Genomic DNA, 230,686 nt, shown 5'->3' with positions numbered 1-230,686 from the left:
GCTCTACCATCACCTCCAGATTGGCCGGAACGGTAATGGGATCGAGCGTTGCGCGATCTTCCTGGCACGATACCAGTACTATGGCCAAAAGCCATAGTACGGATAACGTTTTTATCATTTTTTTCATAGTCAATTGTTATTTATTGAACAATTTGGATATCATCAACATAGAAGGTCACGGCCTCCGTAGTATTCGACTGGTCCTCGTTAGAGAATGGACGAATAACAACTCTGTCATAAACATTCGCAAGATCGAATGTTGGGTCATCTGAGAAATCAAAAGTAAAGGTTTCCCAAGTACCAGAAGTCTGAGTGGTCGCTCTTTTCACAACGAATACTGTTGGACAACAACCTTCAATAGTACTTGAATCTTCAATTTCTACTGTAAATGGCGTATTGGCTCTGCTTGACCAGATCTTCACGCTGATAGTCGCTGAATTGGTAAGGTCCATACCCTCTTTAAGCAGTACGAGCGCTCCACCCCAGAAAGGCTTATCGGCATCTTTGATCATTTCAAGAACGGTAGCACTTGGATTGTCGGCATCTACCTGAGGATTCTCAACGATGGCCACACTAGTCTCAAATGGAGACCATCCCAGTTCAACACCGGTTGATTCAAAAGTGATCGGAAGTGCAGGAAGTACCTTTCCTAACTGGAAATCATCAAAGTAGAACGTCTCTTCTTGTCCGGGAGTCCCGAAATCAGGGAATACAACGATGGCATTATACCCAACAGCTGCATCATATGGCAGATTCTCAGATGTTGAAACATCAAACGAGATAGTCTCCCAGGTATTAGCTCTGGTGGTAGTTCCCCAAACCTCTACGAATACACTTGGATTACCATTTCCATCAGGCTCAGAGTTGGTATCTTCTAATTTCAACAATACAGGAACACCAGCTCTTGGAGACCATACATTGATCGTCATCTCAGTGCTCTCAGTGAAGTTGATCGGCTCCGGAAGCTCCATCTTAATACCTGCCCAAACTTCGGCTCCTGCCGCTTTTGGCACCTCGATAACCTTCGCACTGGTATTAGCTCCTCTCATATCAGGATTGTCAATAACTGCAACACCAGCACCTCCAAATCCGAAGAATCCGCTGTAATCAAGCGTTTCAGACTCAAAGTTTAGAGGAAGTCCAAGAACTTCTCCTCCAGAGATCGCCATAGTAAGTACGATGGAAGTCTCTGTTACCTGTGAAGAAGCACCTTTGGCAACCACGCGAACAGTATACGCACCTTCTGCAGCATAAGTGTAATTTGCAGTTCCTCCGTTACCAACTACTACCGGCTCTTCACCTAAAACCTCACCAAAGTATACTTCAAACTCCATTGCATTGTCTGCAGAAGGAGTAATGTTTGCAGTAAGGTTAGTGGTTTGGATATCCAAAACAAGGTTTTCAGGCTTGCTGAAAGAAACATCAACGGTTTTAGTCAACGAGCTGGTAAGACCAGTGATCCCAACGGCAACCACTTTCATTTCGTAAGTACCTTCAGCATATACGTGATCGGCACTTTCTCCTGGAGAAACCTGAACCGGAGTTTCGTCTTCTACGTCTCCAAAAAAGATCTCAAATGCAGTAGCTCCCTCAGCAGAAGGGGTTACGGTTACAGTTCCGCTATCGTCTTGAGCCATATCAAAAGCAATAGCAACGTTGGTCGGTGCTGAAACATCCTGGAATGCATAGGACGTTTCTTCAGTCTCACAAGACGAACCCAACACGAGGGCCATCAGGGAGAACATATAAATGAATAGATTTTTGAGCGTTTTCATATATAGGTAAATTTGTGTTTAATTAATAGCCTGGATTTTGTGGCCAACGGTTACCCGCTAACTCGATCTCTACAGAAGGAATAGGGAACAATTCGTGCTTTCCGGCCTGGAAACCTGGAATGGTTCCTGCAGCTCTTCCGGTACGAACAAGGTCAAAGAAACGGTGTCCTTCTCCCATTAGCTCCAATCTTCTCTCATCGTAGATCGCATTGGTAAGGGCATTCCCTGAAAGGGTAACATCAGCCAAACCGGCTCTGCTTCTCACCTGATTAAGGTATTCTCTTGCCTGAGCATCTCCTAAACCTCCGCGGTTAATAGCTTCAGCAGCCATCAACAATACATCTGCATAACGAATAGCGCGGTAGTTTGCGGGGTTGTTCAGGTTAGGGTCTCCAGTATTGAGATCATCCTGTCTTGGGATGTACTTACGGTTAAAGAATCCTGTTTGCTCATATCCGGCAGCTTCGTTGTAAGCGGATCCGGTAGCTTCGTTCCATGTAACGATATTCAGGATAGAAAGGTCTCTTCTGATATCGTTATCAGCATAGGCATCATAAGCCTCCTGAGTAGGAACGTTGAAACTAAATCCAGAGTCGAAGTGGAATCCTGAGTACCCTCTTGGCCCCTGAAATCCTACAGCAACATTACCCTCTACACACTGGAGACATCCAAATCCTGCTCCTTGTGTATCGGTGTACTGTACTTCAAAAACAGACTCTGATCCATTTTCTCCTCTTCTTTCGAAAAGCATTTCATAGGCCTCATTAGGAAGGGTTTCATAGATTCCCTCTTCAGTAATGTCTGCTCCTACCGGTTGAGTAAGCGCATACTGACCGCTATTGATCACTTCCTGAAGCACAGTAGCAGCTTCAGAGAATTTATCCTGATAGAGGTATACTTTTCCAAGAAGCGCTAAAGCAGCTCCTTTAGTAGCTCTACCAAACTGTCCGTTAGCAGGTGCGTATTCCAGTACACTTGCTGCATAGATAAGGTCTGCTTCGATCTGAGCATATACTTCTGCTTTAGGCGTACGCTCTACAGTTTGCTCATCACCGAACTGGAATCTCTTATCTACCGCTAAAGGCACATCTCCGAACCATTTTACAAGGTCAAAATAATAATATGCTCTCAGGAAGGTAGCCTCCGCAAGGATGGTCTCCTTACCAGGAAAGTCGATATTATCTTTAAACTCAAGGATATAATTCGCACGATTCACACCGGCAAAGGTCCATGACCAGATATCACGTAACTGCTGATTCACCGGAGTATGGATCATATCATCCACCTCCTGGATCCCGATAACGTCGGTAGCACTCTCACCACCGGCAAGGGTGTTATCTGAAGCGATCTCGCCTACCATATTTTTCAGGTATCCTGCTTGCAAAAGATCATAAGCAGCTACCAAACCTTCGTAATACTCCTCTTCGGTAGTAAAAAAGCTCTCTGAGTTCTTGTCGAACGAATCCACGTCCACAAAATCGTCTGTACAGGCCACCGTAGTCACAGCAGCAAGACAGATCATCAACATGTATTTTAAAGTGTTGTATTTCATCATCAGAGTGTTTTTAGAATTTAAGATTTAGTCCTAGTAAATAGGTACGTGGCACAGGATAGAATCCTTGGTCGATACCACCACCAATTGGAGCTCCACTGGAAGCACTAGGATCATAACCGCGATACTCAGTAAATGTATACAGGTTGTTCACCGACACGTAAAAACGTAATGAGTCGAGTCCAACGCTGTCCATTGTATCAGGATTAATGGTGTACCCAAGCTGTACATTCTGAATTCTTATGAAAGAACCATCCTCTACATAGTAATCAGAGAACAGAATACTTGACGTAGCACCAGTGGTCACTCTAGGATCAGTATTGGTAGAACCTGGACCGGTCCAACGGTTTAACACATAGTTCAAACGGTTCACTCGAGGAATAGCACGCTCGTAGTTACGAACGATCTCATTTCCGATAGACCCGAAGGTATAAGCACTAAAGTCAAAGTTCTTGTAGTTGAAACCTAAGTTGAAACCTAAAGTCGCATCAGGGATCGGGTTACCGATATCTGTACGGTCAGTCTCATCAATTACACCGTCTCCATTTGTGTCAACAAATCTCAACTCACCGGGAGCCGCATTTGGCTGTGTAGCGTGAGCATCAACTTCTGCCTGAGTTTGGAAAACACCATCAGTTTCATATCCGTAGAAATAACCCAGTGGCTTACCATCTTCCATACGTGATGGGAAGTCCTGACCTACACCAAATCCTCCTCCTGGAATAAATCCTACTCCGTTGTTCACAGAAAGCACTTCGTTTCTAAGGAAGGTCATGTTATAGCTGATGTTGTAGCTGAAGTCTTCAGACGGATCATCAGACCAACCAAGTACGAATTCGAAACCTTCGTTCTCTACGGTACCGGCATTTACAATTGGCAATCCAGCACCAGGAGCGGCAGCTCCAAGAATTCCGGATACCGGCGGACTAACCAACAGGTTCTCTGTAGTTTTCTTAAAGTAATCTGCAGTTAAACTCAAACGGCTGTCGAACATACGCATGTCCATACCGATATCGAGGGTTTTCTGCTCTTCCCACTGAATTTGAGGGTTTGCAAGAATACCTGCAGCAGCACCTAATTCGAGTGATTCATCGTTGAAATCACCGGTAACAGAAGGGCCACTGAATACATACTCACCTTCTCCGTTAAGTACAGATCGGAAAGCATTTGCAGGGATACGGTCGTTACCAACTATACCGTAAGAACCTCTTAATTTCAGGAAGGTTACTGTACTGCCTTCTCCGAAGAAATCCTCTTCACTAACTACCCAACCAACAGATCCGGAAGGGAAGTAACCAAAACGATTCTCTGGTCCGAATTTGGTAGAACCATCTCGTCTGATCAATGCAGAGAATAAGTATTTATTTTTGTAGTTATACTGCGCTCTCGCAAAGTAAGAAAGCAGTCTTTCGTCGAATCTGTCTCCACCGTTACGGTAAACATCTTCAACCTCTTCTGCAACATCTATACTTGCCTCTAACCAATTGTTGGTTGGCAAACGATTTCCTCTGAAACCTCCAAGGTCACCCTGTGTTCTGAACACAGACATACCTAATGTTGCTTTTACATTGTGATCTCCAAAGTCCTTGTCGTAGTTGATGAAGGAATCCCAGGTGTAATCCTTATAGATATCGAAGTTCTCGAAAACAGAGTTATTTGTTCTGTTAAAGGTCTTACCAACCCCGTAGAATACGATAGGCTCAAAGAACTTACCGTCTACTTCAGCATAGTTGAACTGAAGGCTGGATTCTGCAGAGAAACCATCCAGAAACTCATAACGGGCACCCACCTTACCACTGATACGATCTACAGCAGTTTTGTTGTAAGTGTTCGCCATCTGAGCTAATGGGTTAATGATCTCCTGACCTAGTCCGTCTGCATAAGTAAAGGTTCCATCAGGATTTCTTGGAGCAAATGTCGGAGCGTTATTCAACGCGTTAAAGAGCACAGAACCTAAAGCATTCTCAGGAAGCGTTCTTCTGTTGGTTCCTGTGTAGAGAATGTTGGTTGTGAGCTTAAGATTCTCGATAGGATCGAGGTTGTAGTTCGCTCTAACGGTTGTTCTGTTAAAGTTCGACTTATCGCCACCTACGATACCATCCTGAGTAAGGTAAGACACACCAAAAGAGTAACGCGATTTCTCGGTACCTCCGGTCATGGTAAGGTTGTGGTTAAAGATCGGTGCTTTTTCGAACACCTCATCCTGCCAATCAGTACCTTGTCCAAGGTTTCTGATATTAGGAAAAGGAATCGGATCTCCACCGGCAATTGCAGCCTCGTTAGAAATTACAGCGTACTCTGTTGCGTTAAGCACAGGAAGTTTACGGCTGGTCTCCTGGAAACCTCCGTAAGCATCGTAGCTAAATTTCAGCTCGGTGTTTAATTTACCGGTTTTGGTAGTAATAAGGATAACCCCGTTCGCTGCACGCACCCCGTAGATACCGGCAGTGGCATCCTTTAATACGGTCATCGACTCGATGTCACCGGGGTTCAATACAGAAAGGTCTTCGATCACGTTACCGTCTACAAGAATAAGCGGACGGTTGTCTCCGTTGGTAGAGATACCACGAATACGAATATTCGAAGCTGCACCAGGAGAACCAGAGGTGGTCGTTACCTGCACCCCGGCTACCTGTCCTTGCAGGGCCTGCTCAACACGTTGAGGATTCACCGCCTCGATCGACTCGGCATCAATTGCCGTAACCGCACCGGTAAGCTCCTTTTTCGTTTGTGTACCATAACCTACTACAACCACCTCGTCTAATGCCTGGGTGTCTGTAACAAGTTCAATGTTTAATACGGTGGCATCGCCTACCGTTAGTTCCTGGGTTCTAAAACCGATATAGGAAATCTGTAAGATGGCGCCCTTAGGGACTCCAGCTAAAAAGAAGTTTCCGTCAAAATCGGTACTTGTACCCATTGTCGTATTCTTTACGATGACGTTGGCCCCCGGAATCGGTATTCCGGTCTCGGCTTCTTTCACCGTACCACTCAGATCGACTTCCTGCGCTCGCAGAAGTCCCGAAATGAGGAAAATTGTGAAGAATAAAAGTCTAGCGTTCATAGAAATGATTTTGTCCTGTAAAGCTACGGGAAATATTAAAGAATCCTTAAAAATCGCCTCAACAAAATTTCTACAACGCAAAATTAACAGTGCCAAATTATGATTTCATTAACTGCAACCTTGTAACTGCCCATTTTACTGAGGCTTAGCCAGTATTAACAATAGCTAAGAAAACGTTGTAGCTACAACAAAAAAACGTTTTCGTATAGGTGTTGTATAGGTAAATTAACAAAAAGTTGAGGTGCTAAACCGAAAGTATATACTCAACAAGACCCGTTTCATGCGCCAAGTCCATTTTTTTACGCAAACGATAGCGCTTGATCTCTACACTGCGCACAGAGATGTTCAACAACGGAGCGATCTCTTTTGAAGATAAATTGAGCCTTAAGTAGGCACATAAACGAAGATCGTTCGGGGTAAGTTTGGGATGAACCTCCTTGATCCTTTTCAGGAAATCCTTATCAGTATTATTAAAGGCCTCTTCGAACATGCTCCAGTTATCTTCCTCATCGATATCCTTATTGATACTGCTAATGATCGCACGGATCTGTTTTTCGCCGTTCCCATTAAGTTTTTTAAGCCTGTCCCGAATCTCAATGAGGAATTCATTCTTACGTATCACACTCATGGTCGAGGCCGCCAGCTCCTTACTTTTACTATCTACATCCTGCTTGAGCTTTTCATTGCGCAAACGCGATAGCTCCTGCTCGTTCTCCAACTGCTCCAGGCGATGTTTCTCTTCAGTTTGCTGCATGAGCTGCTGTTGTTTCCTGTCGTAGTACCTCTTGTAGCGGTTGTTGACAAATAAGGCCCCCAAGACGAATATACCCAAATAGGCCGCCAGGGCCGGCATGGAAAAATACCAAGGCGGCAATATTTCAAAACCATACTCCACCTCTCCGGAAGTTGGCTGTGCTCCAACGCGCCCCCTCACTCTGAACACATAGTGCCCGAAAGGGAGGTTTTCAAAATTCACTTCAGCATCTTCGGTCCATGCGCTCCATTCGTCATGATATCCTTCCAACATGTACTGGTAGCTTGTTTTTACGTATTTCTGAAACTCAGGTACCGCGAACTGAAACCTAATATGATTGTTCTTGTAGCTCAGGGTAGCAGGCTTATCGAGATCCAATAAGACCTCTTCCGTCCCGGGTTCCTGCGCAGCGACCTGCTTTAAAAAAATGTCGTACTCCTCGTTGCGAATTTTATTGATATTAAAAGAGAGGTAACCGTCTTTTGATCCCACGAGGTATTTTTCATTACCCAACCCCAAAATGTGTTCATAGCCGGTTATGGTCCTTAGCTCGTCATAAGGCACAGGTACCTCGCTAATATTTGGCTTATCACTAAGAAGGCCCCTGTTCATCTTCAAGAGGTAATCCCGGGTAAAGAACCAGAGATTGCCCCGGCCATCATTGACCATTTTACCGGAAACAAAATTTTTCCCGCTCACCATACTACTAAGAAGAGAGTCCTTGACAAAACCTGTTGGATTCCGGGTATCAAGTCCATAAACCCCTTCCCTGTTCGTATAATAGATATGATCTTCAAAGCGAGCCAATCCTGAATTTCGCCCTTTACCAGGCTGATCCAGTTTAATAAAACTCTTAACGCGTAAAAGAGAGGAATCGAGCGTTAACTCATAAACACCTTTATACTCATGGCTCATATAGATCTTATGACCATCTATGATCTCAAAATGCTTCGAAGAATAGGTGAATCCGTCGATATTGTCGAAATAGCGCCAAAACCCACCTTCTTTCTTTAAGAGATTGAATCCATTGTAATTTCCCTGAAGAATAAGATCCGGTCTCCCCGGAACGGTTCTGAAGTCCCAGGTACCCGTGACATCAGAGATCAGCGTTGCCCTATTACCCTCTACAACAAAGGTTCCATAGTCATGACCACAAAAGAGGGTGTCATCATAGGTAAATAATGACCACACCTGAGACTTAGTCCCCTCAATAAGCTGGTAGGAAGCATCTTCAGGCCCTTTATAAAACAATCCCTGGTTGGTTCCCAAATACAGTACACCATCCTTTTTAGCAGAAGCATAAACAGTCCCAATCTTCCCGCTGTGCAGCAAATAACGCTTAATGGGCGCCTCCAGGTTCACTGTGGTGATCCCGTTATCGAGGCCGAGCCAAAGGTTATTATCAGCATCTTCCTTGAGAGACAATATGGTATTATTACCCAACCCCTTTAACTGGTTGATATGATATACCACCTGAAGATCCGGATTGGTAACGACCAACCCTTCTGATATGGTACCAAATGCAATATTTCCATTCGATAATTCTGTAGCGTGGTATATACCGGTATTTTCGAGCGCATCAGGAGCCTTAATCTTAATAAGGCCCCTTGTTTCCGTATTGAAATCAAAGATCCCTCCCTTCTGGGTTATCAGGAGATAACCGGTTGGCCGTGGGATCATTTTTGCGATGCGCTCCTGCGCAATACGAGGGTCATCGATCACACGCTGCGCCCTGTCCCGGTCGATCATGAAGAGTCCTTCTCCTGAAGAATGAAAGAACACCTTGCCATCAGGATGAAACATACGGGTTACTCCCATGGGAGCGTCGATCGTCTTTATCTCTTTGCTAACCTGGTTGTATATAAGTATTCTGTCGAGAGATTGAAATAGAATAAAGGGTTCGTGATAAGCAATATTCCAGAATTGCTCATCTTCCATGATGACGAGATCGGCGATTTCATTAAGAGATGTATAGCGCAACCGTCCTTCGTCTTGCTTTTCCCAAAACCCGACTTCCATATAACACCCGGTAAAGATCTTATCACCGATCACCTTAACCGAGCGTAAAATACTCTGGTTGGTGGTTGGGTAAGTGGTCCAGGAAGCCCCGTCGAAAACCAGCAATCCGTCATTGTTAGCAAAATACATGTTTCCTTCAGGATCCTGATCGATCATCCAGTTCTGGTTTCCCGCTTCGTAATCAATGGGTTCATAGGCATTTATAGGAGGAAACTCCTGAGCGAAAAGCCCTATACAAATCAAGTTGAATTGCAGTAGTAATATGACCAATAAATTTTTCATGGAACTATGTAATGGGTGCAGGTTATATTCTGCCATAAAGATAGGTAAAATTCAACAGCTCTCAAGCTCTGAGAGAGCCTGCAGCCTGATCTCAAGAAGAGCGGCCTACCCCCTTTATAAAGTCAAAACTAAGTCCCAGAATGATCACATTAGTTCCCGTAACGGGCAGCACAAATCGCGAATCGTCCAAACGCCCTTGAAGATATACTGAAAACAGGTCTCCGAAATAATAATTGACTCCCGCATAGAATTGTAAGAGCCGGAAGTTACCATCAAATTGGGTTTCATTTCCAACTTGCCATTGGGCATTGAAACCGCCTTCGATCTTTATACGTGAAGTAAGTGTATACCTGTTCAGAAATTCTGTACCGACCACGGGAAAAGCCACCACCTCATCCTCTGACAGACGTCGGTATCGCTCCTCGATGTAGGCGACAGTTAATGCAGAATAGAGCTTTTTACCGGTAAACTTATACCCACCTATATAATTGCTAGATCGGACCTCAGCACTCTCAATAAGAAACTGAAATTCGTCCGGAATATTGCTGAGATTCCAGGCTAATCCGGCACTGAATTTGGGCGAAAATTGATAGGTAAGGGATGCTCCATAATTGGTATGCGAGCCGAACAACTGCGCTTGAAGCCCAAGACGCAGATTGCGAAAATGGTTGCGATAAACAACAGCCACATCTGCCCTACCGGTCCCTTTCCATCCTCCATCGGTATTCCCTGCATATACATCGACCCCACTACTGCCAAAAACTGTGAATCCATCGGTATACCCTCCTACATCGTAATATACACCCCATTGCTTCCCCAGGCTAATAGAACCGAGGGTTTCATGAGCAATACCTAAATACCCCAAACGAGCAGAAAAAGGCTCAGGCTCCTGAAAGGGATCGTTAATAAAGTCGGAAGGATTGTTGGCATTGTTATTGAATTTTGTGCCTTGAGAAAGATTTAGCCCATATTCCAGTCTGGCAAAGACCCTGGTTTTCTCACCAACATTTCGAAATAGCGAAGTACCAAATCGCGGTACATTCTCTCCGAGCTCAAATATCCCGGAATAATAAGCCGTATGCACCTGAAGATGCACATTGAATGCCAGGGAGTCCAGTATTCTGCTCTCTCCACTTCCAATAATTAACGTCCCTCCGCCAGCTGTGTTTCCTGCAACACCATCTTCCTGAGCAAAACTAACCGCCATTACCAACAAAAGAAAACTGCAAAACAGCCTTCTGAAAACGCATACCGCCATGATGAAAATGTCTTGAAAAAATCCTTTAATCGATAAACATTACTCTAAATATACTGATTTCAAGTTACTTACAGCGTTTCCAAAAGATGAACCCCCCATTTTTACCATACGAAATACCGCAATCATCACCCAATAGTTTCAAGATCTTAACCAGCCTTCATATTAAATAGCCATGACTTGCATACGGATCTATTGACAACCCTGAAACATACTCCTACTTTAAGCCCCCTACCTCATCATTGTCTAAAACTCACACTTCCGGAACCTGGACTTCGGCACAAGCTACACATTTATGCAAGAGGCCATTTCGGTGAACACGAATCAAAATACCGTGCTTTGTTAGCAAATCATTAACTCTTAAAAAAGATGGATCCCCAAAAGATATTAATCGTAATATTGCAATAAACTAATACACTACAAAAACACCTGCTGAATCGCCTCTGCAACCGCCGGTATTCGACACATAATAACCAACTCCATGGGAATAACTAAAACCGAGATCTTTACCGATCGACAAAACAGCCTCGCCATAATGGCCAAAGTGCTGGGGCATCCCGCACGCATTGCGATACTCGATCATTTATTCAACATCAAAGCCTGCGTTTGCGGCGACCTGGTTAATGAGATAGGATTATCTCAACCCACCATTTCACAACACTTAAAAGAACTTAAACAGGCCGGACTTATCAAAGGAAATATCGATGGCAACAAAGTTTGCTATTGTATCAACGAAGAGGCATGGCAGCGTATGCGAAACAACATCGTCTCTTTCCTGGATCAGGACCCATACAAAAACGACTGCTGTTAACAAAACCTATCACATCATGCTCGAAAAATTAGAACAAAGCATTCGCGAGATCGCCGCAGCCAATCCTTCTGAAGAAAGAAAAGCGCTATTAAACCAGTTAAAAGATGCTATTAAAACAGCTATAACCAATAATGGTGTAGCCAACCTCAATTTTATATGCACGCACAACTCCCGAAGAAGTCACCTTTCGCAGCTATGGGCACAAACGGCTGCAGCCTACCACGGCTTCGGACAAAAAGTTGTATGCTACTCAGGAGGTACTGAGGCCACAGCACTTTTTCCGGCCGTAGCCGAAACCCTAAAAAGCCAAGGATATGAGATCCTGAAGTTGAGCCAGGAAACTAACCCTGTATACGCCATCAAATACGCAGAGAATCAACCGGCGGTGATCGGCTTCTCTAAAGCCTACCACCACCCTTTTAACCCCAAAAGCGAGTACATTGCGGTTATGACCTGCGATTCAGCCAATGAGGCTTGCCCTGTGGTTGTCGGAGCATCGAACAGGATCCCTTTAACCTATGAAGACCCCAAATTATTTGATGACACTCCTGAAAAGATGGCAAAATACCTGGAACGCAGTGAGCAGATCGCAGGAGAGATGCTCTGGATCTTTAATGAACTAAAAAAACAACTACAGTAATGAGCAATAAGAAACTAAGCTTTTTAGACCGCAACCTAACCCTATGGATCTTTATAGCTATGGCTATCGGCGTTGGCCTTGGATACGCCTTTCCGGCCTTTTCAAAATTCATTGAGAGCTTCGGCTCGGGATCGACGAACTACCTTCTGGCTGTTGGTCTTATCCTAATGATGTACCCGCCATTAGCCAAGGTGAATTACAAACTTTTACCTATGGTTTTTAAAGACGTCAAAGTACTTTCCATATCCCTGGTCCTCAACTGGGTGATCGGCCCGGTACTGATGTTCGTCCTGGCGCTGATCTTCTTAAAAGACTACCCGGAATATATGGTCGGACTCATCCTGATCGGATTGGCTCGTTGTATCGCTATGGTACTGGTATGGAACGACCTTGCCGATGGAAGTAGTGAATACGGAGCCGGCCTGGTAGCGCTTAACAGCATCTTCCAGGTGTTTGCCTATAGCTTTTATGCCTGGATCTTTATCACCAAACTTCCGCCGCTTTTAGGATATGAAGGCGCTATCGTTGATATTTCTATCGCCACTATTGCCGAAAGTGTAGCGATCTACCTGGGAATACCTTTCCTCATGGGCCTATTAAGCCGACTCATACTCGTGCCTTTGAAAGGTGAAGAATGGTATATGAAGAAATTCATCCCTGCGATCTCCCCAATAACCCTTATTGCTCTGTTGTTCACCATCGTTTTAATGTTCTCGCTTAAAGGAGAACTTATTGTAGAGCTTCCCGGAGATGTTCTGCTTATTGCCATCCCGCTACTTATTTATTTTGCGGTCATGTTCCTCATCGGATTCTTTGCCAGCAAACTCATGGGAGCCCCTTACGATAAGAATGCCTCTATCGCCTTTACCGCTGCAGGTAATAATTTCGAATTGGCCATTGCCGTGGCTATCGGGGTTTTCGGGCTGAATAGCGGACAAGCATTTACGGGGGTTATCGGGCCATTGGTAGAAGTACCCGCTTTGATCCTTTTAGTAAAGGTTGCCTTTTGGCTTAAAAAGAAATATTACGGAGATCCATCCAAATCTCCGGCACATTCCTGACTTGAGCCATTGTTAAATATAGATCCCGTATCGTCAGTTTTTATTGAAGATGCGGGATCTTGTTTTATACGCACAGTACATGCTATTCTTCACTTTTATACAGCCGCGAAAAAAGAATACATGAAACTTTAAAACAGATCAAAACGTAAACGACTTCTCTCCATGATGATCAAGATCTACCCTTAATCCGAGCGTAAAAACATTTTTAGCAGTTATTCCAAAGGAATTCACACTTTGATCGAACCTGAATTCCGAATAAAAGTACGCCATTTGAAAAGGCCGGTATTCAAGTCCTAGAATATAACTCTCTGTATGAAAATCCTGATCAATAGGGAGTCCCTCAACCTGAGCCCACTCCCTGTTAATTCCAATCAGCCCCTTCCATTTTTTCCATTTGTAATTTGCAGCGATCTCTAACCCTGTATCATCATAGACCACAGAAGGAGCCTCCAGCTGATTGAGCTGACCTATGGTGAGGTCGCCATTTGTCTGCCGGGCCAAAACAGCCGACAAATACAGCTGTTCTCCTGTGTAACGAAAACCAAAGGAGATGTATTCCGGATGATCTTCCAATCCGAGCGTACCATCGATAACATCATCTGCCAAAAGGGAGCGCTGATACGATAAGCCAATTTCAGTGCGTGGAAAAACCAGATAACGCACCGACCCACCATAACCATCTAAAAAAAGATTATTGGTCGTATTGTTTGACAATAGCTGAAGACCAAAGCTCAGGTCTCCCGCTTTTATACGATATATTAAGGCCTGATCTGCACGCCCTGTACCAATACTCCCGTCTGTATTGGCTACGTAGGTATTGGACGTAGTACCTCCAAAAACATTAAACTGATCTGTCCACCCCGTAACATCGTAATAGGTACTCCATTGCTTCCCAATAGTGACAACCCCATACGAACCAAGGCTTACCCCTACAAAACCTAATCTGGGAGCAAAAACCTGGCCGTCACGCGATTGATTCAAAATAATAAATCCTGAAGTGGTACGGGAATCGGCATTAACGGTAAAGGTATTTTCAATAAGCCTGATACTTAATTCCACATGCGCCAAAAACCGAATACCATCACTCTTCCCAACGCCGACACTAAACCCAATACGACTTGCGTTATCCTGAAATTCAGACTCCTGACCGATCACCGCATAATGCGCTCGTAAACTGGTATATGGATCAAAAAGCAACTTTACAGGATCGCTTGTCTCCTGAGCATGAACAGGAGAAAACAGGAACACCAATAAACCCAGTAATACAAGACCTCTACGCATCATAAAAAAGAAAACATACAATTTCCTTTTAAGTAAGCGAAAACTCACCTAATGGACAATTAACTCACCTGTAAACCATAATATTACGGCAAATGGACTATGACTCGTTCGATAAAAATACATGAAAAGAAGGGTAATACCAGAACCAAAATCCGGAACACCTTACCAAAAAGAAACAAAAGCTGAAAAGGAGAATGATCAGGCTGCATTGCGCTCTTCTTCCTCCGGCGCTGAATTAAGGAAAGATTTACCAGCCATAAAACGAATAAATAGCAACATACCCACAATAACCAGAGCAACACCTAACTTAAAGACGATCACATCCATAACAAATCTTTTTTTTCAGCTCAAAGGTCTGAAAAACAATTCATTTCTATTTATTTATGTTTTTAATGAAATACATAAGAATAGTTAATGTGTCATGGGTAGTAGGGAGTAGGGAATGGGGAAACGGAATTTTATGTTTTCGCCTTCGCGAATTAACTCCTTCCACTTGCAACCTTGTAACCTTATAACCTTGTAACCTTGTAACCTTGTAACAAAAAAAAAAGCCCTGCAATGCAGAGCTCTATTTTTTAGGGAAGCTTGTAATTACTCCTTAACGATGCTATCAACAGCTTCTTTTACTTCTTCAGCAGCTTCTTCCATAGCTTCTCCAGCTTCTTCAGCAGCTCCTTCTACAGCTTCTTTAGCGTCTCCGGCAGCCTCTTTCACAGCGTCTCCGGCAGCTTCCATAGCATCTCCTGTTTCTTCAACAGCAGCCTCTACAGCTTCTTCAGTTTCTTTTTTAGTCTCTCTACAAGAGGTCATTGATACTCCCATTGCAAATACGAGGGCAAGGCTTAAAATAACTTTTTTCATGGTTTGTGTTTTAGTTTTACTAAATAAAAGTTGCACTACGAAAAAACGATTTTCTTCGATACATTGCAAAGAAATATTAACATTTTTTTGATAAAACCTGTTAAATACTTCACAATAATGTACGTATGTAATCCATGATTCGGATTACTGCACCTCGATTTTTTTCAATAAAATTTTTATTAACCTCACCCTTATCTCGCACAACCCCCTCATTTTCAATAAAATTGGTTAACTCCCGCTCAAATGATTTTTTATCATCAATCACGGTAATCCCCCCATTTTCCACCATTAACTCTGCCTCCCTGAAGCCTTTATAGTGAGGCCCTGTGATCACCGGTATCCCAAAAACCGCCGGTTCCAGGGTATTGTGCAGCCCTGTACTTCCCATACCCCCACCAACATAGGCTATATCGGCATAACTATATACTTTGGTCAATACGCCTATGGTATCCAGAATGAGCACCCTTGCAGCTGCGAGGTCCTCTCCCTCCATAGCCGTATACCGCACTGCTCCTTGTCCTGCCTCCCTTGTAAGTTCGGCCATTGCCTTGGGCTTGATATTATGGGGTGCGATCACATATTTTACATCCGTATACGTATCCTTTATTAAGAAGGGCAGGATCACCTCTTCATCTTCAGGCCAGGTACTCCCCGCCACGAACAAGAGGCTTTCACCTTTAAACCGCTCCATAAACTCCAGATTGTTATCCCTTAACAGGATCTCTCCCACACGGTCAAAACGGGTGTCCCCACTCACGGTAACTTCGTTAAAGCCAATACGCTGAAGTAATTTCTCAGAGCCTTCATCCTGCACGAACATATGCGTAAAAGCTTTAAGGGAACTACGCATGAACTTTCCATAACCTTTAAAAAAGGCCTGATCGGGACGGAAAATGGCAGAGATGAGCAACGTATTGATATTCCTTGAGTGCAATTCTTTAAGATAATTAGGCCAGAATTCATATTTCACGAAAACGACCAATTCGGGATGTACGAGGTCTAGAAATCGTTTCGCATTGGCCCGGGTATCCAATGGGAGGTAACAAACCACATCGCCAACAGGAGTGTTCTTTCGCACCTCATACCCCGAAGGCGAAAAAAAGGTGAGCACGATCTTATGTGAGGGATAGTCTCTTCGGGTTTGCTCCATCACGGGGAGACCTTGTTCGAATTCCCCAAGAGAAGCCGCGTGAAACCAGATCACCTTGTCATCTGCTTTGATATGTTCTTTCAGCAAGGTAAACACCCCTTTTCTCCCCCTTACGAACAGGGAAAGCTTTTCATTGAACAAGGCGGCTAATTTTAATATAGATCCGGCGATATACACCAGCATGTTGTAAACAAAAAGCACTTTTTCGAGTTTGGGGCTAAATTACGGTTCTTTCCCATAATTCATTGACCTCAGTTCCGTAAATTTGTAGGGTATTAACCTTTTTAAGATGCTGATAAAATGAAGAAAATTCAGATGGTTGACCTTCAGGGTCAATACCAGGAAATAAAAGACCGAGTAACGAATTCAATGAATGAAGTGCTGGAATCTGCTGCCTTTGTAAACGGTCCGGAGGTAAAGAAGTTTCAGGAGGAGCTGGAAGACTACCTGGGCGTAAAACATGTGATCCCTTGTGCCAATGGTACCGACGCCCTTCAAATTGCCATGATGGGCCTTGACCTGAAACCGGGTGATGAAGTGATCACAGCCGACTTCACCTTTGCAGCAACAGTAGAGGTTATTGCACTGCTTAACCTTACCCCGGTATTGGTTGATGTAGAAGAAGACACCTTTAATATCGATATCGAAGCACTTAAAAAGGCCATTACACCTAAGACCAAAGCCATTGTTCCGGTGCACCTCTTCGGTCAATGCGCGAATATGGATGCGATCATGGAGATCGCGAAAGAACACGACCTTTACGTTATTGAAGATAATGCTCAGGGCATTGGTGCGGTATACACCTCTGCAGACGGCACCAAGAAAAAATCGGGTTCTATTGGTCATGTAGCTGCCACCTCGTTCTTCCCGTCCAAGAACCTGGGATGCTACGGAGACGGAGGTGCTATTTTCACGAACGACGATGACCTGGCACACACGATCAGAGGTATTGTAAACCACGGAATGTACGAACGCTATCACCACGATGTGGTTGGTGTGAACTCAAGACTTGACTCCTTACAAGCCGTAGTTTTGCGTGCCAAACTCCCGCTGCTTGACGAATACAACAAAAAGCGCAGAAACGCTGCTATTAAATACAACGCCGCATTTAAGGATCAGCCTGCCGTAGTGACACCAAAGATGGCCAACGCCTGTGAGACTATTTGTGAGAACTGCGATTGTCATGTATTTCACCAATATACACTTCGCATTACCAACGGTAAACGCGACGCTCTGGCAAAGCACCTGGCGGAAAAAGGAATTCCATTCGGTATCTATTATCCGATCCCGCTTCACAAACAGAAGGCCTACCTGGATTCCCGATACAAGGAAGAAGAATTCGGGGTCACCAACAAACTTGTTGAAGAAGTACTTTCACTCCCCATGCACACGGAATTGGACGACGAGCAGATCGCATACATCACCCAAACCATAAACGATTTCCTAAACTAAATCTACCTATTGATCTATGAAAATACTAGTTACCGGAGGTCTCGGATTTATCGGTTCGCATACCGTGGTCGAACTTCAGCAGAAAGGCTTTGAAGTCGTTATTATCGACAACCTTTCTAATGCCGGGATCGAAGTACTGGAAGGTATTACAGCCATCACAGGAAAAGTACCTGAATTCGTAAAAATGGACCTGCGCGATAAGCAAAAAGTCAATCAGTTTTTCAGAGACCACAGCGATATCGAAGGGGTGATCCATTTTGCCGCTTCTAAGGCGGTGGGTGAAAGTGTTGAGAATCCGCTACTCTATTACGAGAACAATATCAGCACCCTGGTTTACATCTTACAAGAGCTCTCTAAAAAAGACCGGGCCCGGTTTATCTTTAGTTCTTCCTGTACGGTATACGGACAGGCCGATGAGCTACCGATCACAGAAGGAGCTCCGGTAAAGCCTGCCGAATCTCCCTATGGAAACACCAAGCAGGTAGGGGAAGAGATCATCAGAGACACCTGTAATATCAACAAAAACCTGGAAGCTATAGCCCTTCGATATTTTAATCCGATCGGGGCCCACCCTTCGGCGCATATAGGGGAACTTCCTATTGGTGTGCCGCAGAACCTGGTGCCATTTATCACGCAAACCGGAATCGGACTTCGTGAACAACTGGCAGTTTTCGGAGATGACTATCCCACGGAAGACGGTACGTGTATTCGCGATTATATTCACGTAGTCGATCTGGCCAAGGCACACGTAGTAGCCCTTGAGCGCCTTCTTAACAAGAAGAATAAAGAAAATTACGAGGTCTTCAACCTGGGAACAGGGCGTGGCAGCTCTGTACTGGAGGTTATCGGGAGCTTTGAACGCGTTTCGGGTGAAAAGCTCAACTACCGCATCGCAGAACGCCGCCCGGGCGACGTGATCGCGGCCTATGCAGACACCACAAAGGCCAATAACGAACTGGGATGGAAAGCCCAATCATCGTTGGACGACGCCATGACCTCTGCGTGGAAGTGGGAACAAAAGATCAGAAAATAATTTTATATTAGTTCTACCATATGATACCCCCGGAGATCCCGGGGGTATTTTTTAACCATCCAAAAACCACCAGCATGAAAAGAATTATTTTCCTAATAAGCATGGCGCTTATCACCCTGACCTCTTTTGGCCAGGACACCTACCTTCACTGCGGAAAGATACTCGATGTAGCCACCGGAAAATACCTCACCGACCACACCATCGTGGTGACCGGAAACACGATCTCTGCCATTGAAAAAGGCTACAAAACACCTGCAAACGCATCCATTAACGTGGTAGACTTAAAGGGTAAAACCATACTTCCCGGACTTATCGATTTTCATGTACATATAGAGGGCGAATCGAGCCCTACCACCTACCTCGATGAATTCAGACTGGAGGCGGCCGACATCGCCTTTCGCGCACAGGAGATCGCCGGCAGAACCCTGAGAACAGGGTTTACCTCGGTAAGAGACCTTGGCGGGTCGGGAGTGAATATAGCGCTTAGGGATGCTATTAACCGCGGACTCGTTCAGGGGCCAAGGATCTTTACCGCCGGAAAGGCCATAGGTACAACGGGCGGACATGCCGACCCTACCAATGGCTACCGTAGCGACCTGGCAGGCGATCCGGGACCGGCAGAAGGGGTGATCAACGGAGTAGCCGATGCGCGCAAAGCCGTTCGCCAACGCTATAAGAACGGAGCCGATTGTATTAAGATCACCGCAACAGGTGGTGTACTCAGTATGGCACACAACAGCCAGAATCCGCAATTCACCCTTGAAGAGATCAAGGAGATCTGTAAGGTAGCCAGCGATTACGGATACCATGTAGCCGCCCACGCCCATGGGGATGAAGGCATGCAACGCGCCATTATCGGAGGGGTAAAGACCATTGAGCACGGAACGCTTATGAGTGAAGAGACCATGGAGCTAATGAAAAAACACGATGCCTACCTGGTGCCTACGATAACCGCAGGAAAAGAAGTTTCTATCAACGCTAAAAAACCCGGATACTTTCCGGAACGCATCGCACAAAAGGCTCTCGAAATAGGACCAAAGATCCAGAACACCTTTGCCAAGGCCTATAAAAAAGGTGTGGGTATTGCCTTTGGAACCGATGCCGGGGTGTACACGCATGGCGAAAACGCCAGGGAGTTCGTCTATATGGTAGAAGCCGGAATGCCGGAGATCGAAGCCATCAAAAGCGCGACGATGACCAATGCCATGATCCTCAAGAAAGAGAACGAACTGGGACAGGTTAAAGAAGGATTCCTGGCAGACATCATTGCCGTAGAAGGCGATCCGCTTAAAGACATCTCCGTTCTGGGAAAGGTAGACTTCGTTATGAAAGACGGAGAGGTTATTAAGTAATTGTGAATTGTGAATTGTGAATTGTGAATTATAGAATTTAAATGAAAAGGCCGTGAACCGTTAAGGGGTGCGGCCTTTTTTTATGCACACTCGCACATTTCCAGAAGCGAACCACTCTGCCTTCAAAACCACCCCGGCCACATCACTGAATCCGGTATTATAAGTTAAGAGCTAAGAGAAAAGTGCGTTTTATTTCTAAGGCAATACGTTTCCTCTTACCCACGCCCCCATCCCTACTCCCCTATTTCCCACTTACCTATATTCCCATATACCTAATTACCTGCATACCCGCATACCCGGCTACCCGTTTAGCCACATACCTGCCTCCCTGCCTCCCTACTTCCCTACTTCCCTACTTCCCTACTTCCCTACTTCCCTACTCCCTATTCCCCACTCCCCCCACCTCATAACCTCGTAACTTTATAACTTTAAACTATCTTTGCGTTAAAATCGCTATCCATTGAGTATTGAAAAGATCTCCGGGGCATTTCACGGGGCACCCCAACGGGCGCACCTGCAGGAAGCTATTACCCCAGACCAGGCCCGTGTATTCCTGAAAGGCCTTGTGGGCTCTTCCCTTTCACTAACCATTTCTGAAACTTTTAGATCGGGCGAACTCCCTTTCCTGCTCGTTCTTAACGATAAGGAAGAAGCCGCCTATTACCTCAACGACCTGGAAAATCTCCTCGGTGAAGACCAGGTGCTCTTTTATCCCGGAAGCTACAGAAGGCCTTACCAGATCGAAGAAACAGACAATGCCAACGTGCTGCTCAGAGCAGAGGTGCTCAACCGACTCAATTCGCGAAAAAAGCCGGCAGTGATCGTGAGCTATCCCGATGCCCTGTTCGAGAAGGTGGTCACCAAAAAAGAATTAGACAAGAATACCCTGAAGGCTCAGGTTGGCGACAAACTCTCACTTGACTTCCTCAATGAGGCCCTGTTCGAATACCACTTTAAACGCGTTGATTTTGTTTCTGAACCCGGTGAATTCTCCGTGCGGGGAGGTATTGTAGATGTTTTCTCTTTCTCTCACGACGAACCCTATCGCATTGAATTCTTTGGCGATGAGATCGACAGTATTCGCACCTTTGACGTTGCGACCCAACTTTCTACAGAACGCCTGAAGAAGATCTCCATTATGCCCAATGTGGAGAACAAACAACAGGAAGAACACCGGCAGAGCTTTTTACAATACATTCAGCGAAAAACAGTTGTCTTCGTCAAAAATACGGAAATGGTCTTTTCCAGGATCGACGGACTCTTTCAAAAGGCTACCGAAGCCTTTAACCTGATCGAAGGCGAAATACGTCATCAACAACCCGCCGAACTCTTTAGCGATGCTGTACAGGTAAAAAAAGACCTGCTGGCGTTACGCATTGTGGAATGCGGTACGCAGCCCCTCTTCAGCAAAGGAACAGAAGCGACGACCATAACGTGCAACACTACTCCACAACCCGCCTTTAACAAGCACTTTAACCTGCTTACCGAAGATCTTCAAAAGAACCACCGGGAAGGGTATACCAACTACCTGGTGTGCATTAGTGAACAACAGGCCAAACGTTTTCACGACATCTTTGACGATATGGGCGAAGAGGTGCATTACAAGACCGTAGTGTTCTCCATGTACCAGGGGTTTATAGACCACGACAAGAATATCGCCTGCTACACCGACCACCAGATCTTTGAGCGTTACCATAAATTCCACCTGAAGAACGGTTACTCGAAAAAGCAGGCCATTACCCTTAAAGAACTCACCAACCTGGAGGTGGGCGATTATGTTACCCATATGGACCACGGGATCGGGAAGTTCGGAGGTTTGCAAAAGATCCAGGTCGAAGGAAAGACACAGGAAGCCATTAAACTCATTTACGGTGAGCGCGATATTCTCTATGTGAGCATTCACTCGTTGCATAAGATCTCCAAGTACAATGGCAAGGACGGAAAACCTCCCAAGATCTATAAGCTGGGATCAAGTGCGTGGAAAAACCTCAAGAAGAAGACCAAAACAAGGGTTAAGGAGATCGCCTTTAACCTCATTCAGCTCTACGCCAAAAGAAAAACCCGCAAAGGGTTTCAATACGGTCCCGATAGCTACCTCCAAAATGAGCTTGAAGCGTCATTCTTATACGAGGACACTCCCGACCAAAGTACCGCCACTGCCGATGTGAAATCCGATATGGAAAGTGAACAGCCAATGGACAGGCTCGTTTGTGGTGACGTAGGATTTGGTAAGACCGAGGTAGCCATAAGAGCTGCCTTTAAAGCCGTAGATAACGGGAAACAAGTAGCGGTACTGGTACCTACTACGATCCTGGCTTTCCAGCATTACAAGACCTTTAGGGAACGCCTGGCCGATATGCCCGTAACCGTATCCTACCTCAACCGTTTCCGTACGGCCAGGGAAAAGAAGAGTACCCTGGAAGATCTGGCAGCAGGAAAAGTAGACATTATCATCGGGACACATCAGCTGGTGAATAAGAACGTAATCTTTAAAGACCTCGGCCTCCTCATCGTCGATGAAGAACAAAAGTTCGGAGTGGCCGTTAAAGACAAACTCAAGACCCTTAAAGAAAATGTCGATGTGCTTACCCTTACCGCTACGCCTATTCCGAGAACCCTTCAGTTTAGCCTGATGGCGGCCAGGGACTTGTCGGTGATCACCACCCCTCCTCCCAACCGCTACCCCATAGAATCGCATGTGATCCGTTTTGGGGAAGAACCCATCAGGGATGCCGTAAGTTATGAGATACAACGCGGCGGACAGGTGTTCTTTATCCACAACCGCATTGAGAACATACGTGAGGTTGCCGGAATGATACAGCGCCTGGTGCCAGACGCCAAGGTAGCCATAGGCCACGGACAAATGGAAGGAAAACAACTGGAAAAGATCATGCTCGCCTTCATGAACGGTGAATTTGATGTTCTGGTTTCCACCACCATTATCGAGAGCGGACTCGATGTACCTAATGCCAATACCATCTTTATAAATAATGCGAATAATTTCGGACTCTCTGACCTGCATCAGATGCGGGGTCGCGTAGGGCGAAGCAATAAAAAGGCCTTTTGCTATTTTATTACACCCCCGTATAGCGCCATGACAGATGAGGCGCGAAAACGCATCCAGGCGCTGGAACAGTTCTCTGAACTGGGAAGCGGATTCAATATTGCCATGAAAGACCTGGAGATTCGCGGAGCCGGAGACCTGCTCGGCGGAGAGCAAAGCGGATTTATCAATGAGATCGGATTTGACACCTATCAGAAGATCCTTCAGGAAGCCATAGAAGAACTCAAAGACCAGGAGTTTGCCGACCTCTACAAACACGAAGCTGCATCAAAGGTCTACGTCAAAGACACCCAGTTGGATACCGACTTCGAGATCCTGTTCCCCGATGATTACATCAATGCGATCACAGAACGACTCAATCTTTACAACGAATTGAGTAACCTGAAGAACGAAGAAGAGTTGCTGGCCTACGAACAACGTCTGGAAGACCGCTTTGGGGAATTACCACCTGAGGCCAAAGACCTTCTGGATAGCGTACGCCTGAAATGGATCGCCGCATCTATAGGACTGGAACGCCTGATCTTAAAACAGGGAAAAATGATAGGGTACTTCCTGGCCGATCAACAAAGCAGTTTTTACCAGAGTCCCGGATTTACCCGGGTACTCCAGCTGGTGCAGTCCAATGCAGCCCTCTGTAAACTCAAAGAAAAACAAACGCGTAACGGCCTGAGATTACTGCTTACCTTTGACCATATCACCTCGGTGAGCAAAGCCCTTAAAGCGTTGAGCTTATTCAAAGTGAAGGAGAAGGCCACAACCTGAAATATAATATGATCCGGGCAAGGAAGGTGTTTTTTTCGTACCTTCTTTGACCATGTCACAAGAAACCCTTTACAATCCTGCTTTTGTTGCCGACCTGTTCAACAGGATGAGCACCTCCTATACGGCCATGAACAGCATAACTTCTTTTGGGTTTTATCCGCTGTGGCGAAAGCTTGCTATAAAAAAACTGTCATTGAAACCGGGAGCACATGTTGCCGACCTCCTCGCAGGCCCGGGGGAATGCTGGAAACACCTGCTTCATAAAATAGGTCCCGAAGGGCGCCTTACCGCATTAGACTTCTCAGAAGGCATGATGGGCAGAGCCAGACAACGCAAACAGCATTTTTCGAACTATCAAATCGAACTCTTACAAAAAAACGTTTTCCATTCGGGTATCCCCGATAATTCGCAAGATGCCGTGGTGTGTTGCTACGGACTTAAAACTTTTTCTGAAGAGCAGTTAGGGGAATTTGCAGAGGAGATCATGCGAATACTAAAACCGGGGGGCACCTACAGCCTTGTTGAAGTAGCCATGCCCAAAAACCAACTATTGCGTAAAGGGTATCATTTCTACCTCAAGCATGTGATCCCATTTATTAGCAAAAAGTGTGTGCGCTTTCCGGAAACCTATAATTACCTGGAAGTGTATTCCAACCGGTTTGGAGGGTTTGACCACTTGAATAACGCTCTGAAGACCTATAACGGAAATCCGCAAATGGAAGACCTTACCTGGGGCTGCGCAAAGCGCATCTGGGGATTTAAATCATAGTCCCTTAAGATCCTTGATCACACTAAAGGCCTTATCGATCTGATCTTCACTAACGATAATGGTGAACTCATTGGTGGTGGAGATCACCTCATTAAGCACGATGCCCTCCCATGCCAGACGCTGGAATATAAAGTAGTAGATCCCGGGAACCTCCACATTCTCTGCCGGAAGTTTAACGCTGATCGAAGAAAGGTTTTCTACTTTTTGAAGCATCCGTTCTGCCCTAAAGATATCCTCCACGATCGCGTTCATGGTATTACTTACTACGATATTGGTCTCATTAACCCCACGGGAGGAGGTGTAGAAAACATCCTTGCTATCGATCTCGCGCAACAACATGGCCTGTTTGTTCAATATGGTTTCAGAGATCATAAAAGTATAATCGGTGAGGCTTGAACGCACCGTGATCTCGCCAATATCTTTAAGGACCTTCAGGATCTTATGCGTTGCCCTGAATTCCAGGTCTGCACTCAACCTTTTAAGTGCCATCACCACCGCTCCGTTACGCACCTCTTTGCCGAGCTGGGCTTCGATCTCGGGTTTAATGGTTCGCGAAAGCGAAGTAAGGTTAATGATCCCCTGAGCCAAAGCTGTTTGCAGAAAAGGCTTCGATTTAATGTAATGTTCTACAACAGATGAAATGGTCTTCATGATCCCGAATATGGATTAAACAGTTTGATTTCTTGAGATTTCCGGTGTAAAATTAAGTTTTTTAAACAATTAAAAAAATTCCTGACTAATTGTTATAAATAAAACATTAAAAGAAGTAAAAGGCATCCTCCAGATGGACCACACGAAATCCGCTACCTTGTTTTACAATGGCAATGGCATCAAACCGCACCTCCTGATCCAATCCATTACTCCGGATATAATGATTTGCGGCCTTCACCAAAAGCCTCACCTTTTTTCGACTTATAAAATCGTGAGGGTCACCAAAATAATCCGTAGACCTGGCCTTAACCTCAGCAATGATAATACGATCGGCGTATTTTGCAATGATATCAACCTCTGCCCGGTCATAGCGATAATTGCGCTCCAGTACCTCATAACCCTGAGCCTCCAGGTAAAGAACAGCCTGGGTCTCTGCCCATTTTCCAAATTCATGATGTACCGACATAGCGATGAGTTTTTAATAAATATCAGATTATTTTCTACACAGCACCCTGAACAAACTTTAAAATCGCCCCTTTTTAGGATATCCGGCACAGGTAACCTTTTAAATGGGCAATAATTTTGATACGCCCCCTAGCCTCTGTCTAAATTGATTATTTTTGTGGCTTCAATAAGATGAACCATGTCAAAGAATCAAAGCGAAACTACGCAAAAAGGGAAACGTTATACCATTACCGCGGCCCTGCCCTACACTAATGGCCCTATTCACATAGGTCACCTTGCCGGAGTTTATGTACCGGCCGACATCTATTCGAGATACCTTCGTCTAAAAGGCAACGATGTAGCCTTTATATGCGGGAGTGACGAACACGGGGTAGCCATCCCCATGAAAGCCAAAAAGGAAGGGGTGAGTCCGCAACAGATCATTGACAAATACCACAACCTGATCAAGGATTCTTTTGAAGCCTTCGGTATCGCTTTTGACAATTATTCCAGAACCTCATCGGAGATACACCATCAAACCGCCTCCGATTTTTTCCGTAAGCTCTATGAGCAGGGTGAATTTATTGAAGAGGTCACAGAACAATTATACGATCAGGAAGCCGGCCAATTTCTCGCCGACCGTTTTGTTACCGGAACTTGTCCGCGATGTAACCATGAAGAAGCCTATGGCGATCAATGCGAGCAATGCGGTAGCTCTCTTAACGCCACCGACCTCATCAATCCGAAATCGACGATCACAGGCAGCAAACCCGTACTTAAAGAAACACGTCACTGGTTCCTGCCATTAGACCGCTATGAATCGTTTTTAAGAGAATGGATCCTGGAAGGTCATAAGAACGACTGGAAACCCAATGTTTACGGACAAGTAAAGAGCTGGGTAGACGAAGGGCTTAAGCCGCGTGCCGTAACCAGAGATCTGGATTGGGGTATTCCCGTTCCGGTTGAAGGCGCCGATGGCAAAGTCCTTTATGTATGGTTCGACGCCCCTATCGGGTATATCTCTGCCACAAAGGAGTGGGCCGAACGCGAAGGCAAATCATGGGAACCTTACTGGAAGGATCAGGATACGAAGCTGGTACATTTTATAGGAAAAGATAATATCGTTTTTCACTGTATCATCTTCCCTACCATGCTTAAAGCGCATGGAGACTTTATCTTACCGGAAAATGTTCCGGCCAATGAGTTCCTGAACCTTGAAGGCAATAAGCTGTCTACCTCCAAGAACTGGGCGGTATGGTTACATGAATACCTTGAAGAGTTCCCTGACAAACAGGATGTATTGCGCTATACGCTTACCGCAAACGCTCCGGAAACCAAAGACAATGATTTTACCTGGAAAGATTTCCAGGCGAGAAATAACAACGAACTGGTAGCCATCTTCGGAAACTTCATCAACCGCGTGGTGGTACTTACCAACAAATACTACGATGGGGTTATTCCACAACCGGGAACATTAACCCAGGTAGACATGGAGGTACTGGAAGAATTGCGAACATATCCTGAAAAGATCGGTCAGAGCATCGAGCGCTACCGTTTCCGGGAGGCCTCACAGGTACTTATGAACGCTGCACGACTCGGTAACAAATACCTTGCCGATGAAGAGCCATGGAAGGTCGTGAAGACCGATCCGGAGCGCGTACAAACCATTATGTACGTTGCCCTGCAGATCGCATCGGCCCTGGCAGTACTTTCTGAGCCCTTACTGCCTTTCACTTCAGAAAAACTGCGTGATATGCTGGCACAAAATGGCAACGACCGCCTGTTCTGGGACGATATCGCCGGTTTTGAAACCCTCTTACCGGCAGGGAAGCAGATCAACAAGGCCAGCCTGCTATTCACTAAGATCGAAGATATAGAGATCGAAAAGCAATTGGAAAAACTGGAAAACACCAAAAAGATGAACGAAGCTGCCAATAAAACAGCAGAACCGCAAAAGGAAACAGCCACCTTCGAAGACTTCACAAAAATGGACCTCAGGGTAGGTACCATTATCGAAGCCGAAAAGATGCCTAAAGCCAATAAACTTCTCGTGCTTAAAGTAGATACCGGTATCGATACGCGAACCATTGTTTCTGGTATTGCACAGAGCTTCAAACCCGAAGATATTATCGGCAAGAAAGTTACCGTACTGGTTAACCTGGCTCCAAGAAAATTGCGTGGAGTCATGAGCGAGGGCATGATCCTGATGACGGAAAACGCCGAAGGCAAACTGGTTTTCGTCAATCCGGATGAAGATGGCGTTACCAACGGAACTACGATCAACTAAACAACCTTGATACCGACCGAAACCCCGCCTGAGAGCGGGGTTTTATATTTTTAGCCCCGGCTGCAAGATCCCTGTGTAATGTTCAGGGTACTATCGCGACCATATGGAATAGGGTGACGAACCCTGAAAAAAATAAAACTACACTTATGAAAATAGAGATCTGGAGCGACGTTGCCTGTCCGTGGTGTTATATCGGAAAGAAGCGATTTGAAAAAGCATTATCCCAATTTCCTCATGCCGATAAGATCGAAGTGGAATGGAAAAGCTTTTTACTCAATCCTTCTCAAACCACCGAGCCGGAAACCAGCCTTGCCACCTATCTCGCAAACCATAAGGGCATGCCGGAAGAGCAGGTTCAGCAAATGATGCAAACTACCGCGAATACCGGTAAAAGGGAAGATATCGACTTTAATTTTGACGGGGTTATCCCTGCCAATACGGTACGCGCACATGCCCTGTTACAACTCGCCAAAGACAGAGGTCTGGGAGCCCAACTCAAACAGCACTTATTTCACGCCTACTTTACCGACAACAAGAATCTGGACGACCCAAAAGAACTCTTCAGGCTTGGAGGCATGGTAGGGCTCAGTGAAGAGGAGATCCGCGAAGCGTTAACCTCCGATGCCCCGTTCCGAAAGGTAGAACGCGACCTTAAAGAGGCAAATGCCCTGGGTATTCAGGGGGTTCCTTTCTTTGTGATCGACAGAAAATACGGTATTTCAGGTGCCCAGGAAGCACCGGCCTTACTTCAGGCCCTGGAAAAAGCCTATGGTGAGTTCAAGAACAAGCAAGGTCAGGACCTGGAAATAAGCGAAGGAGATTCCTGTGATACCGAAGGGAATTGTTAAACGAGACCCCGAAATACCGTGTACCATAAGGCCTCACAAAACCTAAAGAGCACCTAAATAATTGTACAGCAATACGATATAGGGACCAAAGTTTTCAAATTGAGTAGGAAATAATTTTCTTTTTTTTGAAATAATGATGAACTTACTGCCAAAACCAATAAATGAAAACTTTTTTCAACACCGTATTTACGCTCTCCCTTGCCCTTTGCTTTTGCCAGTATAGTGCCGCTCAGGGAAAAAGAGAAACTTTTGATTACCAGGCCTTCGACTGGAACACAGCTTACCAAAGTCAAAGCATTTCCGGATATTATAAGGAAGATGGCAATAAGGTCGATATAAAAAAGGTAAAGGGATCGCCGTATTTCGCCACTGCCTTTGTTCCTGGAGAGGTGCGCTTTAAGGATAAGGAGGCTAAAAATTTTCAACTCCGCTACAATGCCTTTAGCGATGAGATCGAAGTTAAAGAAAAGCCTAATACAGTAAATTACCAGGCCCTGCTTAAAACTCCCGATATTTCTGCGACCTTTCTCGGTAGTGAGTACCGCTATATTCCCGCCTTTAAAAAAGAGAATGGTGAACAAGGAGAGGGATACCTAATGGTGCTTCACCGAGGAGAAAAGTACACTCTTTACGTACAGAAACGTAAAGAATTTCGCGAAGGTAGGGAGGCGAGAACTTCTTTCGAGTCAGGATTCCCTGATAAGTTCGTAGACGAGATCAATTACTTTATTGCGGAAGGCAACCAAACCCCTGTGTTCTTTAAGCCAAGCAAGAAGACGCTTTACGATTACGCCGGAAGCATTGATAAAAAAGAGCTTAAAAAATTCATGAAAGATCAGGATCTGAACCCGGATAAGGAAGAAGATCTGGCCGAGATCTTTAAATACTTTGAGAGCGGGAGCTAATACCCTGCATACCCGATATTCCAAACGGAGTATGCTTTTTTAACCCTATTAAAGTATCTTCACAGGCATCTTAACAAGGGGGATTTCCCCCTTTTGTCATTTACCTATGTGTGCATTAAAGATCGCCTATCACCCCATATACAAGCACCCTTTACCCGAAGGGCATCGCTTTCCTATGGAGAAATACGACCTTTTACCACGGCAGTTACTTCACGAGGGTACAAGTGAAAAAAGTGATTTTTTCGCCCCTGGATACCCGGATCCGGAACATATTCTGAGGACACATGACCACAATTACTACGACAGGCTCAGAGCCCTTGACCTTGACGCCCGCGAAGTGCGGCGTATTGGTTTCCCCCTGTCGGAGGAATTGGTAAAGCGGGAACTCATTATTGCTCAGGGCACCATAATGGGATGCGAAATAGCTTTGCAGGATGGTATTGCCATGAACATTGCCGGAGGTACACATCACGCTTACAGCGATAAGGGGGAAGCCTTTTGCATGCTCAACGACCAGGCCATTGGCGCCCGCTACCTGCAGCATACCGGCGCAGCCAAAAGAATACTCATTGTAGACCTCGATGTACACCAGGGCAACGGTACAGCGGAGATCTTTGCTGAAGACTCCAGAGTCTTTACCTTTTCTATGCACGGAAAGAACAACTATCCTTTTAAAAAAGAAGTGAGTGACCTTGACATTGCCCTAGACGACAAAACCGAGGATAGGGAATATATGGAGATCCTCCATAAAACCCTGCCGAAGCTCATTGAGCGTCACCGCCCGGACTTTATCTTTTACCTTAGTGGTGTAGATGTGATCGCAGGCGATAAACTGGGAAAGCTGGGATTGAGTATGGAAGGGTGCAGGCAAAGAGACGCCTTTGTCCTCGAAACCTGCCGTAACCTTGACATTCCTGTGCAATGCAGCATGGGTGGTGGCTATGCAAAAGACCTGCGCACCATTATCGAAGCCCATGCCAACACCTACCGCCTGGCCCGTGAAATTTATTTCTAAGGTGTACGCCCCGGACCTTCGGCTATTTTTATAAATTGCCGACACGAAAAAGCGTATCCATGACCGCATCAGCATATATCAGGCAGCATACCGATCTGGATGAATCTGCCATAAACAACACCCTCGAACTTTTTGATGAAGGGTGTACCATACCGTTTATTGCCCGCTATAGAAAAGAAAGAACAGGCAATCTTGACGAAACGGCCATAGAGACCATTAATAAGCTCCTTAAAGTCTTTAATGAACTCGAAAAAAGAAGAAGTTCTATCCTTTCATCTCTCGAAGAACAGGAAGTGCTCACCACTGAACTTAAGGAAAAGATTACCGCTGCACAAAACCTCACGGAGCTCGAAGACCTTTACCTGCCTTTTAAGAAAACCCGGAAGACCAAGGCCGACAAGGCCAGGGCGCGCGGACTGGAACCCCTTGCCAAGATCCTAATGGCACAGAACAGCAGAGACCCGGAATCGCAAGCCATGCGGTATACAGGAAAGGAGGTCCCCTCGACTGAAGATGCTCTCGAAGGAGCCCGGCATATCATAGCCGAATGGATCAATGAACGATTGGATATAAGGAATTACCTGCGCAGGTCTTTCGAGCGTCATGCTGAAATATCGTGTAAGGTGGTCAAGGCCAGATCGCAGGAGGAAGACGCCCAAAAATACCGTGATTATTTCGATTGGGCAGAATCCCTTTCGCGATGCCCGTCTCACCGGTTGCTCGCCATTATGCGCGCTGCAAATGAAGGGGTGATCAGGGTAAACATCTCCATCGATGAAGACCGTGCCCTCGATCACATTTACAACCGCATCATTAGAAGTTCGAATGCTTGTGCAGATCAGCTGGAACTGGCCGCAAAAGATGCCTATAAGCGTTTGCTGGCACCCTCCCTGGCCAACGAAGCCCTGAGCAAAGCAAAAGAAAAGGCAGAGACCACAGCCATCGAGGTTTTTGCAAAGAACCTGAGGCAGCTTTTGTTAGGAGCACCTCTGGGAGAAAAACGCATCCTGGCCATAGACCCGGGATACCGAAGCGGATGCAAGGTGGTATGCCTGGGGGCAGGAGGAGAACTCCTTCACAACGAAACCCTATACCCCCATCCACCACAGAAAAAAGACAGAGAAGCGATCAAAAAGCTCAGCACATTGGTCAATGCCTATAAGATCGAAGCCATTGCCATTGGTAATGGTACGGCCTCCCGGGAGACGGAAGCCCTGGTAAAACGGGTACGTTTTGATCGCGACCTGCAGGTTTTTGTCGTCAGTGAAGCCGGTGCTTCGGTATATTCGGCCTCTTCTATTGCCAGGCAGGAATTCCCGAACTACGATGTAACGGTAAGAGGTGCCGTTTCTATTGGCAGGCGATTGGCCGATCCGCTGGCAGAACTGGTAAAGATCGATCCCAAATCGATAGGGGTAGGTCAATACCAGCACGATGTAGATCAAACCAGACTTAAAGAAGAACTCGACCTTGTGGTGAGCAGCTGTGTGAACAAAGTGGGTGTCAACCTAAACACCGCCAGTGAATCCCTGCTGTCTTACGTTTCGGGTATCGGACCTAAAATGGCTTCGAATATCGTGGCCTGGCGAAAGGAAAACGGCAAGTTCAAGAACAGGAACGACCTTAAAATGGTACCCCGTCTGGGCGCAAAGGCCTTTGAGCAAAGTGCTGCCTTTTTACGAATCCGCGAAGGCGACAATCCGCTTGATAATTCGGCCGTTCACCCGGAACGCTACTCCCTGGTGAAGAAAATGGCGAAAGACCTTGGAAAGAACCTCGACGAACTCATAGGAAGTAAGGCGGCCATAGCAGGGATCACTCCCGAAAAATACACCAGTGATAGCGTAGGTATGCTCACCCTTAATGACATTTTAAAGGAGTTGGAAAAACCGGGACTTGACCCCCGTGAAAAGGCCAGGGTATTCGAGTTTGCACCTCATATAAAAACAATAGCCGATCTAAAACCGGGCGAAGTACTACCGGGTATCGTCAATAATATTACGAATTTTGGATGCTTTGTAGATATCGGGATCAAAGAGAGCGGACTTGTACACATTTCGCAACTCAAAGATGGGTATGTAGCCGATGTAAATGAGGTGGTAAGCCTTCACGAGCATGTTCAGGTCAAAGTGTTGTCTGTAGACATCGACAGAAAGCGCGTGCAATTATCCATGATCCTGTAAGCAGATGAGAAATTCGGGAATCGCATTCTATGTGCATTGAAATGCTTAAATTTACCTGAATAGAAGAATATTAAACCAACAACCATGTTAAAAGAATCTATAGAAAAAGCCCTGAACGATCAGGTTCGGGTAGAAGCTGAATCATCACAAGTTTATCTTGCCATGGCGTGCTGGGCAGAGGTAAAAGGCCTCGACGGTATCGCCCAATTTATGTTTGCCCAAAGTGATGAAGAGCGGGAGCATATGCTTAAACTGGTAAAATACATTAACGAACGCGGAGGTCACGCCCAGGTATCGGCACTTGCTGCCCCCAATGTTACCTTTGGATCCTTTCAGGAGATGTTCGAAAAACTCCTTAAACACGAGATCTTTGTTTCGGAGTGCATCAATAAATTGGTAGAGATCACCCTTGATGAAAAAGATTTTTCTACCCACAATTTCCTCCAGTGGTACGTAGCAGAGCAGATCGAAGAAGAAGCAGTGGCACGTACCATCCTGGACAAGATCAATATGATAGGCGACGACAAAGGCGGATTATACCTCTTTGACCGCGACATTAAACAGCTAAGTGTAGAAAGTTCTGTTGCCCCGCCAACACAAAACTAACCCATGTGTTAAAGTTTATTTAGATTCATTAAAAACAAATATCTTTGTTCCGGAAAAAATCCGGACATCGTGGGAAAAAAGAAGGAGAAAGAAAAAAAAGCTGAAAAGAAACTTGCGAAACGCATCAGGAAATTACAGGAAGGCGAACTAGATAAGCCCTTAAAATCCAAGTGTTGTAAAAAGTATAAGAAGTCTGAAAGCAAGCGCTGTAAGCGTTGCCCTTGTTTTGATCTCCTTGAAAAAGTTGCATAAATATAAAAAGCCCGGACCATGGTCCGGGCTTTTACTTTTCAGGCATTGCCTTGCTCAGTTACATCGGCTGGAGGGGATCACCTTAGAAATCTTTGAATTTTGACTGAGGGTCTTAATGCATTCTCCTGTACGGGAATTGTACCATACCCTCCAGGTCTTTCCATCGTCCCGATGCCCTTTTTTCTGTGTGTATCCACGATCTTCCAGTCGGTCGTAGGCTTTTGTAGCCGGCCACCCCTTGAGGTAATCCATACTGGTATCATTCTTACTGCCTTTTCCGTAGAGCTCATCCGGTCTGTTATCGGCATTGGTACACATGGCTGTAGTGGTGTAGTTCACATTTCTTACGTAATCGTTGTCTACCTCCATTTTCAGGCATCTCCGTGTTTTGGCGTTATACCAGTACATATCTATGCGACCGGCACCCTTGCCATCGGTGCTCACCACGCGATAACCTTCATCCTGAAGCCTGCTACTGGCTTTAACCTCAGTAAGTCCGCGCATGGCTACAGGGTTAAAGTAATTCCCTGATGAACCCTGGTCCTTGCATTCTGCGGTAGAAACCTGCTTGATCGCCTCTACCCTTCCGTTTTCAATGACCGCCTGCACGCAACGACGATCCCTCTGACTGTACCAATACTGATAGGCCCGCCCTGAGGCTTTATCGACACTCGATAACCTGTACCCCATACGTTGCATCTCCTGCTCTGCAGAACTGGCTCTAAGATCTCTTAATTCATAGAGGTCAGACATGCTGTGCTGGGCATACCCGACAGCGATGGTAAAACAAAATAAAATAATTGCTCCGGTAACTTTTCTCAACATAATATCATCTTTTACATTACACTACTAAAGATACGTATTAAATTGATTATCAGAACTCTTCAGGCTTTCAAGACATGCAACCCCCTTCCGAACTTCGAAGGTTCGAAGTATCACCACGAATATTCGCCGCCTATTCTCACGCCCTGGATAAGTCATCAACAACTCAGGGAACATGTAAAAAAGAAAGGCCAAAGATCAAAGATCCCGGCCCTTCCCTTCAACTCACTTACCCCCAAGCATAAGTAGTTCATTACAATTCACCTCGGTCACATATTTCTTGTGCCCCTCTTCATCCTGATACGTACGGGTGGTTAATTTACCCTCTATGGCTACCTCCGACCCTTTGGTGAGGTATTTTTCGGTGATCTCCGCCACCTTCCCCCAGGCAACGACAAAATGCCACTGGGTATCTTTTATCAGGTCGCCGGCAGCATTTCGGTACGTTTCATTCGTAGCCATGGAGAATCTGGCCAGCTTTCTGCCACTGTCCAGTTTTATGATCTCCGGATCGTTCCCTAAATTCCCGATAAGCTGTACCTTGTTTCTTAGTGCATTCATAATTCACTCGTTTATAATGGTTAATACTGATTAATTCGTAAATTCGATGTGCCTCGAATCACCCTCCAAAATTGCAACTCCCTTGCGCTGACAGCCGGTTTATACATGGTTACTTTCGTTTAAAAGTGTTTTTAAACGTTTACAAACAGATATTCATTCGCCTATGGAAAAGCAAACTGCCATCAAAAAGATCGAACTCAGGAATCTGCGTATCGAAGACTATAAGGAATTGAAGAAATCAATGATCGAGGCCTATCCGGAAATGGAGGATATGTACTGGAAAGAACACCAGATCTCGAAGTTATTGGAAGTATTCCCCGATGGGCAGCTGGTGGTACTGGCCGACGATAAGGTCGTGGGATCTGCCCTATCCATTCGATTGGACGAAAAAGACATCAGCGAGAACCACACCTATGAAGAGATCACCGGAAACTTCACCTTCTCCACCAATAATCCGCGGGGCAATATTCTCTACGGGATCGATGTGTTCATTCACCCGAAATACCGCGGACTCCGACTCGGGAGACGACTATACGATCAACGGAAGGAGCTGTGTGAGACACTTAATCTAAAAGGGATCATGTTTGCCGGAAGAATACCGAACTACGGAAAAGTAGCCGATAAACTTACCCCAAAACAGTATATCGAAAAGGTGCGCATGAAGGAGCTGTTCGACCCTGTTCTGGCCTTTCAATTAAGCAACGACTTTCACGTTAAAAAAGTGATGAAGGGTTATTTAGAAGGGGACGCCCAATCTATGGAATACGCGGTTTTCATGGAGTGGAATAACATCTACTACGAACCGAGCCCTAAACTCATTAATACCGATAAATCGGTTGTACGTCTCGGGCTCATCCAATGGCAAATGCGATCCATCCCAGACCTTGATGCCCTCTTTGACCAGGCCGAATTCTTTATTGACGCCGTTTCCAGGTATGAGAGCGATTTTGCCCTTTTCCCCGAATTGTTCACTGCACCTCTAATGGCCGATTACAACCACCTTTACGAGGCCGATGCCATACGCGAGTTAGCAAAGTTCGCCGACCCCATTCGCAAGAAATTCCAGGAATTCGCTATTTCCTACAATATCAACATCATTACCGGAAGTATGCCTTACCTGGACAATGGCAAACTCTACAACAACGGATTTCTATGTAAGCGGGACGGAAGCTCTGAAATGTACTCCAAGATCCACATCACCCCGAACGAGATAGCACATTGGGGAATGTCGGGCGGTGACCGGATCAAGACCTTCGACACCGATTGCGGCCGTATCGGGATCGCCATCTGCTACGATGTGGAGTTTCCCGAACTCCCAAGACTCATGGCCGAACAGGGGATGCAGATCCTCTTTGTACCCTTCCTTACCGATACTCAGAACGGATATACACGGGTAAGACATTGTGCCCAGGCCAGAGCTATAGAGAACGAATGTTATGTAGCTATCGCGGGCTGTGTGGGTAACCTGCCCAAAGTGAGCAATATGGACATCCAGTTTGCACAGGCCGCCGTGTTTACCCCGTCAGACTTCGCCTTTCCCACCAATGGTATCAAAGCCGAGGCTACACCCAATACCGAAATGACACTGATCGTTGATGTCGATGTAGACCTCCTTAAAGAACTTCACGAGCACGGGAGCGTAAGAACCTTAAAAGACAGAAGATTCGACTTATATGAAATAAAAAAAAATAAATAAGTAGTATATTTACGCCTCCCTCAAACACTAAAAATGATTATAAACTTAAAGGACGAGGTCTGGAAAGACCTCAAACGCGACAATTGGCGTGACAATGAACACTACAAGATCTCTAATTACGGACGTGTAATAAGCTTCAAGCATGACCCTGAGGGTGTGCTACTCAATCCGGGAAAAGTCGGAGGGTATTCAGTGATCACCGCCATAAAGAAAGACAAAAAGAACGATCTGGTTTACATACACAGGGCAGTTGCAGAATTATTTCTAAAGAACGACGAAGGAAAGCGTTTTGTGATCCACCTGGACTTTGACAAACTCAACAACCAGATCGAAAACCTGGCTTGGGCTACCAGAGGTGAGCTAACTGCTCACAACAGCAATAACCCCAAGGTGATCCAGGCCAAAGAAAGGAAAAAGACCCATCGCACTTATGCCAAGCTCACTGAAGCGAAAGTGAAGCTTATTAAGCGTAAGATAAACGACCCCAACCGAAAAACCCGCATGAAGATGATCGCCAAGCAATTCGGGATCTCAGAAATGCAACTGTACAGGATCAAGTCGGGCGAGAATTGGGGCAGCGTTGAGCCCTGAGAGCCGTTAGTTACCCAACGATCTCCGAAAGCATTAAGACATGAACCTGTAAAGAGGTAAGGGTGTATAGCGTGTACATAAGTAACCTGCTATTATAATAAACCGCCGATCTTTATGGAAAAAATATGTCTGGAATGCGAAGAAAAGCTGTACGGCCGAGCCGACAAGAAGTTTTGTAATGACCACTGCAGAAACGCCTATAACAACAAGCGCAATAAGGACAGTAATAATCTGGTACGCAATATCAATAACCGCTTGCGTAAGAACTACAGGATCCTTCAGGAACTAAACCCTGAAGGAAAAACCCGATCGACCAGAAAAAAGATGCTGGAAAGAGGATTCGATTTCGAACACATCACGCATCTGTACACCACCAGAAAAGGCAGTGTCTATTACTTTGTTTATGACTATGGGTATTTACCCCTGGACAATGATTTCTATATGTTGGTAAAGAGGTCAGACTAACGTCTCCAGCTGTAGGCCCTGATCTTTAAGGCCGCTGCGAGCACATCTTTCCGGCTGATCTGCCCAATGAGGCGCCCCTTATCAACAACGGGGAACCGGCGTCTGTTCGAATCGTGAAAGAGCGAAGCAGCATCAAAGATACTGGCATTGCAATCGATGGTCTCTACCTCTTCGGTCATAAAATGTGAAACCCTTTTATCGAGGATCGGCATATTGTAGTAGCGGCTCTCGGAGATCTCTTTCATACAGTCGGCCTCTGATACGATGCCTACCAGATCACCATCGTCATTACACACCGGTCCACCGGAAATACGGTACCTGATCAGGAGCTCCATAACTTCAAGGATCGATTGATCGGGATGAAAGGTGATAAGACTTTTGGTCATGTAATCGGTAACTAGAATAGGCGCATTGAATTCCTTCTTTTGCTCTTCTCTTGGGCCTTGATAACTTTTAATCGCCATGTTGCTGTGTATTATTTGGTTCTGATGTAAGGGAGAAAATCTCTAACCTGACCACAGGCTAAACCACCTATAATCAGAACCTTAATATATTTAAAATTTCTCATTTAAGGGTAATGTTTTTTACAGATACCGTATTTTTTTCGCTCTATATTCCAATTATGAGCCGTAAAGCACTAACTTCATCCCATGACCAGATCAAAAAATCAGATCGCTGTTCTCGGTTGCGGATGGCTCGGTCTGCCCCTTGCTGAAGCCCTTATACACGAGGGATATACCGTAAAGGGCAGTACAACCAGGGAATCAAAAATGACCCAACTTTCGCAAAAAGGGATCACTCCCTTTTGTATTAACGCCCGGGAAGGTGACCTGGTGGGTCCGGCAGCTCATTTCCTGGAAAACTGCCATATCCTGATCATCAATATTCCCCCGGGATTGCGCAAAGCCCCGGAAAGAGATTTCACCAGGGTACTCGTCCCTGTACTGGATGCAGCAGAAAATGCCGGAATTCGTCATATACTCTATATCAGTTCGACTTCTGTATTCCCTGACCGGGAGCAAACGTATACCGAAACAGATCCCTTCGAACCCGATACACGCACCGGCCGGCAACTTCAGGCCGCCGAACACCTGGTTATGTCTCAAAAGTCCGGTACAGATCATACTGTACTGCGTTTTGGCGGACTCCTTGGAGGAGACCGACACCCTGTTACATTCCTTTCAGGAAGAAACGAACTAAAAGGCGCCAATAACCGAATCAACCTCATTCACCGAGACGACTGCATACGAATTATCCTTGGCATTATCACCAAAAACCTTTGGGGCTATACGCTTCATGGGGTAGCACCATGCCATAGTTCCAAGAAAGCGTATTACACCCATGCAGCCGAACAAATGCAACTCTCCCCGCCCCAATACAGCGACGATCCTTCCGGAAAAAGCAAACTGATCTCCACCGCCTATACCGACCGATTACTCGAACAGCACTACCTGCATCCGCTTTGTTAGGCGGGTAAAGGGTGATCCCGGTTTACCCCGTTCGTGAGTTATCAAAACTTTAAGAGGTTTATTCAAATATTTTAATAGTTTTGAGCAGATTCCTGAGGCCGTAATGGCATCGGGCCCTGTAAGGGAAACAAACGAACAAAAGACAATCAAATCACCATTTATGAAACAGATCATCTGTATGGCCCTGCTACTATTTGCTTCAGTAGGCAGCCACGCTCAGGACAAGCAGCAGCTTAAATCACATTACGAAGCCTTTTATCAGCAAATGATGAAACAGGGCGATGTGCGCGGTATCATCGATGCCCTGACCCACCTCAACATTCTGGAGCCAAGTCAGGAACGCAGTGATACCCTGGCCTATGTATACGCCAATTCTAAACAATATGCTCAGGCTATTAATGTGTTGGGAACCGAAAAAGACGCCAACGCTTCAGACCTGGCGGTCGAGATCAAGGCCATTTCGCTAAAGGCCCTGAATCAGCCACAGCTTGCAGTCATGCAATTCGACATTCTCTTCAGCAGAAAGCCCGATGTATACCTGGCCTATGAGCTCACCGACCTCAACATGCAAATAGGTAAAACGGTTGAGGCTAAATCGTATATCACCTACGGACTTGAAAACACCAAAGAAGAACAAATGCTACCGTTCTACGAAGCGAATCCACCCTACCAGGTGCCGTTGAAAGCTGCCTTTACCTACCAGCAAGGATTACTGATCTACAATGAAGACAAAGGGAAAATAGACGAGGCTATCAAGCTTATAGACGAAGCCATTGTGATGGCTCCCAACTTCAACCTGGCGAAGCAGATCAAAGAGATCCTGCTCACCCAAAAGCAAGCTGCACAACAGGCAGGTGAGGGCAACGAAAAAGAGAATAAGAATTAAGCGCCCGTCCTATAAAACAATAAAGGCTGCTCCTCACGGAGCAGCCTTTTTTTATGATTAACACCCGGGAGTTTCCAGTCATTTGGATCTCCAGGACCAGGATTACCTCAGCATCAGACTGTGCTTCAGATGCATCAACTCCAACCATCTGAAGCATACAAATAATATGTTCTTTTTTTGAGTGCTCTGATCGCTTTATGAATAAAACAAGGTTCCCATCAGCAACAAGGAAAACACATCACTCATTTTTTACCGGTAAGGCTTAAGAAAAGGGCATTCCTGAGGCAAAAGGAATTACGCTTACCCGGAGGGCCCAGGAATTCTTAAGGCCAATCATTTTATAAGTTGACATTTATCATAACATGAACATCCTGCTTTTACTACTTTAAAGCTGATTTTTATTCTAAAGGCTAAGAGCATATGGATTACATGGTTAGCAATGACATCCTGAACGGAGGTGAACCGATCAAACCCAGGAAGATCAAACAAGCGATCGTTGAGATCGTAAGCGATTCAGGCGAAGGAGCCCAAAAATGCGGACAGAGCTTCGGGGCGATCTCCGCAAAAATGGGAAATGGGGTTTGGACCGTTGAGATCATTCCTGCAGAAATACAACCACCAGCACGTTCCCGGGAAGGTGCTTCAGGGATCAGGGTGCGTATCGGTTCTGACAAAGTGACCAATATGGGAAATCACGCCAACCTGGTCATAGCCCTCAATGAACAGGTGCTGTACGGCAGGATCAGCCAGGATGCCTATAATGAGAACACCCTGATGTTTATCGAGAATAAATGGGCCAAAAGCGAACAAGAAACCATCAGACAGCAGTACGCAGAAGCACTACTAAAATTTAAGGAATCAGGCATTCAGGTGGTCGAGATCCCCATGGAAGAAGAATGCCTGAAACTAATGCCCGATCCCCGAAAAGGTAAAAACATGTGGATCCTGGGCCTGCTCTGCTATATGTACGATCGTGACCTCCCCAAGGCCGAGGACCAGATCCGAACCATCTTTAAAAAGAAATCCGACGCGGTAATAGCCCTTAATATCAAATTGCTACACGCAGGATATGACTGGGCCAGGGAAAAGCTTCCCTTTCGTTACGAGGTGACCCCGATGGAAGTGCATAATGATATGGTGGTGATGAACGGAAATGAAGCCCTCAGTCTGGGCATCATGGCATCCGGCATTGAACTGTGCTCGATGTATCCGATAACGCCTGCGACCTCCGTATCCCACCACCTGGCCGAATATTTTGAAAGAGTCGGGGGTATCGTTCACCAGGCTGAAGATGAGATCGCTGCGATCGGATTTGCGATCGGTGCTTCTTTCGCAGGGAAACCGGCAGTAACGGTTACCTCGGGTCCCGGATTGGCACTTAAGACCGAGTTTATCGGCTTGGCGGTCATGGCCGAGATCCCGCTGGTGATCATTGATGTTCAGCGAGGGGGACCCTCTACCGGATTACCGACAAAGGTTGAACAGAGCGATTTGTTGGCGGCGATCTACGGGGAGGCAGGAGATGCCCCAAAGATCGTGCTTGCAGCTGCTACCATCGAAGAGTGCTTTCAATTTGTTGTTTTGGCACGCAAGCTTGCCGAATCATTCCGAACTCCCGTTATATTATTAAGTGACGCGAATCTGGCAACAGGGGTACAACCCTTCCCGCGTCCAAAGATCGACTCTTTTTGGCTCACCAATCCCTTTGATCAGAGCCCATGGAAAGACGGGGCCTTTCCATTTGAGTGGGATGAACATACAGGAACCAGCAAAAGACCGATCCCCGGGCAAAAAGGCGGTATGTATACCGTAACGGGGCTGGCCCACGGACAAACGGGAAAAGTGGCATACGACCCGGAGATCAATCAGGCCGGCGTCGAAAGCCGAAGCCGAAAGTTCGCCTCTTTACAGAAAAGCCTTAAACCCCCAAAGATCAACGGAGCCCCGGAAGGTGATATTCTGCTGGTTGGATGGGGTTCTACACTTGGTGCTATAGAGGAAGCCGTAGCCGATGCCCGTGCCGAAGGACTAAAGGTAAGCAGCCTGCACTTGCGATTTCTCTTTCCCATGGTTCCGGGATTGACTGAGATCTTCAGTAAATTCAAAAAAGTTATCACTGTAGAGATCAATTACAGCGATACACCGGGCCACCCGATGATCACCCGGGAGAATCGCCGTCATGCCCAGTTGGCGTGGCTTCTCAGGGCCCAAACACTTATGGATATCGATAGTTTCAGCAATGTCTACGGACAGCCTCTGAATCCTGAAAAGGTATTGAATATGATCAAGCGCGAATTGAATATTGAAAACGCTAAAGTAAGCGTATAAAAAATGTAATAGTATGCATTTACAAACTCATGAATTTTGTTCTGTCCCCTCCTTTGACCACGATTATGGCATGGAAGACTATGGTAAAGGCGTAGCCCGCTGGTGTCCGGGTTGTGGAGGGCACTCCATACTCACCACGGTACAGCGCGTTTGCAAGGACATGCAATACGAACCTGAAAAAACGGTGGTAGTCTCCGGCATCGGATGCAGTGGCCGATTTCCACATTACATGGGAACCTATGGGTTTCACGGACTACATGGAAGGGCATTCCCCGTTGCCAGCGGAGTAAAATTCAGACGACCGGACCTCAACGTTTTTGTCGTAACCGGAGATGGGGATTGTTGCTCCATTGGAGCAGCGCACTGGGTACATGCAATCCGGTACAATATGAAAATGGTAGCATTGCTCTTTGATAATGGTATTTATGGTTTGACCAAAAAACAAACATCACCCACCAGTCCGCTGAACACCCATTCCAACACACACCCCAAAGGATCCTTCCTTCCCCCGATCAACCCGCTACAAACTACCCTGGGATTGGCCAATGTCTCTTTCGTGGCGCAAACCGTAGATTGGAATGCTGCACACCTCTATGCGACCATACGAAAGGCCGCCGAACATCCCGGTCTCGCTTTTGTACGCATCGTTCAACGGTGTCCGGCATTTATGCGCGACCTCTATGGTGATATTGCTGTCGACCCGAAAAACCTTATCCTGCTATCAAATGAAAATGGGATCAACCTCAAGCCAAAGGCCCGGAAAGCCTTTGGCCGGGTAATTGAACACGACCCTTCAAATATCCACAAGGCCAGGGAACACGCAGAGATCCATAATGGCATTCCAATAGGTTTGCTATATCAAAATACCGACAACGTTCGCTATGATGAATATGGAGCTCACAATCTCGGGATGGGAGTTGAAGAAAAAAAGGAGAATCTGGAATCCTTATTGGACCAATATAGTACAAGTCAATCGGTAAAATGAACGAAATAAATAATTTAGATACGGATCAGATCCTCGACTGTTATGCGCATAGCGACGTCGTGGTTACCCGGGAGCAAGAATCCGCACCTCCGCATGAACAATTAAAAAGCTATCGCGAGCAGTTGCACAAGTACTTTGTACAGGGTGTAAAAACAGACTTTTGCCAACAAATTAACGTAGCACCGGTCTTGTCGGCCCCGTGCTTGCGCGGTGAATTACCTGCTACAGCCTATCCGGTACTATTCGATCCGAAAAAAAACAAGCTCTGCAGCCTTCACGAACAACTGGAAGGGTTGATCTCAGAACATTGTGCATCGGAAATCGGCAACGACTTGATCGGGAAACTCCCTTCCATCCTGTTATCGCTTCAGGAAAATCTGCAAGTAGCCAAACCGGAACTTGATCATAGCGCACAGATACAAGAATTGATGGAACTCATGGGCAATGCTTTAAGCAAGGATACGCCAAAGGACTTCCAAGAGCATTTAGACCCTGTAAAACAAAAGCTCTTATCCTGCCAAGGGCCCATAATGGGCTTTGGCGCACAGACTCCATATCAATTGCTCAACATGCAGCTGAAATCGCATATGGCCACCTTTTCAGAGTTCATTGCTCATATGCAACGGAAACTATCAGGACTGAGTGCAATTGCCCACCTCCAAGATAAGGGCCCGGAAAAGGACAGTGCGCATTTTGAATTTGCCGGAGACCTTCTCTCCTTGGATGATGTACAGGAGGTCTCACCTCAAAGGGTTAGTTCAGATCTTCCAAAGGCGAGACTCGAGCGCATTCGGGAAAGCATAAAAGCGCTTTCCAACGCTGTGAGATCCTATACAGAGCAACCCAATAAGATCTTTATCACAAAAAAACTACTGGAAAGCCACAACCTTAAAGCGGTTTTTGGTCAGGCAACAATTGAAGTTGTGGGATCTAACGCCCTATCCCATGCCAAAGCCTATTTAGATAAGGAATTACCCAACTTTACAGCATTGATCCGGGCGATGCGTCTGGCGGACCTTGAGATGACGCAAACCTACGACGAATCTTTACACGATGCCTATTTTGAAGGATTCGCCCCGTCCTATCTGAATTACGAGGAGATCAAATATTTCCGCCCCGTGATTGTCATTGACGAAAGCCACAATATTGTTGATCAGACAAAGGATTTTCTTTCCCTTTTTTCAGATGGGGCCTTCATTAAGGTTTTCGCCATCAACACATTGAACGACATCAATTTACCTGTCGTAGCTTCTAAATTGAAAGCAAGTGCCCTGGAGATCGCATCCCTGGCAACCTTTCGTAGAAACGCCTATGTGTACCAGGGAAGTTTTGAAGACCCCTACGCTTTTGAAAATGCCCTACGTCAAGGACTGAATGCCACCACACCCGCACTCTGGAACGTATTGATTCCTGATGCCGGATCGGAAGATGGCCCAGCTTCTGCCATCAGGATCCACAGGGCGATCGAAAGCCGACAATTTCCGCGCCTGATCTACGATATCGAGGCCGGGGTGGATTTTGGAAGCCATTTCAATTTGGAGGCCAATCCGCAATGCGATCTCGTATATCCAAATCAAGTGCTGGAGATCAAAACTTCCCGCGGAAAGTGCACAGAACAGATCAGTCTGAGCTCGGCAGATTACCTTGCTATGGAGGCACACAATTTACAAGCCCTTGAGATCATTCCCGACTGGTATCAAAAGGAAAGTCTGGTAGCTGTCGCAGACTACCTTTCGGCCGATCCGGAGTCACAGACAGGAAAGATTCCCATTATTCAGGTAGTGGATGAAGACTACAAACTGCATAGGGCTGCCATTCCCGCTTCCTGGCTTCAACAGATAAGAAGCAGACTGGACTATTGGCGTTTTTTACAGGAACTGGGAGGGGTAAAGAGTCAGCATTTTGAAAACAAGTTGTCCAAATCAAAAGCCGAGTGGACAAAGGCCAAAGAAGAAGCACTAAAAGCACTGGAAGCACGGTTATCTGAGGCGTATGAAACCCAAAGAGCCGCAGACATGGAAAGAACCATCCACAATATACTGCTGGCACTCATGGAAGGAAAAACCGACCTGACCAGCCTTGCGTTAGGCTCAAGCGCTACCGTGCCTGTTAACATAACATTGGAAACGGATGAGGAACCCCTTGAAACAGCACCGGCTCCGAATGAAAACGTACCGGCTCCGGAGGAAACTCCTAATGAAGAAGTATCGGTGAGTCAAGTGCCCTGGGTGGAAAGCGATGAATGTACTTCCTGCAACGAATGTATCAATACAGCGCCCAATGTTTTTAAATACAATAGCGACAAACAAGCCCATGTTCACAATCCCAAAGGCGACAAATACGCAAAGATCGTTGCTGCAGCAGAGAAATGCCCGGCCATGTGCATCCATCCGGGTTTGCCTCAGGACCCGAAGGAACCCGGATTGGAGAAATTGTTGAAAAGAGCGGAGAAATACCAATGACCCGAATAGGCGGTTAAAAACGGCAAATGATATGAGCAGTGGCAGCTGCGTCTGCTGCCGCTTTGAAATACCAGGAAGACCTGCTGTTCTGCAATAAAGACAAAAAATACAAAGCTACCCTACCAAATAAAAAAGGCTGCTCCGTGAGGAACAGCCTTTTTTTTCATGTATAATACTCCGCTAGGATTACCAGATCTTAACGCGTTTCTCAGGAGCGAGATACATACTATCTCCTTCCTTAACGTTAAAGGCCTCGTAGAAGGCGTCGATATTCTTAAGTGGCTGCACTGCTCTGGTCATACCAGGAGAGTGGGTATCGGTAAGGATACGGGTACGCAGTGCCTGATCGCGCATTTTGGTTCTCCAAATGGTAGCCCACGACATAAAGAAGCGCTGCTCAGGAGTGTATCCATCGATCAGTCCCGGATCTCCGTGCTCTGCCAGGTGAATTTTCAATCCGTCAAGAGCGGCATTCACACCTCCAAGGTCACCGATATTTTCACCAAGGGTAAACTTCCCGTTAATGAATAGTTCCGGAGCCACCTCAATAGCGCTGTACTGATCTGCCAGATCCTGCCCCAGGTTTCTGAACTTCTCCAGGTCGGCCTCAGTCCACCAGTTTTTCAAGTTTCCTTCTGCATTAAAGCGCGCGCCCTGATCGTCAAAACCGTGAGAGATCTCGTGACCGATCACCGCTCCGATACCTCCGTAATTCACTGCTGCATCGGCATTGAAATTAAAGAAGGGTGGTTGAAGGATAGCAGCAGGGAATACGATCTCGTTGTAACGCGGATTGTAATATGCGTTTACGATCTGTGGCGCCATAAACCACTCTGAACGGTCTACAGGCTTATTAAGTTCGGCCATATTCTCCTTGAAAGACCATTGTCTTACAGCCAGGCTATTGTTAAAGTAAGACCCACCTTCTTTTGGTGACTTTACTTCCAGGGTGCTATAATCTTCCCATTCATCAGGATATCCCACCTTAACAGTGATCCCTTTAAGCTTTTCGATAGCCTTAGCTTTGGTCTCGGCATCCATCCATTCGAGATCGGTGATCCTGGCCTCGTAAGCCTTGATCAGGTTGCCGATCATTTCTTCGGCAGTTTCCTTAGCCGAAGCAGGGAATTTTTCTGCTACGTATAATTTACCTAATGCTTCTCCTAAAGACCAGTTAATGGTAGACAGGGCACGCTCGTTGATCGGCAATTGCTCCTGTGCTCCATTGAGTTCTTTAGAGTAGAACTCCCAATTGGCCTGATCCATATCTGTGGTCAGGATCCCGGCAGCAGAATTTACCACATCCCAACGCAAAAGGGCCTTCACCTCATCAAGACGATCGGCCTTCATTACATTTTCCAGGGAAGCCATATAATCCGGCTGAGAAACAATAAGGGTATCGGCTCCGGCAACACCTGCAGCATCGAGGTATTTATCCCAATTAAAGGCACCCAGCATCTCAGGAAGTTCAGCAACAGCAGTTGGATTATACGTGTTATTCGGATCTCTTCTGGCTACTTTATCAAGTGTATTTCCTGCCAATTCGGTTTCAAGAGCGAGGATGGCCTCAGCATCGGTAGTAGCCTCTGCTTCTTCTACCCCAACCATACCCAGCATACGAACGATATGCTGCTTGTAGAGTTCTCTGATCTCTTTAGAGCGATCGTCTTCCTCCATGTAGTAATCCCTGTTAGGAAGTCCCAAACCAGCACTTCCTAAAGAAGCGATGTTACGGGTCGTATTCTTAGAGTCGGCACTAACACCGATCCCGAAAAACACATTACCTCCCATTGGGGTGGTTTCTATAAGATAATCCTGAAGTCCTTCAACATCTTCGATCGCAGCGATCTTATCTAACCATGGCTGTAACGGAGCAATTCCCGCCTCATTTCTGGCCACAGTGTCTGTGATCGACATGAACATGGCTACCGCCTTCCCCTGATCTGTGGTCAGGTCAAGCGCCTCATTGCCTGCCTCCTTTAAAAGGATGGCCAAAGCATCTTCTGTGGTTGTTTTGCGAAGTTCGTTAAAGCCTCCCCAAACCGTACGATCTGCAGGGATCTCCGTTTCCCGGTACCAGGTACCATTAACGAAATTAAAAAAGTCATCTTGTGGGGCCACGGTGGTATCCATATAGGACAGGTTGATCCCGGGCACTACTTCTGCCTCATTGCTCATAGCCATGCGGTCGTCTTTTTCCGTTTTACAGGAAAAAGTAAGGGCACCGGCAACCAACAATGAAAGCAACGTAAATTTGTTACCTTTCATATGATAAATTTGATTTTTTTGGAACGTTCCTAAAATTAAGGCTTGAAACGAATTAACCCCCGACTTTATGCGTTTATTAACATAATTTTAGCGGTATTTTCTTAATCCCGATCAATTAAGTGTAAATAGCAATTTTTACCCCTTGATGATCTTTTTAAAGACAGAAGAAAATGTAGCACCCTTAATTTTGAACGGCCGGGGTATCCAACTGAAGTGAATCGCGATTTAAAAAGTCCTCATACACCTTATCTCTGAGTGCGTCAGACACCTGGTAGCGAAAGGCATTATATGCCTCGAGGATCTTAAATCGTGTGGTATCGATATCGGGAGTGGGTACGCGATGGTTGAGCTGATCCTTCAACTTTTTTGTAAACGTTCTGAACACCAGCACCCTGCTTTTTACCGCTGGAATATTGACCTTTTCAAGGGTAGAATCATTGATCAGGGTCGCTTCTAAGCGAATAAGCTCATCGGTAATAAAGCCCAGGTCGCCACTTTCTGTCGCCCTGAAATTTTTCATCTCCTTTTCGAGTTCCCAGAACGCCTTCCAGGTTTGCATGCGTTCTCCGGTCCTTGGGTCTATGACGTATAGCTCTTCTAATGGTGCATAAGTGGATATGGTTGGTATTGCAACCGTATTTTCCACCTGTGTAGCTTTCTCTTCTGACCTCCCGCAACTTATAGCAGCAAATGCTACAAAAGCCACAAGAATAACGCTGTATCTGTAAAAGGTATAGATCATCAGGACAAATGTAATTGAAAAAGTACAAAGGAAACAAGAATAAATCAGGGCGATACTGCTACAGCTCGCCCTGATGATATTTCTTTACAAAGAACCATATGTTCTTTAATGCCTATTGGTATACCCTAACGTAGTCTACTTCCAATACACCCTGGGTGAAATTCGCAGGTACATCTCCTCCCAGGTTTCCTCCTACAGCAATATTCATCAATAAATAGTGTGGATCGTTATAAGGTTTATTCTCATCATTGGGAAGTTCATGAACAAGAGTGTCGTCTACAAATATCTTTATGCTATCGGCACTCCATTCCATGGTATAGACATGAAAGGTTCCAGAAGCATCGGTTACCGAAGTAGTACCACCCTCATTAAAATAGGTATGAGTGATCATGTCTGCCCAGTGAAAATGGGCTATTGTCGAATTCTTATCCCATCCGGTCTGCTCGAGGATATCGACCTCCCCGCAGCGAGGCCAACCAACATTACCGAACTGATCGCCAAAGTAGTTCCCGGTTTCATTGATATTCGCGCCCAGCGTCCACAATGCAGGCCATGTCCCGGCCGACTGCGGAAGTTTTGCGCGAAATTCCACCCGTCCGTACTTAAAAGCGAATTTAGAGTTGAGTCTTGCCGAAGTATAGGATTTGGTAGACCCATAGGCCATATACTGTTCCTTATTAGCAACGATCTTAAGCGTACCGTCACTCACATAGGAATTATCTTGTCTGTCGGTATAATGTTGTAATTCACCATTAGCCCAGTTACTACCCTGAATCGGGATCACCTGGTGATGCCATTTTTCAGGATCCGGACTTCCCTCGTATTCAAATTCATCAGAGAAAATAAGGCCTTGTTCACCTCCTGATCCTTCGCCGGAACCTTCACCGGAGCCTTCGCCCGAGCCATCCCCGGAACCTTCACCAGAGTCATCATTAACCGCGGCCTTATATACTTCAACCGTTACAGTTTCGTTGATAAATTCACCCTGAGCCCCAAAAGCCCATGCAGTAATATCGTAGGTATGGGTACCTTCTTGTGAGAATTCATATTGAATAACTCCCGATTTGCTCTCTATCGGATCTCCTACCTCCATACTAAAGGCATAGCGAACGGCTTTATTTGCGGTTGCTGCAACCTGCACCCTACCTGAACCGTCTCCATATGGATTGGAAGCATTTGTGCCAATAACAGTAACGTTAAGCACCAGATCTCTTGGCATGGTATCAGGCTCCAGCTTGTCTTCTCCACAGGAAAGCAATAAAAACAGTGTAAAGAATGTAGCGATCAAAAAACGAGATTTTACAGCTAATTGCATTAGCGACATCATAGTAGGTTTCATCTTTAAAGGGTATCTCAGCACCTCGATAATTAAGGTGTTGTTTTGTTTATAATTTTAACCGGGTAAAGATACGATTAAAACGTTTCATTAAGGTGATCTTTATCATTTAACAGCACTAACTCCAAAGTTCACTATAACCCTGAAATTAGCTTAGAATCAACTCTTTGACTTAAAACTTCATTAAAAGCCTTACCAGGAGTACGCGCTGCGCGCATGGACCTGTTTGACCTACTAATGCTAATACAAAACCTCACCCTTGTTACGCAAGAACAGCTTCTATCCAAAACTCCTTGCCAGGAGTACGCGCTGCGCGCATGGACCTGTTTGACCTACTAATGCAAATACAAAACCTCACCCTTGCTACGCAAGAACAGCTTCTATCCAAAACTCCTTGCCAGGAGTACGCGCTTCGCGCATGGACCTGCTTGACCTACTAATGCAAATACAAAACCTCACCCTTGCTACGCAAGAACCGCTTCTATCCAAAACTCCTTGCCAGGAGTACGCGCTTCGCGCATGGACCTGCTTGACCTACGCCTCCAAATACAAAACCCTTCCCTTGCTACGCAAGGATTGTTTTTTTATCCCTCACCCCTTACAAGAGCTAGCTCTTGACGTGGTCGGAATAAAAAAACCCATCGCCTTCGCGATGGGTTTTGTGCTTGATGTAGCCCCGCCAGGACTCGAACCTGGATCTAAAGTTTAGGAAACTTCTATTCTATCCCTTGAACTACGGGGCCGATAATTGTAGTGATTCACCTACACAGACAAAAATAAACGGAATTTGAATGTTCCGGAATGCATTTCTAAGATTTTTTTCCGGAAAAGCCCCTGCTTGCACTACCCTAAAATACTCCAGGAACATCTTCTCCCTGCTCAGGAAATATCACCCTTGGATTGGCTTCCTTAAGAAGGTATTGCCTAATGAGCTTCATCACATCGCTATTGTGTCGTTGCGGCTCTATAAAGGAATAAAAAGTCTCAAACTCAGAAACCTGTTCATCTGCAGGAAGAAATCCGTAGCCCTTATAGATCCCTTTATCTACCAGCACCAATCCATTTTCATCGGGAGTTCGCCCTTTGAGTACCAGGACAAAAGATGCTTCAGCCAGGGTAAGCTCCTCTAATGCCTTCGTTACCCGCTCATTATACGCTGCCACATCCTCTTGAGCTGTACAGATCCCTTTACACTTTTTTACTCTAAAATGGTTACAGGCTCCCGTTGTGGTCTGAAGTGCCGTGTATCTGGGACAGAGTTCATATTTTATACAAAGCCGCTCCAGTTCGGTGATACATTCGGTTACATTAAAAAAAGTTCGCAACGCCTCAGGAACCGATGAGACAGGATTATACCCCAGTTGTAATATGCCTTTTCTATTCTTGTAAACCATAAGCGCATAGCCCTTATTCGTGCGCTTTTGAGCCCTGTTGTATTTGGGATATACCGACTTGATCTCCTTCGACTCCATGAGCAGGGCCATAAGTTCGGATCCCGAAAGCTCAAAATCAAGGGAGGCGGTTTCCCGGCACATAGCGATCTCCCTGGCGCGCTTATCGTAAAAATGCCCCAACACCCTTTTCTTTATATTGATGGCCTTGCCTACATAGATCACCTTACCATAGCGATCTTTAAAGTAATAGACCCCAGGTGTTTCAGGCAACTTTAGAAACTCCTCCTTGGGCAAGAGGGAAGGCAACGTTCCTTCCACCGAATTTCCTGCAACCATTTTCAGGTATACCTCCTCCAGATCATTATGCAACAATCGCTCGAGAAGCAATACGGTAGCATCAATATCACCCTTGGCACGGTGCCTGTCTTCTAATGGGATATCCAGACTGGCGCACAACTTACCCAAACTATAGGAATGAAGTCCCGGAAAGACTTTCCTCGACCACCGTACCGTGCACAACTTCTTGCTTCTAAAATCCAGATCCATCCGCTTAAACTCACTACGTAATACCTGGTAATCGAACTGCACATTATGCGCTACAAATACCCGGTCTTTAAAAAGATCTAAAAGCAGAGGGGCCAACTCTTCGAAGGCGGGTGCTTCAGCAACCATACCATCATCGATCCCTGTGAGTCCGGTAACAAATGGAGATATGGGAACCCCGGGATTCACAAGGCTGTGAAACTCCTTTTCTTTTTCCCTTCCGTTATGCCATACCACAGCGATCTCGGTCACCCGGTTATCCCGTCCGGCAAGTCCGGTAGTTTCAATATCGACAATGGCAAAACGCATAACAATGTACTTTGGTGATTTAAAAATAAGGTATTTCCCGGGCGACTTCAGAATTCGAACCGCAACTGTACGGTTAATGCCGTTTCCTCTTCAGGTTCTTCTTCCGTATTTCCTGTATTGAGGTTAGAAAGGGACAACCCCAGCAACCTTACAGAATTCTCAAGGGTTTCCTGGTATAGTAATTCTTTGGCCAGCTCGAGAATAAGGCTTTGATCAGCAATATAATACCCCAGAGTTCTCGATCTCGTCTGGGTTTTAAAGTCGCTGTATTTTATTTTAAGGGTAATGGTCTTGCCGGCCACCTTTTGTTTTTTTAAGCGTCGCCCCAGTTCTTCGGCAATGTGGGTGAGCTTTTCGAGCATGAATACCTCACTACTGAGGTTCTCTTCAAAGGTGCGTTCGGCGCCTACCGATTTAGGAATACGCTCCGGAGTTACCTTACTGTGATGAATACCCCGCACAACATGGTAATAATGTGTCCCGCTTTTTCCGAAATGTTCAGTAAGAAATTCAAGAGACCTTGCTTTTAGCTCCTTTCCGCTAAAGATCCCTAATTGATACATTTTCTCTGCAGTCACCTTACCGATACCGAAGAATTTTCGAATATCAAGGCCTTCAAGAAATTCCAACACCTCTTCCGGCGGAATCGTTTTTTGTCCGTTGGGCTTATTGATATCACTGGCTACCTTAGCGAGAAACTTATTGACCGATATCCCTGCGGAAGCATTTAATCCCGTTTCTTCATAGATACGCTGCCTGATCTCCGTGGCCAGCAGGGTGGCGGAAGGCATCCCCTTTTTGTTTTCTGTGACATCGAGAAAAGCCTCATCAAGGGATAAGGGCTCAACCAGATCGGTGTAGTCCAGGAAGATCTTGCGGATCTTCAGAGAGATCTCTTTATACCGATCAAAACGGGGTTTAACAAAGATAAGTTCCGGGCAACGCTCGGCGGCAACCCTTCCCGACATCGCACTTCTTACGCCGTACTTCCGGGCCTCATAACTTGCCGCTGCTACCACGCCCCGCTTTTCACCCCCACCTACAGCCACAGGCTTATCCCGAAGACCGGGATCATCAAGCTGCTCTACGGAGGCAAAAAAGGCATCCATATCAACATGGATGATCTTTCTGACCGGGAACTTTTCTTCCATACGGCAAATTTAAAGTAATTTAGCATGTGAAGGGGAGCAACCCACAAGCCAACACTATGAAAAAAGCGATCATTCTCGGAGCTACCGGACTCACCGGAAGTCATTTACTGGAGCAGTTACTACACCATGATAGCTACAGCGAGATCGTGGTATTCGGACGGCGCTCTGTGAACCAAAAGCACCCCAAACTCACCGAACACCTTACCGACCTGATGCGGCTTGAAAAAGAGGAAGCACGATTTAATGCCGACGAGGTGTTTTGTTGTATTGGTACCACCAAAGCCAAAACTCCAGACAAAGAAACCTACAGGGCCATAGACTACGGTATTCCGCTTGCTACTGCAAAACTATGCCGTAAGAACAGTATAGACACCCTGGTGGTGATCTCTGCCATGGGAGCGAATCCCAAAAGCGCTGTTTTTTACAACCGCCTGAAAGGGGAAATGGAACACGCCGTCCTGGAGGAGAACATCCCCAATACCTATATCGTACAACCCGGACTTATAGGGGGAGAACGAGAAGAACAGCGCACGGGTGAATGGATCTTTAAACAGTTGTTCAAGGGGCTGAATCTCCTTATGGTAGGTCCGCTGAAAAAATACAGAAGTATCGAACCTGAGCAGATCGCCGGGGCCATGATAAGCCTGGCCAATGGTAAAAAGCCTTCCGGAAGATACCAAAACGACGAATTAATGGAACTATCAGCTAATTAGAACAGCTAACCTATGAAGGAGATCGAACATAAATTCCTGGTAAGCTCAGATGCCTGGAAAAATCTGGCCAGCGAAGGACTGCGTATTGTTCAGGGATTCCTGAACACCCATCCGGAACGTACGGTACGAGTAAGGATCAAAGGAGACCGTGGGTTCTTGACCGTAAAAGGCATCTCGAATGAAAGTGGGACCTCCAGGTTCGAATGGGAACGGGAGATCGAAGCATCAGAAGCTGAGGCCTTATTGCGTATTTGTGAACCCGGAGTGATCGACAAAACCCGTTACGAGGTGCTTGTCGATGGGAAATGCTTTGAGATCGACGAGTTTCACGGCGACAACGACGGACTCATAGTTGCGGAGATCGAACTGGAAGCGGAAGGCGAAGAATTCACGAAACCCGATTGGCTGGGACAGGAGGTTACCGGGATCATTCGCTATTACAACTCCATGATCAGCAAGCATCCGTTCAAAGACTGGAGTGAAGAGGAAAGAGGGAGTAGGGAGTAATGAATAGGGGGGGGGTTGGATCGTAAATGATAACTCCCCCTCTTGATTTAAAACCTCCCAACCGCATAACTGTATAACTACATAACCTTATAACCGTATAACTGCATAACTGCCTAACCGTTTAACCAACCGCCTATGAAAACCAATTTACCGACCATGGCGTTGTTACTGACCTTGATCTCCTGCAACGTCACCGTCGAAAAAGAACAGCCATCAACGCTGACCCCGGAAACACAAAAAAGCGAAATACCTGTTGCTGCATTAAAAGCCCGACTTCAAAATGAAGGTTACCAGATCTTTGATTATGTCGATCAGAAAACAGGAGATACCATCCTGATGCAGCAATATTTTATGGCTTTCCTTAAGGCAGGACCCAGGCGGTCCCAGAGCAAACAGGAAGCCGACAGCCTGCAAACGCTACACCTAGAGCATCTTGGAAGGATGTACGAAGAAGGATATGCCGATATCTCCGGTCCGTTTGGTGACGATGGTGACATCAGGGGTATTACAATCTACAATGTACCCACATTTGAAATGGCCGACAGCCTTGCTAATATGGACCCTATGGTGAAAAGTGGCCGTTGGGTTATCGAAATTCACCCCTGGTGGGCGGCTAAAGGATTCGGGTTAAGGTGAGAGAGGAGTTAGTGGTTAATAGGGAATAGTTAGTAGATAGCTGTAGGCTGTAGGCTGTAGGCAGTAGGCTGTAGGCTGTAGGCTGTAGGCTGTAGGCTGTAGGCTGTAGGCTGTAGGCAAAAAAACAACCTATTTCTTTACCCTCTTTACCCTCTTTACCCTTTACTCCTTTACCTTCTTCTCTTTGTAACCTCATCACCTTGTAACTTTACAACCCTGCAACCCCATTAAAAAAAGCCCCCGGAATACGGAGGCTTTTAAATATACTTTAGAGATCGCACTATCTGCTGATCTCCAGAATTTCGAATTTCAGGGTTCCGTTAGGTACTTTGATCTCTGCGATCTCACCTACCGACTTCCCGAGGAGTCCTTTCCCGATGGGAGAGTTCACCGATATCTTCCCGCTCTTGAGGTCGGCTTCGCTCTCGGCTACAAGGGTATAGTTCATTTCCATCCCGTTTGCCTGGTTCTTGATCTTAACAGACGAAAGCACTAAGACTTTCGAGGTATCCAGCTGGGATTCGTCTATAACCCTCGCATTAGACAATGTTTCTTCCAATTTGGCGATACGCATTTCGAGAAGCCCCTGGGCTTCTTTAGCGGCATCGTATTCTGCATTCTCAGACAGGTCTCCCTTGTCCCGGGCTTCTGCTATAGCTTGAGAGGCTTTGGGGCGTTCCACGCTTTTCAGCTGGTCGAGCTCTTGTCGTAACTTCTTTATTCCTTCCTCAGTATAATAAGATACTTTACTCATAACTTCATGGTTTATAAATACAAAAAATCCCCTTTTCTCTAAGAGGATTCAAACAAATATACAAAATTTTACCCAACATTAATTTTTGTAAATTGGCAGAAATTTGCTCCCATGAGACACTTATTCATATGGCCTCTATTGGCTTTGGCTATGGCAACTGTAAGCTGCGACAACAGCGAGACAGATCGCAATCCGTACCTGTTAGAACCGCGCTTCAGTATAGACCTCAACCTCAACCTGCCTCAATATGGAAGCCTGAATATAGCCGGAAATGCTCTTTATGTGGGAGGCAATAATGTAGGCATCAAAGGTATTATTGTTTACCATCAGGGATTTGGCCAATATGTTGCCTGGGAAGCTTCATGTCCCAACCACGTACCCAACGACTGTTCGACCCTGACCATAGAAGGAGGTGTTAGTGCCGATTGCGGATGCGACGACTTTACGTACAGCCTGCTCAACGGCGCCATGCTCAATGAATTTTCGGAAGATGGCAGACCGTATCCGCTCTTGAATTATCGGGTTCAGGTTAACGGCCCCATCATCACCGTATTCAATTAAGCCCCCTGACCGTTACCGGCAGAGGGCCTTTTTGATCTTTTCCCCTAAAAAGATAACTTACTAAAACTTCAGGTCTATCCCCGCCAGGAAGTTGATCCCGGCCTGCGGATAATACCCGGTACCGCTAAGGGTACTTACCGAACCATCGGCATTATCGATGTCATAGGTGTAGAAATATCCGTTTGAACTGTACTTCACGTCAAAGATATTGTTCACCAAGGCGCTCAGAGTAATGGCCTTAAAGAATGCAACATCGGCGAACGTATACTGTATATTCAGGTCATTTACAAAGTAATCGTCGAGCTTAGAACTCTCGGCATCGATATTCCCCAGGTACTGTTCTGAAACGTATTTTGAAAGGAAGGCTACCTGCATGCCATCTACCGGCAACCAGGTGAGCATATTCCCGGCGATCACCGAAGGCGAATAAGCGATGGTGGTATTCCCCAGGTCCTGCAGCTCCCCATCCAATTCGAAGAAATAGTCCAGGTTGCGGTTATCGCTCAGAGCGATATTTGGCCTTACGATCCAGTTCTCTCCCAGGCGCCAGGTCGCATCAACCTCCAGACCCAGGCGGTAACTATCTCCTATATTACTTCTCAGTGGTGCACCTACATCATTAAGTTCTCCGGTGAGCACCAGCTGATCTTTATACCTCATATAATACACATTGGCATTAAGTTCCAGGTCTGCCCCCCTGTAACGCCATCCCAGTTCAAGGTCATTGAGCTTTTCAGGTCGCGGATTCCCACTTTCGTAATCGTTCCTGTTAGGCTCCCTATGGGCACGGGCAAACGACGCATAGAATTGCTGGGCATCGTTTAACCTATAGGTGAGTCCGAATTTCGGATTAAAAAAGTTAAACGTATCATCAACCAGTCCGGTTTCATTTCCGTTGGCCTGGTAATTTACCGTACGGTACTGCATATCGGCATAGAACCCTAGTCCGTTATCCAGGCGGTAGTTGAGCTTACTATAAAAATTAAGATCGGTCTTTACCGAAGTATCGTCATAGTAGCGGTCTTTGTAATCGCTATCTCCGGCATAGCGCGCCCAGATGATCTCTCCAAAATGATCGCCTTCATACCTATTCCATGCACCCCCGGTAATGATCTTTAAGTTGTCTTTTTGGTATTGCACCGAAAAGGTGGTTCCGTAAAAATCATTATCCAGCCACCTTCTTCGTATCAGGTCGGTGGTATTGACCAATTCTCCATCAATATTCACAGGTTCGAGTCCATAGGTATCAAAATCGTCATCCTGGCGGTACTGTTCAAAATACCCTCGTCCGTAGGTATAGTGCAGGGCTATATTCGAACTCCAATAAGGCGACCACTGCTGGTTCCAGTGCAACTGAGTGTGGTCCTGTTTGTAATTATCGACCTCATTATCGTAGAAGTCAACGATATTTCCATTCTCGTCGTAGATCGCTCCTGCAATATTAAAGGTGCGATTATTTTCCAGTATTTCCGGATCTTCGATCCCATACCACGCCTGGTAGGTCACCTCGCTCCCCCCAAAGGTGAGCACTTTGATCAGGGTATTATCGTCTACATAAGACCCCTGGAGAAAATACGATTCCAGGTCGGCACGTGCGCGATCAATATAACCGTCTGACTGTATCCTGGAAAGTCGGCCATACACCTCAAAGTGGTCGTTAAGCAGTCCGGTACTGAACTTAAGATTGTTACGCAGGGTATTAAAACTTCCACCGGTTGCTGAGACCTGTGCGAAGGCTTCCTGGGAAACGGCATCGGTAAGCAGGTTCAGACTGGCACCAAAGGCTCCGGCACCATTTACCGAAGTACCTACCCCGCGCTGCAATTGCAAGCTCTCTACCGAAGAGGCAAAATCGGGAAGATTCACCCAAAAGGTTCCCTGGGACTCAGCGTCGTTATAAGGGATCCCGTTAATGGTAACATTCACTCTGGTCGCATCGCTACCACGAACCCTGATACCGGTATACCCTACTCCAGCACCGGCATCGGAGGTAGTAACCACCCCCGGAAGGTAGTTCATAAGAATAGGAATATCCTGCCCCAGGTTTCGGGGTGCGATCTCTGAGGCCGACAGATCAGAGAAACTCACCGGCGATTCGGTATCGACCCTTACAGCAGAAACCAACACCTCATCGAGAAGGACATCTTCTTCCGTGAGCTGTACAGGCACCCTGGTTGCTCCGTCAACCGTGATCGCTCTCAGAAGCGGCTGCGGAGCAGCGTAGTAAAAAACAAGTTCGTAATTGCCGTTAAGCAGGTAGAGTTCCCATTCACCATTCGTATCGGTCTGGGTTCCCTTATCGATACCCTTCACCCTAACCGATACCCCGGGCACGGGTTCCCCCGCCTGGTCTTTAAAGGTGCCGTAAACCCTGTTTTCCTGGGCTTGCACCATCGAAGTAAAGAGTACAAAAAGTAGTGTAAATAGATTAATGATCTTCATCCGTAATAAATTTTACGAATAAAAAGGGGTCATTATTCTTGCTATTAATTATTTGATTTTCTTCGAAGAATCGGCTTCCGGCCGGTACAACCTTTTCTTCGCCATCCCTAAACAGCATTACCTGTTCCAGGTTCTATGGGTATGATCTCAGCCTGCATGATTCGCGATCTGTTCGCAGAACCGTTAAGGCACCCCTTTTGAGACGGGGCAAAATTAAGAAGTAATCCCCAATAAAGAAGAGAATATTTACAAAATTCAACACCGGCCTTGTCAACACTCTGATTATCTTTGCTTTATGGCCAGGTTAAAAAAAGTCATCACGGCAAAAGTACTCATCAGTTACCTGGTGCTGCTCCTTCTGGCCATTGTTGCCGGGTGGATCATCTATGCCGAGCTCAATTCGTTTACACGTGCACAGGAGAACAATACCCAGGAAAACAATAAGGTCTTTGGCATTGGCAGGCTACTCACCCAGATGTACGAGAGTGAGAGTTTTGCCCGTTCAGCCATTCAATCCAGTAAGGAAAGTACTTACCGGGCCTACCTGCAAAAAACCGATTCCATACGCATCACCCTGGATTCCCTGCGCACGATCACGACCAATGCCAATCAGCAGGCTCTTCTGGACAGTATAGGCATCCTGCTGGAACAAAAAGTGACCAACATACGCGAACTGCGGCAGATACGCAATAACAATGCCTCTGAAATTGCATTGGACCGGGCTATTGAAAAATTTTCGAACATCGAAGAAACCCTGGGACGCCTTTCTCTCGAAGATTTTGTTGCAAACCCCGATGCACTGGGCACCCGGAGGCGGGACCTGCTCCAGGAACAGATCAACATCCTGAACAACTACATTCCCCGTGACTCTACCAATACTGTTGATGAGCGCACCCTGGATTCCCTGGTGATCGCCTCAAGAGCCATGCTGGAACAGATCCAGAAAGAGACGGCCCGACAAAGGTTATCGGTCGCTATTAAGGAAAACACCCTCTTGCAGAACGATCTGAATACCTCTCAGCAGTTACGGCAGATACTGTCTGTACTCGAGAAAGAACTTCTTGAGAATGCCCGGGAAACCAATGCCGAACGCAAACGCATCCTGAACCGAAGTATTAATGTGCTCAGCTGGGCAGCCGTTATCGGGGTGGTGCTTGCGATCCTTTTTTCCCTGGTGATCCTCAACGATTTCCTGCAGAGTCAAAGGTACAGGGAGCAGCTCGAGGAGGCCAATGAGTACACCCAAACCCTTCTGAAAGGCCGGGAACAGTTGATCTCTATGGTAAGTCATGATCTGCGCACCCCTTTAAATACCATACTCGGATACACCGAACTGCTGGCCGGCAATACCCAGACCCAGAAGGAGGCCTATTACGCCGGCAGAATACGTACCGCTTCGAACTACGTTACCAAATTGGTAGACGACCTTTTGGATTACACCAAGCTAGAGGCGGGAAAGGTTACCATCGACCCTGTTCCCTTTCAGCTGCCCAAGCTCATCAAAGAGACCGCCGAGAGTGTGCGCACCATTTACAGCAACAAACCCATTACCCTTACTTATGACTTCCCTGAAAAGCTTCCCGGAAAGCTCATCAGCGATCCACACCGGGTAAGGCAGATCCTCAATAATCTTATAGGAAACGCGTATAAATTCACCGAATCCGGAACGATAACGCTTTCGCTCAACCACGACGCAGCATCCGACCTGGTAACCATAGGAGTACAAGATTCCGGTATAGGGATCCCGAAAGAAAAACAAGCCGATATCTTCAGGGAATTTATACAGGCCGAAGCCGGCCACGAAAAGAAATTCGGAGGTAGCGGATTGGGCCTTTTTATCTCCCGAAAGCTTGCCGGACTCCTCGAGGGCGACTTGAAAATGACTTCTGAGGAAGGTATCGGAAGTTCGTTCACCCTCGAATTACCCGCACGATTTAGCAAATTACCCTCCAAACCATCTGAGGTATCGCAAAAACCAGCCGGAGACCTGAGTGGTAAGATCGTGGTGATCATTGACGACGATACCCTCCTGTTACAAATGCTCGAAGACTGGCTTCGAACCACGAATGCCGGAGTTCATCCCTTTAAGAGTGCTACCGAAGCTTTAAGCAAGATCCCGGAGATCGATTACGACCTCATCATTACCGACATTCAGCTTCCCGGAATTAACGGATTCCGCTTCCTGGAACTGTTAAGAACAGATCCTGCTTATCGATACAAGGACCAACCGGTGATCGCCGTTTCCGGCAGGAAGGATCTCGATGCACAAAAATACCTGAAGAACGGATTTACAGCATTTCTCTTCAAACCCTATAATCCGTCAGACCTCCTGGAAGTGATCAGGAATCTGGAAACAACAGGTAATGCTGAATCAAAACCACCCATAGCAGCACCTACTGAAAAAACGACTACCTCCCCTGCTCTTTTTGTGCTGGACGACCTAATGGGGTTTATGGATCACGATAAGATTGCCGTAAGAAAGCTGTTAGATGATCTGGTGATCACGACAGAAGACGATCTCATACGAATGAAGGCCCTTGCTGAAGCGAAAGACAGGAAAGCCATTTCGGACCTCGCCCACCGCATGCGCACCATGTTCCATCAAATACATGCAAAACACATGGTATCTGCCCTTGACACCTTAGAACACCAACCACCGGAAGTTATAAGCGAACTCGAGAAGCAGATCGAACAACTGGAAACCGCGTTCCACGACCTGAAACGATCGTTAGAGACATTTCATTAAGCCTTTATACCATATTCCTTGAGCTTGTTGTAAAGGGTTTTTCGGGTGATATGCAGAAGTTTGGCCGCATGCGATTTATTATTCCCCGTCTCTTTCAGGGCGTTGAGGATGAGATCCCTTTCGTTCTCCTTTTTCGAAAAGTTCATTCTTACCGGTTGGGCTTCGGCCTTGAGGGCCTCCTCGATAAATTCAGGGGGCAGATTCTTTTTTTCTATGAGGTCACCTCCGCATAGCAATACCGCCCTTTTGATCACATTAGACAATTCCCGGAGATTTCCAGGCCACTGATGTTCCTGAAAGATCCCGATCACTTCATCAGAAAAGCCTACAACCGATCTTCCCAGCTGTGCATTGGATTGTTGTAAAAAGTGATCGGCAAAGATCATGAGGTCTTCCTTACGATCGGTAAGGGAAGGTACCTGGATGGAAAATTCATTGAGACGGTGAAAAAGATCTTCCCGAAAGCGACCATCACTCACCGCCTTTTGCAGGTCTTCATTCGTGGCTGAGATCACTCTGATATCGACCTCGATCTCCTTACTGCTACCTATAGGCTTGATCCTTCGCTCCTGAAGTGCCCTGAGTAGTTGCACCTGGACCTCATAAGGAAGGTTTCCGACCTCATCGAGAAAGAGGGTCCCTCCGTTTGCTTCCTCAAAGTGCCCTTTTTTATTATTTACCGCCCCTGTAAACGACCCTTTGAGATGCCCGAAAAACTCACTACCGGCGATCTCCCGCGGTATGGCTCCGCAGTCTACAGGTACAAAGGGAGCCGATTTCCGGCTGCTCTGATCGTGAATGCCTTTGGCAACCACTTCTTTCCCGGTACCGCTCTCACCGGAAATAAGCACCGACATATTCGTCGGGGCTACCAGGGCAATGTACTCATTAAGCTTCTGAGAGGCCTTACTTATACCCCTGACCTTTTCCGAAAGTTGGCTATTAACAGATGTTTTCACAGCCGGCAGCCCGGCATCTGAAACGGACTCTGACAAGACTTCCTTTTTCAAGGCATTATTCATTACCGCCAGCACCTCCTCCTGATTAAAGGGCTTGGAAATATAATCAAAGGCACCCTTTTTCATGGCTTCCACGGCAGTAGTCACCTGGGCATACCCCGTCATAAGGATCACGGGAAGCTGCTCATCGACCGCTTTAAAATGACTTAATAACTGGATACCATCATCGTCCGGAAGTCGAAGGTCGGAGAAAACCAGGTCGTACTTATTCTTTTTAAGCACGGTATATGCAGCCTCGGCACTGGAACAATGGTCTACACTATGCCCATGACGCTCCAAAAACTTTTGAAACATCCTTGAAAAGTTTACATCATCTTCAATAAGCAAAACCCTGGACATAATTGTGTGTGTTACCACACAAAAATAAACATATAAAGTACTGTTTTTAAATATATTACATAAAAAAGGATGGGTTTCCCCATCCTCTTTATCAATCAAACTAACTAACTAAATACTACTATGTGATCTTTTTATTATTCTGATTTATTAATCCATTCTCCGTTCTCATTCGCATAGAGGGTAGCGGTTTCTTCACCCATGGTCACCTCCAGCTTATACTCTTTGGCCTCATTTACATAAGCCTTAGAAATTTCAGCTCCCGGAAAATCATTGGCCAACGCATCTTTAACTGCCTGTGGCACCTCATCATGAGCTACTTCGGTAAACTCTTCCTGATATACTTCATGATAGATATCTTCTGCGATCCCATCGTGAAAAATAACCGGAGTTGCTGCGAATGAAGTAAAACTTCCTAAAGCCAATGCTGAAACTAAAACTAGGTTTTTCATAATCAATTAATTTAAGTTATTGTGAATGTGTTTCTTATATAGATGCCACTATCGTACCAATTGTAAAAAGCTTCATGCCAGAACACAAAAAACCCCTGAAAACCATTGATTTTACAGGGGTTGTGACTTTTTATAGCAAAAAACACATAAACCGTGCTACTGTGTAAAAGCGGTATACACTGTGTAAAAATTACACACTTTACGGGTACACATTACACAGGGAACACTTATAGCGCCCTCACCTGGTGGGGTTGTTTGAGAAGATCTACCACGGTCTTGGCCGGATTAAAGGTGATCAACGGCACTTCAATAAATACCGTATTCCATCGGGCCATAGCCCCATTCCACAATCCGGGAAGCTCCAGGGCTTTTAGTTTATTTCCGTTCTTGGTTTTATGGGTGATAAAGGCCTGGTTGTGATCTACGAAATCGAGAAGATCGTACTTTTCGCCTTTATAATTCTTAACACTGCATACGATATCAACGGGGTTAAAGTGCGTAGACTCTTTAAAGATCTTGTTTTGAAACTTGTTCTTAATATCGATCTGAGCCGATTCGATGATCTGTAGGGAAATATTTCCGTTCTCATCCTTAATCCAGAAGGGTCCTCCTCCGGGCTCTCCTTCATTCTGTACCATCCCGCAAACCCGTATCGGTGCAGCAAGTCGTTCTTTTAAGAACTCGATCTGATAGATCTCTTTATACTTATTGACATCCGACTTGATATGCACATTGAGTTTTTCAGACAAGAAGGTCATGATCTCCTGAATGGTCGCCTCGTCCGGCACCGACTCATCGAGCAGTTTGGAATAGGCGTAGGCCTGTTCCCGCAATTCCAGAAGTTTTCCGGCAAGCATCTGCTTGTACTCGGTCATCTCTTCCTTGAATTTATACACTACTACATTATCGATGTTCTTGATGAAGATCAGATCGGCTTCCTGTTCGTTCAGGTTTTCAATAAGTGCACCGTGCCCCCCGGGCCTGAACAACAATTCTCCTGACTCAAGTCTGAAGGGTTCATCATCGAGGGTAACCGCAATGGTATCGGTTGAAGGTTTTTGAAAAGAAAAGGAAATATCGAATGTAACCCCTGTCTTCTCTTCGACCTCACTTCTAATCTTTTTAAACTCCTCTTTAAACCGTTGTAAGTGCTCTTCGGAAATGGTGAAATGCAATCGCGACTTGCCATGCGCACTGTTGTAGATGGCGGCCTCATAGAGGTGCTCTTCAAAAGCGGTTGAAGCCCTGCGCTTATAGCGGTGGAAAGGAAGCAGTCCTTTAGGAAAATCTCCAAAGTTAAAAGCATCTTCAGAAAGCAACAGTTTTATGAAGATAAGCTTCTGGTGGTCATAAGACAGTTTGATATAGTCGGGATAGCGCTTTTCCATCTCTTCCATCACCTCGCGATAGAAGGGGAATTTCTCCACCCCTACAAAAAAGGTTCGTATGATCTGATCATTGGTACGGTTCACATAGGCGTTCACCGTTTCCTTCTCCGGATCAAAGCCACTCAGGAACTCAAAAAGCGCCTTGAACATTCGCGTGGCAGCACCGGAAGCAGGCACGAATTTCAGGAGGTCAAGGTTATCCCGTTCTTCCTGAAAACGGTCAATGTACTTTTGTCTTTCTTCCCCTGAGTAACGCTCTACTCCATTGTCTATAGTAGCGGCAGCCACAAGGTTCACAAAAGGGATCCCCCTTTTAAAGACCTCGATCTGCTCCTCGATCTTTTCAGGTGCGATACCCTTACTCTTTATTTGCTTTAGATCGGCGTTTAGTAGTTGGGTCATGTGCAATGAGTTTATCTATTAGATTAGTGGCTTTTATAAATCGCTCTTCTTTATCTCCCTTTAATATTTCATAGGGCAGCCCATGGGTATCCAGGGTATTCAGAAAATAATCAAACATCTCTTCCCTGCGGTCAGGGCGGTCACGAAGGTCATCGGGCTCCCAGGGCGTATCGATATAGGTTAACAAATATAGGTCGTACTGACTTTCCAGCGCATATTTTTCGAGCAACGGATCTACATATCCATCGTAATAAGCCTCAGAATACACCATGGTTACCAGGAGATTGGTGTCCAGGATCAGAACGGTATCGGCTTCCTTCGCCAGTTCATTTTCCGACTCCATTTGCCCAACCGCAATGGGGATCATGTCTTTTCGCTCACAAGCCTTTTGCTCCCGATCCCATTTTTCCTGCAGGTAATCCCGGGCGAATTCGGGCACCCAGGCCGTTTTATAATGTTCGGCCAGGCGTTTTGCCAGGGTAGTCTTCCCGGTAGATTCCGGACCGTACAATACTACCTTAACAAGGTTGCCGGACTTTTGTTTAAGTTTTTCTTCCATGCCAGATAACCGTATATCGCAATTATGGTAAATATAAAATATTGTAAGCTGGTTAAAGTTAAGCCTTTATAAAGATATAACGGCACCGAAATAATATCTCCGATGATCCAATAGATCCAGTTTTCCAGTTTTTTCTTGGCCATAAGCCACATCCCCACAAAGAATATGGCTGTGGTCACCACATCGGCATAAGACAGCCATCCGTCCCATTTATCAAAGACCTCATAGACCAGGATCACAAAAGCCATGGTCCCCACAAATAACAACACCGACCAGCGATGCTCTTTCTTTGTGGTCCGGGTCACGGGAATAAAATGGTCGGCATCGACCTTACGGGTCCACAGATACCACCCATAGATACTCATGGAGAAATAATAGGCATTGATAAGCATATCACCAAGCAGCCCCCAGTACCCAAGGATATAGACAAAGATCAGGGTGCTGATGATCCCGGTGGGATACACCAGGATGTTTTCCCTTTTGGAATACCAAACACTCAAAAACCCGAACACCACGGCTATGGCTTCGAGTATGATCAGGTATACAGGTACATCCCGGTAGGGTTCGGCGATAAGATCAAAAATGTGGTTCATAATCGCTTCGGTCAGATTTTACGATCTTCATATACAACAGGCCTTTGTCGATCATTTCAAAAGCCGTCTTTATTTCTGTTTGCAACACAGCCATCACCTCGTCATAAGCCCCATAAACCTGCGTGCTTAGCGGATTCTCTAATACGGTGAGACCTGAGCCCCTCAGGTTCTTTATCAACTGGATGATAGCCGGTTCAAAATCATCCTGTATGGGGGTAAGGGTAAGCTCTACAGATATTTCCATTTCATTTTATATTTAAGTGGTTGGGTGTTCGGTGGCCCAAGCTGCGGTAAATCCTTCGAATTCTAAAAAGTCTAAATGATACTTTCGAACATCAGACCGGTATTTTATCCAGGCTTTAGCCACGGCGTCGTCCATATGGAACGGGATCACCTGGGTATGCTGTTTAAAACTGAGTCCGCGGGTGGCAAACAACTTATACAGGCTCTCCTTTATACACCATACCACGGTAAGCTCCCGCATGTGAGAATTATCGAGAAAACTGTATTCGTAGTCCACGAACTTATTGGCAATACGCCCGATCTTCTCCCGTTGTTTTTCGATGTCGATCCCCACCGGACGATCGCTGATGATGATACCCGAAAATATGAACGAGTGGGTAATGGAGATCTCCTTGCCATCGGTAAGATGTGGCCTGCCATCGCAGTTATAATAAAGTTCTGCCGGGGTATATCCTGCGACCTTCAGCAGCTGTCGTACGCTGAGGAATCCTCGTTGATGGAGCTCAGAACTCATATCAGAGAGACGTTGTTCGCAATTCGGGGTCAGGGTGATATCGCGCGATAACTCAGCGACAGACTCTTCTATCTTCCAAATCAACACTTTAGTCGTATCGCTAACTGTTATAGTTTTATAAAGAGGCATTAATTTTTAAAGTTATTCCGTACCTTTGTCCGCGAAAAATTTCCAAGGGAAATACAAGGTCGTTTCCGCCCTAACACCCTTTAACAGAACGTAAAAATAACAAAGTAATATGAGTACCAAAACTATTCCCTACGTGCCTTACAAGGTAAAAGACATCAGTCTAGCCGAATATGGCCGAAAGGAAATTGAACTTGCCGAAGCAGAAATGCCCGGGCTAATGTCACTGAGAGAAGAATACAAAGACGAGCAACCCCTTAAGGGTGCAAGGATCGCCGGATGTCTGCACATGACCATTCAAACGGCTGTTCTTATCGAAACCCTTGTCGCTCTTGGTGCTGAAGTTACCTGGAGTTCATGTAATATCTTCTCGACTCAGGATCACGCTGCTGCAGCTATTGCCGCTGCCGGAATCCCTGTATACGCCTGGAAAGGGATGAATGAAGAAGAATTTGATTGGTGCATCGAGCAAACCCTGTTCTTTGGAGAAGAGCGAAAGCCACTTAATATGATCCTTGACGACGGAGGTGATCTTACCAATATGGTTCTCGATCAATATCCGGAACTCGCAGCGGGAGTTAAAGGACTCTCTGAAGAAACTACCACAGGAGTTCACCGTCTTTACGAGCGCATGAAGAACGGAACGCTTCCTATGCCAGCGATCAACGTGAACGACTCTGTGACCAAGTCGAAGTTCGACAACAAATACGGATGTCGCGAAAGTGCTGTAGACGCTATCAGAAGAGCTACCGATGTGATGCTTGCCGGAAAAAGAGTAGTGGTTTGCGGATATGGTGATGTTGGTAAAGGTACTGCTGCTTCTTTCCGAGGAGCAGGAGCTATTGTTACTGTTACAGAGATCGACCCGATCTGTGCCCTTCAGGCTGCTATGGACGGATTCGAAGTGAAGCGTCTGGAGACCGTTGTTGGAAATGCAGATATCGTGATCACGACCACCGGAAACAAGGACATCGTGCGCGGAGAGCATTTCGAAGCTATGAAAGATAAGACCATTGTGTGTAATATCGGTCACTTCGACAATGAGATCGATGTAGCATGGTTGAAGGCGAACTACGGTTCTACCCACATCAACATCAAGCCACAGGTAGACAAATACAACATCAACGGAAACGACATCATTCTTCTTGCTGAAGGGAGACTGGTGAACCTCGGATGTGCTACAGGTCACCCTAGTTTCGTGATGAGCAACTCCTTCACCAACCAGACCCTTGCACAGATCGAGCTGTGGAAACATTCAGACAAGTACAAGAACGAAGTTTATATGCTACCTAAGCACCTCGATGAGAAGGTTGCCAAGCTCCACCTTGCTAAGATCGGAGTAGAGCTTACCGAACTCAGAGAAGATCAGGCAGCTTATATTGGCGTTGAAGTAGCCGGACCGTTCAAACCGGAATACTACCGCTACTAATCGCATCGATTACATCATATTTAAAAAGCCTGCAGAACGATCTGCAGGCTTTTTTTATGGATACTGACAAAGTATAGCTGAATCTATTGAAATAGCCTGAAATGGCTTTAAAATAGATTTTAGAGTAAAGAACAAAGAGGAAAGAACAAAGAATAAAGATCAAAGCGTGAAGCGTGAAGCGTGAAGCAAATTTAAAATCTCCATAAGGCAAGATCCAAAGCAATTTCATTTTTCGCACAAGATTACATTTAACTGCGTCACCGCGACACCGTCTCACTGCATAACTGCATAACTGTCAAGAGAAAATAGGCAACAATAAAAAAGGCCGCTCTAACGAGCGGCCTTTTTTATATCTGTCAAGCTAATTCTAGTGATTCAGCTCTTCTTCGTTTTCCTGAAGCGGAACCGTCTGTGGCACGAAATCCTGTCCCGGGATCACATACTCACCGTCCTCACGGGTCTTAGAGTAGTCGTAAGCCCAACGGTGTACGTGTGGGATCTCACCAGGCCAGTTTCCGTGGATGTGCTCTACAGGAGTGGTCCACTCGAGTGTTGTAGAGCTCCATGGGTTCTGTGGCGCTTTTGGTCCGTAGAAGATACTTCTTACGAAGTTGAATACGAACAACAGCTGTGCGAATCCGGCGATGATCGCGAATACGGTCATTACCACCTGAACATCGGTAAGGTCATCGAACATCGGGAAGAAGGTATTGGTGTAATATCTTCTCGGTACTCCCGCCATACCAACAAAGTGCATTGGGAAGAATACTCCGTAGGCACACACTGCGGTGATCCAGAAGTGGGCATAACCCAGGTTCTTGTTCATCATTTTACCGAACATCTTAGGGAACCAGTGGTAAACGCCGGCAAAGAGTCCGTAAAGTGCAGAGATACCCATTACCAGGTGGAAGTGAGCCACTACGAAGTACGTATCGTGTACGTTAATATCAAGGGCACTGTCTCCAAGGATGATCCCTGTAAGACCACCGGTAATAAATGTAGATACCAGTCCAATAGAGAATAGCATTGCAGGGTTCATCTGCAGGTTACCCTTCCAAAGGGTGGTGATATAGTTAAATGCTTTTACCGCAGAAGGAATCGCGATAAGCAGGGTTGTAAAGGTAAATACCGATCCGAGGAAAGGATTCATCCCCGATACGAACATGTGGTGACCCCATACGATCGTAGAAAGGAAAGCAATGGCAAGGATCGAAGCCACCATGGCACGGTAACCGAAGATCGGCTTACGGGCGTTGGTAGCGATCACTTCCGAAGTAATACCTAATGCAGGAAGCAGTACGATATATACCTCCGGGTGACCAAGGAACCAGAACAGGTGCTCGAAAAGTACGGGAGAACCTCCCTGGTAGTGCAGTACTTCTCCCTGGATAAAGATATCTGAAAGGAAGAACGACGTTCCAAAACTACGGTCCATGATCAACAGCAATGCTGCAGATAAAAGAACGGGGAAAGAAACCACACCAATGATAGCCGTTACAAAGAACGCCCAGATGGTAAGTGGCAAACGAGTCATGCTCATTCCTTTTGTTCTGAGGTTAAGAACGGTCACGATATAGTTAAGTGATCCAAGTAATGATGAAGCGATAAAGATGGCCATAGATACCAACCAAAGGGTCATTCCCATTCCGGATCCCGGCTGCGCCTGTGGCAAGGCACTAAGCGGCGGATAGATGGTCCATCCTGCAGCTGCAGGTCCGGCTTCCAGGAAAAGTGAGATCACCATGATCACACTTGAAAGGAAGAACAACCAGTACGATACCATGTTCAGGAATCCTGACGCCATATCCCTTGCACCGATCTGCAATGGAATAAGCAGGTTACTGAACGTACCACTAAGTCCGGCGGTAAGTACAAAGAATACCATGATGGTACCGTGAATGGTAACCAATGCAAGGTAGATATTAGGGTCCATCACCCCATCAGGAGCCCAATCACCAAGAAGCAGTTCAAAAACCTTGAACGACTCTCCCGGCCAGGCCAATTGCATTCTGAAAAGTAAAGACATAGCAATACCTATAGCCCCCATGATCAATCCGGTGATCAGGTATTGTTTAGAGATCATCTTGTGATCCTGGCTAAAGATGTACTTCGTCATGAAGGTCTCTTTATGATGATGCCCGTGATCGTGTGCGTGATCTTCTGCGTGTGCGTTTACTGCTGTTGCTGACATAATCTCTTAAATCGGTTTAATTTTTTCTTTAATAGCTAATTACTGCGCTGAAGCCATTTGCTCACCAAAGGTTTGCTGCGCCTCCATCCATTTATTGAACTCTTCTTCTTCTTCAACTACGATCTTCATTTGCATGTTGTAGTGAGAAGTTCCACAGATCTTGTTACAAAGCAGCACGTAATCAAATTCCCATGTTTCTGTATCAAGACCTTTAGCTCTCCCCTCAGCTCTCAGCTCATTAATATGCTGAACTTTTGCCTGCATGTCACTGTCTGCACGCATCTCTGCGGTGGTCACGGTAGGGGTAAAAGAGAATTGGGTGATCATTCCGGGAACACAGTTCATCTGTGCGCGGAAGTGAGGCATATAAGCCGAGTGTAATACGTCCTGAGAACGCATCTTAAAGATCACTTTTCTTCCTACAGGAAGGTGAAGTTCACTTTGAGAAACTACATCATCCTGTCCGTAAGGGTCACTCTCGTCGATACCGATCACATTGTTCTTATCGATCTCGATCAATCTTACGTTCGCATCTCCAAGCACATTATCTGCACCGGCGTAACGCGCCTTCCAGTTAAACTGCTGTGCATAAAGCTCGATGATGATAGGATCACCTTCTTCCTCGTCGATATCCATAAGCGTGGTCCAGGTAAACAGTCCGTACAGGATAAGTCCCGCCAGGGTGATCACCGGAATAATGGTCCAGATCGCTTCCAGTTTATCGTTATCTGCATAAAATAAGGCTTTTTTACCTTTTTTCCCATGGTATTTGAATGCAAAGTAGTGAAGCAGGGCCTGAGTTACGATCTGCACAAAGAAAATAAGTGCCATAGAGATGAACATCAGGTTGTCGTATTGACCACCGTGCTCAGAGGCAGGTTTACCCAGAACCACACTACCCCATTTCCAGAAAGAGAAGATGGTAAGCAGGTAGATAAATACCAGGAATCCGAACATCAGGTACCCATTCAATCTGTTATCCTTATCATTGGCTACTTCGGTTTGCTCAGTTTTCACTTGAGACAATTCGAAGATCTTTGTCATTTGCCAGATCGCAATGGCTACAAGTACAAGTACTATTATCGTTAATAAAGCCGTCATTTTATAATTGCCGTTTTACTTTTTAATTAATTATTAATAGTGAAAGTGTTTACTTTCTTCTATAAATGGATTCCTTTTTGCTAAAAGAGGAGCCTTGGTCAACGCGTTGAATACCACAAAGATAAACAACCCGGCAAAGAACAGGATCCCGCTGATCTCAGGGATACCGATAAACCACTGGTCACCAACGGTAGCCGGCATCACCATGTTGAAAATATCGATATAGTGACCGAAGAGGATCACGATACCTGCCATTACTACGAACCAGTTGAGGCGTTTGTAATCGCTATTCATTAATACCAGCAGAGGGAAGATGAAGTTCATCGCAAGCATTCCGAAGAATGGCAGCTTATAATCTTCGATCCTTGTAACGAAATACGTAACCTCTTCCGGAATGTTCGAATACCAGATCAGCATGAACTGAGAGAACCAAAGGTAGGTCCAGAAGATACTCACCCCGAACATGAACTTAGCAAGGTCATGAAGGTGACTATCGTTCACAAAGTCTAAATATCCTTTTGACTTCAGGTAGATGGTGATCAGGGCGATCACGGTAATACCCGATACGAACATACTGGCAAATACATACCATCCAAAGAGGGTAGAGAACCAGTGCGGATCAAAACTCATGATCCAGTCCCATGACATCATTGATTCTGATACCAGGAAGAACACGAGGAATGCAGCAGAGATACGGAAGTTCTTAATGAAGTTACTATCGTCTGAAGCCGTATCCTGAGCTCTTGAGAATTTTGTAGAGAAGTACTTATAAGCACCCCAACCTCCGATATAGATCAGCGCTCTGATCAGGAAGAAAGGTACATTGAGGTAACCTGCTTTCCCCTGGATCAGCTCATCATGAGCTACTACTTCTGGATCCATCCATACAAAAAGGTGGTTCATGTGAAGGCCTGAAAGTGCGAGGATCACAAAAAGGATGAGGGCACCAGGAACCAGGTAAGCGGTGATCCCTTCCATTACTCTGAAGAGTACCGGAGACCATCCGGCTTGTGAAGCTCTCTGGATCGCATAGAATGCGAGTACTCCAAGAGAGATCATCATGAAAAAGAAAGCACTTACATAAAGTGCAGCCCAAGGCTTGTTCTGCAATTGGTGCAACACGTGCTCTCCATGGCTGCTACCATGATCTTCGGCGTGTGCTTCTTCTCCGTGTGCTTGTTCACCATGAGCCGCTTCAGCGTGAGCTTCTTCGGCATGAGCATCACCGTGCTCCATAGCCGCACCGGCTTCGTGAGCATCTCCGTGATCGTCTCCATGATGCGCATCGGCTACCATTGCAAGCGCTTCGGCCTCAGTAGATGGCGCGGCAAAAAATCCGTACGCCAATCCAAGAGCACCAACTATCATTAAAACGAAAGCCGCGGTTCTTAATCTGTTTGAAAACGTATACATATCCTGAATCTTCTTATTGATAGTTGCTATTATTTTTCTAAGTCCTTTTTAAGCTGCATAACATAAGCAGCAACCTGCCAACGCTCGGTTTGGTTGAGCTGATTAGCATACGACCCCATAGAGTTGAGTCCGTAGTGGATCACGTGGTAAACACTACCTTCTGTGATCGCTCTACCTGCGTCGTCATAGCTAGGCACCCCAAGGATCTTCTCTCTGTCTACAAGTTTCCCTTTACCATTACCTTTAGTCCCGTGGCAGATCGCACAGTAAATATTGTAAAGTTCTTTTCCTGTTTTCAGGTCGGCCTCCATATTGAGTGAATCCAGCGGACTCATAAGATTGGCCTTGGCCAGGTTATAATCTTCCAGGGTATTTGCATACTCATAGATCTCGAATCCTCTTGGAACGGTACCTTCAACAGGCAACTGCCCTTCTTTACCGTTTCTAAAAGCACCCGACTCCTGGTAGGTATCGTAAGGTACAGATTCATACATATTAGGCATGAACTGGTAGTTCGGTGCTGTGTTGCTATTACACGAAGCGAGAACAACTACGCTTAAAACAATGGCTATTTTGCTAATAATTCTCATTACGACTTAATGCTTTTCAGTAATTTTTAGTTCTACAGCCCCGGTTTCCACCAAGAGTGCCTTTAATTCATCTTCGTTCCCGGAAAGAGCTACCTCCATAAGGAAGTGATCATCCGTAGTTCTTACATCAGGATTCTCAGCCTCCTTGAAGGGCCACAATTTACTTCTCAGGTAAAAAGTGATAACCATAAGGTGGGCAGCAAAGAATACAGTTAGCTCAAACATTACCGGAACAAAAGCCGGCATATTCTCCAGGTAACTGAAACTAGGTTTTCCTCCGATGTTCTGTGGCCAGTCCTGGATCATAATGAAGTTCATCATGGTGATCGCTACCGTAAGACCAATACACCCGTAGATGAAAGAAGTGATGGCGATACGTGTTGGAGCCAGCCCCATAACCTTATCCAGTCCGTGAACAGGAAAAGGAGTATATATTTCTTCGATGTGATGACGTTCAGCCTTAACGCGTTTCACGGCAGACATTAATACGTCGTCGTCGTTGTACAGTGCTTGAATAACTTTAGAAGCCATTGGTTTTCTTTTTTAAGTTTAAGCCTTGTCGGCTACATCATCATTATCGGTATCGTCTGCAGCCTGAGTAGCGTATACAGACGTTCTTTTATCTGCTCCGGTACCTACAAGGCTTTTTCCGGAGTCTCTAAGGTTCTTATAGCGTTCACCTGAAGACTTCAGAATGGTCTTAACTTCGGCCTGTGCAATTACAGGGAAGGTTCTTGCATAAAGGAGGAAGAGCACGAAGAAGAATCCGATGGTTCCAACAAAGATCCCTATATCGACAAAGGTCGGAGAGAACATGGTCCATGATGATGGCAGGTAATCTCTGTGAAGCGAGGTCACAATGATCACGAAACGCTCGAACCACATCCCGATGTTTACCACAATAGAGATAAAGAAAGAGAACATGATGCTGGTACGCAGTTTCTTGAACCACATGAACTGTGGAGAGAATACGTTACAGGTCATCATACTCCAGTAAGCCCACCAGTAAGGTCCTGTTGCTCTGTTAAGGAAGGCGTACTGCTCGTACTCCACTCCTGAATACCATGCAATGAACAGCTCGGTTATGTAGGCACAACCCACGATAGATCCGGTGATCATGATCACGATATTCATCAATTCGATATGCTGAACTGTAATATAATCTTCAAGACTAACCACCTTACGCATGATGATAAGCAGGGTGTTTACCATGGCAAATCCTGAGAAGATCGCTCCAGCAACGAAGTAAGGAGGGAAGATGGTGGTGTGCCATCCAGGAATAACCGAGGTAGCAAAGTCAAACGATACGATGGTGTGTACCGAAAGTACCAGAGGCGTTGCCAAACCGGCAAGTACCAGAGATACCTCTTCGAAACGCTGCCAGTCTTTTGCTCGTCCGCTCCATCCAAAACTTACAAGGCTGTAGATCTTCTTCTGGAAAGGCTTCACTGCACGGTCACGGATCATAGCGAAGTCAGGAAGCAATCCTGTCCACCAGAAGACCAGTGATACCGAAAGATAGGTCGAGATCGCAAATACGTCCCATAAAAGCGGTGAGTTAAAGTTCACCCAAAGTGAACCGAATTGGTTCGGAATTGGAAGTACCCAATACCCTAACCATGGACGACCCATGTGAATGATCGGGAAAAGACCTGCCTGTACCACCGAGAAGATGGTCATTGCTTCTGCAGATCGGTTAATTGCCATTCTCCATTTTTGGCGGAATAACAAAAGTACTGCCGAGATCAGTGTCCCTGCGTGACCAATACCTACCCACCAAACGAAGTTGGTAATATCCCAGGCCCATCCAACGGTCTTGTTAAGACCCCAGGTCCCGATACCGGTAGCTACGGTATAGATTATACAACCTAACCCCCAAAGAAAGGCAACAAGGGAGATCGAAAACACAATCCACCATTGCTTATTAGCTCTTCCTTCTACCGGAGCAGCAACATCTACCGACACATCGTGGTAAGACTTCTCCCCGACTACAAGGGGTTTACGTATAGGTGCTTCGTAATGCGACGCCATATCCTTATATAATTGTTTCTAGTGTTATTTATTTAATTAAGCTTCCTGAGTATTCCTTACTTTCACATGATAGAATACGTTAGGCTTAGTCCCTACGTGCTCTAACAGGTGATACATGCGATCACTCTCTTTCAGTTTAGCAACTTTACTCTCCTTGTCGTTAACATCTCCGAAGACCATAGCTCCTGAAGAACAAGCTGCCGAACAAGCGGTCTGGAACTCTCCATCTTTGATCTCACGACCTTCGCGCTTCGCATCAAGGATGGTTTTCTGAGTTTTCTGGATACACATAGAACATTTCTCCATAACCCCTCTTGACCTTACGGTTACATCAGGGTTAAGCACCATCTTACCGAGGTTATCGTTCATATGGAAATCGAACTCGTCGTTATCGCTGTACAAGAACCAGTTAAAGCGACGTACTTTGTAAGGACAGTTGTTTGCGCAGTAACGGGTACCCACACAACGGTTGTAAGCCATTTGGTTCTGACCCTGGCGTCCGTGTGAAGTTGCAGCAACCGGACAAACCGTCTCACATGGAGCGTGGTTACAGTGCTGACACATTACCGGCTGGAAGGCTACCTGAGGATTCTCAGAAGCTACCTCCATCTCACCGAAGGTACTTAGAGAGTCTCCAAGACCATCCATATTATCCTTAGTCTCATTATCCCCCTGGAAGGTATCTTCAGAAGAGTAGTAACGGTCAATACGCAACCAGTGCATATCTCTTGACTTACGCACCTCTGCCTTACCTACTACAGGAACGTTGTTCTCTGCGTGACAAGCGATCACACAAGCACCACAACCGGTACATGCATTCAGATCGATAGACAGGTTAAAATGGTGTCCGATAGAGCTGTCAAACTCATCCCAAAGATCTACAGAAACTGCATCAACCTCTTCGTGGTTAAGCGACACCTGAGGAACGTGATTCCACTCTCTGCTATCCTTAGTATTAAAGATCTCCAACGTGGTCTCCTTCACGATATCACCTCTACCCATAAGGGTGTTGTGCAACTGAACACAAGCAAACTCATGCTCACCGGATACCTTCTCAATGGTCACCGACTGTACACTGTCGAAGTTATTGTAAAGGGCAAATGCATTCACCCCGGTCTTCATTTCATTCTTCATTCCGGCCGTACGTCCGTAACCAAAGGAAAGTCCTGCAGTACCACGTGCCTGACCAGGCTGAATGATAACAGGAACCCTGTTCAGGCTCACTCCGTTCACAACCACCTTAGCATAACTTCCGTTAAGAGCACCGTTGGCTACGTTATAGTTCTCTAATCCTAATGCCTTCGCATCGTGAGCAGAAACCGTAAGGTAGTTATCCCACGAAACTCTGGTGATCGGATCAGGGAACTCCTGAAGCCATGGGTTGTTAGCTTGTTGCCCGTCACCCATTCCAGTCTTAGAATAAAGCACCAGGGCCATTCCTTCCTGAGAAGCACCCGCCAATGCTCTGGCAGCAGCAGCTCCGGCAGCAACAGTAGCTTCTTCCTCCTGCGCCTCACCTTCGGCAACAGCCTCTTCAGCAGCAACTCCTTCGAACACTCCGTCGTGAAGGGCTTGTTGCCATGAAGCACCACCGAGGATATTCGTATCCCAGTTCGCTTTCAGGTAGTTGTAATACGACACATCGCTTCCCATCCACGCCAACAGGGAATCCTGGAACTGACGGGTGTTAAACAGCGGACGAATCGTTGGCTGCATCAGGCCATAGTGACCTTTTTTCAACTCCACATCTCCCCATGATTCGAGGTAGTGTGGTGCGGCAGCGATATAGTTAGCCAGAACGGCTGTTTCATCTTCTTTTTGAGAGAACACAACACTGTGCTCTACATTCTTCATAGCTTCAGCAAAGGCAGCGGCATTTGGAAGGGTGTAGGCAGGATTCACTCCAACCGTAATCAAAACTCCAACCTTACCGGCAGCCATATCAGCAACTAGCTGCATCACCTGCTTAGGATCACCCTGACGTGTAAGCTTAGGCGACTGTGTACTAAAGGCAGCACTTGAGATCTTTTCATTGATCTCTAAAGCCAGCGCCTGCGCATTAATATCATTAATACCCGTAACAACTACCGCCTTACTTCCGGCATCCTTAACCTGAGCAGCAGCATTCTTAACCGCTGCATCTACGGCCTCAGGAAGCTCACCGGCAACCGGAGCACCCATAAGGTATCCGTAGAACTTGGCCATAGCCACCTTAAGCTGAGCAGGAGTTACAGGAACACGCTTATCGGCATTCGAACCACTCAAGGTCATGTTAGACTCGAACTGTACGTGTCTGGACATCTTACCTTCATGCGGAACACGCCCCTTAGCGTAATCACTATCGTAACCGCCACCTTGCCAGTCTCCAAGAATATCTGCTCCGAACGAAACGATAACTCCCGCCTTAGCCAGATCGTAATCGGCCATGGCACGAACGCCGTATTTCGCCTTATAGGCGTCAAGAGCAGCAGCTTCAGAAACTGCATCGTAAACTACGTGACGGGTATTTGGATACATACCCTTGAACTCAGCAACCAATTTAGCGGTTGAAGGACTCGCAAAAGTCTGCGTAAGGAAAACAACATCTTTCCCTGCAGCCTGAGCCGCCTTAACAGCTGCTACGGTCTTGGCATCAACCTCACTCCAATCAACGTACGCCCCATTGGCCTTAGGCCCTTGAACACGTAAATTATCATAAAGACCCAGTACTGAAGCATGCACTCTTGCATTTGCTCCGAAACCAGCCTTAGCCTCACCATTGTTCTCAACTTTGATCGGACGCCCTTCACGGGTCTTAATAAGCACAGAAGCAAAATCGTAACCATCGGCGATATGCGTTGCATAATAATTCGCCACACCAGGAACGATCTCCTCAGGTTGAACAACATAAGGAATAGACTTCTTCACCGGTCCTTCACAGGCCGCAAGCGAAGCTGCAGCTGTACTGAAACCTACGTACTTCAGAAAATCCCTTCTCGTTGTAGAAGAAGCAGCCAAAGACTCCTTATCCCCTAAAAACTCATCTACCGGGATCTCTTCAACAAACTCATTCTGTTTAAGCGTTTCCACAACAGAGCTGTCAGGATTGAGCTCTTCAACACTTTTCCAGTATTTTTTGTTTGATGCCATGTTATTATATTACTGATTTAAACAACCCTAAACGGGCCTGAAAAATTTCTTAATTAAAACGGCCTTAAAGACCCATAGAAAAACCTGCAACCGGAAAACCGGTAGCAGGCGTTATATTTTTAATAGTGACATTTACCACATTCAAGACCTCCCATTTGCGCAACGGTAAGCTCTTCTACTCCGTACTTCTTAGAAAGCTCCTCGTGGATCTTCTCGTAGTACTCATTTCCTTTAACCTTTACATTGGTCTCTCTGTGACAGTTAATACACCACCCCATAGTTAACGGAGAGTACTGATACATAACCTCCATTTCTTCAACAGGTCCGTGACACTTCTGACACTCGATACCACCAACCTCTACGTGCTGAGAGTGGTTAAAGTATGCGAAATCCGGAAGGTTGTGAATTCTCACCCATTTCACAGGCTGAGTCTCTCCGGTATAAGACTGAGTATTCATATCCCAACCTACAGCCTTGTATAGCTTCTGGATCTCTCCATCGTAAAACTCTTTAGAATACTCTGCAGTAGCCGTCTCAGGAGCCACCTCAACGATGCTCTTGTGACAGTTCATACACACATTAAGAGAAGGGATCCCCGAATGCTTGGAAACTCTCGCAGAAGAGTGACAGTATTTACAGTCGATCTCATTCTCACCAGCGTGAATTCTGTGCGAGTAATGGATAGGCTGCACAGGCATATACCCCTGATCAACCCCGATCTGCATCAGGTATCCGTAAGCAAAGTACGCCCCTCCTAAAAGGAAGAAGATCGTAGTTACCAATACCAGGAACTGATTTTGAACAAAAGCCTTCCAAATAGGAAGACGCTTTTCTTCTTCAGCACGGGCAAACTCTACCCCATTAGCCTCAGCAATTCTTCTGAGCGTCTTGTTCACCAGGTAAAGCATTACCACCAACATCCCGAAAACAAGGGCTAGCGCCGCAAGCACTACCTCGTTCCCAAGACCTTGCTCGCCAGCTCCGGCTCCTGCAGCAGGACCGGCAGCCACCTCAGCCTTAGGCTCTTCCTTAGGCTGCATGGTGTAAGCAATAATATTATCGATATCCTCGTTAGAAAGTTGAGGGAAAGCAGTCATTACTGCAGGTTGATACTGATCCCAAAGAGCAACCGCCTGCTCATCACCAGACTTGATAAGCGCCTGACTGTTCTTAATCCATTCGTACAACCACTCGCGCTCATACTTGTCACCTACTCCTCTAAGAGCAGGCCCGGTCATGTTCCTGTCGAGGTTATGACAAGCAGCACAATAGGTATTAAACAGGCTTTTTCCAGCCCCAGGATCTGCCTCCTGAGCTGTCAGATTAGCTGATAATGAGAAGAATAAAGCTAAACCAATGCCTAAAACCCTAACAACAGAATTACGGTGTATCACCTTTTTCATATTGAAACCTTAAATTTTCTATCTTAATTGGTGCGAATTTTTGACGATATACCGGCAAAAACCCACTATTTTTCGAATCAAGGGCAAAAATAAGACTTTGGAGTAATTATGGAAGGCTAACCTTCGTGTTAACAATTAATTTATACACATTCTAAATTACATGATATTTCTCATAAAATTATAAGATGTACTTTTGCAGCAAACCCCATATAAAATGAGTTTTTCAAACAAAAAGCACTTAACGCTGCTGGCCTTCGCTGCGTTAGCCATTTCCGGCACAGCATACGCCCAGGAAACCCCCGATACTGCTAAACCTCAATCGGTTCAGGGGAAGGTAACCATTGAGCAAGACAAACGCATCGACATGCTGGTGGATGCCAAGAAGGAAATGTTCAGGAATAATGAGGCCACTATGTACAGGATCCAGATCTACAACGGAACCCTGAAAGAGGCAAACGAAACCCTCAAAACCTTTAGGGAAACCTTCCCGGAATGGAAGGCAGACATTAGTTTTGAGCTCCCGAACTACAAGGTTAGAGTAGGCCGCTTTCGCACCCGCCTGGAGGCCGACCGAAAACTCATGGAAGTTAAGAAGGAATATCCAAATGCCTTCTTACTTGAACCAAGATAAACCAAAAAGCGACCTTAGGGTCGCTTTTTGGTTATAAAGTTATAGGGTTATGAGGTTAGGGAGTGAAGAGTAATGACGTTGGTAAAAAATAAAACATTTCACTGCAAATCTCAAACCGCACTTCCACCACCCATAATTGCCCACCGCCTTTTCCTACCTCCTAACCGCACCTCAACCATTCATTGTTATTTACTCTTAGCTCATGCATCGCTGCCAAAGACCCAAATTCCAAATGGGCCAGGTATGATGAGATTATACGGTTTAATGGTTGGCAGTAAAGTTTAGAAAACCAAGACAATCCACTTGTAAATCACACCCCTCCCCATAACCATATCACCTTGCAACCTCGTAACCTCATAACAAAAAAAAGCCCCGTGTTTCCACGGGGCTTTTTTTTGTTATATCTAAACGTTCTATTTCAGCGTTTTCTTCACGGCTACTTCCTGGTAGGCTTCGATAATATCGCCTTCCTTAATATCGTTGTAACCTTTAACCTGCATACCGCAGTCGTATCCTTTGGATACTTCTTTCACATCATCTTTGAAACGTTTCAGCGATGCCAGGGTTCCGGTGTAGATCACTACCCCGTCGCGGATAAGGCGAATTCCGGAGTTTCTGTAGATCTTACCATCGGTAACCATACATCCTGCAATGGTTCCAACCTTAGAGATCTTAAAGGTCTCACGGATCTCGGCCGTACCGGTGATCTCCTCTTTAAGCTCAGGAGAAAGCATTCCCTCCATCGCATCCTTAAGATCGTTGATCGCATCGTAGATGATCGAGTATGTTCTGATATCGATCTCTTCTTTATCGGCGATCATTCTGGCATTACCCATTGGTCGAACGTTAAATCCGATAATGATCGCATCAGAAGCCGAAGCCAGCAGTACGTCAGATTCGGTGATCGGACCTACAGCCTTATGGATAATATTGATATGAATTTCTTCAGTACTCAGTTTCTGGAACGAATCGGTAAGCGCTTCCACAGAACCATCCACATCCCCTTTAAGGATAATATTAAGCTCTTTAAAGTCACCCAGCGCGATACGTCTACCGATCTCATCAAGCGTAATATGACGTTGCGTTCTCACCGACTGCTCACGCTGTAACTGCGTACGTTTGGCAGCGATCGATTTCGCTTCTTTCTCATCTTCGAACACGTGGAACTTATCACCTGCCTGTGGCGCTCCATCGAGACCCAGTACAGAGATCGGAGTAGAAGGCCCGGCTTCTTTGATCGCGTTACCCCTTTCGTCATGCATGGCCTTTACTTTACCACTGTGGGTACCAGCCAACATATAATCTCCAACCTTAAGAGTTCCACCCTGTACCAGTACGGTACTCACATAACCTCTACCTTTATCAAGGAAGGCTTCTACTACGGTACCGTTAGCCATCTTATCCGGATTAGCTTTCAGTTCGAGAAGCTCGGCTTCCAACAACACTTTTTCAAGAAGCTCCTGAACACCTGTTCCCTGCTTGGCCGAGATATCATGCGACTGGATCTTACCTCCCCAGTCTTCAACAAGAAGGTCCATATTCGCAAGCGCCTCCTTGATCTTATCAGGATTAGCCGTTGGCTTATCTACTTTGTTGATCGCAAATACAATAGGCACTCCTGCAGCCTGGGCGTGAGAAATCGCCTCTTTGGTCTGCGGCATCACATCGTCGTCTGCAGCGATAACGATAATCGCAAGGTCGGTAACCTGTGCACCCCTTGCACGCATCGCGGTAAACGCTTCGTGACCGGGAGTATCGAGGAAGGTGATCTTCTGACCATTCTTCAGGGTCACCCCGTAAGCTCCGATGTGCTGGGTAATACCCCCACTCTCACCGGCGATCACATTCTCTTCACGAATATAATCCAGCAACGAGGTCTTACCGTGGTCAACGTGACCCATTACGGTAACGATAGGCGCTCTCATTTCGAGATCTTCCGGCTTATCTTCCTCTTCAGGAATAGCCTCCTCAATATCTGCAGTAATAAATTCTACCTGGTATCCAAATTCCTCAGCAATGATAGAAAGCGTTTCAGCATCCAATCGCTGGTTCATGGTTACCATCATACCAAGAGACATACAAGCAGAGATCACCTGAGTTACGGAAACATCCATCAGGGTAGCCACCTCACTCACGGTAACGAACTCGGTCACCTTAAGCACTTTGCTTTCGGCTTCTGCCTGAGCCATTTCCTCCTGCGTCTTCTGGCGGTGAATATCTCTTTTCTCTCTACGGTATTTCGCCCCACGGGACTTGCTCGCTTTACCCTGAAGTTTCTCAAGGGTCTCACGAACCTGCTTTTGTACTTCTTCTTCAGTAGGCTCTACCTTCTCTACCTGGGCTTTGCGGCCTCTTCCACGACCCTTTTGGTCTTTCTGGAAGCGACGTCCTCCACCTGGCCCTTGTCCGGTATCCTTACTGATACGCTTACGGCGTTTCTTCTTATCGTCACCAGCCTTATTATCTTTAGACTTGGTAGCTTCTTTTTTCTTCTTAGGCTTATCAAACTTGGAAAGATCGATCTTTTCACCGGTAAACTTCGGCCCTGAAAGACGCGCATAATCGGTCTTCACCTTTTCAGATTTCACCACTTCCCCATCAACAACCACGTCACGGGTTTCCGCTGGCTTCTTATCCTTCTCGGCCGGAGCTTCCTTCCCGACTTCTTTTGCCGGAGCCTTTTCACTCGCTTTTGGAGCTTCCTTAGCAGGTGCCTTAACCGGCTCCTTCTTCTCAGGCTTTTGCTCTGATCTCTTTTCCGTTTGTTTCGCAACTTCTTGCTGAGGCTTTTCTTCAGCTACCTCCTGTTGTTGAGGGGCTTCCTCTTTCACAGGGGCTTCTACAGGTGCCTTTTCGACCTCTTTTACCGGCTCAGGAGCAGCTTGCTCCTCCTTCTTATCGCCGTCAAGATCGATCTTACCAACAGTCTTAGGACCGCTGAGCTTGGCTTTGGCCTTAACGACCTCCTGCTCTTTCTGACGTCTTAGCTCCTGTTCTTTCTCCAGCTCCATACGGATAGCCTCCTTCTCTTTGCGCTTTTCTTCGCCCACCTCTTTGGAAGCCACCTTTTTACTCTTGTCTGTTTGAAATTCATCCAGGAGAACCTCATATACCTCACCGGAGATCTTGGTGGTTGGCCTCGCCTCTATTTCAATTCCTTTAGACGCGAGAAACTCCACCGCCCTGTCCAGGGAGATATTGAATTCTCTAAGAACTTTATTTAGCCTCAATTTTGCGTTTTCAGCCATAAATTATTTGTTATCCTCTAAATTTTCATTTCAGTACTAATCTTCAAATTCTGCTTTCAGAATTTGAACAACCATCGTAATGGTCTCTTCTTCCAGATCGGTTCTTTTAACCAGATCGGCAACATCCTGCTCGAGTACACTCTTCGCAGTATCTAAACCTATTCTACGGAATTCTGCGATCACCCAATCCTCGATCTCATCAGAGAACTCGGTAAGCTCCACATCTTCCTCTTCCATTCCTTCTCTCAGCACATCGATCTCATACCCGGTAAGCATCCCGGCAAGACGGATGTTAAATCCTCCCTTACCAATAGCCTTAGAAACCTCCTCAGGCCTCAGGGTCACCTCAGCATGCATGGTCTCGTCGTTAAGCACTACCGAAGTAACACGCGCCGGACTCAACGCCCTGCTTATGAACAGTTGCGGGTTATTGGTATAATTGATCACATCGATGTTCTCATTACCCAACTCACGAACGATTCCGTGAATACGAGATCCTTTCATACCCACACAAGCTCCAACAGGATCGATACGATCGTCATAAGAATCTACAGCTACCTTGGCTTTTTCACCAGGAATCCTCACCACCTTCTTAACAGTGATCAGTCCGTCGAATACCTCAGGGATCTCCTGCTCGAACAATTTCTCCAGGAACTCAGGAGCTGTTCTCGACATGATGATCATCGGCTTATTCCCTTTGAGCTCTACGCCTTCGATGATCCCTCTTACGTTTTCTCCTTTGCGGAAAAAATCTGAAGGGATCTGCTTGTCTTTTGGCAGAATGATCTCATTACCCTCGTCATCCAGTAAAATTACGGCTTTATGACGAATATGGTGAACTTCTGCTGTATAGATCTCTCCAATAAGGTCCTTAAACTGCTTGTATATGGTCGTATTATCGTGCTCGTGGATCTTAGAGATCAGGTTCTGTCTCAATGCCAGGATCGAACGACGACCAAGGTCGATCAACTTCACCTCTTCAGAAACATCTTCACCAACCTCGAAGTCAGGCTCGATCTTTCTCGCATCGGTAAGCGATATCTCCTGGTTATCATCTTCCACTTCACCATCAGCGACAACAACGCGGTTCCTCCAGATCTCCAGGTCACCTTTATCTGGGTTAATGATAATATCGAAGTTATCATCAGACCCGTATTTTTTCTTCAATGCATTTCGGAAAACTTCTTCCAAAATGGCCATTAATGTTACACGATCTATGAGTTTATCATCCTTAAACTCAGAAAAAGAATCGATCAATGCAAGATTTTCCATGGTAATTGTTTAATTAAAACGTTATCATCACTTTAGCTTCTAAAATATCCGATAAAGCGACCTCTTTTTCTTTAAGAACGGTCACCTTTCCCTTACCTATCGGTTTCGGCTCTCTGGCCTTCCACTCCAGGCGAATGTGGTCGTCACTCACTTCAGCAAGCTTCCCTTCAATGGTCTCACCTTCCAGCTTTACCTTCAGCTTACGCCCGACATTCTTTTGGTATTGTCTTTGGTGCACCAGGGGTTCTGTTGCTCCGGGAGACCCAACCTCGAGAGAAAAATCGGTTTCCTCTCTGTCCAGGTTATGCTCCACCTTTCTGCTCACTTCGATACAATCGTTCAGCGAAACTCCACTATCTCCATCGACCGTAACGAAGATCCGGTTATCCGGTGTGATCTTCAGATCGATCAGAAAAAGATCCTGACGCTCCTCGAACAATTCCTCCAAAAGCTCTTCAACCCGTTCTTTAAGCATTTTTTTCAGTATAAAAAGAGGGGACCCCGGTCCCCTCTGTAATCAATTTCATCTCATTCAACGCTGCAAATATACAATATTTTTGAACCTTAACCATATACACAAAGGGTAAATTACTCAAACAACGTAAAATAAAAAAGCTCCTCATAGTTGAGAAGCTTTTTTTTGTTGGCCTACAAGGACTCGAACCTTGAACGACTGAACCAAAATCAGCTGTGTTACCAATTACACCATAGGCCATCACCACTGCTCTGTTGAACATTGTTGTTCTCAAAAGCGGTTGCAAATTTAGTGCAAAGTTTCATTTGCGCAAACATTTTTGAAAATATTTTTTCCTCTCCCGCAAATTCTCTTGTTAAGGTTGAGTAAAAGCCCTACCCTGTCTTATATTTATTCTTAAATTCGCCACCAATAGAAAATAAGTTCATGACTGCACAACAGTTTAAAAAATGGGACACGATCCTTGGCTGGATCGTTTTCGCCATCGCCCTAACCGTATACCACTTAACCGTAGAACCCACCTCCAGTTTCTGGGATGCCGGTGAGTATATTGCTACCTCCTCAAAACTCCAGGTTGGCCACCCTCCGGGAGCGCCATTATTCCAAATGATCGGTGCGTTTTTCGGCAACTTCTCATTTTCTCCGGAAACCATTGCGGTAACCGTAAACCATATGTCGGTATTCTCCAGTGCATTTACCATCCTGTTCATGTTCTGGACCATCACCAACCTGACCAGAAAACTGGCACTCATGCATGGCGAAATGACTGCCCCTAAATACGTGGCAGTTCTTGGTAGCGGACTCACAGGAGCGCTGGCCTTTACCTTCACCGATAGTTTTTGGTTCAATGCTGTGGAGGCAGAGGTATATGCCATGGCTACCTTCCTGATGGCACTTATGTTCTACCTGGGCCTCAAATGGTCTGACGAGATGCACACCCCGAGAGCTAACCGCTGGCTGGTACTTCTGGCCCTGATCACCGGACTTTCTTTTGGGGTTCACTTTATGGCCTTGCTTACCATTCCGGCCATTGGCATGATCTACTATTTCAGGAATTTCAAAGAACACAACGCAAAAGGATTTATCCTGGCCAACCTGATATCGATCACCATCCTCCTGTTTATCTTTAAACTGTTACTGCCAAACGTATTGCGCTTTTTCGGGTACCTGGAAGTATTCTTTGTAAACAGCATAGGACTCCCCTTTAATTCGGGAACCATTATTGCCGCGATCCTTATCATCGTACTTTTCTGGTACCTTATTAATTACACCAAACAAAAGAAATACCCCATGCTCAACAGTATCGTGCTGAGCATTATGTTCATCCTTATCGGATTCTCGACCTGGCTTATGATCCCGATCCGCGCGAATGCCGGTACGGTGATCAATGAGAACAGCCCTACCGACGCCCGTCAGCTACTGGCGTATTACAATATGGAACAATACCCGGAGACCCACCTGTTCTTCGGCCCTATGTTCACCGATGCCTTTGCCGGACAAGACCCTGCAGATCCTTATAAGGATGAAAAGCCAAAATATGAACGCGACTACAAGGCGGGTAAATACGTGATCGTAAACGACTTTAAATACGCGATCCCTAACGCCCATGGCGACCATGTTGGCTTCCTTCCAAGGATGTGGAGCAGCAGCCATGCTGCCAACTACATGAAGATCACTGGACCTGTTAACGTTAGAGTAAAACGCGAGTACCGAAGTGATCAGCAACTTACCAGCGCGGTAGCAAAACTTAAACAGGACCTGAATACCGGCGAGCTCGACACCGAAGACTATGTGCGCTTTATTCGCCAGTTCGATCAGTTCATAGAGGTTGAAAAGCCCTCCTTTGGCCAAAACATGAAATACCTCTTCGATTTCCAAATGGGATATATGTACTGGAGGTATTTCCTTTGGAACTTCGTAGGACGTCAGGACGACATCCAGGGAAAACTCGACAACCACGGAAACTGGCTTAGCGGGATCAAATTCGCAGACGAATGGCGATTGGGGCCTCAGGACAACCTTCCTTCTGATGTGCTTAACAACAAAGGCCGTAACACCTATTACTTTTTACCGCTCATACTGGGACTTATAGGATTCCTGTTCTTATTAAAGACCAGCAAACAAAAATTCTGGGTCTTATTCGTATTATTCATGTTTACCGGATTGGCCCTAAAGGTCTACCTCAACGAACGACCCTTTGAACCCCGGGAAAGAGATTACGCCCTGGTAGGATCCTTTTACGTGTTCTCCATTTGGATCGGGATGGGGGTTTACGCCATATTTGAAGAATTTAAAAAATTCCTCGCTCCGAAAATACTCGCCCCGGCAGTCACTGCGATCTGTTTGCTTGCCGTACCAACAGTATTGGCCACTGAAAACTGGGACGATCACGACAGATCAAACCGCTACACCGCACAGTCGATCGCAAAGTCATACCTGGAATCCATACAGGAAGATGCCGGCGCCATGCTTTTTACCATTGGAGACAACGACACCTTCTCTCTCTGGTACGCCCAGGAGGTCGAAGGGTACCGCACCGATGTGCGCACGATCAACACCAGCCTTTTTGCCACCGACTGGTATATTGACCAGATGAAAAAGGCGGCCTATGAGAGTGCACCGATACCTTCACAACTCGAGCATTCGCAATACGCCTATGGGGTGCGCGATGCCGTTTACCTGCAGCAGCTCACCGAAGAGCGCTGGGATATTAAAAAGTTCATGGACTGGATCGCGAATGATGACTATACCATGGACATGATCCTGAAAAGAAGGGGTATCGATCCTGAAGCGTATCCTGAAAGCTACAGGAACCTCCATTTTTATCCGACCAATAAGATCAGAGTACCGGTAAATAAGGAGAACGTTCTCAAAAGCGGACTCGTTAAACCGGAAGATGCTCACCTCATCGTAGACTATATTGATATTGATATCCCCGGAGAAGCACTGCCGAAAAACCGTATCCTCATGCTGGACATCCTGGCCAACAACAACTGGGAACGTCCGATCTACTTTACCGGAGGAAGTTTTGACAGCGCAGAGTATATGTGGATGAAAGACTACCTGCAGCTGGACGGACTCGTATACAAACTGGTGCCGATCAAAACTGCTATAGACCCGAACAATCCGTACGAAATGGGACGCATAGATGAAGACCTTATGTACGATATCGTTATGGACTGGAAATGGGGGAACTCTGAATCTACAGAGATCTACCACGACCCGGAAACTAGAAAGAACAGCATCTCGTTCAGAGGAAACCTGGCCCGACTTACCGAAAAGCTCATTAATGAAGGGAAGGAAGAAAAAGCCAAAGACATCCTGAACCTGGCTATGGAAAAAATGCCGTTTGGATATTTTGGGTACTATGTTTTCCTCGAGCCTTTCGTAAACGGATACTATCAGGTAGGAGAAACAACCAAAGCCCGCGAACTGTTCGAGAAGGTAGCCACAAAATACCAGGAACACCTGGAATACTACGGCAGCATGAACCAGGAAGACCAGATGAACTATACGCAAGACATCATCAACAACATGGAACGCTACAGAAGCCTCCTCGACATTGTCGCCAGGAACGACGTGGAAGATTACGCTCTGGAGCAAGCCAAGGCATTTAACGATTACCTGCCCATGTTTGCGATCTACCGTCAGGCACAACGCTCTCAGATCTACGACAGGGAGCAACTACCGGACGTATTAGAAGAAGAATCGGCAACCGAAGACCCTTCGGAAACCATTCCTGCTGCAGACAGCCAGGAAGTGGAAATAGAAAATTAACACCTGATAAGGCCGGAGCGATTCCGGCCTTATTTTATATATGAAACCCTACCTTTTCAAAACACCCTATCTCGTAAAGCGGTTTTTCTCTACCCTACTCTGGGAGATGGAGAAAGAAAAGCAGGGCGTATACCTCACCTTCGACGATGGCCCTACCCCTGAGGTAACTCCTTATGTACTGGACCTGCTGGACACCTACGATGCAAAAGCCACCTTTTTTTGTATCGGCAAGAACATCCAGACCCATCCGGAGATCTTTAAAGATATTGTTAAACGAGGTCACAGCATAGGCAACCACACCTTCAATCACCTAAATGCCAGCAAGACCGATCAAGACACCTACCTCAAAGAAGTACAAAAGACCGAAACGGTGATCCGGGAACTTCGCGATCAAAGTCCTCCTGAGCGGTCAAAGCTCTTTCGCCCTCCATACGGCCGAATGAACACCGCCCTGAGCAAAGCATTAATAAAAGAAGAATACCGAATTGTGATGTGGAGTTTATTAAGTGCCGACTTTGACCCCGAGCTCAACACGGAAAAGAGCCTCAGAAACCTGAAAACACATAGCAGAGAAGGCAGCATCATTGTTTTTCACGACAGCATGAAGGCCTACCAGAACCTGAAGGCACTACTGCCTGGATATCTGGAATTTCTAAAAAAGGAAAAACTGGAAATGAAAGGTCTTTAAAGGTATTCCTGAAGCAACCCTATCAGGGTTCCGGCATCTTGTTCTCCAGCCTGACGCCAGACCATCTCACCATTCTTGTAGATCATTAAAGTAGGTAGCCCTTTCACTCTTAGGGCCTCCGACAATTCCCGATTCTTATCGACATCGATCTTGATCACCTTGATCTTGTCACCCAAAGCCTCAGCCACATCCCGCAACACCGGGTGCATACTTACAGACGGCTCGTTCCACTCCGTGAAGAAATCCAGTAATACGGGAACTTTTACATCGATTAACTCGCCGAATTTTGACATACCTACTTCAGTTTAAAGCGATTGGTAGTTCAAATGTAATAAAAAACTACCAAAAAGAGCCTATTTACCCCACTAGGTCGTTTCCTTCGACTTACGCAGTTCGATCACGGTAACCTCGGGCCAGATACCCACTCTACCGGGATACCCTATATATCCAAAGCCGCGATTCACATTAATGTATTGCCCCAGCTCCTTATAAATACCTGCCCAGTATTTATAGCGGTACTTCACCGGACTCCACTTTAACCACCCCGGGATCTCCACCCCGAACTGCATCCCATGGGTATGTCCGCTAAGCGTTAAATGCACATGCCAGGGATGTTGCAACACCTCGTACTCCCAGTGCGAAGGATCATGACTCATCAGGATCTTAAAATCACCTTCCTCAACCCCCTGAAGCGCAAGCTTAAGGTCCCCCGCCTTTTTAAATCCGCCGGCACCCCAGTTCTCTACACCTACCAGCGCTATGCGATCTTCACCTTTATTCAGGAACCTGTTCTCGTTGAGCAACAGGTCAAAGCCCATTTCCCGCTGAATCGCTTTGAGCTCATCGAGATTAGCCTCTTTATCTTCTTCCGTATCCCATTCAGCATAATCCCCATAATCGTGGTTTCCAAGCACTGAAAACACACCGTCTTCGGCCTTCAACCTGCGAAAAACATCCTTCCAGGGATACATCTCGGTAGCCACGCTGTTCACCAGGTCTCCCGTAAATAAGATCACATTGCTCTGTTGTTGGTTCACAAGATCTACCGCATAAGACACCTTCCCTTCATTATCAAAACTACCACTGTGTATATCGGAGATCTGGGTGATGCGATATCCGTCGAATGCCTCCGGCAAGTCATCAAACTCCAAAACATAATTAAGCACACGATAATCGTACTTGCCCTTATACATTCCGTACAACAAAGATGCAAAGGGCACGGAGGCCAGCAATAACGCCACCTGGCTAATGAATTTTCTGCGCTCCGGGAAATGCACCTGGGTCCCGGAAGAAGCATTAAAGACCTTTCTCAACACCCATCCTACAGCGCGAAGGATGTCTTCGACCAACATCACCGCCCCGGAGATAAATCCCAAGGCCATAAACGCCAGAAAGAACCCTACAGAAATACTCATGGCCTGCGACATGCCTTGTGCCCGGTCGTAACCGCTAAACTGAAAATAGATATTGGCGAGCACCAACACGAAGGCGAGCACATAAACACCCTGCACCCATGGATTCCTTACGAGCGTACGAAACGCCTGAAACCCATAAAAGGTGCCTACCAGATAAATAATTCCCAGAAAAATAAAAAAACGTGACATACAGGATCTTAGTGATTTCTTACAAAAATATCTTTCTCTTCAAGGAAAAAAGAGCTTTTAAACTTTATTTAACCATGTCGACCATTCTTTTAATGATCTCCGGATCAGAAACATAAACACCCCTTTCGTCAGGCATGGTTTGCGGAAAGAACGAAATATTAGGAAGGGGCAGTGATTGCTGCTGTACTTTGGTTGCAGAAAAATGAACCTCAGAAAAACCCGCAGCCTTGAACCTGGAGATATTCTTTTCATTGACCCCACCACCGGGCATCACCACAATATCGTCGCCATAGGTGCGATCCAGTGCCACCAAAGTATCAAAACCCTCCTCGGCAGTACGACTCCCCCCACTGGTCAACACCCTCGAACAACCAATTTGCAATAAGCGCTCTACGCCCTCTTCCATATCCGGCACCCAATCAAAGGCACGGTGAAAGGTAAAGTCCATTGCACCCGCAGCCTCGATCAATCCTGCTGTGGCCACCGTATCTATCGTATGGTCATTTTTCAACACCCCACTTACCACCCCGGCACAACCAAGACTGGCACACATGGCCACATCGTCTCTCATGAGCTTCAATTCTGCCTCACTATAGGTGAATCCGCCGCTACGCGGACGAATGAGCACATAAACGGGAATATCGATAGCCGCTACCACATTTTTTATAAGGGCATAAGAGGGCGTAACCCCGCCCAGCACCAACTCGGCACAAAGCTCTACCCTTGAAGCCCCGGAATTCCCGGCATTTACTGCCGACAGAAAAGAGGGCGCACATACTTCTGTGATCATATCATCAATTATTTCTAAGTGTCGGAACCCTTAAAATTACCGATAAATTCTTACCGACAAGAACACTGACCAGTCTTATCGACCAACCACCAAAAAGCACCTCCCCAGATCCCGCTTCACCCTGTTCTTCAACACTTACCACCCATCCTCCGGCTTCGACCACCCAAATTAAAAATCAGGATACTTCATTTCCTTTAAAACTTCCTTATTTTTACCCGGTAAACACATCAAAATTCCATTATGTCTGATCAAAAACGTCTTTTCCTACTCGATGCCTACGCTTTAATCTTCAGAGGGTATTACGCCTTTATAAAGAATCCGCGTATCAACTCTAAAGGAATGGACACCTCTGCCGTAATGGGATTCATGAACTCCCTGCTCGATGTGATCAAAAGGGAGAATCCCGACCACCTGGCGGTAGCCTTTGATAAGGAAGGAAGCAAAGACCGCCTGGAGCTCTTCGAGGCATACAAAGCCAACAGGGATGAAACCCCCGAAGCGATACGCATTGCCGTCCCTATCATCCAGGACATTCTTAAGGCTATGCACATTCCGGTGGTCGTAAAACCGGGATACGAGGCAGACGATATCATAGGAACCCTCGCCAAACAAGCCGAAAAGGCAGGCTACAAGACCTATATGGTTACCCCCGACAAAGACTTTGCCCAATTGGTAAGCGAAAACATCTTTATGTACAGGCCCTCCCGCATGGGTAACGGAATAGAGATCTGGGGAATTCCCGAAGTACAACAGAAATTCGAGGTAGAAAGGCCGGAACAGGTGATCGACTACCTGGGAATGATGGGTGATGCTGTAGATAATATTCCCGGACTCCCGGGTGTGGGTGATAAGACCGCAAAAAAATTCCTTAAGGAATACGGCAGCCTTGAAGGCCTTTTGGAGAACGCCGACAGCCTTAAAGGTAAAATGAAGGAAAAGGTGATCGCCAATGCCGAACTCGGAAGACTTTCAAGAAAACTGGCCACTATCATTACCGATGTACCCGTAGAATTTCACGAAGAAGATTTTGAACTCAATACTCCCGACTTCCCTAAGGTCAGGGAGATCTTCCAGGAACTGGAGTTCAGACGTATGGAAGAGAACCTGCTAAAGACCTTCAATGTAAGTCCTGAAGAGAGCGAAGTGCAAAACCCGGCGCAAGAAACCAAAACCGCTGGTGCAGACGCCCAGTTCGACCTTTTTGGAGCTACTCCGGAAACCACCTCTGCCACACAGGCCACATCCGGATACAAGACGATAGAAACGGTACCGCATTTCTATCAGCTGGCAGAAACCCCTAAGGCCCGGGCCTTGCTTTTAGAAAAGCTGTTAAAACAAAAAAGTGTCTGCTTTGACACAGAAACCACCAGCATCAAGGCATTGGAGGCCGACCTGGTAGGATGCGCCTTTTCATGGGAAGCCGGAAAAGGCTACTATGTACCTTTCCCGGAAGGACATGAAGAAACCCGCAACTTACTGGAAACCTTCCGCCCTTTCTTTGAAAACAAGGCGATCGAAAAGGTAGGCCAGAATTTAAAGTACGATATCAAGGTATTATCCCGATACGGCATTGACGTAGAAGGCCCCTTGTTCGACACCATGATCGCGCACTATCTTATTAATCCCGATATGCGCCATAATATGGACGTCCTGGCAGAAACATACCTTAACTACCAGCCCGTTCCAATTACCGATCTAATTGGCAAGAAGGGGAAGAATCAGAAGTCCATGCGCTCTGTACCCGTTAAGGAACAAACCGAATACGCCGTAGAAGATGCCGATATCACTCTGCAACTGAAAGAACTGTTTAGCCAGGAACTCCCGAAGCGAAATGCAAAGGAGCTGTTTGAAACCATAGAAGCACCGCTGGTAAAGGTGCTTGCCGAAATGGAGATCGAAGGGATCAGGATCAACGACAGCTATCTGAAAGCCCTTTCAGCAGAAATGACCGGGGAGATCGAAGCCCTGGAAAAAGGTATTTTCGAACAGGCCGGGGAAACCTTTAACCTGGCATCGCCCAAGCAATTAGGACCTATACTTTTTGACAAGTTAAAACTGGTTGACAAACCCAAAAAGACCAAGACCGGGCAATATTCCACCGCAGAAGATGTGCTCTCGGCACTGGCAGGCGAACACAAGGTCGTTGCCGATATCATGGAATGGCGACAACTCAAAAAACTCCAAAGCACCTATGTAGACGCCCTCCCCGAAGAGGTTAATCCGCACACCGGACGCATACACACCGCCTATGCCCAGGCCGTTGCCGCAACCGGACGTTTGAGTTCTACCAATCCGAACCTGCAGAACATCCCGATCAGGACCGAAAGGGGAAGACAGGTGAGAAAGGCCTTTGTACCGCGAAGTGAAGACTACACCTTACTGGCTGCAGATTACTCACAAATAGAACTGCGAATTATCGCGGCACTGAGTGAAGAAGAAACCATGATCCAGGCCTTTAAGGACGGACAGGATATTCACGCTTCAACCGCAGCCAAGGTATTTAATGTTCCCCTGGAGGAGGTAACCCGTGAACAGCGTAGCAATGCCAAAACCGTAAACTTTGGTATCATCTACGGGGTATCGGCCTTTGGACTCTCGAACCAGACCACCCTGAACCGATCGGAAGCAAAGGAGCTTATAGACACCTATTATGCCACCTACCCGAAGCTAAAGCAGTATATTGCCAACCAGATCAATTTTGCCAGAGAGCACGGTTACGTAGAAACCGTTCTGGGCAGAAGAAGGTACCTAAAAGACATCAACTCCAGGAACCAGGTCGTAAAAGGAGCTGCAGAGCGCAATGCCGTGAACGCTCCTATACAGGGTAGTGCTGCAGATATCATCAAGATCGCCATGTTGCGTATCCAGGAAAAGTTAAAGGCCGGAAACTACAAAACCAAAATGCTCCTGCAGGTGCATGATGAATTGGTATTTGACGCCCATAAGGACGAACTGGAAAAGGTAAGTGAACTGATCAAGGATGAAATGGAAAATGCTTACCAGCTTTCGGTACCCTTAGATGTCGAAGTAGGTACCGGCGAGAATTGGCTGGAGGCGCACTAAAGCCCAAGGCAACCTTCAAATTTCAATAAAACAAAAGACCAAAGGTTTTTCGAAACCTTATAATTGTAGTTTATTTTCTATATTTATAGGTCTGAATTTTTATATGTGAAAAACTCACCATCTTATTCACTTGAAGAGCGCACTTATGAATTTGCTAAGAACTGCAGATCAATGGTCAGAACACTTCCAAACAATTTTAGTATTAGAGAAGACGCCAGACAACTTATAAGATCTTCCGGTTCTGTAGCTGCAAATTACCTAGAAGCTAATGAAGCACTAAGCAGCAAAGACAAACTGTACAGAATGAAAGTTGCCCGAAAAGAAGTCAAAGAGTCCGGATTATGGTTGCAGCTTTTAGAAGATTCAAACCTGGGAAATAGTGATCAAATCAGATCGTTAAATAATGAAGCTATCGCCATAAGGAAAATTCTATCCTCTATTATCCTTAAATTATCCTGAACCTTTAAGAATAGAAACAAGTATGTTTTTGGAATTTGAATTTTTGGAATTTGGAATTTGCGATATGCCATCCGGGCCTCTTTTGGGATTTGAATTTTGGAATTTGGTCCTTGCGATATGCCATCCGAGCCTCTTTTGGGATTTGAATTTTGGAATTTGGTCCTTGCGACCAAACCGACAAGGTATACACCATCCTCAAAAGGCAGATTTAATCGCTTTGCACATCAAAATATCCCGTTAGGTCGCCCCTAAAGCTATTAAACCCCAATACATTCCCTATTCCTTTCAAATATAAGCAGGTACACATTTGCAATTATAAGAATTATATGTACATTTGCACCCCTGTAAATCCGACCCATAATGAGTCGGGCAGGAATGGAATGTTTAATTTTAAATAAGTTAGTGTGGATACATTAAGCTACAAAACCGTATCGGCGAACAAGGCGACTGTTGATAAGCAGTGGGTTCTTGTTGACGCTGAAGGACAGACGCTGGGACGTCTTTCTTCTAAGGTAGCCAAGCTACTAAGAGGTAAGTACAAGCCCAATTACACTCCCCACGTTGATTGCGGAGATAACGTTGTTATCATCAACGCTGAGAAGATCAACATGACCGGGAAAAAATGGGAGGCGAAACAATACGTTCGTCACACAGGATACCCAGGTGGGCAGAGAACTCAAACTGCTACCGAGCTTTTCGCTAAGGATCCTGCTCGTTTGATCGAGAAATCTGTAAAAGGAATGCTTCCTAAGAACAAACTTGGAGCAGATCTTTTTAGAAACCTTAAAGTGTATGTAGGAAGCGAGCACGCTCAGGAAGCTCAGAAGCCTACTGCAATTAATTTAAACGATCTTAAATAATGGAAGTAATTCACAAAATTGGCAGAAGAAAAACTGCTGTTGCACGAGTGTATGTTTCTGAAGGGAAAGGAAACATCACCATCAACAAAAAAGACCTGGAAACCTACTTCAAGACTCCTACGCTTCAGTACAAAGTAAAGCAGCCGCTTGCTTTAACTGAGAATGAAGAGGCTTTCGACATCAAAGTAAATGTTTTCGGTGGTGGAATTACCGGACAAGCTGAGGCTGTTCGTCTTGCGATCTCAAGAGCACTTTGCGAAATCGATGCGGAGCACCGTCTGACTCTTAAGCCGGAAGGTCTTCTTACCAGAGATCCTCGTATGGTTGAGCGTAAGAAATTCGGTCAGAAGAAAGCCCGTAAGAAATTCCAGTTCTCTAAGCGTTAATATTTTTTTCGCGAAGAAAACTATCGTTCACACCCTATTGAAAATAATAATGTCGTTGACCCGCAATGCGGAAACTAGTTTAGCATCCAAATGAACAAGGCAGAATCCTCACAGAGGTGACCACTTATTCATTGCTAAATGTCCAACGGAACGTAAACTATTAGAAAAATGGCAAACAATATAGAAGTTAAAGACCTACTAGAGGCAGGTGTACATTTCGGACACCTTACCAGAAAGTGGAATCCAAACATGGCTCCTTACATCTACATGGAGCGTAACGGAATTCACGTAATTAACCTTTACAAAACTGCTGCTAAGATCGAAGAGGCTAACGAAGCCCTTAAAAAGATCGCAGCTTCAGGAAGAAAAATTCTGTTCGTAGCTACTAAGAAGCAGGCAAAAGACATCGTTGCTGATAAAGCAGGTGCTGTTAACATGCCTTACATCACTGAGCGTTGGCCTGGTGGTATGCTTACCAACTTCGTAACCATCCGTAAGGCGGTTAAGAAAATGGCTTCGATCGACAGAATGAAGAAAGACGGTACTTTTGATACCCTTTCTAAGAAAGAAAAACTTCAAATTGATCGTTTAAGAGCTAAGCTCGAGAAAAACCTCGGGTCGATCTCTGACATGACGCGTCTTCCAGGTGCACTGTTTATTGTAGACACCATGCGTGAGCACATCGCTGTTAAAGAAGCACAAAAATTAAACATTCCAATCTTCGCGATGGTCGATACCAACTCTGACCCAAGAGAGGTAGACTACGTGATCCCTTCTAACGACGATGCATCAAAGTCGATCGAAAAGATCCTTTCGCATGTAACTGCTGCTGTGGCTGAAGGCCTTTCGGAAAGAAAAGCCGATAAGGATGCTGAAAAAGCTGCTAAAGAAAGTGAAGGCCAAGCCGAAAAACCTGCAAAAGCAGAGAAAGAGGCTGCAAAGTCTGAGGACAACGAATAAATAATATTTTCTTAAAGTCGTTAACCGGAATTGATCCCATTTTTATTCCGGTTGACGACCTTATAAACCAAAAATCTTAAGAGAAATGGCAAAAATTACAGCCGCTGAAGTAAATAAGCTTAGAAAATCTACCGGTGCCGGTATGATGGATTGTAAAAAAGCATTGGTTGAGGCCGAAGGAGATTTTGATAAAGCCGTAGAGATCCTTCGTAAGAAGGGTCAGAAAGTTGCCGCTAAGAGAGCCGACAGAGATTCTTCTGAAGGAGCTGTTATCGCTAAGGTAAACGACGACAAAACTACAGGTGTTATCGTTTCACTTAACTGTGAGACCGACTTCGTAGCAAAGAACGAATCTTTCGTTACCCTTGCTAATGACCTTGCTGACCTTGCCCTTAACTTCGACTCTAAAGAAGCTATGATGGAAGCTGACTTCAACGGGATCACCGTTGCTGAAAAGCTTATCGAGCAAACCGGAGTTATCGGAGAGAAGATCGAGATCGGTGATTTCCGTAAACTCGACGCTCCTTTCGTAGGTTCTTATATCCACGCCGGTAACAAGATCGCTACCCTCGTTGGACTTTCTGCTAATGTAGAAGGTGCTGAAGGTGCGGCTAAGGACGTAGCTATGCAAGCTGCTGCTATGAACCCTGTTGCCCTTAACGAAGAAGGTGTAGATCAGTCTGTGATCGACAAAGAGATCGAGATCGCTAAGGAGCAGCTTAGAGCTGAAGGAAAGCCAGAGGCTATGCTTGATAACATCGCCAAAGGAAAACTGAACAGATTCTTCAAAGACAACACCCTTGTTAACCAAGCCTTCATCAAGGACAACAAGCAAAGTGTTGCTCAGTACGTTAAATCTGTAGACGGAGGTCTTACCGTGACTGCTTTCGAAAGAGTAGCACTTGGATAATTATCCGTTTAACAACATACCTAAAAGCCCCTTTGAAATTCAAAGGGGCTTTTTTTATATCTCAATTCCCCGCAAAAACACTAAATAATTTTACTTATTTTTGCAGGGATTTTAATTCATTCTGCCCAATTATATCAAGCAATTCATGCAATACAAGAGAATCCTTTTAAAACTAAGTGGAGAAGCATTAATGGGAAACCGTCAATACGGCATTGACCCCGTTAGGCTTAAGGAATATGCCGAAGAGATCCAAAAGATCGTAGACAAAGGAGTACAAGTAGCCATCGTTATTGGCGGCGGGAACATCTTTCGCGGACTTGCCGGGGCGAGTAATGGTATGGACCGCGTTCAGGGAGACCACATGGGAATGCTGGCTACCGTGATCAACGGACTCGCACTTCAGGGGGCCCTTGAAGACGAAGGCATTCAAACACGACTGCAATCGGCCATTAAGATCAACGAAGTGGCAGAGCCATTTATAAGAAGAAGAGCCATAAGACACCTTGAAAAAGGGCGCGTGGTGATCTTTGGAGGAGGTACCGGAAATCCGTACTTCACCACCGATTCGGCAGCAGTACTTCGTGCCATTGAGATCAATGCCGATGTGATCCTGAAAGGGACCCGTGTAGACGGTATCTACACCGCCGACCCGGAGAAAGACAAGGATGCGACCAAGTTCGACTTTATCACCTTTGACGATGTACTCAACAAAGGACTCAAGGTTATGGATACCACTGCCTTTACACTGAGTCAGGAGAATGAACTCCCGATCATTGTATTCGACATGAACAAACAGGGTAACCTGTTAAAAGTCGTTTCAGGGGAAAAAGTTGGAACAAAAGTAAATCTTTAAGTAAATTCACATTACGTCAGCCATAAAGAACTAATACAGTAAGTCGTTATGAACGAAGAAATTAAATTTATTCTGGACAGCACCCGCGAGTCTATGGATGCTTCCATTTTGCACCTCGAAAAAGAATTTGTAAACATTCGTGCAGGAAAAGCCAGCCCGGCTATGGTGGGAAGTGTTATGGTCGAATATTACGGCTCGCAAACCCCGCTGAGCCAGGTGGCCAACGTAAACACTCCCGATGCGAGAACCATTTCTATTCAGCCTTGGGAAAAATCCATGCTTCAGGAGATCGAGCGCGGGATCATGCTCGCCAATATTGGCTTTAACCCTATGAACAACGGGGAGATGATCATCATCAATGTTCCGCCACTTACCGAAGAGCGTCGTAAAGACCTGGTAAAACAAGCCAAAGGCGAAGCAGAAGATGCTAAAGTATCTATTCGAACCGCACGCCAGGATGCCAACAAGGAGATCAAGAAGCTGGAGGATGCCTCTGAAGACCTCAAATCCAATGCAGAGATCGACGTGCAGGACCTTACAGACACCTATATCAAAAAGGTAGACGAACTGCTCGTTGTCAAGGAAAAAGAAATTATGACGGTATAATATACCTTCAATAGCAAAAGCGATCCTTGCGGATCGCTTTTTTTCATCATCATACCTTACTCACCGTTCTTGAAAAGCGCATTTCACATTCGTTACGTCATGCTCACCACTCTCCTGCTGATCGTAAGCAATGGGTTTGCGCAACAACTACTCACAGGAACCGTTACCGCGAAAGACGAACAAACGCCTCTGCCTTTTGTTTCCATTACAGCCAATGGTGAGTTCATAGCTACCACCGGCCCGGACGGGACCTTTGAGATCACCTTCCCCGGACATCCTACCCCCATCACCTTTCACTACCCGGGATACGCCCCTCAAACCCTGACCCCATCAACAGGATCACCCCTTGAGATCAGCCTCGAAACCACCCTGGAAGACGGCACCGGTTTAACTCAAAAAGTAGCAGAAAAAACTGCCGAAGCACTTATGGCGCGGGTGATTGCAAGCAAACGCAACAACGCTCCTGAAGAAAAGCTTGAAAGCTACAGCTTCCAGTCGTATCAGAAATCACTCATTACAGCCGATCCCGGATCGATACGCGGCCGGGTAGATTCTGTTTTTAAACGCAAGAACGGACAACTCAGCCTGAGAACGGTAGACAGTGGCGCCTACCGCCTGAAGCAACGCATGAAGGGAAGTCACCTCTACATGAACGAAACCGCCATTCGCATAGACTTTCAAAAAGAAAAAGGCCGGAAAGAAACCATATTGGGGTACCAGATGGCCGGATTAAAAAAGAACAAGTACCGTGTACTAACCACCCAGCTACAATCCTTTTCCTTTTACAACGAAACCTATCGCCTGGAACGCGCCACCTTTAAAAGTCCGCTCTCCGGTACCGCCTTGAGTACCTATAATTACCGCATCATAGACACGGTAAGCAACGCAGGCCGTCAAGCCTATCTTATCTGGTACTATTCCCGAAGCAAGAAACCGGAACAACGCATGCAGGGCGCTCTGCTTATAGACACGTCCAGCCTGGCTCTTCAAAAAGGGATCGCACAAATTCAGGGAGACCTGCGCATCAAAGCAGAACAAGATTTTCTGTACTACCCCGAAAAAGACCTGTGGTTTCCGGACAGGGCCAACCTGGTGATCGGCAAGGGAGACAGCAAAAGGCATATCCCCCTGTTTGAAGACGTGCTCTTTGAGGTGGAACGCACCAGCAGAAATCCGAATTGCATACATACCAATCCGGAGTCGACCGATAAGAAAGTACAATTTATCACCTACCTCCGCAACCAAAACATACGACTCAACCAACCGGTGAGCATCACCACACGCAGTGAAGACATACGCATCGACCCGCTTTCTGACCAGCGTGAAGAAACCTTCTGGACCCAGCGCCGTGATAGTCCGCTAACCCTGAGAGAACAGATCACCTACCGCGATCTGGACAGCATTTCGGGAGCGATAAAGATCAATAAGCGTATTGCATTTCTCAACAAACTCTTCAGAGGCTACGTCCCCACCAAATACATTGACTTTGATCTGAAATACCTGATCAAATACAACAATTACGAAGCCTTCAGAACAGGGATGGGTGCCACTACCAACAAGAACTTCTCCAAACGACTTACCCTTAAGGGCTATGGTGTTTACGGTACCCGTGACCAGGACTTCAAATACGGATTTGATGCCGCCTACAAGGTGAGGGAATCTGATGAGACCTATGTCGGGATCAATTACACCGACGACCTCACAGAAACAGGAACTGCTGCCTTTATCACCGCAGGACGAACCTTTTACGTTTTTGAACCCCGCCTGTTCAATATCACCTCTTTTCACCGCAGTAAATCGGGGAGCGCCTACCTGAGTCACGACATCCATCCGGCGCTGCAATTACGCATGCAGTGGACCCAGGCCGACACCCAACCCACCTACCCCTATGTCTATTTACAGCATGACAAGGCCTACTCCCAATTTCAGACCAACACCATTACCGTTTCGGGTTACTGGGCCCCCAACAGCAGGTATCTCGTGTCGGAAGAAGGAAGTTCCCTTTTAGAGCCGGGATGGCCGCAGTTCAACTTACAATTTACCAAAGGTATCAAGGGAATCATGGGTAGTGATTTCGGCTTTACCAAAGTACAACTCCGCATACGCCAGGAAATACACACCTTCGCAGCAGGCTCTGTGAGCTTGAACATCAATGCAGGCTTCGCCAAGGGAGAGCTTCCCATTACCGAGCTCTACCATGTGTACCCCAACCAGCCCACCAAAGACGCCCTGCTTCAGCGCTTTTCGGTTGCCGGATACGACAGTTTCGAAACCATGTATTTTGACGAGTTCTTCTCCGACCGGTATTTCAGTCTGCAAGCCAAATACCTTTTGCCACGCATTAAGTTATCGGCCACCGTAAATCCGCAGATCGTAGTGGTTAACCGCTATGCGATAGGTAATATCAGGGATATAGAGAACCACCTTGGCGTTCCCTTCAAAAGCCTGAGCAAGGGATACTACGAGTCCGGACTTGAATTTAACAATATCTTCTCCGGATTCGGACTGAGCACCATGTACCGCTACGGCCCGTATTCACTGCCCATTTTCGAAGACAACATCTCCTTTAAATTCACCTTCTATTTGTCCTTAGGAATTTAGGGGGAATGCCCTTTGTTTGCTATTTTTGCACGGAAAATTTTTCAGATGACTGACTGGATCACGAGAAACTTCTGGCAGCATGTTGCCCGTCTCATTCTAAGAAACCGTATTGCGATCTTGGTTGCCCTTGCAGGGGTTACCATTTTTATGGCCTCCCAGTGGCAATATATGAGGTTTACATACACCGAGGCGAATATGTTACCGGACGACCACCCGATCAATGTATCCTACAATAAATTCCTCGATGTTTTCGGGGAAGAAGGAAACCTGATCGTCGTAGGGATCAAAGACAGCAGTCTTTTTACTCCAGAGCATTTTAATGCCTGGAATAAGCTCAACAAACAACTTCAGGCCAAACCAGAGGTAGCCCTCGTTGTCTCAACAGACAACCTGAAAAAACTGGTCAAGAATACCGAAAAACAGGAATTCGAGCTCCAGCCCTTTACAGAAGGAGAGGTCGAAAGTCAGCAAGAGGTAGACCAATTGAAGGAAGAGCTTTTTAACCGCCTCCCCTTTTACGAAAGTCTTCTTTTTAATAAGGAAACACAAACCCTGAGGTCGGCAGTATACCTCGACAAAGAGATCGTAAACACATCGGTTCGAAAAGATTTTATATTCAACGATTTCATTCCCCTGATCGAAGAATTTGAAAACAACACAGGCCTCGACCTTCGCGTATCGGGAATGCCCTACATACGCACGCTGAACGCCCAAAATATCATAGATGAGATCGGCACCTTTATTGCCGCTGCACTGCTGGTTACCTCGCTGATCTTCTTTTTCTTTTTCCGCTCTTTCCGAGCCACCATCATCTCTATGGTCGTAGTGATCATTGGCGTAATGTGGGCTTTCGGAACCCTGGGACTGCTCAAATATGAGATCACGGTGCTCACTGCACTTATCCCTCCGCTTATTATAGTGATCGGGATCCCGAACTGTATCTTCCTGATCAACAAATACCAGCAGGAATTCAACAAGCACGGTAACAAGGCCAAGTCCCTGCAACGGGTGATCTCCAAGGTGGGTAATGCTACCTTGATGACGAATATGACCACAGCGGCAGGTTTCGCTACTTTTATCATTACCAACAGTAAGCTGCTTACCGAATTTGGTATCGTTGCCTCCCTGAACATCATCTTTATTTTCATCCTGTCCCTGCTCATCATCCCGATCCTGTACAGCTTTATGTCGATCCCTAAGACGAAACACCTGAAGCACCTGAACAAGACCTGGATCAACGCCTTTGTAGGATGGATGGAAAATACGGTTCGCGAACATCGTATTGCCGTATTCATCGTTTCACTTATCGCTCTGATCACAAGTATTATCGGGATCTACCAGATTCGCGTTTCCGGATCCCTGATCGAAGACATGCCAAAGGGCGCGGCGTTCTTTGACGACATCCGCTTTTTCGAAGAAGAATTTGACGGGATCATGCCTATAGAGGTTATGATCGACACCAAGAGAAGGAATGGGGTTATGAAATCTTCAACACTCAAACGCATGGACGAGCTGGAAGAAGTGATTCGCGAGATCCCTGAGCTCTCCAATCCGATCTCGGTCACCAACCTGGTCAAGTACTCCAAACAAGCCTTTTACAATGGTAACCCTAAGTACTACCAGCTGCCGAACAGCCAGGAAAACACCTTTATACTGTCCTACGCCAAAAAATCGTCGGACAATTCGAACCTGCTCAGCAGCTTTGTAGATTCTACCGGTCAGATCGCAAGGATCACCACCTTCATGAAAGACATCGGCACAGACAAGATGGAAGGCATCGAAGAAGATCTCGAAAAGAAGATCCGTAAGGCATTGCCTGAGGATCGCTATGATGTGACCGTAACCGGAAAGGCCCTGGTATTCATGAAGGGAACAAAATACCTGGTAAACAACCTGGTAATGTCGTTGTCCCTGGCCATTGTATTGATCTCGCTCTTTATGGCCTACATGTTCCGTTCGTTCAAAATGATCCTGGTATCACTTATCCCGAACATCCTGCCGCTTATCATTACAGCAGGGGTTATGGGGTATCTGGGTATTCCTATCAAGCCATCGACCATCCTGGTATTTAGTATAGCCTTCGGAATCTCTGTAGACGACACCATTCACTTCCTGGCCAAATACAGGCAGGAACTTGCTGCCAACCACTGGCACATCAGAAAATCGGTATACAATGCCCTCAGAGAAACCGGAGTGAGTATGTTCTACACATCCATCGTCCTATTCTTCGGATTCTCGGTATTTATGATCAGTAATTTTGGAGGAACCAAAGCGCTTGGCGGACTCGTATCCATGACCCTCTTGTTTGCCATGTTGGCTAACCTGATCCTTTTACCTTCCCTCCTCCTGGCACTTGAAAGAAACATCGCCAACAAACAGGTTCTTAAGGAACCGGTGATCGACGTTCTGGCTGAAGACGACGAAGAGGAAGATTACGAAGAGGAAGAAGACGACAAAGAGGACGAGTAGCCTAAAAAAAAAAGCCTGCCGGATGCCGAAGCACCCAAGCAGACTTTCGAGGTTCCCCCAAACCTACATTGTAATAAGATATAATGTGACACTCAAGACCTATACGCTAAATCCCGAAATCCCGACCATCTAAAATCTTTCTATAGTATTTTTTGCACATTTCATCTAATTTCAAGATCAAATGCGAGGGTAAATTTACCAATAAAAGGTATAATGTCTTACAATTATAAGGAATTATATCGACTATACCCGTTATTTTATCGAATATAACCCCCAGGTAATCTTACGATAACTGTTTAAGCTATGAGATGGTCGAATTAATATTTCCCTATAGCATCATGCGCGGTTAAGACGGAAATATTTTATCTTTGACCCTCAAAATTGACAATACAATGGCACTAGCAGTACACAATATAAAAGAACTACTACAGGGCAAGGCACTTTTGCAGGAAGTCACTGCAAAAGGATGGATTCGTACATTTCGTTCCAACCGTTTTATTGCCCTTAATGACGGATCTACAATTCACAACATTCAGTGTGTGGTCGATTTTGAAAATACACCTGAAGAAACCCTTAAGCGCCTTACTACGGGAGCGGCGATCGCCGTTACAGGAACCCTCGTTGAGAGCCAGGGCCGCGGACAAAAGTTCGAGATACAGGTAAGCAAGTTGGAGGTGCTTGGTGATTCTGATCCGGAAACCTATCCGATACAACCCAAGAAACACTCCTTAGAATTCTTAAGAGAGAAGGCCCACCTTCGTGTTCGTACCAACACCTTTGGAGCGGTCATGCGCGTGCGATCGGCACTTTCTTTTGCGATTCATCAGTATTTCCGTCAGAATGATTTCTTCTACGTAAACACACCTATCATCACCGGTTCTGATGCCGAGGGAGCGGGAGAAATGTTCCGCGTAAGCGCCTTAGACGCCAAAAATCCTCCATTAAACGAAGAAGGGGAAGTTGATTACAAAAAAGACTTCTTTGGCAAGGAGACCAACCTTACGGTATCAGGTCAGCTTGAAGCCGAGACCTTTGCCATGGGATTGGGTAAGGTATACACCTTTGGCCCTACCTTCAGAGCAGAGAATTCAAACACTTCCCGACACCTGGCAGAGTTCTGGATGATCGAGCCGGAGGTAGCTTTTATGGACCTCGACGGGAATATGGACCTTGCAGAAGACTTTATCAAATACGTACTTAAATATGTATTAGACCACTGTGGAGACGACCTTGAATTCCTTGAAAACCGTTTACTACAGGAAGAAAAGAGCAAGCCGCAAAACGAACGCAGCGAAATGACCCTCCGCGAGAAGATCAGATTCGTACTTGACAATAATTTCAAAAGGGTAAGCTATACCGAGGCGATAGACATTCTCAAGAACAGCAAGCCTAATAAGAAAAAGAAATTCCAATACCTCATTGAGGAATGGGGTGCCGACCTCCAAAGTGAGCACGAACGCTACCTGGTAGAGAAGCACTTTAAGGCTCCGGTGATCCTGTTCGATTACCCTGCTAAGATCAAGGCTTTCTATATGCGCCTGAACGAGGACGGCAATACGGTTCGCGCCATGGACATCCTCTTTCCGGGGATCGGAGAGATCGTTGGAGGATCACAAAGGGAAGAACGCCTCGACGTACTCATGGAGAAGGTTAAAGAAATGGGAATCGACGAGAAGGAACTCTGGTGGTACCTGGACCTTAGAAAATTCGGAACTGCAGTTCACAGCGGATTCGGACTCGGATTTGAGCGACTGGTACTTTTCGCTACCGGTATGACCAACATTCGCGATGTGATCCCTTTCCCGAGGACACCGCAGAATGCAGAGTTCTAGGAACCACATCCTTAAGACATCTTAATAAAACTAGCCATTAGCAGGCATGCTATGGCTAGTTTTTTTATTTTTATACAAAGCACAAAGAAGTAATGTTAAAGCAGTCGCTCCAATTTAAATTATCTCAAAAACTATCTCCTCAGCAGATCCAGCTGATGAAGCTTATTCAATTGCCCACCCAGGCCTTTGAACAGCGCATGAAGCAGGAATTAGAGGAGAATCCGGCGTTGGAAAGCGGCAAGGAGGAAATTGACCTGCCCGAGCACGACATGGAGGATCCCTACCAGGATAATGACAGTGAACAGATCAATGCAGACGACATTAACGTTGATGAGTACCTGAGTGACGATGAGATCCCCGAATACCGCCTGCAGTCGAGCAACTATAGCAGTGACGACGAAGACAAGCAAGTACCCTATGCCGCAGGAACCACGTTCCACCAGTACCTGATCAATCAACTGAATACCTACAGGCTAAAGCCCCAGGAATACGAGATCGCAGAATTCCTTGTAGGAAGCATTGATGAGAGCGGTTATATACGCCGTGATCTTGCCGACCTGGTAGATGACCTCGCTTTTACCCAGAATATCTACACAGACGAAAAGGAAGTACTACATGTGTTGCAGGTCGTACACCAGCTGGATCCCGCAGGTGTAGGCGCCAGAAATCTGGAAGAATGCCTCCTCCTTCAGCTTAAAAGCAAAACCCCTACTCCCGCAGTAGACCTGGCCATCGACATCCTGGAGCGTTCGTTCGAACCCTTCAGTAAAAAGCACTACAAAAAGCTCATGAAGCGCCATGACATTGACGAAGAAGAACTTCGCGATGCCATACATGAGATCGAAAAGCTCAACCCAAAACCCGGAGGTGCCTATTCCGGTAACAACCGTATCGTAGAACATGTGGTTCCCGATTTCACCATTCGCATCATCGATGGCGAACTGGAGCTTTCCCTAAACGGCCGTAATGCACCCGAGCTGCATGTTTCCCGGGAGTACAACAACATGCTCAAAGGCTATAAGGATTCCAAGGAAAAGTCGAAATCCCAAAAAGATGCGGTCATGTTCATCAAGCAAAAGCTGGATGCAGCAAAATGGTTCATCGATGCCGTGCGACAACGACAGGAAACCCTGTACATGACCATGAATGCGATCATGCACTACCAGAAGGACTACTTTCTTACCGGTGATGAGCGCAACCTGAAGCCGATGATCTTAAAAGATATTGCCGATAAGATCGATATGGATGTTTCTACCGTTTCCAGGGTAGCCAACAGCAAATATGTCGACACGCCGTATGGCACCAAACTCATTAAGGATCTGTTCTCCGAAGCCATGAAGAACGAGGAGGGCGAGGATGTATCTACGCGGGAGATCAAAAAGATCCTGGAAAACCTCATTGAAGAGGAAGATAAAAGAAAGCCACTTACCGACGATAAGCTGGCCGCATTACTAAAGGAAAAAGGCTATCCGATAGCCCGTAGAACGGTAGCTAAGTACAGGGAGCAACTTAACATACCCGTAGCCCGTCTAAGAAAAGAGATCTGATGAAATTAATCCCCAAACTCATAAGCTTCCTGTTTAATCCGCTTTTCATAGCGTTTGGAGGCACGCTGGCGTATTTTCTCATTACGCCGAGGTTCAGCCCCCCGGAAAACATCAGAGCCATTCTGGCGGCCGTTTTTATCGTTACGGCAGCTATTCCGGTATTGCTTTTCTTTTTGTTAAGGAACCTGGGGTGGATAAGCAGAACGAACCTGTATGAAGCCAAAACGCGTAAAATACCCCTATACATTTACATCGCCATAAGTTATATTGCCCTGATCAAGATCATTCCGTCCAGCTATTCCAGTGAGCTACATTTTTATTTTGTCGGCATCATAGGAGCACTTTTAGCAACCCTTTTCCTTATTTATTTTAACTACAAGGTAAGCCTGCATATGTTAGGCATTGGCGGCCTCACGACATTTGTATTAGGATTGTCTTTTCACTACGAAAAGAACATTACCCTGGGGCTTTCCATCCTCTTTTTGATCATGGGCATCGTAGCCTCGGCCCGACTGTATCAAAGGGCAAATAAAACCCATGAGCTTGCCACCGGCGTGTTACTAGGAGCAATTACCCAGCTCATCACATTTTCGTACTGGTTATAAGATATAGAACATCAGCCCCACCTGCAACGACCTGGAATCGATAGGTTCCCCGGAAGCAGTCTGTACCCCTTCCTCAAATAAGGTGTTAAGCTGATAATAGATGTAGAAGTTCCAGGTGTTATATCCAAAGGTCAGGTAGGTACCGTACAACCATGAATTCACATCATCGTTCTTAAAACTCTCCTTAACATCCTGGGTAACGAAGCTCGAACGAGCCTCCAATATGTAGTTCAATTTAAATCCGGCATATACCCGCCAGAACTTATACCGGGTGGGCGAGGATGCTCTCCAGCGTAATTCCAAAGGAAGCTCTGCAGAAGCGAAAGATATGGTGTTCCTTCTGTAAGTTAGTCCCGGGGCTACAGGATTATAGACAATGGTCCCATTACTCAACTTACGGGCGCGCAATTCGGTATTAATACTCTGATAAGCCAAACCGGCCCCAAGGCCAATGGCTACCGTACGGCTTTTGTTCAGGGGCAGATCTTTTATAAATCCGCCATGCACCCCATAAGACAATTTACTTTGTCCGATATCGGTAGGCTGATCGAGCAAGGCATTGTAATACACCCCAACATAGAACTGGTCTTCAAAATACTTTTCATCATTGATCTGCACGGCGAGACTATCCAGCTGCCCAAAAGCAGGCCAGAGGCTCAAGAGCAAAATAATAGAGGAAACAGCTTTTTTCATAACCACGAGTCTAAGGTATTAAAAAGAAAAACGCTTCCAACCAAAAAAGGCGGAAGCGTTTTCTAACTAATAAAAGTTTATTCGAAATGGATTATTGCATATTTCTGAATGCATCTCCTGATCTTGTCGTATAGTTGATCTTCAATGCATTTACTTTACGCAATTCCTGTTTGATATCTGATATCAGACCCATGTTCGTATCCATATCTACTTTAAGCGCAGTGGTTAGAACGTTTTGCAGTTCTTCACGTTTCTGAGCTCTTTCTGCAAGCACGTATGCAGCTACATCAGATACATCGGCGAACTTATCGTTCAGCTGGATCTTCGGCGCACTACCGTAAGTATCCTGGTATCTTGCACTTGGCTTACCGGCATAGATATAGATCACTCGATCCTTCTTATCCAGTTTCGTAATTTCAGAAGCGAAAGGCAATTCATTTTGAACCATCAAAGAGCTATCTTTCATTACGGTCACTGTCATAAAGAAGAACAGGAGCATGAATACGATATCCGGCAATGATGCAGTTGATACCGCAGGAACTTCTCCATCTTTTTTCTTTTTAAATCTTGACATAGTCTTTAATGAATTTTAGTTACTCTTTGGTTCTGCCTCCGACAGTTTCTGTGGATACATTCCCTGGATTCTTTCAATTCTTGGCTTCAGCTCATCTTTTACACTCTGCTGAGTTTTAGGATCAAGATAATCTGCTTCCATATCCGTAAAGGAACGGCCAAAAAGGCGTTCTGCTTCCCTGTTACGAAGCTCGTTATAAGCTGCTACCAATTCATTCTGTACAGCGATATAAGTACTGTACTGTGTCAGACGGTCGTTTCTCAGGGAGATAACCGCTTTGTTAGGGTGATCCGAAGACGCCGGGTCTCTGTCTCCACGACAGTAGTCACAACGCTCTCCTTCTTCACCTACACCCCCACCGTTGTCGAGGAATTTCACTGCTGCAGCTCTCAGATCTTCGAGACGCATCAGGTTCTCTTCTACCAACAGTTGGTTATTCTTATTTACCTCTACGGTAAATATGTTCTTTTGTTTGATAATTACATCTTCCGGTGTTGCATCATCCATAGGCGGTAACTTACGGTCCAGTCCTGCGTCTGTTTCAATGGTTGTCGTAACCAGGAAAAAGATCAGGAGTAAGAACGCAATATCTGCCATAGATCCTGCATTTACTTCCGGTGCTCCACCTCTTCTTGCCATATTAGTTGTTTAAAAGCTTTTTTACTCCACCGTACAACATAGAGACGATGGCGATAAGTGCAAGAAGGTAAAAGGCCCAAAGTCCGGCACCTACCGTTCTTGAAGTTCCTTCGTCTACTGAGATCCCTTTCGCAGCAAGTCTTTCCAGGTTAATATCGGTACCTGAAGAAAGTACGAAGTAACTTGCCAAAATAACAACCGCAAATACGGCCAGAGAGATCAGTGCTCTTTTCAGTTTCTCCGGGTGGGTGATCAACTGCCAGATGGCCAACGCGAAGGTTACCACTGCAGTGATTATAGTCATCCATTTCCCCAGATTGATCATTAAATCAACCATACCAGATGAAGCGGGGTCGTCGTTACGGGCAATCATCACCCATATCACAAGTCCTGCAACTCCTAATATGATCGCTAATATTTTAGCTATTCTGTACATATTCTTTTTTGTTTGGTCTTGTTAAAAAATTACTTTTTGTGAGCTACGAGCATATCTACCAAAGTGATAGACGCATCTTCCATGTCGTTTACAATGCTATCGATCTTAGCGATGATGTAGTTGTAAAAGATCTGAAGGATAATAGCCACAATAAGACCAAATACTGTAGTAAGAAGTGCCACTTTAATATCACCTGCAATAAGCGATGCATCAAGTCCACCCGCAGCACTAATCTTATCAAATGCCTGGATCATACCAATTACTGTACCCATGAACCCAAGCATCGGAGCGATCGCGATGAAGAGAGATAACCAGGAAACGTTTTTCTCAAGTTGTCCCATTTGCACACCACCGTAAGCAACAACTGCTTTCTCAGCGGCTTCAACACCTTCGTCCATTCTGTCAAGTCCTTGATAGTAAATAGAAGCAACAGGCCCTTTAGTGTTACGACAAACTTCTTTAGCAGCTTCAACACCACCAGAGGCAAGAGCATCTTCTACATTTTGAGCCAGCTTTTTAGTGTTGGTAGTAGCCATATTAAGGAAGATAATTCTTTCGATAGCTACAGCCAGACCAAGGATCAAACAAAGAAGTACGATCCCCATGAATCCTGCACCACCCTCGATGAAACGATTCTTAAGCTCTTGGTGGAAGGTTCTTGTCTCCTCTGCGGGAGCAGCCTCATCCTGTACAAGAGCAACAGCAGCGTCATCAGCTGCAACGATTTCTGAGGTATTTTCAGTTACAGCGGAAGCCTCATCCTGAGCGTTGGCGTTAGGCGCAGTAAAAGCTAATAATCCGGCTACAGCCAGAATAGAGAATAGTCTTTTCATTTCTTCTAAACTTAAATTTGTTAGTTAATAGGGTTAAAGATAAAAAAAAAATGTTATTAAATGTTAAATACAAAGCAGAGAGGAAGGGATTCGAACCCTCGATACGGTTTTGCCGTATACACACTTTCCAGGCGTGCGCCTTCGACCACTCGGCCACCTCTCTGTATTCTATTTGACGTCTTACGACATTTGGAGCGCCAAATAACGAATTTTTTTTCAGTTGATAAAATTCTCGTCGTTAATTTTAAACCATCTCCCCACGCAGGGAAGTTTCGAAGATCGTCTTGAAAACCTTAGGCCCCACGCCTTGTCCGAGCAGGTACATAAGTTTGGCTACGGCAGCCTCCGTGGTGATATCTTTACCATTGATCACCTTAAGTCGCTTAAGATGAGATGATGTCTCGTAATGCCCCATCATGACACTCCCTCCGGAACACTGGGTCACATTGACCACATGCTTACCCTGAGCAATGGCCTCTTCGATCAATTCGGTGAACCACGTACTGGTAGGTGCATTTCCTGCTCCATAGGTCTCCAAAATAACTGCCCGCACCTCAGCATGCAGCATTAGTGCCGCGATCACCGACCTGGTGATACCCGGAAAGAGCTTGATCACAGCGATGCGATTATCCAGCTCTTTATGCACTTTCAACGGTTTTTTGCTCGTTGGCAGGAGGTATTGGTGATTTACCTTAAGATGCACTCCGCTTTCTGCCAGGGGCGGAAAATTCATCGAAGCAAAGGCTTCAAAATGTTCGGCATTGATCTTTGTAGTGCGATTACCGCGGTAGAGCTTGTACTCAAAATACAAACACACCTCCCGGATCACCGACCTGCCGTTCTTCTTTAAGGATGCGATCTCTATCGCCGTGATCAGGTTCTCTTTAGCATCGGTACGAAGATCTCCGATAGGCAATTGCGAACCGGTCAATATTACAGGCTTGGCCAGGTTTTCAAGCATAAAGCTCAATACCGAGGCCGAATAACTCATGGTATCACTACCGTGCAGCACCACGAACCCGTCGTATTGCTTGTAGTGCTCTTCCACCAGGCTCGCTATACGCACCCAGTGATCGGGATCCATATTAGACGAATCCAGCGGATCTTCAAAGGCATAGGTGTCGATCTCACAATCGAGATGGGATAATTCAGGAATACGCATCAGAAGCTTATCGAAATCAAAAGCGCGAAGCACCCCGGTCTTATAATCCTTGATCATACCTATGGTACCTCCTGTGTAAATAAGCAATATCTTACTCCTGTTCTTCATGCTTCCTGCATTTTATTGACAACGGGATTCGCGTACATCTTTAAAAAGTTCTCCAGCGCCACCGGATCATTATCGTCTACCCGACGTAAAATACGGCGTTGAAACTGACGCAACTCCTTATCGGTGTATTCCGAAGCAAAGGCACTGGTCTCATGAAGCAGGTCATAAGCAATGTAATTGGATGGCCACAACCTGTAGTGCTTATGGATCCTGAGATCGATCAACTCCGTAAGCATTTGCAACTGCTTGTTCACAGGGAGTCCGCTGGCGGCGATCTCATCCAGCTCTTCAGCCAGAGGTGCTGAGGCCGAAATATGTATGCGCTTCTTTTGTCCCGTTGCACCCTTCAAGATACTATTAAAATCTTCGTTTTCCGACTTTATATATTCCTGATCGTAATGCTTGGCCATTAGCTCCGGCATTTTGAGCATATCGGTGGGATCAAATTCATAAGAAATAGCCACAGGCACGATCTTCAGCTTCTTGAAGTACGGCATCAGATCTTCTTCATCGCTACCCAGGGCGATCATCTTAAGCACACCTTGCTGGGTACGGTCGTCTCCATCTTTAGTTCTTCCTTCGCGCTGAGCGATCCAAACAGAGCGATTCACTCCGGTGATCAACTCTCTTATATACGAAGAAACCACTCTGGAGCTTTGAAGCATTTCCCTGACGCCGAGTTTACGAAAGATCAGGAAATTACGATTCAGCCTGGACAGGGCCAGCAGAAACGATTTGCGCACCAGATTATCACCAATAGCCGATGCGGTCATGATCTGACCGTGATCGTGCAAGGCTACATTCAATAAGGAAGTGTCAAGTACGATATCCCGGTGATTCGAGATGAACAGGTATGCCGTATCCGGATCGAGCCTATCAAACCCTTCTGTAGTAAATCCATCTGAAGAGCGCTCCAATACCTGACGAATACTCTGATAGACGATCCTTGTCTGGAAATCGGAAATCGAGTGACAGGCCTTCACCTCTGCCACCACTTCTTGCATGGATTTATCCGGAAAGGTGAAATCTAGCAAGGCCTGAAACATGGGATGCCTCACATAGCTGCAAAGCACCTCATTAACTTCCTCGTCATGATAGGGTCGTATGTCGTTTATTGTTATCAATGGTTGGTTATTTAGACCACAAAACAACGAAATTTTCAGAAACCGCAAAGGGCCCTTTTAAATTCCGAAAACAGTCTGCGAATTTTCGGTAGTGATCCGGGCTACTTCTTCCACACTCAGACCATAGATCTGAGCCATTTTTTCTGCCACCTGCAAGAGGTAGGCACTTTCATTGCGCTTCCCCCTGTATGGCACCGGCGCCAGGTAGGGCGAATCGGTTTCCAACACCATATGCTCAATAGGGAAATCACCCAGAAACTTATCGATCTTACCATTCTTAAAGGTGACAACCCCACCGATACCCAGCTTCATATTACAATCGATAGCACGCTGAGCGTGGGCTTCGGTCCCGGTAAAGCAATGAAAGATCCCGAAAAGTTTATCATCTTTCTCATCTTCCAACACCTCGAACACCTCTTCAAAAGCATCACGGCAATGGATCACCACCGGAAGTCCTTTTTCTTTAGCCCATCCAATTTGGGTATGAAAAGCCTCCTGCTGCTCTTTAACAAAGGTCTTATCCCAGTACAGGTCTATTCCTGTTTCTCCTACCGCATACACCTTATGCGCTTCCATCATTTGTCTTGCCTGCTCCAACTCTTCCCTGAAATTTTCTTTCACATGAGTAGGATGCAAGCCCGCCATAAGATAGATATGATCGGGAAAATCCTTTTTCAATTGCAACATGGACGGTATGTAGGAGGCGTCGATCGCAGGAATAAAAAAGCGTTCAACCCCCGCATCTAAAGCTCGCTGCATCATCGAGTCCCGATCTTCATCAAAGGCCTCACTGTACAAATGGGTATGAGTATCTGTTAAAATCATGGCGCAAAAATAACAGTTTAATCGGCTATATTTGTGAAAACCATGGGAAGATCATGACCAGCCTTAAAAAGTTTCTCAACGACAAAGAATACACCAGAATCAAACTTACCCGAACCAAGACCAATCACTTCGAAATGGACGCCGCTATTAATGGTGTTGCAGGCAAGTTCATCCTTGACACAGGAGCTTCCAGCACCTGTATCGGACTCGATTGTATCGAAAAGTTCAAATTAAACTCAGAGGCATCAGACATCAGGGCTGCAGGAGCCGGCGCCTCTAATATGCCCACAGAGATCTCCAAAAAGAACGAGATCACCATTGGCAACTGGTCACGAAAAAGGATCAAGATCGTGCTCTTTGACCTTACGCATGTAAACCAGGCCCTCATTAACCATAATGCTTCCCCTGTTAATGGTATTATTGGCTCCGATATCCTCAAAAGAGGCAAGGCTATTATAGATTACGACAAGAAGGCGTTGTATTTGAGGGTATGAGCATAAAAAAACCGCCAAACCCAGAGGATTTGACGGCCTTTATATTCATTCACCGGTCGCTTACAGCTCCAGTGCTTTCTTAACATTGTTATCCATAAGAAGTTCTTCCGGATTCTCGAGGGCCTCTTTTACAGCCACCAGGAATCCAACCGACTCTCTTCCGTCAATGATACGGTGGTCATAAGACAGTGCCACATACATAATAGGCCTGATCTCTACCTTACCATTAACAGCAACCGGACGCTCTACGATATTGTGCATCCCGAGGATACCTGATTGCGGCGGATTGATAATTGGCGTAGACAACATGGATCCAAACACCCCTCCATTGGAAATGGTGAAGGTTCCCCCGGTCATTTCATCCACAGTGATCTGTCCGTCACGGGCGCGAATAGCCAGACGTTTGATCTCCTGCTCTACCCCGCGGAAACTCAGATTTTCGGCATTACGCATTACCGGAACCATGAGTCCCTTTGGCCCTGAAACAGCCACAGAAATATCACAGAAATCATAGGTGATCATTTCCTTACCGTCGATCATGGAGTTCACAGCAGGATACATCTGCAAGGCGCGAACCACAGCTTTGGTGAAGAAACTCATAAATCCGAGACTCACTCCGTGCTTGGCCTTAAAGTCTTCTTTATACTGGCTACGCAGCGCAAAGATCGGACTCATATCCACCTCATTGAAGGTGGTAAGCATGGCCGTCTCGTTCTTGGCAGAAACAAGACGTTCGGCCACTTTTCTGCGGAGCATAGAAAGCTTCGAACGGGATACGCCACGACTTCCTCCGCCAGGGGTCCCCATGGATGGCACCGCCTTAACCGCGTCGTCTTTGGTAATTCGTCCGTCTTTTCCGGTTCCTTTTATTTCTTTAGGGTCGATGCCTTTTTCGGCAAGGATCTTTTTGGCCGCAGGACTTGCTGTTCCGCTGGCATAAGTGTCGGCAGCAGGCGCTTCCTTAGGCGCTTCTTTTTCTTCTTTTTTAGCAGGAGCTTTTTCTTCTTCCGCCTTTGGCTCAGACGTTGCTCCACCAGCAGGTTTTTCGGCACTGGTATCGATCAAACACACCACTTCTCCCACAGCTACAGCATCACCTTCTTCGGCTTTTAGGGTGATGATCCCACTTGCCTCTGCCGGCAATTCCAGGGTAGCCTTATCAGAATCAACCTCAGCGATCGCCTGGTCTTTTTCAACGTAATCACCGTCTTCTACCAGCCATTGCGCGATCTCTACTTCTGTAATAGACTCTCCCGGCGAAGGGACTTTCATTTCTAAAATCATCTGTATCCTATTTTAGTCTTAAAAAATTCTTGATTAGTTTATGGTTTTCGAGGCTTTTCTGATACAAATATATCTGATCTCCTCTTTTAATTTTCTTTGTTATCTGCGCACCATATTGTCTTTTGACGCATCAAAAACATAGTCGATAACCTCCTGATGACGAATCTTCGATCGGGTAGCACTTCCTGCTGCCGGCGCCGAATAGAATCGTCTTGAAGCCACTCTGAACTCCCGGGCTTCCGGAAGGTGTAGCAACAGGTACGACCACGCCCCCATATTACGGGGCTCTTCCTGTGCCCAAACCACTTCTTTGGCATTGGCATATCCGGCGATCACCTCACGGATCTTTTCTTCCGGTAGCGGGAATAGCTGTTCGAGTCGAACGAGCGCCACATCATCTCTACCATTTTCTTCTCTGGCCGCAAGCAGGTCGTAATAGAACTTCCCGGTACAGAATACCACCGAAGTCACCTTATCTTTCTTCACTTCCTGATCATCGATCACCATCTGGAAACTTCCATTCGCCAATTCTTCAGCAGAAGAAACTACTTTAGGATGCCTCAGCAAGCTCTTAGGTGTAAATACGATCAACGGCTTTCTAAAGGTCGCCTTCATCTGTCTTCTCAACAAGTGGAAAAAGTTAGCCGGAGTGGTTACATCGGCTACATACATATTGTCTTTAGCACACAATTGCAGGTAACGTTCCATGCGGGCCGAAGAGTGCTCTGCACCCTGACCTTCATATCCGTGCGGCAACAGCATCACCAATCCATTCATCATCTTCCACTTATCTTCAGCAGAAGTAATGTACTGGTCGATCATGATCTGTGCTCCGTTACTGAAATCCCCGAATTGCGCCTCCCAAATGGTCAGGGTATTCGGATTGGCCATGGCATACCCATAATCAAACCCTACCACCCCATACTCTGAAAGCAGGGAATTGTATATATCGAACTGTCCGTTCTGATGATCTCCTAATTCATTAAGAAGTATTACTTCTTCCTCCGAATCTTCAACCTTGATCACCGCGTGACGGTGGGAAAAGGTACCGCGCTCCACATCCTGTCCTGAGATGCGCACCCCGTGACCTTCTTCTAATAGTGAGCCATAGGCCAGGAGCTCTCCCATAGCCCAGTCCAGCTGATCCTTCTCGAAGAACATCTTATAACGCTCCCCGACCAGACGCTGGATCTTTCTTATAAATTTCTTGTCTTCCGGCAGGGTAGTAATGGCCTTGGCTATAGCAGCGAGCTTATCTTTCGGATAAGAGGTGTCGATAGACTCGCACATCCCATCGCGCTTCACCCTGCTAAGTCCTTTCCATTCGTCCTCCATAAACGGTTTGATCACCGTTAGACTTTCTTTTCTGGAATCCTCCAGGTGCTCTTCAAGGCCGGACTTGTATTTTGCATCGAGATCTTTAACATACGACTCATCGACAAGACCTTCTGAGATCAAACGCTGCGCATAGATATCACGTGGATTCTCATGCTTGGCGATAGCCTTATACAATTTAGGCTGGGTAAATCGGGGCTCATCCCCCTCATTATGGCCATACTTTCGATATCCGAGCAGGTCGATGAACACATCGCGCCCAAAACGCATACGGTATTCCAGGGCAAAGGCAGCAGCGTGCACCACGGCCTCCGCATCATCTGCATTAACGTGCATTACCGGACTCAGGGTCACCTTACCTACATCGGTACAATAGGTAGAGGTTCTCGCATCCAGGTAGTTGGTGGTAAATCCGATCTGGTTGTTCACAACCACATGGATCGTACCTCCCGTTCTGTAGCCATCAAGACCGGCCATTTGCGCCATCTCATAAACCACTCCCTGACCGGCAATAGCCGCATCGCCGTGTACAACGATAGGCAACACCTTAGACAGGTCATCGGGTGTATGCTGATCTTGCTTTGCCCGCGTGATCCCCTGCACCACCGGACCAACGGTCTCGAGGTGGGATGGGTTTGGAGCGATATTCATATTGATCTTGTTCCCGTTATCGGTAAGTCGATCACTGGTCCACCCGAGGTGATACTTCACATCCCCGTCAAAGGCGGCTACCTCATAATCTTTTCCTTCGAACTCACTAAAGATGTCTTTAGCGCTCTTACCGAAGATATTGGTAAGCACATTAAGCCTACCGCGGTGAGCCATTCCCATAACGAATTGTTTCACGCCCATTCCTGCTGCCATTTCGACAATAGCATCGAGGGCCGGGATAAGCGACTCATTCCCTTCCAGAGAGAAACGTTTTTGCCCGACGTATTTGGTATGGAGAAACGACTCAAAAACCACAGCTTCACTCAGCTTCCTGAGGATGTGTTTTTTCTGTCCTTCGCTAAATTTCGGGTGATTATCATTCTTGTTGAGCCACTCCTGGATCCACTGAACGATCTCAGGGTGACGAATATGCATATACTCAACTCCGATCGCATCACAGTAGATAGCTTCGAGGTGTCTTACGATCTCCTTAAGGGTAGACGGGCCGATCCCCAACACATCTCCTGCACTGAAAACGGTTTCCAGATCCTTGTTGGAAAGGCCGAAATTCTCCAGAGCCAGGGTAGGGGCGTATTTTCTCCGCTCGCGCACGGGATTCGTCTTGGTAAAGAGGTGTCCTCTTCCCCTGTAGGCATCGATAAGGCGTATCACCTGGAACTCCTTATGAACGTCGGTAGAGATCTCGTACTTTTCGCCTGTTGCAGGAACTTCAACCATATAGGTTTCATCTTCCAGGGCTTGCCTCAACTCTTCGGGAGAAGCACTCTCCATTCCGAAGTCGAAGCCCTGAAAAAAGGCCCTCCAACTAGGTTCTACACTATCGGGATTTATTAAATATTGGTCGTATAACTCCGCAAAAAAAGCGGTGTGAGCCGCATTTAAAAAGGAATATTTATCCATGTTTTCTTTTCAAGGCCGTTAAATGGCAAAATTTTACTGACAAAAGTACAATAATTGCGAAAAACAGCATTCAATTTTAGTATATTTATAACCCATCATAAAGAATTATGAGAATACCTTCGTTTTTTTTCTTAAAACATTTCACACCCCTATTTTTAGCGGTGTTTTTTTACGCAAACGTTAACGCCCAAAGCTATCCCCCCACTCAAAAAAGGGGCTTTGCTGAGAATATTCGCTTTGGCGGAAGCGTCGGCCTCGGTTTTGGAAACAATTTTTTCTCGGCCACCCTGGCTCCAAGTGCCATCTACCAGGTAAATCGGTCCATGGCATTAGGGGCAGGACTCAATTTTAGCTACGCTGCAGAAGACAACTTTTACAAATCGACCATTTTTGGAGGGAGCCTTATCGGACTCTTTAGTCCGGTACCACAGGTACAACTTTCTGCAGAGTTCGAAGAGTTACGGGTTGCGAGAGATTTTGACAGCGATCTTATTGCCGATCAGGATTATTGGTATCCGGCGCTGTTCCTGGGAGCAGGTTATAATACGGGGCCTGTAACGGTAGGGGTACGTTACGATGTGTTGTACGACAGCAGGAAAAGCATCTACGCCAATGCCTGGGCACCCTTTTTCAGGGTCTACTTCTAATAGCGGTTCTTATACCACACCTTTTGCCATTCCCGTTTCAGGATCAAAAAAGACACCTGTGCAGCGAGCTTAACAAGATCGCTCCCGTCAAGCTTTCGCACCTGAGCCTCTGAAACATCGATGATGTACAAGAGATTGAGATAATCGGCAAAACGATCATTCACCAGGTGGTAAACAACTTCATGTAATTCCCTTTTGAGTTCTTCCGGAGCAATGGTTGAAGGGAAGCTGTGTTCGTGATTGGCATAGGCCAGGTCCTTATTGAGCTGGGCTATCAGTTTCGGGTACAGGTTTTCTGCAGACGCCACCGAAAGTAATTCCTGTATCGTTTCTACCTTTTGCATTTCTCCCCCCATAACGCTCAACTATTTTTTTACCCGGGATTCGTTTTGCTTTACAAAAGCCTCCCATCCGGAATAGCTTTTTCCTGCAACCACCTTCCCGCTATTGTAAAAATGACACACCGCAACGGCGAGTCCGTCGGTCGCATCCAGATTCTTAGGGAGGGTCTTGAGCTCCACAATACTTTGCAGCATGCGGGCCACCTGTTCCTTACTGGCACTACCCTTACCGGTAATGGCCATTTTGATCTTTCTGGGGGAATATTCGGTAACAGGGATCTGTCGTGAAAGACCTGCAGCCATGGCTACCCCCTGGGCACGGCCCAATTTAAGCATAGACTGTACATTCTTACCAAAGAAAGGCGCTTCAAGAGCGATCTCATCCGGATGATACGCCTCTATCAATCCGATGGTATGCTCAAAGATCTTCTGAAGTTTCAGGTAATGGTCGGTATACTTTTTAAGGATAAGTTCATCCAGCTGGATCAGCGTGATATGCTGCCCCACGCATTTAATGAGTCCGAACCCCATGATGGTAGTTCCCGGATCGATCCCTAAAATAATTCTTTCGTTCTTCAAGAGCTATTGATTTATGCCATTACCCGACGATGCAAATTAACGCATAAAATACGGGAAGAAGTTTAATTAACTGTGATCAATCCATTTTGAGCACCACCGGCATGACCACCCGGGTATTTACAGGAATATTGCGCTTTAGTGCGGGATACACCTTAGGCATTCGATTTACAGCCAGCTCGATCAGTCCATCGAGGGCAGGGAGCATTTTTTCGGTTTCCTCGCTTTTATTGATCGATATGATAGAGATCTTACCCTTACTATCTATAAGCAACTGGACCTTTACCGTATCCTGAAATCTTTTGCGCACCACCAATTGGTGCTTGCTTAGGGTTCGGTAGATCTGTTCGGTAAATTCTTGCTGAAAACAAAGCTGCTGCGCCTGCCTGTTGGCGGTTTCATCGCAGGAAGGAAAGATCGGGAAATGATCGACATCGTTCCAATTGATACTTTTCATCTCTTCGCGGACGATCTCTTCCGGCGATACTTTTTTGGAATCAAAAAGATCACAAGAAACCAAAAGGAAACAGCAAATGATCAGGGCCAGTTTTTGCATGAAGATTCTTTGTGAGGGGAAAATACGATTTTTTCAGAAATAGAGAACTAATCGTTGTCAATTGACGAAGTGGAGAAAGGCCCGAGCTCCCTTAAAGTAAAAAGGCCGGAACATGATATTCCAGCCTTTTTCACTCAACTTAAAAATATGTCATTACAACTTAAAAACAATCGGATAAGCAAAACTTACAGGCACCGGATTTCCATTTTCATCTCCCCCGGGATTGAGAACGGGCAACGATTCAATGATCCTCCGAGCCTCGGTATCCAGCAGTTCATGTGGTGCCCTTGAATTGATGACCTTCACATTACCGTCGGTATCAATTCTGAAGTTCAGGTAAACCTTTCCTTCGATCCCTGCTGCTTTGGCTTCTTCGGGATACTGAAAGGTTGCTATTACATGCGCATTTAGTTTCTCCTTAAAGCATGCAAAAGCCTCCTGACCATCTGCACAGGGTGTTTTAAAACTGGGTTTCACAGGAATCGTCGTAAAGGGTACTTCCGAAGACCCCGCAATATCATTCTTTACCACCACAGATTCACTATCAGCTTCAACGCCATCTCCCAACTTAAAAATGATCGGATATGCAAAGGTGATCGGTACGGGGGTGCCATCGGCCTTTTTCCCCGGATTGAGTTTTGGTAAGGATTCAATGATCCTGCGAGCCTCAGCATCCAGGAGTTCATGGGGCGCGCGGGTCTGAAGAATGGAAATACTTCCATCGGTATCGATCTTAAAGTTCAGATATACTCTTCCCTGGATCCCTTTTTCCCGAGCCTCCTCCGGATAACGGAACGTTTTTATCACATGGTCATCCAATTGCTCTTTAAAGCAGGTGAAAGCGTCCGCTCCTTCTTCACAAGGAACTTGAAACGAAGGTTTTTCAGCAATTGAGGTAAACGTGTATACAGGATTTTTCTCCTGCTTCTTAGTCATCAGATATTGCTTGTAAGTCATTTTAACCAGCCGGTCTAACTCCTCTTTCAGCTCATCACTCAGACCAACAGATTCATCGAAAGTCTCTTTCTTTAAAAGCCAAAGGGCTCCGGTGCGGTAGAAATACTCTTCAGACATGATCTCTCCATCTGGAGTTTTACTGTAAATATCTTTAGTGAGCTCAAAAATATCGGCACCCGACTCGATCATGGCCTTATACTCATGGTAATACTTTTGTACTTGAGGATCCAGGCCTTCCACCGGGGAGGACTTTGTAGAATCAACTTCCTGCTCACAAGAGGTATACACCAACATCCCCAACAGCAGGGGGATCATTAGCAGGTATTTGAACTTCCTGATCTGTTTCGATCGATTTTGATGTAACATAACAATGCGTTTTTTGATTAATGAATGATTGAAGAATGAATTGACGAAGGAGATCTTCTGAGTCTGAAAGACCTCTTCCAGTAAATATTGATAGGTTTCCTTTTTTCCGTTACCGGCCATTTTAGCATCGGCGATGTATTCGTGAAGCTCAGTGATACGAGCCTGGAACACATAAACCAGCGGATTGAACCAGAAAAGGATACGGAGCACTTCAAAATACAGCAGATCCCAGGTATGTCCTTCCCGTATATGCACCAGCTCGTGTTCGATAATGTGATCGTGCTTACGTTCCAATACTTTATTTCCGAGAAATATCTGCCTGAAGAAGGAGAAGGCGATCTCGCTCTGAGGCACCTCGACCTGCAAATAATCACGAAAACGACGAATGAATCCTGTTTGCCTTAATCGCAGAAGCAAAAGCAATTTGTAAGCAAAGAAAAGGAAGGCAACGCTACTTCCCGCAATAGCCAACCACTCCCACGTATTAAGGTTGTTTCCTGACTCCTGAGCAACAACTTGCACTGCACTTACCGCCTGAGGCTCCAAAAAGATCGCCGGAGCTGCCGCAGACAATATTTCAGGAGCCGTCGTAGTGAGCGCATCCAGTCGAATGAACGGAATTACCAAAGATAACAGGGGTGTTACCAGGAGATACACCCGGTTCCAGTTAAAGAAGGTCTCTTTTTTCAGGAACAGATCGTATACCAGCAGAAACAACAGCTGGCAACTCAACATGATGATCAAATAACGTATCATAACTCCTTATTTTTTTCGATCTCCTTCATGATCTCTTCCATTTCTTTCATGCTCAGGTCATTCTTCTTCACAAAGAAGGAGACCATGCTTTTAAAGGATCCCTGGAAGTATTTTTCCACTACCGAATTGATCGACTGATTACTGTATTCTTCTTTTGCAACCACCGGGAAATACAGATACCCTTTCCCCCTTTGTTCATGATCAACGAAACCCTTGGTCTCCAGGATACGAACAATGGTCGAAACCGTATTATAAGCCGGCTTAGGATCAGGAAATTCCTTGATCATAGCCTTCACACTGGCCTTTTCCAGCTTCCATAACACCTGCATTACTTCTTCTTCTGCCTTGGTTAATTGTTTCATGTCACTCTTGCGTTTTAAAGTGTGGTTCATTCTGCCGGAGCCTTAAATTTTTCAAGCCTTAAAACAACTCAATAAACCTAAATAACTGATCAGCAGATATTCAAATATAACTAAATAATTAGTTCAAACTAAAGTTTTAGTTTAAAAAATGTAACAAAGGTTCTTTATCTTCGTCCTATCACAAACCTCAACTATGGACATACTGCTCGTATTTATTGGCTTTCTCCTCATGCTTATCGGACTGCTGGGAAGTTTTCTGCCGGCACTGCCCGGACCACCGCTCAGTTGGGTCGGACTCCTGCTGCTTTACCTCACCAAAAGTGTCCCCATGAATTGGACCTTACTGGGCGTTACACTCTTTATAGCCCTTTTAGTGGTGGTACTGGACTATATCATTCCGGCAGCGGGCACCAAGCGCTTTGGCGGTAGTAAGGCCGGCGTGTGGGGTACCACTGTAGGACTCCTGGTTGCCCTGGTATTCCCGATATTCGGGATCTTTGGTATTATTATCTGGCCCTTTCTCGGGGCCCTCGCAGGAGAACTCATCAATAAGGCTGAACACAAACAAGCCCTAAAGGCCGCCTTCGGATCCTTCCTCGGATTCCTTACCGGAACCTTTTTAAAGTTTCTCATTGCCATGATCTATATTGGCATGTTCATCTGGAAGGTATGGGAGTACAAAGGGGAGATCTTTTCTTTTGATTGGTTACAAGGGTGACGGGGGTGACAACGGTAACAAGGGAGACATGAATGACAAAGGCAAAAATTGCTTTGTCGCTTTGCCTCTCTTAAAGACAACCAGCAACTTCATAACCTCGTAACCCCGTAACCTTATAACTTTACTTGTACCTCGGGTCTTCCACGTACTCTTCCTTACGCATCTTGATCACCTCGATACTCAGAAATCCGAACTCATCGACCACCTTACCATAGAGGCGATAGATCCCCTTCCCTCTGAAATAATACTTGGCTGCGACCTGCGGAAACAGGGTACAGTCGAACACCTCTCCCACCTGATCAATAAAGGTGGCGAAGTTCATTTCTTTCCCGTGCTGGGTTCTGGTGCGCTTTACGGTTACGAGATAGCCATAGATATCGATATTCCGATTCAGAAAGCGCTCCAGATCTTTGGTGGTATGATCATTCAGAGGCTTCTCCTTCAGTAATTCGAACGGACTGCAAAGGCAAAACCCCAGCAACTCGATCTGATCGAAGGCGGCTTCCAGGTCGGTCGTATGCAATACGGGGATCTCAAAATCGCGATGGGGCGGCCGAAACAACCGCTGCTGTAATTCGGGCTTCTTACTCACTCCCAGTTTAAAATGGGCATGCCAAAGCAGCTCGTACTTATCGACGCCGGTAAAGCGAAAGGCATTGATACGTATCAGGATCGACAACTGCTCGATGCCAATACGCACCCGGTCTACGAAGTCGTCTAACGACCGGTATTCACCTTCCTGCAAACGTTCCCTGACGATATTCAAAGCGGTACGCTCTTCCAGTTCCTGCAGCACCAACAATCCCAAATAAATATCCTTACCCTGTATGGTATGCTGCGGAAAGCTGCGGTTCACACAGGGCACATGGATAGTAGCGCCAAGCATTCGAGCTTCGTGGACATAGATCTCGGTACGGTAGAATCCGCCCCCGTTATTGAGCACCGCCACCATGTATTCCAGCGGAAAGTAGGCCCGTAAAAAAAGACTCTGATAGCTCTCCACGGCATAAGAGGCCGAATGCCCTTTCGCAAAGGCGTACCCTGCGAAGCTTGCCACCTGCCGCCACACCTCCTGTATCATCTCTTCGGCATAACCTTTCTCCCGGCAATTCTCAATAAACTTATCTTCGACCCTCTTAAACTCTTCCCGGGAGCGGTACTTCCCGCTCATCCCCCGCCGCAGTACATCGGCCTCCCCCAGGGTGAGTCCGGCAAAATGGTGGGCCACCTTGATCACATCTTCCTGGTAGACCATAACCCCATAGGTATCGGGCATGATCTCCCGCATCACCGGGTGGGCGTCTTTTCTGCGCTCGGGATCACGGTGGCGGAGAATATACTCCCGCATCATTCCGCTTTTGGACACTCCGGGACGAATGATCGAACTCGCTGCCACCAGCCCCAGGTAATTATCGACCTCCAGTTTTTTAAGCAGCATGCGCATGGCCGGTGACTCGACATAAAAGCACCCCATACACTGAGCCCGACTCACCATGGCGTTGATCTTCTCATCCTGCTTGAGGCTTCGTATATCATGAATATCGAAGGGAGGAGCTTCCGGCTGATTCTCACGGATAATGGCCACTGCCTCCTTGATCTTTGCGAGTCCGCGTTGCCCGAGGATATCGAACTTATACAGCCCCACATCTTCGGCGATATGCATATCGAACTGCACCGTAGGAAATCCTTTAGGGGGCATATTGGTGGCCGAAAACCAGTGCAGGGGCCGCTCACTGATAAGGATCCCACTGGAATGGATACTCACATAATTAGGCATCCCATGAATGAGTTGTCCGTATTTGATCACTAACCGGGCCGTCTCATCGAGGTCCTGCATCACCTTGCGCTCATCACTGAGCCTGTCGATCTCTTCCTTAGGAAGTCCGAACACCTTACCCAGTTCGCGTACCACCCCCCGGTACTGAAAGGTTACATAGGCTCCCAGCAGGGCTACGTTCGGAAACCGCTCAAAGATATACCGGGTCACATCCTGGCGGTCGCGCCAGGAAAAATCGATATCAAAATCGGGCGGACTCGTACGGTAGCGATTGATAAAGCGCTCAAAATAGAGATCAAGCTCCATGGGATCCACATCGGTGATCCCTAGCAAATAGGCCACCACACTATTGGCACCACTCCCCCGGCCTACATGAAAATACCCCTTGCTTTTCGCATAGGTGATAATATCGTGATTGATGAGAAAGTAGGATACAAAATTCATCTCCCTGATCACCGACAGCTCTTTTTCTATACGCTCCATGATGTCCGGGCCTGCCACGGGGTAGCGATAAGGCAGCCCTTTTTCACAGAGCTCGCGAAGCAACTGCCAGTCGGCTTCTTCGTCACCGGTATAGCTGCGCTGGTTCTGCATGGGTTTGGAGTCGGAGAAGTCGAATTCGATCGCACATTGCTCCATAAGCCTCCGGGTATTCTCGAGGATAAAGGCATGCTCGCGAAAGGCCATGGCCAGGTTTGGCATGGGATACATACGTTCATCTTCTGAAGCTTCCTCCTTTTTATCGAGCTTGCTCAACAGGATGTTGTTATCGATAGCCCGCAACAACCGGTGCGCATTAAAATCCCGTTTATTGCGAAAGGTTACCGGTTGCTGCACCACCAAACGGTCGCGATGTTCATTGATATAACGGGAAAAGGGCAATTTACGCAGGTCGGCAACAGAAACCCCGATAAACTCATTCTCCCTGAATTGCGCCATCTCTTCCTCCAGCACCTTCTCAAAGGGATAGACCACCCAGGCATGCTTAAAATGAGGCGCACGCTTATCGAACGCAACCCCGCGATGCAGGTGATCGGAGAGGAAATCGTTAAGCTCATAAAATCCGTTATTATCAGCTGCCAGTCCCACGAATTCCTGTTTCACTCCATTACGAAAATCGACCCCCAATAAGGGACGCACCCCATACTCCGAAGCTTTACGCACAAAGTTGAGACAGGCCGAGGTATTATTGATATCGGTCAGGGCAATACACCCTGCCTCCATCTCCCGGGCCAGTTCGAGGAGATCGGTCTCGGAGAAGGTTCCGAAACGCAGACTGTAATATGTATGGCAATTGAGGTACAAGGGTTATAGTGAATGGTGAATGATGAATGGTGAATTGTGAATGACTACTGTTTTCTATGCGCCAGTACCGGTGGTGGCTGGCCATTAAACGGATTGTACATGCGTCCGATGGTCCGGGCATCCATGGCAGCGGCACGCAGTACGCTACGTTCCCCGAATCGTTCGCGAATCCTGTCCATGGCCTCATAGAGATCGAGGCGCTCCCGGGTATCGTCAAAGAGGTTGATCTGGTAATGGCCTCCCACCAGGTGGCTAAAGCGCACCCCGATAAGGCGCACCAGCAATCGCCTGTTATAAAGTTTTTCAAAGAGATCCAGGATGGCAGGGATCAGAATATGGTCGGCGCTGGTATACGGGATACGCAGCTGTTTGGTATAGGTATTGAAATCGGAATAGCGGATCTTCACTGCCACGCAGGCCGTAAGCTTATCGCCGCGACGCAACTGGAAGGCCAGGTTCTCGGTCATGGCGGTAAGGAGTCCGCGAAGTCGCACCACATCGATGGTATCCTTATCAAAGGTACGCTCGGTAGAGATCGACTTAAGTTCGTTAAAGGGGATCACCGGAGAGGTGTCGATGCCATTAGCCCTGTCCCAGATCGTGACTCCATTCATCCCAAGTACCGAATGCATCATATCTCTTGGCATTTCCTGTATGGTCCTGATCTGTTTGAGTCCGAGATTGCGCAGGGTCTGATAGGTCTTATCGCCCACCATAGGGATCTTTTTAATGGATAAAGGCGCCAGGAACGGCTTTTCGAATCCGTAATCGATCTTGAGCTGATTATTAGGCTTGGCCTCATTGGTAGCCACCTTAGAGACCACCTTATTTACCGAGAGTCCGAAAGAAATAGGGAGTCCCGTTTCTTTGGTAATGGTATGCCGCAATTCGGATGCGTATTTATAACACCCAAAGAAGCGATCCATCCCGGAGAGGTCGGCATAGAACTCATCGATGCTCGACTTTTCCAATACAGGCACCTGCTCTTTGATAATGTCGGTAACCATATCGGAATGCTTACTGTACACACCTGCATTACCGCGTATCACCACAGCCTCCGGACACAGCTGTCTGGCCATCTTCATAGGCATGCCCGAATGCACTCCAAAGGCACGGGTCTCATACGAACAAGCTGCCACCACCCCCCGGTCGCTGGTACCCCCAACGAGAAGCGGCCGCTTTTTGAGTCGGCTGTCGATCAATCGCTCTACCGATACGTAAAAAGTATCGAGGTCGAGGTGGAGGATGGTCCTGTTCATTTTTATTGGAATTTTTCCCAAAATTAGGAATTATTCCATTACGATGGTGCAGGGATTTTGTTAAAAATGGGGAATAGAGAAGTCAATCTTCGCCAAGGCTACGGCAGACAGGAAAGGGAAATAGGGAGACAGTCCCCTAGCCCTAAAAACAAAAGGAGCCCCTTTGCAAGGACTCCTATGCTTATATACTGTATTCTAATCTTTTTTCGATCTTCAAGTAGTCTAATTGACCCCGATATTACCCTGGGCGACCACAACTGCCAGTTGTTCAGCGCTCAAATGCACATTCACATGAGCATCAAGCCCTTGAATATCCTGATAACCCAACGGACTGCCATCATCAAATTGCGAGATCTGGGTCTTGCTCATTCCTGAATCTCCATCGACCATATTGAAACTTACAAGGATGCCTCCACCTTCAATCACATCGTTCGCATGAATGTGAGCAGGATGCATACCTCCTTCCGGGGTTCCTGAAAGCATGATCGTTGCCAAAGCAGTACCATTAACCCTTTCTTCAAAAGTAACCTCTCCTGAAACTCCCGATCCTTCAACCTCAGCAAGTGTATACGATACAGACTCACCTGTAAGCACATTTTGTCCGATATCACCCTGAGCTACGATAGTCGACAATTCTTCGCTACTCAGATGCACATTAATATAGCCATTGTAATCGATGAGATCGGCATAGCTAAGCGCCGAACCATCATCAAAGGTGGTTACATTTATGGTGCTTTCCCCGGTACTTCCATCAACTGTACCCAAGGTCACGGCAATACCTCCCCCTTCTGCCGCTGTATTAAAATGAATATGTGCCGGATGTTGTCCGTCGGCTGGGGTGCCATTCAAATCAAGCTCTATGGTAACACTTCCATCGCTTAATTCCACAAATCTTGCTGTACCACTCACACCAGACGCTGCCACTTCATTCAGGTTATAGGTGGTAGAATTCACCTCGGTAGGATCTCCATCACCAGGGTTTCCGCTTCCCCCATCATCATCTGAGCTGCAACTCAGAAATAACAGCGTAAAAAACAGGGTTGAAATTCTCAAATACTTACTACATGTTCTCATATTTTCTCCATTTTTGATTTCAGATTCCCTTTCAAGATACAAAAAGCACTGTTATTCAGCGGTTTAGACAAGGTCGAATTATCTAAGATCACAGGAGAAGTTTGGCTTTTAGGCAGGCGTATATGCAACAAGCGCATATACCATTAACCCCTTCTGTCTTCAGCAAAGCTGAAGTGGCCAACGCGTCGGCTGGCCCCATCACTAAAAAGGTCCACCGGACCTTTTCTTTACGCTCGGTCCTCCCTGAGAGGGGAAGAAGAACGTTACTTTTAAAAGTACTGTTCAAAAAGTTCGGGAGGTTGCCAAGCCACGCTGAAGCGGAGCTCGCAAGGACAAAGAACCACCCCGGCCTACGGCCACCGCTCCTTAGGAAGGAGGGGATATTTCCGATTATCAACTCACACTTCGTAACCTCGTAACAAAAAAAAGCGGCTCGAGAGCCGCTTTTTTTATTTGAATGCCTGTATTCCGGTGATATCTGCCCCGGTAATGAGCAGGTGAATATCATGTGTCCCTTCGTAGGTGATCACACTTTCGAGGTTCATCATATGTCGCATGATGCTGTACTCTCCGGTAATTCCCATACCTCCGAGGACCTGACGGGCTTCACGGGCGATCTTGATAGCCATCTCCACATTGTTGCGCTTGGCCATGGAGATCTGGGCGGTAGTGGCCCTCCCTTCATTCTTAAGCTGCCCTAAACGCAGGGCCAGGAGTTGTGCCTTGGTGATCTCGGTGATCATCTCGGCCAGCTTCTTTTGCTGCAACTGATAGGCTGCAATGGGTTTCCCGAACTGGGTTCTTTCTTTAGCATATCTCAAGGCCGTATCGTAACAATCCATGGCTGCGCCTATAGCTCCCCAGGCGATCCCGTAACGGGCCGAATCAAGACACCCTAGCGGCGCTCCGAGTCCGCTCTTCCCGGGTAAAAGATTCTCTTTAGGCACTTTTACATCGTCAAAGATCAACTCTCCGGTAGCCGAGGCTCTCAACGACCATTTGTTATGGGTCTCCGGAGTAGAGAATCCTTCCATATCACGCTCTACGATAAGTCCGTGAATACGTCCTTCTTCATTCTTTGCCCACACCACAGCGATATCGGCAAAAGGCGAGTTAGAGATCCACAGCTTAGCCCCATTAAGCAGGTAATGGTCACCCATATCCTTGAAGCGGGTTTCCATACCTCCGGGGTTCGATCCGTGGTTAGGCTCGGTAAGTCCGAAGCATCCTACGAGTTCTCCGGCTGCGAGCTTTGGCAGGTATTTCTTTTTTTGTTCTTCACTACCATAGGTGTAGATCGGATACATCACCAATGACGATTGCACCGAGGCCGTAGAACGGATCCCGCTATCGCCACGTTCGATCTCCTGCATGATGAGTCCGTAACTGATCTGGTCCAATCCGGCCCCTCCATACTCCTCAGGAATATAGGGTCCGAATGCTCCTATCTCTGCCAATCCGCCCAATACTTGTTTGGGGAATTCGGCACGTTGTGCAAAGTCTTCTATAATGGGTGATACCTCGCGCTTTACCCACTGACGGGTAGCGTCGCGAACAAGCTTATGCTCTTCAGATAATAAGTCGTCTATCTGGTAATAGTCTGGTGCTTCAAACAGGTCTGGCTTCATGGTTTTCATAATTAGGTCTCCAAAGGTAAATAATGGAATATAACATTACAATAGCATAATGTTATAATTTTAACAATCTACCCGGTTATTTACACCTCATAATCTTTCCAGTCTTCGATGTCGTTACGCTCCTCCGGTTTTATACTTTGTTTCAGGATCTTCTCATCGTATTCCATACCGTGTTTTTCCAGTACGTCTGCCGGCACCCCATCCCATACATTGGGCACATTACCCATATACCCCAGGTCGTCTATACCCATCTTACTGGTAAAGAATCCGGTAGCCACCAGGTTCCTGATACGACTAAAGAAGCGGGCTCCTTGCTCGTATTCCGGCTCTACCTCATCTGGGTAGGCGATATCATCGAGGATCGCCTTTTGCTGGCCTTCAGAGCATTTCACAAATTCAAGATCGTACCTCCTGTTACTTTCGTGGTTCAACCACATGAGTCCGCCTCGCAGCGGAGTCTGGTGATACGGCATATCCTTAACGATGAACTCTATAAAATCAGGCACTCCGGCATCGGTAGCCGATCCCGAGGTTTCATCGGCGGGAATGATAAGATCTGCCAACACAGCGATCATCGCCATTTCTTCCTCATTAAAGAAGGTTTCGCCCATTAGACGCTGATCTCTCTCCAGCTCTTCCGGGGTTCGTCCGTACCCACCACCCGGCTCCAGGGCTTTTTCCGAAGCCTCTGCACCGGCTTCAGCTTCTTTTTCGGTAAGACATCCTGAGAACATAAATCCGGAAGTCACGGTTCCGGCGAACATCGCTTTTATACTTTTTCTTCTATCCATAGGTGTGTCTTATTAGAAATTCATTTTTTTAATCTCCTCATTAAGGTACTCACTGGCTCTCCATGCCAGTGCCAGGATGGTCCAGGTAGGATTCTTATCGGCCTGAGAAACAAAAGGCCCTCCATCCATTACAAAAACGTTATCTGCATCGTGTAACTGATTATACCGGTTCACTACAGACGTCTTAGCGTCGTCGCCCATACGGGTGGTTCCCACCTCGTGAATGATCCTTCCCGGGTTGTGTAGTCCGTGGTCGCGGTCGGCCCCTGGCTTATCTCCGAGGAGGATTCCACCCATATTGGTAAGCAGTTCTTCAAAGGTATCCTGCATATGTTTGGCCTGGTTGCGCTCATCGTCGGTCCACTTATAGTTGAATCGCAGTACCGGGATCCCGAATTCATCGACCACATCGGGATCGAGTTCGCAGTAATTATCTTTTTGAGGAATACTCTCTCCCCTTCCGCTCATACCTACAACAGCACCATAAAAACGTCTTACATCGTTCTTAAGGTCGGCCCCGTATCCTCCGGCCTTTTTCATTTGACCATCTGCTCCCGGCACGAGTCCGTTGAGGTTCTCCATACCAAAGCCAACACCATAGGAAGGCATTCCCATTCCGCCCCAGAATTCGATGTGGTACCCACGGGTAAATCCGAACTTCTTCGTGTCTTTTAACCACCATGGCACATAGAGGTGCATCCCTCCAACCCCGTCTTCGTTATAACGCTTACGGTCCATGAGCTCCGGGATTAGCGCAGCCCTGTCGGCTCCCGTAGAATCGTGCAGGTAGCGCCCTACGAGTCCGCTGGAATTCCCCAATCCGTTAGGGAATCGGGACGAACGGGAATTAAGCAGTATTCGCGCAGAGCCACAGGCACTGGCAGCGAGGATGACCACCTTAGCCTTGACCTGGTACTCTTCTCTGTCGGCTTTATTAATAAAGCTCACTCCGGTAGCCTTACCGTTCTCATCGGTGAGTACCTCGCGTACCATGGCATTTACAAAAAGATCGACATTCTCATATTCCAGGGCAGGTTTCACCAGCACCGAAGAAGAAGAGAAGTCACCATAGATCGTACAGGAACGAGAGCACTGGTTACAATAGAAACAAGCCCCTCTGCGGTTGTCTACGCGTTTGGTGAGGATCGATAAACGGGAAGGGATCACCGGGAGCCCCATCTGCTCTCCGTATTTTTTGAGATACATCTCGTGAAGCCTTGGTTTTGGCGGAGGCAAGAAGTACCCATCGGGTTCATTGGCCAACCCCTCACGGGTACCAAAAACGCCAATAAGCTTATCGACCTTATCGTACCAGGGCTTTACATCGTCATAACCAATAGGCCAGTTATCGCCTTTACCATCGAAGTCCTTCCGCTTAAAATCCAGTGGTCCGAACCTCAGGGATATCCTCCCCCAGTGGTTGGTTCGACCTCCAAGCATTCGCGAACGGAACCAATCGAACTTAGTTCCATCCTTTCGGGTATAGGGTTCTCCGTCGATCTCCCATCCACCATAAGCCATATCAAACTCCCCAAAGGCACGGGTAGTTCCGGCACCTCTTCGCGGGGAATCGTAAGGCCATTTGAATTGTGTTTGTTGTTCAGGGTTTGCGGGATCGAATTTGGGCCCCGCCTCCATGAGGGCGATCTTGTACCCGGCTTCCGATAACACCTTGGCGGCCATACCACCACCGGCTCCGGAACCTACGATACAAATATCATATACAGATGCATTTTTCTTAATCTGAAAGGACATAGGATGTAGTTAGGTTAGTAAATCGACCTAAAATATCCTAAATTTTTACGGATCCCTTAATATATATTACAGAAAAATCGCTCAGTAACTTCAGTAAAAACACGAGCAACCTTATATGGAAGTTCAATAAAGATCGGCAGTTACCACTCAGGCTACCTTACATTTTCAGGTAGAAATCTTTGGTAAGGGCAATGTAGTCTTCGGTATACACATGGCGATCAAGCTCAATTGTGAGCTCTTCTTCCTGCACCGGCACCCGGGCTAACCCAAATTCGAAATAGGTTCGTTTTACAGGCGCTCCTTCGTGACCGCGAACGCGAAGTATTCGTTCGGAAAACAGATCATTGGCTTCTGCCAGCGCAAGTATGCGCGCTTCTTCCGCAGCGGGAGCAACCATAGCGAATTTACCGTCGGGGTTAAGAAATTTAGGTATACCCGCCAAAAGCTCATTAAAAGGAAGAGAAAAATTAGACCGTGCCTTAGCCCGTGTTTCATCATCCGACCTGTAATCGGCTGCGTAAAATGGCGGATTGGATACGATAAGGTCATATCGGTCGTCCATCTCATCGACAAACTCATCCCAACCGGCATGATAGCAAAACAAACGATCGTTCCAGGGTGAAGCTTCGAAATTCTCTACACACTGCTCAAAGGCATCATCATCGACCTCGAGCGCATCTATGAGTCCGGCATCAGAACGCTGTGCCAGCATTAAAGCGATCAATCCTGTTCCGGCTCCGATATCGAGAATGGCTCCCGGGCGATGGCTTACAGTAGCCCATGCGCCGAGCAAGACGCCATCGGTACCCACTTTCATCGCACAGCGATCCTGTCGGATGTCGAATTGTTTAAATCGAAAAGGTCCGGACGACATGATATTAAGATCTTAAGAATCGTATTAGAGGTAGAGATCGATAAGTCCTTCCGGCGTGCGCACAATGATCTTTTTATTGTCGCGATCTACCTTGACAATAAATTCATCATTAAGCGGAATAAGCACTTGTTTCCCATCCCTGTCGATCTCCAAAAGGGCCTGGGCCGTATTATCGTTAACGCCTTCAAGAACACCTACAAGTCCGTAACGCTCGTCTTCGATCTGGTACCCGATAACCTCGTGAAAATAGAATTGATCATCGTCCAGTTCCGGAAGCATTTCCAAAGGAAGATAAAGTTCTGCCCGCATCAGCCTGTCGGCTTCTGCTTCACTGTCTACCTCCTCCAGCTTCATACGAAGCAAGGTGTCTTTGTGCAGGGATGCACGTTCAATAAAAAAAGGAACCAGGTTGTTGCCCATGGCAACAAACACTGATTCCAATTCTTTGTAGAGTTCGGGATCGTCTGTATCCAGCTTGGCTAAGACTTCTCCCTTAAAGCTGTATTTTTTAACGATTTTACCGAGATAGAAGCAATCTTCTTTTCTCATAAAATAAATTAAGCTTCAGCCTCGTTGTTCTCTTCTTCACCTTCTGCAGCAGCTTCTTCACCTTCTGCAGTGGCAGCTTCAGCAGCTTGAGCTTCAGCCTCAGCTTCGGCAGCAGCAGCTTTACGCTTCTCGTTCACTTCTTTCTCTGCTTCAAGAGCTTTAGCTTTTGCATCAGCTTCAGCTTTAGCAAGATCTTCTTTCTTAGAAGAAACTTTAGACTCTTTCTCTTCTACCCATGCTTCGAATTTCTTCGCAGCATCTTCTTCGGTAAGAGCTCCTTTATCAACACCTTTAAGCAGGTGGTGCTTAAGCATAACTCCTTTGTAAGAAAGAATTCTTTTCGCAGTGTCAGAAGGCTGAGCACCGTTTCTTAACCATTGTACAGAACCGTCAACATCAAGTTCGATCTGTGCAGGGTTAGTGTTTGGATTGTAAGTTCCTAATTTCTCAAGGAATTTACCATCTCTTTTTGAACGGCTGTCGGCCGCAACGATCCAGTAAAAAGGCTTCCCTTTTCTACCGTGTCTCTGTAATCTGATTCTAACAGGCATAAATTACATTAATTAGCGGGGTTCACGACCCCTATTATTAATTTTTTGAGGGTGCAAATATAAACTAAAAAGTTATAACCCTGATACTTTACGGCATTAAAAAACAGATGGTAAGCGATTTATTTTGAAGGAAAGAGTAATGAGGGTAGGCCTTTCTTGCTAAAGCTTCAGAGGGTAAAAAAGTGAAGCCCTCCTACACCAAGGTTTCGGAGGGTGAAAAAGGGAAGTCAACCTTCGCCAAGGCTACGGTTGATAAAATGGGTATGGAAATAAACATTGAAGAAATAACCCCTCACGTACCCTTAGCGATAAAATTTCCTCCTTCCGAAAATCTTAACAGGAAAATCCTTTAACAAGCATTAACAAAATTCGTTAAACCTTTGATAAACAGCGCTATATATTTGACATGAACTACTACATTCCTTATACTATAGTTGCGTTATCGAAAAACGGTAACATTAATTTCGAACCAATAAAATCAATATACCAATGAAGTTTAGCAAAATGATGTCAGAACGTTTAAACTCCTTACTAGAGAGCACTTACGATGCAGAGAAAGGCTATTTGAACGCGATGAACCGAATAGATGAACCAGCAGAACTTAAAATGTTCTTTAAACGACGGGCAGAACAACGAGGCGATTTTGCCAGAGACCTACGCAGGGAGATCCTGAGCTACGGAGAAATGCCGGAAGAAAGCGGAACCCTCCGAGGAACTACCCACAGGTTCTGGACCAACATCCGATCGTTACTATCTGAAAACAAACAGGAAGCCGTGCTTGAAGAGTGCCTGAGAGCAGAGAAGAAAGTGATCGAAGAATACAATGAGATCCTCAAAGAGCAAAAGACCTTACCGCCTTCTACGGTAGATCTTTTGACCAAGCATAGCGATGCGATCAGAAACGCCATTAACAAAGTACATTTGTTTGAAGAAATGGTTTCCTAATCCGTTGAACCGCAATCTAAACAACCCGGGATAACCCCGGGTTTTTTTATGTCTTTTTCGTAATTTCAATGCGCTATGAAAAAACCGTTACTCGCCTTTACCGAAAAGGGCATTTACTGCGAACCGGCCGGGGTATACCTGGATCCGTGGCGGCCGGTAAACAAGGCCCTCATCACCCACGGCCACTCCGATCACGCGCGGTGGGGCCACCAACAGTATATCACCCACCATCACAACAAATCTATTATGGAGCGTAGGTTAGGCGATATCGCAGCGCAAGGGGTCGATTGGGGAGAAACTACTGTGATCAACAACGTTAAATTTAGTTTTCATCCGGCGGGTCATATCCCGGGGTCTTCCCAGATTCGCGTGGAGCACAAGGGAGAGGTTTGGGTTTTTACAGGCGATTACAAACTCGAAGACGACGGCATCGCCCCTCCCTTTGAGCCGGTGAAGTGCAACGGATTTATCACCGAGTGCACCTTTGGGCTTCCCGCCTTTAACTGGCGACCCCAACAAGAGGTTTTTAACGACATCAATACCTGGTGGAAGCAGAACAAGGCTGAAGGTCATACTTCGGTGCTTTTTGCCTACTCCCTGGGAAAGGCACAACGATTGCTCAAACACCTCGATCCAGAAACAGGGACGATCTTCACCCATGGCGCCATCGAGAACATGACCGAGGTCGTTCGCCGGTTCACCGATCTTCCCCCTACGACCCTCATTACCAAAGACACTCCTAAAAGTGAGATCCGCGGGAACCTCATCATTGCCCCTCCGGGCACGCACGGAAGTGTCTGGCTGCGGAAATTCGCTCCCTATGCCACTGCCTCGGCCAGTGGCTGGATGGCCTTTAGAGGGGCCCGCAGAAGAAGGGCCGTAGACCGCGGCTTCGTACTTTCTGACCACGCCGACTGGAGCGGACTCCTGGAAGCAGTAAAAGCCACCGGTTGTGAAACTGTGGTTGCTACCCATGGCTATACAGCGATCTTCTCCCGATACCTGCGCGAAGAACTCGGGTATCATGCGTATACCGAAAATACAGAATACGAGGGTGACAGCGAAGAAGAAGAACCTCCTACAAACGCAAAGGAAACAGCATCATGAAAGACTTTGCGCAACTCATTCGACGGCTTGACAGTACGAACAGCACCAACAGCAAGGTAGCCTACCTGAGTGCGTATTTTAGTTCTGCGGCTCCTAAAGACAAACTCTGGACCATTGCCCTGCTCTCCCATCGCCGGCCCAGACGCCCTGTGAGCACCACAAAACTACGCGAATGGGCTTCTAACCTGGCGTCGATTCCGCTTTGGCTATTCGAAGAATCCTACCATATCGTTGGTGACCTGGCAGAAACCATAGCCCTGGTCGTACCGCAAGAACAAGGTGGTGATCAAAAAGCACTCCATGAACGCATGGAAGAGCTCGCAGGACTGGGCAGGAAAAATGAAGACGAGCAACGCCTTTATCTGGAAACGGCATGGCAGGCATTTGACCATTACGAGCGGTTCGCTTTCACCAAACTACTCACCGGTGGCTTTCGCATAGGTATTAGTCAAAAACTCATGACCAGGGCCCTGGCGCAGGCAACGGGACAGGAAGAGGATGTGTTGGCCTTTAAGCTCATGGGGAACTGGACCCCGGAAACAACGACTTTTGATAAACTTGTTTTTTCCGGACAGGAAGCCGCAGAAAAAAGCAAACCATACCCCTTTTATCTGGCCTATCCGCTGGAAGAAGGCCCGGAAAGCCTCGGAGAACCTCAGCATTGGTACGTGGAGTACAAATGGGACGGTATTCGTGCCCAGGTGGTATGCAGAGGGGGAGCGCTCTTTATATGGAGTCGGGGAGAAGAACTGGTTACCGATAAATTTCCCGAACTGCAGGAACTTGCTGAGCTATTACCAGAGGGTACAGTGATCGACGGAGAATTACTGGCGCGCAATGAACAGGGCATTGGCAGCTTTAACGACCTGCAGAAGCGTCTCGGACGCAAAACAGTGAGTAAAAAACTACTTAAAGAACGCCCCGTATTCCTGAAGGCCTATGACCTCCTTGAATGGAAAGGCAAGGATATCAGAGCACTCCCCCTGCAGGAACGCAGAGCATACCTGGACCGCCTGTTCTCAAAGCCTGCCGGAACGTTTCTCGAACGATCACCCCTACTGGATTTTAACACCTGGGAAGAGGCCGCACAATTACGGGAACGAGCCAGGGAAGAAAAAAGCGAAGGGCTGATGCTCAAAAGCAAAAATGCTCCTTACGGGGTAGGCCGAAAAAAAGGCGACTGGTGGAAATGGAAGGTCGATCCCCTTACCATCGATGCCGTACTCACCTATGCCATGCGGGGTCACGGAAGGCGAACCAACCTGTTTACCGATTACACCTTTGCCCTTTGGGATGGCGAGGAGCTGGTCACCTTTGCCAAAGCTTATTCCGGATTGAGCGATGCCGAATTTCGGGAAGCCGACCGATTTATAAAAAAGAACACCCTCGACCGTTTCGGACCGGTACGACAGGTAAAACCCGAGCTGGTTTTCGAGATCGCCTTTGAAGGCATTGCTCCCAGTAACCGTCATAAAAGTGGCGTAGCGGTGCGTTTTCCACGGATCCTGCGATGGCGAAAAGACAAAAGCCCGGAAGAGGCCAATACCCTTAACGACCTTAAAGCGCTGTTATGAAAACCCAAACCATTATACAGGAAGCCACAGCATGGTTCAATCAAAGAGGGTGGCAACCCTTCCCCTTTCAAAAGCAAACCTGGAAGGCATGGCTGGAAGGAAAGAACGGACTCCTAAATGCGCCTACCGGAAGCGGGAAGACTTTTGCCTTATGGGTACCTATAGCTCTTTCGTTAAAACACCATACAACTTCGAAGTCTGCGAAAAGTGGGGTGAAAGCGATATGGATCACTCCCCTCAGAGCCCTGTCCCTCGAGATCGCCCAGGCCAGCAAAGCCTTCGCCGAAGAGATGGAGATCGACCTGCAGGTAGGTATCAGAACGGGGGATACCAGCACCAAAGAAAGGGCTGCTCAACGAAAAAAGATGCCCGACCTCCTCATTACCACCCCGGAAAGCCTGCATCTGCTATTAGCTTCAAAAGACTTTAAAAAACACTTCAGGAACTGCAAGGCTATCGTGGCCGACGAATGGCATGAATTGCTGGGCAGCAAAAGAGGCGTACAAACCGAACTGGCTATCAGTCGCCTCAAGTCCCTGTGTCCAGAGTTGCGCATCTGGGGCATCTCGGCTACTATAGGCAACATAGAACAGGCCCGGGAAGTATTATTGGGACCGGGATCAGAAAGCCTCCGAAACTCCGTGCTCATCAGGGCCAAAATTCAGAAGAAGATACAGGTGCATTCCATCATACCAGACACCATGGAAAAATTTCCCTGGAGGGGCCACCTGGGAATTCACCTTCTCGACGAGGTGATCCCGATTCTGCGCGGAAGCAGGTCGACCCTGCTTTTTACCAACACACGGTCGCAATGTGAGATCTGGTTCCAGGCGATCCTTGCCAAATACCCCGAATTCGCGGGGGAGATCGCCATGCACCACGGCAGTATTGATAAAAAAACACGCCTATGGGTAGAAGAAGCCATTCGGCACGACCGGTTAAAGGCTGTGGTCTGCACCTCCAGCCTCGACCTGGGAGTCGATTTTGCCCCCGTAGAGACCATTATTCAGATCGGCGGACCCAAGGGGGTGGCGCGATTCCTGCAGCGGGCGGGACGCAGTGGCCACCAACCGGGAAAGAACAGTACGATCTACTTTTTACCGACCCATGCCATAGAGCTCATAGAAGCATCGGCCCTGAAAAAGGCAGTTAAGGAAAAAGCCGTAGAAGATCGCATGCCCTATTTATTGTGTTTTGATGTGCTCATACAATACCTCACCACCCTCGCAGTTGCAGAAGGCTTTTATCCTAAAGAGATCTATCCTGAGATCCGGTCTACCTTTTGTTTCCAGGGCATTACCGATGATCAATGGCAATGGGTGCTCAATTTCATCACCATGGGAAGTCAGTCCCTGCGCGAATACGACGAATACAGAAAGGTAGAGGTCATGGACGACGGTAAGTTTAAAGTGAACAGCCGGGGTATTGCCATGCGACACCGCCTTTCTGTGGGTACTATCGTTAGTGATGCCGTACTCACCGTAAAATACCTCAAAGGCGGATACCTCGGGCATATTGAAGAGTGGTTTATCTCAAAACTCCAACCGGGCGACGTATTCACCTTTGCCGGCCGAAACCTTGAGCTTTTCAGGATCAAGCAAATGCAGGTCCTGGTAAAACGCTCAAAGAAAAAGAACGCTAAAGTACCCAGCTGGATGGGTGGTCGTATGAGTTTCTCATCACAAATGAGTGCCTTGCTCCGGGATGAGCTTTACCTGGCCGGAAAGGACCATATACCCTCCAAAAGCAAGGAACTCAAAGCTCTGGCTCCGGTATTTGAGCGCCAGCAAAAAGAATCGATCGTTCCGGGGCCTGAAGAATTTCTTATCGAAACCTTTAAGACCCGTGAGGGTTACCACGTCATTTTCTATCCGTTCGAAGGGCGCTTTGTGCATGAGGCCATGGGTAGCCTGCTGGCCTACCGTATTAGCCTCCTCCAGCCCATAAGCTTTTCTCTGGCCTTTAACGATTACGGCTTTGAACTTTTGTCCGATCAACCTGTAGACATCGAACAGGTGGTCGACAACAACCTCTTTAGCACAGCATACCTGCACGACGATCTCCATAAAAGCCTGAATGCCACAGAAATGGCACGGCGCAAATTCAGGGATATCGCTGTGATCTCCGGGTTGGTATTCCAGGGATACCCCGACAAGCAACTCAAGAGCAAGCACCTCCAGAGCAGCTCGCAACTCTTCTTTAATGTGTTTAAGGATTTTGAACCCGATAACCTCCTGTATCTCCAGGCCTATCGCGAAACCTTTGAACACTCCCTTGAGGAAGGCCGACTCGCCCAGGCCCTGGAACGCATCGAAAAGCAAGAGATCGTATGGAAGTGCTGCGAAAAGCCCACCCCCTTCTCCTTCCCGATCATCACCGATCGTTTACGGGAAAAACTGTCTTCAGAAAAACTGTCCGACCGGATCCGTAAAATGCAGCTCCAGCTTGAAAAATGATCTGCCTTACCACATAATTTGCTACATTTAGAAAAGTCACAGTTTGCTTATATCGAGAATCCTGGACCTTTAAAATCCAAAAAATGAAAACCGACAAAGCCAGAAACACCTCAGCTGAAGGCGAATTAAAGTTTACCGGAATCCGTATCAAAGAACCAGCACAAACCGCTGCAGGCCTTACCGGAGTTAAGGTGGCTATGGAACACGCCATGAAAGAAATGGGGCTCCTTAAAGGAGTAAGCACCCTGTTGCACATGAATCAGAAAGAAGGTTTTGATTGTCCGGGATGTGCCTGGCCCGATCCTGAAAAGCGTTCAAAGATCGCCGAATACTGTGAAAATGGGGCCAAAGCCCTGGCTGAGGAAGCTACCAATAAACGGGTAGATCCTGAATTCTTTAAACGCTATTCGGTAGAAGAACTTTCCCAATGGTCAGACTACGAGATCGGAAAAAGCGGAAGGCTCACCCATCCCATGGTACTACGGGAAGGACGATCACATTACGAACCCATAAGCTGGGAGGGCGCTTTTGATCTCATCGGAAAACACATTCAGTCATTGCCCGGCCCGGACGAAGCGGTATTCTACACCTCCGGAAGATCCAGTAATGAGGCGGCCTTTCTCTATGGTCTTTTTGCGAGAGCCCTGGGTACGAACAACCTGCCCGACTGCTCGAACATGTGCCATGAATCCAGTGGCGTGGCCCTTAGTGAAACGCTGGGAATCGGAAAAGGATCGGTTAAGCTCGAAGACCTCCATGAGGCCGAAGTGATCATGGTGATCGGACAAAACCCCGGCACCAATCACCCCCGAATGCTCATGGCCCTGGAAAAATGCAAACACAACGGCGGCAAGATCATCAGTGTGAATCCGCTGGCCGAAGCCGGACTCAGCCGATTTAAGAATCCGCAAACCCCAAGAGGGATCCTGTCTGACGGCACATTGATCGCCGACCTCCACCTGCCGGTAAAGATCAACCAGGACGTTCCTTTGATCAAACTCATTATAAAAAAACTGGCTACCCTCGACCGGAAGCACCAAGATATCTTTGACCACGACTTCATCAAAAAATACGTGAGTGGCTACGTTCCCCTCATGCAGGACCTGGAACAGTACAACGATCAAGACCTGCTCACTCGTTGCGGCGTAGATGAAACGCTGGTCGACAGGGCGGTTGAACTGCTCGCTAAAAAGCAAAAGATCATTATTTGCTGGGCCATGGGACTCACCCAGCACAAGAACGGGGTAGAAAATATCAAAGAATGCGTAAACCTTCTTTTACTAAAGGGAAGCCTCGGTAAACCCGGTGCCGGAACCTGCCCGGTACGCGGACACAGTAATGTGCAGGGCGACCGCAGTGTAGGGATCATGCACTATGTGAGTAAGCCCATGAATGCGGCCATAAAGAAGGTATTCGGATTTGATCCTCCGGAGCACCACGGCCTCGATGTAGTACACGCCATCGAAGCCATGCATAAGGAAAAGGCCAAGGTCTTTGTTGCCCTGGGTGGAAATTTTGTTTCGGCAGCCTCCGATACGCGCTATACGGCCGAAGCCCTGCAGAAATGCAACCTGACCGTACAGATCAGCACCAAGCTCAACCGGTCGCACCTCATCACCGGAAAAACAGCCTTGATCCTGCCCACCCTGGGGCGATCAGAAAGAGACCTCAAGGATGGCGAACAACGATTTCTCACGGTAGAGAACAGCATGGGAAAAGTGCACCGCACCAAAGGACTCTTGCCTCCGGCCTCCGGCAACCTCAAAAGTGAACCCGAGATCGTCACCGGCATTGCCCATGCCGTATTGGGCAATGACCATCCTATAGACTGGAAGGCCATGGGCAGTGATTACGAGCTCACCCGCGAAAAGATGGGAGCCGTGCTCCGCGGATTCGAAAACCTCAGCAAACGCAGTGAGGGCAGTGGCTATTACCTGCCCAACAACGTGCGGGAGCTCGATTTTAGCAAATTCCCCGACGGCAAGGCGAAACTCAGTGTCTGCAAACTCCCGGAACATGGCCTCGAAGAAGATGAATTCCTGCTCATGACCATTCGCTCGCACGACCAGTTCAATACGACCATCTACGGACTCGACGATCGTTACCGCGGAATTTACAACGAGCGCCGGGTGGTGTTTATGAACCCGGAAGACATGAAACAACGGCAATTGCGATCGCAAGAAGTGATCGATATGACCAGTACTTATGACGGAGTAGTGCGAAGGGCCGAAAAGTTTATGGTTATCCCCTACGAGATCCCTAGAGGCAACCTGGCCTCCTACTTTCCGGAAACCAATGTCCTGGTGCCCTACAACCATTTTGCAGACAAAAGTCATACCCCGATAAGCAAGTCGGTAAAGGTTCGTATCCTGAAAACCACGTCTCATGCAGGTGAGTGAGCTGAAAATCAAGGGAGATCATTTTATCCTGCACCCCTATGGATCGGCCTTTTGGAAGGAACGCTCCACGCTCTTAGTAGCCGATGTCCACCTGGGGAAGGCGGCGCATTTTCGCAAGAACGGTATGGCCGTACCCACCGGAACTATGTTTCGCGCCTATGAAAAAATCGATACCCTGATCAGAAAATTCAATCCTGATACCCTTTGCTTTTTAGGTGATCTTTTTCACAGTTCCCCAAACAATGAATGGGACCTGTTTGCCGATTGGACCACCCATATCGAATCAGACATCGTACTCATAAAAGGCAACCATGACCTTATTCCCGAACACCGGCTGGAGAGCCTTGGGATTCACATTCGGGACTCCTGGGACCTTCCTCCCTTCTATCTCACACACGAGCCGAATGAGGATGGGGATACTTTTAATATCTGCGGACATATACATCCGGGGGTAAGGCTGCGAGGTCCGGGGCGACAAAGCCTGAGACTCCCCTGCTTTTTTAAGAAGGAGCATCAGCTCATCCTCCCCGCCTTTGGAGAATTTACGGGAAAACACGTATTGAGTCCGCAGGCTACAGACCAGGTGTATGCCGTAACGCCGGAGGAAGTTTTGTTGGTGAGTGGTTAGTGGGGAGTCGTGAGTAGGGAGTTGTTAGTTGTTAGTTGTTAGTTGTTAGTTGTTAGTTGTTAGTGATAAGTAAAAGGTAACAAGTGATGCGTGATGCGTGATGCGCAAAAAAATAAATCCATTGGTTATGAAAGATTTTTGGGAGAAACGATATGGTGAAAAGGCTTATGCCTATGGGGAAGCCCCTAATACCTTTTTTAAGGAAATGGCAAACAAATACCTCTCTGAGGGAAAGGTGCTATTTCCTGCGGAAGGAGAAGGGCGTAATGCCGTATATGCAGCCACCCGGGGTCTCGAAGCGGTCGCCTTTGACATAAGCAGTGAAGGCCGGAAAAAGGCTCTGGCCTTGGCAACAAAGCACGGGGTTGACATCCGTTATGAGGTGGGCCCCCTTGACGAAGTTGATCTCGGAGCAGAAAAGTTCGATGCTGCCGTGCTCATCTTCGCGCATTTCCCGGCCAATATCAGGGATGACTATCACCAAAAGATCGCTGGGATGCTTGCCCCCGGAGGATACGTGATCTTTGAAGCCTTCAGCAAGAATCATTTGAAATTCTCAAGGGAGAATCCGCAAGCCGGCGGACCAAAAGACCCCGAAATGCTCTTCGATATACAGGACATTAAGAACGAATTTCCCGGGTTTGAGATCCTCCTCCTTGAAGAAAAAGAAGTGACCCTGGATGAGGGGGCATTCCACAGGGGCAAAAGCAGTGTGATCCGGTTTGTCGGGAGAAGAAGGGAATAGGGGTGGAGAATCGGGAATGGAGAGTCGAGAATGGGGAGTCGAGAGTCGTGAGTTTTGAGCCCTCCTCGCTAAAGCTAACTACTTAGTTTCGGTGAACAAGGCAGCGGATGAACCGGGTAGAATGATCTCAAAATGCACCATCCTTTTCGAGGATATAGCCATCAATTTTTCCTTCATTTTTATTAGTTCCAGGCAACCCTTTAACAATGCTCCACGTCTATAATGATGAAACACATCAGATCGCCATTTTGAATAAACGCCTCCATTACATCGATTGGCTCAGGGTTCTGGCCTTTGCTACCTTGATCTTATTTCACTGCGCTGTACCTTTTGTCGAACACTACACCTGGGAGATCAACAATGTTGAAACCTCACCATGGATCACCCGAATCGTCTGGTGGACTCATCAATGGAGGCTGCCCTTGCTGTTCTTTATTGCGGGGGTAGGCGTTCGTTTTTCATTACGCAAACGCTCCGTTTTAGCGTTTATGGGTGAACGCACCATACGTTTATTCATCCCTCTGGTCTTTGCGATCTTCTTTATCACTCCGATACAGGTGTATTTTGAATGGATGCAAAAAGGACGGATACAGCTAAGCTATCCTGAATTCTACCCCCGGGTCTTTGAGATCGTACCCTACCCTGAGGGTGCATTTACCTGGAGTCATATGTGGTTTGTGGCCTACTTATTCGTTTTTACCATCCTGCTGTTACCCGTCTTTTCGATGAGCAAGCTAAAGTTCCCGGACCACTACAGGAGATGGTTCGAATCAAGGCTCTCTTCACCACTCCTCGCCATATCACTGTCCGCCCCTTTCATTCTCTATTTCTTCCGGCTGTTTATCGAGTGGCCGGAACAGGGCAGTTTAATAAACGATTGGTTCGTATTCACTTCTTCCATAACCTATTATTTCCTGGGGTATTTTTTGAGCGGTTTGGAATCCTTTTGGGAAACATGCTTAAAGTACAGAAAGCTTTTCCTGGGTATTGCGCTGAGTTTATCGGCCATCCTCTTTTTTACATACTTCTGGGACTGGAACGCAAACAGGCCTGTAGAACAGGGCCCGGAACTTTATCTTTTTGGGTTCATGAACAGCCTCCATATCTGGACCGTGATCCTTTCGGCTATTGGGTATAGCATGAGATACCTCAACCGCCCGGGTAAACACCTCACCTATCTCAATACCGCCATCTATCCTTTTTACATCATGCACCAGGCAGTGATCGTGGCATCTGGATATTACCTCCTGCCATTAGAGATGCCCATCTTTTTAAAATTACTGCTACTGGTTATCATCTGTATTACCGTGATCTGGAGTATGTATCATTTCGTGGTAAGAAAGACCATGATCACCAGGGTCTTGTTCGGCATGAAAGCAAAGCGAACCTTCTAAAAGCATTTGACCCACCACCCCAGCCTTCGCTCACCCTGCCTGGCGGCAGGCAGGTCTTCCTTAAAAAGGAGGGAAGATCTCTGGCATTCAAAAAGGCATTATGCTTAAACAGTCCGGCATTTAAGCGACTTTACCATCTCCGCATTCTTAACATATTCACTCATTCGCCTTTTTGCCTATTTACCTTCTCCTCCTTCCTCAACCACTTCACCTTCTTCAACCACTTCACCTTCTTTACCTTCTTTACCTTCTTTACCACTCCCTACTCCCTACTCCCCATTCCCTTTTCTTCGTACCTTCGTAACCTTATAACCTTATAACCTCGTAACCTCATAACTCCCACATGGCCGGCATTTACATTCACATCCCTTTCTGCCGACAGGCGTGTCACTACTGCGACTTTCATTTCTCCACGTCGATGAAGCACAAGGAGGAGATGATAGAGGCCCTCATGACCGAGATCGCCCTTCGGAAGGATGAGATGAATGGAGAGATCGTAGAGACCATCTATTTTGGAGGGGGCACCCCCAGCAGGTTAAGTCCGCAGGAACTGGAACAGATCATCGGGGAAGTATACAAACACCATGCTGTGGCAGAAGCCATCGAACTTACGATCGAGGTGAATCCTGACGACCTTATTGAAGGTGATCCCGACAAGCTATTACAGGAATACAAGGCAATAGGCGTAAACCGGCTGAGCATCGGCATCCAATCGTTCCGCGAAGAAGACCTGAAACTTATGAACCGTGCACACAACGCCGGGGAAGCCCTGAAATGCCTTGAAACCGCTACGAAATACTTTGACAATATCTCGGTTGATCTTATTTACGGGATTCCCGGGTTGAGTGATGAGGCCTGGAAACAAAACATCGAAACCGCCCTTTCGTTTGGAATTCCGCATATTTCCAGTTACGCTCTTACGGTAGAACCTAAGACCGCCCTGGAGCACTTCATCAAAAAGGGAGTGATCGATGACCCCAGCGACGATCAGGCAGCACGACAGTTCGACATCCTGGTCGAGGCTCTGGGCAAGCACGGTTTTGTGCATTACGAACTATCTAATTTCGGGAATCCGGGATACTTCAGCATCAATAACTCGGCCTACTGGCAGGGCAAGAAATACCTTGGAATCGGTCCGTCGGCCCATAGCTACGATGGCACCACCCGTTCGTGGAATATCGCCAGCAACCCTAAATACATCAAGAGCCTGCAGCAGGGGGAACTTCCCCTGGAACGGGAAACCCTCACTATGAAAGACCGCTATAACGAATACCTCATGACCGGCCTTCGCACCATATGGGGGGTTTCTATAGACCGCATACGTTCTGAGTTCGGCCCTGCATTCAGCGATCATTTACTGGAACAAAGCCAAGCACACATTCGCGAAGGCTACCTGAAACTGGAAGAAGACGAAGGGGAAACCCTTCTGAAAACCACGGCCAAAGGAAAGTTTCTGGCCGACGGATTAGCATCTGACCTATTTCTTTTAAATTTACAGGAGTCATAAATCTGATCTTTTGAAAATTCACATCGAACACAAGCTGGGAAACTTACAGGCCAACCTGACGCAACCCATCGATATCTCCCTTCCGCTAAAAAACGGCAACGATAATGTGAATGCCTGGTATCTGGCACCCCCTACGATAGAACCCGTACAACACGGAGATTTTACCGGAAGTGTGAACGCCGGAGCCTCTACCAATTTCAACAACATCTTTTTTAATCCGCACGCCCACGGCACCCACACCGAATGCGTAGGACATATCACGCCCGAATTCCATTCGGTGAACAAGGCCCTGAACACCTTTTTCTTTATGGCAAAAGTGATCAGTATTACCCCGGAAAAACAGGGCGAAGACCTGGTGATTACCCGCAAGCAACTCGAAGAAGCTATAGGCGAAGAGATTCCGGAGGCTCTGGTCATACGCACCCTGCCCAACGAGAGTTCCAAAAAAACGAGACAATACTCCCATACCAATCCGCCCTACCTCTCCGAAACCGCCGCAAAATGGATCGCCGAAAAAGGCATTGATCACCTGCTGGTTGACCTCCCCTCGGTAGACAAGGAAAAAGATGAAGGAAAACTTCTGGCGCATAAAGCCTTTTGGCAGTATCCTGAACAAACACGCCATCAGGCTACCATTACCGAATTCGTTCATATTCCGGACCGGGTCGAGGATGGCTTGTACCTGCTGAACCTGCAGATCGCTTCTTTCGAGAATGATGCCTCTCCTTCAAAACCGGTACTGTACCGCATAGCCCACGTGGAGTAATCGCCATAAAAGACCTGCAGGCCACAAAGCCTTCCCATCAGCGGGAAAATATCGCTGCTTTTGCATATTTTTCGTAGGTTTATAAGTACATGAAGATGAGCACTTCTCCCCGCGGAGAATAATGTTCCTTCAAACTTAATTCCCTTAGAGGGTTCAATAATGGCATCATGAACGATCTCACAGAAATTTTATTAGGATTCCTTCTCGGCGGACTCGGGATGTACTGGCTTTTTACCATTTGGCGGTCCCGGAAATCCAGGGAAGTCACCCATTCCCAATCGGTGGTTCTCCTGGAAAAGATCCGCAACGTCTGTAAGCTGGTCACCGTCGAAGGAGAATTTGCCGAGATCTACCAGTATGAGAATGTCAAAGAACGTTTTCTCAAACTCATCAGCAGCAAGAAGAAAGCCTTGTTGGTGATCAATGCCCGGGTACAGGTAGGCTTTGACCTTAAAAAGATCAGACTACAGGCCGATGAAGGCAGTAAAAAGATCATCATGAAGGAGTTTCCCCAACCGGAAGTGTTGAGCATAGAACCCGATGTGAAATATTACGACATCAAGGAGGGACTCTTTAACTGGTTCAAGACCGACGACCTCTCTGCCGTGCATCAGGAAGCCCGGGAGCACATTCTTAGTAAGGTTCCCGAAAGCGGACTTCTCGACAATGCCAGGAAAGAAGCTCTGGATGCAGTACTCATGATCGAAAGCATGGTACAGGCCATAGGATGGAAACTGGACTATAGCGCCCTTGAACTAAGTGAGGCTAAACAACAGAAGATACTTCCGAAAACCAGGGAGAAACAACCCTCTTCAGAACTGTAATCCCATGCATATTGACCGGCTCAGAGACCACTGTATAAGTAAAAAAGGAGTCACCGAATCCTTTCCTTTCGATAAAGACACCTTAGTTTTTAAGGTCATGGGAAAGATGTTCGCCCTAATCCCACTCGAAAAATGGGAAGCAGGAGACCCTTGGGTTAACCTTAAGTGCGATCCGGACCGAAGTCAGGAACTCAGAGCGCAATACCAGGGCATCACCCCAGGTTTTCATATGTCTAAAAAGCACTGGAATTCCGTTAGATGCAATACAGATGTTCCACCGCAGCTGGTCCTGGAACTAACCGACCATTCTTATGAGCTCGTGGTTGCCGGACTTCCTAAAAAACTACGCGCTTCCCTGGAGGAGTTGTAGTCCTTATCCTGACCCTCAGCGCTTATAAGCCATTTAATTAAAGGAAATTGCCACCACAAACGTTAAATTGGTTGCCTTTCACAGAAAATATAACGATATTAAGCGCACTACCTGATTGATCTTTAATCGATTAGCGTATATTTCAGACGGTGCTCCTTTAAAAGCATTTCGGTTTTTCTCCCCCTGCCGATGCCGGATCACGATATCCCCCACACATATTCCTCCATTCCTATCGCCTTAAAAGCGGGTGTCGTACTCATGCGCTTTTCAAGGATCATCGTATCGTTTAAAAACAACGACCACAACCATGTTTATAATGAAAAGGTATAAACTCATTCTTTGTGCATTAATGGCAGTAACCTCCTGTAGAGAGGAGACCATACCCGAAAACAGAAATAATGCCGCTATGCTGAACCAACAGCCAAATAATATTAACCCCGACATGGAGCCTCCCTATAGGATCACCCTTGAGCCGAAGCTCGATCCAAGGATGAATAACGAACCCTTTAACAGAGAAATGGAAGCGCTGGACAGTATCCTGTATACAGCTGCCTATAACAATAAAGATACTGTCATTGCGAGGAAGCTCATTCACGATGACTTTGAATTTTACCACGACCGCAATGGGGAGTTAACCGATATGGATACCGCAAGTGCCTCAGAGATCATGATCCAACGCTTTCGGGATATTGGCAATCACTATAAACGAAAACTAAAGCCAGGAACACTGCGCTCCTACCCCCTGTACAACGGAAAAGAACTCTACGGAGCCATACAAGAAGGGGTCAACCAATACCACAAGACCGAAACCGGAGCCCTTGAAGGGGTTGGTCACTTTATGCATCTTTGGGTGAAGGAAAACAACCAATGGAAACTCAAGCGCGTTATTAGTTACAACCACCGGGCTGTATCACAGTGATCCGTTTACTTATTTAAAACACCCTGGTATTTATAAGACCTGGGAGTAACACCCGTAAGCTCCTTGAACTTTCGGTTAAAATTAGAAAGGGTTCGAAAACCACAGGCATAGGCCACATCGGCCATCGCCATCTCCTCCCGGGTGCGCAACATTTCACAGGCATGCTCCACCCGCACTGCGATAAGATATTCAAAGAAGGTCTTATTGGTTCTGGTCTTAAAATAACGACAAAAGGCATTAGGGGTCATATGTACCTTAGCAGCGATATCCCCCAGGGAGATGGGCTCCCTGAAATTTCTTATTACCTGATCAAATACCACCTGGAGTCGCTCCCCATCGGCGTCGGTGATGCCCCTTTCATAACGAAAGCTGTTGAGCACCTCACCCTTGAATGCTGATAATTCACGTAGCACCTGCAAAACGCTGAGCAATTGATCGAAAGCCGGCAATTGAGGCAACTCCAAAAATCGGCTCTCCAGATCATGAGTTCCCGCCCTTACCAACATCCCTTTTTGAGACCTTTCCCAAAAAGGACGCAGCACTTCCAATTCTTTCTTCCTGAAAAATTCGGGCCCGAATCCATCTTCGGTAAGAAAAAAAGAGATCATATGAGACACCTCTTCCCCCCTGGGTTCCGACCGAAACAAATGAGGCACCTCACTGCCAATGATAAAAATATCCCCTGGCCGGTAGCTAAAGACATTATCATTGACCAATAGCTTTCCATACCCTTCTTTCAGGTAGGTAACCTGTATCTCTACATGCTGATGAAGCTTATCGTAAAATACGCGTTCCCGATCTACCTGAACTACCAGGTTGGTATTGGAGGGCTTAGGGATCTTAAATGGAAATACCTTCATTAATTAAAGCTAATATTGGCTTATAATAGAACTAAATTAATACAAAACGGATAATATACAGTCAGTAACGGCTAAAATGCTGGGAATATTTCCTCTCTCCCTCCGCTACATTTGTAATACCAAAAACCAATATTATGGAATTGAAATGGAAGGGGGTCATGCCCGCAGTAACCACCAAATTCACGGCCGACGACCGTTTAGACATGGAATTGTTCGCCGTAAATATCAAAGCACAACTCGAAGCCGGTGTACACGGTATTATCCTGGGAGGTACCCTGGGCGAGGCCAGTACCCTGAGCACAGCAGAAAAAGACCTGTTACTTCAGGAAACCGTAAACCTGTGTAACGGCAAGGTGCCGGTGATCATCAATATTGCCGAACAACGCACCACCGATGCAGTTGCCGCAGCAAAGCGGGCAGAGCGCAATGGAGCTTCCGGACTCATGATGCTACCGCCCATGCGCTACAAGGCAACGCCCAGAGAAACCATGGTGTGGTTTAAGACCGTTGCCGCAAGCACTTCTCTTCCTATCATGATCTACAACAATCCGGTAGATTACCAGATCGAAGTGACCCTCGACATGTTCGAAGAACTGCTGAAGATCGACACCATTCAGGCCGTAAAAGAATCGACCCGCGACATTTCGAACATCACCAGGATCAAAAACCGCTTCGGAGATCGTCTTAAGATCCTTTCAGGGGTAGACACCCTGGCGCTCGAAAGCATGCTTATGGGTGCCCAGGGATGGGTTGCCGGCCTGGTATGTGCTTTCCCTGAGGAGACCGTAGCCATCTATGAACTGGTACAGCAGGGGCGTATTCAGGAAGCCATAGAGATCTATCGCTGGTTCCTTCCCTTACTCGAGCTGGACATCAACCCTCAGCTGGTACAGAATATCAAAATGGCCGAAAAGGCTACCGGCATCGGAAGCGAGTTCGTGAGAGAACCACGATTACCCCTGGAAGGTGCCGTTCGCGAGGAGGTAAGATCCATTATCGCCAGAGGCATCGAGACCAGACCCGACCTTTCAAAATACAACCTTAAAGCCCCTGCCTTATGATACACGGAAAAAATTTAGTGAACGGCGAATGGTCGGCAAAGGGTAAGGCGGTTTTTAAAACCTTTAATCCGGCATCGAACGATGCGAACGAATGGATCTTCTATGAGGCCCACGAATCGGAGCTCGACCTCGCCATTGAGGCCGCCAACCGCGATCTTAAGACCTATAGCAACTTCTCCGGGAAAAAGAAGGGCGCCTTCCTTAGAGCTATTGCCGAAGAACTGGAAATATTGCGCAAGCATATCGTTCATGCCTACTGCCTGGAAACCGGATTGCCGGACGGCAGGGCCAATGGCGAATTAGGTCGCACCATTAATCAGCTGCTTATGTTCGCTACCCTGGTTGAAGAAGGCTCCTGGGTAGAGGCCAGTATAGACACCGCCATTCCCGACAGGGCTCCGATACCCAAACCTGATATTCGAAAGATGCTCTTTCCCCTGGGGCCTGTCGTGGTTTTTGGCGCCAGTAACTTCCCTTTGGCCTTTTCCACGGCCGGAGGAGATACGGCCAGTGCCCTGGCCGCAGGATGTCCGGTGATCGTCAAAAGCCACCCACTTCATGCAGGAACCGGGGAGTTCGTAGCTACGGCCATTAAAAAAGCCATGGATAAAGAAGGGGTGCCTGCAGGAGTATTTGCCAATCTTAACAGTAAAGACCACCACATTGGAGAAGTCCTGGTAAAACACCCCGGCATCAAAGCCGTAGGTTTTACAGGAAGCTTTGGCGGTGGGACCGCCCTGCAACGCATCGCTGCGAAACGGGAAGAACCGATTCCGGTATTCGCAGAAATGGGCAGTGTTAATCCGGTGGTCATCATGCCCTCGGCCATAAAGGAAAAAAGCGAACACTGGGCCGGGCAACTTGCTGCTTCCATGAATCTCGGAGCCGGTCAGTTCTGCACCAACCCGGGTATTCTGATCGCTGTGGAAGGTGAAGACCTGGACCGTTTTTGTAATGATATTGAAAAAGCGGTAAACACCCAACCTTCCCAGTGTATGTTACACCCCGATATCTACGAAAAATTCACCCGTGGTTTCCAACGGTTGCTATCCAAACCCTCGGTGAGCAAAGTCGCAGAAGGCCAGGACGATGCCGAGGTAAATACTGCCCTTCCCACTCTGGCCATGGTGAATGCACAAACCCTCCTGAGCGACCCCGAACTTATGGAAGAGGTCTTCGGCCCGTTCTCCATCCTGGTAAAGTGCCGTGATGAAGGAGAGCGACTCGCTATTATCAAGGCGCTCAAGGGACAACTCACCTTGAGTATTCTCAGCAATAAGAACGAGCTGGAACAACATCAGGAACTACTCTACCTGGCACAGGAAAGAACAGGGCGACTCATCATTAACGGGGTTCCCACCGGAGTGGAAGTATGCCCCAGCATGCAGCACGGCGGACCTTACCCCGCTACCACAGACAGCAGGTTCACCTCTGTAGGAACAGGAGCCATCAAACGATGGGTACGCCCGGTAGCCTTTCAGGACCTTTCGGAACCCCTGCTTCCCGACGCACTAAAAGATGCCAATCCTTTAGGGATATACCGCACGGTCAATGGCGAAAACACCAGAAAAGCCCTTTAAACGTGATCAGTAAAAAGAAATTCTTTTGCATCGACGCCCATACCTGCGGAAATCCGGTAAGGGTGGTCGCTTCCGGAGCTCCGTCGCTCAAGGGAAGTACCATGAGTGAAAAACGGCAGCACTTTATTCGCGAGTACGATTGGATTCGCAAAGGCCTCATGTTCGAACCCCGTGGCCACGATCAAATGAGCGGTAGTATCGTATATCCGCCTATAGACCAGCAGAACGATATGAGCATTCTCTTTATAGAGACCAGCGGGTGTTTACCTATGTGCGGTCACGGCACCATTGGCACCATAACCGTGGTTCTTGAAGAAGGCCTCGTTACCCCCAAAACCCCCGGGAAGATCCGCATGGAAGCACCGGCGGGATTGGTCGAGATCGACTACGAGATGGAGGGTGGAAAGGTGCAATGGGTAGCCCTGAAAAATGTCCCGTCATTCCTGGCTGAGAGCCAACTCGAAGTCACCTCCGAACACCTCGGCAAACTCACCTTCGATGTAGCTTATGGCGGTAATTACTATGGGATCATTGATCCGCAGGAAAATTTTTCAGGCATTGAAAATTATTCAGCTTCCCAGCTCATTCGTTACAGCCAGGAGATCCGCAAACGCATCAATGAAGAATACCCCAAAAAGTTCATACACCCGGAGAATCCAACGATAAACGGGGTATCGCATTTGCTGTGGACGGGAAAACCTATTTCGGAAAGTGCCACGGCACGTAATGCGGTGTTCTACGGCGATAAAGCCATTGACCGTTCCCCTTGTGGAACAGGGACCTCTGCACGAATGGCACAATGGCACGCTAAAGGATTATTAAAAGAAGGTGATATCTTTATACATGAAAGCTATATAGGATCGGTCTTTGAAGGCCAAATACAAGGAACTACAACAGTAGACTCCTTTAAGGCCATCATCCCGGTGATCAAGGGGTGGGCTAGAATTTATGGTTACAATCAACTAATTATCGATCCGGAAGACCCGTATGCGGAAGGCTTCCAGGTAATTTGATCTTATGGAAAAAGAAGTTATTGTTATCGGTGGAGGTATTATAGGCCTCTGTACCGCATATTACCTGCAGCAGGATGGCCACCAGGTAACGGTTATCGATAAGGGAAATATGGACCGGGGAGCTTCCTTTGTAAATGCCGGATACCTTACTCCCAGTCATATTATTCCGCTGGCAGCACCCGGAATGATCAACAAAGGACTCAAATGGATGTTCAATTCTGCGAGTCCGTTCTATATGCAGCCAAGACTGGACGCAGACTTTCTGAAATGGGCCTGGCATTTTAAACGCTCAAGTACAAAGCAAAAGGTAGCAAAAGCCATCCCAGTGATCAAGGATATCAACCTGCTCAGTAAGGAACTGTATACTGAACTACACGAACAAGGCGAATTGGGTGACTTCCAATTCGAAAAGAAGGGATTGCTCATGCTGTATAAGACAGCGAAAGCGGCAGACAGTGAACTCGAAGTCGCTGAGATCGCAACACGTGAAGGTCTTGAAAATAAAATTCTGGACCGTGAAGCCCTGCTGGCACTCGAGCCCGGGATAGCCCCATCGGTAAGGGGAGCGGTACATTACCTGTGTGATGCCCATACCACCCCCGATGAATTCATGGGTAAGATGATCGCCTACCTGGAAAATGCCGGGGTAAGGATCCTCAAAAATACCGAGATCGATAGGATGACCATCGCTAAGGGCACCGTCAAGTCTGCACATAGCGGAGAGATGTCCTTTCATGCTGATCACTTTGTGGTGTGTTCAGGAGCATGGAGCGCAAAACTTGCCAGGCAGGCAGGCACTAACCTCTCCCTTCAGGCCGGAAAAGGATATCGCATTAATGTATCCCGCGAGCTACCGATCTCCTACCCCGCCGTACTGTGCGAGTCAAAAATTGCGGTAACGCCCATGAGCGGATTCACCCGGCTTGCAGGAACCATGGAATTTTCAGGCATCAATCACCACATACGAACAGAAAGGGTAGAGGCCATAGCTGTACAATCTGCAAGCTACTATAACGGGCTACACATCGAAGAAGTTGAAAAACAGGATGCGCAATGCGGACTAAGACCTGTTTCGCCAGACGGACTTCCATATATAGGCGCATTACCGGGTCTGAAAAACGCAGCCATAGCTACGGGTCATGCCATGATGGGATGGAGCCTTGGACCCGCCACCGGAAAGCTCATCGCTGAGATCATGGGCGAGCGCCCCACCAGCCTTGACCTTACCCCCTTTGAGCCGGGACGACGATTCTGAGCCTTTGGAATGAGCTGAAAAGGGAGTTTTTACATCATTTTTGGTATTCTTTAACATTTTAAGTAATTTATTTTTTTATACTATCGGAAACCTAAAATTCTTATATGTTAATAACTACAGTTAAAGAGGGTGAAAGCATTGAAAGAGCCCTGAAAAGATTCAAAAGAAAGTTCAAAAAGACCAAAGTCCTCCAAGAGTTGCGCCAGCGTCAGCAATTCACCAAACCCTCGGTAGCCAAACGTAAAATGAAACAAAAGGCGGCCTACAAAGAAGTGTTTCTAAGAAATCTCGAAGAGTAAGGACCTTTAGTACCTGTTGTTTTCATGTAATTATTCTTTAGATTTACCCTAAAGTCTGATACATGATCACACCACTGGAATTCTATAATGAACGCACCCGGACCTTCCGGGCAAAGCATAAAGCAGTCAAATCACAACTGGCAAGGATCAGTGTATTTCGGCTGCTTGTTTTTTTAGCAGTTTCCGGAGCCCTCTATGCCTACCACAACACAGCGGCAGAGGTAGCGGTGATCGTGATCCCGGGACTGCTGCTCTTTCTCTTCCTGGTTAATCGCAGTACCCGCCTTAAATACACTAAGCGCAAATACGCCCACCTGATACGCATTAACGAAACCGAAACAGAAGTGCTACGGGGAAATACCGAAACCCTGGACCCGGGTAACGACCTCAAGGATCACCATCACGCCTACAGTCATGACATCGACCTTTTTGGCCCGGGATCCTTCTTTCAATACAGCAACCGAACCGTTACAGCTATGGGAAGGCAACACTACGCCGGCGAGCTCGCCTCAAATAGCATTGACGATATTCCCCTCAGACAAGAAGCCATAGCAGAGCTCTCTGCCCTTCCCGAATGGCGACAGGACTTTATGGCAAACGCTGCCATGATCAAAAGTGAAACTCCTGAAAAGGATATTTTAAAATGGGTGACCGGCTTTAGCCCAACCCTCCCAAAATCCGTGAAATGGCTTCCTGCGGTTTGGACCTTATTAAGCGTTATACTTACGACCCTGACCCTGACCCAAACGATCACCACCCAAACCTTTGTGTTGTGGTTCATAGCAGGCCTGGTGATATCGGGAATCTTTCTCGGGCGTATTAGTAAGCTCAGCCTCTTTATAAGCAAAACGCAGGACACCTTCCGGCAGTATCAAAAGTTGTTGGAAGCTATCGAAGATCAGGAGTTCAGTTCTGCACTGCTGCAATCCTATAAAGAGTACGCCTTTAAGAATGGAGCAACCGCTTCTCTGAAATTAAAGAAACTCGCCCGCCTTATCGACGCCCTGGACCAGCGCAATAACCTTTTGGTAGCCATCATTATTAATCCGCTGGGACTTGCCGACCTGTTTAATGCTTTGCGTATCGAGAAATGGCTTACAGAACACCGGGAGGAAGTGAGCCACTGGTTTACAACCATCGCCTTCTTTGATGCCGCCATCACCAAGGCCAACTTTCACTTTAACCACCCCGAATATCATTTTCCGGAGATCACCGCCGAAGGAGCAGTGATCCAAGCCGAGGCTCTCGGCCACCCGCTTATCCCTGAAGAAAAGCTGGTACGTAACCCGGTGACCATAGACACCCACAACTTCATGGTGATCACCGGGGCCAATATGGCCGGGAAAAGCACCTTCCTCAGAACGGTAGCCCTTTTTATCGTGATGGGTAATTGTGGTTTGCCGGTATGTGCCTCCCGGGCGCGCTACAGGCCGATAAAACTTATTACCAGCATGCGTACCGCCGACTCCCTCAATGAAGAAGCCTCGTACTTTTATGCCGAGCTCAAACGGCTGCGCTTTATCGTTGATGAGCTTAAGGATACTGAATATTTCATTATCCTCGACGAGATCCTGAAAGGCACCAATAGCAAGGATAAGGCTGCCGGCTCACGAAAATTCGTCGAGCGCCTGGCCAACTCCGGATCTACCGGGATCATTGCCACCCACGACCTCAGCCTTTGTGAGATCGCTGAAGAAATAAAAAGCGTCAAAAATTACTTTTTTGACGCTTATATCGAAAATAGTGAACTCCGCTTTGATTACAAGATCAGGCCGGGCATTTGCACCAATATGAATGCTTCGTTCCTGCTTGACAAAATGGGTATCGTTTAACTGATACCGCTATACGGCCTTAAGGATAAAGTAGTTCTTCTTACCGCGTTGCAACAACACGAACTGACCGTTGATCAGATCGTCTTTGCCAATGACATAGTCTTCTTTAACCTTTTCCTGGTTCACAGAAATAGAATTTTCTTTGAGAGCTCTTCTCGCCTCCCCGTTCGATTTGAGGAATCCTGATCTGGCAGAAAGGGCACCGATCATATCCAGCCCCGCTTCTACATCGGCCAGGGAAACTTCTGCCTGAGGCACTCCGTCAAACACTTCCAGGAAAGTTGTGGCATCAAGTGCTTTCAGATCTTCAGAGGTAGACCTTCCGAAAAGTATGGAAGATGCCTTAACGGCTTTCTCGTATTCTTCTTCAGAATGCACAAAGCTGGTCACCTCTTTGGCCAGAGTCTTTTGAAGTAAACGCTGGTGAGGAGCTTCCTTATGCTCACGGATGAGGTTTTCTACCGTTTCCCTGTCGAGGAAGGTAAAGATCTTGATGTATTTTTCGGCATCCTCGTCGGAGGTATTCAGCCAGAACTGGTAGAACTTATATACGGAGGTCTTGGTGGCATCGAGCCATACGTTCCCACCTTCCGATTTACCGAACTTGGACCCATCGGCTTTGGTGATAAGCGGACAAGTCATAGCGTATGCCTTAGCACTTTCTTCAGCATCGCTACCGGCAAACATTCTTCTGATAAGCTCCGTTCCCGTGGTAATATTACCCCATTGGTCACTACCCCCCATTTGGAGCGTACATCCCATGGTCTTGTACAGGTGATAAAAATCGTACCCCTGAATAAGCTGGTAGGTGAATTCTGTGAACGACATTCCCACACCAGATTCGGCACTAAGACGTTTCTTTACCGAATCCTTGGCCATCATATAATTTACGGTAATACGCTTCCCAATATCTCTCGCAAAATCGATAAAGGTAAAGTCCTTCATCCAGTCGTAGTTATTTACCAGTACGGGAGCATTCTCTGCTGAAGAATCAAAATCAAGGTAGCGCGATAACACCCCTTTGATCCCTTCCACGTTCTTTGCGAGCGTAGCTTCATCGAGCAGGTTGCGCTCATCAGATTTTCCGGTAGGATCTCCGATCATCCCGGTAGCACCTCCAACAAGGGCTACAGGCTTATGCCCGAATTTTTGCAGATGAACCAATAGGATAATGGGCACAAGACTTCCAATATGCAGGGAATCCGAAGTGGGATCGAACCCAATATAGGCTGTGGTCATACCCTTATTTAAATGTTCTTCAGTACCTGGCATGATATCGTGAACCAGGCCTCTCCATTGTAATTCTTCTACTATATTCTTGGACATAGATCTTAATTTTAATCTCCCGCAAAGATAATGGTTTCCATTTATTTGAACAGGGAAACCACCAGGGCAATATCCTTGTAAATTCCCCGTATTTAATTTGTAATTTGGCGTTATGATTTTACTCACCGGCGGAACAGGACTTATCGGTTCACATCTATTACTTGAATTCTTAAACAGAGAACTCAGGGTTAGGGTTTTATACAGAAATAAAGAGAAGCGCAAGCGTACGATCAACTTTCTTACCGAACAAGGTATCGATACAGAAAAGGCAGGTCAGATCGATTGGGTTAAAGGTGATATTCTCGATATCCCCACCCTGAATCAGGCTATAAACGGGGCAGATAAAGTATTTCATTGCGCAGCCCTCATCTCTTTTGATCCCGGGGATTACCGCAAGCTGAGAAAGGTCAATATCGAGGGCACCGCTAATGTGGTTAACGCCTGTATCGACCACGGGGTAAAACAATTGTTATATATGAGCAGTGTGGCCGCCCTTGGGGGTACCATAAATGGTAAGCCTATATCAGAAACTAACGAGTGGAATCCCTCTCAAGACAACAACGTATACGCCATTACCAAATACGGAGCAGAGATGGAAGTATGGAGAGGCACCCAGGAAGGTGTACCCTGCGCGATCTTTAACCCCGGAGTCGTGCTTGGAGAAGGCATATGGGAGAACAGCACCGAAAAGTTCTTTAGCGCTGTTGACAAAGGATTGCGATACTATCCCGGAGGAACATCCGGATTCGTTGACGTGAAAGATGTGGTTCGGGCTATCATGACTACCACGGTCACCAACATCACCAATGAACGATTCGTCCTGGTAGGCGAAAACCTGTCCTATAAAGACCTCTTTAGTGGCATCGCAGCTGTTACCGGAAACAAAGCCCCCGATAAAAAACTGAGTCCGTGGATCCTGGAAATTTTATGGCGACTGGATCGCTTTCGCACGGCGATCTTCGGAGGTCCTGCAAAGCTTACCAGGGCCAATGCCCGTTCGGCCTCAGAGACCACCCTTTACGACAACAGCAAGGCCAAAGAAGTGCTTGACCTGAGCTTTACCCCCATAAGCTATACCCTTGAGCGCATTGCAAAGTACCGTTAAGACTTTAAGAAAAGGTATTATTTCTTAACACTATCCTTTTTTTGCTCCAGACTATCGATAGCCGCATTCACCTTATCACGCTGTTCATTGAGCTCATCCATTTGGGTATCGAGCCCTGCTTTAAGGCTGTCCAGACGTTCTTCTACCCGCGTATAAATTCTTTCATGGGTAAGGGGTTTGGAAGTGTAATACGCTGCACTCGAAGCGAGACGAGCACTGTCTATATCAAATTTATTGTACAGGTATTCCTTTGTGTTGATCCCGTTCTCCTTGAACTTATCGTAACCGCTGTTGCGCGCTGCATTGATCAGGGAGATGTCAAAATAGATATCTACCATCGTATCTTCCGGGATAAGGTCTTCGGGTTTATTGACCACTTCTTCTGTGCAGGAACACAGAAGAAGCAGGCCAACGATCCATACCAGATGTTTCATGATCCAGTTGTTTTTTTTAGCGGTTAAAAGTGAGTCGTTTAACCCTTCTTCCTTCGTTAAACTTACCGTTCTCATAAGCCAGGAAGCCATTCACAAAAGTATGAGTGACCGCACTGCTAAAGCGCGTACCTTCAAACGGAGACCACTGGCATTTATAAAGGATATTACTCTTGTCTACGGTCCATTCTTTATTGAGGTCTACCAGCACCAGGTCTGCGTAATACCCCTCTCTGATGTATCCTCGTTTTTCGATATCAAAAAGGATGGCCGGATTGTGACTCATTTTACGAACGAGTTTCTCCATACTGATCTTTCCTTCCTTATGCTTTTCGAGCATGGCGGCCAGGGTATGCTGAACCAACGGCCCTCCTGATGGTGCTTTGGTATATACGTTCTGTTTTTCTTCCAGGGTATGCGGAGCGTGGTCGGTAGCCAAAATATCGATACGATCATCGAGTAAGGCGTCCCATAACGCGTCCCTGTCGGCAGCGGTCTTTACTGCAGGATTCCATTTGATGAGCGTACCTTTTTCGGCGTAGTCTTCATCAGAGAACCACAGGTGGTGGGTACACACCTCTGCAGTGATCTTTTTCTCCTCCAGCGGAATATCATTAGTGAACAGGTCTGTTTCTTTAGCAGTAGAAACGTGAAAAACGTGTAGTCTGGCACCAGTGCGCTTAGCCAGCGCAATGGCATTGGACGAAGACAGGTAACACGCCTCTTCGCTACGGATAAGGGGGTGATTGGCGATCGGAATATCATCGCCATACATCTCCTTATAGCGTTCGAGGTTAGCTCTTACGGTAGCCTCATCTTCACAATGGGTAGAGATCACCAGCTCAGTATTCTTAAAGATCTTTTCAAGTACCTCTTCGTTATCAACCAGCATGTTCCCTGTTGAAGAACCCAGGAATAATTTCACCCCGGCACATGCCTTAGGGTCGAGCCTTTTTAGTTCTTCAAGGTTGTCATTGGTTCCTCCGAACATAAAAGAATAGTTGGCGAAAGAGGTGTTACGGGCGATCTCCATTTTCTCCTCCAGCCTTTCTCTTGTAACGGTTTGCGGATTCGTATTAGGTTGCTCTATAAAGGTGGTCACCCCACCCGCAATGGCCGAACGGCTCTCTGTTGCGATATTTCCCTTATGGGTTAGACCGGGCTCACGAAAATGCACCTGGTCGTCGATAATTCCGGGCAACAGGTATTTGCCATTGGCATCAATAACGGTATCGGCCTTATCGCCACTGATATCGGAACCGACCTCAACAATATGATAGCCGTCTATAAGGACATCACCCTGAAGGATCTTATCTTCATTTACGATGTTGGCACTCTTGATAAGAATTTTGCTCATACGATTTATCTTTTTTATTAAAGAGACTCTTCCACTTCATGCTTAAAACTCCCAGCACCGCTTCATGGATAATGGCTCCACTCATTTTTGACTGTCCGAGCTCGCGGTCCTTAAATATAATGGGTACTTCTACCAGCTTAAACCCACGGGTATAAGCCCTGAACTTCATCTCGATCTGAAAGGCATAGCCCACAAATTGTATATCGTCAAGGTCAATGCCCTCGATCACCTTGCGGCTGTAACATATAAAACCTGCCGTAGGATCGTGAATACGCATCCCGGTAATGAGCTTCACATAGAACGAGGCCCCATAAGACAGGAGCACCCTGTTCAATGGCCAGTTCACCACATTGACCCCCTGCACATAACGGGAGCCTATAGCGATATCTACACCCGGCTTTTTGCAGGTGCGATACAATCGTTCAAGATCATTGGGGTCATGGGAGAAATCGGCATCCATTTCGAAAAGGTATTCATAATCCCTTTCCAGCGCCCACTTGAATCCGCTGATATAGGCCTTTCCCAGACCTTGCTTCTCCTTGCGAAGTAAGAGATGAAGCCTGCCGGAAAAACGATCCTGCATTTCCACCACCTTTTGGGCCGTACCGTCGGGTGAATTATCGTCTACAATAAGGACATCGAAAGTTTCTTTGAGCCCGAAGACCGCTTCGACAATGGCTTCCACATTCTCGATTTCGTTGTATGTGGGTATAATTACAAGACCTTTAGCGTGCATCCATTTGGAGTTAGTCCCACAAAAATAATATTTATACGAGGCAAATAACCTAATATTTACGATTTTCAACATAGGAAGTAGGAACGGAGGTCAAAGTATTTTCTAATTTTAAAGCAAAGCAACCGGTATATGCGCACTTTCAGAAAGAGCAAGAATACACTCCTGATCCTGATCCTCGTTATTACAGGTGCCAACCTCCTTCAGATCATTTTCACCGAATTGCTCATGGACGAGGCGTATTATGTGTATTTCTCACGGGAGCTTTCATGGGGCTATTTTGACCACCCTCCCATGGTTGCTTTTCTCATTCACCTGGGCAGCAGCATACTTCCGGCAGAGGCAGGGGTACGTCTTTTTTCACCATTCATCTACGCCTTGAGTCTTATTTTGCTCTGGGACCTTGTTGACCATCCGCTCAAAGGCAAACACCCCTGGCTGTTCTTTTGGTTTACGGGAAGTCTGGCCCTGTTAAGTGCCTTTGGCTTTTTTATGCTTCCGGACACCCCACTTATCCTTTTTGGTATTTTACTGGTTTGGGTCTATAAAAGACACCTCAACAACCCCGATCTGCTTACCATGGTTGGAATGGGCCTTTGCATGGCCGCTATGATGTACAGTAAGTACCAGGGAGCCCTGTTCATTACCTTCCTCTTACTCTCCAGACCCCAAAACTTTAAGGACGGAAAGATCTGGGGAGCTATAATCCTTGCGCTCATTCTCTACCTACCGCATCTGTGGTGGCTTTACGATAACGACCTGGTATCCCTGAGATATCACCTGGTAGAAAGAGCGAACAGTGCCTATCACCCTCGGTTTACCCTGCATTACCTGTTAAATATGATCGCCCTTGGCGGACTGGCATTTCCGCTGGTGTATTTTGCGGTAGTGAAAGCTCCGGTAAAGAATGCTGTAGATCGCGGACTCAAAACCGTGTTCTACGGATTCATCCTGTTTTTTCTGATCTCCAGCTTCAATCGAAAAACACAGATCCAATGGGTAAACCTCGTTCATATCCCCCTGGTACTTTTCACCTATCGCTACGCGCTGAACCACCTGCATTTTAGAAAATGGCTTTACCGCTTAAGTGCGGCCACCGTTGTACTCCTCACCTTTTTGCGACTGGCCATGGTATTCCCGCAGTTGTCGCCCGTTCCTCTTGAAACACATGGTAATAAAGAGTGGACACGAGAATTATACGAGAAGACCGGTGGCTTACCCGTGGTGTTTCACAATTCGTACCGAGATGCAGCCACCTACGCTTTTTATACCGGGGCCAGGGTATTTTCGCTTAATGATGTAGGTTACCGCCAAAATCAATTCGACATTGACCATTCTGAGACCCCACTAAGAAACAAACCTGTAGTTCTCCTATCCCAGGACCCTGTTAGCAATGCCAGCATTACGTATACCCGACCATTTAAGCACAAGGAATGGTACGGCATGGTGATCGATTCCTTTGTCAACTACAGCAAACTGCAATTTAACCTGGACAACAGGGAATTTGCCACCGGCATCCCGGATGAATTCACGGCACAGCTCCATAATCCATATCCCGAGACCATCCCTCTAAGGAAATTGCGCATTGAGGGGATCACCTATGATGACAACAGAAAAATTATAGATACATTTGTGCTGAAAACCGGAGATCCTGAAATAGTATTGCCCCCCGGAAAAAGTGCAGAACTTCGTTTTAGCTTACCCGGAAAGAAGAAACCTATTAAGGCATCCTACTTTCATATCGGTCTGGGGCATTATGATTTCAAACCCGGATTTGAAGGAAATATGGTAAATATCAACCCTGTTGAACGAGATCCTTAGAAATACCCAATACCTGACCACAGAGTCGATCCTGCTATTTATAAGCCTGCTGTGCATTACCCTTGCCAAGGTCCTTGACGAGCAGAGATTCCACGCTTTTCTGGCCATTATAATCAACCAGCGTTACCTCAAAGTTTACAGCAAAGAACAAAATAAGACCCAAAACAGGTTCAATCTCCTGCTATTTGTACCCCAGCTTGTAGTGATCGCCATGATCATTAAAGAAGGGATCGACCGACTGGATCTGGCAAAAGATACCAATATATTGGTCATAATAAGCTTTTTAACCCTTTTCATCCTGTTTAAATACTACCTGGAGAAGATCATCGCCACCATCTTTGAAATAGGAAATTTCACCGAGAGTTTTCAATTTCATAAACTTACCTACAGAAACTACAGCGCCCTGATCTTGTTACCCCTTTTAGCATATTACACTTATTCAGGATTAGACAAGAATATCCTGATTGTCATAGCCTTATCGATCTTTCTTTTATTAAACCTCATTAGTCTGGCCCTCACATTGCTAAATCATCAAAAATCGATCTCGAGATATTTGTTTTATTTTATTTTGTATCTTTGCGCGCTAGAAATAGCCCCTTATTTAATACTGGCAAACCTAGTGTTCACCGATAAGGCTTAAACTTAATAGCACCCATGAAAGTTAAGACCATCTTAGTTTCCCAGCCCGAACCTAAAGTAGAGAATTCACCCTACTCGAGACTCGTTGAAAAACAAAAAATTAAAGTAGATTTCAGGCCTTTCATTCATGTTGAAGGTGTAGATGCCAAAGAGGTAAGACAACAAAAGATCGACCTGAAAGACTTTACTGCTATTATACTTACCAGTAGAAATGCGGTAGATCACTTTTTCAGAATTGCAGAAGAAATGCGATTCAAAGTGCCGGACACAATGAAGTATTTCTGCCAGTCTGAAGCTGTAGCCTACTACCTTCAAAAATATGTAGTATACCGTAAGCGTAAGATCTATGTTGGTAAGCGTACTTTCCAGGAGCTTGCGCCCATGATCAAGAAATACAAGGATGAAAAATTCCTTCTACCTTCTTCAGACATCCTTAAGCCTATCGTACCCGATACGCTTGACGAGTTAAAGGTAAACTGGCAACGTGCTATTCTTTTCAAGACCGTGATCAGTGACCTGTCTGATCTTTCTGATGTAACGTACGACATCCTGGTATTCTTCAGCCCTTCAGGAATTGAGTCACTTTTAAAGAACTTCCCTGATTTCAAACAGAACAATACAAGGATCGCTGTGTTCGGAAACACCACGCAAAAGGCAGCTGCAGAAGCAGGACTCCGCATTGATATCGAAGCGCCAACACCGGATTCACCTTCTATGACCATGGCACTGGAACGCTATATCGAGAAGAACAACAAGAAATAATTTTAGTTTTCTAAATAAAAAAACCTCCGGAGATCCCGGAGGTTTTTTTTCATTAACACTTTAGATAACCTGATCAAACCAGGGGGCCTCCTGCTTTGATCTCGTCATTAGCATATTCTTCAAACTTCTTGAAATTCTCTTTGAAGGCATCTGCCAGCTGTTGCGCTTTGGCGTAATACCCTTCATCATTATTCCATGTTTGTCTTGAGCTCAACACTTCGGTCGGCACTCCTGGACATGTTCGTGGCTGGGCCACTCCGAACACAGAATGTATATGATAATCTTCATGGTTAATGGTCTCTCCGAGCTCACCGTTCATGGCGGCAGTGATCATGGCTCGGGTGTATTTAAGCGCCATTCGCTTACCTACCCCATAAGGCCCGCCGGTCCACCCGGTATTGATCAACCATACATTAACACCGGCCTCTTTCATCTTAGCACTCAGCATTTCTGCATATTTGGTAGGATGTAACGGCATAAAAGGCGCTCCGAAACAAGCAGAAAAAGATGGTACCGGCTCATCGATCCCAGCCTCGGTACCCGCCACCTTAGCGGTATACCCGCTTATAAAGTGATATGCAGCCTGCCCGGGAGTCAGCTTCGAAATAGGAGGCAGTACTCCAAAGGCATCGGCAGTAAGGAAAAAGATATTCTTTGGGTTCTTACCTATAGATGGTTTTTGGATATTATCGATATGATCAATCGGGTAGCTCACCCTGGTATTTTGGGTGATACTGGTGTCGGCAAAATCGACCTCACCTTGATCGTTCATGATCACATTCTCAAGGATCGCTCCTTTCTTAATAGCGCCAAATATCTCCGGCTCACTTTCTGCACTGAGATTGATCACCTTAGCATAGCAGCCACCTTCAAAATTGAATACCGTATTCTCACTGGTCCATCCGTGCTCGTCGTCCCCGATAAGTTTTCTGTTCGGATCGGCCGAGAGCGTTGTTTTTCCTGTTCCTGAGAGTCCGAAGAAAATAGCGGTATCGCCATCGTTCCCTATATTGGCACTACAATGCATAGGAAGGGTGTTCTTGAAAACAGGAAGCTCGAAATTAAGCGCCGAAAAGATCCCTTTCTTGATCTCGCCGGTATATCCGGTTCCTCCGATAAGAGCCACCTTACGGGTAAAGTTGAGGATCGCAAAGTTATGCTGACGCGTACCATCAACCTCAGGATCGGCCATAAAACCGGGCGCATTGATCACGGTCCATTCTTCTTCAAAACCTTTAAGCTCTTCAGCTTCAGGACGAATGAACATATTGTAAGCGAACAAATTACTCCATGGATACTCATTGATCACACGAATGTTGGTCTTATAGTTCTCATCGGCACAGGCATAACAGTCGCGCACATAGACTTCCTTATCGTCAAGATAGGCAACGACCTTGTCGTATAAGGCATCAAATTTATCTGCTTCGAACGGCTTGTTGATATTTCCCCACCACACTTTATCGGCAGTGATCTCATCGCGAACAATGAAACGATCTTTGGGGGAACGTCCGGTAAACTCTCCGGTATTAACAGCGAGAGCCCCCGAAGAGGCCTCTCTGCCCATATTCTTTTCCAGCGTGATCTTGTGCAGTGTTTCAGGATCTAATTGGTAATGCACCTTGGCATTATTGATCCCATACTTTTTTAAAGAAATTGAATTCGTAACCAGGGCTTTGTCAACCATAGTACTAGTAGTTTATTGGATTAAAGATGGGTCAAAATTAGGAAATAACTCCCGTACTACAACGTTTGAGCGTGTTATTTTTTCCAACTAAAAAACTGATAAATGAGCACACCCCACGCTGCGATAAGCAGTGTGCCGCCAATGGGCGTCACAAAGCCTATCTTCTTAAAATCGAAGGCGGTCATACTATTGGTCGCCAGCAAATAAATTGAACCCGAAAACATAAGCACCCCGGTAAGCACCAGATAAAATACTGCCGTTTTGGCCTGAACAGAAAGGTGAGGTAAATGCGCCACAGCTATAAGCAACAGGGCGTGATACATTTGATATTTAACCCCGGTCTCAAAGGTCTTAATGGCCTGAGCATCTACCAGATTCTTAAGTCCGTGTGCCCCGAAAGCCCCCAGTATTACTGCTAGGGCTCCGAAAATAGCCCCTGTGATCAATAATGTTCTTGTCATAATTAACTAGCTTGAAATTGTTATAGAATTAACATTTTAATACATTCGTGTTAAATTAACCGACACACCATGAACAAGATCCTCATCTTTGGCGCCGGAAAATCGACGTCATACCTTATACCTTACCTACTTGAAAAAGGCGCAGCTCACGATCTGCAACTCACCATAGCCGACATCAATCTTGAAAACGCCCAAAAGGCATGTATGGACAGTGAGCGGTGTCAGGCTGTAAAGTTAGATATTTTTGCAGAGGAAGAGCGCGGGAAGGCCATAGCAAGTCACGACCTCGTGATCTCTATGCTCCCTGCAAGACTTCATATTAATATTGCCCGCGATTGCCTGAAATACGAAAAGCATATGGTTACCGCCTCCTATGTGAGTGCCGAAATGGAAGCCCTGCACGAAGAAGCCCAGGAAAAAGGATTGTTATTTCTCAATGAGATCGGCGTAGATCCGGGGATCGACCATATGAGTGCCATGCAGGTAATAGACCAAATACGCAGCAAGGGCGGGAAGATGCTCCTCTTTGAATCGTTTACCGGCGGACTCGTAGCTCCGGAGAGCGACAACAACCTGTGGAACTACAAGTTTACCTGGAATCCGAGAAACGTAGTGGTTGCCGGACAAGGTGGGGTTGCCAAATTTATTCAGGAAGGCAAATACAAATACATTCCCTACAACAAACTCTTTCGCCGTACCGAATTCATGGAAATTGAAGGCTATGGCTGGTTTGAGGGATACGCCAACAGGGATTCCTTAAAATACAGGGACGCCTACGGACTCCAGGATGCGCTCACCCTTTATCGCGGCACCATGCGCCGGGTTGGATATTCACGTGCCTGGAATATGTTCGTGCAATTAGGCATGACTGACGACAGCTTTACCCTGGAAGGCTCTGAAGATATGACCTACCGGGAATTTGTAAATGCTTTCCTGCCATACTCCCCTACCGATTCTATTGAACTAAAGCTACGCCATTACCTGAAGATCGATCAGGATGATATTATGTGGCAGAAGCTCGTGGACCTCGACCTTTTCAGCAACACAAAGACCATAGGTATAATGGATGCCACTCCGGCCCAGGCCCTCCAAAAGATCCTGGAGGAAAAATGGACCCTGGACCCGGAAGACAAAGATATGATCGTGATGTACCACAAGTTCGGATACGAGATCAACGGGGTGAAAAAACAACTGGATAGCCATATGGTGGTCATCGGAAAAGACCAGAGGTATACAGCCATGTCTAAAACAGTAGGCCTGCCTGTGGGTATTGCTACCCTGCAGATCCTGAAAGGCAACTTTAAACTCACCGGGGTAAGGATCCCTATTTACAAAGAGATCTACGACCCTGTAATGAAGGAACTAAAAGAGTACGATATCGAATTCAGCGAATTCGAAGTCCCCTACCTGGGTTACAATCCGGATAATGTAGCCGGGTAACATTGTACAAGCCGACGTATTTTCGGAGTTTTCATTTCATATTGTCTGCTTTTCTGTAATTTTATTGAAAATCAGAAAGCACCATGAAATCCAACCAGGAACGTATTACCATAGACGGGATCGACAAAGAGATCCTCAGACACCTTATGGAAGATGCCCGGAAGCCTATACTTGAGATCGGAAGAAAATTGGGGATCTCAGGCGCCGCAGTCCACCAACGCCTGCGCAAGCTTGAATCTTCCGGACTCATTACGGGATCTAAGTTCGTTATCAATCCGAAGGTTCTGGGCTATAGCACGATGGCATTTATTGGCATCTACCTGGACAAGGCCATGCGAAATCCTGAAGCCGTAAAACAGCTTCGGGAGATCCCCGAAGTTCTCGAATGCCATTATACTACAGGGAACTGGTCGATACTGATCAAACTTCTGTGCCGGGACAACGAACACCTCATGCAACTGCTGAATACCCAAATACAGGCCATTGAAGGGGTAAGCCGGACCGAAACCTTTATATCGCTCAACCAACAGATCGACCGACAGATCGGGTTATAACAAAAAAAGCCCGGTGATCCGGGCTATTCTTTGTTATTTCAAAAGGGCTTAATCTCTTCCTCCGAAAACCTGCATAGCGAAATACAGCAGGGTTGCCAGTGAACCAACAGCGGCTACCACATAGGTTCGGGCAGCCCATTTAAGGGAATCTTCAGCACCCTGAAGCTCGTTGTGCGTTACCATATTGCGATTCTTGAGCCAGGCAAGGGCACGGTTACTCGCATCGTATTCCACAGGCAGGGTCACAAAGCTAAACAGGGTCCCCAAGGCATACATAGCCAACCCGATCACTGCGATGGTATACCCAAACGAAGTAGAAGCCGCAAGTACCAGTCCGCCGAAGATCACCCAAACCGACATTCCTGAAGCCACACTAACCACAGGTACGAGTTTGGAACGAAATTGCAGCCACTCATATCCTTTGGCGTGTTGCACGGCATGTCCGCATTCGTGGGCAGCAACTGCCGCAGCAGCAGCGTTACGCTGGCTGTATACACCTTCACTGAGGTTTACAGTTTTCTTTGCAGGGTTATAATGGTCGGTAAGCATTCCCGGTGTCGAGATCACTTTCACATCGGTGATCCCGTGATCGTGTAGCATCTGCCTTGCGATCTCTGCTCCACTCATTCCGTTTTGCAAATGCACTTTGGAGTAGTGTCTGAACTTATTCTTCAGGGTAGAACTTACCACCATACTCACCAACCCGATCAATCCGATCAATATCCAATAGCTCATATCTTTTACATTTTAAGCTTAAATTTACCAAAACCTAAGCAAATATCCCGCCAAAAAATACTTCAGGACGCTTTGACAGCATCAGGCCTTGATAGCGCCATCCTGCCACCCAAAAGCCTCACTTATACCTTCATAGACCAGTTCTCCCCCAACGACATTGAGTCCTTTGGCTAATCCGGCATCGGCTTCACAGGCTTTCTCCCAACCCATATTTGCCAAACGAAGCACATAAGGCAGGGTAACATTAGTAAGGGCTACGGTAGACGTATAAGGCACGGCACCTGGCATATTCGCCACGCAATAGTGCACGACATCGTCTATAATAAAGGTAGGATCTTCATGGGTGGTTGGCCTTGAAGTCTCCACACATCCTCCCTGATCTACGGCCACATCTACAATGACCGCGCCGGGGTGCATATCTTTGAGCATATCTTTTGTGATCAGGCTGGGCGCCTTCCCCCCGCGTATCAACACCCCTCCCACTACCAGATCGTGGGTACGTATGTGTTTACGTATATTGTATTCGTTCGAATATTCAGTAACCACATGGGGCGGCATGATATCGTTCACATAGCGCAGACGGTCCATACTAATGTCCATGATGGTTACATGAGCTCCAAGACCTGCAGCCATCTTGGCCGCCTGTATACCTACCACACCGGCACCAAGCACAAGCACCTTTCCGGGAGCCACTCCGGGAACACCCCCAAGGAGCACCCCTCTTCCCTTAATGGGCTTCTCAAGGTATTTAGCCCCTTGCTGGATGGCCATCCTTCCGGCTACCTCAGACATGGGCGTAAGCAAAGGCAGATCGCCCTTGCGATCTTCTACAGTCTCGTAAGCGATACAAACCGCCTTACTCTTCAACATGGCCAGCGTAAGCGGTTCGCTGGAAGCAAAATGGAAGTAGGTGAACACTACCTGCCCTTCTTGAACCAGGTCGTATTCCCGGGCAATAGGCTCCTTTACTTTCACGATCATTTCGGCCTGGCTGTATACCGATTCGATCGTTGGCGCGATCGTCGCACCTACCTTTTGGTAATCGGCATCGAAGAATCCGCTGCCTTCTCCGGCAGTTGACTGCACGACTACCGTATGGCCGTGTTTTACCAGTTCGTAAACGCCGGAAGGGGTCATCCCTACCCGACTTTCATTGTTCTTAATTTCTTTGGGAACACCAATGATCATGACGGAAGCTTTTAGAGATTATCCTTAAAAATGCTTCAATCCGGCGGAATAAAAAATAATTATCGACTAAAGGCTGTAGAATTATGAGCTTAACAAAAAAGACCCCCTAAAATTAGGGGGTCATTATGCTATTTATCGCGATATCTAATCTTCATCCCCAATATTATGGAGACTAGCACGAGTGTAACCGTATTTGCGAGAGTTACAGAAAGACTCTTTATAAGAATTCCGTAGATAAGCCAGAAGACCACCCCGGTAAAAAAGATCAGATACATGGTCAGGGAGATGTCGTCTACCTTCTTCGTTTTCCAGATCTGCCATACCTGAGGTACGAAAGCAATGGTGGTACACACCGCCGCGATCAACCCAAACACCTCTGAAAAATTAAACTCCATTTACCCTACGATATTAACGATCTTTCCGGGAACAACGATCACCTTCTTAGGCGTTCTTCCTCCCAACTGATCCTGAGTGCGCTCATCGGCCATCACCACCTTCTCGATCTCTTCCTTATTAAGATCCAGGGAAAGCTCCATGGTAAAACGCATCTTCCCGTTAAAAGAGATCGGATACGTCTTGGTACTTTCCACAAGGTATTTCTCTTCGAACACCGGGAATGCTGCATGAGCCACAGAGGTATCGTGTCCCAGCTTATGCCATAGCTCTTCTGCGATGTGTGGTGCATAAGGCGACATCAATACGGCCAGGGGCTCCAGGATAGCTCTGCTGTGACATTTTTGTGCAGTAAGTTCGTTCACACAGATCATAAAGGTCGACACGGAGGTATTAAAAGAGAAATTCTCGATATCTTCTTCGACCTTCTTAATGGTCTTATGCAGTGATTTCAAACTTTCGGCCGATGGTTGCTCATCGGTAACTATGAGTTCTTCTTTCCCGAAATAAAGCTTCCACAGCTTCTTCAGGAAGTTGTGCACTCCGGTAATACCAGCTGTATTCCATGGTTTTGCCTGCTCCAGAGGCCCCAGGAACATCTCGTACATCCTCAGGGTATCGGCACCGTACTCCTGGCAAATATCATCGGGATTCACCACATTGTACTTCGACTTGGACATTTTTTCCACTTCTCTGCCTACCACATATTTACCGTCTTCCATTTCGAATTCGGCATCGGCAAACTCAGGACGCCATAGTTTAAAGGCTTCCACATCGAGCTCATCAGAAGCGTTCACCATACTCACATCGGCATGGATCGCCTGAACAGCTCTGTCACCAACGAGGTTCTTCGATACAAACGTATTGGAGTTCTCCAATCGGTAAACAAAGGCACTGGTTCCCAGGATCATTCCCTGGTTGATCAGTTTTTTCGCGTATTCATCTACAGGAAGATGCCCGAGATCAAAGAGGAATTTCTGCCAGAAACGGCTGTATAGCAAGTGTCCGGTAGCGTGCTCACTTCCTCCTATATACAGATCGACATCTTTCCAGTATGCAAGTGCCTCCTGAGAAGCAAAAGCATCGGCATTCCCTGCATCCATATAACGGTTAAAATACCAGGAGCTACCTGCCCATCCTGGCATGGTATTAAGTTCGAGTGGGAATACCGTTTTATGATCGATAAGACTGTTATCTACCACCGTATTGGCTGTAGTATCCCATGCCCATACAGCGGCATTACCCAGCGGCGGCTCCCCGGTTTCGGTAGGGAGGTATTTCTCTACCTCCGGCAAAGCGATCGGCAGGTGTTCGGGATCGATCATTTTAGGCAGGCCGTTCACGTAGTAAACCGGGAAAGGCTCTCCCCAATAACGCTGTCTCGAAAACACGGCATCGCGCAAGCGGTAATTGATCTTTCCTTCACCCTGCCCCTTCTCTTCAAGGGCGGCGATCACTGCAGCACTAGCCTCTTTATACGGCATACCGCTTATAAAATCAGAATTGGCGATCACTGTGTTCTCCTTATCGGCAAACGCCTCTTCGGTCGTATCCACTCCCTCAAAGATATTAGGGATCGGCAACCCGAAATGTCTTGCAAAATCGTGATCTCTCTGATCTCCGCAAGGTACTGCCATTACCGCACCGGTTCCGTAACCTGCCAGGACGTAATCTCCGATCCACACAGGGATCTCTTCACCCGTGAACGGGTGCAGGGCGTATGCCCCAGTAAACACCCCGGTAATATTCTTTACATCGGCCATACGCTCACGCTCACTGCGCTTGGCAGTAGCAGCGACATAGGCCTCAACAGCTTCGCGTTGTTCGTTAGTAGTGATCTTTTTCACCAGGTCATGCTCAGGGGCCAGGGTCATGAACGACACTCCGAAAATAGTATCAGGCCTGGTCGTAAACACAGAGATCTGACCTTCGTGATCCTTGATATTAAAATGCACCTGGGCCCCTACAGATTTTCCGATCCAGTTACGCTGAATATCCTTAAGAGGCTCCGGCCAGTCGAGTCCTTCCAGTCCCTGAAGCAGGCGCTCAGCAAAGGCAGAGATCCGCATACTCCATTGGGTCATTTTCTTGCGTACTACAGGGTGACCTCCCCGCTCAGAAACGCCATTCACGATCTCATCATTTGCGAGTACCGTACCCAGTGCAGGACACCAGTTCACCTCGGCATCGGCGAGATAGGTAAGGCGGTATTTAAGCAGCATTTGCTCCTGCTCTTCTGCATTCATAGCATTCCACCCTTCTGCTGTGAATCCGGGCGTATCGTCATCACAGGCCGCAACAAGCTCAGCATTACCCTTTGTTTCGAAGATCGCTACAAGTTCGCTTACCGGGCGACTTTTCTCTGCCCCCTTATCGTACCACGAATTAAAAAGCTGGATAAAGATCCATTGCGTCCACTTGTAGAACGACGGATCTGAAGTACGCTCCTCACGGCTCCAGTCAAAAGAGAATCCTATTTGATCCAGCTGCTCCCGGTAACGAGAGATATTGGCCTCGGTAGTAAGTGCAGGGTGCTGACCGGTTTGGATAGCGTATTGCTCTGCCGGCAACCCGAAACTATCATACCCCATAGGGTGCAACACATTAAATCCTTTATGGCGCTTGTAACGGGCGTAGATATCAGAAGCGATATACCCCAGCGGATGCCCCACATGCAATCCTGCCCCGGAGGGATAAGGGAACATGTCAAGCACATAGAATTTTGGCTTGTCTGATTGGTTCTCTGCCTTGAAGGTTTGATTTTCGGCCCAGTACTTTTGCCATTTGGCCTCGATCTCGTTGAAATTGTACTTCATTACTGCTCTTAGTGTATTTCTAAACAGGCGGAATACCCTGTATGTATTGCTTTTATCTAAGGGGCAAAAATACGGTTATTGAAGCAAAGGTAAAAGTAAAATGAGAGTGGAATCCGTCGCGAGCGAATGCTTCGAAAATAAGGGCGAACGAGCGCGGGAAAGCATAAAAAACCTCTTCCGGAAACACTTTACACCCAGAGCGATCTGCCACGGGGTAACCACGATTTCCAAACCGGAAGAGGCTTGTGCGAACTTAATTTAGCAAAACTACAGCGACCAGGCTTTACCGCCGGTGAGCTCATCGAGAGATTCACAACCGGAATAGCTACCGGGAACGGGATCATAAGCCAAAACTTCTTCTCCCACCATCTCACTATTGGTATAGGCAAAAACTGCAAATCCTCTTAACGTTTTGAGGGCGTAGTGGTTTACTGCCTCGGCATCCCCGTCTACCATTTCTCCACGATCCATAGCTTCTTCATAGCTTCTGGCACGGGTAGTGAGATCGCCTGCTTTTTTATGCGCATCGCGTAAATGCGTATTCAAGAATGCGACATAATTTTCTGTGCTCACATCAGAAATAGCTCCGTAGGAAGCTTTAAGATCTTTAACGACCCCGTCAAGCGCCCACTGAAAGAACTTTTGTTCGCGCTCTGATATGCCACTTGCAATATACTTATCTATAAACTCCGGAACATTAACCGCACTGGCCGAGGGTGTATCGGTCGCCGGCAGGATCACATCGGTTATTGCCCGGACCACCGCCCCTTGTTCTGGGGTCAGGTGCTCAGGCACCCAGGTAGCCACCTCCGATTTACAGCTCTGCAGGAGACTGAGCAATCCCGGAGACGCCGCCATAAATCCGGCGGAAAGTCCGATGTTCCTCAATGCTTTTCTTCTATCCATAAATTCCAGGTTTTTAGAGGTTCATTTTTTTCAATTCTTCAACAGCGTGATTAGCCGCTCTTGCGGTAAAGGCCATATAGGTAAGCGAAGGATTCTGACATGCCGAAGAGGTCATGAACGACCCGTCTGTTACATATACATTCTTCACAGCATGCAGCTGGTTGTGCTTATTGAGAACAGAGGTTTTCGGATCCCACCCCATACGGGCGGTTCCCATCTCGTGAATACCGAGGCCCATCCCTCCGATATCATCATAGGTCCTTACATCTTTAAATCCGGCTGCTTCCAGCATTTCAACAGCCTGTAATTTCATATCTTCCCGCATGGCCAGTTCGTTGGGCCCGAAATCGGCATCAAAGGTTACTGTTGGCAAGCCCCATTTATCTTTATTGTTCTTATCGAGATACATGCGGTTTTGATGAACAGGCAGGGTTTCTCCAAATCCGGTAAGTCCCATACGCCATGGTCCCGGCTTCATGATCGCTTCCTTGAATTCCTTACCGAAGGCCAGCTCCTGAACGTGTTCTGTAAGGTTCCCACTGCGACTTCCTCCGCCCTGGTATCCGTATCCGCGAATAAAGTCCTTGCTGTTGGTATCGCCTCCCATATTTCTAAACCGCGGAATATAGATCCCATTGGCTCTTCGTCCTTTGTAATATTTATCTTCGAAACCATCAAAAGTACCTGAAGCACCTACACGAAAGTGGTGATCCATCAGGTTATGCCCTAATTCACCACTGTCGTTCCCCATACCATCGGGAAAGCGATCGGATGTACTCTGCAGTAAGATCGCGGTAGACGCAATGGCAGAGGCACATAAAAAGATCACCTTGGCATAGAACTCCATGGTCTCCCCCGATTCGGCATCTACAATTCGCACCCCTTTGGCTTTTTGGGTCTCTTCGTCGTAGAGCACTTCGTGCACGATAGAATTCGGTCTCATGGTCATATTGCCAGTTGCCTCAGCCACAGGCAGGGTAGATGAATTACTGCTGAAATAGGCTCCGAACGGGCACCCCCGCGAACAGCGGTTGCGATACTGACAAGGTCCTCTTCCGGCCCCCGGCTTGGTTCCTTGAGTAATATGTGCGGTACGACCTATGGTTAAGACCCGGTCTTTGAATTTTTCGGCAATAGAACCCTGTAAATGCCGCTCTACACAATTCAGGTCCATCGGTGGTAAAAACTTTCCGTCGGGCAATTGTTCCAATCCAAGATTCTCACCACTCACCCCGATAAACTCTTCTACGTAATCATACCACGGTTTGAGTTCCTTGTACCGCACCGGCCAGTCTACGGCAATACCATCACGGGCATTTGCCTCGAAATCGACATCCCCCATGCGATAACTCTGGCGACCCCACATAAGCGAACGACCACCAACATGGTACCCTCGCATCCAGTCAAAACGGCGATCTTCATTGTAGGGATGATCAATATCGTCTACAAAAAAATGCTCGGTAGCCATATTTGTGGTATATCCGGTACGACTCTGCTTGTGTTTACGCTCCAAAACCTCCCTCGTAGGCCTTCCGGCATTAGGCAGGTCCCAGGGATCCAGATTCGCAGTAGGATAGTCTTCGATATGCTTGACCATAGGCCCTCGCTCCAATACCAGGGTTTTAAGTCCGTTCTCACAAAGTTCTTTGGCAGCCCAGCCACCAGAAATACCGGTCCCTACAACAATAGCGTCGTACTGTTCTTGCGGGGGATTATAATAGAATTCACTCATAGGTAGCGTTGTCAATTTCGCATTCTTTCAAATATATAAATTAATTTTTTACATTAGAGCAGCGTAAATACTGATAAATTTTCAGTTCTGCGTACTTTATTTTATCGACCCTTTAGAGACCAACATTAATAACACCCTAAATGAACCGAAGACATTTCGTAAAGAACAGCAGCCAGGCCTCTCTGGCATTGGCCCTCTTGGGACTGACTGCATGTAAGAACAACCCTTCAGAGAAAGCAGATCACCCCCCCCCGGCCAAATTACCAGACGCCTCACCCTTTTTTAAGCTCTCACTGGCACAGTGGTCCATTCACCGAATGATCAGAGAAGGCGATCTGAGTCCTTATGATTTTGCCGCAAAAGCCAAAGCCTGGGGATTTGAAGGCCTGGAATACGTCTCTCAGCTCTACACCAATGAGATCAATTCTTTTGACAACGAGATGGACGGGATCAATACGGTCATGGACCGCCTGAAAGCAGAAAGTGCAAAATACGGTCTCACCAACCTGATCATGATGGTCGACCTTCCGGGCGATGAAGGTTCGCTATGCCATCCCGACGAAGCCATAAGGACCGCTGCGATAAAAAACCACCACAAATGGATCGATGCCACTGCCCGCCTGGGATGTCATTCTACACGCATCAACCTGTTCGGAACCAGGGACCGTGACCAATGGAAGGCCTTAGCTACCGAGTCACTTACTGCCTTGTGTGAATACGGAAAAGAACAAGGTGTTAACATCATCGTAGAGAATCACGGATGGCTCTCGTCTGATGCTGCCCTGCTCGCCGAAGTTATGACCGCGGTAAACATGGATAACTGCGGCACCCTGCCCGATTTCGGAAACTTCTGCGTAGAACGCGACGGAGAAGGCAACTGGGGAGGAGATTGCATCAAGGAATACGACCGCTATCAGGGTACCAAAGAACTTATGCCTTTCGCTAAAGGAGTAAGTGCCAAATCTCACAATTTCAATGCAGAAGGAGAAGAAACCGCCACCGACTATAAAAAGATGCTAACGATCGTGAAGGATGCCGGATATACCGGATTCATTGGCGTGGAGTACGAAGGCGACGAACTTTCGGAAGAAGAAGGCATCCTGGCAACAAAGCAACTCCTGCTTGAAACCGCAAAAACACTTTCATAATACGACAACCCCTTACTAAACCAACTGCTTTATGAATAAAAAGATCCAGTTTCAACTTTCCCTGATGATGTTCTTAGAATTCTTCATCTGGGGAGGATGGTTCGTAACCATGGGCATCTACCTGCCCAATACCCTGCAAACTACAGGAGCCGAAACCGCCATGGCATACTCTACCCAATCGTGGGGAGCCATCCTAGCGCCCTTTATCATCGGCCTTATTGCCGACCGATATTTTAACGCAGAGCGTATTCTCGGACTCCTCCATCTTGCAGGTGCAGTACTTATGTACCAAATGTCGCAGAGCACAGACTTTGCAGGATTCTATCCCTATGTATTGGGATATATGATCCTGTATATGCCTACGCTTGCCCTGGTAAATTCTGTATCCTTTAATCAGATGAACGACCCTGCAAAACAATTCTCCTTCGTTCGGGTATTCGGAACCATAGGTTGGATCGCAGCCGGATTGCTCATCAGCTTTTTGCAATGGGATACTGAGGCCGGTATCTCCGGCGGATTGCTAAAGAATACGTTTTTGATGACCTCAGGAGCTTCTCTCCTGCTGGGTATTTTTAGCTTCACCCTACCAAAGACCCCTCCCAAGGCCGACAAGAATGAAAAAGTAAAGGTGGCAGACATCCTTGGTCTCGAAGCCCTCAAACTCTTAAACAACAAAAATTTCCTGATCTTTTTCCTGGCATCGGTACTTATCTGCATTCCGCTGGCATTTTATTACCAGCATGCAGGTCAGTTTCTGGGTGAGATCGGCGTAACCAACCCGGCCGCAAAAATGACCATTGGCCAGGTATCTGAGGTGCTGTTCATGCTACTCTTACCGGTATTCTTTAAGCGCTTCGGATTTAAAAAGACCATTCTTATAGGAATGATCGCCTGGACGGTTCGCTATTTACTGTTTGCCTACGGAAATTCGGGTGAACTGGCATTCATGCTCATCCTGGGAATCGCATTACACGGGATCTGTTATGACTTCTTCTTTGTTTCCGGACAGATCTATACCGATTCCAAGGCAGGAGACAAATACAAGAGTGCTGCACAGGGACTCATTACGCTTGCCACCTACGGGGTAGGGATGCTTATCGGGTTCTGGATCGCAGGAAAGATCACCGACGAATTCGCCCGACCCGACAACACCCATGTTTGGGAAACCATTTGGATATACCCCGCGATATTCGCATTGGTGATCATGCTATTATTTGCTATTTTATTTAAGAACGAAAAGGTTGAATATAAAGCTTAGCACATGAGAAAACTTAGAATGGGAATGATCGGTGGCGGCATTGGCTCGTTCATCGGAGACGTACACCGTAAGGCTGCAGCCATTGACGGTATGATCGAACTGGTTTGCGGAGCTTTCAGCAGCAATGCCGAACGCGCCAAGAGTTCGGGAGCTGCCTTATTTCTCCCTGAAGAACGCTGTTATGTTAGCTTCAAGGAAATGATCGAACGGGAGCGGGCACTTCCGGAGGGAGAACGTATGGATTTCGTAGCCATCGTAACGCCTAACCACATGCATTTTGAACCTGCCAGGATGGCGTTGGAGAACGGATTCCACGTGGTTTGCGATAAACCTATGACGCTCACCACTGCAGAAGCTGAGATCCTCGAGACCCTGGTTGCTAAAACCGGTTCGCTCTTTGCACTCACCCATAATTATACCGGCTATCCCATGGTCAAACAAGCCCGGGAAATGATCGCCAATGGAGAACTTGGTAAGATCAGAAAAGTACAGGTACAATACCTTCAGGGCTGGATGGCCACTGCAGTAGAAAATACAGACAACAAACAGGCCTCCTGGAGGGTAGACCCCGAAAAGGCAGGAGCAGGAGGTGCCCTGGGCGATATAGGCACCCATGCCGAGAATCTCCTCGAGTACATCACCGGTCTGCAGATTCACGAAATGGCCGCCGACCTGGGACGCTTTGGCGCCGGAAGAACCCTCGACGACGACGGCAATATGCTGGTGCGCATGAATAACGGTGCCAAGGGAAGCATCTCTTTCTCCCAGATCGCTACAGGCGAAGAGAACAACCTGGCGATTAAAGTATACGGAGAAAAGGGCAGCCTCGAATGGTCGCAGGAGCACCCGAATTCGCTTACTACCCGCTGGCTGGACCAACCTCCGAAGGTCTTTACCCCCGGAGGCAATGACCTTTACCCTTCCGTAGCAGCAACTTCGAGGATCCCGTCAGGACACCCCGAAGGCTACCTGGAAGCCTTTGCGACCATCTACCGCAATTTTGCCAAAGAATTAATGGGCAGGATCTCCGGAGCAGAAGTACCTGCGCAGGATTATCCGCGTGTGGCCGACGGTGTGCGGGGTGTAAAATTCATCCATGCCGCAGTAGAGAGCGACCGGAACAATGCCGCCTGGACTACCATAGACTAAAATAACAACCAAATGAAAACGATAAAAGGACCCGCCATATTCCTCGCGCAATTTACCGATAGCAAAGCTCCCTTTAACAGCCTTGACGGCATGTGTAAATGGGCAGCCGACCTCGGTTATAAAGGCATACAAATACCCACCTGGGAGAAATTCCTGATCGATCTGGACCTGGCAGCAGAAAGCAAGACCTATTGCGACGAGCTCAAAGGCAAGATCAATAGCTACGGCCTGGAGATCACCGAGCTCTCTACCCACTTGCAAGGGCAGTTGGTAGCCGTACACCCGGCCTACGACCTCATGTTCGACAATTTTGCTCCCGACCATTTAAAGAACAACCCTAAAGCCCGTACCGAATGGGCCGTAGAAACCGTTAAGAAGGCCGCTGTAGCCAGCAGGAACCTGGGACTAAATGTACATGCCACCTTTTCAGGAGCCTTGTTATGGCACACCTGGCACCCATGGCCTCAGCGCCCTGCCGGACTGGTTGAAATGGGGTTCGAAGAATTAGCCAAGAGGTGGATGCCCATACTCAACACCTTCGATGAGCAAGGGGTTGATGTATGCTACGAAGTGCACCCGGGTGAAGATATTCACGACGGAGACACTTTTGAACGCTTTTTAGAAGCAACAGGTAATCACAAAAGAGTGAACATTCTCTATGATCCCTCCCACTTTGTTTTACAGCAACTCGACTACCTCGCTTATATCGACCATTACCACGAATTTATCAAAGCCTTCCATGTAAAAGATTCTGAGTTTAATCCCACAGGAAAGAAAGGTGCCTTTGGCGGATACAACAATTGGGGAGACCGCGCCGGCCGATACAGGTCGCCGGGAGACGGTCAGATCGATTTTAAGACCATTTTCTCCAAGCTCACCCAATACGGCTGCGACGTCTGGGCCGTCATGGAATGGGAATGCTGTATTAAAAGTCCGGAACAAGGCGCCCGGGAAGGAGCGCCATTTATTCAGCGCCATATGATAGAGGCTACCGAAAAGGCCTTTGACGACTTTGCCGGAGCCGACATTGACAAAGAACAACTTAAAAAAATTCTTAACATAAAATGAAAAGAACAACACTCATCTTACTCTGCCTGACCACGCTGATCTCCTGCAAGGAAGAAAAGACCAAAACCGCAACGGCACCGGAGCCGGTTGCCGAAACGATAACCCCGGAAAGCAACGATTGGATCTGGCTTTTTGACGGAAGCAGCACCGATGCCTGGCACGAATACGGCAAGGACAACACCGAATTTCCTGAATCCTGGAAGATCGAAGGTGACGCCCTGGTATTTCACCCTGTAAAGGACGAAAAGCACAATATCGTAACCGACGAATCCTTCGAATCGTTCGAATTATCCCTGGAGTGGAAGATCGCTGAAGGCGGAAACAGCGGCATCATGTGGGGCGTAAAAGAAAGTCCGGAGTACAGCGAACCGTACTACACCGGGCCGGAGATCCAGGTATTGGACAACCTTAGACACCCGGATGCCAAAGTAGGTGAAAGAACCCACCAGGCGGGAGCGCTATACGACATGATCGCACCGACTGAAGATGTAAGCAAGCCTGCAGGAGAATGGAACACCTATGTGATCCGAATCGATCACGCAAACAACCAGGGAACCGTTGTACACAATGGCACATTGGTTACCGAATTCCCTCTATCCGGAGAGGCATGGGAGCAAATGGTGGCAAACTCTAAGTTTGCAGACTGGGAGGCGTTCGGAAAATATAAGAATGGTAAGATCGCCCTTCAGGACCACTCTGATATGGTGGCTTACAGGAACATAAAGATCAGAAAGCTGTAGCTATCAAACAACCCGGATCGCCGAATGAGGTTACAAGGGCAACAGCAACAACACCCCATTGCAGAAAACAAAAAGATCGGCCCGTTGGCCGATCTTTTCTATTTTAAATGATACTCCTCTTTTTTAGATCTCACTTACACGAAGTGTATTTACCATTCCCTTCTCTTTGATAGGCATGGCCGCGAGACTCACCATCATATCTCCTTTTTCAAGGAATCCTTCTTTTACCGCTATAGCGTTGATGTCTTCCACGGTCTCATCGGTACTTACGTCCTTATCGTAATAGTACGCGTTTACACCCCAAAGTAAACTAAGCTGGGTGAGGATACGCTTATTAAAGGTAAACACCAGGATATGCGCCTGTGGTCTCCATGCCGAGATCTGGAAGCCTGTATATCCGCTATTGGTAAGGGTAGAAATAGCCTTGGCATTGATCTCGTTAGCCATAAGGGCAGCGTGGTAACACACGGCCTTAGTGATGTATCTTTTAGTCTTAACCTGTGGCGGTTCTTGTGGCACCTTAATAAGTGGAGAGTGCTCAACACTCTTGATGATGCTCGACATTTTTTCAATTACCTGCACCGGATACGACCCAACAGAGGTCTCTCCTGAAAGCATTACCGCATCGGCACCATCCATAACAGAGTTCGCCACGTCGTTAACCTCTGCCCTGGTTGGGGTAAGGCTGCTGATCATAGTCTCCATCATCTGGGTAGCGATGATCACAGGAATACGCGCTTTCTTAGCTCTGTTCACCAGTTGCTTTTGCACCAATGGCACCTCCTGGGCAGGAATTTCCACTCCGAGGTCACCACGAGCAACCATGAGTCCGTCACAATACGAAACGATCTTATCGATGTTCTCAACTGCTTCAGGCTTTTCGATCTTAGCAACGATCGGGATCTTGTAATCTGAATGCTCTTCGATAAGCTTCTGAAGGTCCATCAGGTCTTCTGCATGACGAACGAAAGACAGGGCGATCCAGTCTACTTGCTGCTCACATGCGAAAATGGCATCTTTAATATCCTTTTTGGTCAGTGCCGGTAGAGAAATATTGGTGTTCGGAAGGTTTACTCCTTTTTTAGAACGGAGGGGACCACCCTGAACAACCTTAGCCTTCACCTGGTTACTCTTATTGGTCTCTACCACCTCAAAGATGAGCTTACCATCATCGAGAAGGATACGTTCACCCGGATTCACATCGCGGGGAAACTCCTTGTAGTTCATGTAAACACGCTCCTTGGTTCCTTCAAAAGCATCTCCCGTTTCGAAAAGGATCTCATCTCCGGGATTTACAAGCACATCTTCTTTCATTACCCCAACGCGAAGTTTTGGCCCCTGAAGGTCACCGAGGATCCCGGTAGAGAAGCCGTACTCATCGTTGAGTTCACGAATTAACCGGATACGCTCTTTAACATCGTCGTAATCGGCGTGTGAGAAATTAATACGGAAAACATTCACTCCCGCCTCCATCATTTCTTTCAACACTTCCTTGGTACTTGTAGCCGGTCCCAGTGTTGCGACAATTTTCGTTTTTTTCCTATTAGGCATTCGTCAGAAAAATTAAATTATTCTTACTCTTTAGCTGGTCGATATCGAGCTCATAAGCGGTAATGACCTGGGGGATCTGTTTTATGATCCTGATCACCTCCTGGGCCTTACTAAAGCTCCCTTCCCCGTCATCTATCTTTAACAGATGATCGACCTTTGGGAATTCAGGCAGCACATAGCTGTATGTTATACTTCCGGGTGTTCCGAACATATCCGGGATCCCCCCTTCATGTACTACGGTAACACCACATTTATTCGTTAACAGATTCCACAACACTTCTGTAGAACGATCGTAAGCCTCATATAATGAAAATTCCGATCCTTCACCCAACTTCAGGTCATATTGCAACCGCTTAAGTTGAACATCCAGCGACCTATTGAGAAAATAGGCCAATCGATAAGAATCCAGGGAACTGTGAATGGCGATCAGCGTGTAGGTATCCACGTAAAAGTCATCGTCTAACTTATGGACTGTTGTCATATATCCGCTCACAATCAGGTATAAAGATACTGCGAGTTAAACGACTTAGCAACTTTTAGTGGGGTATACCGATATAAAAAGTTACGCAAACGATAAAGTCAGACCACATCGTCGATCTTTGACTGCAAGGCGTAATAAGCCCTTTTGGCAGCACTTTCTTCAGCCTTTTTCTTAGAAGTAGCCCTTCCTTTGGCCACCAGTTTATCGTTAATGTACAACTTAACGGCAAAGTGTTTCACATCTTCATTTCCATCGTCGTCATACACGTCAAAGAAGAAGGTCTTTTTCTTTTTCTGGCAGTATTCAATGATCAGGCTTTTATAACTGATCACCTTACCTTCCAGCTGTTCGATATCTACATAAGGTTCTACCACGCGGCTATAGATAAAGCGCTTGCAGAACTCATACCCCCTGTCAAGGTAGATCGCCCCTACCAGGGCTTCAAAGATATTTCCGTGAATATTCTCCCCGAAATTATCCTTATTGATCTTACTGTCCAGAAATTCCAGCAGTCCCAGGTCTTTCCCGAGTTCATTAAGATGTTCCCGGCTCACCACCTTGGAGCGCATTTTTGTGAGATACCCTTCATCTCCTGAAGGCACCTCGTTAAAGAGAAAGTGAGATATGATCGCACTGAGCATGGCGTCGCCAAGAAACTCGAGTCTTTCGTAGTTTATGGCATTGCCCTTATCATCGCGAATATTCATAGACCTATGCGTAAAGGCCTTGTTGTAATAGCGAAGTTCCCGGGGTTTAAATCCGAGTATCGAAGTGAGTTTTAAAAAAAAATCCCCGTCGTTAGCAGACCGGGAATTTAATATTTTACGAATGAATTTCATTCAATGAGGATGTGACACTAGTCCAATTTCTTAAACACAACACAAGCGTTGTGTCCTCCAAACCCAAAGGTATTACTCATTACTACGTTCACATCGCGTTTTTGAGCCTTATTAAGGGTTAGATTGAGTTCCGGATCGATGTTCTCATCCACGGTTTCATGATTGATCGTTGGAGGGATCAGCCCGTGTTCCATAGAAAGGATCGAGGCAATGGCTTCAACTGCACCAGCTGCACCCAGAAGGTGCCCGGTCATGGATTTGGTAGAGTTGATATTAATGTTCTTAGCGTGATCGCCAAAAACCTTACCAATAGCCTTCAATTCGGCAACATCACCAAGAGGGGTAGAAGTACCATGTGTATTGATCGCATCTACATCTTCTGGTTTCAATCCGGCATTTCTCAAGCAGTTCTCCATAACAGCTACCACTCCGATCCCTTCAGGGTGTGGAGCAGTCATATGGTAAGCATCTGCAGAGAGTCCGCCACCGGCTACCTCGGCATAGATCTTCGCGCCGCGAGCCTTAGCGTGTTCGTATTCTTCAAGCACGAGTGCTCCTGATCCTTCCCCGAGAACAAAACCGTCGCGGTTCGCATCAAAAGGCCTTGAAGCCGATTTAGGATCGTCATTGCGGGTACTCATAGCATGCATGGCGTTAAATCCGCCCATACCTGCAGCAGTAACGGCCGCTTCTGAACCACCTGTGATCACCACATCGGTGTGCCCTAATCTGATCATATTCATGGCATCGAAAATGGCATTTGCCGACGATGCACAGGCAGAGACCGTAGCGTAGTTAGGTCCCATGAACCCGTATTTAATGGAGATCAGTCCGGGTGCGATATCTGCGATCATTTTTGGGATAAAGAACGGATTAAATCTCGGTGTCCCATCGCCTTTGGCATAGTTAGACACTTCGTCCTGGAAGGTCTCCAGACCACCGATCCCGGCACCCCAGATCACACCAACACGATTCTTATCGAGCGTATCCACATCCAACCCTGAATCTTCCATAGCTTCCTGGGCGGTTACCATGGCGTATTGCGCAAAGCGGTCCATACGACGTACTTCCTTACGATCGATAAATTCGGTAGGATCGAAATTCTTTATCTCACAAGCGAATTGTGTTTTAAACTTTGAAGCATCAAAATGCGTTACTTCTGCAGCTCCACTCTGGCCGCTTTTAAGGGCATTCCAATACTCTTCTATATTGTTACCAATGGGCGTTAATGCTCCTAATCCGGTTACGACAACTCGCTTAAGTTCCATTTATTAATTTTTTGAAATATAAACCAATAATAACTACCAGAAAACACATCATGAGTATTTCACAATGCATTTCCCGGTAGCTTATGCCTTATAGGTAATTATTTTGCTTCTTCGATGTATTTGATGGCTTGACCAACAGTAGCAATGTTCTCAGCCTGATCATCCGGGATCTGGATATCGAATTCTTTTTCGAATTCCATGATAAGTTCAACAGTATCGAGAGAATCTGCTCCCAGATCGTTAGTGAAGCTTGCTTCTGCAACTACTTCGTTCTCATCAACTCCTAATTTGTCTACGATGATCGCTTTTACTCTTGATGCAATGTCTGACATAATTTTTTGTTTTAAAATTTAATTGTTGGCAAAAATAAAAAACTTTGGTTTAAAAAAAGGTTTTATGCACAAAAGTTGACTTTAAAGGTAATATTTTTTACGTCATCGTTTTAGTGTTACATGGCTTACCTTTGTAGAAAATTATTCTTTTTTTTGCGGTATATATAATAAGGACTCATTCATGAAAAGCATCGTCATATTTGCATCGGGTTCCGGCAGTAATGCCGAGAACATTATTCGACACTTCGCAGATCGTCCGGAGTTCTCTGTTCGCCTGGTACTGTCTAACAAGAAAGAGGCCAGGGTCCTGGACCGCGCCCAGAACCTTGGTGTAGGCGCTGTGTATTTTAACCGTACGGCCATGAATGAAGGCGTAGTAACCGGGCTGCTCGAGGCCATGAACCCGGATCTGATCGTTCTGGCAGGATACCTTTGGAAGATCCCGGAGGAACTCACCCAAAAGTTCAGCAACAAGATCATTAACATTCACCCTGCACTGCTTCCCGACTACGGAGGCAAAGGCATGTACGGCATGAACGTGCACAAGGCCGTGATCAATGACGGCAGGGAAAAGAGCGGCATCACCATTCATTACGTCAATGAGAACTACGACGAAGGAGCGGTGATCTTTCAGGCCGAGACCCCGGTAACCAAAGACGACACTCCGGAGAGCCTGGCCTCAAAGATCCACGAACTGGAATACCGGCATTTCCCCCTAATCATTGAAAAAGTACTAAATGAACAATAGCAGCCAGGTACATATATACACCGACGGATCGTCGAGAGGCAATCCCGGCCCCGGAGGTTACGGCATCATCATGGAGTGGGTGGGCAAGCCCTACCGCAAAGAATTCTCTGAAGGGTTCCGAAAAACCACCAACAACCGCATGGAACTCCTCGCCGTGATCGAAGCCCTCAGGAAATTAAAGTACCCCCAAACGGCTGTTACCGTTTTCAGCGACTCCAAATACGTAGTAGATGCCGTTAATAAAGGATGGGTATTCAATTGGGAGCACAAAGGATTTAAGGACAAAAAAAACCCCGATCTTTGGATCGACTTCCTAAAGGAATACCGCAAACACAAGGTAACCCTCCAATGGGTAAAAGGCCACAACGACCATCCGCAAAACGAACGCTGTGATACATTGGCAGTTAATGCCGCCCTTAAAAAGAACCTGCCCCCCGATATCGGGTTCGAGCAACAATAAGGTTTTAACCTATTTTTAATCAGGCTTCTGTTGCAGAATCGTAATTTTACAGAAAACAAGGTTATGAAAGTAAGGTTTTGCTTGGTTCTTTTTCTCTTGGTCGGCTCCTTTGGTTTGGCCCAGGAATGGGAACTGAAAATAGACGAAGACGCCATCAAGGTATACACGCGAAAACTCGACTCCACACAATTTGACGAATTCAAGGCAGTGCTCAGGGCGAAGACCACACCCGAAAAAGCCCTGTCTGTTATTCTCGACGGAGACCGGTTATGGGAATGGAACCACAAAACCTCCGACAGTGAGACGGTATTGCGGTACAACGACACCACCTCTGTGGTTTGGATGCTCAACGACCTTCCCTGGCCATTACGCGACCGCGAAAACCTCTCGCTTATCCGGGTAAGAAATCCAAAGCCGGGCACCTATCACGTATCGATAGATCCTGCCGAGAATCATTTAAAAGAACAACCTGAAAATGTGATACGCACTACGCAGTTCAAAGGGCATTGGCATATTGAACCCTTGGATAACGGATTGGTGGAAGTAACCCAGCAACTATACGGCGATCCTAACGGAATGATCCCAGCCTGGTTACTCAATTCCATCCTGGTGAATGTGCCATTTCATTCTTTTGAAAATCTGAAAGTAATACTGGAAAAGTAACCTTATATTTGCAAAAAATTTGATCCATGGGAAAATTACTGATCGTAGGTACTGTAGCCTTCGACGCCATTGAAACGCCATTCGGAAAAACCGACAAGATCCTGGGTGGAGCAGCTACTTTTATCGGACTTGCTGCTGCTAACTTTGAAGTCGATGCAGCCATCGTTTCGGTGGTAGGTGACGATTTCCCGGACCACCACCTCGAGCTTCTGAAAAGTAAGAACATTGACCTTTCGGCCGTTGAGATCGTAAAAGGCGGAAAGACCTTTTTCTGGAAGGGTAAATACATGAACGACCTCAATGTGAGAGAAACGCTCGACACCCAGCTCAACGTCCTTGCCGATTTCAATCCTGTAGTGCCGGCCAGCTATAAGAACTCAGAAATTCTGATGTTAGGAAACCTGCACCCGAGCGTCCAATTGAGCGTGATCGATCAGATGGAACAAAAACCGGCACTGACCATATTGGACACTATGAACTTCTGGATGGACAACACGCCCGATGAGCTCGCAGAAGTGATCAGTAAAGTCGATGTGATCACCATAAACGACGAAGAGGCACGACAGCTTTCAGGAGAATACTCCCTGGTAAATGCTGCCGAAAAGATCCACCAAATGGGACCGGCCTATGTTGTGATCAAAAAAGGTGAACACGGGGCCCTGCTCTTTCACAAGGAAAATATATTCTTTGCCCCTGCCCTTCCGCTCAGAGAGATCTTTGACCCTACCGGGGCCGGAGATACCTTTGCAGGAGGATTTGCAGGATTCCTTGCCGCTACCCAGGATTACTCTTTTGAGAATATGAAAAACGCCGTGATCCACGGATCTAACCTGGCATCATTCTCTGTAGAGCGCTTTGGCACCGAAAGAATGGAAGCTTTGGACAAGGGAGAGATCAATAAAAGACTCCAGCAATTCAAGAACTTAACACAATTTGATATCAAATTGGCCTAAACAGCACGGGCTACATAAACCACAACAATGAGTGACGCTATTAAACACGAATGCGGGATCGCACTGGTAAGATTGCTTAAACCTCTGGAGTACTACCAGGAAAAATACGGCACCGCGTTCTACGGTATCAACAAAATGTACCTGATGATGGAGAAACAGCACAATCGCGGACAAGATGGTGCAGGTTTCGCCAGTATCAAAATGAACATGACCCCGGGCGAGCGCTATATGAGTCGTGTACGTTCTAACCAGGCACAACCCATTCAGGATATCTTTAACCAGATAAACAGCCGCATCAACGACGCTCTTACCGAGCATCCGGAGTACCTTGAAGATATCGACACACTCAAAAGAGAAGTACCTTATGTTGGCGAACTTATGCTCGGGCACGTGCGTTATGGTACTTTTGGAAAAAACAGCATCGAAAGTGTACACCCGTTCTTAAGGCAGAACAACTGGATGCACAGAAACCTGATCGTTGCAGGAAACTTTAACATGACCAATGTTAATGAGCTTTTTGACAACCTGGTAAGGCTGGGGCAGCATCCAAAAGAGAAAGCCGACACCATCACTGTCATGGAAAAGATCGGTCACTTTCTTGACGATGCCGTTGGAAAACTCTACAAAGAGGTTAAAAAAGAAGGATTCAGTAAAATGGAAGCCTCTCCATTGATCGCGGAACGCCTTAATGTTGCCAAGATCCTTAGAAAGGCCGCTAAGAACTGGGACGGTGGTTATGCCATGGCCGGACTCATAGGGCATGGCGATGCTTTTGTACTGAGAGACCCTGCCGGTATTCGTCCGGCGTATTACTATAAAGACGATGAAGTGGTCGTGGTAGCTTCAGAGCGCCCTGTGATACAGACCGTTTTTGATGTTCCTTTTGAAACGATCCATGAGCTTGACCCAGGTAAGGCCATCATCATTAAAAAGAACGGAGAAGTGAAGAACAAGAAGATCCTTACTCCCCTCGAGAGAAAGGCTTGCTCTTTTGAGCGTATCTACTTCTCAAGAGGATCGGATGCAGAGATCTACCAGGAGCGTAAGGATCTCGGAAAACTCCTGTTCCCTAAGATCATGGAGAGTGTGGACCTCAATCTTGAAAATACCGTTTTCTCCTATATTCCGAATACCGCAGAAACCTCATTCTACGGAATGGTACAGGAAGCTCAAAACTACCTGAACAACCGTAAAATGGAGAGGATCATGGCAGCTAAGGATGACCTGACCTCTGAAGAGCTCAACGAGATCCTGAACATGCGTCCGCGAATCGAAAAGGTCGCTATAAAAGACGCGAAGCTCAGAACCTTCATAACTGAGGACAGCAGCCGTGACGACCTGGTAGCTCACGTATACGATGTGACCTACGGCTCGGTAAAACCTACCGACAACCTGGTTATCATAGACGACAGTATTGTACGCGGAACCACACTTAAGAAAAGTATACTACGTATTCTGGATCGCCTGAACCCTAAACAGATCGTAGTGGTTTCATCGGCACCGCAAATACGTTATCCGGACTGTTACGGTATCGATATGGCCCGTATGGAAGACCTGGTAGCCTTCAGAGCCGCTTTGGAACTGCATAAGGAACGTAACACCTACCACATTGTAGATGAAGTATACCAAAAATGTATCGACCAGGTAGGTCATAAAGACACAGATGTAGAAAACTCAGTTAAAGAGATCTACGCGCCATTCACAGATGATGAGATCTCTGATAAGATCTCTGAGATCCTGGCACCGGAAGGCATACGCGCCGAAGTGAAGATCTTGTACCAAACCGTGGAAAACCTTCACAAGGCTTGTCCTGACAATTTAGGCGACTGGTACTTCACCGGAGACTATCCTACCCCGGGTGGTAACCGTGTTGTAAACAGGGCGTTTATTAATTTTTACGACGGAATTAAAGAAAGGGCTTACTAAAAATTAAAGGTAAGTTGAAGGTGAATATGCATTTTATCGGTTATAAATGCACTTTATCCGATTAATACACTTTCTCCTACTTCGTGACCTTATCTTTACATCACCATAGCATAAGTAGGTTAAGTTCATGGTAAGATTTGGGGCAAAAAAGGCAGGTTTTCCTGCCTTTTTTATTTTCTATACTTTTGTCCGGATCCACTCTTCCTTTACGGTTTAAATTTGCGCTTTCCTTATTCCTTCTATCATTCTTGCTGTATACCGAGCTATCTTAGGAAGACCCCAGGGAAACCGGATGACAACATGTTTTAACCCACAACAGGATAAACACCACACATCACATCAGGATAACCCATTGTATCTTTTAGTTTCCTGACAACTAATACAACGGAATCTCCTAAAAAGATCTATATTTCAGAGATCCGGACTTAGTTAAGCCGATCAGGGGTACTACCCGTATAACATCCTGAGCAGCAACCCAGTTGAATTTCCGGATCACATGGTCTAACATCCTATCTATTTAGTATTCAAACACTTGAGACAAACTGAATTCAGAATAAACTCTTGCACTTTAACCAGTTTTAGCACTTTTCAACCGATTCTTTTTACACGACAATTCCTACTGCATACTTTTAGATCACCATAGCATAAGTAGGTTAAGTTCATGGTAAGATTTGGGGCAAAAAAGGCAGGTGCATAACCTGCCTTTTTTATTGATACTCGGCCCTAAAACACAACCCTAGTACACTGTCTTTCAATTCTTTACAAAAAGCAGTCCATTCACTACAAGATTGCACTTTATCCTTTTTTAACTCTTTTCATCCGATTCTTTTTACACGACAATTCCTACTGTATACTTTTATATCACCATAGCATAAGTAGGTTAAGTTCATGGTAAGATTTGGGGCAAAAAAGGCAGGTGTATAACCTGCCTTTTTTATTTTACTTCCAACAACCTTCGTCCCGACCACAATACAACACTTTAATTTTCAATGAATTACATGTGTAATAAAATCGCTACAAGATTGCATTTTAACCAGTTTAAGCACTCTTCAACCGATTCTTTTTACACGACAATTCCTACTGCATACTTTTAGATCACCATAGCATAAGTAGGTTAAGTTCATGGTAAGATTTGGGGCAAAAAAGGCAGGTGCATAACCTGCCTTTTTTATTGATACCCGGCCCTAAAACACAATTCCAACCTCCTGTATATCAATTCTTTGCAAAAAGAAGTCCATTCACTACAAGATTGCACTTTATCCTTTTTTAACTCTTTTCAACCGAATCTTTTTACACGACAATTCTTACTGTATACTTTTATATCACCATAGCATAAGTAGGTTAAGTTCATGGTAAGATTTGGGGCAAAAAAGGCAGGTATATAACCTGCCTTTTTTATTTTACTTCCAACAATCCTCGAACCGACAACAATACAACGTCTTAACTTCCAATGGTTTACGTGCGTAGTAAAATCGCTACAAGATTGCGCTTTAACCAGTTTTAGCACATTTCAACCGATTCTTTATCAGGGATCATTCTCTCCGCATACTTTTATATCACCATAGCATAAGTAGGTTAAGTTCATGGTAAGATTTGGGGCAAAAAAGGCAGGTGTATAACCTGCCTTTTTTATTTTTATTCAAAATCTATCGCACTAACCAAATTTATCTATTTGATTTTCAGGATCTTAAGTCCTGGGTTAAATTGCCGGAAATTTGCACTTTAACCAGTTTTAGCACATTTCAACCGATTCTTTATCAGGGTCAATTTCCTCCGCATACTTTTATATCACCATAGCATAAGTAGGTTAAGTTCATGGTAAGATTTGGGGCAAAAAAGGCAGGTGAACAACCTGCCTTTTTTATTTTTATCCGATAAAGACCTCAGGCCATCACCCCAGACCCCATCCATCACGATAACTCCCCTGAACCCAATCATTAGCCTTATCGAAATTCAGGATCTTCATCTGCTTTCCATCCCAAAGTAACTTTCTTCTTCCCGGATATACATTATTCTTATTCCCACTATCCCGGTATTGAAACGCTTTTATAGCCAGGTTCCCCATAAGAACAGTTTCCGTGAGCGGACCGGCATAAGAAAATGGAGAAGAGGTTTCTCCCTTAGAAAGTATGGCATTAACCCAATTGTCTACATGATTTTCCTTTTGTCTTTTAAGATAGGGCTTAGGCAGGTCTCCTACCTGGGAGCGATAGATATTAAGCACCCGCGGATTGGCCGAATAGGTATCACAAACCACTATGCCACGCTCCCCGTAAAAAATACTTCCTCCTCCGCCGGAACCGAGGGTTTCACCTTCCTGTAATCCTTCAGGGATTTCCGGCATGATACCTCCATCGTACCAATTCACGTCAATATTACCCTGTGCTTCTGTGCGAAATTGCAATCGTACTACCGATGACGGCGGACAACCATTAGTGTGTTTAGACTCCACAAAATCGTCTTCCCAAACTGTGGTGCAACTGGCCTCGGCAGCAAGAGGATAGCCAAGCTTTAAAGATTTGAAAGGGGATTCAAGAATATGACACCCCATATCACCAAGGGCTCCCGTCCCAAAATCCCACCAACCTCTCCATTTAAAGGGGAGATAAGCACTACTATAAGGTCTGTTGGCAGCAGGACCAAGCCATTGATCCCAATTCAGGGTGTCGGGAACTTCCTCTGCTGCCGGTTGCCCGAAAACTCCCTGAGGCCATACCGGCCGGTTGGTCCAGCAATCGACCCGATGGACTTTTCCGATGACCCCGGATTCCATCCACTCGGTAAGCGTGCGAATACCATCACCCGAACTACCCTGGTTACCCATTTGGGTTATGAGCTGTTGGTCGCGAGCCACATCGGCCATAAGTCGTGCTTCGCTAATATTGTGTGTGAGCGGCTTCTCTACATAAGCGTGTTTTCCGGCTTTCATGAAGGGTAACGAAATGGCCGCATGGGTATGATCGGCAGTAGCCACCATGATCCCATCGATATCGTTGAGGTGTTTATCATAGACCTCCCGAAAATTGGTATAGGTAGCTACATCGGGATAGGCCTTGAATGTTTCTGCAGCACGTTTGGCGTCGACATCACAGAAGGCAACGAATTTCACCTTACGCGACTTGCGAAGCTGCCTGATCACCTGTCCTCCTCGTCCGCCAACACCGAAACAGCCCACGTACAAGGTATCACTGGGCGCCACATGCCTACCCCCCAAAACATGGGCAGGAACAATATAAAGGGCAGCAGAGCCTCTGGCCACGTTCTTGATAAACGACCTTCTTTTCATATCTTGTTGTATTACTGATTATTACAGAAAAAAGTTACAAGAAAAAATTCAGCCATACAAAAGAACCTCAATTAGGATTTTTTCCTTATTTTTGGATTATGTCCAATCTGGTTGTAAATAATAAAGGAAGGGGAGCTCAGAGCGATCCACCCAACCGTTTCGAAGCCCACCATGAGGTACAAGATCCGGAATACCTGGAATATTGCCGCAATGAAGGGGAAGAGGCCGGTAGCAATCGAACCCGTTTTCACCTAAGCGACCCAAAATCCATTGTCAACAAGGTCAACAGCCCGGACGTGGGCATGTCGTATTCCATGAACCCTTATCAGGGCTGCGAGCATGGCTGTGTATATTGTTATGCACGCAACAGCCATGAATATTGGGGATATAATGCCGGCACCGATTTCGAAAAGAACATTCTTGTAAAGCAAAGAGCCGCAGCCTTACTGGAAAAGAAATTACGCTCAAGATCATGGCAACCGGAAACCATTGTGTTATCCGGAAACACAGATTGCTATCAACCGGCCGAAAAGAAGTTTAAACTCACCAGGGCATGCCTTGGCATATTTCTCAAATACCGGCATCCGGTTGGTATCATCACCAAGAATGCACTTATTCTTCGCGACATGGACCTCCTGAAACAACTACAGGAAATGCGCCTGATCAAGGTATACATCTCGCTTACCACTTTGGATGAAGATACCAGGCGTAAACTGGAGCCCCGAACAGCTACGATCAAAAAAAGGCTACAGACCATAACGACTTTAAGTCAGGCAGGTATCCCTGTTACAGCCATGATCGCACCGATAATACCCGGTATAAACAGCCATGAGATATTACCTCTGGCCAAGGCTGCAAAAGAAGCGGGTGCTACCGATATTGCCTACACTGTTGTTCGCCTTAATGGCGCCATTGCAGGGATCTTTAAAACCTGGATCGAACAAACCATGCCCGAAAAGGCAGCGAGAGTACTCTCGCTTACCAGCCAGTGCCACGGAGGCCAGCTTAACGATTCCCGATTTGGGATTCGCAATAAAGGTGAAGGTCCGGTTGCAGACCAGATCAAACAACTTATAAAGATCGCCAGGCAAAAGTATTTCCCCGACCCCCGACCTTACACCATGAACAGGGATCTTTACCACGAGCGCAGAACGCATCACACCCGTAATGAAGGTGATCAGCTTGAGTTATTCGCATAAAAAAAGCTGCCGGGAGAACCGACAGCCTTAATAATTAAATTAAAAAACAAAAATTTAAACTGCGATCCTATGTTCTTCGCGCTTTTCCTCCTGTTCCGGCACTGCATTCTTACGACCTGAAAAACGCGACTTTAGCCTGTAAGACAAATAGAATAATACAGGAACGATGATCAGGGTAAGGAAGGTGGCAATGATCAATCCGAAGATCACGGTCCACGCCAGTGGCCCCCAGAAGATCACGTTATCTCCTCCGATATATATCTTCGGATCCAGTTCACTGAACATGGAGAAAAAGTCAATATTTAATCCGATAGCAAGTGGGATCAATCCCAGGATGGTGGTAATGGCAGTAAGTAGTACCGGCCTCAACCTGGCTCTTCCACCTTCGATGATCGCTTCTTTTACATCCCCGGGTGAAAGGTAGTCCCTCTCATCAAGACCGAGATTCAATTTACGCCTGTCGATAAGGATCTGTGTATAATCAAGCAGTACCACCCCATTATTCACAACGATCCCTGCGAGGGAAATGATCCCCATCATAGTCATCATGATCACGAACGGCCACCCGGTGATCATGAGTCCGCCAAACACCCCGATAAAACTCAGGAAAATAGCGAGCATGATTATTGTAGGCTTGGAGATGGAACTAAACTGGAACACCAGCAGGAACATAATAAGTCCTAATCCCGTAAAGAACGCCCCCATAAGAAACTGCATTTGTTTGTTCTGTTCTTCGATCTGCCCGGTATAATCTATTACCACACCCTGAGGCACATCATATGCCTTCATTTCTTTTCGTATCTGATTGACCACGGCCTGGGCATCGGTAAATCCGGGTGCCAGTCCGGAGTATACGGTAACCACCCTTTTAAGGTCCTTATGCTTTATTGCACTGAAGGAAGAGGTGTTCTTTTGTCTCGCCACTGCAGAGACCGGGATCTCCTTGATCTGTCCGTTAGCGGGATCTCTGAAAATAATATTCTGGTTAAATAAGGCGCTCTTATCGTACCTGAGGTCCTTATTAAAACGCACATAGATATCGTAGTCTTCACCACCTTCTTTATACACCCCTGCCTTTTCTCCAAAGAGGGAACGACGAAGTTGGTTACCCACCTGGCCTACGCTCACTCCGAGCTCACCGGCCTTTCTGCGGTCTACTTCCACCTGCATAGACGGTTTACCCTTATTCACGTCGACCTTGAGTTCTTCAATACCTCCTATATTTCGGGTATTGAGGTACCTGAGCATACCTTCGGCGGTTTGTATGAGCTCATCGTAATCTTCACCTGAGAGCTCTATATTGATCGGATACCCGGCAGGTGGCCCTACGGCATCTTTTTCGACGGAGATCGCCACACCCGGATAAATACCTTTAAGCGACTCCTGTATGCGTGCCCTGAGGGTCTCACTATCCCTGCCACGACGGTATTTAAATTCTCTCATGGTAGCGGTGATCTTTGCCCTGTGAGGCATCTCGGCAGCCGAACCTCCATCGGTTTGTGGATTCCCGGCTCCTTCTCCTACCTGGGAGATCGCGCTTTCGGTCATAAAATTATGATCGCCTTCGGTATAGGTATCCTCATTAATGATCGCATATACTCTACTCTCGATATCTTTTGTAATACGATTGGTCTTTTCAATATCGGTACCCTGCGGATATTCAATATAAACGATGATCTGGTTAGGCGTATTATCCGGGAAGAATTCCACTTTGGTACGGCCGCTACCCAGGGATGAACCAAAAAGCATAAATACCACGATCAGCAACCCAAAGATACCTCCCACATAGAATACGGGTTTATAGCCATCAAGGGCAAAGGCCAGGCTGCGCTTGTAGATGGCCTCCATACGGGTAAGCACCTTATCCTGGAACCAGTTGGCCATACCTTTGATCACATAGCGATACCCCCAGAACATGATCGCGGTAAAGATCATGAGTGTTCCGAGGCCTCTCACCGGACCTCCAAAGATCATAATAAGGATCCCGGGAACACCCAAAACGATACTCAGTCGTATCAGTTGCTTACGGGTTAGTTCTTTTTCACCGGTTTGCATGAACTGCGACACCAGGGTAGAATTCATAAAGATCGCTACGAAGAGCGACGACCCCAGAACCACCGACAGGGTTATGGGGAAGTACATCATGAACTCTCCCATTACTCCGGGCCACAATCCCAGAGGCACAAAGGCAGCTACGGTAGTTGCTGTAGAAATAATGATCGGGAAGGCGATCTCTCCGATCCCTTTTTTAGCCGCTTCCATGCGCGACATCCCCTCTTCATCCATCAATCGATATACGTTCTCAACTACAACGATCCCGTTATCTACAAGCATTCCAAGCCCCATGATGAGTCCGAAAAGGATCATGGTATTCAAGGTATATCCCAGTCCCTGGAGGATCATAAAACTCATGAACATGGACATGGGAATGGCAAATCCTACAAAGAGTGCATTCCTGAACCCTAAGAAGAACATAAGCACGCCCACCACGAGGATCACCCCGAAGATGATATTGTTCACCAGGTCATCTACCTGATTAAGGGTCTTTTCTGATTGATCGTTGGCAATACTCACCTTAAGGTCTCTGGGAAAATAACCGTTCACGGCCTCTTCGATGATCTTATCGATCTTATCGGCGGCTTCGATCATATTCTTTCCTGCCCGTTTCTTCACATCGAGCATCACGACACTTTCACCAAATTCACGTGCGTAGGTGGTCTTATCTTCCTCCTTAAAACTAATGTTGGCAATGTCGCGCAGATAGACTGCTCCATCCTGAGATTTTACCACAAAGCTGGTGAGGTCAGAAGGGTTGTCGATCTCGCCAAGGATCCTTATGGTACGTCTTTGATCACTGTTCACCAAATTCCCGGCAGACATGGTCACGTTACCTCCGCGAATAGCATTCAGCACATCGTCAAAGCTCACCTTTGCAGCCATCATCTTATAGATATCAACGGCCACCTCTACTTCTTTCTCCTGAGCTCCACGAATATCGGCCTGCTTGATCTCAGGCAGGTCTTCAACCTTATCCTCCAGGTACTCGGCATATTCCTTCAGCTTATCAACCGGATAATTCCCCTGAAGGTTGATATTCAAAATGGGGAACTCTTCAGAAATATTCAGGTCAAAAACATTGGGTTCAATCTTCGCCCCGTTAAACACAGGCCAGTCTTCTCCGGCAGTTTTTGAATCGACCTCATCCTTTACCTTTTGTTTCGCTTCTTCGACCGTGATATTCTCATCGAACTCAACGGTTACAATGGAGTAATCTTCCTGAGAGGTCGAAACGATCTCTACCACGTTACTCACATTCTTCAACTCATCTTCGATGGGATCGGTAATGAGTCGCTCGATATCCTCAGAGGTATTCCCGGGATAGAGCGTACTAATAAAGATCTTGGTTTCCTTGACTTCCGGGAAATTCTCCCTGGGCATCCCGAAATAGGCAGAAAGTCCGAGTACGAAAAACAGCACGATCAGCACATAGATCGTCGTTTTATTTTCTATGGCCCAGGAAGAGAGTGCAAACTCCTTATGGGCATTCTTCTTGATCTTGCTCATGATGTTCTTACTTTATGATCTTAACTTTTTGACCGGGCAGCAGGCTTCTTGCACCTTCTCCGATCACGGCGTCACCTGCCTTTACACCTTCGAGGATCTCTACGAGATCTCCCTGGGACCTTCCCACCTTCACTACGGTTTGCTCTACCACCGCACGGCCCTGGGCGTCTATATCCTTAGCTACGTATACGTATTGATCACCTACTGCGTTCTCGGTGATCACACTTTGCGGGATAAGTACAGCCTCTTCATTACTGTAATCATTGAGGTATACCCTGGCATTGAGGTTCGGTTTTACTGAACCGTTCATGGCCGGAATACCCACCTCTACATTAAAGGTTCTGTTAGCAGGCTTAATGTAATCGCTTATCTGTCTCACCTTAGTACTCACCTCTTTTCCCAGCACCGGGAAAAAGACTCTTACATCACTCCCTTTATGGATATTAGGCAGGAAGATCTCAGGCACCTCTACCTCTACATACATATCTTCGAGACTAACGATCCTGATCACGGCCATTCCCGGAGCCATACTGGTTCCCGGGTCTGCAATGATCTGGTCAATAGTCCCGCCAAAGGGGGCTGTAATTCTGGTACGCGCCAATTGATTCTCCAATTGGGTCACCGCATTGGCAGCACTTTCATACTGGGTCTTGGCGGTAAGGAACTGGATCTCTGAACCTATTTTCTGTTCCCACAGGCGTTTCTGACGCTCAAAAGTGGTCTGAGCCAGGTCCTTCTGGGCTTCCAATTGTGCTAATTGTGCCTGGAGCCCACCATCGTCTATCACTGCCAGGAGTTGTCCGCGACGAACGCGATCACCTTCCTTAACTTTGATCTCCTGAAGGATCCCTGCAAATTCGGCATTGAGCACCAGGTTTTTTCTGGTAGTCACATTACCCTGCAGCTCTACATAGTGCTTAAAAAGGGTATCGTTAATATTGAGGGTAGACACCAAGGCCAGTTTCTGAACGGTATCGACCTCTGAAATTGCTCTTTCGATCTTAGCAATACGACTACTCAGGGAGTCACGCTCTGTTGAAAGCTGTTCTTTAGCAGCTCTCAATTGATCGATATCTCCGGAAGTCAGCACCTCTTCGATATTATTGCTCTTACTTCCGCAGGAAGCAAACAGGACAAGTATTGCAGTGAGTATGGTTAATTTTTTCATTCTTTTTCCGCCTTTTTTATGTTGTCTTAATTTTCGATTCTGAGGTCAGGGGTATTCAAGATGGTTTCCAGTGCCGTTTTAGCATTGATCACATCAAGCATGGAAACGATATAAGCTTCCTGGGCTCTGTACAGCTGTGTCTGTGCCTGCCTCAGGTCAAAGCTACTTCCTATACCTTCCCGAAATTTCACTTGGTTCTTAGATTCTATACGCTCTGCCAGCTCCAGGTTCTTTGCTGAAGTTTCGTATTTCTCAACCGCATACCTGAAATTACTGCGCGCCTGATCATACTCCAGGAGGATCTGTTGCGTAGCCTCGTCAAAAGTAGTTCTCGATTGATCGAGGGCGATACGGGCCTGTTGGGTACGCGCACTTCGCATAAGGGAGCTGAATATGGGAATGTTCAAACTTACCCCGAGTATCGAACTCTGATACCATGGCGTTTCCTGGTTCAGAAACACAAAGTCCTGATCAAAGGCTGTAGTACCATAATTTACAAAGGCATTCAGGCTGGGCAGGGCCCTGCTCTTTTCCAGTTTGAGTTCGAGCTCACGCTGACGGGTAAGGTTTTGAGCGATCTTAAAATCTACATTCTCCTCGATCTGAAGATCCTCGTTAAGGATATCCAGCATCATATTCTTCATGGCCAGGTCATTGAGGTCATCGGTAAGCGTTACCCGCGAATCAACCGGGATCCCCAGAGTGAGGTTCAGCATTTGCTCGGCAATACCAAGCATGCGTTCTGAATTGCTTAATTCTGTTTCGATCTGGGACAGGGTGATCTGTAATTGCTCCACGGTTTCCTCCTCAGACAATCCGTTTTCGAAGGTTGCTGTTGCTTCCCTGAGATTTTCTACCAGGGTCGCACGGTCTTTGCGTAAAATATCTGTACGTTCTGCCGATACCAACACCCCTCCATAGGCATTGATCACAGCTTTTCGAACTTCCAGGCGTGTCTTTTCGTCGGCATTCTCATTGTAATCCAGAAATGTACTCGCGGCCTGCAAACCGACAAGATAAGACCCGTCAAAAATGAGCTGACGCAGGGTAGCGCTAACGTTCATTTGCTGGCGTACCCCGAAAACCACAGGAACGAACTCTCCCGGTTCTCCTCCAAAAAATTCTGCAGGAATAGGAGACACAGGCTGTTTAAGCTGATTCTGATAATCAACAACTCCATCGATCTGGGGCAAACCGGCAGCCGTGGTTTCCCATTTCTTTTTCAGGGCCTTGGCCACCTCACGTCTCGAATTAACGGCCGTGAAGCTGCTATCTAATGCAAAGTTTATAGCCTCATCCATCGAAAAGCTATAGTGCCTTTCCTGGGCGCTAACCTTGAACAGTGCGATCGCAAATGCGATGACCAGGTATTTCTTCATTATTGCGTTATTTTTTCTTCGTTTATAAACTGATTGAGTTCTTCGAGTCCCCTTTCGGTAACAATAGCCCGCAGGTGATACTCCAGAAAAAGGGCTGTTAATGTGGGTACAGAATGTTCTACAGGGGGAAACATATCGCTGTCTTTGATACTGCTCATTCCGGAAAAGTACATCCTGGAGGTGAAGAAAATGTCGATGTCTTCGCGAAACAATCCCATGGTTATTCCCCTTCGGAGGTTATCGCTAACGCTTTCTACGAACACCTGGTACTTCTTTTTCATGAGCTGCTCAAAAAGATTCGGATAGAATTTCTTCAACTGGTTATACGCCATGCTCTCTTCATCTCCAAAATACTCCCGCACGACCCTTTTGATCTGGTAAAGCTCCCGGATCGGACTGATCTCCGGGTCGCAAACCGTATTGATCTGACCGCAAACACTATCGAATACATGAAACACAGAAGCCTCTACGAGTTCTGTCTTATTCTTATAATGCTGATAAATGGTTTTTTTGGAGATCCCCATTTCTGCGGCAAGGTCGTCCATGGTGACACTCTTAAATCCGAGTCTCAGGAACATTTCTGCGCTTTTATTAAGGATATTTTCTCTCATAGTGGCTGCAAAGTTAATCCAGGAAACTTTAAAAACTTAAAAAGTTTCCATCGTTTTACATTTATTTAACATCTCACCCATAGAGTAAGGAATGACGATTTGTGGTATTTTAGCTGAAAAATTGTTTTCATGTTAAGTATCGAGGCCTACCGCCAGGCATTTATCTCCTATCTGGAATCGCGAACCACCAAAAGAGAACCTGTTAACCTATACGAACCCATGAACTATATCATGGGCTTGGGTGGAAAGCGTTTACGCCCCACCCTTACCCTGGTGACTGCCGATCTTTTTGGAGGCGACCATAAGGATGCTTTAGACGCTGCACTTGCGGTAGAGATCTTTCACAATTTTTCTCTGGTACATGACGACATTATGGACGACGCTCCGCTTCGCAGGGGTAAGGAAACCGTTCATGAAAAGTGGGACATCAACACCGGGATCCTTTCCGGTGATGCCATGCTTATTCTCGCCTATCAATTATTCGAAAACTACGAACCTGCTACCTTTCGCGAGTTGGCAAAGCTCTTTAGCAAAACGGCTATTGAGGTTTGTGAAGGACAACAATACGATGTAGACTTTGAGAATCGCGATGATGTTAGTATAGACGAGTACCTGAAAATGATCACCTATAAAACAGCGGTGCTCCTGGGAGCCAGTCTTAAAATGGGTGCTATCATTGCAGGTGCTTCAGAAGAAGACGCCAATGGCATTTATGATTTCGGGATCAACCTGGGTATCGCCTTCCAGATCATGGACGACTACCTCGACGTATTTGGAGACCAGGAAAGTTTTGGTAAGCAGGTTGGTGGAGATATCATGGAGAACAAGAAAACCTATATCTATTTGCGTACGCTCGAGCGTCTTGACCCCGAAGATGCCCGTCAATTAGAGCATCTGTATTCTGTTTACCCTAAAGATCCTTCAGATAAGGTGAGATCGGTGATGGAGCTCATGGTGTCCAGCGGCGCCAAGGACATCACCCTGGAGGCTATTGAAAGCTACACCAACAAGGCATTGAATACGCTTGATCATATGGCTATTTCTGATTCGGGCAAGGATCTCCTACGCGCCTTCGCTATGGGGTTAATGCGACGCACCACTTAATACCTTCCCCACAATACGAAGCAGATGTTTCAGGAACAGCCATTGCGGCATGGTAGCAATGATGCGCAGTTCTTCTAACGGCCGGGTTTGATCATCAAGGAATTTGAAGATCTGTTCGGGTTTATTCTTCTGAAAGAGGCGACCGAACAATTCTGCTCCCCGCTCATTGTGTTGATAAAGCACTTCAAGAAAAATGCGGTCATAGAGATCAAAACGCGAGGTGCCCTTGAACTTTCGGAGGTCCTGATCACTTTTCAGAAAGGCTGCAAGCGCGCTCGCTCTTCTCAGGGCGCGATAAAAGGTATACCCGGTACTGGGTTTTGTCCACCCCCCTGCAGTCCCTATATACATCATATTCCCGGTATTCGCCTTATGAAACGGATAAGAGCTCATAGGAATATTACCGGCCTCTTTTTCCACGACCTCATATTCGGTTACCCCGAGTTGACTTAAATACTGTTTTATGGCTTCCTCGTATTCCCTCGGCTCCAGGACTTCTGCCGAAAAGAGCGTATACTCCAACAGGGCTCTGTTCGCGCTTTGGGGTAAGAGATACATAAAACGGGTATTCCCTTTCTGAGGTACCGAAAAATCCATCAGGGTTACCCGGCGGGTATTGAATACGGGCTCTTTGGTTTTTACGAACCATCCTATAAAATGCTGCTGCAATAAAGGATAGGTAGCATTGCCCTTAATTACGCTAAGATCCCGAACGCTATTAAAGACCTTTTTGGCTGTGATCTCCTTATCGCCAAGTACAACAGCTACATGACTATCCAAATCCCGGAGATCAAGCACCTCGTCTCTGAGCAATTCGACGTTGGTGGCCGCTTTGATCTTTTGGTGTATGGCTGTATAGAAATAGGCGCTACGCAGCTTCTTGTAGCGATAGGGCGTCATGGAAAAGGCCATATCACCCTGTACGCTCTTCACCTCTGCTTCGTCCCAGGTGGCACAAAGCAGGTCGTCATAGGGGCCTTCACCTATCTCCCAAAAACACCAGGTACGGTCGTTGACGGTCTTTTCTTCCTTTTCAATGATCAGGATACGATGGCCGCTGTAGAACGGATCGGTCATGAGCTGGTCTGCCAGCAGCAGTCCGGAGGCCCCGCCCCCAACGATCACCAGGTCATAATTAGCATTTACGGTAGGTTTTTTCACGCCTTGAAGATAAAAAAATAAAACCCATCTGCAGCCTTTTGTCCGTCATCAACCTAGTTAAGATCATACCTCAGTCCGAAAAAAGTGCGTATCCCCTGGTTCGAAGCATACACATACGAAGGATCAAAGGTGAGGGCATAAGGATTATCGGGAGTTGGCAAGGCGTTCCCCGCATTATCAAAGGTCACATTTTTATCGAAGGGATCATTAGCCCGGGCTATAAGGAAGGGAACGTCCTGATCGGGAGTCCAGTTTAAGAGGTTCTTTACCCCGGCATAGAGCTCGATACCTTTAAAGCCTTTGTAGGTAAACTGAATATTCTGCAAGCTGTACCATGGCGACTCCGGTGATCTCGGATCGAGATCACTTAGCAATGGCAGGCGCATAGGGCCGTATACATTTCCGGTATAGTCGATATCGAGATCCCAGAAAGGCACGCTATAGCTAAGTCCCCAGGTCCCTGTAAACCTTTCGGTAAGCACAGGCCGAAAACGCTCGCCATCTTCTACATTGTGCACATCCATTACACTGGCACCCGCGGTGAGCTTCCAGCCACTTCTCAGCATGACATCGGCATTAATACTCATTCCGGCAGACACCCCATACCCATCCAGGTTACTATAAAGGATCTTATCGGGTTCTGTATCGTAATCGGGAAGGATCACATTACTAAAGCGTGTATACCATGTAGAAAGATCGAGACCTATAAAATGCCCTTTGGAAGTGTAGATCTTCTTGAGGTAATTGAGATTCACGTTCCACGAACGCTCGGGCTGAAGATCTTCTGTGATCACCACATCACGGGCGCCGGTGAGGGAGGCATGGTCTTCGGTAAACAGATTCACCACCCTAAATCCGGTGCCGGCATTAAACCTCAGGATATCATTATCGGTTACCGACCACTTGAACGCTGTTCGGGGTGTAAAAATAGTCCCGTGTCTTTTATCGTAATCCAGGCGGGCTCCCACCAGCCATTTCATTTTTTTATTCAAGGTCATTTCATCCTGCACAAAAATCCCGGGGATAAACACCTCATCGGGGGCGTCGCCGGCATCGTTGGCCGTGGCAGGGGTATCGTCGTTATAATAGGTATATCGCAACGCTGTTCCTACCAGCATTCCGTGCATGCCCAGATCGCGGTTCCAGGTAAGCTGCGAAAATCCGTTGCGTTGGGTAGCCAGGTAAGGCGTATCACCATAGACCGAATTCTGATCGTGGTCGGTATAGGAGAAATTGAGCATCACGGGTTCTGCAAAGGGCAGTTCGTAATTTCCCATGACCTCAAAACGGCGGGTATAGATACTTTCTCCATAAACCTCTGTACCCCCGCGGAATTCAGGAGTCCATTGCATTTCCCCTCCCCAGCGGTCTTCATAGAAAAATCTTCCGGCGAGATCGAAAGCCTTTCCGGAAGCCCTTTTAAAGTTCCATTTCTGAAATACCGAAACCCGGTGTTGCAGGGTGAGATCGGTAAAATTATCTCCGTTATTATCTACAGGCGTATCGTAGTTAAAATAATTAACTCCGGTGAGCACATCGGCCACCTTACCAACCCCGGTCTTAAATCCGAGATCTACGTTCCACTCTCCCCAATCGCTGTAAAAACTGTCGAAGCTCAAGGTGTTCACCAGTTCGGCATCTTTGGTGATCACATTGATCAATCCGCCCACGGCCTGACTCCCGTAAATAGAAGAAGCGGGCCCCTTAACGATCTCAATACGATCTACCAGGGAATTCGGGATCCCTGAGAGTCCGTAAACACTCGCCAGACCACCCACCAAGGGCATGCCGTCAATCAATACCAGCGTGTACGGCCCTTCGAGTCCGTTAATATGAATATCGCCGGTATTACACACATTGCAATTTACCTGCGGTCGCACGCCGTTAACCATTTGGAGGGCATCAAAAATATTGGCAGAAGGATTCTTCTTAAAGAAGGTAGGCTGATAGACTTCAACCGGCACAGGAGTTTCCATCCTGCTCACCGGCCTGAGTGTCCCTGAAACCACGACCTCATCGAGGCTTTCCATGGGCTGCATCATCACTTGAACCACATTTTGCCCCTCACCTATGCGCACTCTTTTCCTGTAGGTGGTGTATCCGGTAAAAGAAACTACGAGAGTGAGCCTCCCTTTAGGAATGCCAGTGAGCACCGCCACACCATCATTTCCGGTAGGCGCTCCCTTTTCCAATTCTTCTAACCAGACATTGGCGTAGGGTAATGCACCCTGGGCATCCACCACCTCAACACGCAACTCCTGCCCCTGTAACACATTTATAAACAGCATTAACAAACAACCCCTTAGCACATCTTTCATAGTTTGGTGAAATATATTTTTAGACAAAGCTAAAAATTTGTTTTTACAGTTAAAAATGTAATTTTGCTAAACAATCGAATAAAGATCTTACCGGGGAGAAAGTGATCCTAGGGTATTTACCCGATCAACACCCCCCGATCAAATAAAATACAGCACTATGTTTAACAGCATCATTGAATTCTTTAAGGGACTTGATCCCGTAGTCGGGGCCCTTATTGCCACCACCTTTACCTGGGTAGTTACCGCTTTGGGAGCTTCTGTGGTCTTCTTTTTCAAGACCATGAAGCGCAGTGTTCTCGATGGAATGCTCGGATTTACGGGAGGGGTTATGGTTGCTGCGAGTTTCTGGAGTTTATTGGCGCCTGCTATTGAAATGAGTGAAGGGGAAGGTTTCGAAAAGACCATTCCTGCGGTTGTAGGGTTTGGCTTGGGGGCGTTATTCCTCTTTGTGCTGGATAAGTTCTTACCCCACCTTCATATTAATTTCAAGCCCAGCGAAAAGGAAGGGGTAGAAACCAAGCTACACAAAACCACCTTATTGGTACTGGCCATAACCTTGCACAACATTCCGGAAGGTCTTGCTGTGGGGGTATTGTTCGGTGGTGTTGCTGCCGGTATTCCCGAGGCCTCTATTGCAGGGGCTGTGATCCTGGCGATCGGGATCGGGATCCAGAACTTTCCTGAAGGGATCGCCGTTTCCATGCCATTACGCCGGCAGGGGGTTAGTCGTAAAAAGAGTTTTTGGTACGGACAGCTTTCTGCTATAGTAGAGCCTGTAGCCGGTGTTACCGGAGCACTGGCGGTGAGTTTCTTCACCCCTATTCTTCCTTATGCCCTGGCCTTTGCTGCCGGAGCCATGATCTTTGTAGTGGTCGAGGAAGTAATTCCGGAAACCCAGCAAGACAAATACACCGACATTGCCACCCTCGGATTTATGGGTGGATTCATGGTGATGATGACCCTTGATGTTGCCCTGGGATAAAAAAAAGGAAATTGCTACCCAAATTACAATAAGCGGAGTTACTTGATGATCGCTAAATCAAAATTAATTCAAATATGAAAACTCCCAGTTAACATGGTATGCATGTTTTTAGTGGTATTCTTCTCTGCTGTAATGTCCCGGATAACAATTTCCGATATGTTCATGCCAGTAATGGCGACTAATTACCTTCTTTTATATAGCTCCACCCTTGTTGTTGTTTCAGCGCCAATTCCATAATGGCGTCCGGAACAGTCTCTATTCCCGGAAGAAGCATTTCTTCTTTTATTCCTTTTCGTTTCATGGTCCCCTGACAGAGGTACACATGCACATTATCTCTTGCTGCCATTGCAGCGATCCTATCGCTTACGGTCGACTTTTCTTTTAGGGCCATATCTGAGGCCCCTCCATAGATCACTACCTCGAATTGCGAATTCGGGTAGTATTGCGACATCATATCTGCATGGCGCGCGGCGGCTTCCTGAACTTTTGCACTACCGCCGGTAACATCAAATACAACCTTTACCGCCTGATCCTGCGACCACAGTGTCACTGTAAGAAACAAGGCTATGATCACACTTATATACCTACTCATACTTATACGTTTAATTTCCTGCGAAAATGTAAGCACAACCGGCCTTTTGAGCTCGCTCTAAAGCCCATACTCCGGAGGGCATGATCTCTACACCCGGCAGCACCGAACTTTTCCAATCTTCATATACTTTTTCCGAATCCATCCCCAGGCCCTGGGCTACAAAACCACTATACACCTTAAGGGCGAGATCACAAACGCAGAACATGGCACCTCGCTCCTGGAGCTGTTTGATCCCCTGGATCCCGGCAACGGGGAAATCACCGTCTTCAGGCTCATACACTACATTTCGCAATGCGGGAGCACCGGCGAGATTGTCGTTAACCTCGAAAAATTCGCCAAACTTGTACTTATTCCACATATCATCACTAAGAGCAAAAGGAATAGCGCTATGACGCAACACGCAAACGGCGGTCATATCTTCATCAGGAGTTTCGGTCATATTATTGGTCATGTAAAACACATAGGTCCATGCCACCGGAAGGCCATCATGAGGTGTAGATCCGTCGTAAACCACCCTGTGGCTTCCTTTGATCTTCTTAAACCATTGATCTGATTCGTTCAGCGCTGCGGCTTCGATCTTGAGTGCCTCTGCTGCCATTGCTGTATTCGCAAAAACTGATAATCCGGAGGCGGTAACCCCCATGGCCAGCGTACTCAGAAAGGTTCTTCGATTATTGGTCGGTCGCTTTTCCATTACTGCTTGTATTGGTTGGTGTGTATAGCAATAGGAAAAGCGTCGGGAGATGAAAGCCTTCAAAGTTAAACAAAATAAATTGTTATTTCATTGGTTTTCAGAGCTTTAAAATAAATAATCATTCTCTTAAACCTTGAAATACCGATCCTAAAAGACAAAAAAAACCGGAATACATTATGCATTCCGGCGATTGAATACGGTTATGTTCCTTTTAAGGATTGGCAGAAGACGTATGGTCACTTACTATGCGCCAACCTTCGTCAAATTTTTTCCACACCAGGGTAAAATATCCGCTCAGGGTTTCATCACTTCGGTCGAGGATAAACTTCCCCAGCACCTGGGCAACTCCCGGACCTACCTGTTGCATTCTAATGATCTCAAAGCGCAACTGCCCCATGGCAGCGGCGTCGGGATAATTCTTCAGGTAGCGATCCCTGGTCGCCTCCCAACCCGAAACCACACCCCCGGAACCAACGAATACCAGTTGATCAGATTTCCAATACCCTTCCATAAACGCGGGTATATCGGCACGGTTCCAGGCTTCTTCCTGCTCCTGCAGCACGGTATGTATGGCATCCCTGTTGGCATCCGAAAGGGTATCCTGGGCCGATACCGGCACCGCTACTAAAACGATCAACAAGAGGGTGAGGGTCTTAAATTTCATATGTTTTTGTGTTTTTAGGTTCATTCTAATAATTGCATGCTTTGTTCTACGGTATACAAGCTCGGCCATTCCTGGGCTTCGATATCGTCAAAGACCTTGTGAATACGCTGCCTGAACTGATCCAGCAAACCGTGTACCAGGGTGTACTTCAGGGCCTCATCGAACGAGCGCGCCATCGACTTATAAAAAGCCTCCTGCTTCACCTGCTTTTCGGCATTAAAGGTGGTGGCGATCTCCAGGTTATACCACATGACATCGGCCACTTGCAGCGGATTCACCCCAAGGGTCAGGAAGTGCTTGATATACTTCTGGGCGACAGAACGCCGTGCCCTGGGCTTGCGTCTTTTTACCGGAAAGTATTCGTTTGCGATCTTTTCCTTGCATTCCCTTACCAGCTTATCCTCTTTCGGATTAAAAACAAAGTCGTAATAGACCTTGACATCCTTAAAGGTGGTATAGAGCTCCATGATCTGTTCACGCAGCTGCTCTTCATTTAGGGTTTCCAGGTATTTTTTTAACGATCGCTTCGACATCCTATCTTATTTATCGTTTTTAAATCCTTCCGGACGCTTCCACCTTACGGGAGCTTTCGGCTCAGGCAAGAGTTCGAATGCTTCGGTTTCGAGCAATTTGAGTGCTTCCTGAACGCCACGCTCCAACTGCGGATCTCTGCCTTCCAGCAATGCTGACGGTTCCTGGATCACTTCGATATCGGGAGCCACTCCTTCGCCCTCTACGGCCCATTCACCTTTTACGTCATAGAATCCGCCTCGTGGTGCCACCATGCGCCCACCATCAATAAAACGCGGGGTATCCCACGTTCCTACGAGTCCGCCCCAGGTACGTGTTCCCACCAGAGGTCCTAACTTCGCTTCGCGGAACATATAGGGCAAAAGGTCACCACCGGAACCTGCACGCTCGTTAATAAGCATCACCTTAGGCCCCCAGATCCCCGCCATTGGCGTGGTCCACGGACGGTGGTCACCGGTCTTACTGTTGAAGTATCCAAAATGCTGACGTGACATAATATCGATCATATAATCGGCAGCAGAACCACCACCGTTATTACGTTCATCAATAACAACCCCTTTTTTATCCTGCTGGGCAAAGTAATAGCGATTAAAACTGGTAAAGCCCTGACCGGAAGTATTTGGCACGTAGACATAGGCCAATTTACCTCCCGAAAGTTCATCAACCTTTCTGCGGTTGGCCTCCACCCATGCTACCGACCTCAGTTGGCGCTCACTGCTCACGGGTTTTACCGTTACGCTTCTTTTATCACTGCCATCGGACTTACTACCCACTTCCAGGGTCACCAATTCGCCGGCAGTTTGTTCGAATAAGCTGTACGGATTAACACCGGTATCGAGGGTTCTCCCGTTCACACTAAAGATATAATCACCCTCACTCACCTTTAATCCTGGTACCGAAAGTGGCGCTTCCAATCCCGGGTTCCACATTTCCCCACTATAGATCTTCCCAATGCGATAGTGACCGTTAGCCACCTCCAGGTCGGCACCTAGCAATCCTACGGGAACACGGTCGAGATCCGGCATATCACCGCCCGAAACGTAGGAGTGCCCAATAGACACCTCCCCACTCATGATATCGACCACATAATTCAGGTCGGTACGGTGACGCACATGATCGATCCAGGGAGCATACCATTCGTAAACGGCATCCCACGGAGCTCCATGCACATTATCAACATAGAGAAAATCACGCATAAAGCGCCATCCTTCTTTAAAGATCTGATGATACTCTTCTTTTGGATCTACCTTAATGCTTTTATTAAAGTCGAGGGCCGCCTCCTTATCGTTCTTTGTGTTTCCTTTACTATTGTAGATGGCCCATTTACCACCCTGGCGCATAAGCACCTTTTTGCGGTCGGCCGTTACCCGCATAAAATTGACACCCTCTGCAAAGTCTTCCAATTCTTCTTCATCGACCTTGTAGTGATGCACCTTATAGCCACGGGCACCTTCTATCTCTTCAGCCAATAGCAACTGCAGGTCTTCCCCGGCTTCAAGGGAGGTATAAGCGGCCGTTTCCGGTTTTAACGGAATAATACGCTGCCACAATCCTTCAGCATCAATAACCACCTTAACGGTTGCCTCGGTCTTATCTTCGTCTTTTTTCTTTTTCTTCTTCTTCGAATCCTCCTTTTCAGCAGGCTTAGTTACGGTCTCATCATCCGATCGCAAGGGAACAGGTGATGCGTCTTCTGCAGAAAGCACAAGACAATACAGGTTTCTGCTTACCGACGGATCGTAGGAACTCATATCCAACCATCCGCTATTGAGTCCGTAATCGGTACTCCCCAGAAAATACAGGTATTTCCCATTGGCATCCCACACGGGCGAAATACAATCGGCCATCCCATCGGTGAGCTGAAGCACCTTACCAGTATCTGTATGATAGGCAAAAACCGCCTTAAAATGACTCTCCAGCTGCTTTACGTAGGTGATCCATTTTCCGTCCGGAGACCATACAGGATTCATCGTTCTGTTGGGATGCGCATAGCGATCGGCATCGATGGTCTTTGCCGTTCCGGCAGTCACGTCGGCCAGCCATACCCGGTAATCGGTATCGGTAAAGGCAATGTGCTTACCTCCCGGGGCCCAGGCGGGCTCAAAATAAAAGGTAGGTTTCGGAATATCGATATGCTTTTTTACCACTCCGTACTGGTCGGCAATAACCAGGCGGTATTCGCCGCTGGCATCAGAGAACCATGCGACCTCATCACCTTCGGGAGACCACACCGGAGACCGATCGGCCACTCCGGGAGAATTGGTAAGATTACGCATACTCCCGTGTTCCCTGGGAACGGTAACCACCTCTCCGCGGTATTCAAAGATCCCGCGTTGCCCTGTAGGAGACACATTTCCTGTTCCTATAGCTGCAGCACTGATCTCTTCCCACCGGGGACGTGAAAAGCTCATATCTCCGTTTACATGCACTTCGAGTTGGGTGGTGTTTCCGCCTTCAACATCCAAAAGATGAAGGTACCCTCCCTGCTCGTAAACAATCCCATCCGGACTCGCATCAAGGCTTTTTACATCGAATTTCTTATGAAAGGTATGTTGTTGTTCTGTCATTGTTTGAGGATCGTAAGACCAGATATTGGCCGCCAGGTCACGTTCAGAAATATAGAACACCTTCCCCTGGTACCATACCGGATCCAAATGGCGCTCGCCGGTTTTTTGCGGTGTCCTGGTAAGCGCCTTGGTCTTCATATCGAGTATCCATACCGGCATTGCTTGTCCGCCGCGATAATTACGCCATTCAGGATCCCAGAAGGTTATGGGCGTGTAAGCGGCCATTGCACCATCGGGAGATAATTCCCCAAAGGCTGCTCGCGGAATATCGAGTGCTTCCGGCATACCTCCGGAAATACCCACAGCATAAAATCGGTTGAGGCGAGTGGGTACGCCCTCCCTTGAAGAGCGAAACATCACCTTTCCGTCAGGAGTCCATCCCTGGACAAAATCCCCCCCGGGATGCCAGGTGAGCCGTTGCGGACTCCCTCCCTCGGAAGGGATCACATACACATCGGTATTCCCGCCGTATTCTGCCGTAAACGCGATATGTTTACCGTCGGGTGAAAAATGCGGAAGGGATTCATACCCTGCATCTGAGGTAAGACGCACAGCCTCCCCTCCCTGTTTATTGACCTTCCAAAGGTCATTGGCGTAAACAAAAACGATCTGGTCGCCGAACATCGCAGGCTGACGTAACAAACGTGTTCCCTGTGCATAGCCGGCAGTGCCCGCCAATAACAGGCAAAGCGATAATAAAATTCTCATGAAACGTATTTGATATGGTTATTACGAGAAGTAAAGTACGAAAATGAAGGCAAGGCGCAAAAGGCAGGGAGGGCGCTATTCTGCGCTGAGGGTATTTTTAGTGGCAACCGCAATCGCCCTGACCGCAACCAGCCGACTTTTTCTTTCCGAAGATCTTGTATTTGGCAGGAAGGAGGAATTTATTCACCAGGTAGACCGTTGCAATGGCGATCGTAACAATAACGAGTATGTTTTGGATCAAAGTGTTCATAGTGCAAAGATAGGGAAATGTGGGAATAGGGAATAGGGAATAGGGAATCAGGGAATAGGGAATGGGGAATAAAGTTATGCAGTTACGCAGTGACACAGTGAAGAGGGTATGCGGGTATGCGCGTATGCGGGTATGCGGGTATGCGGGTATGCGGGTATGCGGGTATGCGGGTATGCGGGTATGCGGGTATGCGGGTATGCGGGTATGCAAATGAATAAAATAATTGGAAATTTGAACTTTTGGAATTTATGATTAGAGTAATTAAAGAAAGTACGAACCAATTCGGGTGAAAAGATCTATTAAAAAGAAAAGCAACCCGTAAGACCGGAAGTACCCTCCGGATGCGTGGTTCTCGAATTTTCCGGAATTACCGGCTCCCGATGTCCCTACTTCCCGATCTACCTAAAACGTCTTATTACGCACCAGGGGTTTCGCTTTAAACGCGATGTAAAGCACATAGGCCAGGGGCAACAACAAAAAGAACATCGCATAACGCAGGGAGATCAACGACCCCAGGGCACCAACGATAAAAGGCACAAAGGCTCCCCCGGCGATCCCGGTACAAAGGATCCCTGAGAAGGTACCGTGATATTCCTTCACCGAATTAAGGGCGAGCGAAAAGATCACCGACCACATCACAGAAATAAAGAAACCACAGGCCGGAAAGGCGATAAGCGCCAAGGAGGCATTGCCCAGCAAGGCAGCGAATAAACATACGATCGCCATGAAGGTAAAGGCCGCCAGCACCCGCTTACTATCCATTACTTTAACCATGAACAAGCCCAGTACACATCCCAGGGTAAGCATACCCCAAAATCGGGAAACGGTTAAAGCCCCTAACACTTGCGGATCGAGATTATGGTATTCCTGAAGAAATGGAGATATCCAATTACCTATACCCTGTTCGATCCCCACATAAAAAAAGATGCCGAAAAAGTAAAAGTAGGTCGCACGGCTCCTTAGCAGCGCTTTGAATCCGCCCTTATCGTCCTGCCCATTCTTCTGATTTTCCTGCAGAAATGGAGTGCCGGCCGTAATCCCCGCAAGGATAAGGGCCATGACGGCAAAAAGCACATACATCCCCACCCAACCTTCAGCCGGAGCAACCAGATCGCGCAAGACCTCCCAAAGATCTTTCGATTCGGGATCGACCATTTTCTTGTACATCAGCGGACTCAAAAAAGAGGCGCCACCAAAGACCAGCTGAGCTATAAGAGAATAGAATGCAAAGTGCTCGCTCCCCGCGGCAAGGCGAAGGAGCGGATTAATAACCACCTGCAAAACAGCCATACTGCACCCCATCGCAAAAAGCACGACTAAAAACGGGCCGTAGTCCGGAAACACAACAAACCCGGTGGCAGCTATGGCAATAGCAACAAGGGCTGCAACAACAATATGCTTAGGAGGAAACTTATCGGCGAGATAACCTGCGGGAACAGACATGACCCCATAGGCGACAAAGAAAGAAAAAGGGAGGAGTCCCGTAGCGGTAAGGCTCAGATCGTAGGTAGATCTCACTTCAGCAATAATGGCATTGAGTACATTGGTCGCAAAGGAGATGAGGAAAAAGATGAGCAGCACCAAAATGATCAAGATGACCCGCTGTTGATTTTTCTTTAGCATGAACAATATTGATTGATCAAGCCGAAAATACAACAAAGTCAGCACATTCCGCTTTTCCTAAATTACCTGACCCCTGAACTATTTTAACAATTGATAGGCGATAAAAGCTACGATATAGGCAAATGTCGACATGAAAACAAGCTGAATGATCGGCCACTTCCAGGAGTTGGTCTCTTTTTTCACCACGGCGATCGTACTCATACACTGCATGGCAAAAGCGTAAAACAGCAATAGGGACACTCCCGACGCCAGATTGAACAAAGCCTCACCCGTTATCGGATTGATCTCTGCCTGCATACGCCGCTTAATGGTTTCCTCCTCATCATTACCCACACTGTAGATGGTGGCCAGGGTTCCTACGAAAACTTCCCTCGCGGCAAACGAACTGATCACCGCAATACCGATCTTCCAATCGTAACCCAAAGGAGAAATTACCGGCTCTATGGCCTTACCCATGATCCCGATGTAAGATTCCTGTAGTTTATAGGCAGATACTTTTTGAGAAAGTTCGGCAGGCGTCAGGTCCTGCACATTTACTTGTTCGGCAACCCGTTCTTCAGCACGGTCAAAGGTATCGCCCGGGCCATTAGAAGCCAGGAACCAGAGAATGATCGAGATCGCAAGGATGATCTTACCGGCACCAAAAACAAAACTTTTGGTTTTTTCGATCACGGTGATCATTACATTCTTAAACAGGGGAAGCTTGTAATTAGGCATCTCCACCACAAAGAACGAACGGCTTTTGATCTTAAGGATCTTATTGAGCACCCATGCCGAGAATACGGCCATTCCGAAACCTAACAAGTAGAGCAACATCAGCGTGAGCCCCTGAATATTCATTCCCATAAAACGCGTATTGGGAATTACCAGGGCGATAATAATGAGATATACCGGTAGTCTTGCCGAACAGGTCGTAAATGGTGTTACCAGAATGGTGATCAAACGTTCTTTCCAATTTTCAATATTCCGGGTGGCCATCACCGCGGGAATAGCACATGCGGTTCCGGAGATCAGTGGCACCACACTCTTTCCGCTAAGTCCGAAGCGGCGCATCACACGATCCATCAAAAATACGACCCGACTCATATAACCAGTCTCTTCCAAAATAGCTATAAACAAGAATAGGAATGCGATCTGTGGAATAAAGATCACAATACCTCCGAGTCCGGGAACGATCCCTTCAGCAATAAGATTCGTGAAGGCCCCGGCAGGCATGGTCTCTTTTACCCATTCACTTATAGACGCAAAAAGTTCGTCGATAAAATCCATAGGGTAACTACTCCAATCGTAGATCGCCTGAAAGATCAACAGCATGATCATAAAAAAGATCACATACCCCCACACCTTGTGCGTTAGTATCCTGTCAAGGGTAGCTCTGAATCCGCGGGCAGCATTCACATCTACAGCATACCCTTCCTTGAGCACCCCGTTAATGAACTGGTACCGCATGATGGTCTCCTTTTGCTGCAAGCGCTTCAGGGCCGATTTTGAATGCGTTCGGAAGGAGGAGGTGTCTTCAATAAGCTGACGGTCCAGGTTTACGAAATTCACATCCTGGGTGATCACCAGCCACAACTTATAGAGATCATGACTGGGAAATGCCTTTCGCAATCCGTTGAAATACTCAGGATCTATAAGCGAAGCATTCAGGCAAGGTTCTGTAGAAATATGTCGGTAATCGCAAATGAGTACTTTGATGGTATCGATCCCCTCTCCTTTTCGCGTACTTACCACCGCGATACGCGTTTTAAGACGCTCTTCTAATAACGGAATATCAAGAGAAATACCCTTTCTGCGCATCCTGTCGGCCATATTGATCACCAGGATGGTCGGGATTCCAAGATCTTTGATCTGGGTAAAAAGCAACAGGTTGCGCTTAAGATTCTCCACGTCGGTAACCACAATGGCCACATCGGGAAAATCTTTATCCTTCTTATTGAGAAGAAGCTCAATGACCACATTTTCATCGAGGGAGGTCGCATTAAGGCTGTAAGTTCCGGGAAGGTCAAGGATATGAGCACGAACGCCACGGGGCAATTTACAGATCCCCTCCTTTTTTTCAACGGTGATACCGGGATAATTTCCCACTTTCTGATTAAGTCCGGTAAGGGCATTAAAAACAGAGGTCTTTCCGGTATTCGGATTCCCTATTAGTGCTACATTGATCTGTTTACTCATACACCTCCTTATTGGGCCAGGGGTTCGATTTCGATCTGAACTGCCGTTTCCTTGCGAATGGCCAGGAACGACCCGTTGATATTGAGATAGAGCGGATCGTTAAAGGGTGCGAACTGGATCAGCTCCACCTCATTTCCCGGAAGGCATCCCATTTCCAATAGCTTAATGGGCAGGCCATCGGTATCGACATGCTTTATAATTGCACGCTCACCTCTCTTTAAATCTGCAACGGTATACTTCAAATCTTATTTAGATTGATTTTAAAGAGTCAAAAGTAAGGAAAAGTTATGAAGTTACAAGGTCGTGGGGTTACAAGGTTATGGGGAAGTGGGGAAATGGGGAAATGGGGAAGTGGGGAAATGGGTATGTGGGTATGAGGAAAGAAGAAAGAAAAAAGAGAAAAGAATAAAGAGGGAAGGGCGAATAGGCGAATTAGCAAATGAGGAATTGGGGAATTCGGGAGGTGTCACCTCGAGTGATTGCGAAGCAATTGTATCGAGAGGCGTAAGCGGGTAAGCAAAAATAAAAACGACCGGTTAATCCTGTTCGTATTCTGATTTTAGTACTTCAAGATCTTCCATGAGTTTTTCGATATCCTCAGCCTTGGTCCCATCGTAAAATCCGCGAATGCGCTTTTCCTTATCTACCAGCACAAAATTCTCGGTATGGATCATATCAAAGGGTCCGCCATCGCCGGCATTCTTGGCTGCCAGATAGGATTTGCGCGCCAATTCATAGATATGCTTTTTGGGTCCGGTAACCAGGTTCCATTTCGCGTCGTTCACCCCTTTTTTTAAGGCGTATTCTTTAAGCTGGGGTACCGAATCGATCTCCGGAGTTACCGTATGAGAAAGCAGCAACACATCGGGGTCGTCCATGATGCGCTCCTGGATCTGCACCATATGATCGGTCATGATCGGGCAAATGGTCGGGCAGGTGGTAAAGAAGAAATCGGCTACGTAGATCTTACCGTTATAATCGTCCTGGGTAATGGTATCGCCATTCTGATTCACCAGGGTAAAAGGCGCAATAGCGTGGTATTTTCTTTTGTATTGCAGGTCTTGATCTACCAGTTCGGCATTCACCATATTAGGCTGGTATACAGGCAGCACCGGTTTCGGTTTGAGCGCGGTGTAGAACAGGTAGACGATCACCGCACTAAGCAGGGCCATCACCAAAAAGAATTTGCGGTATTTACTAAAGAAACGCAACATTGTACATCAGGGCTTTACGAATGCAAATTTAATGGAATGTTCCCTAACCACATGCTTATTCATAAAACCTTCCTAAAAAAGTCTGCTCCCAAACAATAAGATTGTGCCAAAAAGGCTGAAAAGGTTACATTTGTGGGCTAAGAATTCTAAATACGACTATGAGCCCTATTATAGTAAAGACCATTCAGCTTTTTTTAAGCTTATCCATACTCATTGTACTTCACGAACTAGGACACTTTATTCCGGCAAAGATCTTTAAGACCCGGGTAGAGAAGTTCTTCCTGTTCTTTGACGTAAAATACGCCCTGTTCAAGAAAAAGATCGGCGAGACCGTTTACGGGATCGGATGGTTACCCCTGGGAGGATACGTAAAGATCTCAGGGATGATCGATGAGAGCATGGACAAGGAGCAGATGGCTCAGCCGGCACAACCGTGGGAGTTCCGTTCCAAGCCGGCATGGCAACGTCTTATTATTATGATCGGTGGGGTTACGGTAAACCTCCTGCTCGGATTCTTCATCTACATCATGATCCTGTTCACCTGGGGAACTCCGGAAGTGCGTTCTGAAGCCTTCCCTAACGGATTTACTATAGCAGAAGAACTACAGCAATACGGATTCAGAGAAGGAGATAACATTTTGACGGTAGACGGGGAAACCCCAACCAACCTCATGGACCTCAACCGCATGCTACTCATCAGAGGCATTGAGGAGGTTGAAGTGAAGCACCTCGATGGTACTTCTGAGACCATCGCACTTCCCGATTCTTTGGGAACATACCTGTACAAAGCAGGAGCTACCAATCCGATAAACCCGAGGACTCCTTCAACACTGGACAGTGTCCCCCTCCAAATGCCGGCCGCAATGGCAGGATTGCAAGCGGGAGACAAGGTGATCTCCATCAATGGCGAAGACGCTACATGGTGGCATCAATTCACTTCGATCGTACGCAATAGTGAAGGGCCGCTGGACCTCGTATACGAGCGCAGTGGAGTTCTCGATACCGTACAGCTGGCAGCTACACCCGACAGACAGATCGGGGTATACGTGGCGAATACCTTTAATGCAGATGGATTGTCACAACGCAACTACAGTTTAGCCGAAGCCATCCCTGCCGGGATCGAATACGGCTACTGGACCCTTCACGACTATGTTGCTTCCCTGAAATTCTTGTTCACCAAGAAGGGGGCTACAGAGATCGGCGGATTCGGCACCATTGCCCAGCTATTCCCGGAGACCTGGAACTGGCAAGGCTTCTGGATGAGTACAGCTTTGATCTCCATCATCCTGGCCTTTATGAACATCCTACCTATCCCGGCACTTGACGGAGGGCATGTGATGTTCCTGCTCTATGAGATGATCAGCGGTAGAAAGCCAAGTGATAAGTTTATGGAATACGCTCAAATGGTAGGGTTCTTCATTCTTATCGGACTCTTACTTTACGCTAACGGAAACGATATTTACAGGGCGATCTTCGACTAGCCCCAGATACCATACAGGTGTATTCACCTGAAATACTAAAGCCCGCAGCAACTCATTAACAAGTTCCTGCGGGTTTTTATATACCATTATCTCACCTCCTTCTCTACCCCGTTGACCGACATCTTCTTACAGGTTATCTCAAATAAGGACCTATCCTTAATAGTTATCTCTATTTTAAAGCTTCGATTATCAGAGTCCCCTGGAGAACAGCTACTTTATCAATTTGAATGACACATACGCTTATGAGAAAAAGTCTTAAGTACCTCATTGTAATATCGGCGCTATTCTTATCTATTCCCGCCCAATCCCAATTGTTAATGGGACTCATCTTTGGTGACGACCTCAACAGTGAAAATCTGGAATTCGGACTCTCGGCAGGGATCAATTTCGCTAATTTGACCAACCTCGATGGGGTAAAAACCAAGAGCGGACTCCAACTGGGATCCTACTTTTATTATAAACCCAAAGAGATACACTCTTTACATATAGAGTTGCTGGCCTTTAACGATCACGGTACAGACAACATCCCTACCTACCAACTAAACGACACCAACCTGGATGCTGTCCTTACGGATGCAACAGTGGCGCGAACCAATAAATACATCAGTTTAAACGTGATGTATCGCTACCGGTTCATTGACCATTTTTACCTCGAAGCCGGATGGAGTGGAGGTATCCTGACCAAGGCCTTCGACCAGATCACACAGATCATTGAAGACAGGGAGATCAGCATAAGAAACGACCTGACCGACGACTTCAACCGAATTGAAACTGGCCCTATAGCTGGGGTTTCCTATAAATTCTTAAAGAGCGAAGGTGTAGCCGTTAACCTGTTTTATTACCACGGACTCACCAATACACTAAAAGGAAGTGGTATTAAAAACAGATCGCTCCGTGTTGGCGCCAGCATACCTATTGGGAAGAAGAAAAAACAGCGTAAGATGGAAGAAGAGAAGCGGCAGCAGGAGCTCCTGGAAAAAGAAGGAGACTCATGATCAACAACTTAAAAAAGGCAAAGCACCTTCGGCATACTGAAGTGGGAAAACGAAAAAATTTTAACCTTTAGAGGCGGTGCATTTTATATTATTTGGCTTATTTTTGTCGCCACCTGCAAGCATGTGTCCAGGGCCACTTTTAAAAATTATAAAAAATTAATTTTTTGTTTGGCTTAATTAAAAAAACACATATATTTGCAACCGCAAAAAAGGGATAACCCCAGTTACAGCGGGCCTCGAGAGAGGGAAAATGTAACGAAAGTTATGAAAATAACACTCCTCCTTAGCTCAGTTGGTTAGAGCATCTGACTGTTAATCAGAGGGTCCTTGGTTCGAGCCCAAGAGGGGGAGCTAGCATAAACAAAGGCGTTACAGAGATGTGACGCCTTTTGTATTTTCCATGGGTACAACATAGGTACAACATTTTTTAGCCTTTCAAAAACATCAGAGGGTCCCTTAAACTTTAACATTTTTTCAGTGAAAATCTTTATCTCCTGAAGAATCCTCAAACATCATCCTCCCATTTCTTAAAATTTCCGGAGTTGTCTTTTACTTTCATTTACCCTGAATATTTTTCTGTTATGGAAGAAGGAGAACGAATCATAAAACTACTGAGGGAGATTAAAGGGTTAATGGCGCAACAGAAAAAGATCATGACCGTTGAAGAACTTTCGGCATACACAGGCCTCTCCAAAAGCAAGATCTACAAACTCACCCACCGCAAGCTCATTCCCTGTGGAAACAACCCTCACATACGCCAGAAATACTTCGACAAGGATGTGATCGACCAATGGCTATTGGGTCATTCGGAAATTTTGGACAACCACCTGGAAGATGAATTCTTTGAGCAGCTTTTAAAACGAACCAACAACGTAAGCATCACATCATCTAAACAGGATTAATAGAAAAAGGAGACACCCTCATTTTTCTATCAAAAAAACATCTGTTTTAAGCGTTTGCAAATGGCTCTTTTAGCTGTCCCGCTATTGGGACACATAAAAGAGCCTGAAAGGTTAATGAAGCAAGGAGTTTAGAATGACATCGTAATGGTTTATATGCCTTGGTTGAGAGCAGTGCTTTTAAGGTGCTTTTATGTTTGGCTTGTTTGGGAACTGCCTAATAAAGTAATGTGACAAAAATAGCTCGTTTACCCGGCCTGGTTTGAGGGCCTTTAAACGAGCTAGAGGAAGTTTCATTTATGGTTTATACACGATGTTGTACCCCGTATTAAAATATTAGAGGTAAATTCATTCCTTCTTTTATTCCTGCGTTTTTACTATCAAACTTACCTGGTATTAACTGTACTGTATTATTTAAAATGTATTCCAGTTTCTCTTTTTGATATTCCTTTATTCTACCATTAATGGATTGAATAGCAAACTGGCCGTTCATGTCGAAATGAAATAGAATGTTTATTCTACCCTTTAATCTTCTTAACTCTTTATCCTTCTTTATTATAGATAATAAGTGTTGGCTGAATTTTGGATTAATTTTGATATTCGTGATGTAATCAAAGTTTGTTGGCTCCGTGAAAAATAAGGGGAAAACTTTTTCCTCTTTTTTAAACTGGGGTAATTCCTCCAAATCACGAATCCACATTCTTTCAGAATAACTTAATTTACCGCAATATTCAATGATCAAATTAAAGGCATCGAAAACGCCAAGCTGATATGACTTATTTAGGTGCTCACAAGCTAATTCAGATTCTTTTAGATTAAGCTCTGTAATAGCTAGATTGAAATAAGCATCTTCATGTTTCTCATCTATCTGGATTACTTTTATATAATTCTCTTTTGCTGTTTCGAAATCATTTTCTTGAAAAGCCTCATTACCTAGCTTAAAATAATCTTCCACATCTTTTGTCTGGCTGAAACTGCAAAAGTTGATCAATAAGAATAAAGTTATAATGAGGTTTTTCATAATATGGGGTACAACGGTTAGTATATGCGTAGTACGACCGTTTAGGGAGTATTATCGCATATACATTGTTGTGTGCCGTATATTCTATTGTTTCAGTTCTCAAGAATCATATTATGGATGTTCATTATTTCAATTCTTGAGGCATTGTCTCGATTTTCGTCCATTAAGTATAAACCAGAACTAAGTAAGGAATTACCATTGGGATTTAATTGTGTAGTTACAAGATTATTTTCTGTATCAATTATTAAATATTGGCCACCATATCCATCGGCCCAAATATTGTTGTTGTCGGTGTCAATTTTCCAAAGATATCCGTATGCATCTATTGGATTTTGATTAATATCATAGTCTTCATACTTAGTATAAGGTTGAGTACTTTCATTAATCCACTCTGCTGGGACAATTTGTTCTCCATTCCAGTTCCCTTTTTGAGAGACGAGCAACCCGACTTTAGCTAAATCTCTTGTACTCATAAATATCCAATAGATAGGGTAATCAGACATTGATTTGTTTGGAATTGGCCAAGGGTTGTCATAAACTATGTTAGAGCTTGAAAAATCCTGTAATTGCAAAGGCTTTGCTAAATACTCTTCCATAAATTCTCCAATAGACATATTTGTTTTTTTCTCAAGTATTGCTCCTAATACATTAAAGTCAAAATTATTATAAAGAAAGTATTCACCTGGTTTATATTGGTCTCTATTGGGCCTGTTATCTCTTGTTGTAGCCACTTCACCTTCAGCAGGTAGGTATACCCCAGATCGAGCCATCAATAAATCTCTAATGGTTGCTGTTTTTTCTTGTTCAGTTAAAGGTGTTTGGCTTTCGTCAATTCCCAAACTTTCTAAAGTCTCATTAATGTTTAGAACGCCTTTATCTACGGCAATTCCGTACAATAAATTCATTATGCTTTTCCTTATTGAACGAGTATTAATGAGTTTTTTAGTGTCTCCAAATTCATATACAATTTCTCCTTCTTTTAAACAAACAACAGTCTCTATTCTACTTGAAGAATCTTGTATGTACCTATTTATCTCATTTTCTATCTTATCTTTTAAATAGTCTGATTTGGGAAGTCCATTCCCATAGGTATTACCACCATTAAACACTCTTGGAATTAATGAATAAATTAATCCTACAATAACTATAGAAATTAGAGCATAAAGGAAAAGCTTTATTATTCTCTTCATTTGTTTTCAGTTTTATGGCACACAACGGCAGGGCTCGTATGTTTGCCCTAAGTGTTTATCGGTTAAGAATTTTCTTAAAAGTAAGATACTATATTTAGAACCACAATAATCAGATCAAAAAGAAGG

At 46.5% G+C, this 230,686-nt stretch carries 193 protein-coding genes and 4 tRNA genes (1 of these 197 running past the window's edge); 90 read left to right on the top strand and 107 right to left on the bottom strand.

What is annotated here, in order from left to right; genetic code table 11:
• The 6 genes from IS446_RS14310 to IS446_RS14285 all read right to left on the bottom strand — a co-directional run.
• On the bottom strand, window positions 1–127 hold the 5' portion of the coding sequence (locus tag IS446_RS14310; protein ID WP_203061440.1) for a glucan endo-1,3-beta-D-glucosidase. Its footprint begins 779 nt before the window's first position; 127 of the gene's 906 nt are visible here — the first part of the coding sequence; its start codon is at window positions 125–127; its stop codon lies off the left edge, out of view.
• A 13-nt stretch (window positions 128–140) separates the two neighbouring features.
• Window positions 141–1,775 carry a hypothetical protein gene (locus IS446_RS14305; protein WP_203061439.1) on the bottom strand — a complete coding sequence of 545 codons (1,635 nt, stop codon included), beginning with the start codon at window positions 1,773–1,775 and terminating at the stop codon, window positions 141–143.
• 22 nt (window positions 1,776–1,797) lie between these two features.
• On the bottom strand, window positions 1,798–3,330 hold the full coding sequence (locus IS446_RS14300; protein ID WP_203061438.1) for a RagB/SusD family nutrient uptake outer membrane protein: 1,533 nt from the start codon (window positions 3,328–3,330) through the stop codon (window positions 1,798–1,800).
• 10 nt (window positions 3,331–3,340) lie between these two features.
• Window positions 3,341–6,391 carry a SusC/RagA family TonB-linked outer membrane protein gene (locus IS446_RS14295; protein ID WP_203061437.1) on the bottom strand — a complete coding sequence of 1,017 codons (3,051 nt, stop codon included), beginning with the start codon at window positions 6,389–6,391 and terminating at the stop codon, window positions 3,341–3,343.
• A 244-nt stretch (window positions 6,392–6,635) separates the two neighbouring features.
• Window positions 6,636–9,446, bottom strand: coding sequence for a triple tyrosine motif-containing protein (locus tag IS446_RS14290; protein ID WP_203061436.1), 2,811 nt, complete (start codon window positions 9,444–9,446; stop codon window positions 6,636–6,638).
• Window positions 9,447–9,537: 91 nt separating this feature from the next.
• Window positions 9,538–10,704, bottom strand: a complete 1,167-nt coding sequence (locus tag IS446_RS14285; protein ID WP_203061435.1) for a porin — start codon at window positions 10,702–10,704, stop codon at window positions 9,538–9,540.
• Window positions 10,705–11,182: 478 nt separating this feature from the next.
• Here IS446_RS14285 and IS446_RS14280 point away from each other — a divergent pair, with 478 nt between their 5' ends.
• From IS446_RS14280 to arsB, 3 genes are read left to right on the top strand one after another with little or no spacing between them, the layout of a single operon-like run.
• Window positions 11,183–11,512, top strand: coding sequence for an ArsR/SmtB family transcription factor (locus IS446_RS14280; RefSeq protein ID WP_203061434.1), 330 nt, complete (start codon window positions 11,183–11,185; stop codon window positions 11,510–11,512).
• A gap of 16 nt (window positions 11,513–11,528) precedes the next feature.
• Entirely contained in the window at window positions 11,529–12,152 is a 624-nt protein-coding gene (locus IS446_RS14275; protein WP_203061433.1) for an arsenate reductase/protein-tyrosine-phosphatase family protein, read from the top strand.
• Window positions 12,152–13,213 carry an ACR3 family arsenite efflux transporter gene (gene arsB / locus IS446_RS14270; protein ID WP_203061432.1) on the top strand — a complete coding sequence of 354 codons (1,062 nt, stop codon included), beginning with the start codon at window positions 12,152–12,154 and terminating at the stop codon, window positions 13,211–13,213. Before IS446_RS14275 ends, arsB begins: the two co-directional genes overlap by 1 nt.
• A 138-nt stretch (window positions 13,214–13,351) precedes the next feature.
• Here arsB and IS446_RS14265 read toward each other — a convergent pair whose 3' ends face one another.
• From IS446_RS14265 to IS446_RS14255, 4 genes are all read right to left on the bottom strand, one after another.
• Window positions 13,352–14,497: a porin gene (locus tag IS446_RS14265; protein WP_203061431.1), complete on the bottom strand. Its 1,146-nt coding sequence runs from the start codon at window positions 14,495–14,497 to the stop codon at window positions 13,352–13,354.
• Window positions 14,498–14,692: 195 nt separating this feature from the next.
• Window positions 14,693–14,821, bottom strand: a complete 129-nt coding sequence (locus tag IS446_RS15530; RefSeq protein WP_262896250.1) for a hypothetical protein — start codon at window positions 14,819–14,821, stop codon at window positions 14,693–14,695.
• 264 nt (window positions 14,822–15,085) lie between these two features.
• Complete coding sequence (locus IS446_RS14260; RefSeq protein ID WP_203061430.1) at window positions 15,086–15,355, bottom strand: hypothetical protein; 270 nt, start codon at window positions 15,353–15,355, stop codon at window positions 15,086–15,088.
• A 109-nt stretch (window positions 15,356–15,464) separates the two neighbouring features.
• Complete coding sequence (locus IS446_RS14255) at window positions 15,465–16,706, bottom strand: 3-deoxy-D-manno-octulosonic acid transferase (protein WP_203061429.1); 1,242 nt, start codon at window positions 16,704–16,706, stop codon at window positions 15,465–15,467.
• 99 nt (window positions 16,707–16,805) lie between these two features.
• Here IS446_RS14255 and IS446_RS14250 point away from each other — a divergent pair, with 99 nt between their 5' ends.
• From IS446_RS14250 to IS446_RS14230, 5 genes are all read left to right on the top strand, one after another.
• Complete coding sequence (locus IS446_RS14250; protein ID WP_203061428.1) at window positions 16,806–17,957, top strand: DegT/DnrJ/EryC1/StrS family aminotransferase; 1,152 nt, start codon at window positions 16,806–16,808, stop codon at window positions 17,955–17,957.
• Window positions 17,958–17,973: 16 nt separating this feature from the next.
• On the top strand, window positions 17,974–18,990 hold the full coding sequence (gene galE, locus IS446_RS14245; RefSeq protein WP_203061427.1) for a UDP-glucose 4-epimerase GalE: 1,017 nt from the start codon (window positions 17,974–17,976) through the stop codon (window positions 18,988–18,990).
• 74 nt (window positions 18,991–19,064) lie between these two features.
• Window positions 19,065–20,342: a metal-dependent hydrolase family protein gene (locus IS446_RS14240; RefSeq protein WP_203061426.1), complete on the top strand. Its 1,278-nt coding sequence runs from the start codon at window positions 19,065–19,067 to the stop codon at window positions 20,340–20,342.
• A 460-nt stretch (window positions 20,343–20,802) separates the two neighbouring features.
• A complete protein-coding gene (mfd, locus tag IS446_RS14235) occupies window positions 20,803–24,168 on the top strand; it encodes a transcription-repair coupling factor (protein ID WP_203061425.1) in 3,366 nt (1,121 codons plus the stop codon).
• A gap of 52 nt (window positions 24,169–24,220) precedes the next feature.
• The gene (locus IS446_RS14230) at window positions 24,221–24,937 is read left to right on the top strand and encodes a class I SAM-dependent methyltransferase (RefSeq protein ID WP_203061424.1); all 717 of its coding nucleotides are present in this window, start codon (window positions 24,221–24,223) and stop codon (window positions 24,935–24,937) included.
• Here the strand turns inward: IS446_RS14230 and IS446_RS14225 are convergent.
• On the bottom strand, window positions 24,932–25,588 hold the full coding sequence (locus IS446_RS14225) for an aspartate kinase (RefSeq protein WP_203061423.1): 657 nt from the start codon (window positions 25,586–25,588) through the stop codon (window positions 24,932–24,934). The genes IS446_RS14230 and IS446_RS14225 overlap by 6 nt on opposite strands.
• Before the next feature lie 106 nt (window positions 25,589–25,694).
• On the bottom strand, window positions 25,695–26,054 hold the full coding sequence (locus tag IS446_RS14220) for a YraN family protein (RefSeq protein ID WP_203061422.1): 360 nt from the start codon (window positions 26,052–26,054) through the stop codon (window positions 25,695–25,697).
• A gap of 177 nt (window positions 26,055–26,231) precedes the next feature.
• On the opposite strand from IS446_RS14220, the gene metG reads away from it, so the two are divergent.
• The 7 genes from metG (at window position 26,232) to IS446_RS14185 (ending at window position 34,128) form a co-directional block, all read left to right on the top strand.
• On the top strand, window positions 26,232–28,319 hold the full coding sequence (gene metG, locus IS446_RS14215; protein ID WP_203061421.1) for a methionine--tRNA ligase: 2,088 nt from the start codon (window positions 26,232–26,234) through the stop codon (window positions 28,317–28,319).
• 146 nt (window positions 28,320–28,465) lie between these two features.
• Entirely contained in the window at window positions 28,466–29,167 is a 702-nt protein-coding gene (locus IS446_RS14210; RefSeq protein ID WP_203061420.1) for a DsbA family oxidoreductase, read from the top strand.
• A gap of 161 nt (window positions 29,168–29,328) precedes the next feature.
• Window positions 29,329–30,072: a hypothetical protein gene (locus IS446_RS14205; RefSeq protein ID WP_203061419.1), complete on the top strand. Its 744-nt coding sequence runs from the start codon at window positions 29,329–29,331 to the stop codon at window positions 30,070–30,072.
• 106 nt (window positions 30,073–30,178) lie between these two features.
• The gene (locus IS446_RS14200) at window positions 30,179–31,087 is read left to right on the top strand and encodes a histone deacetylase family protein (protein WP_203061418.1); all 909 of its coding nucleotides are present in this window, start codon (window positions 30,179–30,181) and stop codon (window positions 31,085–31,087) included.
• 59 nt (window positions 31,088–31,146) lie between these two features.
• A complete protein-coding gene (locus tag IS446_RS14195; protein ID WP_203061417.1) occupies window positions 31,147–33,270 on the top strand; it encodes a Tex family protein in 2,124 nt (707 codons plus the stop codon).
• 84 nt (window positions 33,271–33,354) lie between these two features.
• Complete coding sequence (locus IS446_RS14190; RefSeq protein ID WP_203061416.1) at window positions 33,355–33,876, top strand: ferritin; 522 nt, start codon at window positions 33,355–33,357, stop codon at window positions 33,874–33,876.
• A 69-nt stretch (window positions 33,877–33,945) separates the two neighbouring features.
• Window positions 33,946–34,128 (top strand): hypothetical protein, encoded by a 183-nt coding sequence (locus IS446_RS14185; protein WP_203061415.1) that lies wholly within the window; start codon window positions 33,946–33,948, stop codon window positions 34,126–34,128.
• Between the two features lie 54 nt (window positions 34,129–34,182).
• On the opposite strand, the gene IS446_RS14180 is transcribed toward IS446_RS14185, so the two are convergent.
• Complete coding sequence (locus tag IS446_RS14180) at window positions 34,183–34,953, bottom strand: hypothetical protein (protein WP_203061414.1); 771 nt, start codon at window positions 34,951–34,953, stop codon at window positions 34,183–34,185.
• Between the two features lie 222 nt (window positions 34,954–35,175).
• A complete protein-coding gene (locus IS446_RS14175; RefSeq protein WP_203061413.1) occupies window positions 35,176–35,511 on the bottom strand; it encodes a single-stranded DNA-binding protein in 336 nt (111 codons plus the stop codon).
• Between the two features lie 163 nt (window positions 35,512–35,674).
• On the opposite strand from IS446_RS14175, the gene IS446_RS14170 reads away from it, so the two are divergent.
• From IS446_RS14170 to IS446_RS14160, 3 genes are all read left to right on the top strand, one after another.
• Entirely contained in the window at window positions 35,675–37,207 is a 1,533-nt protein-coding gene (locus IS446_RS14170; protein ID WP_203061412.1) for a bifunctional GNAT family N-acetyltransferase/carbon-nitrogen hydrolase family protein, read from the top strand.
• A gap of 33 nt (window positions 37,208–37,240) precedes the next feature.
• Window positions 37,241–37,798 carry an HNH endonuclease gene (locus IS446_RS14165; RefSeq protein WP_203061411.1) on the top strand — a complete coding sequence of 186 codons (558 nt, stop codon included), beginning with the start codon at window positions 37,241–37,243 and terminating at the stop codon, window positions 37,796–37,798.
• Window positions 37,799–37,912: 114 nt separating this feature from the next.
• A complete protein-coding gene (locus tag IS446_RS14160; protein WP_203061410.1) occupies window positions 37,913–38,263 on the top strand; it encodes a hypothetical protein in 351 nt (116 codons plus the stop codon).
• On the opposite strand, the gene IS446_RS14155 is transcribed toward IS446_RS14160, so the two are convergent.
• Complete coding sequence (locus IS446_RS14155; protein WP_203061409.1) at window positions 38,260–38,727, bottom strand: CBS domain-containing protein; 468 nt, start codon at window positions 38,725–38,727, stop codon at window positions 38,260–38,262. The two genes, IS446_RS14160 and IS446_RS14155, sit on opposite strands and share 4 nt — an antisense overlap.
• A gap of 186 nt (window positions 38,728–38,913) precedes the next feature.
• Here IS446_RS14155 and IS446_RS14150 point away from each other — a divergent pair, with 186 nt between their 5' ends.
• The 5 genes from IS446_RS14150 (at window position 38,914) to IS446_RS14130 (ending at window position 46,393) form a co-directional block, all read left to right on the top strand.
• Complete coding sequence (locus IS446_RS14150) at window positions 38,914–39,732, top strand: NAD(P)H-binding protein (protein ID WP_203061408.1); 819 nt, start codon at window positions 38,914–38,916, stop codon at window positions 39,730–39,732.
• A gap of 160 nt (window positions 39,733–39,892) precedes the next feature.
• The gene (locus IS446_RS14145) at window positions 39,893–40,618 is read left to right on the top strand and encodes a hypothetical protein (RefSeq protein ID WP_203061407.1); all 726 of its coding nucleotides are present in this window, start codon (window positions 39,893–39,895) and stop codon (window positions 40,616–40,618) included.
• A gap of 420 nt (window positions 40,619–41,038) precedes the next feature.
• Window positions 41,039–42,946: a 2-oxoacid:acceptor oxidoreductase subunit alpha gene (locus IS446_RS14140; RefSeq protein WP_203061406.1), complete on the top strand. Its 1,908-nt coding sequence runs from the start codon at window positions 41,039–41,041 to the stop codon at window positions 42,944–42,946.
• 13 nt (window positions 42,947–42,959) lie between these two features.
• Window positions 42,960–43,931 (top strand): thiamine pyrophosphate-dependent enzyme, encoded by a 972-nt coding sequence (locus tag IS446_RS14135; RefSeq protein WP_203061405.1) that lies wholly within the window; start codon window positions 42,960–42,962, stop codon window positions 43,929–43,931.
• Window positions 43,928–46,393, top strand: a complete 2,466-nt coding sequence (locus IS446_RS14130) for a ferredoxin (protein ID WP_203061404.1) — start codon at window positions 43,928–43,930, stop codon at window positions 46,391–46,393. The genes IS446_RS14135 and IS446_RS14130 overlap by 4 nt, the downstream gene beginning before the upstream one ends.
• Window positions 46,394–46,579: 186 nt before the next feature.
• Here the strand turns inward: IS446_RS14130 and IS446_RS14125 are convergent, their stop codons facing one another.
• The 6 genes from IS446_RS14125 to dinB (IS446_RS14100) all read right to left on the bottom strand — a co-directional run bounded on the left by IS446_RS14125 (window position 46,580) and on the right by dinB (IS446_RS14100) (window position 54,136).
• Window positions 46,580–48,661 (bottom strand): M13 family metallopeptidase, encoded by a 2,082-nt coding sequence (locus IS446_RS14125; protein WP_203061403.1) that lies wholly within the window; start codon window positions 48,659–48,661, stop codon window positions 46,580–46,582.
• A 181-nt stretch (window positions 48,662–48,842) separates the two neighbouring features.
• Entirely contained in the window at window positions 48,843–49,403 is a 561-nt protein-coding gene (locus IS446_RS14120; RefSeq protein WP_203061402.1) for a hypothetical protein, read from the bottom strand.
• Window positions 49,404–49,515: 112 nt separating this feature from the next.
• Complete coding sequence (locus IS446_RS14115) at window positions 49,516–50,742, bottom strand: glycoside hydrolase family 16 protein (RefSeq protein WP_203061401.1); 1,227 nt, start codon at window positions 50,740–50,742, stop codon at window positions 49,516–49,518.
• A gap of 668 nt (window positions 50,743–51,410) precedes the next feature.
• Window positions 51,411–51,482, bottom strand: a tRNA-Arg gene (locus tag IS446_RS14110).
• A 105-nt stretch (window positions 51,483–51,587) separates the two neighbouring features.
• Window positions 51,588–52,985 carry an exonuclease domain-containing protein gene (locus IS446_RS14105; RefSeq protein ID WP_203061400.1) on the bottom strand — a complete coding sequence of 466 codons (1,398 nt, stop codon included), beginning with the start codon at window positions 52,983–52,985 and terminating at the stop codon, window positions 51,588–51,590.
• Window positions 52,986–53,032: 47 nt separating this feature from the next.
• A complete protein-coding gene (dinB, locus tag IS446_RS14100; protein WP_203061399.1) occupies window positions 53,033–54,136 on the bottom strand; it encodes a DNA polymerase IV in 1,104 nt (367 codons plus the stop codon).
• Window positions 54,137–54,192: 56 nt separating this feature from the next.
• On the opposite strand from dinB (IS446_RS14100), the gene IS446_RS14095 reads away from it, so the two are divergent.
• The 3 genes from IS446_RS14095 to IS446_RS14085 all read left to right on the top strand — a co-directional run bounded on the left by IS446_RS14095 (window position 54,193) and on the right by IS446_RS14085 (window position 55,992).
• Window positions 54,193–54,849 carry an NAD-dependent epimerase/dehydratase family protein gene (locus tag IS446_RS14095; RefSeq protein WP_203061398.1) on the top strand — a complete coding sequence of 219 codons (657 nt, stop codon included), beginning with the start codon at window positions 54,193–54,195 and terminating at the stop codon, window positions 54,847–54,849.
• A gap of 12 nt (window positions 54,850–54,861) precedes the next feature.
• The gene (locus IS446_RS14090) at window positions 54,862–55,356 is read left to right on the top strand and encodes a CYTH domain-containing protein (protein ID WP_203061397.1); all 495 of its coding nucleotides are present in this window, start codon (window positions 54,862–54,864) and stop codon (window positions 55,354–55,356) included.
• 135 nt (window positions 55,357–55,491) lie between these two features.
• Window positions 55,492–55,992 carry a YciI family protein gene (locus IS446_RS14085; RefSeq protein WP_203061396.1) on the top strand — a complete coding sequence of 167 codons (501 nt, stop codon included), beginning with the start codon at window positions 55,492–55,494 and terminating at the stop codon, window positions 55,990–55,992.
• Window positions 55,993–56,272: 280 nt separating this feature from the next.
• Here the strand turns inward: IS446_RS14085 and greA are convergent, their stop codons facing one another.
• On the bottom strand, window positions 56,273–56,746 hold the full coding sequence (gene greA / locus IS446_RS14080; protein WP_203061395.1) for a transcription elongation factor GreA: 474 nt from the start codon (window positions 56,744–56,746) through the stop codon (window positions 56,273–56,275).
• A 111-nt stretch (window positions 56,747–56,857) separates the two neighbouring features.
• On the opposite strand from greA, the gene IS446_RS14075 reads away from it, so the two are divergent.
• Window positions 56,858–57,307, top strand: a complete 450-nt coding sequence (locus IS446_RS14075) for a hypothetical protein (protein WP_235996514.1) — start codon at window positions 56,858–56,860, stop codon at window positions 57,305–57,307.
• Between the two features lie 60 nt (window positions 57,308–57,367).
• On the opposite strand, the gene IS446_RS14070 is transcribed toward IS446_RS14075, so the two are convergent.
• Complete coding sequence (locus tag IS446_RS14070) at window positions 57,368–59,749, bottom strand: TonB-dependent receptor (protein WP_203061394.1); 2,382 nt, start codon at window positions 59,747–59,749, stop codon at window positions 57,368–57,370.
• A gap of 295 nt (window positions 59,750–60,044) precedes the next feature.
• On the opposite strand from IS446_RS14070, the gene IS446_RS14065 reads away from it, so the two are divergent.
• Window positions 60,045–62,495, top strand: a complete 2,451-nt coding sequence (locus tag IS446_RS14065; protein ID WP_203061393.1) for an ATP-binding response regulator — start codon at window positions 60,045–60,047, stop codon at window positions 62,493–62,495.
• Here IS446_RS14065 and IS446_RS14060 read toward each other — a convergent pair.
• The 7 genes from IS446_RS14060 to IS446_RS14030 form a co-directional block, all read right to left on the bottom strand.
• Window positions 62,492–63,853 carry a sigma-54-dependent transcriptional regulator gene (locus IS446_RS14060; protein ID WP_203061392.1) on the bottom strand — a complete coding sequence of 454 codons (1,362 nt, stop codon included), beginning with the start codon at window positions 63,851–63,853 and terminating at the stop codon, window positions 62,492–62,494. The two genes, IS446_RS14065 and IS446_RS14060, sit on opposite strands and share 4 nt — an antisense overlap.
• 134 nt (window positions 63,854–63,987) lie before the next feature.
• A complete protein-coding gene (locus IS446_RS14055) occupies window positions 63,988–64,302 on the bottom strand; it encodes a hypothetical protein (RefSeq protein ID WP_203061391.1) in 315 nt (104 codons plus the stop codon).
• A gap of 227 nt (window positions 64,303–64,529) precedes the next feature.
• Window positions 64,530–66,092 carry a DUF4301 family protein gene (locus IS446_RS14050; protein WP_203061390.1) on the bottom strand — a complete coding sequence of 521 codons (1,563 nt, stop codon included), beginning with the start codon at window positions 66,090–66,092 and terminating at the stop codon, window positions 64,530–64,532.
• Window positions 66,049–66,651 (bottom strand): AAA family ATPase, encoded by a 603-nt coding sequence (locus IS446_RS14045; protein WP_203061389.1) that lies wholly within the window; start codon window positions 66,649–66,651, stop codon window positions 66,049–66,051. The genes IS446_RS14050 and IS446_RS14045 overlap by 44 nt, the downstream gene beginning before the upstream one ends.
• On the bottom strand, window positions 66,606–67,244 hold the full coding sequence (pnuC, locus tag IS446_RS14040) for a nicotinamide riboside transporter PnuC (protein ID WP_203061388.1): 639 nt from the start codon (window positions 67,242–67,244) through the stop codon (window positions 66,606–66,608). The genes IS446_RS14045 and pnuC overlap by 46 nt, the downstream gene beginning before the upstream one ends.
• Window positions 67,228–67,488, bottom strand: coding sequence for a thiamine-binding protein (locus IS446_RS14035; protein WP_203061387.1), 261 nt, complete (start codon window positions 67,486–67,488; stop codon window positions 67,228–67,230). Before IS446_RS14035 ends, pnuC begins: the two co-directional genes overlap by 17 nt.
• A gap of 12 nt (window positions 67,489–67,500) precedes the next feature.
• A complete protein-coding gene (locus IS446_RS14030; protein WP_203061386.1) occupies window positions 67,501–68,130 on the bottom strand; it encodes a 4'-phosphopantetheinyl transferase family protein in 630 nt (209 codons plus the stop codon).
• Window positions 68,131–68,239: 109 nt separating this feature from the next.
• Between IS446_RS14030 and ahcY the strand changes: the two genes are divergently transcribed.
• Window positions 68,240–69,556 (top strand): adenosylhomocysteinase, encoded by a 1,317-nt coding sequence (ahcY, locus tag IS446_RS14025; protein ID WP_203061385.1) that lies wholly within the window; start codon window positions 68,240–68,242, stop codon window positions 69,554–69,556.
• A 367-nt stretch (window positions 69,557–69,923) separates the two neighbouring features.
• On the opposite strand, the gene IS446_RS14020 is transcribed toward ahcY, so the two are convergent.
• The 8 genes from IS446_RS14020 to IS446_RS13985 form a co-directional block, all read right to left on the bottom strand.
• On the bottom strand, window positions 69,924–71,747 hold the full coding sequence (locus tag IS446_RS14020) for a cytochrome c oxidase subunit I (protein WP_203061384.1): 1,824 nt from the start codon (window positions 71,745–71,747) through the stop codon (window positions 69,924–69,926).
• Between the two features lie 39 nt (window positions 71,748–71,786).
• The gene (locus IS446_RS14015) at window positions 71,787–72,848 is read right to left on the bottom strand and encodes a cytochrome c oxidase subunit II (RefSeq protein ID WP_203061383.1); all 1,062 of its coding nucleotides are present in this window, start codon (window positions 72,846–72,848) and stop codon (window positions 71,787–71,789) included.
• Between the two features lie 33 nt (window positions 72,849–72,881).
• Window positions 72,882–74,261, bottom strand: coding sequence for a quinol:cytochrome C oxidoreductase (locus tag IS446_RS14010; RefSeq protein WP_203061382.1), 1,380 nt, complete (start codon window positions 74,259–74,261; stop codon window positions 72,882–72,884).
• A 29-nt stretch (window positions 74,262–74,290) separates the two neighbouring features.
• Complete coding sequence (locus IS446_RS14005) at window positions 74,291–74,851, bottom strand: c-type cytochrome (protein WP_203061381.1); 561 nt, start codon at window positions 74,849–74,851, stop codon at window positions 74,291–74,293.
• A 6-nt stretch (window positions 74,852–74,857) separates the two neighbouring features.
• A complete protein-coding gene (locus IS446_RS14000; protein ID WP_203061380.1) occupies window positions 74,858–75,382 on the bottom strand; it encodes a DUF3341 domain-containing protein in 525 nt (174 codons plus the stop codon).
• An 18-nt stretch (window positions 75,383–75,400) separates the two neighbouring features.
• The gene (nrfD, locus tag IS446_RS13995) at window positions 75,401–76,882 is read right to left on the bottom strand and encodes an NrfD/PsrC family molybdoenzyme membrane anchor subunit (RefSeq protein WP_203061379.1); all 1,482 of its coding nucleotides are present in this window, start codon (window positions 76,880–76,882) and stop codon (window positions 75,401–75,403) included.
• Window positions 76,883–76,918: 36 nt separating this feature from the next.
• Window positions 76,919–80,011, bottom strand: coding sequence for a TAT-variant-translocated molybdopterin oxidoreductase (locus IS446_RS13990; RefSeq protein ID WP_203061378.1), 3,093 nt, complete (start codon window positions 80,009–80,011; stop codon window positions 76,919–76,921).
• A gap of 119 nt (window positions 80,012–80,130) precedes the next feature.
• Complete coding sequence (locus IS446_RS13985) at window positions 80,131–81,414, bottom strand: c-type cytochrome (RefSeq protein ID WP_203061377.1); 1,284 nt, start codon at window positions 81,412–81,414, stop codon at window positions 80,131–80,133.
• Window positions 81,415–81,628: 214 nt separating this feature from the next.
• Between IS446_RS13985 and IS446_RS13980 the strand changes: the two genes are divergently transcribed.
• A complete protein-coding gene (locus IS446_RS13980; RefSeq protein WP_203061376.1) occupies window positions 81,629–82,045 on the top strand; it encodes an SPOR domain-containing protein in 417 nt (138 codons plus the stop codon).
• 413 nt (window positions 82,046–82,458) lie between these two features.
• Here IS446_RS13980 and infB read toward each other — a convergent pair whose 3' ends face one another.
• The 4 genes from infB to IS446_RS13960 form a co-directional block, all read right to left on the bottom strand.
• On the bottom strand, window positions 82,459–85,293 hold the full coding sequence (gene infB, locus IS446_RS13975) for a translation initiation factor IF-2 (RefSeq protein WP_203061375.1): 2,835 nt from the start codon (window positions 85,291–85,293) through the stop codon (window positions 82,459–82,461).
• Between the two features lie 36 nt (window positions 85,294–85,329).
• Window positions 85,330–86,565 carry a transcription termination factor NusA gene (gene nusA / locus IS446_RS13970; RefSeq protein WP_203061374.1) on the bottom strand — a complete coding sequence of 412 codons (1,236 nt, stop codon included), beginning with the start codon at window positions 86,563–86,565 and terminating at the stop codon, window positions 85,330–85,332.
• A 13-nt stretch (window positions 86,566–86,578) separates the two neighbouring features.
• Window positions 86,579–87,040 (bottom strand): ribosome assembly cofactor RimP, encoded by a 462-nt coding sequence (gene rimP, locus IS446_RS13965; RefSeq protein ID WP_203061373.1) that lies wholly within the window; start codon window positions 87,038–87,040, stop codon window positions 86,579–86,581.
• Window positions 87,041–87,208: 168 nt separating this feature from the next.
• A tRNA-Gln gene (locus tag IS446_RS13960) sits at window positions 87,209–87,280 on the bottom strand.
• A 186-nt stretch (window positions 87,281–87,466) separates the two neighbouring features.
• Here IS446_RS13960 and IS446_RS13955 point away from each other — a divergent pair.
• Together IS446_RS13955 and IS446_RS13950 are read left to right on the top strand one after the other, a co-directional pair.
• Window positions 87,467–90,817 (top strand): glycosyltransferase family 117 protein, encoded by a 3,351-nt coding sequence (locus IS446_RS13955; protein ID WP_203061372.1) that lies wholly within the window; start codon window positions 87,467–87,469, stop codon window positions 90,815–90,817.
• Between the two features lie 40 nt (window positions 90,818–90,857).
• Window positions 90,858–91,505 (top strand): polysaccharide deacetylase family protein, encoded by a 648-nt coding sequence (locus tag IS446_RS13950; protein ID WP_203061371.1) that lies wholly within the window; start codon window positions 90,858–90,860, stop codon window positions 91,503–91,505.
• Here IS446_RS13950 and IS446_RS13945 read toward each other — a convergent pair.
• The 3 genes from IS446_RS13945 to IS446_RS13935 all read right to left on the bottom strand — a co-directional run bounded on the left by IS446_RS13945 (window position 91,502) and on the right by IS446_RS13935 (window position 93,899).
• Window positions 91,502–91,798: a thioredoxin family protein gene (locus tag IS446_RS13945; protein ID WP_203061370.1), complete on the bottom strand. Its 297-nt coding sequence runs from the start codon at window positions 91,796–91,798 to the stop codon at window positions 91,502–91,504. The genes IS446_RS13950 and IS446_RS13945 overlap by 4 nt on opposite strands.
• A gap of 72 nt (window positions 91,799–91,870) precedes the next feature.
• Entirely contained in the window at window positions 91,871–93,109 is a 1,239-nt protein-coding gene (locus tag IS446_RS13940) for a metallophosphoesterase (protein ID WP_203061369.1), read from the bottom strand.
• Window positions 93,110–93,173: 64 nt separating this feature from the next.
• Window positions 93,174–93,899, bottom strand: coding sequence for a copper homeostasis protein CutC (locus IS446_RS13935; RefSeq protein ID WP_203061368.1), 726 nt, complete (start codon window positions 93,897–93,899; stop codon window positions 93,174–93,176).
• A 240-nt stretch (window positions 93,900–94,139) separates the two neighbouring features.
• Here IS446_RS13935 and polA point away from each other — a divergent pair, with 240 nt between their 5' ends.
• From polA to IS446_RS13870, 13 genes are all read left to right on the top strand, one after another.
• Window positions 94,140–96,962, top strand: coding sequence for a DNA polymerase I (polA, locus tag IS446_RS13930; RefSeq protein ID WP_203061367.1), 2,823 nt, complete (start codon window positions 94,140–94,142; stop codon window positions 96,960–96,962).
• 105 nt (window positions 96,963–97,067) lie between these two features.
• Window positions 97,068–97,421, top strand: coding sequence for a four helix bundle protein (locus IS446_RS13925; RefSeq protein WP_317192219.1), 354 nt, complete (start codon window positions 97,068–97,070; stop codon window positions 97,419–97,421).
• Between the two features lie 404 nt (window positions 97,422–97,825).
• Window positions 97,826–98,281, top strand: a complete 456-nt coding sequence (gene rplM, locus IS446_RS13920) for a 50S ribosomal protein L13 (RefSeq protein WP_203061366.1) — start codon at window positions 97,826–97,828, stop codon at window positions 98,279–98,281.
• Window positions 98,281–98,667 (top strand): 30S ribosomal protein S9, encoded by a 387-nt coding sequence (rpsI, locus tag IS446_RS13915; RefSeq protein ID WP_203061365.1) that lies wholly within the window; start codon window positions 98,281–98,283, stop codon window positions 98,665–98,667. Before rplM ends, rpsI begins: the two co-directional genes overlap by 1 nt.
• Window positions 98,668–98,835: 168 nt before the next feature.
• Window positions 98,836–99,627, top strand: coding sequence for a 30S ribosomal protein S2 (gene rpsB / locus IS446_RS13910; RefSeq protein ID WP_203061364.1), 792 nt, complete (start codon window positions 98,836–98,838; stop codon window positions 99,625–99,627).
• Window positions 99,628–99,712: 85 nt separating this feature from the next.
• Entirely contained in the window at window positions 99,713–100,537 is an 825-nt protein-coding gene (tsf, locus tag IS446_RS13905) for a translation elongation factor Ts (protein WP_203061363.1), read from the top strand.
• Window positions 100,538–100,682: 145 nt separating this feature from the next.
• Window positions 100,683–101,390: a UMP kinase gene (pyrH, locus tag IS446_RS13900; RefSeq protein ID WP_203061362.1), complete on the top strand. Its 708-nt coding sequence runs from the start codon at window positions 100,683–100,685 to the stop codon at window positions 101,388–101,390.
• A gap of 48 nt (window positions 101,391–101,438) precedes the next feature.
• The gene (frr, locus tag IS446_RS13895; protein ID WP_203061361.1) at window positions 101,439–101,996 is read left to right on the top strand and encodes a ribosome recycling factor; all 558 of its coding nucleotides are present in this window, start codon (window positions 101,439–101,441) and stop codon (window positions 101,994–101,996) included.
• A gap of 99 nt (window positions 101,997–102,095) precedes the next feature.
• Window positions 102,096–104,597 (top strand): DUF5686 family protein, encoded by a 2,502-nt coding sequence (locus tag IS446_RS13890; RefSeq protein WP_203061360.1) that lies wholly within the window; start codon window positions 102,096–102,098, stop codon window positions 104,595–104,597.
• A gap of 45 nt (window positions 104,598–104,642) precedes the next feature.
• Window positions 104,643–107,066 carry an efflux RND transporter permease subunit gene (locus IS446_RS13885; RefSeq protein WP_203061359.1) on the top strand — a complete coding sequence of 808 codons (2,424 nt, stop codon included), beginning with the start codon at window positions 104,643–104,645 and terminating at the stop codon, window positions 107,064–107,066.
• A gap of 392 nt (window positions 107,067–107,458) precedes the next feature.
• On the top strand, window positions 107,459–108,898 hold the full coding sequence (asnS, locus tag IS446_RS13880) for an asparagine--tRNA ligase (RefSeq protein ID WP_203061358.1): 1,440 nt from the start codon (window positions 107,459–107,461) through the stop codon (window positions 108,896–108,898).
• A gap of 92 nt (window positions 108,899–108,990) precedes the next feature.
• Window positions 108,991–110,445: an RNA polymerase factor sigma-54 gene (rpoN, locus tag IS446_RS13875; RefSeq protein WP_203061357.1), complete on the top strand. Its 1,455-nt coding sequence runs from the start codon at window positions 108,991–108,993 to the stop codon at window positions 110,443–110,445.
• Window positions 110,445–111,050 carry a hypothetical protein gene (locus tag IS446_RS13870; protein ID WP_203061356.1) on the top strand — a complete coding sequence of 202 codons (606 nt, stop codon included), beginning with the start codon at window positions 110,445–110,447 and terminating at the stop codon, window positions 111,048–111,050. The genes rpoN and IS446_RS13870 overlap by 1 nt, the downstream gene beginning before the upstream one ends.
• On the opposite strand, the gene IS446_RS13865 is transcribed toward IS446_RS13870, so the two are convergent.
• From IS446_RS13865 to IS446_RS13825, 9 genes are all read right to left on the bottom strand, one after another.
• On the bottom strand, window positions 111,045–111,743 hold the full coding sequence (locus tag IS446_RS13865) for a porin family protein (RefSeq protein ID WP_203061355.1): 699 nt from the start codon (window positions 111,741–111,743) through the stop codon (window positions 111,045–111,047). The genes IS446_RS13870 and IS446_RS13865 overlap by 6 nt on opposite strands.
• Window positions 111,744–111,834: 91 nt before the next feature.
• A complete protein-coding gene (locus IS446_RS13860) occupies window positions 111,835–112,317 on the bottom strand; it encodes an ExbD/TolR family protein (protein WP_203061354.1) in 483 nt (160 codons plus the stop codon).
• 15 nt (window positions 112,318–112,332) lie between these two features.
• Window positions 112,333–112,956, bottom strand: coding sequence for an ExbD/TolR family protein (locus tag IS446_RS13855; RefSeq protein ID WP_203061353.1), 624 nt, complete (start codon window positions 112,954–112,956; stop codon window positions 112,333–112,335).
• 1 nt (window position 112,957) lies between these two features.
• Window positions 112,958–113,392, bottom strand: a complete 435-nt coding sequence (locus tag IS446_RS13850) for a hypothetical protein (protein WP_203061352.1) — start codon at window positions 113,390–113,392, stop codon at window positions 112,958–112,960.
• Window positions 113,393–113,421: 29 nt separating this feature from the next.
• Complete coding sequence (locus IS446_RS13845) at window positions 113,422–114,225, bottom strand: MotA/TolQ/ExbB proton channel family protein (RefSeq protein WP_203061351.1); 804 nt, start codon at window positions 114,223–114,225, stop codon at window positions 113,422–113,424.
• A gap of 75 nt (window positions 114,226–114,300) precedes the next feature.
• Window positions 114,301–114,388: transfer RNA gene (locus IS446_RS13840), tRNA-Ser, on the bottom strand.
• A gap of 81 nt (window positions 114,389–114,469) precedes the next feature.
• Window positions 114,470–115,495 carry an asparaginase gene (locus IS446_RS13835; RefSeq protein ID WP_203061350.1) on the bottom strand — a complete coding sequence of 342 codons (1,026 nt, stop codon included), beginning with the start codon at window positions 115,493–115,495 and terminating at the stop codon, window positions 114,470–114,472.
• Entirely contained in the window at window positions 115,492–116,619 is a 1,128-nt protein-coding gene (locus IS446_RS13830) for a 1-acyl-sn-glycerol-3-phosphate acyltransferase (RefSeq protein ID WP_203061349.1), read from the bottom strand. The genes IS446_RS13835 and IS446_RS13830 overlap by 4 nt, the downstream gene beginning before the upstream one ends.
• A 57-nt stretch (window positions 116,620–116,676) precedes the next feature.
• A complete protein-coding gene (locus tag IS446_RS13825) occupies window positions 116,677–117,444 on the bottom strand; it encodes a TatD family hydrolase (RefSeq protein WP_203061348.1) in 768 nt (255 codons plus the stop codon).
• Window positions 117,445–117,497: 53 nt separating this feature from the next.
• Between IS446_RS13825 and IS446_RS13820 the strand changes: the two genes are divergently transcribed.
• On the top strand, window positions 117,498–117,938 hold the full coding sequence (locus IS446_RS13820) for a retropepsin-like aspartic protease family protein (protein ID WP_203061347.1): 441 nt from the start codon (window positions 117,498–117,500) through the stop codon (window positions 117,936–117,938).
• A 60-nt stretch (window positions 117,939–117,998) separates the two neighbouring features.
• Here the strand turns inward: IS446_RS13820 and odhB are convergent, their stop codons facing one another.
• A complete protein-coding gene (odhB, locus tag IS446_RS13815) occupies window positions 117,999–119,222 on the bottom strand; it encodes a 2-oxoglutarate dehydrogenase complex dihydrolipoyllysine-residue succinyltransferase (protein ID WP_203061346.1) in 1,224 nt (407 codons plus the stop codon).
• Between the two features lie 99 nt (window positions 119,223–119,321).
• Complete coding sequence (locus IS446_RS13810; RefSeq protein WP_203061345.1) at window positions 119,322–122,129, bottom strand: 2-oxoglutarate dehydrogenase E1 component; 2,808 nt, start codon at window positions 122,127–122,129, stop codon at window positions 119,322–119,324.
• Window positions 122,130–122,452: 323 nt separating this feature from the next.
• On the opposite strand from IS446_RS13810, the gene IS446_RS13805 reads away from it, so the two are divergent.
• Window positions 122,453–122,776 carry an alpha-ketoglutarate decarboxylase gene (locus IS446_RS13805; protein WP_235996513.1) on the top strand — a complete coding sequence of 108 codons (324 nt, stop codon included), beginning with the start codon at window positions 122,453–122,455 and terminating at the stop codon, window positions 122,774–122,776.
• Here the strand turns inward: IS446_RS13805 and IS446_RS13800 are convergent.
• The 5 genes from IS446_RS13800 to IS446_RS13780 form a co-directional block, all read right to left on the bottom strand.
• On the bottom strand, window positions 122,773–123,132 hold the full coding sequence (locus tag IS446_RS13800; protein ID WP_235996512.1) for a hypothetical protein: 360 nt from the start codon (window positions 123,130–123,132) through the stop codon (window positions 122,773–122,775). The two genes, IS446_RS13805 and IS446_RS13800, sit on opposite strands and share 4 nt — an antisense overlap.
• Window positions 123,133–123,141: 9 nt before the next feature.
• Window positions 123,142–123,696 (bottom strand): crossover junction endodeoxyribonuclease RuvC, encoded by a 555-nt coding sequence (ruvC, locus tag IS446_RS13795; RefSeq protein ID WP_203061344.1) that lies wholly within the window; start codon window positions 123,694–123,696, stop codon window positions 123,142–123,144.
• Window positions 123,697–123,772: 76 nt separating this feature from the next.
• Entirely contained in the window at window positions 123,773–124,249 is a 477-nt protein-coding gene (locus IS446_RS13790) for an energy transducer TonB (RefSeq protein ID WP_203061343.1), read from the bottom strand.
• Between the two features lie 153 nt (window positions 124,250–124,402).
• Complete coding sequence (locus IS446_RS13785; RefSeq protein WP_203061342.1) at window positions 124,403–126,328, bottom strand: M56 family metallopeptidase; 1,926 nt, start codon at window positions 126,326–126,328, stop codon at window positions 124,403–124,405.
• Complete coding sequence (locus tag IS446_RS13780) at window positions 126,325–126,690, bottom strand: BlaI/MecI/CopY family transcriptional regulator (RefSeq protein WP_203061341.1); 366 nt, start codon at window positions 126,688–126,690, stop codon at window positions 126,325–126,327. Before IS446_RS13780 ends, IS446_RS13785 begins: the two co-directional genes overlap by 4 nt.
• A gap of 193 nt (window positions 126,691–126,883) precedes the next feature.
• On the opposite strand from IS446_RS13780, the gene IS446_RS13775 reads away from it, so the two are divergent.
• Window positions 126,884–127,408, top strand: coding sequence for a DUF456 domain-containing protein (locus IS446_RS13775; RefSeq protein ID WP_203061340.1), 525 nt, complete (start codon window positions 126,884–126,886; stop codon window positions 127,406–127,408).
• Between the two features lie 121 nt (window positions 127,409–127,529).
• Here IS446_RS13775 and IS446_RS13770 read toward each other — a convergent pair whose 3' ends face one another.
• The 9 genes from IS446_RS13770 to IS446_RS13730 form a co-directional block, all read right to left on the bottom strand.
• Window positions 127,530–130,490, bottom strand: a complete 2,961-nt coding sequence (locus IS446_RS13770) for a DNA polymerase III subunit alpha (protein ID WP_203061339.1) — start codon at window positions 130,488–130,490, stop codon at window positions 127,530–127,532.
• Between the two features lie 44 nt (window positions 130,491–130,534).
• Window positions 130,535–131,749 (bottom strand): DNA polymerase IV, encoded by a 1,215-nt coding sequence (gene dinB, locus IS446_RS13765; protein WP_203061338.1) that lies wholly within the window; start codon window positions 131,747–131,749, stop codon window positions 130,535–130,537.
• A 222-nt stretch (window positions 131,750–131,971) separates the two neighbouring features.
• Window positions 131,972–132,823, bottom strand: coding sequence for a CHRD domain-containing protein (locus IS446_RS13760; RefSeq protein ID WP_203061337.1), 852 nt, complete (start codon window positions 132,821–132,823; stop codon window positions 131,972–131,974).
• 449 nt (window positions 132,824–133,272) lie between these two features.
• Window positions 133,273–134,451, bottom strand: coding sequence for an acyl-CoA dehydrogenase family protein (locus IS446_RS13755; RefSeq protein WP_203061336.1), 1,179 nt, complete (start codon window positions 134,449–134,451; stop codon window positions 133,273–133,275).
• A gap of 89 nt (window positions 134,452–134,540) precedes the next feature.
• Entirely contained in the window at window positions 134,541–135,251 is a 711-nt protein-coding gene (locus tag IS446_RS13750) for a gluconate 2-dehydrogenase subunit 3 family protein (protein WP_203061335.1), read from the bottom strand.
• 12 nt (window positions 135,252–135,263) lie between these two features.
• Complete coding sequence (locus IS446_RS13745; RefSeq protein ID WP_203061334.1) at window positions 135,264–137,006, bottom strand: GMC oxidoreductase; 1,743 nt, start codon at window positions 137,004–137,006, stop codon at window positions 135,264–135,266.
• A 157-nt stretch (window positions 137,007–137,163) separates the two neighbouring features.
• The gene (locus IS446_RS13740) at window positions 137,164–137,880 is read right to left on the bottom strand and encodes a tRNA1(Val) (adenine(37)-N6)-methyltransferase (protein ID WP_203061333.1); all 717 of its coding nucleotides are present in this window, start codon (window positions 137,878–137,880) and stop codon (window positions 137,164–137,166) included.
• 24 nt (window positions 137,881–137,904) lie between these two features.
• Window positions 137,905–138,429 carry a ribosome maturation factor RimM gene (gene rimM, locus IS446_RS13735; RefSeq protein WP_203061332.1) on the bottom strand — a complete coding sequence of 175 codons (525 nt, stop codon included), beginning with the start codon at window positions 138,427–138,429 and terminating at the stop codon, window positions 137,905–137,907.
• Window positions 138,430–138,437: 8 nt separating this feature from the next.
• Entirely contained in the window at window positions 138,438–138,980 is a 543-nt protein-coding gene (locus IS446_RS13730) for a 30S ribosomal protein S16 (protein ID WP_203061331.1), read from the bottom strand.
• A gap of 489 nt (window positions 138,981–139,469) precedes the next feature.
• Between IS446_RS13730 and IS446_RS13725 the strand changes: the two genes are divergently transcribed.
• From IS446_RS13725 to IS446_RS13665, 13 genes are all read left to right on the top strand, one after another.
• Window positions 139,470–139,925 carry a ferritin-like domain-containing protein gene (locus IS446_RS13725; RefSeq protein ID WP_203061330.1) on the top strand — a complete coding sequence of 152 codons (456 nt, stop codon included), beginning with the start codon at window positions 139,470–139,472 and terminating at the stop codon, window positions 139,923–139,925.
• Window positions 139,926–140,000: 75 nt separating this feature from the next.
• Window positions 140,001–141,032, top strand: a complete 1,032-nt coding sequence (locus IS446_RS13720) for a ligase-associated DNA damage response exonuclease (RefSeq protein ID WP_203061329.1) — start codon at window positions 140,001–140,003, stop codon at window positions 141,030–141,032.
• Window positions 141,029–142,606: an ATP-dependent DNA ligase gene (locus tag IS446_RS13715; protein WP_203061328.1), complete on the top strand. Its 1,578-nt coding sequence runs from the start codon at window positions 141,029–141,031 to the stop codon at window positions 142,604–142,606. Before IS446_RS13720 ends, IS446_RS13715 begins: the two co-directional genes overlap by 4 nt.
• On the top strand, window positions 142,603–145,062 hold the full coding sequence (locus tag IS446_RS13710; RefSeq protein ID WP_203061327.1) for a ligase-associated DNA damage response DEXH box helicase: 2,460 nt from the start codon (window positions 142,603–142,605) through the stop codon (window positions 145,060–145,062). The genes IS446_RS13715 and IS446_RS13710 overlap by 4 nt, the downstream gene beginning before the upstream one ends.
• A gap of 83 nt (window positions 145,063–145,145) precedes the next feature.
• Entirely contained in the window at window positions 145,146–147,461 is a 2,316-nt protein-coding gene (locus IS446_RS13705; RefSeq protein ID WP_203061326.1) for an FdhF/YdeP family oxidoreductase, read from the top strand.
• Window positions 147,454–148,089: a ligase-associated DNA damage response endonuclease PdeM gene (gene pdeM, locus IS446_RS13700; RefSeq protein WP_317192218.1), complete on the top strand. Its 636-nt coding sequence runs from the start codon at window positions 147,454–147,456 to the stop codon at window positions 148,087–148,089. Before IS446_RS13705 ends, pdeM begins: the two co-directional genes overlap by 8 nt.
• 127 nt (window positions 148,090–148,216) lie before the next feature.
• Window positions 148,217–148,834, top strand: coding sequence for a class I SAM-dependent methyltransferase (locus IS446_RS13695; protein ID WP_203061324.1), 618 nt, complete (start codon window positions 148,217–148,219; stop codon window positions 148,832–148,834).
• Window positions 148,835–149,040: 206 nt separating this feature from the next.
• On the top strand, window positions 149,041–150,228 hold the full coding sequence (locus IS446_RS13690; protein ID WP_203061323.1) for an acyltransferase family protein: 1,188 nt from the start codon (window positions 149,041–149,043) through the stop codon (window positions 150,226–150,228).
• A gap of 343 nt (window positions 150,229–150,571) precedes the next feature.
• Window positions 150,572–151,735 (top strand): radical SAM family heme chaperone HemW, encoded by a 1,164-nt coding sequence (gene hemW / locus IS446_RS13685; RefSeq protein WP_203061322.1) that lies wholly within the window; start codon window positions 150,572–150,574, stop codon window positions 151,733–151,735.
• A gap of 10 nt (window positions 151,736–151,745) precedes the next feature.
• Complete coding sequence (locus tag IS446_RS13680; protein WP_203061321.1) at window positions 151,746–152,501, top strand: cyclase family protein; 756 nt, start codon at window positions 151,746–151,748, stop codon at window positions 152,499–152,501.
• Between the two features lie 167 nt (window positions 152,502–152,668).
• A complete protein-coding gene (locus tag IS446_RS13675; RefSeq protein ID WP_203061320.1) occupies window positions 152,669–153,325 on the top strand; it encodes a DUF4230 domain-containing protein in 657 nt (218 codons plus the stop codon).
• Window positions 153,326–153,329: 4 nt separating this feature from the next.
• Complete coding sequence (locus tag IS446_RS13670; RefSeq protein ID WP_203061319.1) at window positions 153,330–153,695, top strand: MmcQ/YjbR family DNA-binding protein; 366 nt, start codon at window positions 153,330–153,332, stop codon at window positions 153,693–153,695.
• Between the two features lie 316 nt (window positions 153,696–154,011).
• Window positions 154,012–154,614 (top strand): nuclear transport factor 2 family protein, encoded by a 603-nt coding sequence (locus IS446_RS13665; RefSeq protein ID WP_203061318.1) that lies wholly within the window; start codon window positions 154,012–154,014, stop codon window positions 154,612–154,614.
• A 5-nt stretch (window positions 154,615–154,619) separates the two neighbouring features.
• On the opposite strand, the gene IS446_RS13660 is transcribed toward IS446_RS13665, so the two are convergent.
• Window positions 154,620–155,474: a helix-turn-helix transcriptional regulator gene (locus IS446_RS13660; RefSeq protein ID WP_203061317.1), complete on the bottom strand. Its 855-nt coding sequence runs from the start codon at window positions 155,472–155,474 to the stop codon at window positions 154,620–154,622.
• Window positions 155,475–155,608: 134 nt separating this feature from the next.
• Between IS446_RS13660 and IS446_RS13655 the strand changes: the two genes are divergently transcribed.
• The 6 genes from IS446_RS13655 (at window position 155,609) to IS446_RS13630 (ending at window position 162,514) form a co-directional block, all read left to right on the top strand.
• Complete coding sequence (locus tag IS446_RS13655) at window positions 155,609–156,535, top strand: dihydrodipicolinate synthase family protein (protein ID WP_203061316.1); 927 nt, start codon at window positions 155,609–155,611, stop codon at window positions 156,533–156,535.
• Window positions 156,532–158,115, top strand: a complete 1,584-nt coding sequence (locus tag IS446_RS13650) for an aldehyde dehydrogenase (NADP(+)) (protein WP_203061315.1) — start codon at window positions 156,532–156,534, stop codon at window positions 158,113–158,115. Before IS446_RS13655 ends, IS446_RS13650 begins: the two co-directional genes overlap by 4 nt.
• 5 nt (window positions 158,116–158,120) lie before the next feature.
• A complete protein-coding gene (locus IS446_RS13645; protein WP_203061492.1) occupies window positions 158,121–159,128 on the top strand; it encodes a 4-hydroxyproline epimerase in 1,008 nt (335 codons plus the stop codon).
• A 4-nt stretch (window positions 159,129–159,132) separates the two neighbouring features.
• Window positions 159,133–160,383 carry an NAD(P)/FAD-dependent oxidoreductase gene (locus IS446_RS13640; protein WP_203061314.1) on the top strand — a complete coding sequence of 417 codons (1,251 nt, stop codon included), beginning with the start codon at window positions 159,133–159,135 and terminating at the stop codon, window positions 160,381–160,383.
• Window positions 160,384–160,487: 104 nt separating this feature from the next.
• Window positions 160,488–160,682, top strand: a complete 195-nt coding sequence (rpsU, locus tag IS446_RS13635; protein WP_203061313.1) for a 30S ribosomal protein S21 — start codon at window positions 160,488–160,490, stop codon at window positions 160,680–160,682.
• Window positions 160,683–160,744: 62 nt separating this feature from the next.
• Window positions 160,745–162,514, top strand: a complete 1,770-nt coding sequence (locus tag IS446_RS13630; RefSeq protein WP_203061312.1) for a MutS-related protein — start codon at window positions 160,745–160,747, stop codon at window positions 162,512–162,514.
• 9 nt (window positions 162,515–162,523) lie between these two features.
• Here the strand turns inward: IS446_RS13630 and tyrS are convergent, their stop codons facing one another.
• The gene (gene tyrS / locus IS446_RS13625) at window positions 162,524–163,840 is read right to left on the bottom strand and encodes a tyrosine--tRNA ligase (RefSeq protein WP_203061311.1); all 1,317 of its coding nucleotides are present in this window, start codon (window positions 163,838–163,840) and stop codon (window positions 162,524–162,526) included.
• A gap of 112 nt (window positions 163,841–163,952) precedes the next feature.
• Between tyrS and IS446_RS13620 the strand changes: the two genes are divergently transcribed.
• Window positions 163,953–164,945: an NAD-dependent epimerase/dehydratase family protein gene (locus IS446_RS13620; protein WP_203061310.1), complete on the top strand. Its 993-nt coding sequence runs from the start codon at window positions 163,953–163,955 to the stop codon at window positions 164,943–164,945.
• 17 nt (window positions 164,946–164,962) lie between these two features.
• On the opposite strand, the gene IS446_RS13615 is transcribed toward IS446_RS13620, so the two are convergent.
• From IS446_RS13615 to IS446_RS13605, 3 genes are read right to left on the bottom strand one after another with little or no spacing between them, the layout of a single operon-like run.
• Window positions 164,963–165,379: a DUF4296 domain-containing protein gene (locus IS446_RS13615; protein ID WP_203061309.1), complete on the bottom strand. Its 417-nt coding sequence runs from the start codon at window positions 165,377–165,379 to the stop codon at window positions 164,963–164,965.
• A 16-nt stretch (window positions 165,380–165,395) separates the two neighbouring features.
• The gene (locus tag IS446_RS13610; RefSeq protein WP_203061308.1) at window positions 165,396–166,733 is read right to left on the bottom strand and encodes a dihydroorotase; all 1,338 of its coding nucleotides are present in this window, start codon (window positions 166,731–166,733) and stop codon (window positions 165,396–165,398) included.
• The gene (locus IS446_RS13605) at window positions 166,693–167,469 is read right to left on the bottom strand and encodes a polyprenol monophosphomannose synthase (protein ID WP_203061307.1); all 777 of its coding nucleotides are present in this window, start codon (window positions 167,467–167,469) and stop codon (window positions 166,693–166,695) included. Before IS446_RS13605 ends, IS446_RS13610 begins: the two co-directional genes overlap by 41 nt.
• A gap of 129 nt (window positions 167,470–167,598) precedes the next feature.
• Between IS446_RS13605 and IS446_RS13600 the strand changes: the two genes are divergently transcribed.
• The 3 genes from IS446_RS13600 to IS446_RS13590 are packed head-to-tail and all read left to right on the top strand — an operon-like array spanning window position 167,599 to window position 170,688.
• Window positions 167,599–169,287 (top strand): ArnT family glycosyltransferase, encoded by a 1,689-nt coding sequence (locus IS446_RS13600; RefSeq protein WP_203061306.1) that lies wholly within the window; start codon window positions 167,599–167,601, stop codon window positions 169,285–169,287.
• Window positions 169,271–169,927 (top strand): DUF4271 domain-containing protein, encoded by a 657-nt coding sequence (locus IS446_RS13595; protein WP_203061305.1) that lies wholly within the window; start codon window positions 169,271–169,273, stop codon window positions 169,925–169,927. The genes IS446_RS13600 and IS446_RS13595 overlap by 17 nt, the downstream gene beginning before the upstream one ends.
• 14 nt (window positions 169,928–169,941) lie before the next feature.
• A complete protein-coding gene (locus IS446_RS13590) occupies window positions 169,942–170,688 on the top strand; it encodes a uroporphyrinogen-III synthase (RefSeq protein ID WP_203061304.1) in 747 nt (248 codons plus the stop codon).
• A 73-nt stretch (window positions 170,689–170,761) separates the two neighbouring features.
• On the opposite strand, the gene pckA is transcribed toward IS446_RS13590, so the two are convergent.
• Together pckA and IS446_RS13580 are read right to left on the bottom strand one after the other, a co-directional pair.
• The gene (gene pckA / locus IS446_RS13585) at window positions 170,762–172,372 is read right to left on the bottom strand and encodes a phosphoenolpyruvate carboxykinase (ATP) (RefSeq protein ID WP_203061303.1); all 1,611 of its coding nucleotides are present in this window, start codon (window positions 172,370–172,372) and stop codon (window positions 170,762–170,764) included.
• A 74-nt stretch (window positions 172,373–172,446) separates the two neighbouring features.
• A complete protein-coding gene (locus IS446_RS13580) occupies window positions 172,447–172,833 on the bottom strand; it encodes a DUF423 domain-containing protein (RefSeq protein WP_203061302.1) in 387 nt (128 codons plus the stop codon).
• Window positions 172,834–172,902: 69 nt separating this feature from the next.
• Between IS446_RS13580 and IS446_RS13575 the strand changes: the two genes are divergently transcribed.
• Window positions 172,903–174,273 carry a saccharopine dehydrogenase family protein gene (locus IS446_RS13575; protein WP_203061301.1) on the top strand — a complete coding sequence of 457 codons (1,371 nt, stop codon included), beginning with the start codon at window positions 172,903–172,905 and terminating at the stop codon, window positions 174,271–174,273.
• An 83-nt stretch (window positions 174,274–174,356) separates the two neighbouring features.
• Window positions 174,357–174,827, top strand: coding sequence for an Lrp/AsnC ligand binding domain-containing protein (locus IS446_RS13570; protein ID WP_203061300.1), 471 nt, complete (start codon window positions 174,357–174,359; stop codon window positions 174,825–174,827).
• 48 nt (window positions 174,828–174,875) lie between these two features.
• On the opposite strand, the gene IS446_RS13565 is transcribed toward IS446_RS13570, so the two are convergent.
• The 6 genes from IS446_RS13565 to IS446_RS13540 all read right to left on the bottom strand — a co-directional run bounded on the left by IS446_RS13565 (window position 174,876) and on the right by IS446_RS13540 (window position 182,597).
• Window positions 174,876–175,562, bottom strand: coding sequence for a zinc metallopeptidase (locus IS446_RS13565; protein ID WP_203061299.1), 687 nt, complete (start codon window positions 175,560–175,562; stop codon window positions 174,876–174,878).
• Window positions 175,563–175,643: 81 nt separating this feature from the next.
• Window positions 175,644–176,750 carry an alanine dehydrogenase gene (ald, locus tag IS446_RS13560; protein WP_203061298.1) on the bottom strand — a complete coding sequence of 369 codons (1,107 nt, stop codon included), beginning with the start codon at window positions 176,748–176,750 and terminating at the stop codon, window positions 175,644–175,646.
• Window positions 176,751–176,878: 128 nt separating this feature from the next.
• Window positions 176,879–177,145 carry a SemiSWEET family sugar transporter gene (locus IS446_RS13555; protein WP_203061297.1) on the bottom strand — a complete coding sequence of 89 codons (267 nt, stop codon included), beginning with the start codon at window positions 177,143–177,145 and terminating at the stop codon, window positions 176,879–176,881.
• Window positions 177,146–179,959 (bottom strand): leucine--tRNA ligase, encoded by a 2,814-nt coding sequence (gene leuS, locus IS446_RS13550; protein ID WP_203061296.1) that lies wholly within the window; start codon window positions 179,957–179,959, stop codon window positions 177,146–177,148.
• 267 nt (window positions 179,960–180,226) lie between these two features.
• On the bottom strand, window positions 180,227–180,865 hold the full coding sequence (locus IS446_RS13545; RefSeq protein WP_203061295.1) for a gluconate 2-dehydrogenase subunit 3 family protein: 639 nt from the start codon (window positions 180,863–180,865) through the stop codon (window positions 180,227–180,229).
• A 13-nt stretch (window positions 180,866–180,878) separates the two neighbouring features.
• Window positions 180,879–182,597 (bottom strand): GMC oxidoreductase, encoded by a 1,719-nt coding sequence (locus IS446_RS13540; protein WP_203061294.1) that lies wholly within the window; start codon window positions 182,595–182,597, stop codon window positions 180,879–180,881.
• 140 nt (window positions 182,598–182,737) lie between these two features.
• Between IS446_RS13540 and IS446_RS13535 the strand changes: the two genes are divergently transcribed.
• From IS446_RS13535 to IS446_RS13515, 5 genes are read left to right on the top strand one after another with little or no spacing between them, the layout of a single operon-like run.
• Window positions 182,738–183,745 carry a sugar phosphate isomerase/epimerase family protein gene (locus IS446_RS13535; protein WP_203061293.1) on the top strand — a complete coding sequence of 336 codons (1,008 nt, stop codon included), beginning with the start codon at window positions 182,738–182,740 and terminating at the stop codon, window positions 183,743–183,745.
• Between the two features lie 31 nt (window positions 183,746–183,776).
• Window positions 183,777–185,003, top strand: coding sequence for a nucleoside permease (locus IS446_RS13530; protein WP_203061292.1), 1,227 nt, complete (start codon window positions 183,777–183,779; stop codon window positions 185,001–185,003).
• A gap of 3 nt (window positions 185,004–185,006) precedes the next feature.
• Window positions 185,007–186,152, top strand: a complete 1,146-nt coding sequence (locus IS446_RS13525; protein ID WP_203061291.1) for a Gfo/Idh/MocA family protein — start codon at window positions 185,007–185,009, stop codon at window positions 186,150–186,152.
• Window positions 186,153–186,164: 12 nt separating this feature from the next.
• On the top strand, window positions 186,165–187,220 hold the full coding sequence (locus IS446_RS13520) for a sugar phosphate isomerase/epimerase family protein (protein ID WP_203061290.1): 1,056 nt from the start codon (window positions 186,165–186,167) through the stop codon (window positions 187,218–187,220).
• Window positions 187,217–187,960 (top strand): 3-keto-disaccharide hydrolase, encoded by a 744-nt coding sequence (locus tag IS446_RS13515; protein WP_203061289.1) that lies wholly within the window; start codon window positions 187,217–187,219, stop codon window positions 187,958–187,960. The genes IS446_RS13520 and IS446_RS13515 overlap by 4 nt, the downstream gene beginning before the upstream one ends.
• 123 nt (window positions 187,961–188,083) lie before the next feature.
• On the opposite strand, the gene pyk is transcribed toward IS446_RS13515, so the two are convergent.
• The 5 genes from pyk to IS446_RS13490 all read right to left on the bottom strand — a co-directional run bounded on the left by pyk (window position 188,084) and on the right by IS446_RS13490 (window position 192,431).
• Window positions 188,084–189,511: a pyruvate kinase gene (gene pyk, locus IS446_RS13510; protein WP_203061288.1), complete on the bottom strand. Its 1,428-nt coding sequence runs from the start codon at window positions 189,509–189,511 to the stop codon at window positions 188,084–188,086.
• Entirely contained in the window at window positions 189,504–189,992 is a 489-nt protein-coding gene (locus IS446_RS13505) for an IPExxxVDY family protein (protein WP_203061287.1), read from the bottom strand. Before IS446_RS13505 ends, pyk begins: the two co-directional genes overlap by 8 nt.
• A gap of 98 nt (window positions 189,993–190,090) precedes the next feature.
• Window positions 190,091–190,831 carry a ribonuclease III gene (gene rnc, locus IS446_RS13500; protein ID WP_203061286.1) on the bottom strand — a complete coding sequence of 247 codons (741 nt, stop codon included), beginning with the start codon at window positions 190,829–190,831 and terminating at the stop codon, window positions 190,091–190,093.
• Window positions 190,832–190,848: 17 nt separating this feature from the next.
• Window positions 190,849–192,099 (bottom strand): beta-ketoacyl-ACP synthase II, encoded by a 1,251-nt coding sequence (gene fabF, locus IS446_RS13495; protein WP_203061285.1) that lies wholly within the window; start codon window positions 192,097–192,099, stop codon window positions 190,849–190,851.
• A 98-nt stretch (window positions 192,100–192,197) separates the two neighbouring features.
• On the bottom strand, window positions 192,198–192,431 hold the full coding sequence (locus tag IS446_RS13490; RefSeq protein ID WP_136334596.1) for an acyl carrier protein: 234 nt from the start codon (window positions 192,429–192,431) through the stop codon (window positions 192,198–192,200).
• A 181-nt stretch (window positions 192,432–192,612) separates the two neighbouring features.
• Here IS446_RS13490 and purN point away from each other — a divergent pair, with 181 nt between their 5' ends.
• From purN to IS446_RS13465, 5 genes are all read left to right on the top strand, one after another.
• Window positions 192,613–193,179, top strand: coding sequence for a phosphoribosylglycinamide formyltransferase (gene purN / locus IS446_RS13485; RefSeq protein ID WP_203061284.1), 567 nt, complete (start codon window positions 192,613–192,615; stop codon window positions 193,177–193,179).
• Window positions 193,169–193,639 (top strand): ribonuclease HI, encoded by a 471-nt coding sequence (rnhA, locus tag IS446_RS13480; RefSeq protein ID WP_203061283.1) that lies wholly within the window; start codon window positions 193,169–193,171, stop codon window positions 193,637–193,639. Before purN ends, rnhA begins: the two co-directional genes overlap by 11 nt.
• A gap of 63 nt (window positions 193,640–193,702) precedes the next feature.
• Window positions 193,703–194,302: an START domain-containing protein gene (locus IS446_RS13475; protein ID WP_203061282.1), complete on the top strand. Its 600-nt coding sequence runs from the start codon at window positions 193,703–193,705 to the stop codon at window positions 194,300–194,302.
• 26 nt (window positions 194,303–194,328) lie between these two features.
• The gene (locus IS446_RS13470) at window positions 194,329–195,255 is read left to right on the top strand and encodes a PfkB family carbohydrate kinase (RefSeq protein ID WP_203061281.1); all 927 of its coding nucleotides are present in this window, start codon (window positions 194,329–194,331) and stop codon (window positions 195,253–195,255) included.
• A 27-nt stretch (window positions 195,256–195,282) separates the two neighbouring features.
• A complete protein-coding gene (locus tag IS446_RS13465; protein ID WP_203061280.1) occupies window positions 195,283–197,181 on the top strand; it encodes an amidophosphoribosyltransferase in 1,899 nt (632 codons plus the stop codon).
• A 1,891-nt stretch (window positions 197,182–199,072) separates the two neighbouring features.
• Here IS446_RS13465 and IS446_RS13460 read toward each other — a convergent pair.
• Entirely contained in the window at window positions 199,073–200,467 is a 1,395-nt protein-coding gene (locus IS446_RS13460) for a Gfo/Idh/MocA family protein (protein ID WP_203061279.1), read from the bottom strand.
• 98 nt (window positions 200,468–200,565) lie between these two features.
• Between IS446_RS13460 and IS446_RS13455 the strand changes: the two genes are divergently transcribed.
• The gene (locus IS446_RS13455; protein ID WP_203061278.1) at window positions 200,566–201,666 is read left to right on the top strand and encodes a PA0069 family radical SAM protein; all 1,101 of its coding nucleotides are present in this window, start codon (window positions 200,566–200,568) and stop codon (window positions 201,664–201,666) included.
• Window positions 201,667–201,720: 54 nt separating this feature from the next.
• On the opposite strand, the gene IS446_RS13450 is transcribed toward IS446_RS13455, so the two are convergent.
• From IS446_RS13450 to IS446_RS13435, 4 genes are read right to left on the bottom strand one after another with little or no spacing between them, the layout of a single operon-like run.
• A complete protein-coding gene (locus IS446_RS13450) occupies window positions 201,721–205,230 on the bottom strand; it encodes an efflux RND transporter permease subunit (protein ID WP_203061277.1) in 3,510 nt (1,169 codons plus the stop codon).
• Between the two features lie 7 nt (window positions 205,231–205,237).
• Window positions 205,238–206,398, bottom strand: coding sequence for an efflux RND transporter periplasmic adaptor subunit (locus tag IS446_RS13445; protein WP_203061276.1), 1,161 nt, complete (start codon window positions 206,396–206,398; stop codon window positions 205,238–205,240).
• A gap of 26 nt (window positions 206,399–206,424) precedes the next feature.
• The gene (locus tag IS446_RS13440; RefSeq protein WP_203061275.1) at window positions 206,425–207,777 is read right to left on the bottom strand and encodes a TolC family protein; all 1,353 of its coding nucleotides are present in this window, start codon (window positions 207,775–207,777) and stop codon (window positions 206,425–206,427) included.
• A complete protein-coding gene (locus IS446_RS13435; RefSeq protein WP_203061274.1) occupies window positions 207,777–208,388 on the bottom strand; it encodes a TetR/AcrR family transcriptional regulator in 612 nt (203 codons plus the stop codon). Before IS446_RS13435 ends, IS446_RS13440 begins: the two co-directional genes overlap by 1 nt.
• A 129-nt stretch (window positions 208,389–208,517) precedes the next feature.
• Here IS446_RS13435 and IS446_RS13430 point away from each other — a divergent pair, with 129 nt between their 5' ends.
• A complete protein-coding gene (locus tag IS446_RS13430) occupies window positions 208,518–209,492 on the top strand; it encodes a polyprenyl synthetase family protein (protein WP_203061273.1) in 975 nt (324 codons plus the stop codon).
• Here IS446_RS13430 and IS446_RS13425 read toward each other — a convergent pair.
• Together IS446_RS13425 and IS446_RS13420 are read right to left on the bottom strand one after the other, a co-directional pair.
• The gene (locus tag IS446_RS13425) at window positions 209,472–210,653 is read right to left on the bottom strand and encodes a lycopene cyclase family protein (RefSeq protein WP_203061272.1); all 1,182 of its coding nucleotides are present in this window, start codon (window positions 210,651–210,653) and stop codon (window positions 209,472–209,474) included. The two genes, IS446_RS13430 and IS446_RS13425, sit on opposite strands and share 21 nt — an antisense overlap.
• Before the next feature lie 53 nt (window positions 210,654–210,706).
• Window positions 210,707–212,971 carry a TonB-dependent receptor gene (locus IS446_RS13420; RefSeq protein WP_203061271.1) on the bottom strand — a complete coding sequence of 755 codons (2,265 nt, stop codon included), beginning with the start codon at window positions 212,969–212,971 and terminating at the stop codon, window positions 210,707–210,709.
• Between the two features lie 157 nt (window positions 212,972–213,128).
• On the opposite strand from IS446_RS13420, the gene IS446_RS13415 reads away from it, so the two are divergent.
• Window positions 213,129–213,953, top strand: coding sequence for a ZIP family metal transporter (locus IS446_RS13415; RefSeq protein ID WP_203061270.1), 825 nt, complete (start codon window positions 213,129–213,131; stop codon window positions 213,951–213,953).
• A gap of 178 nt (window positions 213,954–214,131) precedes the next feature.
• Here IS446_RS13415 and IS446_RS13410 read toward each other — a convergent pair whose 3' ends face one another.
• The 10 genes from IS446_RS13410 to IS446_RS13365 all read right to left on the bottom strand — a co-directional run bounded on the left by IS446_RS13410 (window position 214,132) and on the right by IS446_RS13365 (window position 224,974).
• Window positions 214,132–214,545 (bottom strand): DsrE family protein, encoded by a 414-nt coding sequence (locus IS446_RS13410; RefSeq protein ID WP_203061269.1) that lies wholly within the window; start codon window positions 214,543–214,545, stop codon window positions 214,132–214,134.
• A 10-nt stretch (window positions 214,546–214,555) separates the two neighbouring features.
• A complete protein-coding gene (locus IS446_RS13405) occupies window positions 214,556–215,239 on the bottom strand; it encodes a Tat (twin-arginine translocation) pathway signal sequence containing protein (RefSeq protein WP_203061268.1) in 684 nt (227 codons plus the stop codon).
• 211 nt (window positions 215,240–215,450) lie between these two features.
• Entirely contained in the window at window positions 215,451–215,903 is a 453-nt protein-coding gene (locus IS446_RS13400) for a YybH family protein (RefSeq protein ID WP_203061267.1), read from the bottom strand.
• A 20-nt stretch (window positions 215,904–215,923) separates the two neighbouring features.
• Complete coding sequence (locus tag IS446_RS13395) at window positions 215,924–216,436, bottom strand: DUF6155 family protein (RefSeq protein ID WP_203061266.1); 513 nt, start codon at window positions 216,434–216,436, stop codon at window positions 215,924–215,926.
• Window positions 216,437–216,442: 6 nt separating this feature from the next.
• Window positions 216,443–219,709 carry a S41 family peptidase gene (locus IS446_RS13390; protein WP_203061265.1) on the bottom strand — a complete coding sequence of 1,089 codons (3,267 nt, stop codon included), beginning with the start codon at window positions 219,707–219,709 and terminating at the stop codon, window positions 216,443–216,445.
• A 97-nt stretch (window positions 219,710–219,806) separates the two neighbouring features.
• A complete protein-coding gene (locus IS446_RS13385) occupies window positions 219,807–219,959 on the bottom strand; it encodes a FeoB-associated Cys-rich membrane protein (RefSeq protein WP_203061264.1) in 153 nt (50 codons plus the stop codon).
• Between the two features lie 402 nt (window positions 219,960–220,361).
• A complete protein-coding gene (locus tag IS446_RS13380) occupies window positions 220,362–221,582 on the bottom strand; it encodes an MFS transporter (protein WP_203061263.1) in 1,221 nt (406 codons plus the stop codon).
• A gap of 78 nt (window positions 221,583–221,660) precedes the next feature.
• Window positions 221,661–223,760: a ferrous iron transport protein B gene (gene feoB / locus IS446_RS13375; RefSeq protein WP_203061262.1), complete on the bottom strand. Its 2,100-nt coding sequence runs from the start codon at window positions 223,758–223,760 to the stop codon at window positions 221,661–221,663.
• An 8-nt stretch (window positions 223,761–223,768) separates the two neighbouring features.
• Complete coding sequence (locus tag IS446_RS13370) at window positions 223,769–224,002, bottom strand: FeoA family protein (protein ID WP_203061261.1); 234 nt, start codon at window positions 224,000–224,002, stop codon at window positions 223,769–223,771.
• A 294-nt stretch (window positions 224,003–224,296) separates the two neighbouring features.
• Window positions 224,297–224,974, bottom strand: coding sequence for an SCO family protein (locus IS446_RS13365; protein ID WP_203061260.1), 678 nt, complete (start codon window positions 224,972–224,974; stop codon window positions 224,297–224,299).
• Between the two features lie 158 nt (window positions 224,975–225,132).
• On the opposite strand from IS446_RS13365, the gene rseP reads away from it, so the two are divergent.
• The 4 genes from rseP to IS446_RS13345 all read left to right on the top strand — a co-directional run bounded on the left by rseP (window position 225,133) and on the right by IS446_RS13345 (window position 228,352).
• Window positions 225,133–226,455 carry an RIP metalloprotease RseP gene (gene rseP, locus IS446_RS13360; protein ID WP_203061259.1) on the top strand — a complete coding sequence of 441 codons (1,323 nt, stop codon included), beginning with the start codon at window positions 225,133–225,135 and terminating at the stop codon, window positions 226,453–226,455.
• 242 nt (window positions 226,456–226,697) lie between these two features.
• Complete coding sequence (locus tag IS446_RS13355; RefSeq protein WP_203061258.1) at window positions 226,698–227,450, top strand: outer membrane beta-barrel protein; 753 nt, start codon at window positions 226,698–226,700, stop codon at window positions 227,448–227,450.
• A 277-nt stretch (window positions 227,451–227,727) separates the two neighbouring features.
• Window positions 227,728–227,801: transfer RNA gene (locus IS446_RS13350), tRNA-Asn, on the top strand.
• Between the two features lie 230 nt (window positions 227,802–228,031).
• Complete coding sequence (locus tag IS446_RS13345; RefSeq protein WP_203061257.1) at window positions 228,032–228,352, top strand: helix-turn-helix transcriptional regulator; 321 nt, start codon at window positions 228,032–228,034, stop codon at window positions 228,350–228,352.
• Window positions 228,353–228,677: 325 nt separating this feature from the next.
• Here the strand turns inward: IS446_RS13345 and IS446_RS13340 are convergent, their stop codons facing one another.
• The gene (locus IS446_RS13340) at window positions 228,678–229,370 is read right to left on the bottom strand and encodes a tetratricopeptide repeat protein (RefSeq protein ID WP_203061256.1); all 693 of its coding nucleotides are present in this window, start codon (window positions 229,368–229,370) and stop codon (window positions 228,678–228,680) included.
• A gap of 92 nt (window positions 229,371–229,462) precedes the next feature.
• The gene (locus IS446_RS13335) at window positions 229,463–230,560 is read right to left on the bottom strand and encodes a serine hydrolase domain-containing protein (protein WP_203061255.1); all 1,098 of its coding nucleotides are present in this window, start codon (window positions 230,558–230,560) and stop codon (window positions 229,463–229,465) included.
• Window positions 230,561–230,686 lie beyond the last annotated feature (126 nt).

It is taken from the genome of Robertkochia sediminum (genome assembly GCF_016786255.1).
Lineage (GTDB): Bacteria > Bacteroidota > Bacteroidia > Flavobacteriales > Flavobacteriaceae > Robertkochia > Robertkochia sediminum.
This window is presented reverse-complemented; position numbering and strand designations above follow the sequence as displayed.

Bases quoted from the DNA above. Each gene is read 5' to 3' on its own strand.
- IS446_RS14305 (WP_203061439.1), bottom strand. From the start codon at position 1,775: ATGAAAACGCTCAAAAATCTATTCATTTATATGTTCTCCCTGATGGCC.
- IS446_RS14300 (WP_203061438.1), bottom strand. From the start codon at position 3,330: ATGATGAAATACAACACTTTAAAATACATGTTGATGATCTGTCTTGCT.
- IS446_RS14295 (WP_203061437.1), bottom strand. From the start codon at position 6,391: ATGAACGCTAGACTTTTATTCTTCACAATTTTCCTCATTTCGGGACTT.
- IS446_RS14290 (WP_203061436.1), bottom strand. From the start codon at position 9,446: ATGAAAAATTTATTGGTCATATTACTACTGCAATTCAACTTGATTTGT.
- IS446_RS14285 (WP_203061435.1), bottom strand. From the start codon at position 10,704: ATGGCGGTATGCGTTTTCAGAAGGCTGTTTTGCAGTTTTCTTTTGTTG.
- IS446_RS14280 (WP_203061434.1), top strand. From the start codon at position 11,183: ATGGGAATAACTAAAACCGAGATCTTTACCGATCGACAAAACAGCCTC.
- IS446_RS14275 (WP_203061433.1), top strand. From the start codon at position 11,529: ATGCTCGAAAAATTAGAACAAAGCATTCGCGAGATCGCCGCAGCCAAT.
- arsB (WP_203061432.1), top strand. From the start codon at position 12,152: ATGAGCAATAAGAAACTAAGCTTTTTAGACCGCAACCTAACCCTATGG.
- IS446_RS14265 (WP_203061431.1), bottom strand. From the start codon at position 14,497: ATGATGCGTAGAGGTCTTGTATTACTGGGTTTATTGGTGTTCCTGTTT.
- IS446_RS15530 (WP_262896250.1), bottom strand. From the start codon at position 14,821: ATGGATGTGATCGTCTTTAAGTTAGGTGTTGCTCTGGTTATTGTGGGT.
- IS446_RS14260 (WP_203061430.1), bottom strand. From the start codon at position 15,355: ATGAAAAAAGTTATTTTAAGCCTTGCCCTCGTATTTGCAATGGGAGTA.
- IS446_RS14250 (WP_203061428.1), top strand. From the start codon at position 16,806: ATGAAGAAAATTCAGATGGTTGACCTTCAGGGTCAATACCAGGAAATA.
- galE (WP_203061427.1), top strand. From the start codon at position 17,974: ATGAAAATACTAGTTACCGGAGGTCTCGGATTTATCGGTTCGCATACC.
- IS446_RS14240 (WP_203061426.1), top strand. From the start codon at position 19,065: ATGAAAAGAATTATTTTCCTAATAAGCATGGCGCTTATCACCCTGACC.
- IS446_RS14230 (WP_203061424.1), top strand. From the start codon at position 24,221: ATGTCACAAGAAACCCTTTACAATCCTGCTTTTGTTGCCGACCTGTTC.
- IS446_RS14225 (WP_203061423.1), bottom strand. From the start codon at position 25,588: ATGAAGACCATTTCATCTGTTGTAGAACATTACATTAAATCGAAGCCT.
- IS446_RS14220 (WP_203061422.1), bottom strand. From the start codon at position 26,054: ATGTCGGTACATCATGAATTTGGAAAATGGGCAGAGACCCAGGCTGTT.
- metG (WP_203061421.1), top strand. From the start codon at position 26,232: ATGTCAAAGAATCAAAGCGAAACTACGCAAAAAGGGAAACGTTATACC.
- IS446_RS14210 (WP_203061420.1), top strand. From the start codon at position 28,466: ATGAAAATAGAGATCTGGAGCGACGTTGCCTGTCCGTGGTGTTATATC.
- IS446_RS14205 (WP_203061419.1), top strand. From the start codon at position 29,329: ATGAAAACTTTTTTCAACACCGTATTTACGCTCTCCCTTGCCCTTTGC.
- IS446_RS14200 (WP_203061418.1), top strand. From the start codon at position 30,179: ATGTGTGCATTAAAGATCGCCTATCACCCCATATACAAGCACCCTTTA.
- IS446_RS14195 (WP_203061417.1), top strand. From the start codon at position 31,147: ATGACCGCATCAGCATATATCAGGCAGCATACCGATCTGGATGAATCT.
- IS446_RS14190 (WP_203061416.1), top strand. From the start codon at position 33,355: ATGTTAAAAGAATCTATAGAAAAAGCCCTGAACGATCAGGTTCGGGTA.
- IS446_RS14180 (WP_203061414.1), bottom strand. From the start codon at position 34,953: ATGTTGAGAAAAGTTACCGGAGCAATTATTTTATTTTGTTTTACCATC.
- IS446_RS14175 (WP_203061413.1), bottom strand. From the start codon at position 35,511: ATGAATGCACTAAGAAACAAGGTACAGCTTATCGGGAATTTAGGGAAC.
- IS446_RS14170 (WP_203061412.1), top strand. From the start codon at position 35,675: ATGGAAAAGCAAACTGCCATCAAAAAGATCGAACTCAGGAATCTGCGT.
- IS446_RS14165 (WP_203061411.1), top strand. From the start codon at position 37,241: ATGATTATAAACTTAAAGGACGAGGTCTGGAAAGACCTCAAACGCGAC.
- IS446_RS14160 (WP_203061410.1), top strand. From the start codon at position 37,913: ATGGAAAAAATATGTCTGGAATGCGAAGAAAAGCTGTACGGCCGAGCC.
- IS446_RS14155 (WP_203061409.1), bottom strand. From the start codon at position 38,727: ATGGCGATTAAAAGTTATCAAGGCCCAAGAGAAGAGCAAAAGAAGGAA.
- IS446_RS14150 (WP_203061408.1), top strand. From the start codon at position 38,914: ATGACCAGATCAAAAAATCAGATCGCTGTTCTCGGTTGCGGATGGCTC.
- IS446_RS14145 (WP_203061407.1), top strand. From the start codon at position 39,893: ATGAAACAGATCATCTGTATGGCCCTGCTACTATTTGCTTCAGTAGGC.
- IS446_RS14140 (WP_203061406.1), top strand. From the start codon at position 41,039: ATGGATTACATGGTTAGCAATGACATCCTGAACGGAGGTGAACCGATC.
- IS446_RS14135 (WP_203061405.1), top strand. From the start codon at position 42,960: ATGCATTTACAAACTCATGAATTTTGTTCTGTCCCCTCCTTTGACCAC.
- IS446_RS14130 (WP_203061404.1), top strand. From the start codon at position 43,928: ATGAACGAAATAAATAATTTAGATACGGATCAGATCCTCGACTGTTAT.
- IS446_RS14125 (WP_203061403.1), bottom strand. From the start codon at position 48,661: ATGAAAGGTAACAAATTTACGTTGCTTTCATTGTTGGTTGCCGGTGCC.
- IS446_RS14120 (WP_203061402.1), bottom strand. From the start codon at position 49,403: ATGATCTATACCTTTTACAGATACAGCGTTATTCTTGTGGCTTTTGTA.
- IS446_RS14115 (WP_203061401.1), bottom strand. From the start codon at position 50,742: ATGAAACCTACTATGATGTCGCTAATGCAATTAGCTGTAAAATCTCGT.
- IS446_RS14105 (WP_203061400.1), bottom strand. From the start codon at position 52,985: ATGCGTTTTGCCATTGTCGATATTGAAACTACCGGACTTGCCGGACGG.
- dinB (WP_203061399.1), bottom strand. From the start codon at position 54,136: ATGGAAGAAAAGTTCCCGGTCAGAAAGATCATCCATGTTGATATGGAT.
- IS446_RS14095 (WP_203061398.1), top strand. From the start codon at position 54,193: ATGAAAAAAGCGATCATTCTCGGAGCTACCGGACTCACCGGAAGTCAT.
- IS446_RS14090 (WP_203061397.1), top strand. From the start codon at position 54,862: ATGAAGGAGATCGAACATAAATTCCTGGTAAGCTCAGATGCCTGGAAA.
- IS446_RS14085 (WP_203061396.1), top strand. From the start codon at position 55,492: ATGAAAACCAATTTACCGACCATGGCGTTGTTACTGACCTTGATCTCC.
- greA (WP_203061395.1), bottom strand. From the start codon at position 56,746: ATGAGTAAAGTATCTTATTATACTGAGGAAGGAATAAAGAAGTTACGA.
- IS446_RS14075 (WP_235996514.1), top strand. From the start codon at position 56,858: ATGAGACACTTATTCATATGGCCTCTATTGGCTTTGGCTATGGCAACT.
- IS446_RS14070 (WP_203061394.1), bottom strand. From the start codon at position 59,749: ATGAAGATCATTAATCTATTTACACTACTTTTTGTACTCTTTACTTCG.
- IS446_RS14065 (WP_203061393.1), top strand. From the start codon at position 60,045: ATGGCCAGGTTAAAAAAAGTCATCACGGCAAAAGTACTCATCAGTTAC.
- IS446_RS14060 (WP_203061392.1), bottom strand. From the start codon at position 63,853: ATGTCCAGGGTTTTGCTTATTGAAGATGATGTAAACTTTTCAAGGATG.
- IS446_RS14055 (WP_203061391.1), bottom strand. From the start codon at position 64,302: ATGAAAAACCTAGTTTTAGTTTCAGCATTGGCTTTAGGAAGTTTTACT.
- IS446_RS14050 (WP_203061390.1), bottom strand. From the start codon at position 66,092: ATGACCCAACTACTAAACGCCGATCTAAAGCAAATAAAGAGTAAGGGT.
- IS446_RS14045 (WP_203061389.1), bottom strand. From the start codon at position 66,651: ATGGAAGAAAAACTTAAACAAAAGTCCGGCAACCTTGTTAAGGTAGTA.
- pnuC (WP_203061388.1), bottom strand. From the start codon at position 67,244: ATGAACCACATTTTTGATCTTATCGCCGAACCCTACCGGGATGTACCT.
- IS446_RS14035 (WP_203061387.1), bottom strand. From the start codon at position 67,488: ATGGAAATATCTGTAGAGCTTACCCTTACCCCCATACAGGATGATTTT.
- IS446_RS14030 (WP_203061386.1), bottom strand. From the start codon at position 68,130: ATGCCTCTTTATAAAACTATAACAGTTAGCGATACGACTAAAGTGTTG.
- ahcY (WP_203061385.1), top strand. From the start codon at position 68,240: ATGAGTACCAAAACTATTCCCTACGTGCCTTACAAGGTAAAAGACATC.
- IS446_RS14020 (WP_203061384.1), bottom strand. From the start codon at position 71,747: ATGTCAGCAACAGCAGTAAACGCACACGCAGAAGATCACGCACACGAT.
- IS446_RS14015 (WP_203061383.1), bottom strand. From the start codon at position 72,848: ATGACGGCTTTATTAACGATAATAGTACTTGTACTTGTAGCCATTGCG.
- IS446_RS14010 (WP_203061382.1), bottom strand. From the start codon at position 74,261: ATGTATACGTTTTCAAACAGATTAAGAACCGCGGCTTTCGTTTTAATG.
- IS446_RS14005 (WP_203061381.1), bottom strand. From the start codon at position 74,851: ATGAGAATTATTAGCAAAATAGCCATTGTTTTAAGCGTAGTTGTTCTC.
- IS446_RS14000 (WP_203061380.1), bottom strand. From the start codon at position 75,382: ATGGCTTCTAAAGTTATTCAAGCACTGTACAACGACGACGACGTATTA.
- nrfD (WP_203061379.1), bottom strand. From the start codon at position 76,882: ATGGCGTCGCATTACGAAGCACCTATACGTAAACCCCTTGTAGTCGGG.
- IS446_RS13990 (WP_203061378.1), bottom strand. From the start codon at position 80,011: ATGGCATCAAACAAAAAATACTGGAAAAGTGTTGAAGAGCTCAATCCT.
- IS446_RS13985 (WP_203061377.1), bottom strand. From the start codon at position 81,414: ATGAAAAAGGTGATACACCGTAATTCTGTTGTTAGGGTTTTAGGCATT.
- IS446_RS13980 (WP_203061376.1), top strand. From the start codon at position 81,629: ATGAGTTTTTCAAACAAAAAGCACTTAACGCTGCTGGCCTTCGCTGCG.
- infB (WP_203061375.1), bottom strand. From the start codon at position 85,293: ATGGCTGAAAACGCAAAATTGAGGCTAAATAAAGTTCTTAGAGAATTC.
- nusA (WP_203061374.1), bottom strand. From the start codon at position 86,565: ATGGAAAATCTTGCATTGATCGATTCTTTTTCTGAGTTTAAGGATGAT.
- rimP (WP_203061373.1), bottom strand. From the start codon at position 87,040: ATGCTTAAAGAACGGGTTGAAGAGCTTTTGGAGGAATTGTTCGAGGAG.
- IS446_RS13955 (WP_203061372.1), top strand. From the start codon at position 87,467: ATGACTGCACAACAGTTTAAAAAATGGGACACGATCCTTGGCTGGATC.
- IS446_RS13950 (WP_203061371.1), top strand. From the start codon at position 90,858: ATGAAACCCTACCTTTTCAAAACACCCTATCTCGTAAAGCGGTTTTTC.
- IS446_RS13945 (WP_203061370.1), bottom strand. From the start codon at position 91,798: ATGTCAAAATTCGGCGAGTTAATCGATGTAAAAGTTCCCGTATTACTG.
- IS446_RS13940 (WP_203061369.1), bottom strand. From the start codon at position 93,109: ATGTCACGTTTTTTTATTTTTCTGGGAATTATTTATCTGGTAGGCACC.
- IS446_RS13935 (WP_203061368.1), bottom strand. From the start codon at position 93,899: ATGATCACAGAAGTATGTGCGCCCTCTTTTCTGTCGGCAGTAAATGCC.
- polA (WP_203061367.1), top strand. From the start codon at position 94,140: ATGTCTGATCAAAAACGTCTTTTCCTACTCGATGCCTACGCTTTAATC.
- rpsI (WP_203061365.1), top strand. From the start codon at position 98,281: ATGGAAGTAATTCACAAAATTGGCAGAAGAAAAACTGCTGTTGCACGA.
- rpsB (WP_203061364.1), top strand. From the start codon at position 98,836: ATGGCAAACAATATAGAAGTTAAAGACCTACTAGAGGCAGGTGTACAT.
- tsf (WP_203061363.1), top strand. From the start codon at position 99,713: ATGGCAAAAATTACAGCCGCTGAAGTAAATAAGCTTAGAAAATCTACC.
- pyrH (WP_203061362.1), top strand. From the start codon at position 100,683: ATGCAATACAAGAGAATCCTTTTAAAACTAAGTGGAGAAGCATTAATG.
- frr (WP_203061361.1), top strand. From the start codon at position 101,439: ATGAACGAAGAAATTAAATTTATTCTGGACAGCACCCGCGAGTCTATG.
- IS446_RS13890 (WP_203061360.1), top strand. From the start codon at position 102,096: ATGCTCACCACTCTCCTGCTGATCGTAAGCAATGGGTTTGCGCAACAA.
- IS446_RS13885 (WP_203061359.1), top strand. From the start codon at position 104,643: ATGACTGACTGGATCACGAGAAACTTCTGGCAGCATGTTGCCCGTCTC.
- asnS (WP_203061358.1), top strand. From the start codon at position 107,459: ATGGCACTAGCAGTACACAATATAAAAGAACTACTACAGGGCAAGGCA.
- rpoN (WP_203061357.1), top strand. From the start codon at position 108,991: ATGTTAAAGCAGTCGCTCCAATTTAAATTATCTCAAAAACTATCTCCT.
- IS446_RS13870 (WP_203061356.1), top strand. From the start codon at position 110,445: ATGAAATTAATCCCCAAACTCATAAGCTTCCTGTTTAATCCGCTTTTC.
- IS446_RS13865 (WP_203061355.1), bottom strand. From the start codon at position 111,743: ATGAAAAAAGCTGTTTCCTCTATTATTTTGCTCTTGAGCCTCTGGCCT.
- IS446_RS13860 (WP_203061354.1), bottom strand. From the start codon at position 112,317: ATGTCAAGATTTAAAAAGAAAAAAGATGGAGAAGTTCCTGCGGTATCA.
- IS446_RS13855 (WP_203061353.1), bottom strand. From the start codon at position 112,956: ATGGCAAGAAGAGGTGGAGCACCGGAAGTAAATGCAGGATCTATGGCA.
- IS446_RS13850 (WP_203061352.1), bottom strand. From the start codon at position 113,392: ATGTACAGAATAGCTAAAATATTAGCGATCATATTAGGAGTTGCAGGA.
- IS446_RS13845 (WP_203061351.1), bottom strand. From the start codon at position 114,225: ATGAAAAGACTATTCTCTATTCTGGCTGTAGCCGGATTATTAGCTTTT.
- IS446_RS13835 (WP_203061350.1), bottom strand. From the start codon at position 115,495: ATGAAGAACAGGAGTAAGATATTGCTTATTTACACAGGAGGTACCATA.
- IS446_RS13825 (WP_203061348.1), bottom strand. From the start codon at position 117,444: ATGATTTTAACAGATACTCATACCCATTTGTACAGTGAGGCCTTTGAT.
- IS446_RS13820 (WP_203061347.1), top strand. From the start codon at position 117,498: ATGACCAGCCTTAAAAAGTTTCTCAACGACAAAGAATACACCAGAATC.
- odhB (WP_203061346.1), bottom strand. From the start codon at position 119,222: ATGATTTTAGAAATGAAAGTCCCTTCGCCGGGAGAGTCTATTACAGAA.
- IS446_RS13810 (WP_203061345.1), bottom strand. From the start codon at position 122,129: ATGGATAAATATTCCTTTTTAAATGCGGCTCACACCGCTTTTTTTGCG.
- IS446_RS13805 (WP_235996513.1), top strand. From the start codon at position 122,453: ATGGCATTAGGGGCAGGACTCAATTTTAGCTACGCTGCAGAAGACAAC.
- IS446_RS13800 (WP_235996512.1), bottom strand. From the start codon at position 123,132: ATGGGGGGAGAAATGCAAAAGGTAGAAACGATACAGGAATTACTTTCG.
- IS446_RS13790 (WP_203061343.1), bottom strand. From the start codon at position 124,249: ATGCAAAAACTGGCCCTGATCATTTGCTGTTTCCTTTTGGTTTCTTGT.
- IS446_RS13785 (WP_203061342.1), bottom strand. From the start codon at position 126,328: ATGATACGTTATTTGATCATCATGTTGAGTTGCCAGCTGTTGTTTCTG.
- IS446_RS13780 (WP_203061341.1), bottom strand. From the start codon at position 126,690: ATGAAACAATTAACCAAGGCAGAAGAAGAAGTAATGCAGGTGTTATGG.
- IS446_RS13775 (WP_203061340.1), top strand. From the start codon at position 126,884: ATGGACATACTGCTCGTATTTATTGGCTTTCTCCTCATGCTTATCGGA.
- dinB (WP_203061338.1), bottom strand. From the start codon at position 131,749: ATGAACAGGACCATCCTCCACCTCGACCTCGATACTTTTTACGTATCG.
- IS446_RS13760 (WP_203061337.1), bottom strand. From the start codon at position 132,823: ATGAGAACATGTAGTAAGTATTTGAGAATTTCAACCCTGTTTTTTACG.
- IS446_RS13755 (WP_203061336.1), bottom strand. From the start codon at position 134,451: ATGAAGCCAGACCTGTTTGAAGCACCAGACTATTACCAGATAGACGAC.
- IS446_RS13750 (WP_203061335.1), bottom strand. From the start codon at position 135,251: ATGGATAGAAGAAAAAGTATAAAAGCGATGTTCGCCGGAACCGTGACT.
- IS446_RS13745 (WP_203061334.1), bottom strand. From the start codon at position 137,006: ATGTCCTTTCAGATTAAGAAAAATGCATCTGTATATGATATTTGTATC.
- IS446_RS13740 (WP_203061333.1), bottom strand. From the start codon at position 137,880: ATGTCGTCCGGACCTTTTCGATTTAAACAATTCGACATCCGACAGGAT.
- rimM (WP_203061332.1), bottom strand. From the start codon at position 138,429: ATGAGAAAAGAAGATTGCTTCTATCTCGGTAAAATCGTTAAAAAATAC.
- IS446_RS13730 (WP_203061331.1), bottom strand. From the start codon at position 138,980: ATGCCTGTTAGAATCAGATTACAGAGACACGGTAGAAAAGGGAAGCCT.
- IS446_RS13725 (WP_203061330.1), top strand. From the start codon at position 139,470: ATGAAGTTTAGCAAAATGATGTCAGAACGTTTAAACTCCTTACTAGAG.
- IS446_RS13720 (WP_203061329.1), top strand. From the start codon at position 140,001: ATGAAAAAACCGTTACTCGCCTTTACCGAAAAGGGCATTTACTGCGAA.
- IS446_RS13715 (WP_203061328.1), top strand. From the start codon at position 141,029: ATGAAAGACTTTGCGCAACTCATTCGACGGCTTGACAGTACGAACAGC.
- IS446_RS13710 (WP_203061327.1), top strand. From the start codon at position 142,603: ATGAAAACCCAAACCATTATACAGGAAGCCACAGCATGGTTCAATCAA.
- IS446_RS13705 (WP_203061326.1), top strand. From the start codon at position 145,146: ATGAAAACCGACAAAGCCAGAAACACCTCAGCTGAAGGCGAATTAAAG.
- IS446_RS13695 (WP_203061324.1), top strand. From the start codon at position 148,217: ATGAAAGATTTTTGGGAGAAACGATATGGTGAAAAGGCTTATGCCTAT.
- IS446_RS13690 (WP_203061323.1), top strand. From the start codon at position 149,041: ATGCTCCACGTCTATAATGATGAAACACATCAGATCGCCATTTTGAAT.
- hemW (WP_203061322.1), top strand. From the start codon at position 150,572: ATGGCCGGCATTTACATTCACATCCCTTTCTGCCGACAGGCGTGTCAC.
- IS446_RS13675 (WP_203061320.1), top strand. From the start codon at position 152,669: ATGAACGATCTCACAGAAATTTTATTAGGATTCCTTCTCGGCGGACTC.
- IS446_RS13670 (WP_203061319.1), top strand. From the start codon at position 153,330: ATGCATATTGACCGGCTCAGAGACCACTGTATAAGTAAAAAAGGAGTC.
- IS446_RS13665 (WP_203061318.1), top strand. From the start codon at position 154,012: ATGAAAAGGTATAAACTCATTCTTTGTGCATTAATGGCAGTAACCTCC.
- IS446_RS13660 (WP_203061317.1), bottom strand. From the start codon at position 155,474: ATGAAGGTATTTCCATTTAAGATCCCTAAGCCCTCCAATACCAACCTG.
- IS446_RS13655 (WP_203061316.1), top strand. From the start codon at position 155,609: ATGGAATTGAAATGGAAGGGGGTCATGCCCGCAGTAACCACCAAATTC.
- IS446_RS13650 (WP_203061315.1), top strand. From the start codon at position 156,532: ATGATACACGGAAAAAATTTAGTGAACGGCGAATGGTCGGCAAAGGGT.
- IS446_RS13640 (WP_203061314.1), top strand. From the start codon at position 159,133: ATGGAAAAAGAAGTTATTGTTATCGGTGGAGGTATTATAGGCCTCTGT.
- rpsU (WP_203061313.1), top strand. From the start codon at position 160,488: ATGTTAATAACTACAGTTAAAGAGGGTGAAAGCATTGAAAGAGCCCTG.
- IS446_RS13630 (WP_203061312.1), top strand. From the start codon at position 160,745: ATGATCACACCACTGGAATTCTATAATGAACGCACCCGGACCTTCCGG.
- tyrS (WP_203061311.1), bottom strand. From the start codon at position 163,840: ATGTCCAAGAATATAGTAGAAGAATTACAATGGAGAGGCCTGGTTCAC.
- IS446_RS13620 (WP_203061310.1), top strand. From the start codon at position 163,953: ATGATTTTACTCACCGGCGGAACAGGACTTATCGGTTCACATCTATTA.
- IS446_RS13615 (WP_203061309.1), bottom strand. From the start codon at position 165,379: ATGAAACATCTGGTATGGATCGTTGGCCTGCTTCTTCTGTGTTCCTGC.
- IS446_RS13610 (WP_203061308.1), bottom strand. From the start codon at position 166,733: ATGAGCAAAATTCTTATCAAGAGTGCCAACATCGTAAATGAAGATAAG.
- IS446_RS13605 (WP_203061307.1), bottom strand. From the start codon at position 167,469: ATGCACGCTAAAGGTCTTGTAATTATACCCACATACAACGAAATCGAG.
- IS446_RS13600 (WP_203061306.1), top strand. From the start codon at position 167,599: ATGCGCACTTTCAGAAAGAGCAAGAATACACTCCTGATCCTGATCCTC.
- IS446_RS13590 (WP_203061304.1), top strand. From the start codon at position 169,942: ATGAAAGTTAAGACCATCTTAGTTTCCCAGCCCGAACCTAAAGTAGAG.
- pckA (WP_203061303.1), bottom strand. From the start codon at position 172,372: ATGGTTGACAAAGCCCTGGTTACGAATTCAATTTCTTTAAAAAAGTAT.
- IS446_RS13580 (WP_203061302.1), bottom strand. From the start codon at position 172,833: ATGACAAGAACATTATTGATCACAGGGGCTATTTTCGGAGCCCTAGCA.
- IS446_RS13575 (WP_203061301.1), top strand. From the start codon at position 172,903: ATGAACAAGATCCTCATCTTTGGCGCCGGAAAATCGACGTCATACCTT.
- IS446_RS13570 (WP_203061300.1), top strand. From the start codon at position 174,357: ATGAAATCCAACCAGGAACGTATTACCATAGACGGGATCGACAAAGAG.
- IS446_RS13565 (WP_203061299.1), bottom strand. From the start codon at position 175,562: ATGAGCTATTGGATATTGATCGGATTGATCGGGTTGGTGAGTATGGTG.
- ald (WP_203061298.1), bottom strand. From the start codon at position 176,750: ATGATCATTGGTGTTCCCAAAGAAATTAAGAACAATGAAAGTCGGGTA.
- IS446_RS13555 (WP_203061297.1), bottom strand. From the start codon at position 177,145: ATGGAGTTTAATTTTTCAGAGGTGTTTGGGTTGATCGCGGCGGTGTGT.
- leuS (WP_203061296.1), bottom strand. From the start codon at position 179,959: ATGAAGTACAATTTCAACGAGATCGAGGCCAAATGGCAAAAGTACTGG.
- IS446_RS13545 (WP_203061295.1), bottom strand. From the start codon at position 180,865: ATGGATAGAAGAAAAGCATTGAGGAACATCGGACTTTCCGCCGGATTT.
- IS446_RS13540 (WP_203061294.1), bottom strand. From the start codon at position 182,597: ATGAGTGAATTCTATTATAATCCCCCGCAAGAACAGTACGACGCTATT.
- IS446_RS13535 (WP_203061293.1), top strand. From the start codon at position 182,738: ATGAACCGAAGACATTTCGTAAAGAACAGCAGCCAGGCCTCTCTGGCA.
- IS446_RS13530 (WP_203061292.1), top strand. From the start codon at position 183,777: ATGAATAAAAAGATCCAGTTTCAACTTTCCCTGATGATGTTCTTAGAA.
- IS446_RS13525 (WP_203061291.1), top strand. From the start codon at position 185,007: ATGAGAAAACTTAGAATGGGAATGATCGGTGGCGGCATTGGCTCGTTC.
- IS446_RS13520 (WP_203061290.1), top strand. From the start codon at position 186,165: ATGAAAACGATAAAAGGACCCGCCATATTCCTCGCGCAATTTACCGAT.
- IS446_RS13515 (WP_203061289.1), top strand. From the start codon at position 187,217: ATGAAAAGAACAACACTCATCTTACTCTGCCTGACCACGCTGATCTCC.
- pyk (WP_203061288.1), bottom strand. From the start codon at position 189,511: ATGCCTAATAGGAAAAAAACGAAAATTGTCGCAACACTGGGACCGGCT.
- IS446_RS13505 (WP_203061287.1), bottom strand. From the start codon at position 189,992: ATGACAACAGTCCATAAGTTAGACGATGACTTTTACGTGGATACCTAC.
- rnc (WP_203061286.1), bottom strand. From the start codon at position 190,831: ATGAAATTCATTCGTAAAATATTAAATTCCCGGTCTGCTAACGACGGG.
- fabF (WP_203061285.1), bottom strand. From the start codon at position 192,099: ATGGAACTTAAGCGAGTTGTCGTAACCGGATTAGGAGCATTAACGCCC.
- IS446_RS13490 (WP_136334596.1), bottom strand. From the start codon at position 192,431: ATGTCAGACATTGCATCAAGAGTAAAAGCGATCATCGTAGACAAATTA.
- purN (WP_203061284.1), top strand. From the start codon at position 192,613: ATGAAAAGCATCGTCATATTTGCATCGGGTTCCGGCAGTAATGCCGAG.
- rnhA (WP_203061283.1), top strand. From the start codon at position 193,169: ATGAACAATAGCAGCCAGGTACATATATACACCGACGGATCGTCGAGA.
- IS446_RS13475 (WP_203061282.1), top strand. From the start codon at position 193,703: ATGAAAGTAAGGTTTTGCTTGGTTCTTTTTCTCTTGGTCGGCTCCTTT.
- IS446_RS13470 (WP_203061281.1), top strand. From the start codon at position 194,329: ATGGGAAAATTACTGATCGTAGGTACTGTAGCCTTCGACGCCATTGAA.
- IS446_RS13465 (WP_203061280.1), top strand. From the start codon at position 195,283: ATGAGTGACGCTATTAAACACGAATGCGGGATCGCACTGGTAAGATTG.
- IS446_RS13460 (WP_203061279.1), bottom strand. From the start codon at position 200,467: ATGAAAAGAAGGTCGTTTATCAAGAACGTGGCCAGAGGCTCTGCTGCC.
- IS446_RS13455 (WP_203061278.1), top strand. From the start codon at position 200,566: ATGTCCAATCTGGTTGTAAATAATAAAGGAAGGGGAGCTCAGAGCGAT.
- IS446_RS13450 (WP_203061277.1), bottom strand. From the start codon at position 205,230: ATGAGCAAGATCAAGAAGAATGCCCATAAGGAGTTTGCACTCTCTTCC.
- IS446_RS13445 (WP_203061276.1), bottom strand. From the start codon at position 206,398: ATGAAAAAATTAACCATACTCACTGCAATACTTGTCCTGTTTGCTTCC.
- IS446_RS13440 (WP_203061275.1), bottom strand. From the start codon at position 207,777: ATGAAGAAATACCTGGTCATCGCATTTGCGATCGCACTGTTCAAGGTT.
- IS446_RS13435 (WP_203061274.1), bottom strand. From the start codon at position 208,388: ATGAGAGAAAATATCCTTAATAAAAGCGCAGAAATGTTCCTGAGACTC.
- IS446_RS13430 (WP_203061273.1), top strand. From the start codon at position 208,518: ATGTTAAGTATCGAGGCCTACCGCCAGGCATTTATCTCCTATCTGGAA.
- IS446_RS13420 (WP_203061271.1), bottom strand. From the start codon at position 212,971: ATGAAAGATGTGCTAAGGGGTTGTTTGTTAATGCTGTTTATAAATGTG.
- IS446_RS13415 (WP_203061270.1), top strand. From the start codon at position 213,129: ATGTTTAACAGCATCATTGAATTCTTTAAGGGACTTGATCCCGTAGTC.
- IS446_RS13410 (WP_203061269.1), bottom strand. From the start codon at position 214,545: ATGAGTAGGTATATAAGTGTGATCATAGCCTTGTTTCTTACAGTGACA.
- IS446_RS13405 (WP_203061268.1), bottom strand. From the start codon at position 215,239: ATGGAAAAGCGACCGACCAATAATCGAAGAACCTTTCTGAGTACGCTG.
- IS446_RS13400 (WP_203061267.1), bottom strand. From the start codon at position 215,903: ATGAAATTTAAGACCCTCACCCTCTTGTTGATCGTTTTAGTAGCGGTG.
- IS446_RS13395 (WP_203061266.1), bottom strand. From the start codon at position 216,436: ATGTCGAAGCGATCGTTAAAAAAATACCTGGAAACCCTAAATGAAGAG.
- IS446_RS13390 (WP_203061265.1), bottom strand. From the start codon at position 219,709: ATGAGAATTTTATTATCGCTTTGCCTGTTATTGGCGGGCACTGCCGGC.
- IS446_RS13385 (WP_203061264.1), bottom strand. From the start codon at position 219,959: ATGAACACTTTGATCCAAAACATACTCGTTATTGTTACGATCGCCATT.
- IS446_RS13380 (WP_203061263.1), bottom strand. From the start codon at position 221,582: ATGCTAAAGAAAAATCAACAGCGGGTCATCTTGATCATTTTGGTGCTG.
- feoB (WP_203061262.1), bottom strand. From the start codon at position 223,760: ATGAGTAAACAGATCAATGTAGCACTAATAGGGAATCCGAATACCGGA.
- IS446_RS13365 (WP_203061260.1), bottom strand. From the start codon at position 224,974: ATGTTGCGTTTCTTTAGTAAATACCGCAAATTCTTTTTGGTGATGGCC.
- rseP (WP_203061259.1), top strand. From the start codon at position 225,133: ATGAGCCCTATTATAGTAAAGACCATTCAGCTTTTTTTAAGCTTATCC.
- IS446_RS13355 (WP_203061258.1), top strand. From the start codon at position 226,698: ATGAGAAAAAGTCTTAAGTACCTCATTGTAATATCGGCGCTATTCTTA.
- IS446_RS13345 (WP_203061257.1), top strand. From the start codon at position 228,032: ATGGAAGAAGGAGAACGAATCATAAAACTACTGAGGGAGATTAAAGGG.
- IS446_RS13340 (WP_203061256.1), bottom strand. From the start codon at position 229,370: ATGAAAAACCTCATTATAACTTTATTCTTATTGATCAACTTTTGCAGT.
- IS446_RS13335 (WP_203061255.1), bottom strand. From the start codon at position 230,560: ATGAAGAGAATAATAAAGCTTTTCCTTTATGCTCTAATTTCTATAGTT.